This window comes from Xanthomonas sp. XNM01, from assembly GCF_014851915.1.
In the GTDB taxonomy this organism is placed as follows: Bacteria; Pseudomonadota; Gammaproteobacteria; order Xanthomonadales; family Xanthomonadaceae; genus Pseudoxanthomonas.
The window spans coordinates 1-230686 of the sequence record NZ_JACVAP010000006.1 but is presented as its reverse complement, the minus strand read 5'-3'; the positions used below and the strand labels follow the sequence as shown (position 1 = coordinate 230686).

Below are 230686 nucleotides of genomic sequence, written 5' to 3'. Positions count from 1 at the left end.
GAAGTACTGCTCGGGCCGCCAAAGCCTGGGCGCGTAAAACGTACTGCCAGGGATGGTAGCGATCGGCACCAGCGTAGTGTCGTCGCTCGCAGTTGGCGCACCGGATCCGCTTCCCGGAGCAGGTGCGACGATAGTCAGGCCGATTCCTGACCCTGTACGGCTGCCAGTGACGTCACGCATCGCCCGGCGCAGCACCCGCGCCAACCGCGCCTGTGCGACTTCGTCACCGTAACGCGCGTACACGCCGGCACCCTCTGCGAGGGCTGACTCTCTTTCTTCTGCGGACAGCTGGCTCCAGTACGCCTCACGCAGTTCCAGCAACTCGGGATAGCCTCGCTCCGCAGCTAGGTCTATCCACGCATACGCCAAGGGCCTGTCCCGCTGACGCCCGAATGCACCTCTCCAGTATGCATCCGCGATGACCGCCTGGGACGCCTTGTCGGAATAGAAGGCCGCACGCTCCAAGGCACGCAACCCCCGGGCCTCCTGTCCCCGGTGCAGAAGATCCAGACCCAAGTGCCGGTAAAGAATATCCGGGTGTTTGTTCAGAAATCCCGCAGACTGCATGTCATCGGTCACAGGAGTGCTTCGTGCCTCGTTCGCAAGCGAATTGACCGGCAGGACAAGCGTTCCACCCAGTGCAAGAAACAGAAACCCGGGAAGCAGGCATTTCACGTCCATGGAGCCTCCATACTCGTCAGGTGGTTGGACGGTAGCACGATCCTTTCGCGGTCGGGGCTCGCTAGAATGACGCCGCTCCCGTCCCCGACCGACCGATGCACGGCCTCAATCCCCCCCAGAAAGCCGCCGTCCTGCACACCGAGGGCCCGCTGCTGGTGCTGGCCGGCGCCGGCAGCGGCAAGACCCGCGTGATCGTGGAGAAGATCGCCCACATGATCGGCACCGGCCGCTACCCGGCCAAGCGGATCGCGGCGATCACCTTCACCAACAAGTCCGCCAAGGAAATGCGCGAGCGCGTGGCCAAGCGGATCCGCGGCGACGCGGCCGACGCGCTGACCATCAGCACCTTCCACTCGCTGGGGCTGAAGTTCCTGCAGATCGAACACGCCGCGGCCGGGCTCAAGCGCGGCTTCTCGATCTTCGATGCCGACGATGCGGCCGCGCAGATCAAGGACCTGATGTCCGGGGCCAAGCCCGACGCGATCGAGGACATGAAGAACCTGGTGTCGCGGGCCAAGAACGCCGGCCTGTCGCCGGAACAGGCGCTGGCGATGGCGCGCAGCCACCGCGAGCTGGAGGCCGCGTCGGTCTACGAGCGCTACCAGGCGCGGCTGGCCAGCTTCAACGCGGTCGACTTCGACGACCTGATCCGGCTGCCGGTGCAGATCCTCGAGGAGAATCCGGAGATCACCCTGGCCTGGCGCGAGCGCATCGGCTACCTGCTGGTCGACGAATGCCAGGACACCAACGACTGCCAGTACCGGCTGCTGAAGGCCATCGCCGGCGAGCGCGGCAACTTCACCTGCGTGGGCGACGACGACCAGTCGATCTACGCCTGGCGCGGCGCCAACCCCGAGAACCTGGCGCAGATGGGCAAGGACTACCCGGCGCTGGAGATCATCAAGCTGGAGCAGAACTACCGCTGTTCCAACCGGGTGCTGCGCGCGGCCAACGCGCTGATCGCGCACAACCCGCACGATCACCTGAAGACGCTGTGGAGCGACCAGGCCGATGGCGAGCGCATCCGCGTCTGGGAATGCCGCGACAGCGAGCACGAGGCCGAGAAGGTCGCCGCCGAGATCAGCTTCATCGCCACCGCCAGGCAGGCGCCGTGGAGCGATTTCTGCGTGCTGTTCCGCGGCAACTTCCAGTCGCGACCGCTGGAAAAGGCCATGCAGCTGATGCGGGTGCCGTACTACCTGACCGGCGGCACGGCGTTCCTCGACCGCCAGGAAGTGAAGGACGTGCTGTCCTGGCTGCGCGTGGTCGCCAACCCGGACGACGATGCCGCCTTCCTGCGCGCGGTGCAGACGCCCAAGCGCGAGGTCGGCGCGGCCTCGCTGGCGCGGCTGGCCGAACTGGCCTCGGCCAAGGACATGCCGATGTCGCGCGCGGCCGAGTCGATGGGTGCGCTGCAGCAGTTGCCGGCCCGCGCGGCCAACGGCCTGAGTGCGTTCAACGACATCATGCGCGACCTGCGCGAACAGGCCAGCCAGATGACCGCGGCCGACCTGGTCCGGCGCCTGGTGGAACGCTCGGGCCTGCTCGACGAGCTGCGCAGCCAGAGCAAGGACCACGCCGGCTTCGAGCGCCGCCGCGGCAACCTGGAGGAACTGGCCAGCTGGTTCGAGGGCGGCCCGCGCGGCGCCAGTGCCGGCGACCTGGCCGCGCAGCTGGCGCTGATCTCGCGCAACGACAAGGACGACGCCGGCAACCAGGTGCGGATGATGACCATGCACGCGTCCAAGGGCCTGGAGTTCCGCTACGTGTTCATCGTCGGCTGCGAGGACGGCGTGCTGCCGCACGAGGTCAGCCTGGACGAGGGCAACCTGCAGGAGGAACGGCGCCTGCTGTACGTGGGCATCACCCGCGCCAAGGAGCGGCTGTGGATGAGCTACAGCAAGCTGACCCGGCGCTTCGGTGAGGCGATCCGGCTCAAGCCCAGCCGCTTCTTCGACGAACTGCCCGGCGAGGAACTGCAGCGCGACGGCGCCGACCCGGTCGCCGATGTCGAGCACAAGCAGGAACGCGCCAAGGCCGGACTGGCCGCGATCCAGGCGCTGTTCGATTGACCACGCGCCCGGCCGCGGCGACGCTGCCGGGCAGCCCGCCGGAACTCTCGCCATGGCCGATGCGCCGCTGCTGACCGCCCGCCTGCGCCTGCGCCCGCTGCATCCCCTGCATGACGCGGCGGCGATGCTGGCCCTGCTCAACGATCCGGGCTTCCTGCGCGGCATCGGCGACCGCCACGTGCGCACCGAGGAACAGGCCCGCGACTACCTGCACGACTGGGCCGCCGGACACCGCGCCCGGCACGGCTTCGCCCACTGGGCGGTGGAGACCCACGCCGGCGACTTCGTCGGCACCGCCGGCCTGCTGTGCAAGGAGGGCCTGCCCGCGCCGCACGTCGGCTACGCCCTGCTGGAAGCGCAGCGCGGCCGTGGCTATGCCGAGGAGGCCACCCGCGCCGTGCTCGGGCACGCGCACGACGTGCTCGGGCTGCGCCACGTCTGTGCGATCGTGGACCACGACAACGCCGCCTCGATCCGGTTGCTGGAAAAACTCGGCATGCAGCGCGACGGCGATCTGGTGCTGCCGGACCTGCCGGTGCTGGCGTTCTACGTGCTCAGGCTGGACGTCCCGGCGGACTGAGGCACGGACGCGCCCCTGCTTCCCACGTCCGCGCAGCGCACGGCAGACGGTGGCCAGGCGCACGATCCGTCGTGGTGCACGGGACCACGCCGCGACGATGAAGCACGGATGCTCGCAGCCCCGCATCCGCGGGCATCGGTTCAGCCGCCCTGTGCCTCGCGCAGCGCCGCCAGTTGCGCCTGCAGTTCGGCCACGGCCGCTTCCAGCTGTTCGACGCGCTCGGCCAGGCCGGCAGCCGCGCCGCCATCGGACGCGGCACCGGCACTGGACGATGCATAACGCGCCGCCAGCATCGCGCCATCGACCTCGCCACACAGCAGGTGCACGTAGCGGTCCTCGCGCTGGCCGGCACCGCGCGGCAGCACCTGCACCAGCGCGCGCTGCTGCAGCCGCTCCAGGCCGTGACGGATCTCCTCCATGTCGGCGAAACGGTGCAGGCGCTCGCTGCGCGCCAGCAGCTCGCCGCCGGTCTGCGGGCCGCGCAGCATCAGCAGGGCCAGCAGCACGGTCTGCTGCCGGGTCAGGTCCAGCTTCGCCTGCAGCCGGTGCTCGTAGCGTTCGGCGCGCGAGGAATAGTGCTGCCGCGCCAGGCCCAGCGTCTCCAGCTGCCGCAGCGCGTGCTGCACGCTGCCCTGGTCGATGCTCATCACCGGCTCGCGCGCGGTCTTCTGGTTGGCGGCCGACTGCGCCGCATTGATGGTCAGCGGGTAGACGTCCGGCGTGGTCGCTTCCTTCTCGACCAGGCAGCCCAGCACGCGGGCCTGGACGGCATCGAGGACGGGGCGTTCGGCGGTGTCGGACATGGGGTCTCGCTGCAGTCGGTTCCGGGCGCGCAGGATACCGGCAGCGCGCGCCGCAGCGGCACCCGGGACGGGCGCGCGACCGCGTGCGGCCACCCCCGCCGTCGCCAGCCGCTACACTTTCACCCCTCTTTCGCACTGACGGAATGCCGTGTCCGCCCTTCGACCGCTCCTGCTCGGCGCCTGCGTGGCGCTCGCCCTGACCGCCTGCAAACAGACCTCCACCCCGGCCGACGATGCCAGCGCCGGCCCCGCAGCGGCCGCCCCGGCCGCGCCGGCCGCCGCGTCCAACGCGGACGACAACCTCAACGCCGTGCTCTGGGTGCAGCGCTCGACCGAGTACCAGGCGACCACGATCCAGACCTACCGTACCGCCGCCGACCGCCTCGACCAGGCGCTGGCCGAGCCGAACTGGGACGCGCTGGTCCCCGGCGAGCGCGATGCCGAACACACCGGCCTGAAGCCGGCGGTGATCCTGGACATCGACGAGACCGTGCTCGACAACTCGCCCTATCAGGCGCGCCTGGTCCGTGACGGCCTGGAGTACGACGAGGTCACCTGGGACCAGTGGGTCGCCGAGAAGAAGGCCAGGCCGGTCCCCGGCGTGCTCGACTTCGCCCGCGCCGCCACCGCAAAGGGCGTGACCCTGCTGTACATCTCCAACCGCGCTGTGCACCTGAAGGAGGCCACCTTGGCCAACCTGCGCGAGGCCGGCCTGCCGGTCGCCGACGACAGCGTGTTCCTCGGCCTGGGCACCGTGGTCCCGGGCTGCGAGCAGCACGGCAGCGAGAAGGATTGCCGGCGCAAGCTGGCCGGCCAGCAGTACCGGGTGCTGATGCAGTTCGGCGACCAGCTGGGCGACTTCGTCCAGGTCACCGTCAACACGCCCGAGGGCCGTGCCCAGCTGATGGACGAGTACGGCGACTGGTTCGGCGAGCGCTGGTGGATGCTGGCCAACCCGACCTACGGCTCCTGGGAGCCGGCCGCGTTCAACAACGACTGGTCGCAGCCACGCGAGGCACGCCGCCAGGCCAAGCGCGACGCGCTGGACGTGGCCCCGTGAGCCGCGCCCCGCTCGCGCTGAGCCCGGAAGAGCGGCTGATCTTCGCGCTGGACGTGCCCGGCCGCGCGCAGGCGCTGGAGTGGATCGACCGGCTCGGCGACAGCGTGCGCTTCTACAAGATCGGCATGGAACTGCTGGCCTCGGGCGAGTATTTCCAAGTGCTCGACGCGCTGGCGCAGCGGGACAAGCGGGTCTTCGTCGACCTGAAGTTCTTCGACATCCCGGCCACCGTGGCTGGGGTGATCCGCGGCCTGGGCCGCTGGCCGGTCAGCTACTGCACCATCCACGGCTGGCACCCGGCGATGATGCAGGCGGCGGCCGAGGCCAATGCGGCCAACGCCGACATGCGCCTGCTGGCGGTCACCGTGCTGACCTCGATGGACGGTAGCGATCTCAAATCCATGGGCATCGACGGCGAACCCGAGGCCATCGTCGTCGAACGCGCGCGCGCCGCGCAGGCCGCCGGCATCGACGGGGTGATCTGCTCGGGGCTGGAAGCCGCGCCGATCAGGCAGGCCACCGGCGCCGGTTTCTCAATCGTCTGCCCCGGCATCCGACCCGGCGGCCCGGTCGGCGACGACCAGAAGCGCAGCGTGGGCGTCGCCCAGGCCTTCGCCGACGGCGCCGATGCGATCGTGGTCGGACGGCCGATCCGCAATGCCGCCGATCCGCGTGCGGCGGCGCTGGCGATCCAGGACGAGATCCGGAAATCGACCAATAATCAATGATTTGAACGATATTTCTTGAAGTGTTGCATCAAGTGTTGTGAGGCGTTAGGATGCCGCCGTCCGATCGATGGTCGGCACGTGCCACACCACGTATGTCCTCCGGCTCCGGCCGGATTCGGGGAGGCCACTGGCCTCCTTTTTTTATGACCGGCCGGTGCACGGACATCGGGGCCGTGGTTGAACTGTCACCGCGCCAGCGGCGACACTCCGGCCGGGGAGACGAATCCGGACGCCCGATCCATGCACCGAACCCGCCTCGCATGCCAGGCGACGGGCCGCAGGCCGCTGCCCTGGCGGCCCCTGCTGCTCAGCGCCCTCCTGCTGCTGGCCGCCTGTGGCCGCAGCGACGCTCCGCCGGAACTGCCCGGCGCGGCCACCGAACCGGCCGGCGCCGTCCGCCTGCTGGCCGGACACCTGCAGCGCAACGATCTGGTCGCCTTCGCCCGCGACGCCCTGCCGGAGGCCGAGCGCAACCAGCTGGCCGCCGCCTGGGCCGAAGACCGCAGCCGCTGGCCGCTCACCGAGCTGCCGCTGGAAGACCGGATCGCGCCGGTGCTGGCCACGCTGGCCGCCGACGGCGCCGAGCAGGGCCTGCAGCGCGAGTTCGACCGCCAGCTGGGCGGGCAGGACGCGGCCCTGCGTGACGCCGCACGCTCGCTGGGCCTGTTCGGCACCCAGTACCTGCGCCAGCAGGGCGACTACAGCGACGAAGAGCGCGCCCACTACACCCAGGTGGTCGAGGCCCTGAGCGGCTGGGCGGCCAGGGCCCCACTCGGCAGCCGCAAGCACGCCCACGAGGCGATCGCCCGACTGGCCGCCGCCGCGCGCGCGACCGGACTGGGCAGCGAGGACGACCTGCGCCGGGCCGGCATGGAAGACACCCTGCGCCGGCTCGGGCCGTTCCTGGCCGACACCAAGCAGGTCGCGGCCGAGTACGGCCTGGACCTGGACCGCAGCCTGGCCGACCTGCGCACCGGCCTGGTCGAGCAGCAGGGCGACCGGGCCACGGTCCGCATCCACTACCCGCTGGGCGATGCCGAGATCGACACGGTGGTCAGCCTGACCCGGCGCGACGGCCGCTGGTACCTGAGCGACTACCTGGCCCACGCCGCCGATCTGCTGGCCGAGCCCGACGGCGGCGCGGCGCTGCCGGACGGCCTGCCGGCACCGCCGCCCCCCGGACTGCCGCCACCACCGGACGATCAGGCGCCGGAACCGGCCGCTGGGCGATAATCGCGCCCATGTCTGAACAGAACTCCCTGCCGTTCCCCGACGGCCAGCCGTCCGGCACCGCCGTCCCGCCACCCCCGGCCTCGCCACCGCCGGCCGGACCGGCGTCCCGCGCCACGGCCAAGCGCCCGCTGTGGGCCCGCCTGCTCGGCCGCCTGGCCGACCCGTGGCTGGACCTGAAGCTGGAACCGGCCGACCTCGGCGGCCGCAGCGTCGACGACGCGCGGCCGGTCTGCTACGTGCTCGAGGACTACGGCCTGTCCAATGCCCTGATCCTGGACAAGGCCTGCCGCCAGGCCGGCCTGCCCTCGCCGCTGGTGCCGCTGCCGGGCGACCTGCTGGGCCGCAAGCGCGCCTACGTGGCGCTGTCGCGGCGCAACGCCAGCCCGCTGATCCCCGACCAGCGCCCGATGGCGCGCACCCACTCCGACTCGCTCGCCCGCCTGCTGCAGGCGCACCGCGCCCAGCCCGGGCTGGACGTGCAGCTGGTGCCGGTGTCGATCTTCGTCGGGCGCGCGCCCGACCGGCAGAGCGGCTGGTTCTCGGTGCTGTTCTCGGAAAACTGGGCGCTGGTCGGCCGCTTCCGCCGGCTGCTGGCGATCCTGCTCAACGGCCGCGACACCCTGGTGCGCTTCGCCGAGCCGATCTCGCTGCGCGACAACGTCGACGAAGGTCTGCCGCCCGAGCGCACGGTGCGCAAGATCTCGCGGGTGCTGCGCGCCCACTTCCGGCGGATCCGCGCCGCGATCATCGGCCCCGACCTGTCCACCCGGCGCCTGCTGGTGGACAAGGTGCTGGCGGCCGACACGGTGCGCGAGGCGATCGCCGACCAGGCCCGCCGCGACCAGAGCAAGCCGGCCGACGCCTGGCGCAAGGCGCATGCCTACGCCTGGGAGATCGCCGCGGACTATTCGCACCCGGTGGTGCGCTCGGCCAGCTTCATCCTGACCCCGATCTGGAACCGGATCTACCGCGGCGTGCTCGTCCACCACCTGGACAAGCTGAAGGAGGCAGCACCGGGCCACGAAGTGGTCTACGTGCCCAGCCACCGCAGCCACATGGACTACCTGCTGCTGTCCTACCTGCTGTACGACCGCGGCATCGTGCCGCCGCACATCGCCGCCGGCATCAACCTCAACCTGCCGGTGGTCGGCACCATCCTGCGCAAGGGCGGCGCGTTCTTCATGCGCCGCAGCTTCCGCGGCAACCCGCTGTACTCGGCGGTGTTCACCGAATACGTCGCCCAGCTGGTCTCCGGCGGCTACTCGCTGGAGTACTTCATCGAAGGCGGGCGCTCGCGCACCGGCCGCCTGCTGCAGCCCAAGGGCGGCATGATCGCGATGACGGTGCGCGCCTTCCTGCGCCAGCCGACCCGCCCGGTGCTGTTCCAGCCGGTCTACATCGGCTACGAGAAGCTGATGGAGGGCAACAGCTATCTGGACGAGCTGTCCGGCAAGGCCAAGACCAAGGAATCGATCTGGTCGCTGCTGTGGGGCATCCCCAAGGTGCTGCGCAGCAACTACGGCCAGGTGGTGGTGAACTTCGGCGAGCCGATCCACCTCAGCGCGATGCTCGGCGAGCACGCGCCGTCCTGGGACGGCCGGCCGCTGGCCGAGGACCAGAAGCCGTCCTGGCTGGCCGACACCGTCGACACGCTGGCCCAGAACATCCAGATCCGGATCAACGCGGCCGCCGACGTCAATCCGATCAACCTGCTGGCGCTGGCGCTGCTGTCCACGCCCAAGCACGCGATGGGCGAAGGCGACCTGCTGGCGCAGATCGCGCTGTCCAAGAAGCTGCTCGCCGAGATGCCGTATTCGGACCGGGTCACGATGACCCCGCACAGCCCCGAGGAGATCATCGCCCACGGCGAGGAGATCGGCGTGCTGCGACGGACCGCGCATCCGCTCGGCGACGTGCTCAGCGTCGATGGCGACACCGCGGTGCTGCTGTCCTACTTCCGCAACAACGTCGTGCACCTGTTCACCGCGTCGTCGTGGATCGCCTGCTGCTTCCAGCACAACCGGCGCATGAGCCGGCGCACCCTGGTGCGGCTGGGCCGTTCGGTCTACCCGTTCCTGCAGGCCGAACTGTTCCTGCCGTGGAGCGAGGACGAGTTCGCGCAGCGCATCGAGCGCTTCGCCGATGCCTTCGTCCAGGAAGGCCTGCTGCTGCAGGTCAACGACGACGAGGACGGCTACCTGCAGCGCAACCAGGGCCAGAGCGACGAGGTGTTCCGCCTGCGCGCCATCGGCCACACCCTGCAGCAGGCGTTCGAGCGCTACTACATCGCGATCTCCGTGCTGGTGAAGAACGGTCCCGGCACGCTCGGTGCGGCCGAACTGGAAAGCCTGTGCCAGCTCGCCGCCCAGCGCCTGAGCCTGCTGTACGCGCCGGCGGCGCCGGAGTTCTTCGACAAGAGCCTGTTCCGCAGCTTCATCCAGAAGATGCGCGAGCTGCGCCTGGTCTGGCCGGACGAGAACAGCAAGCTGCTGTTCGACGAGCGTCTCGACGCCTGGGCCAAGGATGCCAAGGTGATCCTGGGCCGCGAACTGCGGCACACGATCGAGCGGGTGAGTCCGGAAGCGGCGCGGCCGGAGGCGGCCATCCAGGAATGACCGGATGCCGCGGTCGACGGGTCGTGGCGTTGGCAGCCGGCGCGCTGGCGGTCACTGCACAGGCCGGGACGGTCTGCGTGGAGGACACCCTGCCCGGACGGCTGGCGGACACACCGGTGCGCCTGTGCATGGAGACCGCGGACGGGCGCGCTGCACGCTACACCCTCTGGCTGGCCCACGTGCAGCGCATCGACGGCGACCAGACCTCGCACGGCGAAGGCCTTCAGGGGGACTGGCACGGCCATGCCCTGCACCTGCGCTGCACCGATACCGATACGGTGCGGCACTGTGCGCTGACGGTGGACGGCGAGCCGGCATGGCGCGCGGTCGTCGAGGTGCCGCCTTGAGGGGTGGCCTTGCCGCCAGGCGGCGCTCCGGATCCGCACCCATCGCTGCCGGCGCGCTGCACCTGCATGTCGGCCGCTGCCGATCCGGACCGGATGCTGCAGGCGCGCGCACGGCTCCGCGCGGATCCGCAGGCGCCGTGGTCTAGGCCGGCTCGTCGGGAATCAGCTGCGACTGCAGCCGGGTGATGCAGTCCTTGAGCCACAGCTTGCGCCGCTTCATGCGCTTGATCACCAGTTCGTCCTCGGCATTGGCGGCGCAGCGCGCGATCTCGGTGTCGAGGTCGCGGTGCTCGCGGACCAGGACGGTCAGCTGGCCGGCAATGTCGGTCTGGGTCTCCACCCGGCCGAGGATACTCCAGCGCCGACGGCCGCGGCAGGCGCCGGACGCCCGGCCGCGACGGCCCGGTACAATGCCGGCATGTCAGCCGTCCTGCCCCTGCCCGAACCTATCTCCCGTCGCGTCGACCCGCGCGCGGCCCAGCACGAACACACCAAGCTCGCCAAGCGGCTGCGCCGCCAGGTCGGCCAGGCGATCGCCGACTACGGCATGATCGAGGCCGGCGACCGGGTCATGGTCTGCCTGTCCGGCGGCAAGGACAGCTACACGATGCTGGACGTGCTGCTGCAACTGCAGAAGAAGGCGCCGGTGCCGTTCGAACTGGTCGCGGTGAACCTGGACCAGAAGCAGCCGGGCTTCCCCGAGCACGTGCTGCCCGAGTACCTGGCATCGGTCGGCGTGCCGTACCACATCATCGAGCAGGACACCTATTCGGTGGTCAGCCGGGTCATCCCGGAAGGCAAGACCATGTGCTCGCTGTGCTCGCGCCTGCGCCGCGGCTCGCTGTACGGCTATGCCGAGGCCAACGGCTTCACCAAGATCGCGCTGGGCCACCACCGCGACGACATGGTGGCCACGTTCTTCATGAACCTGTTCCACCACGCCAAGCTCTCCGGCATGCCGCCCAAACTGCGCAGCGACGACGGCAAGCACGTGGTGATCCGGCCGCTGGCCTACGTGCGCGAGGCCGACATCATCGAATACGCGGCGGCCAGGCAGTACCCGATCATTCCCTGCAACCTGTGCGGCAGCCAGGAGAACCTGCAGCGCCGGCAGGTCGGCCTGATGCTGCAGCAGTGGGAGCGCGACAGCCCCGGGCGGGTCGAGCAGATCGCCCGGGCGATGGGCGACATCCGTCCCTCGCAGCTGGCCGACCGCAGCCTGTTCGATTTCATGGCGCTGGGCCAGCGCGGCGACGCGCCGCTTCCCGATGCGCACGCCTGGCTGGCGGGGCAACCCGCCGACACCGGCTCCGACGCCTCCTGACCGGCCGTGCCCGCGGGCACGGCCTCCTTCATCCGCACCGGCACGCCCGTCCCTCCGCGCGCGCCCCAGAACGGTAACCGCATGTTCTTCCGCAACCTGACCCTGTTCCGCTTTCCCACCTCCCACGATTTCAACGAACTCGACGCACGCCTGGCCGAGACCGCGCTGCGTCCGGTCGGCCCGCTGGAAATGTCCACGCGCGGCTTCATCTCGCCGTTCGGCCGCAGCGCCGAGATCATGTCGCACCGCATCGACGACGCGATCTGGGTGACCGTCGGCGGCGAGGACAAAATCCTGCCGGGATCGGTGATCAACGACCTGCTCGGGCAGAAGATCGCCGAGATGGAAGAGAAGGAAGGCCGCCGGATCGGCGGCAAGGCGCGCAAGCAGCTGAAGGACGATCTGATCCACGAGCTGCTGCCGCGCGCCTTCGTCAAGAGCTCGCGCACCAATGCGATGCTCGACCTGAAGAACGGGTTCCTCGCCGTGGATACCTCCTCGCGCAAGACCGGCGAGAACATCGCCTCGGAACTCCGGCGCGCGATGGGCACCTTCCCGGCGATCCCGCTGAATGCCGAGATCGCGCCGCGCAGCGTGCTGACCAGCTGGATTTCCGGCGAGCCGCTGCCCGAAGGCCTGAGCCTGGGCGAAGAGTGCGAGATGAAGGATCCGGTCGACGGCGGCGCGGTGGTCAAATGCCAGCATCAGGAGCTGCGCTGCGTGGAGATCGACAAGCACCTGGAGGCGGGCAAGCAGGTGTCCAAGCTGGCCCTGGTGCTCGACGACCACGTGTCCTTCGTGCTCGGCGACGACCTGATCATCCGCAAGCTGAAGTTCCTGGAGAACGCGGTCGAACAGCTGGAAGCGACCGACCACGACGACATGCAGGCCGAACTGGATGCGCAGTTCGTGCTGCTGTCGGCCGAGGTGCGACGCCTGTTCCTGGTGCTCGAGCCTGCACTGAAGCTGAGCAGGGCCGACTCCTGAACCAGCCTCGACGCCCCGGCCTGCACCGGGGCGTTATGCTGCCGACATGCTCCCCCGCCGCCTGCTCGCTCCCCGCACGCTGCAGCGCGATACGGTCCTGTTGCCGCTGGGCGATGGCCGCACGCTGGAGGTCGCGCGCGTGCGCGATCCGCGCGCGCGTCGGCTCAAGCTCAGCGTCGACGAGCGCGGCGCGCGGCTGACCCTGCCGCTGCGCGCGAGCCTGGTCGCGGGCGAGCGCTTCCTGCACGAGCACCGCGACTGGCTCGCCCGTCAGCTGCTGCACATCGAGGACGCGGCCACCGCCATCACGCTCGAACGCGGCGTCACCGCCGCGCTGCCGCTGCGCGGTCAACTGCTGCCGCTGCGCTGGAGCGAAGGCCGCTACGCCGGGTTCTCGCGCGACGAGGCCGGCATCCACGCACAGCTGCCGGCACGCACCGGCGATGCCGCGATGCGGCGTACCCTGCGCGCGTTCTACGAGGCGGAGGCGCGCGCCGACATCGGCCGCTGGCTGCCGGGCCATCTGTCCGGCCTTCCCCGCGCGCCGCGCCAGCTGAAACTGAAGATCATGTCCTCGCAGTGGGGCTCGCTGGCGCCGGATGGCAGCATGGCGCTGGACCTGTCGCTGGTGCTGGCCCGGCCGTCGGCCTTCGAGTACGTGCTGGTGCATGAGCTCTGCCACCTGCTGCAGGCCAACCATTCGCCCGCGTTCTGGCATGAGGTCGAGCAGCGCTTCCCGGCCTGGCGCGACGAGCGCGCGTACTTCCATCGCGAAGGCCGACGGCTCAAGGCCAGCCTGCGGGCGCTGCTGGCCGAGTAGCCGCCGGCCCGCGGCGCACCTTCACGCCACATCCGGGTAGGATCGGTTGCCCCGACCGACCCGAGTGACTCCATGCCCCGCATGCCGCGCGTCCTGCCGATCGCCATCACCGCCTGCCTGCTCGCCGCCTGCGGCGAGGACCGGACCGGAGCCGCACCGGACCAGGCCGCCGCGCCCCCCGCGCCGGCACCGGTCGCGCCCGCCGCCACCGGGCAGTGTCCTGCCGGCGCCGCGACCGCGCCGCAGGGCGAGCTGAAGGCCACGCGCATCGCCTCGGCCAACGCCGAGGCCGGCACCCCGCGGCTGTACGAAGGCCCGGTGTGGACCGACGGCAATCTGTACTTCTCCGACTTCGCGCTGAGCGAGGGCTTCCCCTCGCGCATCCGCCGGCTCGGCGCCGACGGCCGCCTGCAGACGGTGATCGAGCCCAGCGGCAGCAACGGCCTGGCGCTGGCGTCCGATGGCTCGCTGGTCGCCGCCACGCACGACTTCAAGGAGCTGTCGCGCTACGACCTGGTCGACGGCGCGCGCATGCGCATCGTCGGCGAGTACCGCGGCAAGCCGTTCAACTCGCCGAACGACCTGGCGATCGCCACCGACGGCACGATCTGGTTCACCGATCCGGATTTCCAGCGCAGCGCCGCGCCGGGCGGCCAGGACCGTACCCGCGTCTACCGGGTCGGCACCGACGGCAGCGTCGACGTGGTCGACGAGACCATCGCCAATCCCAACGGCATCGCGCTCTCGCCCGACGGCGCCACGCTGTACGTGGCCGGCGGCGGCGAGGAAGGCGTGCTGCGCGCCTATCCGATCGTCGATGGCAAGGCCGGCGCCGGTCGCGACCTCGCCCGCGTGCAGGTGCCCGATGGCATGGCGATCGACTGCCTGGGCAACATCTACGCGACCGAGCATTCCAGGCAGCGCGTGCGCGTGTTCGATCCGCAGGGCACCGAGCTGGCGACCATCGCGGTGGACGCCAACGTCACCAACGCGACCTTCGGCGGCGCCGACAACCGCACCCTGTTCCTCACCGGCGCCGGCGCGGTCTGGTCGATCGACCTGGGCGTGGCGGGCGTGGCGCGCTGAACGTGCGCGATGCGGTGCGGCCGGCGCCTGCGCTGGCCCGCACCGGCGACAGCGCCTAGACTGCGCGTCCCTTCGGCGCGCACAGCCCTCCGCCATGCACAGCGACCCCGCCTCCCCCGCCGACCCGATCGCCGACACCCGACGCTGGGTGGAGAAGGCCGTGATCGGGCTGAACCTGTGTCCGTTCGCCAAGGCGGTGTACGTCAAGGACCAGGTCCGCTTCGTGCTGAGCGATGCGACCACGCCCGAGCAGCTGCTGGAGGAACTGGGCGAGGAACTGCTGTTGCTGCGCGACACCCCGGCCGCGCAGATCGACACCACGCTGATCGTCCATCCGCAGGTGCTGCGCGATTTCCTGGACTACAACGACTTCCTCGACCAGGCCGACGGGCTGGTCGAGGCGCTGGAGCTGGACGGCGACCTGCAGGTGGCCAGTTTCCATCCCGATTACCAGTTCGCCGACAGCGCGGCGGACGACATCGAGAACTACAGCAACCGCGCGCCCTACCCCACGCTGCACCTGCTGCGCGAGGAGAGCGTGAGCCGCGCGGTGGAGATCTTCCCCGAGGCCGACGCGATCGTGGAGCGCAACTACGCGACCCTGCGCGCGCTCGGACATGCTGGCTGGAAGACGCTGCTGGGGAACTGAGCCGGCGCGCAGCGCCGCGCGTGCCATGCGCACGCGGCCTTCGACCGCGGCTGGAGCACGCCGCCCGACATCCGCGAGCATGAGCGCGACCGCCGCGGAGTGACCGATCCGGCGCGGTCGGCATGCCTGGATGGCCTGCGGACGCTGTCGCCGCCATGCCCTCCACGGCTTCTGGCTGCCGCGTCGCGAGGTGCGTCCGCGCCCACGCCACCTCGCACGCACGATGGGCACCACTGCGCTGCCCCTCCGCACCGGCGCAAGCGCAGGCGACCGCTGGCGGTCACGCGAACCGGGTGTTCTCCCGCGTGCCGGCAGCACGCACCCGCGCTGATGGCTGCGCCGCCAGCGCAGCCGCTACCCCGCTGGGTGCAGATCCTGCAGCAGCCGCTGCGCGTCGCCCAGCGAGGCGACGATGCGGTGGCCGAGCGCGCGCACCCCATCGTCAGGCGCGACCAGGTCGGGCACCTGGATCGGGGTCATGCCGGCGGCGAGCGCGGCGCGTACCCCGGTCGGCGAATCCTCCAGCACCAGGCAGCGCGCGGGGGCGATGCGGAGCGTGCGCGCCGCGAGCAGATAGATGTCCGGTGCCGGCTTCGGATGCTCGACGTCGCTGCTGGTACAGACCGCATCGAAGCGCTGCAGCAGGCCGGCGGACTCGAGCTTGCGCAGGGCGAGCGGCCGCTTCGTCGAGGTCGCCACCGCCCGCGGAATCCCGCGGGCGACCAGCCAGTCCAGCAGCGCGACGATGCCCGGCCGGTGCGGGATGCCCTGCGCGACCACGTCGTCGTAGAGCGCATGGCAGCGCTCCAGCAGCGCATCGCCCGCCACCGGACCGATGCGGTCGGCCAGCATCGCGCGGCAGCACGCGTCGCTGTTGCCGACCATCGCCAGCCAGAATGCCGGCTCCAGCGCATGCCCGTGCTCCTGCGCGGCCTGCGCCAGGCAGGCGGTGATCGCGCGCTCGCTGTCGAGCATCAGCCCGTCCATGTCGAAGATCACCGCCTCCGGCAGGAACGGCAGCGGCGCGATCGGGTTCACGCGTCGCCCTTCGCGAACAGGCGCTCCAGGTCGGCCGCATCGAGCAGGCGCCACTGGCCTTCTTCCAGGTCGTCCAGCCCCAGTCCGCCGACGCGGCTGCGGTGCAGCGCCTCGACGTGGTTGCCGACCGCGGCGAACATGCGCCGCACCTGGTGGTAGCGGCCTTCATGCAGGGTCACGCGCGCCCGGCGCGGGCCCAGCACCTCCATCGGCGCCGGCAGCAGCGGCGTGGTTTCCGATTCCAGCATCAGCGTGCCGCTGGCGAACTGCGCCGCCTCGTCGCCGCGCAGGTCCTGCGCCAGCGTGACCTCGTAGACCTTGGGCAGCGCGTACTTAGGCGACACGATCCGGTGCAGCAGGCCGCCATCGTCGGTCAGCAGCAGCAGGCCGGTGGTGTCGCGGTCGAGCCGGCCGACCGTGGACAGCATCGGGTCGCGCTGGCTGAAACGGTCGGGAAACAGGTCGTAGACGACCCGGCCCGGATCCTTGGTCGAACAGGTGTAACCGGCCGGCTTGTGCAGCGCGATCGTCATGCCGGGCGGCGGATCCAGCGGCTCGCCGTCCACGCGCACCGTGTCGTGGTCGAGCGGATCGTCGGCATACAGCACCTCGCCATCGGCGTCGGTGACGCGCCCCTCGCGGAACATCCACGCCACCTGCTTGCGGCTGCCATACCCCAGGTTGGCCAGATGCTTGACCAGTTTCATCGACTTGCTCATTGCCCTGCTCCGTTGCCGGCACGCGTCTGGCGCGTACCGTTCATGCCTTGATCGCTTCGATCGCCTTGAAGCCGTTGCGCTCGGCCAGCGTGCGCACCTGGGCGAATCCCTGCGCCAGCGCCAGCTCGTACGGCAGATGCCGGTTGGCCACCATCAGCAGGCGTCCGCGCGGCCGCAGCGCCTGCGCGGCGACCTCGATGAAACGCTGGCCGATCGCCGGCAGTCCATCGCGGCCCTGCGCGTGGAACGGCGGGTTGCTGACGATCACGTCGTAGCGCTGCCCCGCTGGCAGGCCGGTGGTCACGTCGTGCCAGTGGAAGCCGCGCTGCGCAGCGGTGTCGAGCGCGCCCAGATTGTCGCGTGCAAGCGCCAGCGCGCGCGCCTCGGCCTCGTACAGGTCCACCGAGGTGATGCCGGGACTGGCGTCCAGCAGCGCCATCGACAGGTAACCCCAGCCGGCGCCGAGGTCGGCCGCCGCGCCGCGCAGGTCGCGCGGCAGATGGCCGGCCAGCAGCGCGGATGCCGCGTCGACACGGTCCCAGGCGAACACGCCGGGCCGGCTGCGCACGCCCGGCGCGATCTCGCGCGGCGCATCCAGCGCGGCCCAGGCGCCGCACAGGGCGGCATCGACCTCCGCGCCGAGCGGCCGGGTCCAGAACGTGCGGCAGTGGTACTTGGTGAGCGCACCGCCGAGGCCGGCCAGCTGCTTCAGGTCGGCCTCGCCCGAGCGCGCGCCCTCGTTGTTGGGCATCGCCGCGACCACGCTGCCGCCCGGTGCGGCCAGGCGCACGGCCTGTGCCATCAGCGCACGCGCCTCCTCGCGCTGGCGTGGCGGCAGTACCAGCACCAGCGGAAAGCGCGCCTGCGGATCGAGCTCCTCGCCATCGGCCACGACCCGCAGCCCGCCCTGCTCCAGCCGCTGCGCCGCCGGGCGGAAGCCCTGCACGCAGGTCAGCGCCTGCAGCGGAAAGCGGCGCAACGCCGCGCCATCGCGCGCGCGCAGGAACAGCACCGGGCCCTGCGGCCAGGCCAGCAGGCCCTGGGCGAAAGGCAGCATCAGCGCATCGAGCGCCGGATCGTCGTTACGGGAAGCCACGGCAGGCCGAAGGAAGCAGGAAAGCCGGCCATTCTACCCGGCCACCCGGGAGAGGCCGTTCAGCACGCCCACCGGCGTACGATCCACGCCAGCGGCAGGGGGAACGGCGCCGCCCGACGCGGATGCCCGGTAAGCGCGCTGGTACGCATACCCAGACGCGTGTCGACCGCCGTGTGCGTGACTGTGGCGACGGCGACGCCGGAGACCGATTCCGCCGACATCGCCGCTGTCGAGACGGCGGCAGGCGGGCCGTTGGCTGTCGGCGAGACCATTGCCCGCTGCCCGCTGCCCGCTGCCCGCTGGATCCAGGGTGCCGTGGTGGCGGCGGTCTGCCGCGATCCCGGTCGGCCAGCTGTCCGTGCAATGACTGGCATCTGCGGCGGGGTCCGGGCAGGCCGCCACGCCGCGCGCCTCCTTCAGCTGCCGCCCTGCTCCGTCGACGGCCCCAGGTCGCGGATGCCGGCGATCCGGTCCAGCCAGATCCAGTGCGAATGCTCGGGGTTGGCCATGTCGTCCAGCCGTAGCAGCGCGTTGAAGCCCTGCTCGCCACGCGCATCGCGGACCACCTGCAGGGCCGGCCGCACCGCGACCACGCCGGCCACGGTCATGCCGTCGTCCAGCGACAGCTCGACCCGCGCCTCGTCGGGCAGCTGCACGATCAGTTCCTCCAGCGCGGCGATGTCGCCAGTGCCGGTCGGCTCGTTCACGGTGTCATCGGTCATCGCCGTGCTCCATCGGGACCATGCCCGCAAGGCTGGGCGGGGCGGCGGCAACGCGAAGTGAAGAGCCGATCCACCACTGCCCGTGCGCGACATGTGCCGATGCCAACGCGGGCGCTCGTACGCATTCCACGCTGGCGCCGGCGCCAAGACGGAGCATGCAGCCACGCAGGCCGGCAAACGCACTGCATCTGCGGACGCGGCCCTCCTCGCTTCGCCACGGCCAGCGCATCGCCAGGACTGGCAGCCACTGCCCACACGGTTTTTCCCGCACGTCCACAGACGGGAATGACCGGCATCGCAGCGACCGAAAGGAGCGACCGTCCGCTCCTCCACCCGGTCCATGTCACGTCCACCAAACGCGCCGCTGCCGTCCAGCGGCGGCTCACGGCATGCACCCGGCCCGCCGGCCGGGTATCGCTCACTCGCGGTGCACGCGCCCGCCCTTCATCACGAAGCGCACGTTCTCCAGCACCGACACGTCCTGCAGCGGATCGCCCTCCACCGCGATCAGGTCGGCGGCCAGGCCCGGCTTCAGGACGCCGGTCTGCGCCTCGATCCCGAACAGGCGCGCGGTGTTGACCGTCGCCGCCTGGATCGCCTGCAGCGGAGTCATGCCGAAGCGCACCATGCGCGAGAACTGGCGCGCGTTCTGGCCGTGCGGGAACACGCCGGCATCGGTGCCGAAGGCCATCTTCACCCCGGCCTGGTGGGCGCGGCGGAAGCTCTCGCGCTGGATGCCGCCGGTGCGGCGCTCCTTCTCCAGCGACTCGGGCAGGATGCCGGCCTTCTCGCCTTCGCCGAGGATGTACTCGGTGTTGTAGATGTCCATCACCAGCACCGCGCCGTTCTTCTTCGCCAGCGCGATGCCTTCATCGTCGATGAAGCTGGAATGCTCGATCGAATCGACGCCGGCCCGCAGCGCGTTGCGGATGCCGGTGGCGCCATGCGCATGCGAGGCGACACGCCGGCCGTGGCTGTGCGCCTCGTCGACCAGCGCGGTCAGCTCCTCCAGCGAGAACTGCGGCGCACCGACCTCGGTGCCCTTGGACAGCACGCCGCCTGTCGAGCAGGTCTTGATCACGTCGGCGCCGAACTTGATGTTCTGCCGCACCTTGCGCCGCGCCTCCCACGGGCCATCGGCGACGCCATCGCCGACCGCGCCCTCCTCGTACGGCAGCAGGTTGTTGTCCGAGCAGTGGCCGCCGGTGATCCCGATCGAGATGCCGCCGGCGATGATGCGCGGGCCCGGCAGCACGCCGGCCGTGATCGCATCGCGCAGCGCCACATCGGCATAGCCGGGCGCGCCGAGATTGCGCACCGTGGTGAAGCCGGCATCCAGGGTCAGCTTCGCGTTGTAGGCGCCGTACAGCGTCGCCGCGGGCAGCGATTCGCCCAGGCCCGCGTAGCCGTGCTTGTGGCTGTCGCCGATCAGATGCACATGCGCGTCCATCAGCCCCGGCAGCACGGTGCGGCCTGACAGGTCGTGGACGATGGCGCCTGCCGGTGCCGGCAGGGATGCGGCCGGCTCGATCCGGGCGATGCGGCCGTCCTCGATCAGGATCGCGCGGTCCGGCAGCAGGCGTCCGCTTTCCACGTCCAGCAGCTGGCCGGCGCGCACATACACCGTCTGCGCCGACGCGGTGGCCGCCAACCCGGCCAGGGCCATCGCCAGCAGCGAGGATGCAAGACGCGGGAACGGGCGTGCCGGACGGTGCATGGGCGGACTCCAGGTGGGAATCGCCCGACTCTAGCAACCGGCGACGCCGCGCGCGCGCCCGAGAGGGCCGTGCGCCCGCGGCCGCCACCGCCCGGACCTGGCGGTGGCGCAGGTCCCTTGAGCGGTGTCCGGCGCTGTCCTACAGTGGGCCGCGTCGTGCTTGCCGCGGCCCCCGGCGACGGGGGTCCATGTCATGGAGACATGCGGAGGAGTACATGGGGAAGGACGGAACACAGGGAACCGTTCCTCGGCGGTCGTTCGACCGCCGCTGGATGGCGTGCGGCCTCTGCCTGGCGGCCATCGCGCTGGCCGCCGTGGCGGGCACCGTGCAGCATCACGCCAACATCGAGCGCCAGCAGGAGCGCTTCGACCGTATCGCCGACGCGGCATCGGGCATGCTCGAAGAGCGCCTGGGCACGTTCGAGCACGGCCTGCGCGGCGCGCGCGGTGCGATCATCTCCGCCGGCCCGCAGATGAGCCGCGCGCGCTTCGGCGCCTACAGCGCCTCGCGCGAGTACGCGCGGGAGTTTCCAGGCGTACGCGGCTTCGGTTTCATCCAGCGGGTGGCGCCCGACGAAGAGGCCGCCTTCGAGCAGGAAGCCGAGCGCGACGGCATGCCCGGCTTCGCCGTGCGCCAGCTGACACCGCACGCGGGCGAGCGCTTCGTGATCCGCTATGCCGAGCCGATGGCGGGCAACGAGGCCGCGATCGGGCTCGACCTCGCCTCCGAGTCGGCGCGACGCCAGGCGGCGGTGACCGCCGCACGCAGCGGACGGGCGACGCTGACGCCGCCGGTCACGCTGGTGCAGGACACCGGCCTGGCGCGGCACGGTTTCCTGCTGCTGTTGCCGGTCTACGCACCGGGCGCCCGCATCGACACCGAGGATGCACGCTGGGAGGCCACGCGCGGCTGGGCCTATGCGGTGCTGACCATCGACGCGGTGCTGGAACGGCTCGACACCACCGAGCACCAGCCGTACGCGCTGGCGCTGTCGGACGTGGCCGAGGAGACGCGGACCGGTCCGTTCTATGCCGACCGGGATTTCGCGGCACTGCGCGCCGCCTGGCCGCGCACGGAGCGCCGCATCGGCATCTACGGCCGCGACTGGCGCCTGCGCTTCCACGCCCGGCCCGAGTTCCCCGCCTCGATCGGCATCCTGTCGCCGTGGCTGGTGGGCGCCACCGTCGGCGGCCTCGGGCTGCTGAGCATCGCGGTCTGGTACCTGGTGGCCACCGCGCGGGTGCGGCGCAGGGCCGCGTTCCTGGACCACGCGCAGCTGGCGACGCTGGTGGCCGGCTCGACCGAGACCATCATCGCCTGCGATCCGTCCGGCGCGATCACCCTGTGGAACGGCGCGGCCGAGCGCGCGTTCGGCTACAGCAGCGCCGAGGCGGTCGGCCGCCCGATGGCCGAACTGCTGGTGGACGAGCAGGGCCGCCCGGCCTTCACCGACCTCGGCGCCGACGCGCACGGACGCCCCTGCCGGCTGCGCCGGCGCGACGGCACGACGGCCGACGTGGTCGCCAGCATCTCGCTGATCCGCGATGCCGCCGGGCGGGTCCAGGGGCTGTCGCTGTTCCTGCACGACATCACCCGGCACCTGCGCGCGGAGGAGCAGTTCCGGCGCGTGGTGGAAGCCTCGCCCAGCGCGATCCTGATGGTCGACCAGGCCGGCCGGGTCCAGCTGGCCAACGCCAAGGCCGAGGAACTCTTCGGCTATCCGCGCGAAGAGCTGCTGGGCCAGCCGATGGACCAGCTGCTGCCGATGGACATCCGCGGCCACCATGCCGGCTACATCGACAGCTACTTCGGCCATCCGCAGGCGCGTCCGATGGGCGCGGGCCGCGACCTCTACGGCCTGCGCCGGGACGGGACGCGGGTCCCGATCGAGATCGGGCTCAATCCGATCCATACCGCGGAAGGACGCTTCGCGCTGGCCTTCATCATCGACATCACCGAGCGCAAGCGCCACGAGGAAGGCATCATGCGCCTCAACGCCACGCTCGAGCAGCAGGTGCTGGACCGCACCGCGCAGCTCAGGACCTATTCGTCCAGGCTCGGCGCGATCCTCGAGCACGCCGGCTACGCGATCATCTCCACCGACCTGCACGGGCGGATCAGCCTGTTCAACCCGGCCGCCGAGCGCATGCTGGGCCACGCCGCCTCCGCGGTGACCGGCGGCGAGGTCAGCATCGACCTGCTGCACGACGGCGAGGAACTGGCCGCGCATGCGCAGGAGCTGGCCGAACGCACCGGCCATCCGGTCGGCGCCACGTTCGCGCAGATCGCCGCCGCCAGCACCGTCGCCGGCAGTGGAATCGCCGAATGGACCTACGTGCGCAGCGACGGCACCCGCCTGCCGGTGGCGCTCAACGTCAGCGCGCTGCGCGACGAGCACGGCACCGCGTCGGGCTTCCTGGTGATGGCCTCTGACCTGACCGAACGCAGGCTGCGCGACGCGCAGCTGCACCAGGCGATCAGCGCGGCCGAACAGGCCAACCGCTCCAAGAGCGATTTCCTGGCCAACATGAGCCACGAGATCCGCACGCCGATGAACGCCATCCTCGGCATGCTGTATCTGCTCAACCGCGTCGACCTGCCGGTCGTGGCCCAGGACATGACGCGCAAGATCAGCCAGGCCGCGCGTTCGCTGCTGAGCATCATCAACGACGTGCTGGACTTCTCCAAGATCGAAGCCGGCCGCATCGACGTGGAGGATGCGCCGTTCGACCTGGCCGAGGTGCTGGACAACGTCGCTGCGCTGATGGCGTCGGCGGTCGACACGCGCGCGGTGGAGATGCTGGTCTCGCCGGCACCGGAAGGCGCGCGGCATCTGCGCGGCGATGCGCTGCGGCTGGGCCAGGTGCTGGTGAACCTGGTCAGCAACGCGATCAAGTTCACCGAGCACGGCGAGGTGTCGCTGCAGGTCGAGCCGCAGCCCGGCGCGCCGCCGGGCTGCGTGCGCCTGCGCTTCTCGGTGGCCGACACCGGCATCGGCATCCCGGCCGAGAAGCAGGCGATGATCTTCTCGCCGTTCTCGCAGGTCGATTCGTCCACCACGCGCCGCTTCGGCGGCACCGGGCTGGGCCTGAGCATCAGCAACCGCCTGGTCGAACTGATGGGCGGCACGCTGTGCGTGGACAGCCAGGTGGGCGACGGCAGTACCTTCCGCTTCGACCTGGACTTCGCCCTGGCCGACACGCCCGAGGCCGCGCGTCCGTTCGGTGGACCGTGGCACGTGCTGGTGGTGGACGACCACGACATGGCGCGCGAGCACCTGAGCCTGATCGTGCGCGGGTTCGGCTGGACCACCGAGGAGGTGGACTCCGGCGAGCGCGCGGTGGCCGCGCTCGACCGGCATGACGCCGGCTACGACGTGGTGCTGATGGACTGGCAGATGCCGGGCATCGACGGGCTGAGCGCGGCGGCGGGCATCCGGGGACACCTGCGCAGCGCGCGCCAGCCGATCATCATCATGGTCACCGCGTTCGAGCGGAACCTGGTCGACCGCGAAGCGCACCGCGACGCGGTCGACGCGGTGCTGACCAAGCCGGTGACCGCCTCGGTGCTGTACGACACGATCGGCGACGTGCTGGCCAGGCGCGATCCGGGCCTGCGTACCCGCGTCGGCGTTCCCGCCCAGCGCCGGCTGGCCGGCTACCGCGTGCTGGTGGTGGACGACAGCGAGATCAACCGCGAGGTCGCGCAGCGCATTCTGGAAGGCGAAGGAGCGCAGGTGACCCAGGCCTGCGACGGCCGCGAGGCGCTGGAGCGGCTGCGCCGCGCGCCGCAGGCCTTCGACGTGGTGCTGATGGACGTGCAGATGCCGGTGATGGACGGCTACGAGGCCACGCGCCATGTCCGCACCAGCCCCGCGCTGGCGCACCTGCCGGTGATCGCGTTGACCGCCGGCGCGTTCAAGCCGCAGCAGGATGCGGCGCTGGCGGCCGGCATGAGCGCCTTCGTCGCCAAACCCTTCGAGGTGCCCGACCTGGTCGCGGCGATCCTGCGCTGCACGCCCGAACGCGCCGCGCTGGTGCCGCAGCCGGCGGAACTGCCCGAGTCACAGCACGTCGCCGCCTCCATCCCGGACATCGCCATGTCCGGGGATGCGCATGCGGACACCGTGAATCCGGAGCTGCTCGACGTGCAGAAGGGCCTGGCCCACTGGCGCGACGCGGCGCCGTACAAGCGCTATCTGGCCCAGTTCGCGCGCCGTTACGGTGGCATCGTCGATACCATCGAGGCCTGCCTGGCGCGGCACGACACCAAGCAGGCCTGCGCCGAGGTGCACCGCATGCGCGGCGCCGCGGCGTCGCTGGCGATGCCCAGCGTGGTCGCCATCGGCAGCGACATCGAAGAGCAGATCCGGCAGGGCGCCGACGTGGCCGACCTGCTGCCGCTGCTGCGGCTGAGCCTGCGCGAGACGCTGCAGGACGTCGCCCAGTACCTGGGTCCGGGCGGCATCGAGTCGGCGCAGGCCGACGATGGCGGCGAAGGCGACGTCGCCACCGCGCTGCGTGGCCTGCTGGACGCACTGGACAGCGACGACGCGGACCGTGTCGAAAGCGCGCTGGCCGGCCTGCCCGCGAGCCTGGCGCGCGCCGAGCGCGAGCGCCTGGCCCTGCACGTCGAGGAGTTCGACTACCGCGGCGCGGAACGGCTCGCGCGCGCGCTGCTGGAGGCGTTGCCACCCGATGCCGACCCCACCCCACGCGAAGGACGCGCCTGACCGATGCCGAACGCCCCGATCCTCTGCGTCGACGACGAGCCCAACAACCTGGCGCTGTTCCGGCAGATCCTCGGCGACGACCACCGGCTGGTGTTCGCGCGCGACGGCGAGCAGGCGCTGCTGGCGGCGGCCAAGCACAATCCGGGCCTGATCCTGCTGGACGTGGAGATGCCCGGCATGGACGGCTACGAGGTCGCCTCGGTACTCAAGTCCCAGCCCGGCACCGAGCACATCCCGATCATCTTCGTCACCGCGCTGGACCGCGAGGCGGACGAACGCACCGGCTTCGCCTGCGGCGGCGTGGACTACATCACCAAGCCGGTCTCGCCGTTCATCCTGCGCGCGCGGGTCAACACGCACCTGTCGCTGGTGCGGGCCTCGACGCTCAGCAGGAGCTATCTGGATGCGATCCAGATGCTCAGCATCGCCGGGCACTACAACGACTCCGACACCGGCACCCACATCTGGCGGATGGCCGCCTACGCCCGCGTGATCGCCGAGACCGTGGGCTGGGAGCCGGCGCGCGCGGAGCTGCTCGAGCAGGCCGCGCCGATGCACGACACCGGCAAGATCGGCACGCCCGACGCCATCCTCAAGAAGCCCGGCAAGCTCACCGCGGACGAGTGGGAGGTGATGCGGCGGCATACCCTGATCGGCTTCGAGATCCTCAGCCGCAGCACCGCGCCGCTGTTCAGGCTCGCCGCGGAGATCGCGCTCAGCCATCACGAGCGCTGGGACGGCACCGGCTATCCGAACGGGCTGGCCGGCGAGGCGATCCCCGAATCGGCGCGCATCGTGGCGGTCGCAGACGTGTTCGACGCGCTGGCCAGCGTGCGTCCGTACAAGGAGGCCTGGCCGCTCGAGCAGGTCGTGGCCAGGATCACCGACAGCAGCGGCTCGCACTTCGACCCGGACATGGTGGCCGCGTTCCTCGATTGCCTGCCGCGGATCCTGGAGGTCAAGGCCTACTGGGAAGACCGCGAGCGCGAGGGCCTGGCGCCGGCGCAGGAGCCGGGCGCGGCCGGGCCGCCGTCCTAGCCGACCGTCGCGCGCACCTTGTCCAGCACGTCGCGCATCGAAAACGGCTTGGCCAGCAGCGACATGCCTTCGCCGAGCGGGCCATCGCGGGTCAGGACCTCGCTGGCATAGCCGGTCATGAACACGATTGGCAGGCGCGGATGCGCGGCGCGCGCGATGTCGGCCAGCCGCGCGCCGCTGATGCCGGGCAGGCCGACGTCGGTCAGCAGCAGGTCGAACGCGGGACCCTGTTCCAGCGCGGCGAGCGCGGCCTGCGCGTCGCCGGCCTCCACCACCTCGTAGCCGGCGCCGGACAGGATGTCGGCCACGGTCTGCCGCACCAGTTCGTTGTCGTCCACCAGCAGCAGCCGCGCCTGCCGTACCGGCGTGGCGGGCGCAGCGGGCGCACCGTCGGTACGCGACGCCGCGGCCTGGCCACCGGCGGGGAACAGCAGCTCGATCCGCGTCCCCTTGCCCGGCGTACTGCTCAGGCGCACGGTGCCGCCCGACTGGCGGGCGAACCCGTAGGTCATCGACAGGCCCAGGCCGGTGCCCTTGCCGATCGGCTTGGTGGTGAAGAACGGATCGAACACCTTCTCGATCAGCTCGGGCGCGATGCCGCTGCCGGTGTCGGCGACCGCGACCATGATGTAGTCGCCATCGGTCAGGTCGGCCTGCCCGGCGATGCGCTGCGCACGCGTGGACACGCAGATGTGGCCACCACCGGGCATCGCATCGCGGGAGTTGATCACCAGGTTGATGATCACGTTCTCCAGCTGGTTGACGTCGACGGTGGCGACCATCGCGCGGTCGGCCAGGTCCAGCTCCAGCACGATGTGCTCGCCGATGGTCCGGGCCAGCATGTCTTCCAGAGAACGGATGCGCTCGTTGACTTCGCAGGCCTGCGGGTCGAGCGGCTGCTGGCGGGCGAACGCCAGCATGCGCTGGGTCAGCCCGGCCGCGCGCTGCGCGGAACTGGTGATGATCTCGACGAAGCGCGGCACGCGTTCGGGACGGCCCTGCTCGAGCGAGCTGCTGATCAGGTCCACGCCGGCCATGATGCTGGTCAGCATGTTGTTGAAGTCGTGCGCGATGCCGCCGGTCAGCTGGCCCAGCGCATCCATCTTCTGCAGCTGCGCCAGCTGGCTGTCGGCGTGCTCGCGCTGGGCGATCTCGCTGTCCAGGCGCGCCTGCTGGCTGCGCTCGCGGGCGCGCTGCGCGGTGACGTCCTCGATGAACATCAGCCCCAGCCCCGGTTCGCGGTACGGGGTGATGCGGATGTCGACCTCGCGGCCGGTGGCGGTCGCGAGCACGCCGTTCCAGTGCACGTCGCGCGCGATGGCGGTCGCGAGCGCCTCCAGCAGCGCGTCCTGCCCCGGCTGGAGCCGGGAGCGGAACGGTTGCCGCGCGCCCTCGCCCGCATCCGCGAACAGCCGGGCGAATGCCGCGTTGCTCTCCTGCACGACCAGCGCCGTGTCCAGCACCGCGATCGGCGCGGCGGTATGGGCGAAGATGTCGCGCATCCGCGCCTCGCTGGCCGCCATCGCCTGCTCGGCGTCGCGCACCCGCAGCAGCGCCCGCAGCGTGGCCAGCAGCACGTCGTGGTCGACGGGGTGGACCAGGTAGGCGTCTGCGCCGGCTTCCAGGCCGGTCACCAGGTCCTGGTTCTGGATCGACGCGGCCGAGACGTGCAGCACCGGCAGCAGCCGCGTGGCCTCCATCCCGCGCAGCCGGCGCACCACGTCGAAGCCGCTGATGTCGGGCAGGTTGACGTCCAGCACCAGCGCCAGCACCGGCTGCGCGGCCAGGATCGCCAGCCCGTCGTTGCCGGTCGCGGCCTCGATCACGCCGAAGCCATGACGCTCCAGCACGCGGCGCACCGCGTAGCGGGTCGCGTCGTTGTCGTCGACGATCAGGATCTTCTCAGGCGACATGCAGTTCCTCCGGAAGCGAGACCGGCAGCACCACGTAGAAGCACGAGCCGACGCCGGGCGTGCTGGTCATCCCGACCTCACCGCCGAGCAGCGCGGCGAACCGCTTGCACAGCGACAGGCCCAGCCCGGTGCCGCGCAGGCGCTTCTGCAGCGGGGAGTCGATCTGCGCGAAATCCTCGAACAGGTTGCCATGCAGTTCGGCCGGGATCCCGATGCCGGTGTCGGTCACGCTGAAACGCACCAGGCCGGGCATGTCGGCCTCCAGCGCGACATGCACGCGCACCTCGCCGTGCTGGGTGAACTTGAGGGCGTTGGAGATGTAGTTGCGCAGGATCTGGGCCAGCTTCTTGTCGTCGGTGTAGAGCATCGGCAACGCCGGCAGCTCGTCGAACACCAGGTTGACCTGCGAACCGTCGGCGATCGGGCGGAACATGCCGCGCAGCGCCGAGAACAGGTCCATCATGTCGAACCAGGCGGGCGAGATGGTGATGCGCCCGGCCTCGATCTTGGCCAGGTCCAGCAGGTCGTCGACCATCTCGGTCAGCTCGCGCGCCGCCCCGCTGACGAACCGGACCTGGCGCCGCTGTTCGTCCTGCAGCGGCCCGTCGATCTCGTCCTCGAGCAGGCGGGTCATGCTCAAGATCGCGCCGAGCGGCGAGCGGAACTCGTGGCTCATGTACGACAGGAAGCGGCTCTTCAGGTCGGACGCGTGCCGCAGCTGCTCGGCCTGGATGTCCAGCTCGGCATACAGCGCCAGCACGCCCTGGTTGGTTTCGTCCAGTTCGGCGCGCAGCGCGTCGAGCTCGGTGCGCAGGCGTTCCAGTTCGGTGGGGTCTGCCGCGGAGTCAGCGACGTCGCGATCGTTCACCTCAGCCTCCAAGTCGTGCGACCACCACGGTCGCATCGTCGCGCCCGCGGTCGAAGTCGCGCATCAGCAGCGCCACGATCGTGGCCGGATGGCGGTGGATCAGCCCGGGATAGGCCTGCAGGTTCCAGCGCGACTGCAGCCCATCGCTGTGCATGACCAGCACCTTGCCATGGCAGTGCGGAAACTCGAAATTCTGCGTGCGACGGAACTGGCCGCCGACGATGCCCGCGTGCGACGGCATGCCGCGAGAGCCGGCCGGGTCGATCAGGCTCGCGCCGATGTTGCCGATGCCGCAGAACGTCAGCGTGCCGGTGTCGGCGTCGTGGCGGGCGATCGCCGCGGCCCCGCCACGGGTGCCGCCCATTCCCGCATGCATGCGCGCGATGCCCGCGGCCGGATCGGCGCATGGCGCGCGCGCGAACGCGGCGATGCCGGCCTGCGCCGCCTCGCCGGCCACAGGACCGTGCCCCAGCCCGTCGATGATCGCCACCGCCGTGCAGGCGTCCTGCCGCACCGCATGCCAGGCATCGCCGGCGACCTGCTCGCCGGCCATCGGCACGCAGCGTGCGGCCAGCGGCAGGTCGGCGCGCAGGGCACCCGCGTAGAGCCGGGCCACGACGATCGCGCCGCGTGCGTCGGACCAGCTGTCGAACACCTCGGCCTGGCGTTCGATCGCGCCCAGCCCGGTGCCGGGCGTGCCGCCGGTCGAGAAGCCGTCGACACGGCAGGCGGCGTGGTCGAAGCCCGGGCCGCGGTCGACCGCGCAGACCTCGATCCCGCGCGCGCCGTCGCCGGCGATCTCGCCCAGGAACAGGTGTCCGCCGCGGCCATGGCGCAGCACGTTGGTGGCCAGTTCGGTCACCACCAGCGCGGCACGGCCGGCGTCGGTGGAATCGAAGCCGAGCCGCTCGGCGATCGCGTGCGCGGTCCGCCTGGCCTGCCCGACCTGGCTGGTCTCCTCGACCGCGATGCAGGCGGTGCCGGCTCCGGCCCAGGTCACGTCCATTTGATGATGCTGACGCGGGTGCCCGCACCGGGCGCGCTGTCCAGTTCGAACTCGTCCACCAGCCGCCGTGCGCCGGTCAGGCCCAGGCCGAGGCCGGAGCCGGAGGTCCAGCCATCGGTCATCGCCAGGTCGAGGTTCGGAATGCCCGGGCCTTCGTCGCGGAACAGCAGGCGCAGGCCGGTGCGGCCGTCGCGGTCCAGGATCGCCCAGTCCATCGCGCCGCCACCGCCGTAGATCACCGTGTTGCGGGCCAGTTCGCTGGCGGCGGTGACCACCTTGGTCTGGTCGACCAGGCGCAGGCCGCACTGCACGGCCAGGCGGCGCACGAGCTGGCGCGCCAGCACGACGTGCTGTTCGGCCGTGACGTCGTGGGTACCGCTTTCGCGGACGATCATGGCGTGTCTCGTGGCGTCCGGAGCAGGCGCATGCCGCGGTCGACGTCGAGCGCGGTTTCCACGCCGGGCAGGGTCAGGCCCAGCTCGACCAGGGTGATCGCCACCGCCGGCTGCATGCCCACCAGCACGGTGCGCGCATCCATGATGCTGGCCAGCCCGGCGATGGTGCTGATCATCCGGCCGATGAACGAGTCGACGATATCCAGCCCGGAGATGTCGATCAGCACGCCGCGCGCGGAAATCGCGCGGATCTGCTCGGTCAGGTCGTCCTGCAGACGCAGCGCGAGCTGGTCGTGCATGTCGACCTGGATGGTGACCAGCAGCAGGTCACCCATCTTCAGGATCGGGATGCGGTCCACGCCTCAGGACTTCCGCTCGAAGCTGACGCCCTGCCGCTTGAGCGCCAGCGCCAGCGCGTCGGCCAGGTTGGCCTTGGTGACGATGCCCTGCAGGTCCAGGCCCAGATGGACGATGGTCTGCGCGATCTGCGGACGCACGCCGCTGATGATCGCGTCGGCGCCCATCAGACGGATCGCGGTGACCGTCTTCAGCAGGTGCTGGGCGACCAGGGTGTCGACCGTCGGCACGCCGGTGATGTCGATGATCGCGGTCTCCGATCCGGTCTCGACGATCCGCTGCAGCAGCGACTCCATCACCACCTGGGTGCGTTGCGAATCGAGCGTGCCGATCATCGGCAGCGCGAGCACGCCGTCCCACAGCTTGACCACCGGCGTGGACAGCTCCAGCAGTTCCTCCTGCTGGCGGGCGATGATGTCCTCGCGCGACTTCTGGAAGGTGCGCACGGTGTGCAGGCCCAGCGCGTCGAGCAGTTCGGTGATCGCCCAGACCTGGCTGGCCAGCGCCTCGGCGTCGCTGCGGTACAGCCTATGCACCAGCGCGAACAGCGGACGCTTGAGCGAGAAGATGAAGCTGGCGGTGTGCTGCGCATCGAAGCCCTGCTGCGCGCGGCTGCGCGAGAGGTCCTCGAGGAAGCGGCGCACGTCGGCGAACGCGGCGGCGCCGATGTCGGTCGCATCGGCGGTGTTGGGCGCCGCGACCAGCAGGCCGAGGAACTGACGGGTCTGCTGCTGCACGACCTGCTGGTTGATGCGCACGTCGCGGGTCGCCCCGAGGGCGTCCAGGTTGGCCGACCAGCTGGCGAGCAGCTCGGCCTCCTCGGCCCGGATCGCATCGAGGGTGGATTGCTGCAGTGCCGCCATGTCCGGTCCTTGTCCTGATATCGCGCGTGAGGCGCGAAGCGTGTCGAGCCTACGCGACGCCTGAACAAACCACCAGATCGTTCATGCTGACTGATTCAGCATTTTTTTTCAGGGCGTCCGGGACGTTTTCACTGCATCTTCACGACTGATGTCCGGCGCATCATCGCGCCGCCGTGCCGGGCTGCTGGACCCGACCTGCAGCGGAGACCGGCCACGCATCGGGATGCATCATGCGGCGTGCTGAAACCCGCATGTCCGATGTGCGTTTGGATGTAGCTGGGCACACGGCAGGCATGAGCGCGGCGCCCATCCGGGCGGCGCTTCGACATCGGCCACGACGCGGGGTCGCCGCTCTCCATCCGGTTTCCCGTTCATGCGTACGGCGTCCGGCGAGGTCCGTGGGACGACCTCGGGCGGTCTGCCGCAGATGCGGGCGCGATGCACGCCAGCCGCGGGGCAGCAGGCACGCCGGACACCGCGGCCGTGGCTGGCAGGCGCTGCTGCGATTGGCCCGCTACAGCGAAAGAGAACGACGCGCGGCAGGGCGCAAGGAGTACCGGTGGCCTGCGCCGTCGAAGCGGCTGACGCAGGCCTGCGATGCAGGCCGGGAACAGCCGCCGCCTCGTGCGCGGTCGGCCGCCCTGCTCCCGCCATGGTCACGGCGCGGCGATCAGAAGAGGCATGGCAGACACCCGCATCCGTCTCGGGAACGCGGGCGCGCCTCCTTGTCGCGGTGACCCGGCCCGGAGCTCCGAACAGGGCGAACACGCGCGGACGATGCGCACGGTGGCGGCGGTCGGCAGCCGACCACCACCGCCGCCCGCCACGACCCGCAGGACCGACGGCGGCACGCCGCCGGCACCGAACCCCCGCGGCGGTCAGACCGGCGCCGGGTTGCGGTACCGGAAGCCGGCCTGGTGCCAGTACGGGTACGGCCGGGCGACCTCGCTGGCGGCGTCGAGCCTGGCCACCTGCGCGGGGGTGAGGGCCCAGCCGACCGCACCGAGGTTCTGCCGCAGCTGCTCCTCGTTGCGCGCACCGATCACCACGCTGGCCACCGTCGGCCGCTGCAGCAGCCAGTTCAGCGCCACCTGGGGAATCGTCCGGCCGGTTTCGGCGGCGACCTCGTCCAGCGCGTCGACCACGCGGTACAGGTACTCCTGCTCGACCTGCGGGCCGGCATCGCTGGCGGCCCGCGACTGCAGGCGGCTGGCGTCGGGCAGCGGCTGGCCGCGCCGGATTTTTCCGGTCAGGCGGCCCCAGCCCAGTGGACTCCACACCACCGCGCCCACGCCCTGGTCGTCGCCCAGCGGCATCAGCTCCCACTCATAGTCGCGGCCGATCAGCGAGTAGTAGGCCTGGTGCGCGACGTACCGGCTCCAGCCGTGGCGGTCGGCGACCGACAGCGACTTCATCAGGTGCCAGCCGGAGAAGTTGGACACGCCCAGGTAGCGGATCTTGCCGGCACGCACGAGCGTGTCGAGCGTGGACAGCACCTCCTCGACCGGCGTGCGCGCATCGAAGCCATGCAGCTGGAACAGGTCGATGTAGTCGGTGCCCAGACGCCGGAGCGCCGCATCGACGGCGTTGATCAGGTGGTAGCGCGACGAGCCGACCTGGTTCTCGCCGTCGCCGGCACGGAACGTGGCCTTGGTCGAGAGGATCAGCGCATCGCGCGGGCGGCCCTTGATCGCCTCGCCGAGGATCTCCTCGGCCGCGCCCTTCGAATAGACGTCCGCGCTGTCGAACATGTTCAGTCCGGCATCGAGGCAGATGTCGACCAGGCGCCGCGCGCCGGCCACGTCGGTGCTGCCCCAGTCGCTGAACAGTGCACCCTGGCCGCCGAAGGTGCCGGTGCCGAAGCTGAGGGCCGGCACGCGGAATCCCGAGCGGCCCAGATAGCGATAGTCCATGCGCGTGTCCCGAGGATGGAGGGGCCGCCATTTCACTCCCGCTGGCCACTGCGCTCAACGCCGCCGGTGGGATGCTGCGGACTACCGCGGCGTGCCGATGGCGACACCTCCGGAATCAGGTCATCCGGCCGCACACCCGACCATGGGCCAGACCCGCCGACGCACACGCACACGGCGCGGACCTGCGACGCATGCGAATCCTGCGTCCCGCTCCGTACAGCGCGCCGTCACCGCGTCCATCGCTGCCGCCGCGGCCAGCTGAAACCAGGCATCGCTGCAACCGGAATCCCCGCGCGCACATGCCGACATCACCCTTCGACGACGCCGATTACGCATGCCATTGACCGGCGACTGCACACACTGCTGCGTCCATCGCGCAACGAGGTCACGTCCATGGCTCTTCCCGACTACCCACGCCCGCCCTTCCAGCGCCAGCAGCAGGGCTTTCCCGGCAAGACCGGACAGATGCAGCCGCGTCCCGACCACGGCGAGGACAGCTACGTCGGCAGCGGCCAGCTCGAGGGCAAGCGCGCGCTGGTCACCGGTGGCGACAGCGGCATCGGCGCGGCGGTGGCGATCGCGTTCGCGCGCGAGGGCGCCGACGTGGCGATCGCCTTCCTGCCCACCGAGCGCGACGATGCCGAACGGATCGGTGCACTGATCGAACAGGCGGGACGCAAGTCGGTGCTGGTCGCCTGCGACATCAGCGATCCGGTGCAGGCCGGCGCGCTGATCGAGACCGTCCGCGGCCAGCTCGGCGGCCTGGACATCCTGGTCAACAACGCCGCCTACCAGCGCTACTTCGAGAACTTCGACGAGATCACGCTGGACGAATGGCGCAAGACCTTCGAAACCAACGTCCACGCCGTGTTCAACCTGGTGCGGCTGGCCGTGCCGATGCTGGAGAACGGCGGCACCGTCATCAACACCGCGTCGGTCAACTCCAAGCGACCCAAGCCGAACATCCTGCCCTACGCCACCAGCAAGGGCGCGGTGGCCAATCTCACCATCGGCCTGGCCGGCCTGCTGGCCGAACGCGGCATCCGGGTCAACGCCGTGCTGCCCGGCCCGATCTGGACGCCCTTCATTCCGGCCGGCATGTCGCCGGACGAAGTGGAGTCGTTCGGCGAGCAGACGCCGTTCGGTCGCCCCGGCCAGCCGGCCGAACTCGCCTCGGCGTACGTGATGCTGGCCAGCGACCGCGCCAGCTACACCTCCGGCGCGCTGCTGACGATCTCCGGTGGCGCGGTGGTGCTGTAGGACCTGGGGTCCGGCCTGCGCTGCCGCGCCGGCGGTCTCGCGGGCCGGACATCGTGCCGCCTCGTACGACGATGCAGCGATGCCGGTTCGTGCAGCGGAGGACCATCACGCCAGGTGTCGCTCGATCGCCGAACCGCGGTCGGTCCGCCGCCTTCTGCAGCACCGGCACCCCGCAACGCCTGCGGACGCGCATGCGCGCATGGCTGACCGGCGAGCGTGCCGTCGCGTCGCATGTCGCATGTCGCATGTCACATGTCGCCACCGATGCGACCTGCATGGATGCATGAGCGTGCGTCAGCCTCGGCGTCGTGCGCGTGGCCTTGCAGCCCGCGCAGCCGCGCTCCCATCCTCCACGGCGCATTGATGCGTGCTGCCGCAGCGTGTCCTTCACACGCAGAAGGAGAACGCGCATGACCCGTGACACGCATCCGGACCGGCAGCCGCCGGCAGACACCACCGACGCGCCGCGTGGCCAGCAGACCGGCAAGCGCAGCAGCGATGCGCGCAACGACCCGGTCGAGCAGGACGGCGCGCGCAGCGGCCAGCCACGCCGCCGCGAGGCGGACGACCTGCCGGCCGACCTGACGCGGTGAGCCGTGCCTGCAGTGCTCCAGCGGTGCTGCAGGCGCGTCGTCAGGGTTCCGGAGCCTGCTCCACGCCCGGGATCGGCTGGGCGTCGGGCCACTCGCCGCGCAGCGCATCGACGCCCTCCTGCGGCCGTGCCAGCTCACGCAAGGCTGTACGCCGCTCACGCACGGTCGCGGTGTCCATGCCAAGGCGCTGGTCGCGCGCGGCCACGAGTGCCGGATCGATCTCGCCATCCCGGCTGAACGACCACGCCAGCATCGCCTCGCCCAGCGGCAGCGCGTCGCCGGCAGCGGTGCCATGGCGCGAATGCCAGGTGTGCCAGGTCTTGCCGTAACTGTTCATCTTCGAACGCATCAACGCGGTATCGGCCACCGCCGGCAGGCCGGGTGCGATCAGCTGGCCCGACAGGATCTCGCCGTTGTGCGGATGCCAGTAGCCGCGTTCCCCGTCGGGCAGGGTGAGGAACAGCCGCTCGGAAATGATGTACTCGATGCCGGTCAGGTTGGCCTCGGCGGTGTTGCCGTCGAACAGCGCGCACTGGGCCAGGTCTTCGTTGACCTGCCGGCAGAAGTGGTGCGCCTCCATCTGCATCCGGGGTACGTCCTTCATCGGATGGAAGCCGACCACGTAGATGTCCATTCCCGCCACCGGCGCGTTGCCCTGCAGCGCCCTGGCGCCGGCTTCCAGCGCGCGCGTGGTGGCCGACTCGGCGTGCCCGGGCGGGAGCACGTCCGGCGCGGCGGCGTCCTGCATCGTGCAGGCGCCCGCCAGCAGCGCAGCGAGCGCGGCAGCAGCATGCTTCATGGTGTTCTCCAGACGGTGGCCTGCACCGCACCGGTCCGGGCTGCGGTGCAGGCAGGGGTTCAGGACTCGCGCGCGACCGGGTTCCCGGTGGTCGAGCCCGCGCCGACGCCGGCACCGAGATCGGCACCGGTGACGCCATCGAAGTCGGGCCGCGACATCGTGCGCTGGGTCATCGCGGCCACCGCTTCGCGCTCGACCAGCGACAGTTCCACCACCGCCTCGCCGTCGCCCCCGTCCACCGCCGCCTGGGCCTCGCGGTCGCTGACGGTCTCCCACTGCTCGCCGCGGTTCCACGGGCCGGGCATGTCGCCCGGGCCCTGCGACATGTCGTAGAACGTGTCGACGAAGCGCGGATCGCCCGGAAGCATGCCCGGCGGGAAGTTCTGGTCGATCGCGTACAACGCCTTCTCGAACGCCTTCTGGTGCGCGACCTCGCGGGTCATCAGGAAGGTCAGCGCGTCGCGGATGCCCGGGTCGTCGGTGACGTTGATCAGGCGCTCGTAGACGATCTTGGCGCGCGATTCGGCGGCGATGTTCGAGCGCAGGTCGCAGGTGGGATCGCCGATCGAATCGATGTAGGCCGCCGTCCACGGCACGCCGCTGGAGTTGACCAGCGCCGGGCCGCCGCCGTACAGGATCTGCTGGGTGTGGCTGGTGCTGTTCCGGGTGAGGTTGCGCATCTCCATCGCCTCCTCCATGCCCTGCGACAGCACCGCCTTCGGCCCCTGGTTGAGCATGGCCACGATCGACCCGATGATCTCCAGGTGGCTCAGTTCCTCGGTGGCGATGTCGTAGAGCAGATCCTTGCGGCCCGGATCGGTGTCGCCCAGCGCCTGGGTGAAGTAGCGCATCGCGGCGGCGAGCTCGCCCTGCGGGCCGCCGAACTGTTCGAGCATGAGCGAGGCCAGGTCGGGATCGGGCCGGGCGACGCGGACGGTATACATCAGGCGCTTGTTATGGATGAACATGTCTGGCTCCTCGCGGCGCGCGGCCGCAGCTGGCTGGATGGAGGCGCGGTCAGCGCTTGGCGGTTTCGCCCTCGGTGGACTCGCGTTCGAGGAAACGCAGCACCACGTTCTCCTGGTGCTCGATCAGCCATTCGGCCATGGCGATCTCCTCGCGCAGGATCGCGTCGCAGACCTCGGCGATGTCGTTGCGTCCGGCTTCGCGCGCGGCGATGACCAGGGCCCGGTAGGAGGCGATCTCCATGTGCTCGAACGCGTAGCCGATACCCAGGCCCTTGGCGACCTCGTCGCTCATCAGCGCGTTGCCGGCGGCATGCATGCCGGCCATGACGTCGGCGATCATCCCGCGGGCGACCGGGACCGAGCCGTCGAGCGTGCGGATGCATTCCTTGAGCCGTTCCGACTGACCCCTGGTTTCCTCCACGTGCGCCTCGATCCGGCTGCGCAGTTCCGGGTAGTGCTCGATCCTGCCGGCCATGGCGGTGAGCATCGTTTCGGCTTCCTGCTCCATGGCGTAGGCATCCTGCAGCCACATCAGCAGACGTTCGTCCGGGGTGCGGGTGGTCATGGGCGTCTCGTGTCGGCGCGGCGGAATCCGCACGCGCCACTCTGCGGACCGGGCCAGTCAACACCACGTCGCAGGTGCACCGTTTTCTGTGCGGGCTGCGGAAACTGCGGACGACGCACTGCGACCGGAACATCCTGCATCCGCACATCCGGCCTGCGCCGAACAAGCCGCGCACGGTGATGCCCGCATCTCAACCGGTGATGCGCTGCCAGATCTGGCGGAACACCATTTCCGCATCGCGCCCGGTCAACGGACTGGCGACCACGGCCTCGCGCACCAGGAAGCGCTCCAGGATGTCGGTGGCGGGCGCATGCGGATGCTGCAGGTACACGTCGTAGCCGGCCTGCAGCACCGGCCAGTAGCGCTTGAAGCTGCGGATCGCGCTGGCCCGCGGCAGCGTGCGCCAGGCATCGCGCCAGTGCTGCTGCTCGCTGTCGACATCCACCATCGTGGCGCGGGTGACGGGTCTGGTCGTGTGATCCATGGAATGGAGGACTGCTTCGGTCATGATCGGCTCCTGCGTTCGTCGTCTGCGCCGTCCGGCGATGCCGGGCGGTCGTCGCTCCGCTCCGCGGCGGGCATGGTGTCCAGTGGTTTCCCGAACGGATCGAGGAGGCGCCAATGCCCCCAGCGATCCCGCACGTCGTGCCCTGCGGCCCGCCCGGCACCGGCGTCGCCGGCGTAGCGGTAGAGAGGCTTTCCCGCGTAGGTGACCTGCTCGCCACCACCGGCGTGGCGCATCGCGCCCACCAGCGCGGGATTCAGGCCGGGCCCTGCGCTGGCGCGTGCCTGCTCCACCAGCACCGGTGGCCAGGCGCCCTCGCAGACCGCGTCGCAGCGGCCGCCGTCGTCGTTGTCCGCAAGGTGGTACAGCGAGGCGCCGCTGGCATCGACCAGGTAGAGCGGGCTGCCCGACGACACCGCGAGGATGGCGGCGTCCTGTCCCGCCTCGCGTGGCGTTTCCGCAACAGGCGTTTCTGCACCGGCCCGCGATGCGGAGGCCGGTGCCGCTCCGGTGTCGTCGGCGGTGCGGGGTGCGCCGACATCGACGCCGCAGGCGGCAAGCGACAACAAGGGAAGCGCGAGGCAGAGGCGGTAACGGCGCGTCATGCGAGGACTCCATCCACGGTGTGCGGACACGCAACGCAAACCGCATGCCAGCCATCGCGGCCTGCATTCGGGACTGCCTGGACGCGCAAGCCGTGCACTTCGTGCAGCCCGACGCAGGTTTTGCATGGATGTTCCGCGCGAGCGCGCTGCATTCGCAGCGGGGTAACGGCCGTCACGCTAGGCTGTACGGTGGAAAACTCCCTGGAGACACCCGTGCAGGCGCCCGTGCTGGCAATAGTCGATGACGATCGCGATTTCGGCGCCTGCCTGGCGGACGTGGCCGAGCGGGTCGGCATCCGCACGCGCCTGCTGCCCTCGCTTGCCGAGGCCGTGCCCTGGCTGGCCGGCAACGATGCCGACCTGACGATGCTGGACATGACCCTGCCGGACGGTACCGGCCTGGAACTGCTGGAGCGGCTTCCGCTCAAACGCCATGGCCAGATCGTGTTCGTCTCCGGCACCAACGATGCCGAGTCGATCCGCCGTGCGGTGTCGACCACGGCGACCGAATTCATCAGCAAGCCGCTGCGCGAGGACGTGCTCGAGCGCCTGCTGCAGACCACGCAGGATCGCTACCGGCAACGGCTGCAGCCGCCGGGCACGCCGTTGCTCGGGCTCAGCCCTGCCATGGACGCGGTACGCGCGGACATCGCCCGCGTCGCGCCGACCGGTCTGAACGTGCTGATCGCCGGCGAAACCGGCACCGGCAAGGAACTGGTGGCCGCGGCGATCCATCAGGCGAGCGGACGCCGCGGCCGCCTGGTCAGCGTCAACTGTGGCGCGTTACCCGCCGAACTGATGGCCAGCCAGTTGTTCGGCCACGAACGCGGCGCATTCACCGGCGCCAACGCGCGGCACGCCGGGTTCTTCGAGCAGGCCGCCGGCGGCACCCTCTTTCTCGACGAGATCGGCGAGATGCCGCCCGCGCTGCAGGTCTATCTGCTGCGCGTGCTCGAGACCCGCCGCATCGTCCGGGTCGGCGGCACCGAGGAAGTGCCGGTGGACGTGCGTATCGTCGCCGCCACGCAGCGCGGCATGCAGACCCTGGGCACCGATCCCGGCCTGCGTCCCGACCTGTTCTATCGCCTGGGACGCTACGTCATCGAGATGCCGCCGCTGCGCGCACGCGGCGAGGACGTATTCCTGCTCGCCGACGCCTTCATCGATGCGCTCAACCGCGAGCATCGCGGCGACAAGCGGCTCGATCCGCGTTGCCGCACCGGAGTGATGCGCCATGCCTGGCCCGGCAACGTCCGCGAACTGATGGCCGCGACCGAACGCGCCTATCTCGTCAGCGACGGCGATCTGGTGAACGTGGTGCCGCTTCCGCACACCATGGCCGCCCCGCCGGTCGAGGACGCCAGCTCGGTGCTGTTCCGGGTCGGCATGAGCCTGCAGGAGATCCAGGACGCCATGCTGCACCGGACCCTGGCTTTCCACGGCGGCGACAAGACCGCCACGGCCCGCAGCCTCGGCGTCAGCGTGCGCACCATCCACAACCAGCTGGCGCGGAGCCGCGGGCATGGATGAGCGGCCGATCCACCGCCTGCGCAACGAGCTCAACGTGATTTCGGTGGGCTTGATCGCGCTGAAGCGGCGGCTGACCGCCGAGCAGGCGCAGGAGATGCAGCCGACCCTGGAGCGGGTCAGCCTCGCACTGGCCCGGTGTGCCGACCTGGTGGCCACGCCGCCAGCCGACACGCAGACCCGGATCGAGCAGGACTGAACATGCCGCGTCGACGGACAGGTGCTGGCGTCGCCTTCTGGATGGAATGGCGGACCCGGCCGACGCGCCGGTGGAACCCACCGAGCGGGAATCAGTCCTCGACCGGGGCGAAGCGGCGCACCGCCTGCCCGTCGACCACGACGCTCTCCACGAACATCGCGTAGGGACGCACCCACAACCCGCGCTCGCCGTACAGCGCGCGGTACACCACCAGCGTCTCCAGCGTTTCGCTGTGGCGGCACAGGCCCACGACCTCGTAATCGTTGCCCTTGTAGTGGCGATACAGTCCTGGCGCGAGCGCAGGCAGGGAGGGAAGATCGGACATGGCGGCACACGTGCGGAAAGGAATGCGCACATCGTAGCCGGATGCGGGTCTCCGCTTCGTGGATGGATGCCGGCCCGCGTGCCGCGCGGCATGCAGACCGATGCCACGCATCCGCCCGGTGTCGAACGGCAGCGGCGCTCGTGGTCACCAGCATTCGCACACCCGATCCGCGCGCACCTGCGCCTGCACGCATGGAACCAGCACCCGGACGCTCAGCCCGCCCACTGCTTCAACACCTGCACCTCTCCCGGTGCGGCCGGCCAGACCTGCACCAGATAGCGGTCGTCGCCATGCAGGCCATCGTCCGACAGCGTGTCCAGTCCGTGCGCGCTCAGCCGTACCCGGTAGCTGCCGGAGGCCAGCGGCAGGTGCAGCGCGTCGGGCAGGTGGTCGGTGCAGCCGGCGATCGCCACGCTGCCGCTCTCGACCTGCAGCGGGCCTTCGACGGCATGGTCGACGGCGTCGAGATCGATGCCGGGCGCCTGTTCCAGCAATGCGAGCCGCACTGGCACGGTCATGTTGCGCACGGTTCCCAGGCCGACCACGCCGGGTGCGAGCGCGAGCATGCGCTCGACCGCTACATCGCTCCAGGCGGCGGACAGATCGCCGCTGGCCGATGCGTCCTGCAGCCGGAACTGGAAGTAGTCGGCCAACAGGACGAGATCGTGGGTCTGGCGCATCGAGGGCGTCTACGCGGGCGGCCGGGACGGCGATGATCGCGCCGGGGCCAGGCGATGTCGAACCGCCCGACGCAGCCGTCGGGCATGGCCGCATGTTCGCCGCAGGCCGGCGGCGTGCCGTGCGTTCAGCGCGGCGCGTCGGGGGGTGGCGCGGTCCATGTCATCGGCTGGTAGCGCAGGCCGGTCGATTCGGACACGGCACCCGCCAGCACGAAGCCATGGCGCAGATATGTCGGCACCGAAGTCAGCGACGCACTGACGGTGATCGTGTCCTCGCGGAACGATGGCGGCGCGGCCGCGAACAGGCGCCGGCCGACACGACGAACAGCGTCGCGACGTGGCGCCCCTCGCGGATCTCGATCAGGCCATCGACGCCGCCAGCATGCGCGTGGACGAGCATCGCGCTGTCGCCGGCCATGCGCTCGGCGAACGCGGACGCCGACGCGATGGACGAGAACGTCGCGATGCCCCGCTGGCCCAGCGTGGGGGCGAGCGACGCCATGAAGGCGCGCATGCACAGTTGCGGGACCGCGTCCAGATCGTGCGCGCGCAGCCGACGCACCGTCATGTCCTGCCCTGCGTCGAGGCGCTGGGCGCAGGCCGCGAGGTCACCGGCGCATGCGTGGCCATCAGCGCCACCACCCAGTCGATGAATACCCGCAGCCTGGCGCTGACATGGCGGCTCGGCGGGTAGGCCAGGTACAGCGGCATCGGCGCCAGTTGCCAGTCCGTGAACAGCGGCACCAGTTCGCCGCTGTGCACAGGCGCGTGCGCCATGTAGCGCGGCAGCCACAGCACGCCCAGCCCGGCCACGCCGGCGGCCAGATAGGCATTGCCGTCGTCGACCGAGACCGCGTAGCGGCCCTGCACCTCGAGCGCCTCGTCGCCACGGCGCATCGCGTACGGCCCGGTGCGCCCCGCGCGCGACCAGACGAAGCCGACGATGCGGTGCGCGCCCTCCTCCAGCTCGCGCGGATGGAGCGGGGTGCCGGCGCGCTGCAGGTAGGACGGCGCCGCATAGATGCCCAGTTGCAGGTCGGCCACATGGCGGGCGATCAACGACTGGTCGCGCACGCTGCCGCCACGCAGGACGCAGTCCACGTGCTCGCCGACCAGATCCACGACGCGGTCGCTGACGCCCAGATCGAGCTGGATGTCCGGATAGCGCGCATGGAAGTCGGCCAGCGCCGGCACCAGGATCAACCGCGCCAGCGGGCTGGGCGCATCCACCCGCAGCCTCCCGCGCGGCGATGCGGCGGCACCGGACAGGCCGGTTTCCACATCGTCCAGGTCGGCCAGCAGGCGCAGCACGTGCTCGTAGTAGGCCGCGCCATCGGCGGTGACCGCGACCTTGCGGGTGGTGCGGTTGAGCAGTCGTACCCGCAGCCGCGCTTCCAGTTGCTGGATCAGCTGGGTCAGGCTGGCCCGGCTCATCCGCAGGGTCTGGGCGGCCTTGGTGAAGCTGCCGGTCTCCACCACGCGCGCGAACGCCTGCATCGCGTCGAACCGGTCCATCGCCGCTCCAATGCCGCCCAGGGATTGTTCGGATTCTACAAACAGTGATGCAGGCTGGCGCCGCTTTATCGCGCACCGCGGGATTTCTACAGTGGCCGTCCGCAGTCCCCGGCCGGCCACGGCCCTCACGTTGGAGCATCCTCATGGCAACACGCGATGTCGTCTTTCCCGCCGGCCGCCGCGCCCTGTACGAGCGCAACCGCTACTCGCCCGCCGTCCGCGCCAACGGCTTCCTGTTCGTGTCCGGCCAGGTCGGCAGCCGCGAGGACGGCTCGCCCGAACCGGATTTCCACCAGCAGGTCCGGCGCGCCTTCGACAACCTCAACGCGGTGCTGGCCGCGGCCGGCTGCAGTTTCGACGACGTGGTCGACGTGACCGTGTTCATGGTGGACCCGGCGACCAACTTCGAGCGCGCCTGGACCGTGGTGCCCGACTACTGGGGCGAGGCACCGCATCCGACCGCCACCGTGGTCGGCGTGACCTGGCTGTACGGCTTCGACTTCGAGATCAAGGTGATCGCGAAACTGCCGGAGCCGGCGGCCGCCTGACGGCCGTCTGCGCTACTCCGGCAGCAGCGCCGGGCGCGACTCGTACCAGTCGCGCGCACCGGCGATGTGCAGGGTGCGCTCGCCCCCCTGCAGCTCGACGCCCAGGCCGAGCACGCCCCAGCGCGCGTAGAGATCGCCGTCTGGGCGGCCATTGGCGATCCGCAGCCGCGCCTGCAGACCGATCCGGTCGTTGCTGGCCTGCACCCGGTCGAACACCACCTCCTGCCCGCGCACATGCAGCTGGCCGGTCGCGCGCGCCTCGCCCGCGTCGACCAGGTTGCCGATCCAGCGCGGGAACACCGACCGCTCGGCGAACAGGCCCAGCAGCACGCTGACATCGCGCATTTCCACGGTGCCGCGCCCGGACACCTCGAACGGTTCCTGCCAGTCCAGCACGCCATCCTCCAGCGCCAGACGCGCCCACCAGGGCGCGTCGTCCGCCGCGTCCTCGCCATCCAGGCGGACGCCGTCCAGCTGCACCGACAGCGCGTCGATCGCATACCGGCGCCCGGTCTTCTGCGCGCGCGACAGCCGGCTGTCCATGTCCACGTTGCCCGACAGCTGCGATGGCCCCAGCGCCACGCGCACGTCCTGGCCGCGCACCCGCATGCGGCCGCTGATCATCTCGCCGGCGTTGTCCAGGCGGATGTCGCCGCTGGCGTGTCCGCTGCCACCGACCAGGCGCGCACTGTCGCCGGGCAGATAACGGTTGTAGCTGCGCAGGTCCGGCACTTCGGCATCGTCGAACTTCAGGTGCGCATCGAGGTGCCTGTGGAACTCCGCCAGCGTGCCGGTGGAGGCGAGGTCCAGCGTCAGGTCGCGGCCGCGCAGGTCGATCCGCTCCGGCTCGGCATCGGGCGCCAGGGTGAAGCGCTCCATGACGATGCCGATCGTGGTGCGCGGCGCCTGGTTCCCATCCCCGTGCAGGCGCAGGCGTGCGCGCGCCTGGCCGTTGAAACGGTTGTCGAGCACGTGCGCCGACAGCTGCGCGCGGTCCAGGTCGACCCGGCTGCCCGGCTGCAGCTGCCCGTCCGCCAGCCGCACCGCCGCATCGAGATCGGCGCGCCCGTCCACCGCCAGCCAGTCGATGTCGTCCAGCAGCAGGTCGACCCAGCGCAACGGCACCGCGGTCCAGCGCGCATCGACGCTGCCACCGAGCGCGCGCAGCGGCCGCAGCCAGTCGTCCGGGCCGAGCCGCCGGTCGTCGACCCGCAGGTCGGCATGCAGCCACGGCGTGGCTTCGCCGTCGGCCGGCTTCACCCGCGCGGCGACGTGGATCGCCGCTGCTTCAGTCCGCAGCGCGACGCCGAGCGGATGCCGCAGCGGCCGGCCCTGCGCATCGCGCGAGAACACCGGCGCGGACCAGTCCAGCCGGCTGCCCGGCATCAGCACGCCGCGGGTCATGCGCAGGTCGGCGCGCAGATGCCCGGACGTGGCCGAGGTGCCGATCGGCAGCGCCTGTCCATCGCGTGCGACCAGGTCGATGCCCGGTGCCGGGCCGTCGACGCGGACGGCCGCATCCAGCAGCGCGACCTTCTCCTCGCCCTGCGCGCGCTCGCGCAGATGCGCGGGGATGGCGATCTCGAAGTCCAGGCGGCCGTCGCGCAGCAGCTCGATGCCCTCGACCGACAGCGTCGCATCGGGCATGTGCAGGGTGGAGCGGCCCACTTCCATCGGCCCGCCCTGCAGCACCTTCTCGAACACGAAGCGCGCATCGCCGTGGCCGCTGACCCGGGCGCCGTAGAAATCCATCCGCAGCAGACTGGGCGTGGTGATCGCATCGAAGCGCATCGTCCATGGCGTCTTGCCGGGTCGCTTCGTGGTCGGCTTGTCCTCGGCCACGCGCTGCACGTGCACCGACACGTCGTGGCCGCGGATGGTGCCGAACGCGACCTCCTTCCACAACAGCGGCAGCAGCTTGATCCGGCCGTCGGCGCGCGGGCTGGCGACGAACCACCGGTTCTGCCGCGCATGCCCGCCCATCACCACGCCGCGCGCGTGGATGTGTCCCGGATACGCGCTGAGCGCCCAGTCCCAGCGCGCGTGGTAGCGGTCCGGCTTGCGGTTGATGACCTGCTCGCCGATCCACGTGTTGAGAAACACGTTGGCGGCGAGCAGATAGAGCAGGTAGACGCCGAGCAGGACCAAACCCGCCCGACGCAGGGCGACGCGCGAGGGGCGCCAGCGGCGTCCGGGCGGAAGGATCGGCATGGGCGACAGGATGACGCGGGCGGAGTGATGGCCGCCTGCACATCCCGGTTGCCGGCCGGTCCGCCCACCTGCTCGGCGGCGGGAACACCCGCGCAGCGGTCAGGCCTGCCCGCCCCAGGCCTCCTCGACATTGGCCAGCACCTCGCAGTCGCAGCCGCCACCCTGCCCGAGCAGCCACGGGACGATGCCGGCTTCAGGCAGCCCGCGTGCCAGCAGGAACGCCCGGGTCAGCCGCAGCGAGTGATCGCAGCCATGCTCCAGCGCCGCATCGAGGTGGTCGAACAGCGCGTGCAGGTGGGACAGCGCGATCGGCATCGCCGCGACCGCTTCCGCCCTGCCGCGCTCGGCGGCTTCGCGTGCCAGCGCCTTGCGGCGCGCTTTCTCATCCGTGGATGTCATGGTGCTGCCGTCCTGGTGCCGATGTGCATGGATCGATGTGCAGCGCTCCAGGCACGATGGATCGATGCACGTGGACCGCGCCCGGCGGCCGTCCGCCCTCGCCGCTCCGGCAGCGGCTGCTCAATGGGCGAAGTTCTCGACGATGGACCGGCGGTAGTCCCATTCGGGATCTTCCAGGAACTCGATCGCCAGCGGATACCGCGGCTTGCCGGCCAGCACCTGGTTGAAGCCCTGCATGAAGGCCTCCTGGTCGCGCACGTACCAGCACAGTTCGCTGATCCCGCCGCCACGGATGACATGGGTCAGCAGGGCATCGCCCTCCGGCGCGTCCAGCGGCGCCAGATCGGCCTCGAACGCGTGCAGGGCCGCCAGGGTGTCCGGATCCGGCAGACCCTCGTCGGCGTACTGCCATTCCACGATCACCGCGACCGGGAAGGCAGCCGGCTTCAGCCCGTCGGGGAACGCCTCGCGGATCTGCCAGACGCGCGGCCCATCCTCGGCATCATCGGTGTCGTACAGCGTCCAGTCCTGCCTGTCGGTATCCATCTCTGATCCTGTGCGGGGAAGACCGGCGCATCGCCCGGCATGCCGGTCATGCCACACGTGTCCGGCCGGCAAGGCGCGAGCACCGGCCGCTCTGCGCCAAGCCATCGATTCTCAGCCGCGTCCATGCCACAGCGCAATCGCGCCCACCGCAAGGAACGCCAGCCAGGACAGATGGCGCCCGCGCGTGATCAGCAGCGGCAGCAGGGCAGACAGCAACAGCGTCCAGCCGATGGCGGCCAGCGCCCGCTGCGGTGTCAGGGTGCCGCTTCCAGCCTGCCACAGCAGCGCCGCCAGCCCCCACCACGCCACCGTGGTGATGTGCCAGGCGAACCGCAGGGTGCGCGTGGTGAACGCGGTACCGCCGAACAGGCGCGGAAGATCGTCGCGGCGGAACAGCCGCATCAGCAGGTAGCGCTCGCCCAGCGCCGAGTGCGCGGCGCCGATCAGCACCAGCAGCAGGGCCGCGCCGTGCAGCGCGTTCATCGGCGGCACGCGCCTGTCATGCGCAGGCAGCGTCGCACGGACGGGCAGGCGGGCGTGGAGCGCATCGGATCAGACATGCAGCCGCAGCCCCTCGTAGGGCTGCGCGGCCAGCGCGGCAAGCCGGCTGTGCAGGTCGCCGACGTGGAGTTCGAGCTTGTGCCCGTCCGGATCGAGGACGTAGAGCGACGCGCCCTCGCTGCGGTCCTGTTTCCACTCCACGGCGCCATGCGCCCGCAAGGCGGCCGCGCACGCCTCGAACTCGCCGGGCGCAACCGAGAAGGCCAGATGGGTGTAATCCGGATGCGGCGTGGTCCGCGCGGCGGGATCCAGCGACAGGCAGATCCAGTCCTCGCCGGCCAGCAGGTAGGCGCCGCGTGTCCACGTCGCCACCGGCGTCAGCCGCAGCACGCCGGTGTAGAACGCGAATGCACGCTCCAGATCGCCCACCGCCAGGGTCACGTGATTGATGCCGGTCACCATGCACTTTTCCGCGGACGTGCCCGTGCGCACGCGTGCGAGTGTACGCGCGCCCCGCCACCAGCGCGGCCGTGCTCGCCCCCGACTGCGGGCCATGGTGCGCACCCGCGATGGCGCGCGCCGGTCGCGGGCTAGCGTGTCGTGCTGATCGTGCGTTCGGAATAGCTGATGGTCGCGCCGTGCCGTTCCAGCCAGTCCACGCCGACGACACCGATGATCGGCCGCCCATCGGCGGCGAGTGCCCTGACCACATGGCCCAGATCCATGATCCGGAACGTGAAGTCGCTGGTCTCGGTGCCGGCGAAGCGGAACTGGTTGCCGTGCGAGGTCTGCAGGCGGAGCCCCGCCCCGCCTGCGCCGGTGGCCACCGCATCGGCGCCGGCGGCCGGCGTCATGCCGAGCGACTCGGCCGCCGCCGCATCGATGACCGAGGCGGCCGCACCGGTATCCACCACCAGGTACACCGCACGCCGGTTGATCTCCGCCGGCACCACGATGTGGCCGGTGCTGCTGAGCTCGAACGGATGCGCGCCTGTGCCCGGAGACGCCATCGCCTGCGTCGGCGCTGCTGCGATCAGAAGGCTCACGCCCAGGACGATGGAATGGACCAGGCGCATCGCGCGCTCCGCTGCAGGGGGTCGTTGGACAGGCGCGCTCGCCGGAAAGTTCGCTGCGGAGACCGGCGCGATCAGCGGTCACCCCGGTCACGGCTGGCCGCGGCCATGGCCAGCACGTGGGCCTGGATCGTCAACGGATCGCCGACGATGCAGCTCAGGTTGAGGCTGATCGGAGTGAAGCCGAGCGCGACGTTGCCCGCCACCAGCGCCCGCTGGACACGGCCGAGCTTCCCGACCCAGCGCTCCGGATCGCGCAGTTCCAGGCACAGGAAACGGTTGCCGTTCATCGAAGCGAGATAGGCGCCGTCGATCTCCGCCCACGGGATCAGCCCCACGCCGAGCGTGCGGTCCAGCACGCCCTGGTCGCTGAAGACCAGCCGCGGCTGCGGATCGACCACCTGCCAGGCGAAGACCAGCGCGGAGGCGCCGAAGAACAGCACGTTCGCCCAGCCGACCAGCGACGCGGGATCGCGCTTCAGCAGCAGCGCGCCGATCGCGACGAACGGCAGCGAGAGCAGCAGCAGGAGCGCGTACCTGACGCGGGAGGAGCGGATCACCTGCATCTGCATCGGGCCATCCATGTGCGACGAAGTGCGTATTGGACCCGCTGGGTCCGATACGGTCCAGCCTCATGCCGCCCGGCCGATGAGGCGCGCGATGGATCGGCGGCGATGCCGGTCGCGCGACGCATGCGTTCCCCTGCCGCGGGTCCGGCGTCCACCTCCAGCGGAATCGCCGCGCGGGACGCTTCCGGCCACGGTATCGACAGCCACCCCCGATCGACTCCCGCGCGCCCTGTCCACGTCACAGGACGGCATGGCGCCGAAGGACTCCACGCACCCGTACGACATGCGAAGCGACTGGCGACGCAGGCATCGGCCTGCGACCGATGGAACCGCCAGCACGGTGCAACGTGGATCAGGTACAGGCGTTGCTCACGTCCTGGTCGAGCTGCCTGCGCAGTTCCGGTCCTGCCGCACCGCCGGCGGCGCCGAGCGCAGCGGTGCGCTTGGCGCGGGCACCATCGCAGGCCGCGTTGGCGCTGTCGGTCGTGTAGCGCACCTGCACGCGTCGCTGGCCCGGCCCGGCGGGTACGACCGTGGTGGTCTGCGCGCGGCCGGTGCCGGACGCGGCATGCCCGCGCTGCGAGGACGTCTCGCCTTCCGCGCACGGAATCGACTGATAGCTGGTGGCGCCCTTCGGGCTCACGCATTTGTAGACCGGCTGCGCCGCGGCCACGACGGGCGCCAGCGCGAGCACGAACAGACAGGCCTTGATCACCGCTGGCTCCCCGAGGAATCGGCCAGCATTCTGGCACCCGCACCCAGGCCCGGACAGTGCCGCAAGGGTGCGCACGGACACAGTCCGGTCATCGTGCTGCATCACGCGCACCCCGACCGCGACCGATCAGGCACGGGGCGCCGCCCGGCGATGCCGGCGACCGCGCACACCCCACATCGCGGCCCCCCACAGCAGTCCGACGGCGGCGTACACGATGCACGACACCACCAGCCTTCCTGGTGTCCAGGGGGCACCCGTCCAGGCCCATTGAATGAGTGCCGAGAGCGCGGCCGTGGTGAGCCCCCAACCCAGCGCGCCGTTGACCAGGACGAACCGGAGAAAGTCCCGGCGCCTCGCACCTGCAGTGTGTTGCCTGTTCTGCACTGTCATCCGTGACACCTCTTCGACAGGATGCCGCATTGCACCCCGGGACCGTTCCACGCCGAGGCAGGAGCGCCGCGACCGGGTTTCATCGACACCCCACGCGACCGCCCTTCATCACACCCCGCCCGCACGCCCGACCGGACGCCGGGCACCACGATCCGCCTGCCCTGCCCATTCCGGACGCGTCATCTCCGTCTCGATCCAGTCCGCGTAATGGCGCAGGCGGACGTTGCAGCTGGTCTGTCCATAGCGCCCCGGCCGGGCGGTGCGGACATCGCCCTGGACCACCTTCCACGCGCTCAGGCCGGCCAGCTGCCATTGACCATCGACCTCGATGAGCGCCGGGCCGCCACTGTCGCCATTGCCGGTCACGCCCTCCAGCGGCAGCGCCGAGGGTGGCGCATCGAACACATGGCAGAACCAGCGCTCATGGGCGCTGGTGATGGTGTTGAACGCACGGCGAAGCGTGGTGCGGTTGGGACCGCGCGGGTCGTGGCCGTCGGCGCCGGTCCCGGTGGCGCCCTTGCCGATCAGCTGGACCACCCGGCCCGCTTCCTCCTCCCCGCGATAAAGCGGAACCGGCACGACATCGGTCACTGGCGCCTTCAACCGCAGCAGCGCGATGTCGTCGCTGGACGCGAGGTCGACCAGCAGCAGGATCGCCTCCCCGCTCTGCAGCGCCTGGTCGATCAGCGTCTGCGGCAACCGGCGATACCCGGGGTGGAACACCACCCGTTCGACCTCGCGCGACACGCCGCCGACCGTAACCTGCGCCAACGCCGCGTGCGGCGGAACGGTATGGGCCGCGGTGACGACCCACTGCGGCGCGATCAGCACGCCGTGGCCCTCGCCGGGCATGTCGACCAGGGCGGGAAACGCGGAGGCGTCGATCCGGTAACGGGCGTCGTCGACGTCATCGCGGATGACCACGGCGCCGGCGGAGGACGAGGCGGCGAGCAGCAACAGCAGCAGGTGTCGGATCATGGGCAGCGATGGGGCTCGAAACGAAGGGCACTGTGTCGGGAAGGATGCACGATCACGGCACCTCGGTGGCCAGGCCATGCCGCTGCGCCCACGCGTCCGTCCACCCGAACAGTTTCAGATGATGGACCTGCCTGCATCCGGACGCCTGCTCCTGCGCCAGCATGGTCTCGGTCAGCGCGTCGCCGCCCCAGGCCGCGCTGAAGAAATGGCTGTCTTCGCAGTCGCCCGCGGCCACGCGCCGGCGCAATGCCGCGATCGCGTGTTCGAGCGCCTCCAGGCCGGCCAGGTCCGCATGCAGGTGGACCACGTCGCCCTCCTGGTGGGTGACGATGCTCAGCATGGAATCCCCCGATGGTTGAAGCACGCTCGATGTTGGGAAGCCGCCCGGACCACCGCACGCATCCGGTGGTCACGAAGAGGCTGATGGAGGCGTCAGCCGCCGTGGCGCCGCGCCGACGCCCCGGATGCGGCGGCGGCTGCCGCAAGATGCCGCTCGCGCAGCAGCAGGAACAGCGGCAACGCCAGTGACGGGCCGACCACGAGGCAGCACACCGGCATCCACAGCCGAGGCATCGCGAGCCTGCGCCCTTCGACCAGCACGAACGCCGCGACCGCCAGCCCTGAAACGAGCACGTCCGCCCACGCGAACGCCGCGATCCGGTCCGACGTCGCCTCCCGCAGCAGCAGCGGCATGTCGAGACCATGCGCGGACAGCCAGGGGACAAACTGCGAAAGCGGCAAGGCCGTGCCCGCGATACAGAGAAGAAGATAGATGATCCGCATGCTGCGTCCTGTCGAGTAGCACCGGCCCAGGCGGAATCACGGACGGATTCGACCCTGCAGGGTTTCCAGGCGCGCACTCTCCGCCAACAGCGGGCACTTGCCAAGGGGTCGGATCGCGGACCAATCGCGAAGGAACTACCGCGTCGGCTTGAATGAATGGTTAGACATCATCACGCCTGCGGTTGCGACGCGACTTCCATGCACGCCACCCCATCCAGACACCTATGGCCACAACCAGCGCCACACCGTACGGAAGAAATTGCCCCATGAATCGTCCGTGCGCATAGCCGGTTTGGGCCGCGGCCCGGTTCAAATCATCGCTCGCCAGCGCAAGTACCGGCGCATTCGCAAGAACAAGGATCGCCACCTGTGAAGTCCTGATCACTTCCGCCTCCTGGCACTGGACTGGTCTAACGAATCGAAGAGCGATGCGGAGCGTTGCGCTTCGAGTGTTAACTCACCAAGCGTAACAGTGCCATACCGGCATACGTTGTGGATCGGAACGCATGCCACGCCTTGCGCTGGAAATCACCACAGCTGAGCGGACAAGGCCCTTCGCGGTACGACTGGATGGCGTTACGTATCGGGGGTGACGGGCTGCCGATGCGATGGCGCCCAGTTCCGGCACTCCCACTCCGATGCTTTCTCGCATTGGCCGGAGACAACCCGCCCCAGCTCAGCCCACGTACTGCAGCGGCACGCGCTTCACCCCGCACAGCAAGCGGTAGGCGCTGGTCTGGCTGTGGGCGACCACGGTGGTGGCCGGCACCTGCGCGCCCCACAGTTCGACGCGGCTGCCGACGCCGGCCTGCGGGTGGTCGGTGAGGTCGACGGTGAGCATGTCCATCGAGACGCGGCCGATCAGCTGGCCCGGGTTGCCGTCGATGCCCACCGGGGTGCCGTTGCGGGCGAACTGCGGGTAGCCGTCGGCGTAGCCCATCGCGACGACGCCGACGCGGGTCGGGCGTTCGGCGACGAAGCGGGCGCCGTAGCCGAGCGGTTCGCCGACCGGCAGCTCGCGCACGGCGATCACTTTCGATTCCAGCGTCATCACCGGGCGCAGCTGCGCGGCCACATCGTGCGCGGCGGGGAACGGGGTGGCGCCGTACAGCATCAGACCGGGACGCGCCCAGTCGCCGCGCGCCTGCGGCCAGCCGAGCAATGCCGGCGAATTGCACAGGCTGGTCTGCCCGGGCAGGCCGTCGGTGGCGGCGGCGAACGCGGCCAGCTGCTCGCCGGTGCGCGCCTGGTCGAGTTCGTCGGCGCGCGCGAAGTGGGTCATCTTCACGATGTCGGCCACCTGCGGCAGCGCGCGCAGACGCTGCCAGGTAGCGGCGTAGTCGTCGGCCGCGATGCCGACGCGGTGCATGCCCGAATCCAGTTTCAGCCACACGTTCAGCGGCTTAGCCAGCACTGCGCGCTCCAGCACGTCGACCTGCCAGGACGCATGCACCACGGTCCACAGGTCGTGCTCGACCAGCAGCGGCAGTTCGTCGGCGGCGAGGAAGCCTTCCAGCAGCAGGATCGGCGTGCGAATGCCGGCCTCGCGCAGCGCCAGCGCTTCTTCGAGAAAAGCCACGGCAAAGCCGTCGGCATCGGGTTCGAGCGCGGCCGCGCAGCGGTTCGCGCCGTGGCCGTAGGCGTCGGCCTTGACCACGGCCAGCGCCCGCCCCCCACCCAGCTGCCGCCCCAGCCGGTAGTTGTGGCGGAGGGCATCGAGGTCGATCAGGGCACGGGCGGGGCGCATCGGCAGCAGCTACGGACAGCGAAGGGGAAGGAGAACGGCGGGATTCAGCGCGCCATTGTCGCCGGAACCGCACCGGCATCGCCGGACGGCACCTGACTGCGGGCGCCGTAACGCGCGATGTCCAGGCCGTCGCCGCGGATGCCGGTGGGGCGCAGCGCGATCAGGTCGGCCAGATAGCGGCCCGAGCCGCAGGCCATCGTCCAGCCCAGCGTGCCATGGCCGGTGTTGAGGAACAGGTTGCGGTACGGCGTGGCGCCGACCACCGGCGTGCCGTCCGGCGTGGCCGGGCGCAGGCCGGTCCAGAACTCGGCGCGGGCGAGGTCGCCGCCGTGCGGGTACAGGTCGCCGACGACCTTTTCCAGCGTGGCGCGGCGGCGCGGATCCAGACGCAGGTCGAAGCCGGCGATCTCGGCCATGCCGCCGACGCGGATGCGGTCGTCGAAGCGGGTCAGCGCGACCTTGTAGCTCTCGTCGAGCACGGTGGAGGTCGGCGCCATCGCCGCATCGGTGATCGGGATGGTCAGCGAATACCCCTTCAGCGGATAGACCGGCAGGCGCAGGCCCAGCGGCTTGACCAGCGCCGGCGACCAGCTGCCCAGCGCCAGCACGTAACGGTCGGCGGTTTCGACGCGGCCGTCGATACGCACGCCGGTGATGCGCTGGCCATCGCTTTCGAGCTGTTCGATGCGGGCGCCGTAGCGGAACTCCACGCCCTGCGCCCTGGCCAGTTCGGCCAGGCGCTCGGTGAAGATCCTGCAGTCGCCGGTCTGGTCGCCGGGCAGGCGCAGCGCGCCGCTCAGCGTGCCGAGGACGCCGGCCAGCGCCGGCTCGACCCGGGCGATGCCCGCGCGGTCGAGCAGTTCATAGGGCACGCCGGTTTCGCGCAGCACCGCGATGTCGCGTGCAGCGGCGTCCAGCTGGGCCTGGGTGCGGAACAGCTGCACGGTGCCGAGCTCGCGGCCCTCGTAGGCGATGCCGGTCTCGGCGCGCAGCTCATCCATGCAGTCGCGGCTGTACTCGGCCAGCCGCACCATGCGTTCCTTGTTCACCGCATAGCGCGCGGCGGTGCAGTTGCGCAGCATCTGCGCCATCCACAGGTACTGGTCCGGATCGCCAGTCAGGCGGATCGCCAGCGGTGCGTGGGTCTGGAACAACCACTTGAGCGCCTTCAGCGGCACGCCGGGCGCAGCCCAGGGCGAGGCGTAGCCGGGCGAGATCTGCCCGGCATTGGCGTAGCTGGTGGCCAGCGCCGGCCCCGGCTCGCGATCGACCACGGTGACCTCGAAGCCGGCGCGGGCCAGATACCACGCGCTGGCGACGCCGATCACACCACTGCCCAGGACCAGAACACGCATCGGATGCCTCGCGACAAGAGCTTTCACTGGCCCGGACTGGGCCGATGTGTAGGATGCGAAGTATAGGAAGCGGATTGCAGTTGTTTTTTCTGTTTTGAAGGCGCCTGATAGGCGAATCCATTGAACAGAACGGCACCCACGGAGGTTTCCATGCCGCCCCGCTCCGCCACCCCGCGCGACCGTCCCCGCGACCTGGACCGGATCGACCGCAACATCCTGCGCATCCTGCAGCAGGAGGGGCGGATCTCGTTCACCGAACTGGGCGAGCGGGTCGGCCTGTCGACCACGCCCTGCACCGAGCGCGTGCGCCGGCTCGAACGCGACGGCGTGATCGAGGGCTACTACGCCAAGCTCAATCCGCAGCACCTGAAGGCCGGGTTGCTGGTGTTCGTGGAGATCAGCCTGTCGTACAAGTCCGGCGACATCTTCGAGGAGTTCCGCCGCGCCGCGCTGAAGCTGCCGAACGTGCTGGAGTGCCACCTGATGTCGGGCGATTTCGACTACCTGATCAAGGCGCGGATCTCGGAGATGGCGTCCTACCGCAAGCTGCTCGGCAGCAGCCTGCTGACCCTGCCGCACGTGCGCGAGTCGAAGAGCTACATCGTGATGGAAGAGGTGAAGGAGACGCTGGCGCTGGCGATTCCGGACTGAGGGACGCCACGGTGGGGGCGCGCCACCGTCCTGCGCCTCCCGTCCCGGACGCCATCCAGGCAGCACGGCGACGCGGTGTGCACGCAGGCAGACGCGCCACGACGGACCGCGTGCCGAAGCACCGCTGCGGGATGACGCAGACGTCCCCGCTCCACGACGTCTGCATCCCGGCCTTTTCCCCGACAACCCGGTTCGCTCCCCGAAGCGTCGCCACACCCGGGTCTGCCCAACCCCGCTACTAGGCATGTCAAAGCCGCGTGCGGGTGGACAGGGAAACCGGGAAACGGACTGCGGCGCCCGTCTTCCGCGACCGGACGCGGTGCGGTGCGCACCCGCCGTTTCCCGGGCGGCGCATCGGGCGGGCGTTGTCCGGAGACGCCACGCACTGCATGACGTTCGGCATGGCGGCCTTGTTCCAGCACGCGCGCCGGCAAGCGCCGGCCACCCGCCGCAGCCCCCGCGGCAATGAGCGCACTGCCATCGACCAGGCCCACAGGCGGCGCACGGAGGAGTGCCCCGTCCCCCCCGGCAGCGCGCGGGGCCGCGCGCAGGGAGAACGGTCCGGCACATGAACCCGACGGTGCGCGATGCCTCAGGCGGCATGCCATCCCGCTACACTGTGCGCGGATGCAGGAGAGTGGAGCCGCGAGGCTCCCGCCGAAGGCGCAGGCTCCCATAATCGCTCAGGCCGGCGGGCACCCCCGTCACCCATGCATCCGACACGCCGATCTGGAGAGAGACCTTCACTGGTCCGCCGAAGGGGCACGCGGCCACGCCGCTGAACTCTCAGGCAAAAGGACAGCGGGAGCGGCACCGGTCACCGGGCTCTGCGCGCAGCTTCGCGCGGTTGCGGCGTGGCCGGCCCTGTCGCGCCACCGGAGCCGTGCGCATGCTGCTGTCCGTCATCTACCTGATCGCCATTTCCGCCGAAGCCATGACCGGCGCGCTCGCCGCCGGCAAACGGCGCATGGACCTGTTCGGCGTGATCATCATCGCCTGCGTCACCGCGCTCGGCGGCGGTTCGCTGCGCGACGTGCTGCTGGGCCACTACCCGCTGGGCTGGGTCGCCCATCCGGAGTATCTGGGCTTCACCATCTGCGCGGCGCTGGTGGCGACGTGGCTTGCACGCTGGATGCACCATTTCCGGCGACCGTTCCTCGTCCTGGACGGGCTGGGTCTGGTCGCGTTCACCCTGATCGGCTGCGCGGTCGCGCGCGAGGCCGGACATGCGCCGCCGATCGTGCTGATCGCCGGCATGCTCACCGGCGCGTTCGGCGGCGTGCTGCGCGACGTGCTGTGCAACGAGGTGCCGTTGATCTTCCAGAAGGAGCTGTACGCGGTGGTATCGCTGCTGACCGGCGCGGCCTATCTGCTGCTGCTCGAGGTGCGCGTCCCGCAGGACATCGCGACGCTGCTCTGCCTGGGTGGCGGCTTCGCGCTGCGGCTGATGGCGATCCGCTTCCGCTGGGAGATGCCGAAATTCGTGCATCACGACAGTGCGCATTGAGCCGCGGCAGCGGCAGCGGCAGCGGCAGCGGCAGCGGCAGCGGCAGCGGTGGGATCGTCGATGAGGCCGCGGTCACTGTGGACAGGCGGCACATGCGCTGAAGGCGTCGCATCATCAGGCCCACGCGTGCGAACGGATCCTCGCATCCCCGCCCATCCCGGCATGCGAGAACGGGACGGTGTGCGACGGCAGCGCGCGCCGTCGGCCACGGGCGGCCTCCTACAGGTGGGACGCGTTGGCCGTATCCACATAAGTTGCCGCCGCTGCAGTCCGCTTCGGGCAGTGCCGCAGCACGTTGTTCGCGGCAGGCCGCCATGCGGCGTTTCCACGCCGTTGAGGTAAACAACAGGCACCGGGCACAACGCGCCTTCCAGACGCGGCGTCGTGCAACAGACATGGCGCTCGGCCTCAAGCGGCCTCCTACAGACACGATGCGCTGGCGGTTCCGGCAGGAGCGTCGCAGCCACCATTGCCAAGCTATCTGGCTATCTGGCTATCGCGCAGCGTTTCTGCGGCAGCCGTTCGAAGCAACGCACGCATGGCCGACCGCAACATCGGAGGCCAGGCAGATGCCGTACGCGGCGCGTGTCAGTGCACAGGCGTGATGGCCGGCCCCAAGCGGCCGCCTGCGAGGCATGACGCCGGCCTTCCCCACGGAGACTGCGCGACCGCGGCGGCGGCTGTCTTCACCGCCTCCCGCCCTCGACGCGGAGGCGACCGCTCTGGACCGGTCTGTCATGGTCCACAAAAAACCCCGTGGGCGCCCGGCGCACACGGGGTTGGTTGGCTCAGCGCTGCAGGCCTGTGCCTGCGCCGATCACTCGGCCCAGCGCACCGCCGAGGTCGACTGCGGCAGCACCTGCGCCGACAGCGGCTGGTCCTTCTGCAGCAGGTCGATGGCGTTGGCCAGGATGAAGGCCGACTCGCGCTGCAGCGGATCCGGGCGCTTCTCGGCGGCCTTCTCGCGGGCGGCATCCTTGACCACGTCGCGCTCGTTGGCGGTCAGGCCGTCGTCGGTCTCCTCGGCCAGCGGATCCAGGTCCAGCCCCTTCTCGCGGCGGATCGCCTGGCGCTCCTTGCGCTGGGTCTCCTGGCGGTCGCGCTCGGCGCGGCGCTCGGCCTCGTTGAGCGACAGGTACTTCTTGGCCGCCTCGGCCCGATAGTGGGCCACGTCCTCGGTCCACCACTGGAACTCGAGGTCGTCGGCGATGCGCTGCGCGTGCAGGGTCTGCAGGCGCGGCAGCATCGGCGCGAAGTTGCCGTAGCGGGTGTGCGGCACGGCCGCGATCCGGGTCCACGGCAGCGCGTTGTCGTAGGTGCTCTCGCCGAACTCGTTGGCATCCACGCTCAGCGGATAGGCGATGTCCGGCTCCACGCCCTTGTGCTGGGTGCTGCTGCCGCTGACGCGGAAGAACTGGGCGATGGTCAGCTTGACCTGGCCGAAGCGCGGGCCTTCGCTGCTGGGCCAGCGGTCCAGGTCGACCATGTTCTGCACGGTGCCCTTGCCGTAGGTGGTCTCGCCGATCACCAGCGCGCGGCCGTAATCCTGCATCGCGCCGGCGAAGATCTCCGAGGCCGACGCCGAAGCGCGGTTGATCATCACCGCCAGCGGGCCGTCCCACGCCACGCCGGCCTTGCGGTCGCTGTTGACGCTGATGCGGCCGCCGGATTCGCGCACCTGCACCACCGGGCCCTGGTCGATGAACAGGCCGGTCAGCTGCACCGCCTCGTCCAGCGAACCGCCGCCGTTGTTGCGCAGGTCCAGGACCACGCCGTCCAGCTTGTCCTCCTTGAACTTCGCCAGCAGGTTGGCGACGTCGCGGGTGGCCGAGGTGTAGTCGTCGCCGTTGCGGCGGCGGCCCTCGAAGTCCTGGTAGAAGGTCGGCAGCTCGATCACGCCGATGCGGCGCTCCGGCCCGCCGTTCTCGCCGGGGATCGTGTAGGTCTTGGACTTGGCCGCCTGCTCGGCCAGCTGCACGCGCGCACGGGTCAGGGTGACCATGCGGTGCTCGCCGTCGATGCCGTTCTCGGCCGGGATGAACTCCAGGCGCACCTGGGTGTCCTTCTTGCCGCGGATCTTGGCGACGACATCGTCGATGCGCCAGCCGATCACGTCCTCGATCGCACCGGAGCGGTCCTGGCCGACGCCGACGATGCGGTCGCCCGCCTTCAGCGTGCCGTCCATCGCGGCCGGGCCGCCGGGGATGATCTCGCGGATCACCACCACGTCGTCCTGGCGCTGCAGCTGCGCGCCGATGCCTTCCAGCGACAGCGACATCGCCTGGTTGAAGTTCTCGGCCGAGCGCGGGTTGAGGTAGTCGGTGTGCGGATCGATCGCGCTGGTGTAGGAGTTGAGGAACAGCGAGAACACGTCCTCGCTCTTGAGCTGCTCGACCGAGCGGGCGATCTGCTCGTAGCGCTTGTCCAAGGTCTTGCGGATCTCCGCCGGCTCCTTGCCGGCCAGCTTCAGCCGCAGCCAGTCGTTCATGACCGACTTGCGCCACAGCTCGTCCAGCGCCGCATCGTCGGCCGCCCACGCAGCGTCCTTGCGGTCGTACTCCCAGCGGTCGCTGCCGCTGAAGTCGAAGTTGCGCTTGAGCAGCTCGCGCGCATGGGCCACGCGCTGCTCCACCCGCTCGCGGTAGACCGAGAACATGGCGAAGGCCACCGCCGGGTCACCATTGCGCACCGCGTCGTCGAAGCGCGTGCGATAGGGATCGAATTTCGCGATGTCGGCCGCGGTGAAGAACTGCTTGTTGCCGTCCAGCGACTCGAGGTAGCGCTTGAACATGTCGGCCGACATCGCGTCGTCGGCCTGGCGCGGGCGATACGCGTAGCGGCTGTCCGAGAGCAGGCCGTGGACCAGCTTGGAGGTCGTGGCCTGGTCGGCGGTCGGCGCGATCGCCACCGAAGGAGTGTCGGCACGCGCCAGCAGGGCGACCGGGGCGGCCACCAGGAAGGCGATCAGGGCAACGGAGAGTCTGGAATTCATGCGGGGGCTCGGGCCTCACTGGCCGGTCTGACACAAGATGCTACGGCTGGGACCGCATCACAATGCCGAAAGTTGCCGGCCCGGGAGCGGTCCATCCGGGCACGCGCCCGGACACCCGCAGGCTAGCGGCTGTGCTGTACGAAAAAGTGAACGGCGGGCATGTGCGGATCCGGCGCCCGGACGCCGGGCGACCGGGTGGAGCGGCGCACTGCGCGACGCTGCGCTCAGGCGGCGACGCCCGCGCCGGCGGCCTGCCGGTCGGCGTGGTAGGACGAGCGCACCATCGGGCCGGAGGCGACGTGGCTGAAACCCAGCGCGTAGCCGTAGACCTCCAGCGCCTTGTACTCCTCGGGGGTCCAGTAACGCAGCACCGGGTGGTGGTGCGCGGTCGGCTGCAGGTACTGGCCGATGGTGATCATGTCCACGTCGTGCGCGCGCAGGTCGCGCAGCGTGGCCTGGACCTGCTCCATGGTCTCGCCCAGGCCGAGCATGATGCCGGACTTGGTCGGGATCGCCGGGTGCTGCGCCTTGAACTTCTGCAGCAGGGTCAGCGACCACTGGTAGTCCGCACCCGGACGCACGTTCGGGTACAGGTCCGGCACGGTCTCGATGTTGTGGTTGAACACGTCCGGCGGGTTGACCGCCAGGATCTCCAGCGCGCGGTCCATGCGTCCCTTGCCGCGGAAGTCCGGGGTCAGGATCTCGATCCGGGTGCCCGGCGCCTTCGCGCGGATCGCGGCGATGCAGTCGACGAAATGCTGGGCGCCGCCGTCGCGCAGGTCGTCGCGGTCGACGCTGGTCACCACCACGTAGCGCAGGCCCATGTCGGCCACGGTGTTGCCCAGGCTCTCGGGCTCGCTGGCGTCCGGCGGCTTGGGCCGGCCGTGGGCGACGTCGCAGAACGAGCAGCGCCGGGTGCAGACCTCGCCGAGGATCATGAAGGTGGCGGTGCCGTGGCCGAAGCACTCGTGGATGTTCGGGCAGCTGGCTTCCTCGCAGACCGTGACCAGCCGGTTCTCGCGCAGCTTGGCCTTGAGGTTGGCCACCGCGTTGCCGGAGGGGATCCGCACCCGGATCCAGGACGGCTTGCGCAGCACCGGCGCATCGGCGAACTGCACCGGCGAGCGGCCGATCTTGTCGCCACCGATCTGCTTGACGCCCGTCTGCAGCGGCGCCGGGCCGGCATCGGCCGGCAGCACCTGGAGGGGGATCGAGCGGGTCACGGAGTCGGTCATGGCAATGCCTTCGAGCGGCGGCGGCGGCGGTCAGTCCGCCGGGGTGAGATCGGGGAGGTCGGCGGCCGGCTGCAGGTCCAGGCCGAACTGGCGGGCGAGCTGCGAAAGCAGCACCGGCTTGACCGCGTCCATGCCGGACGGGCCGCCCAAGTCTAGCACCGAGGTCACCCGCAGGCCCTGGTAGCCGCATGGGTTGATCCGGTGGAACGGTTCCAGGTCCATGCCGACGTTGAACGACAGGCCGTGGAAGGTGCAGCCGCGCCGCACCCGGATGCCGAGCGCGGCGACCTTGGCGCCGGCGACGTACACGCCCGGGGCGCCGTCCTGGCGCTCGGCGACGATGTTCCACTCGTCCAGCGTGTCGATGATGGCCTGCTCGATCCGGCACACGTACTCGCGCACCCCGATCTTCAGCCGGCGCAGGTCCAGCAGCGGGTAGACCACCAGCTGGCCAGGGCCGTGGTAGGTGACCTGGCCGCCGCGGTCCACGTGCAGCACCGGAATCTCGCCAGGGGCGAGCACGTGCTCGGGCTTGCCGGCCTGGCCGAGGGTGAACACCGGCTCGTGTTCGACCACCCACAGCTCGTCGGCGGTGGCCTCGTCGCGGGCATCGGTGAAGCGCTGCATCGCGCGCCAGACCGGCGCGTAGGGCTGGCGCCCCAGGTCGCGCACCACCGCCGTGAGCGGCACGGACGCGGCCGGGCCGCCGACCGCGCAGGCCGGCGCGGACGCGTCTGCTACAGGGTCCACTTCACTTCCGGGTGGTCGCGCAGCGCAGCGTGGGCGGCGTCGTACTGCTCGCGGCTGTCCGCGCGGAAGGCGATCCGCACCGACACGTACTTGCCGTTGGACGAGTGCTTCCACTGGATGCGCTCTTCCAGCACCTCCAGGCCGAGTTCGGCCAGCACCGCGGGCAGTTCGGTTTCCAGGCCCTTGTCGGCCGTGCCCATCGCGCTGAGCTCGAACTCGCCGGGGAACTGGAAGCCGTGTTCTGGATTGTCGGACTTGATTTCCATGGCGGTCATTATCGGGCCGGGACCGGGCAAACCCAAGCCCGCCGGCGGGCCACTGTGTCGCGCCGTGCGCACAACCGGACCCGGAAAGGACCCCGTAAGGCTGCAACGGTAAGGTGCACGGACGGCCTTTCCCGGGTCGCCGGGCCGCCGTACTGTGGCGGCCGCGCTCACACCGTGAACGCACGCCCTGTCGCACCCTCCCCCCATCACCCGACTGGATCACACCATGCCGTCCGCGCCGCGCACGCTGTCCGCCCTGCTGGCTGCCGCCCTGGGCGGTGTCGCCTTCCACGCCACCGCCGACGACCGCTGTCGCGACAGCACGCTGAGCCAGACCCCGCCGGCGGTGAACTTCCGGGTCGACAACGACCTGTTCGGCGGCGAGCGCCAGGACCAGGGCTATACCAACGGTGCGGCGATCACCCTGGTCTCGCCCAATCTGGTCGACTACACCGACGATCCCTGCCTGCCGCGCCTGGCGCGCTGGGTGAACACCTATCTGGAACGCCTGCAGCCGGGCGGTTTCGAGCAGCAGAACATGGTGTTCTCGCTGGGCCAGGCGATCTTCACCCCGACCGACTTCACCCGCACCGACGTGATCCCGGACGACCGGCCGTATGCCGGCATCCTGCTGGCCAGCTTCGGCTACAACGCGCGCAGCGGCGACCGCCTGCGCACCACCCAGCTGCAGCTGGGCGTGGTCGGCCCGTGGTCCTTCGCCGAGGAGGTGCAGGATGCGGTGCACGACGTGCTGGACGACGAGAAGTTCCAGGGCTGGGACAACCAGCTGCACAACGAGCCGCTGGTGAACCTGGTCCACGAGCGGATGCGCCGCTGGGGCGATGCCGACCGCAACGCCGGCGGCTGGGGCTGGGACTTCATCTCGCACTGGGGCGGTGCGGTCGGCAACATGGCCACCCACCTCAACGCGGGCGGCGAGGCGCGCTTCGGCTGGAAGCTGCCCGACGATTTCGGCAGCACCCCCACCCGCCCCGCCGGCGAGAACACCGCCCCCTCGCGCTACGGCCGCGCGACCGGCTGGTCGATGCACCTGTTCCTGACCACCGACGCCCGTTGGGTGCTGCGCGACATCACCCTGGACGGCAATACCTTCCGCGACAGCCACAGCGTCGACAAGCGCCCCCTGGTGGCCGAAGGCGGTTATGGCCTGGCTGTGATGCGCGGCAAGTGGAAGTTCGCCCTCGCCCGCTACCACCGCACCCGCGAATTCGAAACCCAGCGCGACCTGCCGGCCTACGGCAGCTTCACCATCAGCCGGATGCTCTGACCCGGCGCACCCGCGGCGGTCCTGCCGTTGCCGTTGCCGTTGCCGTTGCCGTTGCCGTTGCCGTTGCCGTTGCCGTTGCCGTGATTTTGCTTTGCCTTTGCTGTGCTCTGGCTTTGGCTCTGGCTCTGGCTTTGGCCCTTGATCCACTCGAGCCGTAAAGCGAGCCGAGCATCGCAGGATGACAGGGGCGAAGAGCTGCCCTTGTCTGAGCGCAGCGAGTTTGGGCAGCGTCCCCTGTCAGCCGAGAAGCGCAGGGGACCGACTGGCGCAGTCAGTCGGATCGCGTCCGGCGACGGCGGTTTTGCTTACTTTTGCCAAGACAAAAGTAAGCCGCGCAACAGCGCGGAAGCCGTTGCCTTTTGGCTTTGGCTTTGGCTTTGGCTGTAGCACGTCGCACGTCGAAAGCCATGCAACAGCAAGTGCGTAACCCACAGCAGAAGCAACCGCTTTCGCCCTACCCGCTGCGCGGGCCGGAGCGAATCCCTTTTCTTTGCCTGTGCAAGGAAAGGTAACCAGAAGAAAGCACGGCCGGTCCACTCGCCGGCGCGGCTGCGCCACGCCGGTGCCCTGTGCTTCTCGCACACCAGGGGACGCTGTCCAAACTCGCTGCGCTCAGACAAGGGCAGCGCTTCGCCCCTGACGCGCTGCGATGCTCGGCTCGCTTCACGGCACCCGGAATTCAGAAGCGGCGGAGCAAAGCCGAAAGGCCGGGGCACAAAAGACAAAGACAAGGACTGAAAGCGAAGCGAAAGCAAAAGCACGGCAAGCCATGCCAGTGAGGTGAGACGCGATGCTGGCACCCACGCTCGACGCCAGCCGATCCCCGGAAACGACGAAGCCGGCTCACGCCGGCTCCGTCCTTCACCTGGTGCGCGCCCGACGCGCGGCCCGCAGGATCACCTCGACAGTTCGATCATGGTCGACGAGACCCAGCCCTTGTTGCCCAGCTCGTCCTCGACTTCCCACATCATCCCCTCCTTGTTGCCGGTCGGGTACAGCATCATGCCCGGCTCCAGCGTGCGCACGGCGCTGCCGGTGCCCTGGGCGTTGGCCAGCAGGCGCGCCGGCTTGGTCACCGTGACCGCCTGATGGGCGCCGGCGGCCGAGGCGTTGTCAGGCAGGCCGCCAAGCTGGTCGACGATGGCGATGTAGGCCTGCAGGTAGGCCAGGGTGATCACCTGGCCGATCTCGGTGTTGGCGTAGCCGCCCACGCCCGCCGCGCCGAAGCCGCTCGAACCGAACAGCGCGCCGCTGCCGTTCCAGCCCAGGTCGGTCTTCTTCGCGTTGCCCTCGGCCATCGCGACCTGCTCGGAGGAGCGCACGTCGGTCACGGTCAGGACCACGTCGGCGGTCTTCTTGCGGAAGTTCAGGCCGGCGGCCGCGCGACCGACGTCGCCGCCGATCAGGCCGCCCAGCAGACCGCTGACGGCATTGCCGCCGGCGTTGCTGTTCTGCGAGATGAGGTCGGGGACCATCACGTAGTCGGCGGCGCGCACCTGGCCCTTGCCGACGTTGGACTGGCCGCGCAGCTCGCCGCTGGCCGCCAGTTCGCGCTCGAACTGGCCGGCGGCCATGCCCGCGCCACGATCGACCAGGGTGAAGCAGCGCGACTTGCTGACCATCACCTTGATCAGGCGCGACGGCGCCGGCAGCTGCTGGCCGGTCCACCACTGCACCGAATCCTCCGGCTCGAGCACCGAGAGCGTGCCCAGCGGCTTCTGGCACACCGGGATCTGGGCCATCTGGTCCTGGCGCTGCTGCTGGGCGCTCGCCCGCTGCGCCATCGCCGGCGCGGTGGCGGCGAGGCCGATCAGCAGGGACACGGCAAGCACGGACAGCGACGAATTCCCTCTACGCATGGTCGATCCTTCTTCTGATGGTCGGCCGTGCCGGCGTCGGCGGTTCGGCCTTGGAATGGAGTGCCACCGCAGCGCCAGGCAGCGATGGCCGGGCGATCATAGAGCAGGGTCCGGCCGGGCGTCAGTGCCCTGGCGCTGGCCGGTTCCAGAAGCGTGATCAACGGTCGATGTCGGGCGGGTTGCCCCCGGTCCTACCGCCATGGCCAGGCCTGTGGCCCGCCGGGACGGTCACGAACGCCCGCTGCGGTCCGGGCCGGTCCGGAGGGAACGATGACCTCCAGGAACGTCCGGTACCGGCCGCGGGCGGCAGGGCCAGGACCCGCACGACATCGGCAGGTGGCGCGGCCGTTCAGCCCGGCGAGACGTGCACCGGGTATCGGCTGGCGACCGGTCCGGGGGGCGTCCCGCCGCCGCGCTTCGCCGGGTTCGCCGCCCGCTGTGCCGCGGTGCTCGGCCATTCCACGTCGCCCGGGCGGCTGCTGACGCATCCGGCCCGCGGCGCGCCTCACCGGGTGGCCGAGATCCCGACCGCCTGCCGCGTGCGTCGCGCGCGGATCAGAACCCGTAGCGCAGGAATCCGCCGTCGACCGCGATGCACTCGCCGGTCACGTAGCTCGACGCCGGCAGGCACAGGAAGGCCACCGCCGCGGCGACCTCTTCCGGCTCGCCGATCCGGGCCATCGGCGTGCGCGCGATGACCTCCTCGTAGTACTCCGGATCCGACAGCGGCCCGGAGGTGCGGCGCGTGCGGATGTACCACGGCGCGACCGCGTTGACGCGGATGCCGTCGCCGGCCCATTCGCAGGCCAGGTTGCGGGTCATCTGGTGCATCGCCGCCTTGGTCATGCCGTAGACCACGCCGCTGCGCACGTGGGTCAGGCCGGACACGCTGCCGACGTTGACCACCGACGCGGCGCCATGACGGGCCAGCAGCGGGTGCGCGTAACGCGACAGTTCGAACGCGGAGAACAGGTTGGTCTCGAAGATCGAACGCCACTCGTCCTCGGTGTAGTCGACCGCCGCCTTGGTCACGTTGCCGCCGGCGTTGTTGACCAGCAGGTGCAGCCCGTCGCCGTGGTCCTCGACCCAGTCCAGGATCGCCTGGCGGTCCTCGTCGTCGGCCACGTCGGCGGCCATCGCGTGGATCTCGCGGTCCGGATGCAGATCCAGCAGCTCGTCGCGGGCCTGGCCGAGTGGATCCTCGTTGCGCGCGACCAGCAGCAGGTCGGCACCCAGCGCGGCCAGTTCGTGCGCGATCGCCAGGCCGATGCCGGCGCTGGCGCCGGTCACCAGGGCACGCTGTCCGTCCAGTCGCCATCGTGGTGTCGTCATCGGCGTAGGATAGCCGCACGACCCCGTGTGGAGGTGCCAGACGATGCCCATCCTCGTCCGCTCGATCGCCGCAGGCGCCGTGCTCGCCGGCACGCTGTCCCTGGCCGCGTGCCGGCCGGAACCGCCGCCCACCGAGCAGCCGCCCGAGCCGCAGGCGCAGGCGCAGGCCGCCACCGAGCTGCGCGATGCGATCCAGGCGCCGCAGGACACCGCGCGTGCGGTGGAGAAGACGCTGCAGGACAACGCCGACGCGCAGCGCGCGCAGATCGACGCCGCCGAAGGCGGCTGAGCCCGTTCACTCCAAGCGGCCTGGCGCGGCACTTCCGCCATCCGGACATGCCCGGATCCAGCGTAGGCGGCCGCCGTGGCATCGACGCCGCGCCGCTGTGCATTCCCGATTCGATCCGGAACGCTCCACGATGCCCGTCGCGTGGGCGGTCTGGCTTCCAGTCACCCCTGCACTGCGGCATTCGCACCCGAGTACGGTAAGCGCGCCGGCCGCGTTCCCGCCCGTTGGCCCGCCGGAAACGACGACGGCCCGGCGATGAGGCCGGGCCGTCGGGGATCAGGCCGCCGGACGGTACGCCGTCCGGCGTGCCGTCACAGTCCGCAGAAGCAGTACGCCAGCGACTTCACCGGCGCGCCGTTGCGGTCCTTCAGCGCGTTCTCGACGAAGCGCAGCTGGGCCTCGGTCTCCGGCATGGTCCTGGCCAGCACATTGCGCGCCAGCCCGGAATCCTGCAGCAGGGCCGCGCCCATGCGGCTGCCGGCGAAGCCGCTCATGAACTGCTCGAACGGGCTGCCGGCCTTTTCCACGTAGCGCACGCGGTACTTGCCGCGCTCGCCCAGCTTGGCGCGCTCGGCCGCATCGGCGACCGCGTCGGACAGGCCGCCCAGTGCATCGACCAGACCGCGCTCCTGCGCCTGCAGGCCGCTCCAGACCCGGCCGCGGGCGACCTGGTCCACCGCCTCGACGCTGGTGCCGCGCGCCTGCGCGACCTTGCCGGTGAAATCGGCGTAGCCCTTGTTGATCACGCTCTGGATCACCTGGCCCACTTCCGGATCCAGCGGGCGGGTCACGTCGAACGCACCGGCGAAGCGGGTGGTGCCCACGCCGTCGGTGTGCACGCCGATCTTGTCCAGGGTGCGGGTGAAGTTGGGGATCAGGCCGAAGATGCCGATCGAACCGGTGATGGTCGATTCGTCGGCATAGATGCGGTCGGCATTCATGCTGATCCAGTAGCCGCCGGACGCGGCCAGGTCGCCCATCGACACCACCACCGGCTTGCCGGCGGCCTTGAGCTGCTCGACCTCGCGGCGGATCTGCTCGGAGGCGAACACCTCGCCACCGGGCGAATCCACGCGCAGGACCACGGCCTTCACGTCGTCGTCGTCGCGGGCCTGGCGCAGCAGCGCGGCGGTGGACTCGCCACCGATGCGGCCGGCCGGCTGGTCGCCGCCGGTGATCTCGCCCTCGGCCACGACCACGGCGACCTGCGCGCGGTTGTCGACCGGCGAACGCTTCGCATCGAGCTGCTGCATGTAGCCGGCCAGGTCGACGTTGCGGAAGCCGCGGTCGTCGTCCTCGTCGGCCACGCCGTTCTCGGCCATCAGCGCATCAACTTCCTCGCGCGTCTTCAGCCCGTCGACCAGCTTCTGCTCCAGCGCATGCTTGGCCAGGTCGCCGCCGGCGGCCTCGATGCCGGCAGCGAGGTTGTCGACACCGGCCGCCAGCTGCGCGGCATCGATCCCGCGCGCCGCGGCGACATCGCCGAGGTAGCGCTGCCAGATGTCGTTCATCCAGAACAGGTCGGCTTCCTTCGACTCGGCCGAGGCCGCGTCGAGGATGTAGGGCTCGGCCGCGGACTTGTACTCGCCGACGCGGAACAGGTGCATGTCCACGCCGAGCTTTTCCTGCAGGCCCTGGCGGTAGTACTGGCGATAGCGCCCCAGACCCTCAAGCATCAGCCCGCCCATCGGGTCCAGGTAGATCTCGTCGGCCTGCGCGGCCAGCAGGTACTGCGACTGCGAGATGTTCTCGCCGAAGGCCACCACCGGCTTGCCCGACTCGCGCAGGTCGGCCAGCGCGCGCGCGACCTCGCGCATCGAGGCGTAGCCGCCGGGCTGGAACTTGTCGAACTGCAGCAGCACGCGCCCGATCCGGGCATCGTCCTTGGCCGCCTCGATCACGCGCAGCAGGTCGCGCAGCTGGACCTCGTCGGCCGAGCTGTCGCCCAGCGCCTTGGTGAAGGCGCGGGTGACCGGGTCGGCGGTGTACTGCTCGACCAGGCGACCCTGCGGAGCGATCACCAGAGTGGTGCCGTCCTGCAGCGGCTTGACCCCGCTGCCGCGGCCGAGCGCGGCCAGGAACACGATCAGGATCAGGAACAGCAGGCCGAAGAACAGGAGGTTCAGGATCAGCCTGCGGGTGAAGTTCATCACGTCCCACAGCCCCACGAAGAACGTGGCGATGGGATTGCGGGGACGCAGGGGAGGCGGATTCATCGATTGCTCCGGCAGACGGACGTCTGGATGTTCGTATTCAGGGCCAGCATAGCGGCTGGGACCAGGGGTTTCATGCGCCTGAAGTCACTGTGCCCGCCGGGGCCGGCAGATGCTTCAGGCTGTAGGACAGGCGCAGGCCCATCAGCACGGCCGCGGCGGTCAGGCCGATGATCAGGCCGGTCCACATGCCCTGCGGGCCGTAGCCCAGCCACAGCCCGAGCCCGGCGCCCAGCGGCATGCCCAGGCCCCAGTAGGACAGCATCGCCAGGAACATCGGCACCCGCGTGTCGCGCAGGCCGCGCAGCGAGCCGGCCGACATCACCTGGATGCCGTCCGGGAACTGGAACGCCGCCGCGTACAGCAGCAGGCTGGAGGCCAGCGCCGCCACCGCCACGTCGCTGGTGTAGACCGCGACGATCGCGTCGTGGCCCAGCAGCAGCACCGCGGCGGAAACGCTCTGGGTGATCAGCACGATCACGTAGCCGGCGCGGGCGGCACGGCGCACGCCGTCGGACGAGCCGGTGCCCAGCGCGTGGCCGACGCGCACCGTGGTGGCTTCGGCCAGGCCCATCGGCACCATGAAGCACAGCGCCGAGACGTTGATCGCGATCTGATGCGCGGCGGCCGGGACCTCGCCCAGGCGTGCGATCAGCAGCGCGGTGGCGATGAACAGCCCGCCTTCCATCAGCACGGTCACGCCGATCGGCAGGCCGGTCGCCAGCAGGCCGCGCAGTGCGCTCCAGCGCGGCGCTTCCAGATGCGAGAACAGCGCCAGCGGCGCGAACCGGCGCGAATTGGCCAGGTACAACGCGAACGACAGCGCCTGCAGCCACATCACCACGGCCGAGGCGATGCCCAGACCACCGGCGCCCAGTTCGGGGATCGGGCCGATACCGAAGGTCAAGGCGTAGCCCAGCGGCGCCAGCACCGCCAGCCCGCCGAAGCCCAGCAGCATGGTCGGCAGCGTCCAGTGCAGGCCTTCGCTGAGGTAGCGCATGCAGAAGTACAGGATCAGCGCCGGCACGCCCCAGCGCACGCCATGCAGGAAGGCGGTCGCGCCGGGAATGATGTCGGCGGCGATGCCGAACGCGGCCAGCCCGTACGGCGCCGCGCTGAGGAAAGCGAACATCAGCAGGCCCAGGCCGACGCCGAGCCACAGCGCCTGCCGGAACAGCGGCCCGATCTGGTCGCGGCGGCCGGCGCCGTCGAGCTGCGAGATCGACGCGGTCAGCGCGATCAGGGTGCCGATCGGCACCATCATCGGCAGCCACAGCAGCGCCGTGCCCACCGTGACCGAGGCCAGCGTGCGGGTGCCGTGGTGGCCGGCGATGACGTTGTCGACGAAGCTGATCAGGCCGGTGGAGACATGGCCCAGTACCAGCGGAAGAGCGAGCGAAGCGGTGGCGCGCAGCTCGTGGCCGAGGCGTGGCGCCGGCCGGGATGTGGTGGACATGAGGGACACACGATGCGGGCTGCGGCCGTGCGGAGAGCACTGGCACCGGGCCTCGGCGGGCCGCTATCTTAGCCGCTGACCGGGGACCGCACCATGACAGCCACCAGCGACAGCCATCCGGTGGCGTGCGCCAACTGCGCCACGCCGCTGCAGGGAGCGTACTGCCACCAGTGCGGGCAGACCGCGCACAGCCCGGTCCGCAGCTTCGCGCACGCGGTCGAGGAGGTGTTCGAGTCGTTCTGGCACCTGGACGGGCGCATCTTCCGGACCCTGCGCCGGCTGTTGGTGCCCGGTGGCCTCGCGGACGATTACCTGCACGGCCGGCGCGCGCCCTACGTCGCGCCGATGCGGCTGTTCGTGATCCTGTGCGTGCTGACCTTCTTCGTCGGCAAGGGCGCGGTGAACATCGGCGACGTGGTGCGCGGCGACGCGTCCGGCGACGCCACCACGACCAGCACCCAGCAGGCCCTGGCGCGGGCGACCTCGATCGAGGAAGTGCGGCGGATCCGCGACGACGCACTGGCCGGGCTCGAGCAGGCGCGCGACCAGGCCGGGCCGGGCATGGTGCGGATGCGCCCGGTCTTCGAACGCGGCATCGCGGCCGTCCATGTCGCGGCGGACCGGCGCATGGTCGCCCTCGGCGGCGTGGCCGAGGCGCCGGCCGGCATGGATCCGGACGCGCCGCTGGTCGTCTCGGTCGCCGATGACGACGCGGGCTGGATGGCGCGGCAGCTGCGGCGGATCCAGGAGAACGCGCCGCGGCTGCAGAAGGATCCGGAGCTGTTCAAGTACGCGTTCCTGGGCAGCGTGCCGACCGCGCTGTTCGTGCTGGTGCCGCTGTTCGCGCTGCTGCTCACGCTGTTCTACGTGACCACCGGGCGCTTCTACCTGGAGCACCTGGTGGTGGCGCTGTACAGCCATGCCTTCCTCTGCCTGGCGCTGCTGGGGCAGTTCGCGCTGGTCGCGGCCGGCCGCTGGATCATGCCGCATGCCGCACCGCTGGCCGCCGCGCTGGACTGGGTCGCACTGGCGCTGTGGCTGTGGATGCCGGTGTACCTGCTGCTGATGCAGAAGCGGGTCTACCGCCAGGGCTGGCCACTGACCACGCTGAAGTTCTTCGGCATCGGCGGCCTGTATGCCGGTGCGCTGATGCTGTGCGCGATGGGCCTGGCGGTGGTGAGCCTGGTCCGGCTCTGAGCGGTGGCTCAGCGCAGCCGCTGCGCCAGCCACGCCGCACGTTGCGGTGGCGCCTGGGCCAGCAGCTCGCGGCGCAGCGCATCGCGGGCGTGGCCGGGGGTGCGCTGCGACAGCACCGCCAGCTGCGCGCGTTGTTCGGGGCCGAGCTGGCGTACCGCCAGCAGCACCGCATCGCGCTCTTGCTCCGGGACGTAACCGAGCAACGGCTGCAGCGCCGGGTAGTCGGCCCCGAGCGCGGGCCCCAGGCGCCAGCCGGCGCGCTCCATCCGGTCGAGCGCGACGAAACGGGACTGCAGCGCGAGCTGGCTGTCGCCATCGAGCGCATCGAACGCGACGGCGCTCTCGCGCAGCCGCGCCTGTTCGACCGCATCGAGCGCCGCCCATGCCGCGTCCAGCCCGGCGCCTCCCACGTCCAGCGCAGGCGCCGGCGGGATCGGTGTGTCGGCGGCCGCTTCCACCGGCGTCTCTTCGCGCTCCAGCCGCGAGGCCGGCGCGCCCGCCGCATACCAGGACAGCAGATCCATCCGTGCGATGACCGGGTCCGCCGGCGGTTCGGGCATCGCGGCCGGCAGCATCGGTTCCGGTGCCGGGCCCGAGTAGGCCGGCAATGGCTCGACCAGGATCGGCCCGCGATCGCGCACGCGCACGTCGTCTGGATCGGCCACCTCGTCCTGGGTCGCCAGGCCGACCGGCCAGGACCGGTCCCGGGTCGCGACCAGCGCAACGGCGCAGAGCAGCACGACCAGCAGGATCCAGGGCCAGCGACGGCGCGGCCGGCGGGCAGACCGCGCGTCCGTCTCCCGGGTGGGAGTCTTGGTTGCGGTCGGGGCGAGAGAGTCCGGCGGCGATCCTGCCGGCGCCGCAGCCAGCGCCTGCTCGCGCAGCGCCGCCAGCCGGGCCAGGCGCGCCGGCGGCAGATCACGGCCGGCCTGGTGCACGCCCTCGGCCAGACGCCGCCAGGCGACCGCATCCGGCCTGCCGCCGGCATCCCGCGGGCAGGCCGTCGCCAGCGTCTGCTCATAGGCCGGCACCTCGACCGACAGGATCGTGGCGGCCTCGTCCTCGTGCAGGCCGCCGGCAAGACGCAGCAGCAGGGCGCGCCGGGGCGCCGGGGCCATCCCGGCCAGCGCCGCCAGGCCCTCGGGCCAGCGCCCGGCCGTGGTCTCCGGCAGGGCCACCAGCAGGCGCCAGAACGCCGCGGGCCACTCGGCCATCGGCAGGCGCTCGGCCTGGGTGCGGAAGGCCCGGATCGCCGCCGCCAGCGCGCGCTCCGCGCGTGCCCCGTCACCGCCCTGCAGCCACAGGAACAGGAAGGCGCGGCGCTCGGCTCCTTTCAGGAAGGCCACCAGCGCGGCGGGGATCTCGGCAGCCTGGTTCAACGTACGCGTCTGCATGGACTACTGCTCATCGGGCGCCATCATAGCCGCCGCCGCCACCGCTGCCCGATCCGACAGCGCTTGACTTCCAGCTCCGGTCAGGTTCGGTACGCCCAGGCCGGGACGAGGGTTGTGCACAGCGGCAATCCCTGCCATATCCGGCGGCGACTGCACACCCCACCCGGTTGCGTTCAGCAGGGTTTCACGGATATCCACTTGATTTTGAATGATATTTTTTGATGGCGCTTTTTTGACCAACCTGAGCGGGTGGCTTGTGGCAGCGTGCTTGCGGCGTGAACCATCGGCCTGATGCACAGGCTTATCCACAGCTTGTGTGGATAAATCGAAAAGTCCTTCCGCAACGGCCGTTTAGCGCCGTAACCGTGAGCCGGCGCACAGCAATGGCATGCAACCCGGTGAGCGGCATGTCGCGTCGCTGCCGCCAAGCCGCAGCCGGGTAGTGCCCGCACCAGAAGCGTGCAGCGGTCGCCGGCCCGCCGGGCCGAAGCGGCGTCCTGAATGGCCCGGGTAAACTGGCGCGATGCCTGCTCCTCCCTGCCTGCGCATCGCCCTGCCGGTGCCGCTCCCCCGCCTGTTCGACTACCTGCCGCCCGACGGGACGGCGGCATCGGACGCGCTGGTCGGCTGCCGGGTGCGGGTGCCGTTCGGCAACCGCGAACTGGTCGGCCTGGTCGCCGCCTGCGGGCCGGCTGACACCTATGCCGAGCTGCGCCAGGCCATCGCCGTGCTCGACCCGGTCCCGCTGCTGGCCGGCGAACTGCTCGACTCGCTGCGCTGGCTGGGCCGCTACACCCACGCGCCGCTGGGCGAGGTGCTGACCACCGCGCTGCCGGTGGCGCTGCGCAATGGCGATCCGCTGGCCGACACCCACGCCTGGGCCTGGCAGCTGACCGAGGCCGGCCGCACCGGCCTGGACGGCCTGCGCCGCGGCAGCCGCCCGCGTCATCTGGCCGAACTGCTGGCCGGCGGCCCGCGGCTGGAGGACGTGCTGGGCAGCGTGCTGGAGGGTTGGCGCAGCGCCGCCCGCAGCCTGGCCGAACGCGGCTTCGTCGAGCGGATCGCGGTGGCCGCCGCCGACACCGCGCCGGCGCCGCAGCCCGGCCCGGTCCTGAACGACGAACAGCGGCAGGCGCTCGACGCGCTGCGCGCCCTGCCCGGCTTCGCCCCGGTGCTGCTGGAAGGCGTGACCGGCAGCGGCAAGACCGAGGTCTACCTGCAAGCGATCGCCGACTGCCTGGCCCGCGGCCGCCAGGCGCTGGTGCTGGTCCCGGAGATCGGCCTGACCCCGCAGACCCTGGCCCGCTTCCGCGCGCGCCTGGGCGTGCCGGTGCATGCGCTGCACTCCGGCCTGGCCGACGGCGAGCGTGCCCGCGTGTGGGCCGCGGCCTGGCGCGGCGAGGCGCGGGTGATCGTCGGCACCCGCTCGGCGGTGTTCACCCCGTTGCCCGACGGCGGCCTGATCGTGATCGACGAGGAGCACGACGGCAGCTACAAGCAGCAGGACGGCATCCGCTACCACGCGCGCGATTTCGCCCTGGTGCGCGGCAAGGCGCTGGGCGTGCCGGTGCTGCTGGGCAGCGCCACGCCGTCGCTGGAAACGCTGCACAACGCCCGTGCGGGCCGCTACGCGCATCTGCGCCTGCGCCAGCGCGCCGGCGGCGCGCAGCCGCCGACGGTGCGGATCATCGACGTGCGCAAGCGCCCGCTGCAGGCCGGCCTCGCCCCGGACACGCTGGGCATGATCGAGGCCGCGCTCGCCGACGGCGGCCAAATTCTGGTGTTCAAGAACCGCCGCGGCTATGCGCCGGTGCTGCTGTGCCACGACTGTGGCTGGAGCGCGCGCTGCCCGCGCTGCAGCACCGAGCTGCATGGCAGCCCGATGACCGTGCATGCCGGTGGCGGCAAGCTGGTCTGCCACCACTGCGGCCATCGCCAGAGCCGGCCGCAGGCCTGCCCGGACTGCGCCAGCCTGGCGCTGCAGCCGCAGGGCATCGGCACCGAACGGCTGGAGGAACTGCTGGCCGAACGCTTTCCCGACGTGCCGGTGCTGCGCATCGACCGCGGCACCACTGCGCGCCGCGACGGCCTGGCGAAGCTGCTCGGCGAACTGGGCGAGCGCCCGGGCATCCTGGTCGGCACCCAGATCCTGGCCAAGGGCCACGACCTGCCGCACCTGACCCGGGTGGTCGTGGTCGGCGTCGACGAGGGTCTGTTCTCCTCCGACTTCCGTGCCGGCGAGAAGCTGGCCCAGTTGCTGATCCAGGTCGCCGGGCGTGCCGGACGCGCGCAGCGCCGTGGCGAGGTCTGGTGGCAGACCCACCATCCCGACCATCCGCTGCTGCACGCGCTGATCGGCGGCGGCTACGACCGCGTCGCCGACGACGAGCTCGCGCTGCGCGCCGCCGCCGGCTTCCCGCCGTCGGCCCATCTGGCGATGCTGCGCGCCGAGGCCCAGCACGTCGATGCCGCCACCGCCCTGCTGCGTGCGGCCAAGGCCACGCTGCAGGCGGCGCTGCCGCGCGGCAATCCGGCCCAGATCAGCCTGCTCGGCCCGATCCAGGCGCCGATGCCGCGCCGCGCCGGCCTGCACCGGATGCAGCTGCTGCTGTCCTCGCCGACGCGCCCGGCCCTGCACGCGCTGCTCGACGCCGCCCTGCCCGGCATCCATGCATTGCCCGAGGCGCGGCGCGCGCGCTGGTCGCTGGATGTGGATCCGGTGGATCTGTACTGACGTCATGCGCTCACCGGCTGCGGGTATCGGACCGCCGTCGACACTCCACAGCGATGCAGCGGCATCGGCCGCCGTGATCGCCAGCGCTCACGCCGCCAGCGGAAACTCCAGCCTCAGGCGGGTGCCACCGCCATGGGACTCCAGCTGCAGCGGCCCGCCCAGGCGCAGCGCACGCTGGCGCATGCTGGCGATGCCGGCCCCGCCCTCGCCCGGAGCGCCAGCGGACGCAGCGCCGACGCCGTCGTCGCTGACCTCGACCCGGAGGCTGCCGTGCTCGCGCGCCACCGTGACCTCGACCTGGCGTGCGCGGCTGTGGCGGAACACGTTGGTCAGCGACTCCTGCAGCAGCCGCAGCAGGTCCAGGCTGCGGCCACTGCCAAGCTCGACCCCGGCCAGGTCCCGCAGCGACCAGTTGACCTCGATCCCCGCCGCTTCCATCAGCCGCGTACTGCGGTGGCGCAGCGGTGCGATCAGTTCCTCCAGGTCAGCATGCTCACGCGCGGTGCTGTCGATCACCAGCCGCAGGTCGTCGCGGATCTCGCACAGCAGCGCCACCACGACCCCGCGCGGCGGATCCTGCGGCGCCTGCTCCAGCCGCGCGATCGCGCCGACCAGGGTGCCGCCGAAGCCGTCGTGCAGGTCGCGCACCAGCTGCAGCCGCTCGCCGGCACGGCCATGCGCCAGTTCCAGCGCATGCTGCCGGTTGAGCGAATCGGCCAGCTCGGCGGTCGCCTGCCGGACCTTCTGCTCCAGCTCCGCGTTGAACCCCTCGACCCGCCGCATCGCGCTGACGAACCGGTAGGCCAGCAGGAAGCCGATGCCGGCCAGGGTGAACAGCGAGGTCAGCCCGAGCAGATAGGTGCCGCTGCGCAGCCAGCCCATGAACACGGCCATGTCGTGGAACGACACCACGATCGGCGCCAGCACGCACAGCGCCAGCACCGTGGTGTCCACGCGCCGGCGGCGCCAGGCATGGACCAGGAAGAAGCCGATCGCCACGTAAAAGAACGCCGCGCCCAACACGATCCACGGCGTGCGGGCAGGCCCCATCCAGCCCGGCAGCAGCAGCGCGCACAGCACCGCCGCCACGCAGACCGCGCCCATCGCGCGCTCGATCCAGGGAAAGCGGCGCTCGCAGTAACGCAGCAGGAACATCGTGTAGCTGCATGCCGCGCAGACGTACATCGCGGCGATGAAGGCCTGCCAGCCATCGGTGGTCGGAAACGGCCACGGGCTGGAAACGATGAAGTTGGCGTTGTACAGCGAGCCGCTGAGTTCGGTCAGCGCGAACCAGCCGTAGACGCTGTCGTTGCGCCGCAGCAGCCAGACCATCAGGAAGATCGCGCCGAGCACGCCGGCCATCGCCAGGTTGACCAGCTTGATGTCGTAGCGGCGCAGGTGTTCGCGCCGGAACTGCGCCTGCACCTGCGCGGGCTCGCCGACCACCACCGCGCCCAGCCCCGGCTGGTATGCCGACAGGCCCGACACCCGCAGCAGCAGCGTGTTCTCGCCCTGCCGCAGCAGCGGTGGCGACAGCAGGAAGTACTGCGGGCGGACCCAGCCGCGCGACAGCGGCTCGACCAGCTGCGGATCGCGCGCGATCAGGCTGCCGTTGAGCTGGATCGCGCCGGCCATGCACAGGTAGTCCACCAGCAACCCGACCGGCTGCGTCGCGTCCTGCTGCTGCCAGCGCAGCCGGTACCAGACCACGCCGTCATGCTCGGGCCAGCGCGCGGTCCACACATCCATCAGCTGCACCGGCTCCCAGCCTTCTTCGGGAGGCTGCTGCTGGTCCCAGCCGCCCCGTACGGCTTCGGCCTGGACCAGGCTGCGCGTCGCCGGCGGATCGGGATCGACCGCGGCGGCGGCGGCGCCGGGCAGGACCAACAACGCCAGCAGGCAGAGCCGCCGCACGACAGCCCTCATCCGATCAGGCCCAGCGCGCGCGCCTCGAACACCGCCGCGGTGCGCGAGCCGACCGCCAGCTTGCGGTAGATGCTCTTGGTGTGGCCTTCGATGGTCAGGCGCGAGAGCTGCAGCAGGTCGGCGATCTCGCGGTTGCTGTAGCCGCGCGCGACCAGCCGCAGGATCTCCGACTCGCGCGCCGACAGCGCCGGCGCTTCCGGCCGCGGAGCCGGGTCGGCAACGGCGGGCACGGCCGACATCACCTCCAGGATCCTGCGCGCGATCATCGGGTCGATCGGCGCGCCGCCGCGCTGCAGGCTGCGCAGCGACATGCACAGCTCCACGTCCTCGCTGCTCTTGAGCAGATAGCCGATCGCTCCGGCGCGGATCGCCGCCAAAATCGTGTCCTCTGCGGCCTAGGCCGAGACGATGACCGCGGCGGTCCCGAGCGCCTGTGCGCCGATCCAGCCGATCAGGTCGATGCCGCTGCCATCGGGGAGGTCGACATCGACCAGCGCCAGCGGATAGGTGCCGGCCCGCAGCAGGCCATGCGCCGAGGCGGCGTCGCCGGCCACGTCGACACGGACATCGCCGCCGACCACGTCCTGCAGCAGGCGCCGCATGCGCCGTGCGGATGCAGCGTCGTCCTCGACGACCAGGACCGGGTCGCAGGCGACCGGAGAGAGAGACATGACCATGGCGTGGCGACGACCCAGGCGTTGCATGCGGTTCCGCATGCAGTCTAGCCTGCACCCCCAGGCACGGCCGGAGGCCGCTTCCACCCACCAGCCAGAACGTGATCGGCTGCGCAGGATCGACGCACCGGATCACGCGGGCGGCCGCCATGCACCGCCCGCGACGGGCATCGCCGCTGCCCGCACCGGCGATGATGCGCCTGGCCAGCGAGCGCCACACCCCCTGATTTCGGGGATGGCGCGCCTACGCAGCGCCAGCGCACGATCCGGCCCTGAAGCGCCGGGCACACGGGTGTCCAGCCGTCTCCGGAGCCGAACATGCGCCAGAACCGCCTGAGCCAGCAGATCCTCGTCCTTCTCCTTGCCGGTGGCGCCTGCAGTGCCGCCTGGGCCGGCGTCGCCTGCCAGATGATGACGCCCGACGGCACCGACATCGGCGCTGGCGGCTCCACCCCCGGCGACGAGGCCGGGGATTTCGTCAACAGCCTCGCCTGCGGCCGCGACGTCAACGCGAACTCTGCCAACGCAGTCGGCATCGGGGTGAACGTGGTCGCCGGCTCCCGCAGCGTAAGCATCGGCACCCACATTCCCCGCAGTGGCAGCAGCTCGGTCACGATCGGTGCCTTCAGCGAGACGGTCCAGCCCTACTCGGTCGCGCTCGGCGCCTTGGCCTCGGCGACGAACTGGGGCACGATGGCCCTCGGCGCACAGTCCAGCGCGACCGGCAGCTTTTCCAGCGCATTCGGATACCTCACCACCGCCTCGGGCGTGAACAGCACCGCCATCGGCGGCTTCTACGGCAGCGAGAGCACCAGCATCGTCGAGCGGCGCCGGACACGCGCCACCGGCGATTACGCTGTCGCGCTCGGCAATGCCGCCGGGGCGCAGGCGACCCGCGCGAGCGCACTGGGCACCGATAGCACGGTCGCCACCGGCGCGGACAATGCCGTCGCCCTCGGTGCGGCATCGTACGCAGGCGAAGCCGACACCGTGTCGCTCGGCCACGCCGCCGATGATCCGGGCCCCGATGGCACCGCCTACGGCAGCGCGCTGCGCCGCCGCGTCGTCCATCTGGCCGACGGCATCGGCGACAACGATGCCGCCAGCATCGGCCAGCTGCGCGCGTTCGCCACCGCCCTGGGCGGCGGCGCCGGCTGGAGCGGCGGCGTGCTCACCGCGCCCGGCTACGCGATCCAGGGCAACAGCTATGCCGACATCGGCGCGGCCTTCGCCGCGGTCGACACACGACTCACCCAGCTCGGCGCGCTGGCGGGTGGCGGAACCGACGCGGTGCAGTACGACGATGCCAGTGGCGCCACGCTGACCCTGAGCGGCAGCGGTGGCACCCGTGTCGGCAACCTCGCCGATGGCCAGGCCGCGGACGACGCGGTCAACAAGGGCCAGATGGACGCCGGCGATGCCGGCACCCTGCAGGCTGCCGGCGACTACACCGATGCGGTCGCGGCCAGCACGCTGCAGTCGGCGAACGACTACACCGATGCCGCCGTCGCGCAGACGCTGGATGCCGCCAACGGTTACACCGACGCGACCGCCGCACGCACCCTGGAATCGGCCAACGCCTACACCGACGCCGCCGCGAGCCAGAACCTTGAGGCCGCCAACGACTACAGCGACGCCGCCGCCGCACAGGCGGTCCAGTCCGCCAACACCTACACCGATGCCAGTGCCGCACGTACGCTGGAATCGGCCAGCGCTATGCCGACAACGGCGATGCGCAGACACTGCAGGCCGCGAACCGCTACACCGACAGCAGCATCCAGTATCTGGACGACCGTTTCACGGCGCTGCGCCACGACACCGAGCATCGCTTCCAGGCACTGGACCGCCGTATCGACAGCATTGCCGCGATGGGCGGCGCGATGTCCGCGGCGGCGATGAACACCGCCGGCCTGTCCGGTGCCAACCGGCTGGGCGTCGGCGTTGCAAGCCAGGGGGGGCAGTCGGCCCTGGCGGTGGGTTACCAGCGCCTGGTGGGTCCGCGCGCCAGCGTCTCGCTGTCGGCCGGTTTCTCGGGCGAGGACCGCAGCATGTCGGCAGGCGCCGGTTTCAGCTGGTAACGGGTTTCAGGGGGCGCTCCTTCTTGCACATGGAGGTGCAGGAAGGAACGTATCGCGGCCATCGCGCGCAACCAGCCGCGATGGCTCCGGCGTACCGCAGCACCCGCCGTCATGTCCACGCGCCAACAAAGGAGCGCTGTCGCATCGGACAGCTGGGTACGGCGCGACGCCGGCATCGCGGATCCATTCGATTCGAACGCACTGGCTGCCGGACGATGCGCGCCACCGGGGCCGGGTCCGCAGTGGATGTCCAGCAGAGGTCCGGTGGGCGCGCGGCCTCGCCTCAGGCCGGCGGTTTCTTCGCGGCGCCACGCTTGGGTTTGTCGCGTACCCACAAGGTCTTGCCGTCCTGCCGGATCTCGAACAGGCCGGTCGCGCGGACCAGGTCGCTGAGCTTGCGATACCCGTAATTGCGCGGGTCCAGCGAGGCCTGGTTGGCGATCTGCTTGCCGACCGCGCCCAGGTGGGCCCAGCCATCGTCCTCGGCCTCCGCGTCGACCGCACCGCGCAGCAGCTGCACCAGGCGGGTATCGCCGCGCAGCGCCTTCTCGTCCTTGCGGGTGGCGGCGGGGCCTTCGGCATCGTCGGCTGGCGCTGCACCCAGCGCCTCCAGGTAGGTGAACTTGGAACAGGCATTGACGAACGGCGCCGGCGTCTTGCGCTCGCCGAAGCCGTAGACGCGCACGCCGTCGGTCAGCAGGCGCATCACCAGCGGCGTGAAATCGGCATCGCTGGAGACGATCGCAAAGGCATCCAGGTTGCGCGCGTACAGCAGGTCCATCGCGTCGATCACCATCGCCATGTCCGAGGCGTTCTTGCCGCTGCTGTAGGCGAACTGCTGGATCGGGCGGATCGCGTACTCGTGCAGCACCGCCTCCCACCCGCGCAGGTGCGGGTTCTTCCAGTTGCCGTAGGCGCGGCGCACGTTGGCCACGCCGTAGCGCGCGACCTCGGTGAGGACCTGGTCGATCTTGGCCGCCGGTGCGTTGTCGGCATCGATCAGCAGGGCGATGCGGGGCTGCTGGGCATCCATCGTTCGATTCCTCCTCGTTGCCGGTACGGCGCAGGCCGGAGCATGGCGGCGACCGGTCATCATCGCTCGGTCTGCAGCCGGGCGACGCCTGCCGTCCCAGCTTACCGCCCGCTGATGGCGATCCTGCTGCCGTCGGCCAGGATCAGCGCGCCGTCGCCGACGCGCTCGCTGTGTTCGTCCACGGTGATGAAGTCGGCCTCGATCCGGCCGCTGCCGCGGCTGCCGACCAGGTCGAAGGCATAGCCGTCGCCGCGCATCGACCAGGACGCCTCGCGGTCGATCCTGGCCTCGCGCAGGTCGCCCAGGTGGCGGCGCACCTGCGGATGGGTGCGCAGCGCGGCGGTCGCCTGCCGGACGAAAGCGCTGTCCTGCGGCGCGAAGTTCTCCGGCATCGCCTCGGCGGCCGATTCCTGCGGGAACGGGGCTTCGCCGTCGAAGCGGATCTCGCGGCCGTCCGACAGGGTCAGCACGCCCGGCCCCAACCGCTCGGTGTCGGCGTCGACGGTGATGAAGTCGGCCACGATCCGGCCGCTGCCGGCGCTGCCGGTCACGTCGAAGCCGAAGGTCTCCATGCCCGGGGCGTCGGCGGTCGCCTGGGGGACATGCACGAAGCGCTCGATCCTGCCCAGGTGTTCGGCGGTCAGGGGATAGCGCTGCACCGCGGCGCGCGCCTGCTGCTCGAACGGGCCCTGCCCTGGATGCTCCGGAACGTCCTCGGCGGCATCCTCGCCCGGCATCGGCGGCTCGCCGTCGAAGCGGATCACGCGGCCGTCGGTCAGGGTCAGCGTGCCGGCGCCCAGGCGCTCGGTGTCGGCATCGATGGTGATGAAATCGGCCGACAGCATGCCGCTGCCCTCGCTGCCGACCACGTTGAAGACGAAGGTCAGCGCGCCACCGGCGGCCATCGTCGCATCGTCGTCGTAGCTGAAGCGCTGGATCCGGCCCAGGTGGCGGGCGGTCTCGGGATAGCGCTGCACCGCAGCGCGCGCCTGCTGGGCGAACAGGCTGTCGTCGGTGATGACCGGGTCGCCCTCCAGACCGGCATCGGCGCCACCGGACGGCAGCGCGAACTGGCGGCCGTCGGCGAGCGTGAGCACGCCATCGGCGAGGATCTCGTTGTTGGGCCCGTCGGAGATGAACTGCCCGCGGACCGTTCCCGAGGCCAGCGTGCCCTCGACCCGGAACACGAATTCGTCCGATCCCTCGGCTTTGCCGGTGGCGATGAAGTCCATCGACATGTCGCGGATGGTGCCCAGGTGCTCTTGGATCACCGGATCGGCCTGCAGGGCCGCGCGGGCCTGGCCGGAGAACATCAGCCAGCCGCCGCCGACCACCGCCGCCACCGCGCCGACCACCAGCAGCACGAACAGCAGCACGCCACCCAGCACCCACCACAGCACGCGCGAGGAGGACGGCCGCGGCGGAGCGGGTGGAGGCGGTGGAAGGACCTGGGCCGGGACGGGGGGCGGGACGGCGTGGGACATGGACGGCGTTGCATCCTGCGGAAAGGTGGGCGCCACGATGCCATATCACGCGGTCAGCACGCGCGCCTGCGGCTGCGCAGGCATCATGTCTGCGACAGAACGCAAGGAATCGAACCCACATGACGCTGCCCCACGTTGTCGTCGTCGGTGGAGGTTTCGCCGGCCTGGCCACGGTCCGCGCGCTGGCGAAGGCGCCGGTGCGGATCACCCTGGTGGACCGGCGCAACCACCACCTGTTCCAGCCGCTGCTGTACCAGGTCGCCACCGCCGGCCTGTCGGCACCGGACATCGCCGCGCCGCTGCGCCACATCCTGCACCGGCAGCGCAACGTGCAGGTCTGGCTGGGCGAGGTCGAACAGGTGCTGCCGGAACAGCGCCGGCTGCAGCTGGCCGGCGGCCGCACGCTGGACTACGACTACCTGATGCTGGCCACAGGCGCGACCCACGCCTATTTCGGCAACGACCACTGGGCCGACCATGCGCCCGGCCTGAAGACGCTGGGCAACGCGCTCAACATCCGCCGCCGGCTGCTGATGGCCTTCGAGCGCGCCGAGATGGAGACCGACCCGGACGCGCGCCAGGCCTGGCTGGATTTCGCCATCGTCGGCGGCGGACCCACCGGCGTGGAACTGGCCGGCACCCTGGCCGAGATCGCGCGGCACACGCTGAAGAACGAGTTCCGCCACATCGACCCGCGGCTGGCGCGCGTGCGCCTGATCGAGGCCGGGCCGCGGGTGCTGCCCTCGTTCCCCGAGGACCTGACCGACAAGGCGCGCCGCCAGCTGGAGAAGCTCGGCGTCGACGTGGTGACCGGCACGCCGGTCGCGCACATCGACGCGGACGGCTACCGCCTGGGCGACACCTTCGTGCCGGCACGGACCGTGCTGTGGGCGGCCGGCGTGGCGGCCTCGCCGCTGGGCGCCAGCCTGGGCGTGCCGCTGGACCGCGCAGGACGCGTGCAGGTCGAATCCGATCTCAGCGTGCCCGGTCACCCAGAGCTGTTCGTCGCCGGCGACCTGGCGGCGCTGCAGCAGGACGGGCGCCCGATCCCCGGCGTGGCGCCGGCGGCCAAGCAGATGGGCGCGCACGTGGCCGACACGATCCGGCGGCGCCTGCGCGGCGACACCAGCGCGCGGCCGTTCCGCTACCGCGACCAGGGCAACCTGGCCACGATCGGGCGCATGGCCGCCATCGTCCACATCGGCAGGCTCAAGCTGTCCGGCGTGGTCGCCTGGTGGATCTGGCTGGCCGCGCATGTGTTCTTCCTGATCGGCTTCCGCAACCGGATCGTGGTGCTGCTGAACTGGGCGATGGCCTACTGGAGCTACCGGCGTGCGGCGCGGATCATCTTCGGCAGCCCGAAGGACGATGCGGCCACACCGGCGGTGAAGAAGCCGGACGCGGCCTGAGCCGTCGGCCGCAACCGGTCGGCTCCGGGCGGATGGAGCACCGGTGCCAGCGCGTCCCGGCGCATTCGCGCTCCGTGTACTTGGCGGCGTCGGAAGCGACCACTGCCGGTGCGTCGCGCCGGCGGCAAGCGGTTCCGCCAGGGCGCCGGCCGTTCCGCGCATGCAGCGCGCGTGGCGACGAATGACGCCGGCAGCCACGCATCACGCCGCCCTGAAACGCTGCGGGCCGTCTTCCGACGGCCCGCATGGATGACACTCAACGCGCGTCGAGACTGATCCTACTTCCATCGGCCAGGATCAGGGTGCCCGCACCCATCCGCTCGGTGTCGGCATCGACGGTGATGAAGTCCGCCTCGAGCCGTGCGGTGCCCTTGCTGCCGACCAGGTCGAACGCGTACTGGTCGCCGGGCATCGCCCACGATGCGGCGCGGTCGATCCGCGCTTCGCGCACCTCGCCCAGATGGCGGCGCACCTGCGGATGCGTGCGCAGCGCCTCGGCGGCCTGGCGGACGAACGCGCTGTCCTGCGGTGCGAAGCTCTCGGGCATCGGCTCGCCCGCGGTTTCCTGCGGGAACGGCGCCTCGCCGTCGAACCGGATCTCGCGGCCACCGGACAGGGTCAGCGTGCCGGCGCCCAGGCGTTCGGTATCGGCATCGACGGTGATGAAGTCGGCGACGAGCCGGCCGCTGGCCTTGCTGCCCACGATGTCGAACACGAAGGTCTCCATCCCGCCGGTGCTCATGCTGGCCGGCGAATCGACGGTGAACGTGGCGATGTCGCCCAGTTCGGCCGCGGTCTGCGGGTAGCGCTGCACCGCCTCGCGCGCCTGCAGCACGAACGGACTGTCGTCGGGGATCTCGAAGGCTTCCTCGACCTCCGGCGCGGACTGCTCGCCCGGCATCGGCGGCTCGCCCTCGAAGTGGATCACGCGGCCATTGGACAGGGTCAGCGTGCCGGCGCCCAGCCGCTCGGTATCGCCATCGACGGTGATGAAATCGGCCGCCACGCGACCACGGCCCTTGCTGCCGACCACGTCGAACACGAAGGTCAGCATGCCCGGCGCATCCATCGTCGCCGCCGTGTCGTGACGGAAGCTCTCGATCCGTCCCAAGTGCCGGGCCGTCAGCGGATAGCGCTGCACCGCCTCGCGCGCCTGGCGCAGGAACGGGCCTTCCCGCTCGGCGTCGCGGGCCAGTTCCTCGGCCGACGGCGCCTCACCGTCGAACCGGATCACCCGGCCACCGGCCAGGGTCAGCGTGCCGGCCCCCAGGCGCTCGGTATCGGCGTCGACGGTGATGAAGTCGGCCGACAGACGGCCGCTGCCCTTGCTGCCGACCACGTCGAACACGAAGGTCAGCATGCCCACAGCCGCCTCGGTCGCGGCGGCGTTGTGGCGGAAGCTCTCGATCTGGCCCAAGTGCCGTGCCGTCGGCGCGTAGCGCTGCACCGCCTCGCGCGCCTGCTGCGCGAACGGGGTGGCATCCATGTCGACCGCATCGGCCGCGCGCGAGGCGTCCTCGCCGGGCATCGGCGCCTCACCCTCGAACGTGATCACCCGGCCATCGGACAGGGTCAGCGTGCCCGGGCCCAGGCGTTCGGTATCGGCATCGACGGTGATGAAATCCGCCGCGATCCGGCCGCTGCCCTTGCTGCCGGTGACGTCGAACACGAAGGACTCGCTGCCACCGGCCAGCATGCTGGCGCCGGTGGCGAGTTCGAAGCGCTCGATCCGGCCGAGGTGGCGTTCGGTCTCCGGGTAGCGCTGCACCGCGTCGCGCGCCTGGGTGGTGAACAGGTCCATTCCCAGCCCCAGCAGCGAGGACATCATCCCGAGCGCACCGGCCTCTTCGGCCGTGCCGCTGATCGGGTGCTCGCTGCCGTCGGCCATCCGCAGCGTGCCGGCACCCACCGCTTCACGGCGCTCGTCCACGGTCAGGAAGCGCGCGGTCACGCGCCCGGCGCCCCGGTTTCCCTGCAGGTCGATGACCAGCACGTCCTCGCCCGGCTCGGCCAGGCTGGCCGCATCGTCGAGCCGGAGCTCGCGGATCGCGCCGATCCGCTCGGCGATGACCGGATCGCCCTGTAGCGCGGCACGCGCCTGCGCCAGGTACTCCTCGCGGTCGATCCCGAACACGATGCGCTCGCCGGTCTGCTCGTGCTTGGCGCCGCTGTCGCGTGCCTCGGTCGTGGTGGTGACGCTGGCGGTGGCCAGTCCGATCGCCAGCGCGGCGATCCAGTTCATGCTTCGATGCATCGTGTACTCCAGAGTGCCCCCCTGTTCAGGGCCGGCGCATGGTCCGCCAACACGTGCATCCGCGCAATCGCCGGAAAGCACGAAGGCCCCGAACGGGGCCTTCGAGACGATCGGCGGTGGAACCGGATCAGGCGGCGAACAGCGCCTTCATCTTCTTCAGCGCATTGGCCTCGATCTGGCGGATGCGCTCGGCCGACACGCCGTACTCGTCGGCCAGTTCCTGCAGCGTCACCTTGCTGTCGTGGTCCAGCCAGCGGCGGGCGATGATGTCGCGCGACCGCGCATCCAGCGCGGCCAGACCGGCACGCAGCACCTGCAGCTGGTTGTCCTCGCTGTCGGCGCGCTCGTAGGCCATCGACGGATCTTCGTCGTTGGCGACCAGGTAGGCGGCCGGCGCCGGCGGCGCGTGGTCGTCGTCCTCGTCGGACGAGGCATCGAAGCCGATGTCGCGTCCGGACAGGCGCGCTTCCATCTCCAGCACCTCGCGCTCGGACACGTTGAGGTCCTTGGCCACCGCGCTGACCTCGGCCGCGTTCATCCAGCCCAGGCGGGTCTTGGACTTGCGCAGGTTGAAGAACAGCTTGCGCTGCGCCTTGGTCGTGGCGACCTTCACGATGCGCCAGTTCTTCAGGATGAACTCGTGCATCTCGGCACGGATCCAGTGCACCGCGAAGGACACCAGGCGCACGCCCATGTCCGGGTCGAAACGCTTGACCGCCTTCATCAGGCCGATGTTGCCTTCCTGGATCAGGTCGCCCAGCTGCAGGCCGTAACCGTTGTAGCCGCGGGCCACGTGCACGACGAAGCGCAGGTGCGAGTGCACCAGCTCACGCGCGGCGTCCAGGTCCTCGTGGTCCCGGAAGCGGCGTGCCAGTTCCTGCTCGTCCTCGACGCTGAGCACCTGGATCTGGTGCACGGCGCCGATATAGGCCTCAAGCGACCCCAGCGGGCTGGGGACCGGCAGGTTGTTGGCGACAAGGGCGGTAGAAGCGGTCTGGTTCATGGCGGTCATCTTAGCAGTCCGGCTTTTGGACTGGCGGGGTCCGGAAAAGTTCCAGTGTTCCAGTGACAGGACGATTGCACTGTCCCCGGCACGCGGCAGACCGGCCATGATCCGCGGCTCGGCGTGAACGCAATGCCGCCGACGTCCCCTCCTTCCGGATCAACGACTTGCGTCCGGCAGCGGGAGTTCCGTGGCGGACGTGAGCCAGGGACCGGCGGGCCGGACCTCGTCCGCCGGCTGAACGAGCGGTCGTCCGTCCGGGTATCCGCCTCAGTAGTAGCCGGCCAGGTTGAGGAAGACGCCGTGGTGCTCGTAGCGCAGCTGGGTCAGGTTGTCGCTGAAGTCGGTGAAGTTGTAGCCGGCGCCGATCTTGAAGTTCTCGCCGATGCGGCGGTCCACGCCCAGCAGCCAGCCCTGGCGGTCGCCACCATCGCGCACCTTCAGCCAGCGGTACTCGCCCAGCGCCTCCCACTGCCAGCCCAGCCGGTAGCGCAACTGGACGGCGGCGAAGTCGGCGCGGCTGTCCAGCCAGGCGCCTTCGCCGCGGCCGGTGCGGTAATCGCCCCAGCGCGAGGCCAGCTTGCCCGCCAGCTCCCAGTTCACGCCCAGCTGGCGGATGCCCTCCAGCGACAGCACCCGCGAGCGCTGGTCGTAGACGTTGCCGCCGACCTGGCCTGCCGAGGCGACGTCGTGCAGGTAGGTGACCTTGCCGAACGCGGCCCAGCGGGTGTCGTCGTGCGGACGCCACGCGAACCCGAGGTTGGACTCGATCAGCTTCGCGTCGGCCAGCGGGCTGCGCCGGTCGTCGGTATCGGCATAGTTGGCGCGCAGCGCGATCCGCCAGTCCTCGTTGACCCGGTACAGCAGGCGGTTGGTGCTGACCCACTGCTCGCGGTCCTCGGCACCACGGTCGCGCCGGTACTCCAGCTTGCTGTTCCACTGCGCCACCGCATCGGTGCGCCCGCCGCTGACGCTGTAGGCGCGCCGGTCGACCGGGCCGGTGCTGGCGTCCAGGTCGCCATCCATCACGGTGAAGCCCAGGTTCCATCCCTGCGCCGGGTAGAAATCCATGCCGAAGGTGTGGACCAGGCCGGCGCCGGCGTCGCGGGTGTTCTTCAGATACTGGCTCTCGTTGTAGACGTTGACCCGGTTGCTCAGGCGCCAGCGCTGGCCGAGCGTCCAGCCCGACTGCAGCCCGGTGTCGAACAAGGGGTCGGTGCTGCTGCGGTCGGTGCTGTAGCTGTAGCTGCCGTAGACGGTGTGGTCCGGCGCCATCCGGTACTCGCCCTCGAGCCGCGCGCCCTCGCCGCGGCTGCCGGTGCTGACCTCGGCCCCGACGCTGGAGCGGTCGCCGAACAGGTAGCGGGCGCCCACGGTCAGCAGGTCGTTGTCCGGATAGGCGCCGCGGTCGTCGTCCAGCGTCACCTGGCCGGTGCCGTGCAGCTCCCAGTGGTCGCCGAGCCGATGCCGGTAGCTGAGCGCGGCCAGCAGGGCCTCGACCGTCTGCGTGGCCTGTTCCTCGCGTACCCGGCGCAGTTCCGCCCCCCACTGCGCGTTCTCGCCGATGCGCCAGTCGCCGGTCAGCTGGCTCTGCTCGAGCGCCAGGTCGCCCTGCTCGGTACGGCTGTGACGTCCATACAGGCTCAGGGTGTCGGTGAAGTAGCCCAGGAACTCGGCGCCGTACTCCTCGACCGCCCGCCCCAGGTCCTGGCGCGCGACCGAGAAGCCGGCATCGACGTCGCGCCACCACGCGCCCACGCTCCAGTCCTGCGCGGTCCAGCCCAGTTCGCGCAGGTTCGCCCGTGCCTCCACCGCGGACGCGGTGCCGGAACGCCGGGCCGTGTCCGGGTTGCGCTGGACGAAGCTGAGGCCGCCGTTGTCGGAGAAGAAGATCGGGGCGGCAGTGGCCTCGGTCCGGGTCTGCTCCAGCCGGACCCAGGTGCCGCGCCCGGCCTGCAGGGTGAGGTCGGCGCCCTTGAGGCTGTAGTTCTCGCCGCTGCGGTTCTCCTCCACCCAGGTGCCGCCGACCGCGACGTGGTCGCCCAGCCATTGCCTGCCGCGCACACCGGCGGTCACGTCGTCGGCACCGAAGCCCGACGGCACGTACTCGTAATCGACGAGCAGCAGCTGGTCGTAACCATCGAGCGGGCGGTCGCGGGTCAGGCTGCGCACGTTCTCGCGGGTGATCTGCGCCAGCGGGCGGGTCAGGATCAGCCGGCCCTGCATGTCGTCGATCTCGTAATCGACGCCCTCGCTCAGGGTCACACGCGTTTCGGCGCGGCCGGTGGTGCGGTCGCGCACCTCCAGCACGACCTGCTCCGAACCCGGCAGCAGATCGGTATGGCGCAGGTAGTACAGGCTGCCGCCGGTACCGAGGAACTCGCTGTGGCCCGGGGCCGACTGCGCCTCGGAGCCGAACGCCTTCAGCTGCGAGCGCGCCTCGCCCAGCGGCGTGGTCGCCATCGAACGCCAGCTCAGCGCGCCGCCGTACAGCGAGCGCGCGTACTGGCCGTACTCGGTGCCGGTGATGCCGGTGGCGAAGTTGCCCCACAACGCCTGGCTGCGATCCCAGTCCACCCGCAGGTACAGACGGCCCTGGGTATCCACGTCGCGCCAGGTGACCGCGTCGTCGCCGTACACCGGGTAGTACAGGTCGGGATCGAGGCGACGGAAGATGTCGCGCGCGTCGGCCTCGGTGAAATCACGGAACAGGTGCCGCAGTTCGCGGTCCTGGGTGTCGGCCTGCGCGGTGACCAGATACTTTCCGCGCATCTTGCCCTTCATGTAGAACGCCAGCCGGCCCTCGCCCAGGAAGCCGTCGTCGTCGCCGCCATCGGCGGCCAGCGGCTGCAGGTTGCCGCTGGCGCTGTTTCTGGACAGGGTGAGATCGGCGATGCCGACCAGGAACATGTAGCGCCCGGTGACCTCCACATCCAGCTGGCGCTGCTCCGCAGGCGCGTCGCGCGACTCGACCCGCACGTCGTAGCGGTGGCGTCCGACCGGCTCGATGAACTCGGCCGCGAACTTCTGCTCCAGGTCCACCGGGAAGTTCTGCCCGTTGATCGTGACCCGGCTGTCGGGCTCCAGGTTGCGTCCATGCAGGCGCACCCGCGAGCCGTGGATCGGGATGTTCTGCAGGCGCAGCATGCTCTGCCCGTAGATACCGGAACTGACCTGCAGCGCCTGCGCGTCCTCGCCGCCGAGTGCCTGCCCCAGCGTGCGCTGCACGCTGTCGCGCGTGAACTGCAGGCCGCGCTCGAAATCGGCAGGGGTCACCAGCTGGATACGCTGGACCTGGGTCTCGTCGAAGGCGCCGCCCGCGCCATAGGCGCGCGCGACGTAGAGCAGCTCGTCGCCGACCCGCGCGCTGACGCCGACGGGCAGTTGCCCGTCCCACTCACCTTCGGCCACGTAATCGGCCGGCAGCGCGATCCGGGCCAGCGGACTGACCAGGTCGATGTCGCTGCCGCGGTACAGCGTGACCTCGATGCGCTCGATGAAGGACGCGTAGTTGTTGTAGCTGTGGAAGCGCAGCGGCCGCAGCAGGCGACCATCCTCGAACGCCACGGTCGAGCCGGACTGCACGCTCAGGCTGGGCGGCACCATGCTCGGGTCTTCGGTCGCCCAGACCACGCCACCGCCGGGCAGCTCGGCCATGAATCCACCTGCCGCTCCGCCGGGGTCCGGCGTGGCCGGGGCTGTGCCGGCCGCCGGCGTTCCGTGGAGGGTGAGCAGCGTGCCGTCCTGGCTGTCACAACGCTCCGGACCGCAGCGGACCGGCGCCGGGGCCGCGGTCTGCGCGGACGCGACGGGAACGAGCGTCACCAGTGCCAATGCGAGGATGCGGAGCCGGATCATGCGCACGTCCTCACTCCCCTTCCGTTTCGGGCTGCACGGTGCCGACCGGCGGCGCCTTCCCCGGCGCTGGAACCGGCTGCGCCGCCAGCGGCAGAGTCGCGACGGTGCCACCATCGGCCGCCACCAACTCGATCCGTGTGTTGAGCGCCACCGCCGGCGCCAGCCGGTCGGCCAGTGCCGTGCGGATGGCCTCGGCGCGACGCCCACCCAGTTCCATGCCGCCCGGGTCGACACCGATCCGGACGCGGCCACCACCCCGGGCGGACAGGGCCTCGGCGGCCTTGTCCAGGACCGGCGCATGGGCCGGCGGGATCGCGGCCTCGCCGGTGACGAACACCGCTGCCGCCAATGCGATGTGCGCACTGGCCACCGGGGCGAGGCCGCCGGCCGGCAGGCGCACGCCGAAGTCGAACCGCACCGGCAAGCCCGGAGTGATGCGGCGGACGAGCGGATTGGGCGTGGTGAAGTCCGCACCCGATGGCAGCGTCGCCGGGTCCACCTTGAGGATGAAGTTGCGACCGCGGTCGCCACCGCCCGGGATGCCGAGCAGGTGGTAGCGGCCGTATGCATCGGTTTCCATCAGCAGCCCTTCGACCGCGGCGATGCGGACACCCGGAATGCCGCGCTCGCCGGCGTCCTGCACGCCATTGCCGTTGCGGTCGTCGAACACGCTGCCGACGACCAGGCTCTCTTCCAGCAGCGGGTCGGCGACGATCTCCACGTCGGCATGGGCGACGTTGGAGATGCTGCCGCCCTGCGCGTCGACGGCCACGATCCGGTTGGTGTGGACGCCGGTGCCGGTGCCGGCACCCACCCTCAGGTAGTAGACGACGGTGGCGGTGTCGCCGACGGCCACGTCGATCCCGTCGATGCGCAGCGGCTGCACGCCCGATGCGCGCGCGGCGTTGTCCGCATCGCCGACCTCGAAGCCGCCACGCACGAATACGAAGCCCGGCGGGAGCGTGTCGAGCAGCGAGACGCCACGCGCATCGAGGTCGCCGACGTTGTCGATGGTCACCACGTAGCGGACCAGGTCGCCGATCTGCGCGGTCCGGGTGGCCGCCGCCTTGGTCAGGCGCAGGGTCGTCTCGCCGCCGCTTCCAGCCACCGTCACGGTGGCTTCCGCGCACGCGGGGGTGGGCACGGAGACATCGCAGATGCCATAACGGAACTGGTCGGCGCCACCGAACGCACGCAGCGCGCGGTAGATGCATGACCCTCCCTCGCAGCTGACGCTGCCGCGGGTGGGCTCCATCGCGATCCACAGCGAGTCCGGATCCAGTGGCGCGCCGCGGACCGCATCGTTGGCCAGCACGTCGATCGTGGTTTCGCCATCCGCTGCGACCGCGGCCGTGTCATCGGCCAGCACCAGCGTGTTCGCCGGCACAATGAGCGTGACGGTGGCGGTGGCGCAGTCGGACGGATCGGTGATCAGGCAGATGCGGTAGTCGAAACTCTGGGTACCGCTGAACCAGGTGGTGAGCGCGGCCCACACCGTTCCACCGGACATGACGCTGGCGGTGCCGTAAGGCAGCTGGCTGGTGATGGTGATCGTGATCGCGTCCGCGCTGGCTGCGAGCCCGTTCTCGCGATCGTTGGCGAGCACGTCCAGCATCAGGCTCGCATTGGTGGGCAGCATCCAGGTGTCATCGGTCGCCTCGACCCGTTCGGCGACGACCGTGACCCGCACCGCCGCGGTGGCGCAGACCGTCGGCTGTGCACGCAGGCAGATCGCGTAGGTGGTGCTGTACGTCCCCGGCGCGAGCGCCGGCACGACGCTCAGGTTGCCGGCCGCGTCGAAACGCAGTGCCGCGGTCGCCACGGCGCTGAACGACACCGTCGACGGGTCCAGCACGGCACCGTCGGACAGGTCGTTCGCCAGCACGTTGCGGACGTTGCCGCCGCCGGCGGTGGGCACCGCGTCCACCACGTCGTCGAAGGCCACCAGCGCACCGGCAGGCGCGCGCACCGTCACCCTCGCCACGGCCTGGGAACAGTTGGCCGGCACCGACCGCTCGCAGATGCGGTAGGTCACCCGGTAGTCGCCTGGCGCCAGGCCAGCGGGTACAAGGATCGCGCCGGTTGCGGTGAGCGATACGCCGGGCGGGCCGCTGACCAGGCTTGCGGTCACGTTGCCTGCGGGCAGCGGCGAGACACCGTTGTAGAGGTCGTTGCCGAACACGCTCGGGGTCGCGCCACCGGTGGTCGGATTGATCAGCACGGCGCCGAAGTCGTCGTCGATGGCCTGCAGGGTCGTGGCGGCGACCACCGTCACCCGGACCGTCGCGGTAGCGCACACGGCCGGCTGCGCAACCAGGCAGATCCTGTAGGTCGTGGTGTACACACCGGCCGCCAGCCCCGGCGCGACACTGAGATTGCCGGCCGTGTCGAAGCCCAGCGCGGAGGTCGTGACGGGAGTGAACACCACGGCCGAGCGATCGAGTGCCGCACCATCGAGCGTGTCGTTGGCCAGCACGTTGCGCACGTTGCCGGCACCGGTGACCGGCACCGAGGCGACGACATCGTCGAAAGCCGCCAGCGAGCCAGCCGGTGCCTGCACCCGTACCGTCGCCACCGCCTGCACGCAGTTCGCGGGCGCTGCACGCTCGCAGAGCCGGTAGGTCAGCGGATAGAGACCGGGGGCGGTGCCCGCGGACACCAGGATCGCGCCGCTCGCAGCCAACGAGAAGCCGGGCGGCGGCCCGACGAGGTTGAGCACCACGCTGCCGGCGGGCGGCACCGCACCGTTGAAGCGGTCGTTTTCCAGCACGCTGGGGGTCGCACCGCCGACGGCCGGGTTGATCGCAAGCGCACCGAAGTCGTCGTCGACCGCCTGGACCACGTTGGCGGCTACCACGGTCACGCTGACGGTACCGGTCGAGCACACCGAGCCGTCAGCCACCAGGCAGATCGCGTAGCTGGTGGTGTAGGTCCCCGGCGCCACGCCCGCCGCGACGCTGAGGTTGCCCGCGGCATCGAAGCTCAGCTGCGCGGTCGGGACCGGTGTGAAAACCACCTGTGCCGGGTCCAGCGGCGCGCCGTTGTAGGTATCGTTGGCCAGCACGTTGAGCAGGTTGCTGCCACCGGTCCCCGGCACGGACGGCAGCGTGTCGGCATTGGCCGACAGCACACCCGCCGTTGCCACCAGCGTGACGCTGACGGTCGCCGTCGCGCAGACCGACGGGTCGCTGACCAGGCAGATCGCGTACGTCGTGGTGTAGGTGCCGGCCGGCAACCCGGCGGCGACGTTCAATGCGCCATCGCTGCCGAAGGACAGCGCCGGCGTCGGCACCGGCGTGAACACCACCAGGGCCGGGTCCAGCGTCAGGCCGCCGTAGGTATCGTTTTCCAGCACGTTGACGACGTTGCTGCCACCGCTTGCTGCAGGCACGGAGGCGACATCGTCGAACGCCAGCAGCGTTGCCGCCGGGCTCTGGATGCGCAGCGTGACCTGGGCGGTCGCGCAGTTGCCGGGCTGCGCGGCGTCGCAGATCCGATAGCCCAGCGTGTACTGCCCGGACGCGGTACCGGGCGCAACGGCGAGCGTCCCGTTGGGCTGGATGGTGATGCCCGCCGGTGGCGAGGACAGCGACGGGATCACGGCGTTCGTCGGCGGCGGCGTGGTCGCATTGAAGCGGTCGTTGTCCAGCACGCTGCCGGTGGTCGTGCCGCCGGTCGTCGGGTTGATCGGCGTGGCGCTGAAATCGTCGTCGAACGCCTCGATGACATTGATCGCGGCACCGACAGTGATCGTGACCGCCGCGGTCGCGCAGACGCCGCTGTCCGGCATGGGCAGACAGACCTGGTAGACAAACGAGACCGGTCCGGACGTTCCACTTGGCGGCGCATAACTGAAGCTGCCATCGGTGTTGAACGTCAGCCCCGGTGGCGTGGTGCCGCTGATGGTGAACACCGAGCCGCCCGGCACGTTGTCATTGGTCGACACGTTGCCGGTGACGGCCTGCCCGGCAGGTGTGGACACCGTATCGGCCACCGCCACCGGCAGCACCAGCAGCGCGACGCTGGCGGTGTCGCAGTTGGTCGGCACCGCGGCCTCGCACAGCCGGTAGGTCAGCGTCAGCGCGCCGGCCATCGTGCCCGGCGCCACGCTGATGATGCCGGTGCCGTCGATGTCGACCCCTGCAGGCGCCCCCACCAGCGACAACTGCACGCTCGCTGGCAACGGCGGCGCGGCGCCAAGGACGCTGTCGTTGGCCAGGACGCTGGTGACGATGCTGCCGCCAGTCACCGGATCGATCGGCGCATTGCGGAAGTCGTCGTCCACCGCATCGACGGTGCCGGCCACCAGGTTGATGGTGACGCCGGCCAGACCGCAGACGTCGTTCGACGGCACCGGGAGGCAGGCCTGGTAGTCGAACGTGACCGGACCGGTCGTACCGACAGGGGGCGCGTACAGGAACGTGCCGTTGGCATTGAAGGTCAGGCCTTGCGGCGTGGCACCTCTGACCGAGAACACCGCATCGATCGGCACGTTGTCGTTGTCGCCCACGTTGCCCACCGTCGGCTGGCCGAGCTGGCCGGTCACCACGTCGTCCACCGCCAGTGGCGCGATCAGCAGACGCACGTCGGCCGTATCGCAGTTGGTGGGCAGCGCGACCTCGCAGGCCTGGTAGACCACCAGGTAGGAGCCGGCCGCGGTCCCGGCCACCGCGCTGATCTCGCCCGTGGCGCCGATGCCGACGCCTGCGGGCACCGCGCCGACCAGCGTCAGCTGCAGCGTCCCCGCCGGCGGCGGCGCGACGCCGTTGAGACTGTCGTTGACCAGCACGCTGGCGGTGCTGCCGCCCGTAGCGGGATCGATCGGCGTGGTAGCGAACGTGTCGTCGTTGGCGATCAGGGTGCCGGCGTTGACGTTGATGGTCACCGACGCCGTACTGCATATGGTGGTTTCAGGTGCCGGCAGACAGACCTGGTAGGTGAAGCCGACCGTGCCACTCGTGCCGACGGGCGGTGTGTAGACGAAGGTGCCGTCGTTCTCGAGCGCCAGACCGGCCAGTGCGGGGCCAGTCGCGGAGAACACGGCATCCGGCGGCACGTTGTCGTTGCCGGCCACGTTGCCGTTGAGCACCTGTCCGCTCGGTACCGAGACGATGTCGACCACGGCCACCGGCGACACCAGCAGGCGGATGGTCGCGGTATCGCAGTTGGTCGGCAGTGCCGCCTCGCACGTCTGATAGGTGATGGACAGCGCGCCCGCACCCGTCCCGGGCGCCACGCTGATGATGCCGCTGGCATCGATGCTCACGCCGGCCGGTGGAGCAACCAGGCTCAGAATCACGGCAGCGGATGGCGGCGGTGTGGTGCCATTGAGCGTGTCGTTGGCCAGCACGCTGACCGGCAGGCTGGCGCCCACCTGCGGATCGACCAGACTGGCACGGAAGTCGTCGTCGACGGCCAGCAACGTGCCGGCGTTGACGTTGATGACCGCGGAGGCGGTCGCGCACACGCTGTCGTCCGGCGCAGGCAGGCAGACCTGGTAGATGAAGTCCACCGGACCACTGACGCCGGCAGGCGGCGTGAACTCGAAGCTGCCGTCGCCATTGAGCACCAGGCCCTGCGGTGTGGCGCCGCTGACCGAGAACACGGCATTCGCCGGCACGTTGTCGTTGGTGCCCACGTTGCCGGCGACCTGCTGGCCAGCCGTGGTGGATACCGCATCGTCCACGGCGGCCGGGCTGACGACCAGCGTGGCCGCCGCACTGCCGCAGTTGGCCGGCAGGGCGGCTTCGCAGATCCGGTAGGTCAGCGTGGTGCTGCCCGCGGGCACGCCGGCCGCAACGACGATGGTGCCGTCGGTGTGGATGCTGTAGCCGGCCGGTGCTGTCACCAGGGACAGCTGCACCGTCGCCGGCAGCGGCGAGGTCACGCCGTCGAGGCTGTCGTTGGCCAGCACGCTGGCAGTGACGCCGCCCGTGGCGGGGTCGATGGCCGGCACACGCAGATCGTCGGCGACCGCAAGCACCGTACCGGCGTTGACGCTGATGGTGACATCGGCCGTCGCGCAGCGACCGTCATCCGGCGCGGGCAGGCAGACCTGGTAGGCGAACGTCACCGGCCCGCTGATGCCGACCGGCGGCGCGAAGCTGAAACTGCCGTTGGCATTGAGCACCAGGCCGGCCGGGCCCGTGCCACTGACGCTGAACTGCGCGCCCGGCGGCACGTTGTCGTTGGCCCCCACGTTGCCGTTGAGGGTGACGCCGACCTGCGTGGACACCGCATCATCGTTGGCCTGCGGTGCGACCACCATGATGATGTCGGCACTGTCGCAGTTGCCCGGCAGGGCCGCTTCGCAGACCTGGTAGGTCAGCGTGGTCCGGCCGGCCGCGCTGCCGGCGGCCACGTTCACGCTGCCATCGGCGTTGATGGCGACGCCCGCGGGCGCACCCACCAGCGACAGCTGCAGCTGCGCCGGCAGCGGCGGCATGGCGCCGTTGAGCGTATCGTTGAGCACGACGCTCGGCAGGACGCCGCCGGTGACCGGGTCGATCACGGAGGCACTGAAGTCATCGTCCACTGCCAGCAGCGTGCCGGCGTTGACGTTGATGGTCACCGACGCCGTGTCGCACGTCGTGTCGTTCGGGGCGGCCAGGCACACCCGGTAGGCGAAGGCCACCGGCCCGCTGGTCCCTGTCGGTGGCGTATAGGTGAAACTGCCGTCGGTGTTGAACACCAGACCACCCGGCTCGATGCCGCTGGTGCTGAACACCGCATCGATCGGCACGTTGTCGTTGAGCGACACGTTGCCGCTCACGGGCTGGCCGACCGGCGTGGAGACCACGTCGTCGTTCGCCACCGGAGACACGACCAGGGCGATGCCGGCCGTGCTGCAGTTGGTGGGCAGCGCGGCCTCGCACGCCTGGTAGGTCAGGCTCACCGCACCGGCCGCGGCGCCACCCGGCACGACGACGGTGCCATCGGGATCGATCGCATAGCCGGTCGGCGCACCCACCAGCGACAGCTGGACCGTGGCCGGCAGCGGCGGCGTGGTGCCGTTGAGGCTGTCGTTGGCCAGCACGCTCGGCGTGGTGCCGCCGTTGCCCGGATCGATCGGCACGCCACTGAAATCATCGGCCACCGCCAGCAGCGTGCCGGCATTGACGTTGACACCGACCGCGGCGTCCGCGCACACGCCATCGTTGGGGACAGGCAGGCAGACCCGGTAGGTGAAGCCCACCGCACCGCTGGTGCCCGCTGGCGGCGTGTAGGTGAAACTGCCATCGGCGTTGAACACCAGGCCATCGGGCGAGGTACCGGTGACGCCGAACACCGCGTCTGCCGGCACGTTGTCGTTGGTGGCGACATTGCCGGTCACCGGCTGGCCGACCGGCGTGGACAGCACGTCATCCACGGCCGATGGTGCGATCACGACCACCGCCGTGGCGGTGTCGCAGTTGGTGGGCAGCGCCGCCTCGCAGAGCCGGTAACTCAGCGTCAGCGCGCCGGCACGCGTGCCCGGGGCCACGGTGATGCCGCCTGCCGCACTGATGCTGACGCCAGACGGCGCACCCACCAGACTCAGCTGCACATCGGCCGCGAGCGGAGGCGTGGTGCCGTTGAGGCTGTCGTTGCCCAGCACGCTGGCGGTGCTGCCACCGAGCAGCGCGCTGATCGGCGTGGTGCTGAAATCGTCGTCGCTGGCGAGAACAGTGCCTGCGTTGACATCGATGGTGGCGCTGGCGGTGTCGCAGACCCCCGAATCCGGCGTTGCCAGGCAGACCTGATAGGTGAAGATCACCGTGCCACTGCTGCCCGGCGGCGGGGCGTAGGTGAAGCTGCCGTTGGGATTGAACGCCAGCCCGGCCGGCGCACCGCCGGGAATGGTGAACGTCGCGGTGGACGGCACGTTGTCGTTGACCGCGACGGTGCCACTGACCGGCTGACCGACCAGGGTGGAGATCACGTCATCCAGCGCCGACGGGGCGATCACCAGGCGGATGGACGCGGTATCGCAGTTGGTCGGCAGTGCGGCCTCGCAGATCTGGTAGGTCAGATCGATCCCACCCGCGGCCGTGCCCGCAGCGACATTGACGGTGCCATCGGCCGCGATGCTCACGCCGGCAGGCGCACCGACCAGGCTCAGCTGCACCAGCGTGTCGGCCGGCGACGGCACGCCATCGAGCACATCGTTGAGCAGCACGCTGGCGCTGGTACCGCCTACGGACGGATCGATCGGCGACGCGCCGAAGTCGTCGTCGCCAGCCACGAGGGTACCGGCATTGACGTTGATGGTGACGCTGGCCGTGGCGCACGCGGCGTCGTTCGGGGCGGCCAGACAGACCTGGTAGATGAAGCTCACCGGGCCGCTGGTGCCCACGGGCGGGGTGTAGGTGAAGCTGCCACCGGGATTGAACTGCAGCCCGGCCGGCACGGCGCCGCTGACCGCGAACACCGCATCCACCGGCGTGTTGTCGTTGAAGGCGACATTGCCGTTCACCGCCTGTCCGACGGGCGTGGCCACGACGTCGTCGTTGGCCTGCGGCGATACCACCAGCGTGGCGGTGGCCGAATCGCAGTTGGACGACAGCGCGGCCTCGCAGACCTGATAGGTCACGGTGACGCTGCCTGCGACCGCACCGGCCGGCACGACGATCGTGCCGTCGGTGTTGATCGCGTAGCCGGTCGGCGCGCCGACCAATGCCAGCAGTACCGTGGCCGGCAGCGGCGGCGTGGTGCCGCTGAGCGTGTCGTTGCCCAGCACGCTGGCCGTGGTGCCGCCCGTGGCCGGATCGATCGGCGCGCCGCTGAAGTCGTCCGCGACGGCGGCCAGCGTGCCCGCATTGACGTTGATCGTCACCGTCGCGTCCGCGCAGGCTGCGGTATCAGGCGCAGGCAGGCACACCCGGTAGTCGAAGCTGACCTGGCCGCTGGTGCCGATGGGCGGTGTGTAGGTGAACGTGCCGTCGGCATTGAACGCCAGGTCGGTCAGTGGCGGGCCGATCAGCGAGAACTGCGCCGTCGGCGGTACGTTGTCGTTGCCGGCCACGGTGCCGATCAGCACCTGGCCGACCGGCGTGGACAGCAGGTCGTCGACCGCCGCCGGGCTGATCAGCAGTTGCACGGTCGCGGTCGCGCAGTTGCTGGGCAGCACTGCCTCGCACAGGGTGTAACCCAGCGTCATGGCACCCGCGGTGGTGCCCGGCGCCACGTTGATCACGCCGCCAGGCCCGACGCTGATGCCGGGCGGTGGCGCAGCCAGACTCAGGATCACGCTGCTCGCCGACGGCGGCGAGACGCCGTTGAGGCTGTCGTTGAGCAGCACGCTGGCGGTCGTGCCACCGGTGACCGGATCGATCGGCGTGGCACGCAGGTCGTCGTCGTTGGCCACGATCGCACCGGCCTGCACGGTAATGGTCGCACTCGAGTCCGAGCACAAGGCGTTGAACGGCGGCGGCAGGCATACCTGGTAGGCGAAGCTCATCGCGCCGCTGGTGCCATCGGGCGGCGTGTAGGCGAACGTGCCGTCCGCGTTGAACAGCAACCCGTCGGGCGATGCGCCGGTGACGCTGAACAACGCGCCGGGCGGTGCATTGTCGTTGCTGGCGACGTTGCCGATGAGGGTCGCGCCGGCGAGCGTGGAGAAGCTGTCGGTCACCGCCAGCGGATCGACCAGCAGCGTGGCCGTGGCCGTTGCGCAGTTGCCGGGCAGTGCCGCCTCGCAGATCTGGTAGGTGACGTCCAGGCGCCCCGCCGGCGAACCTGCGGCGACCTGAATCGTGCCGTCGACATCGATCCCGATGCCGGCCGGTGCGCCGATCAGCGACAGCTGCACGAGCGCGGGCAGCGGTGGCGAGGCGCCATTGAGCGCGTCGTTGCCCAGCACGCTTCCAGTGACGCCGCCGGTCACCGGATCGACCGGCGTCGCGGTGAAATCATCGGACACGGCCAGCAGCGTGCCGGCGTTGACGTTGACGGTGGCCGTGGCGGTCGTGCAGACGGTGCTGTTCGGCGCAGGCAGGCAGACCTGGTAGATGAACGTCACGGCACCGCTGGTGCCTGACGGGGGCGCGTAGATCAGGCTGCCGTCGGCTCCGAGATCGAGGCCATCGGGCGTGGCGCCGACCACGCTGTAGACCGCGCCGGCGGGGGCGTTGTCGTTCAAACCGAGATTGCCGGCGACCGGCTGGCCGACCGGGGTGGACAGGGCATCGTCGACCGCCACCGGCGCGATCACCAGCTGGGCCTGCGCGACGGCGCAGTTGCCCGGCAGCGCGGCTTCGCAGACCTGGTAGGCGACCGTCACCGCGCCAGCGGCGCTGCCCGGTGGCACCGCGATCGTGCCGTCGGTATCGAGCTGGAACCCTGGCGGCGCACTGGTCAGCGCCAGCAACACGCTGGAGGCCAGGGGCGGCGACGTACCGTTGAGGCTGTCATTGCCCAGCACACTGGCGGTCACACCGCCACTGAGCGGAGCGATCACGCTGGCGCGGAAGTCATCGTCCACCGCCAGCAGGGTGCCGGCGTTGACGGTGATCGCGACGCTGGCGAACGCGCACACCGCATCGTCCGGTACGGGCAGGCAGACCTGGTACGCAAAGCCGACCTGGCCGCTGGTGCCCGCCGGCGGCGTGTAGGTGAAGGTGCCGTCGGGGTCGAATGCCAACCCGGGCGGGATGGTGCTGGTGACGCTGAAGAACGACCCGGGCGCGATCGTGTCGTTGGCGGCCACGTCGCCGTTCAGCGCCTGGCCGACCGGCGTGCTCAGGATGTCGCCGACGGCCACCGGCCCCAGCAGCACCCGCACCGCGGCCGACACGCAGTTGCCCGGCAGGACGGCTTCGCACATCTGATACTGGAAACTCTGCTCGCCGGCGACGCTGCCGCCCGCGATGGAGATCGTGCCGTTGGCGTTGATGGTGAATCCGGCCGGCGCACCGATCAGGCTCAGGAGCACATCGCCCGGTGCCGGCGGCACTGCACCGTTGTGACCATCGTTGGCCAGCACGCTGGCGGTAGTGCCGCCGTAGACCGGATTGATCACCACACTGCGGAAGTCGTCATCGGCGGCGGCCAGGCTGCCGGCGTTGACGGTGATGGTCGCCAGCGCTGTGGCGCACACCGCGTTGTCCGGTGTGGGCAGACAGACCTCGTAGGTGAACGGCACGGCACCGGTGAAGCCCGACGCCGGTGTGTAGTCGAAACTGCCGTTGCCGGTGAACACCAGGCCGGCCGGCGTGCCGCCGACGATGCTGAAGGTGGCACCGGCCGGCGCGTTGTCGTTGATGGCGACGCTGCTGGACAGCGCGCGTCCGGCCACCGTCGTGAAGGCGTCGTCTTCCGCGTCCGGTGAAATCAACAGCGTGATCGTGGCGGTGTCGCAGTTGTCCGTCCCGGCTTCGCACAGTTCATACGTCAGCGTGACCGGACCGGAGGCCGCACCCGCCGGTACCACGACTTCACCGGCCGCGTTGAGCGCGTAGCCGACCGGCGAGCCGTTGATCAGGTTGAAGCTCACCTGTGCAGGCGTCACCGGCACGGCATTGAGCGTGTCGTTGACCAGCACGCTGGCGCTCACCCCGCCCGGCGGCACCGGTACCGAACGGAACGGATCGTCCACTGCGTCGATCGGCGCCGCGGAGACGTTGATCGTCACCGTGCCGACGTCGCAGACGGCATTGTCCGGCGCCGGCAGGCATACGCTGTAGTCGAAGGCATCCGCACCGACGGCACCGGCAAGCGGCGTGTAGGTGAACGAGCCATCGGCGTTGAACACCAGGGTGCCCCGGGTGGGCGTGGTCAGTGCCGAGAACACCGACACGGCGGGCGCGTTGTCGTTGGTCGCCACGTTGCCCGGCATCGTCACGCCGCCGGTGGCGGTGAACGCATCCGGCTCGGCGTCCGGTGCGATCACCAGGCGGATGCTGGCCGTGTCGCAGCTGCCCGCCTGGCAGAGCTGGTAGGCGAACGCGGCGGCGCCGGCCGACACATTCGGGGCGACGTTCAGTGTCGCACCCGCACCGAGCGAAATCCCGGTCGGCGCGCTGATCAGCGTGATGGTCGCCAGGGCGGGCGGGAACGGCTGACCATTGAGGGTGTCGTTGGCCAGCAGGTCTGGCGTCGAACCGCCGGTGGACGGGATCGGCGTGGCGAAGATGTCATCGACCGCATCGACCGCATTGGCGGCCACCACGATCTGCACGCTGGCGGTATCGCAGGCGGTCGCGTCCGGTGCCGGCAGGCAGACCCGGTAGGTGAAGGCATCCGGACCGGTGTAGTTGGCGTTGGGTGTGTAGGTGAACACGCCATTGGCGTCGAGCACCACCGAGCCGTTGGCCGGCGCGCCCCCAGCCGTCAGCGCGTACTCCACGCCGGGCGTGATGTTGTCGTTGTTCGCCACCGAGGCTGTCAGCACACGACCACCACCCGGCGTATCGAACAGGTCGTCGATCGCATCGGGCGCGACCGGCACGCGCGCCGTGGCAGTGGCGCAGTTGGTCGGGAAGGCGGCCTCGCAGATCCGGTAGGCCAGCGTGTAGACGCCGGCCGGCGTTCCCGCTTGAACCGTGATGGCGCCATCGCCGGCCAGGCTGATGCTGAAGCCGGACGGTGGCGACACCAGCGCCAGGGTCACCTGCCCGCCGAGCGGCACCGGACCACCGGAGAAGGTGTCGTTGGCCAGCACGCCGGTGGTGGTGGTGCCGCCTGTCTGCGCACTGATGAACGACAGCGTGTCGTTGCTGGCGACGATGGGGTTGGCGTCCAGCACCAGGTGCGCGGAGGCGATCGAACAGGTCGTCGCGTTGGGTGCCGGCAGGCACACCTGGTACTGGAAGGTCAGCGGCGCGTTGATGCCGCCGCCCGGGGTGTAGGTGAAGTTTCCACCTGTCGGCGCGATGACCAGTCCAGCCACGGCCGCACCGCTCAGGGAGTAGGGCGAGCCCGCCGGCACGTTGTCATTGAGTGCGAGATTGCCGGTGAACGTGAGCGCGCCGCTGTTGACGTTGAAGCTGTCCTCGGACGCACGCGGTGCCACGATCAGGTTCGCCACCGCACTGGAGCAGTTGGTCGGCGATGCGGCTTCGCAGATCTGATAGGTCACCTGCTGCGCTCCGGCGGGCGCTCCCGCAGGGACGCTGATCGATCCCGCCGCATCGATGGTGTAGCCAGCCGGAGCAGCTGTCAGCGCGACCAGCAGGTCGGCGGCGACCACCGGGGAACCGGCCAGGGTGTCGTTGGTCAGCACCGATGGGGTGGTGCCGCCACTGAGCGAAGAGATCGGCGAGGTGAAGACGTCGGCGCTCGCGGTCAGCTGCCGCGGCTGCACGGTGATCGGAGTGGTGGTGGCAGTGTTGTCGGCCAGCGTCGGGTCGGTGGTGCCCGGCGGCAGGACCAGAGTGACGGTGTTGGCCGGAATGGTGGATGGCGTGGTGGCGGGCGCGGTACCGCTGACCACCAGCGTCACGCTGCCGCCCACACCGACGTCGACCGCGGTGTTGATGGCGTTGCCGGTGTCGCTGGCACTCCCGCATGCGGAGCCTGTGCCGGACGCCGAACAGACCCAGCTCACGTTGGACAGCTGGGCCGGCACGCTGTCCACCACACCGACGCCGACGGCGGTGGACGGGCCGATGTTGCTCACCACGATGCGGTACTGCACCGTGGACGTGGCTGGTGCGGGCGTGGCGGTGAGGATGGTCTTGCTGACGCTCAGCTGTGCCTGCAGGGCCAGGGCGTTGCTGTCCGTGGCGCTGTTGTTGCCCGGGATCGGGTCGCCGATCTCGGCCGGGGTGGCGACCTGGGCCGTGTTGGACAGGGGGTTGGGATAGGTCTGCGCCCTCGGCGCGGAAGGCAGGAGCAGCAATGCCAGCAGACAGGCACTGCGCGTCGCCGTGGCTGCCGCGGCATGGAGACTGGTCTGGCCCCTGGCACTTGCCATGCGTTCCTTCCTCGTGACCCTTGTCATGCCGACGCGCTGCGACGCCATGACACCGCTTCCTGACGACACGCCCCATCCGGGGCACGGCTCCTGCAACCGGCGATGCGCCGGTCAGTAACTGGCTGGGTTGCTGCTGAACGTGACGGGGACCGTGATCGTGGCCTGGCCCCCATTGACGAGGTCCACGTTCACGGTGACCTGGTTGGCACCTGCAGCGCCGCCGCTCGCCGCGCTGCAGGTGCTGCCCGCGCTGGCACTGCAGCTCCAGGCGCCGGACAGCGTCGCGCCCGCCGGCAGGGTGTCGCTGACCAGCGCACCCACGACCGGATCGGGGCCGGCATTGCTCACCTGCAGCGTGTAGGACGCACTGCCTCCGGGCGTATAGGTGCCGCTTCCGTCGGTCTTGGTGATCGACAGATCGGCCTGACGCGTGCGGTTGACGATGCGGCAGACCAGCGTCAGCGGTTGCGGCGCCAGTGCGGGCGCGGCAAGAGTGAAGGTGTTGCCGTTTCCGCTGCTGACCACGTTGCCGTTCTGGTCGGCGCACGACCACGAGCTGACATAGCGCGCCAGGGTCGTTCCCGATGCGGCGCTTTCGGCCATCACGTAGCTGCCGCCAGGCACGGTGATCACCGCTGCGGTGCTGCCGTTGTTGCCGACATTGCTGGCGGAGGACACCGTGGTGCCGTTGTAGGTGACGGCCAGATTGAATCGTCCGGTATCGGAGGTCGGCTGCAGCTCCTTCACCAGCTGCAAGGTCGCCGCGCACGCCTGCGCGATGCCCTCGACGGTGAACACCGCCTGGCCGATGCGGATGCCGAGCAGCCCGAGCACGTTGTCGACCACGCCGCCGAGCAGGGTGGTCAGGATCGGCGCGACCAGGGCGTTGACCTGGGTGCGGATCGGCGTCAACAGCGTCGACACCAGCGTGTTGACGAGGTCCGCCACCGGCAGCGGCAACGGCAGCGCACCGAGCAGCGCGACCGTGGGGTTGCCGCTGGTGACCTGGATCTCCAGCGAGTTGATCAGCGTGGAGACCATGGTGGACGCGCTGACCGTGCCCGCACTGAGCGTGCGTGTCTGCGGAAACGGGCCAGTGAAGTTGACGGTCTGCAGCGGTGGCGTGGCGGTCGCGAACGCACGCACGCTGACGGTCAGTGGCACGCTGATGTCCGCCACGTTGATGTTGAGCAGCGTCGACACGCGCACCGAGAGGGTCAGTGAGGTCAATGCCGCGGACGACAGCGCGCTCTCGGTCAGCACCGTGTTGCGGTTGAAGAACGTCGCATCGCTGATCTGGCCGACGTACAGGTTCACCAGGCCGGGACGCGCCTGCAGCGTCACCGCGCTGCCCACCAGGTTGACCGCCTGGATGGTGCCCTCGGCACGGGCCACGTCCGCATACACCTGCAGGTGCAGCACGCTGGCGCTGAGGCTGTTCACGTTGACCTTGGCCAGGCCCAGCACATTGAGGTTGGTGAGCAGGCTGGTCAGTGCGGCCAGGTTGAGCCCCTGCACCAGGTCGAGATCGAGCTTGGTGCGGATCGCCGCGCTGTGGAATGCGGTACCGGTGGGGCCGCACACGTAGACCGGCCGCTCCACCACCTGCAGCCACAGGCGCACGTTGGCGATGCCGGTCAGGCCCAGCGCCGCGGTGTTCACCGTGATCGGCGTCGGTGTGGTGAGCACGTTGGAGTAGTTGTAGAGCTGCACGCCGCCGGTCAGCAGGTCCAGCACGTTCAGGCGGATGTTCGTCAGCGATCCGGTCGGCAGCTGGATCTGCAGCAGATCGGCCAGACGGATCGTCCCGCTCGCACCCGATGCGCCCAACGGCAAGGCGTTCAGCACGTTCGCCGCGGCGGTCTGCCCGTCGGCCTGCAGCACCGAAACCATCGCCGCACGGAAGGTCCCGAGCGCGATGCTGCTGTTGAGCACCTGGCTGGGATCGCTGACCACCACGCCGCTGTTGAGCCGGGTGATCAGTGCATTCAGGTTGATGTTGGCGCCGGCCAGGTGGTTCCAGTCGACCGCGGTGAGCGTGACATTGGTGCCCGGCAGCAGCGCTCCGAACAACAGGTTGAGGACCGGGCTCTGGCTGCTGTCCACCGACACCAGCCGTGGACCGGCGCTCACACAGGCGGCCGACGTGCACGCGCTCTGCGCCGCGGCTGAACCGTTGAACATCGTCCATGCGCACAGCATCACGAGCAGCAGCGCGCACCAGCGACGTGATGGAGTCTGTATCCGGTCCGCCTCGTGCATGCCGTCCCCCGCGCTCATCCGAGCGTCGCCGCATCGCGATGGCGGAAGACTCCACCATCCGTGGTGTGTCGGCCGGAGGCGCGGTGGCTGCGTCGATCCGGCTCTGCGGCGAATAAAGCCGCACGCCCGGATCGCGTCAAATGAAGTCGGCGCGAAGTCGGGTTATTCTTGCTGTCGGGTGCCGAATGTGTGCAGAAGCGAACGCAGTTCCCATCATGCGTCGCAAGCGATTCTGTACATCCCCGAAAAGTATTGCTCGCAGGGAAGTATCACTTACCACTCGAACGGAACGAGGTGAGCGAATGGTGACGATGAGTGATCGCATCAGGAAAGCACGGGTCACGGCCGGCCTGTCGCAGACGCAGCTGGCACTGGAGACCGGCGTATGCCGCAGTGCCGTCGCCCAATGGGAACGTGAAGGGGGCACCTGCCCCAGCGTGCAGAACCTGGCACGCATCGCCGTGGTGACCCGGGTCCACTTTGAATGGCTGGCCACCGGCCGCGGACCGGGGCGCCCCGCTGGCGGCGCGGACCTGTCGCCCCCGGCACCGCCCCCGCAACCCGAACAGCCGACGCAGGAAGAACAAATCCTGTCGCTGCTGCGGCGCATGCCACCGCGAAAACGCCAGGTCGCGCACGCCATCATCGAGATGCTGAACGCCTGAATACAGGCGGTCGTGGAGCGTGCAGACGCGCATCGAAGGCGACCGTGGTCCCTGACGGGATCACGGTCGCGTGGTGCGGCTGCAGCGAGTTCAGGCCTGCGGCAGATCGAACACCAGCACCTCGGCACCATCGCCGGCCTCGATCAGCACCGACGCCTCGTCGCGATACAGCAATGCATCACCGGCCGCGAGCGCACGTCCATTCACCGCCGCGTGGCCGCGGGCGAGATGCACATAGGCCAGGCGGCCAGGCGCCAGCGCCAGTTCGGCGCGTTCATCGCCATCGAACAGGCCCGCGTACATCCGGGCGTCCTGATGGATGCGCACCGACCCGTCCCGACCATCGGGGCTGACCACCAGACGCAGGCGGCCGCGCTTTTCGCTGTCGTCGAAGCGGGTCTGCTCGTAACCGGGTTCGATCCCGGTGCGCTCGGGAATGATCCAGATCTGCAGGAAGTGCGTGGCGCCGGTCTGGCTGTGGTTGAACTCCGAGTGGGTCACACCGGTGCCGGCGCTCATCCGCTGCACCTCGCCAGGCTCGATGGTCTGCACATGCCCCATCGAGTCCTTGTGCGCCAGCGCGCCGTCGAGCACGTAGCTGATGATTTCCATGTCGCGGTGACCGTGGGTCCCGAAACCCTGGCCGGCGGCGACGCGGTCCTCGTTGATCACCCGCAGCGGGCCCCAGTGCACGTGATCGGGGTCGTAGTACTCGGCGAAGGAAAAACTGTGCCAGGAATCGAGCCAGCCGTGGTTGGCATGGCCGCGCGCGGCGGCAGGACGCAGGGTGATCACAGGGCACCTCCTTGGGTGGCGGGAGAAAGGGGGGATTGGCGCGAACGGCGCCAGGCATCAATGCTGAAGTCGCCTGCGCCATGCGCGGCCAGCAGCAGCAGGCCACCGCCAACGGCGACGTTCTTCATCAGGTGGATGAACTGGTTGGTGTCGGCCAGGTCGGCATGGAACAGCACGCCGGCGGCGACCGAAAACGCAGCCAGCGACAACGCGGCGCTGCGGGTGAACCCGCCGGCCAGCACGGCCAGACCGGCGCCGACCTCCAGCAGGATCACCAGCGGCAGCAGGACGGGCGGCACGCCCATGGCGTCCATGTACTGCTGGGTGCCGGCGTAGGCGCCGAGCTTGCTCCAGCCGGAGGCGATGAAGATCGAGGACAGGCCGATACGGCCCAGCAGCGCATACAGGTGGCTCATGACGTCTCTCCGTCCGGGGCGGGACTCGCGTGTTGCGGCTCGAACAGGCGCCCTGCGATGGCGAGCATGATGATTCAGCACACAAACGAGATAAATAGCCAAAATAACGAACTATCGTTCTATTTTAACCACAAAGCGCGGCGGGTTGCCGCGCCGTTGCAGGGACACGCCACCCGTGCAACGCGCTGTCCGCCACGCCGCCCTGCCCGCCCCGCCCGCGGCGGCGCACACTGGCGGCCCTCTCGCTTCTTCCTTCTGGCGACGCCATGGACGCCCTGCTGCACCTGATCGAGCACTACGGTCTCTGGGTGGTCCTGTTCGCCGTGCTGGCCGATCAGGGCGGCCTGCCGGTTCCGGCGGTGCCGGTCCTAGTGGTCGCCGGCGCGATGACGGCGCAGGCCGGCGAGCCGGTCTGGCCGCTGCTCGCCGTGGCCGTCGCCGCCTCGCTGGTGGCCGACGGGCTCTGGTATGCAGCCGGGCGCCGTTACGGCAGCGTGCTGCTGCGGCTGATGTGCCGATTGTCGCTGTCGCCGGATTCATGCTCGGGCAGCGCACGCGGCATCTATGCGCGCTGGGGCGCGCCATCGCTGATCGTGGCCAAGTTCATCCCCGGCTTCGCCGCACTGGCGACGGTGATGGCCGGCCAGATGCGCACCGGCGCGTTCCGCTTCGCCTTCCACGACGGCCTCGGCGCCCTGCTCTGGGCAGGCACCGCGGTGACCCTGGGCGTGGTGTTCGACGACGCCGTCGGCGAGCTGTTGCTGGAGCTGGAATCGCTGGGGCGGATCGGCCTGGGGCTGCTGCTGGCCGCGCTGGCCGGCTTCATCGCCTGGAAGCTCTGGCAGCGGCAGCGCTTCCTGCGCTTGCTGCGGATGGCGCGCATCTCGGTGGACGAACTGCAGCAGCGTTTCGAGGACGGCCGGACCCCGCAGGTGCTGGACGTGCGCCCGGCGCAGCAGCGCGACGCCTCCGGATGGATTCCCGGCGCGGTGCTGATGGCCGAGCTGGGCACGCTGGCATTCGATCCCGAGCAGGACGTGGTGGTCTACTGCGACTGCCCCGACGAGGCCTCGGCCGCATGGTTGGCGCGGCAGCTGCATGCGCGTGGCTTCCGCAACGTGCGCCCGCTCACGGGCGGTTTCGAAGCCTGGCATGCGCGTGGCCTGCCGGTCGCGCGCATGGAGCAGGCCGCGGTCGCGCGCGCCACGGCGATCGACGCACGCTGAGCGCGCGTGCCGTACCGGCTCAGCCGGCCAGCATCGCCTCGACCACGCTGCGCGGAGGCAGCGACCAGTCGATGGCTGCCTGCCCGCGCTGCTCCAGCCAGGCATTGGCGGCGCCGAAGTGGCCGCAGCCGAGGAAGCCGCGATGCGCCGAGAGCGGCGAGGGGTGCGGCGCCTTCAGCACCCGGTGCCTGCGCGGATCGATGACCTTGCCCTTGGCCTGCGCGTAGCTGCCCCAGAGCAGGAACACCACCCCTTCGCGCTCGCGCGCCAGGGTCTCGATCGCGTGGTCGGTGAAGCCTTCCCAGCCCTTGCCCTGATGCGCGCCCGCACGCCCTTCTTCCACGGTCAGCACCGCGTTGAGCAGCAGCACGCCCTGCTGCGCCCACGGCAGCAGGCAGCCATGATCGGGGCGGCCGATGCCGAGGTCGCTTTCGATTTCCTTGTAGATGTTCTGCAGCGACGGCGGCACCGGTACGCCCGGCAGGACCGAAAAGCACAGACCATGCGCCTGGCGCGGCCCGTGGTACGGGTCCTGGCCCAGGATCACCACCTTGACCGCGTCGAACGGGGTGGCGTCGAACGCGGAAAAGATGCGCGGGCCGGGTGGGTAGATGCGTGCGCCGGCGGCATGCCGTTCGCGCAGGAAGGCCGACAGCTGCTGCATCTCCGGCCGCAACAGCCAGTCGCCGATGCGCGCCTTCCACGATGGCTCCAGGCGGATCCGCTCTTCGCCCGCGCTCATGCGGTCGCCCGTCCGGCGCCATCCAGACGCGCCAGGCGCAGCTGGAACAGCACCTTGGTGATCAGCAGACGCTCCTCGATCGGCTTCTGCACCAGATCGTTGGCACCGGCCCTGAGCAGGTCGGACTGGTTGCGGCGGTTGGCGTCGCCGGTCATCACCAGCACCGGCAGGCGGCGCTTGCCGTACGCGAAATCGATGCGGATCCGCTCGACCACGTCGCGTCCGCTCAGTTCGCCCTTCAGGGTCACGTCGGTCAGCACCAGATCGATCCGCTGCGGCGTGCGACCCAGCGACTCGGCGGTCAGCAGCGCGAACGCCTCCTCGGCGCTGAGCACGTGGATCACCCGCAGTTGCTGGCGCTCGAGCATGCGCTTGGTCGCCTCGGCCACCACGCGGCTGTCCTCGACATACAGCACGGTCGCACCGGCGATCGGCTGCGGCTGCACGTAGCCACGGATGAATTCGGCCAGCGCCTCGTGCCCCAGCGCCTTGTCGAAGTAATCGGTGACGTACTCGGTGAAGCGCCGCTCGACCAGGTGCTGCTGCGCATCGCCGGACACCACGATCACCGGCACATAGGCCTGGCCGGAGGCCTCGCGCACGCCGCGCGCCAGCTCCAGGCCATCGCCATCGGGCAGGGACAGCGCGGTGGTGACCAGGTCGACGCCGCCGGCGTCCAGCGCCTCGCGCGCCTCGGCGATGCTGGAGCAGCCGACCACCTCCACATCCGGCAGCTCGCGCTGCAGGACGTCGGCGATCAGCTTGCGCACCAGCCTGGAGCCGTCGACCACCATGACCCGCGGCGCATCGCTGATCAGGAACTTGAGCTCTTGCGCGGGCATCAGGTCTCCGTCGGCCGTGTCTGTCGCAGGAAATGCCCGGCCACCGCCCAGGCGCCGAGCCAGCCCAGCACGACCGTGCCGAGCAGGACGAAGCTGGAGTGGAACAGGTCCAGTCCCTTCAACGCGAACTGGCTGCCATAGCTGGCGCTCAGCGCGGCCAGCGGCTCGCGCAGCGCGGTGCCCGCCGCGGCCAGCAGGGCCAGCGCGAGCAGCCCGGCCCCGAATCCGTACCAGGCCCCCAGGTACAGGAACGGCCTGCGGATGAAGCCATCGCTGGCGCCGAGCAGCTGCAGGACGCCGATCTCCTCGCGCCGCGACTGGATGTCCAGCCGCACCGTATTGCCGACCACCAGCACAGCCCCCAGGCCGAGCAGGGCAGACAGCACCTGCACCACGCGCTGGCCGAACTGCAGCCAGTTGTCCAGGCGCTGGCGCCACAGGGCATCGTGCTGGACCAGGTCGGCCTCCGGCAATGCCTCCAGGCTGGCCGCCAGGCGCGCATCGTCATCGCCCTGCGGCGTGACCACCAGCAGCGTGGGCAACGGATTCTCACCGAGCGCGTCGAGCGCATCGCCCAGCCCGCTGCTCTCGCGGAAGCCGGCCAGCGCCTGCTCGGGCGTGCGCAGCTCGACCGCCGCCACGTCGCCGCGGCTGCGCAGCGTGGTGGCCAGGCGCTCGGCCGCGGCCGGCGCGACCTCCAGTTTCAGGAACAGGTTGATCTCGCGCGACTGCTGCACGCTGCCGGCGAAATGGCGCAGGTTGTCCATCACGATCGACAACCCCAGCGGCAGGGCCAGGGCCACGCCCATCACCGCCACCGTCAGCAGCGTGGCCCACGGCTTGCGCAGCGCGCGGCCCAGGCTGAAGGCGATGCTGTGCAGATGCTGGTCGAACCAGACGCGCAGGCGCGACGGCGCCGAGGCGATGCTGCGGCTGTTCATTCGGCCAGGTCCTCCGGCGAGATGTCGTCGACCAGGCGGCCGTGATCGAGGATCAGCACCCGCATCCGCATCCGCCGGATCAGCGGCAGGTCGTGGCTGACCACCAGCACGCTGGTGCCACGGGCGGGCAGCTCGGCGAACAGGGACATGATCTCGCCCGACAGCGTCGGGTCGAGGTTGCCGGTGGGTTCGTCGGCCACCAGCAGCGCCGGCTCGGCCACGATCGCGCGGGCGATGCCGACGCGTTGCTGCTCGCCGGCCGACAGCTGCGACGGCAGCGCCCTCTCGCGATGCCCCAGGCCCATCCGTTCCAGCACCGAACGCACACGCTTGCCGATCTCGGCCCGATGGGTGCCACGCAGGATCAGCGGCAGCGCGACGTTCTCGCCGATGCTGCGGTCGTGCAGCAGGCGATGGTCCTGGTAGACCACGCCGACCTCGCGCCGGTGCAGGGCGACCTTGCCGCCGCGCACGCGCTGCAGGTTGCGCTCGCCGAACAGCACGGCGCCGCGGCTGGGCCGCTCGGACAGGTGGATCAGCTTCAGCAGCGTGCTCTTGCCGGCACCGGAATGGCCGGTGACGAACAGCATCTCGCCCTGCGTCACGGTGAAGCTGACATCGGTCAGCGCCTCGTGGCCACCCGGATACTGCTTGCTGACGTTCTCGAATCGCAGGACGCTCATGCGCCGATTATGCAGGCGCACCCTGCGCGGCGCGACAGGCGATGACACGGACGGTGGTCGCGCGTGCACGAACGGCATGCCGGCCGCACGAATGCGGTCGCATGCCTGTCATGGCACGTCAGCTGGCAGCGCAGAACGGCCGCCAGCGTCCATCGCGGGCATCCCGCCGGCACGCGGCAGGACGGCTGCGCTTCAGTGCCCCGAAACGAGCGAGCGCAGCTTGCGGCCGAGACGGGCCAGGAACGATCCGCCGGTACCGGCCGACGCCGCAGGTGCCTGCTTGGCGGGCGCAACCTTGTGTGCCGGCACGTTGCCCGGACCGGCCTGCTCCTGCCCGGCCGCCGGAGCGGCGCCATCGACCGGCTTGCCGCGACGACGGCGACGCCGCTTGCGCGGTGCGCGCTCGCCGTCGGCCGCCGCCTCCACCGCCGGCGCAGCCGGTTTCGGCACCGGCGCGACGGCATCGGCCGCCTGCGGCGGCACCGCAGCGCCGGCCTCGGTCGCCTCGCCCGGTGCCGGACGCGGCTTGCGGCGCGGACGCTCGCCATCGGTGCGGCGTTCGCCACGGCCACGGCCGCCGGGGCCACCGCTGCTGCCGCTGCGACGACCGCCGCCACGCTTTTCCTCCTCGGCCGCACGCTGGGCGCGGGCCTCGCGGAAGATCTCGCCGACGCTCTCTTCGGCGTCGTCGCCCTCCTCGCCTTCCACGCGCACGCGCTCCGGGCGCGGCAGCGCGGTCAGCAGTTCGGCAGTGACCGGCTCGGACGGGATCTTCTGCTCGATGTAGGCCTCGATGTCCGGCAGGCCCATCGCGTAGCGCTCGCAGGCGAAGCTGATCGCGTCGCCCTCGGCGCCCAGGCGCGCGGTGCGGCCGATGCGGTGTACGTAGTCCTCGGCGTCGAACGGCAGGTCGTAGTTGTAGACGTGCGAGACGCCATCGATGTGCAGGCCGCGGGCGGCCACGTCGGTGGCCACCAGCAGTTCGAGCTGGCCGGCCTGGAACTTGCGCAGCAGGGTCTCGCGCTTCTTCTGCGGCACATCGCCGGAGAGCACGCCGACCCGGTAGCCGGCCTTCTCCAGCGCGCGCGCGACGCGCTCGACGAAGGCCTTGGTGTTGACGAACACCATCGTGCGCGCGCCTTCGCTGCGCGACAGCAGGCCCAGCAGCAGCGGGATCTTCTCGTCGTCGGCCGGGTAGTACAGCCGCTGGCGCACGCGTGCGGCGGTGATGGTCTCGGCCTCGACGACCAGCTTCTCCGGCTCGTTCATGTGCTCGTAGGCCAGCTCCAGCACGCGGTGGCTGAGGGTGGCCGAGAACAGCAGGGTCTGGCGGGTGCCGCGCTCGGGCATGCGCCGCAGCAGGAAGCGGATGTCCTTGATGAAGCCCAGGTCGAACATGCGGTCGGCTTCGTCCAGCACGCAGATCTCGCAGGCATGCAGCGACACCACCTTGTGCTGCTTGACGTAGTCGATCAGCCGGCCCGGGGTGGCGATGATCACGTCCACGCCCTTCTGCAGCAGTTCGCGCTGCTTGTCGTAGTCGACGCCGCCGTAGACCAGGGCGAAGCGCAGGCCCAGGTCGGCACCGAACTTGACCGCGTCCTTGTGGATCTGGATCGCCAGTTCGCGGGTCGGGGCCAGGATCAGCGCACGCGGATCCTCCAGCTTGCGGTCGGCCAGCGCCGGGCGGGTCAGCAGGCGGTTGATCACCGCGACCAGGAACGCCAGCGTCTTGCCGGTGCCGGTCTGGGCCTGCCCGGCGACATCGCCGCCGGGCAGCGCCACGGGCAGGGTCAGCGCCTGGATCGGCGTGCAGCGGGTGAAGCCTGCGCCCTCCAGCCCCGCGAGCAGGGTCGGGTGCAGGTCGAACGAGGAAAAGGTCACATCGGTCAGCGGTTTGTCGCTCATCATCCAGTCTTCTTGATGGCCACCACCGCGGGACACGGGCGCTGGCCTTGCATCGGTTTCCCGGCCGCAGCACACTGCGCGCGGCGCCGGGTCGTGCGGTCGTCGGCGGGGTCCCAACCCCTCTTGACTTATCCGCGGAACGCCCCAGTTTAACCCAATGCGCGGGCTGCCCCGCCGTCCGTGCACGAGCAACCCCACGGAGACAGCAAGTGAACGACAAGGTGATGCACGTCGGCGACGCCGATTTCGACGCCGCCGTGCTGCAGTCCAGCGAGCCGGTCCTGGTCGACTTCTGGGCCGAATGGTGCGGTCCCTGCAAGATGATCGCCCCGGTTCTGGACGATCTGGCCGACGCCTACGACGGCAAGCTCAAGGTCGCCAAGGTGAACGTGGACGAGAACCGCGCGCTGGCGATCAAGTACCACGTGCGCTCGATCCCGATGCTGCTCCTGTTCAAGGACGGCCAGGTCCAGGCGACCCAGGTCGGCGCCGTCGGCAAGGGCCAGCTGACCCAGATGATCGACAAGGGCCTGGCAGCCGCCTGAGCCCCGGCCGGACGGCCCTCGCGCCGTCCCAGCGCCGCCTGAACCGCCGCCACACTCCGCTTGCCGCCAGCCGCGGCGCGATGATAGTGTCGCGTGGATCCGGTTCGCCACCGCGGCCGCACCTGCCTGGATCCGCTTCTCCGGAATCCCGGTTTTTCCTACCCACGAGTCCATCCGCCCGTTCTGGGCGCTCGCATCTTCCAGCGAGGAATCGCAGTCTTGTCCGAGAACACCCTGCCTGAAGCGACCGGGAGCGACGACGCACCCGCCGAGAAGCGCGTGCGCAAACAGCGCGCCCCGAAGACGTCTCCGGAAACCGTCGCCACCGACACCCCGCCCGCAGCGCCTGCACCGGCCGCGCCCGCCTCCACCCAGGCGGCGCCAGCGCCCGGCGCTGATGCCCCCCCGCCCGCCCCTTCCGCCGAATCCGGCAATGCCGGCGGCGGCCAGCCGTCCGGCCAGGATGGCGAACAGCGCGACCGCGAAGGCGGCAACCGCCAGAACCGCCGCGAGCGCTTCCGCAACCGCCGCGACCGCGAGCGCGGTGGCCGCCGCGACGATGGCGGCATGCAGGACGACGGCGGCCATCAGCAGCCGCACGTCGCCCGCCCGCATCCGAGCGTGCCCGAAGGTTTCCCGCAGTACTCGCTCGGCGACCTGAAGCGGATGCCGGCGCACAAGCTGCTGGAGATCGCCGAGCAGCTGCAGATCCATGAAGGCGTGGCCCGCGCCCGCAAGCAGGACGTGATCTTCGCCCTGCTCAAGGTGCTGACCCGCCACGGCGAAGGCGTCGCCGCCGACGGCGTGCTGGAAATCCTGCCGGACGGCTTCGGCTTCCTGCGCGCGGCCGAGGCCAGCTACCTGGCCGGCCCGGACGACACCTACATCTCGCCCAGCCAGATCCGCCGCTTCAACCTGCGCACCGGCGACCACATCTCCGGCCGCATCCGCTGGCCCAAGGACGGCGAGCGCTACTTCGCGCTGAACATCGTCGACACGATCAACGGCGAGCCGCTGGAAGCGAGCAAGGGCAAGGTGCTGTTCGAGAACCTGACGCCCCTGTTCCCGCGCAAGCGCTTCCGCCTGGAGCGCGGCGACGGCTCGACCGAGGACATCACCGGCCGCATCCTCGACCTGATCGCCCCGCAGGGCAAGGGCCAGCGCGCCCTGATCGTCTCCCAGCCCAAGGCCGGCAAGACGATGATGCTGCAGCAGGTGGCCTCGGCGATCACCGGCAACCATCCGGACGTGCACCTGATCGTGCTGCTGATCGACGAGCGTCCGGAAGAAGTGACCGAAATGCAGCGCACGGTGCGCGGCGAGGTCATCTCCTCGACCTTCGACGAGCCGGCCGCGCGCCACGTGCAGGTCGCCGAAATGGTGATCGAGCGGGCCAAGCGCCTGGTCGAGCACAAGAAGGACGTGGTGATCCTGCTCGACTCGATCACCCGCCTGGCCCGCGCCTACAACAACGTCGTGCCCAGCTCCGGCAAGGTGCTGACCGGCGGTGTCGACGCCAACGCGCTGCATCGCCCGAAGCGGTTCTTCGGCGCGGCCCGCAACGTCGAGGAAGGCGGCTCGCTGACCATCATCGCCACCGCGCTGATCGACACCGGCAGCAAGATGGACGAGGTGATCTACGAGGAGTTCAAGGGCACCGGCAACTCCGAAGTGCACCTGAGCCGCCGCATCGGCGAGAAGCGCGTGTACCCGGCGATCGACATCAACCGCTCGGGCACCCGCCGCGAGGACCTGCTGATCGAGCCGGACCTGCTGCAGAAGATCTGGATCCTGCGCAAGCTGCTGCATCCGATGGACGAGATCGGCGCGATGGAGTTCATGCTCGACAAGATGAAGAACACCAAGTCCAACGACGAGTTCTTCGGCTCGATGCGGCGCTGACCCGGAACGCATTCCGGCAGCACCACACGAAAGGCCCCGCCAGCGCGCGGGGCCTTTTCCGTCTGAACGGATCGGCGGGTGCCCTCCGGCGGCTTATCAACCGCCCGGTGCGTCCCGCAGGCGCAGGCCACCCTCCTTGCCGATCGGATACAGACCGCCGGACGCGAGTGCATCCGGCGGCGTCCCGTCATCGGCCGGCAGCCAGGGCACGGGCTGACGCGGACCTGGAACATAGGCCTGCCATCGGCCGTAGCGCGGCTCCCGCCGATCCAGCGAGAACGCCACCGGCACACGCGCGAATACAGGTTCGGTGCTGCCTGCTTTCTCCCCGCGTATCGCGCGGCGATAGGTCCAGGTGCGCGCCTTGTCGACCGCGCTTCTGGCCAGCACGCCGCGCCAGCGCTCCATCTCCACCCGGGAGGCAACGACCCGCAGGTTGACCTGCTCGACCGCGGCATCCTCCACCCGGCCATCGGTGCCGATGCGCAGGACCAGGTAGACCGTCCCGCTGACGCCTCTATCGGCCGCCGTCCTGGGATAGACGGGTGCCGCCATGGACACCACCTCAAGCTCATGCCCCTGCTCTTCGACCGGGTAGAAGCTCAGGTTGCGCATCTCGATCCTGACCAGGCCCTCGCCGCTGGGCACCGCCACCAGCAACAGGCCCATCTTGTTGCGGATCGCCACCGGCCGGCTATCGACATGCATCGGCTCGAAGCGCCAGGTGGCGATGTGGGCATCGATGAGATCGACGACATCCGGCGGCAGCTTCTCGCGCTGGCTCAGGGTGTAGCGTTCCACACCGCCCTGCGCGTCCACGTCGATCTCGCCTTCGACCAGCATGCTGGCCTCGAGCTGGCTGCGTGGCGAGGCGACCGCCAGGCAGGACAGCAGCATCAGGACACAGAACGCCATTCGCATCATGGGAATCCTTCCCCGGCAGTGGAGTCGGCCGCAGTCTAGCGCGTCGCGGACCGACCGGCCCCGGCGGTGCTGGCGGGCAGCGCCCAGAGACTGTTCGGATCTCCGCAGCGGCCACGGCGCAGGGTCGCGCGTGCCATCCGCCAGAAGCCCCAGGCCATCAGCAGCGCGGTGACGTCGACCAGCAGGAAGGTCCAGTCGCCGTGCCACAGCGCACTCAACGGCAGCGCGCCGCTGGCGACGATGCCGGCAACTGGGACCAGCGCGGTCAGGAGCGCGCACAGCAGCAGCAGCTCATGGCCTGCATGCGCGGGACGGCGCACGCAGGCCCAGGCCAGGCAGGCGAAGAACACCGCGTGGTAGACCAGATCCGCCGGTGCGCCCGGCAGCAGCTTGTCGGCGACGAACAACGCCGAAATGCCGGCCACGCAGCCCAGGCACACGCCCAGCGTCAGCGACGCGACGAAGCGGGTGCGCCGCGGCTGCTGCACCTGGCGGCGTTTGCGCCGCGCCTCGATCCACAGCAGGTTGCCGGTATAGAACAGGAAGGCGCCGGCCAGGCCGAGCACGAAGTACAGCCACTTCACCGCGGCCTGGCCGAAGTGGCCGTAGTGCAGCATCTGCAGGCTGCGCAGGAAGGCCATGCCGGGCGGATAGTCCTTCGGTCCCAGCGCGTTGATCACCTCGCCGCTGGCCAGGTTCAGCGCCACGCCGCCCATGTGGTTCAGGCGCCGCTGCGGCAGTTCGCCGCGCAGGGTGACCTGGCCGTTGGCATCGCCGGCGTCGTGGTAGGACAGGCTTTCGACCGCGATGCCCGGCAACGCCAGCTCGGCGCGACGCAGCAGCTCGGCAACCGGCAGCATCGGCGCGGCGACGTTGGCGGGCTCCACATGCGGGGCGATGTCGAAGTCCGACTCCAGCAGCTTCAGCAGCTTTCCGTCGTAGACCAGGAACTGGAACGGCGCCAGCAGCAGGAAGCCGATGGTCAGCACGGCGCCGGACCAGGCGAAGATCACATGGAACGGCAGCGACAGCACGCCGATCACGTTGTGCGCGTCCTGCCACATCCGCTTGATGTTCCTGCCGACACGCAGCGCGAACAGGTCCTTCAGGAAGGCCGGCGCGTACAGCACCACGCCGCTGACCAGGGCCAGGCCGTACAGCACGCAGAACACGCCGAACAGGTACATGCCACCGGTACGCGGCAGGCCGGCGGTGAAGTGCAGGTCGTAGATGAAGTCGACGAAGCCCGAGCGACCCGGCGCCTGCTGGAGCGCGCCGGACGCATCGAGGGAGAACCTGTGCTGGACCGCAGCCACTTCGTCGTACCAGTACAGCGTCGGCTGCGGGCCGTGCTCGCCGGGCAGTACCAGATAGACGCTGTGCGCCGACGCCGGATGCGCGGCCAGCACGGCGTCGAGCAGCCGTTGCGCCTGTGCGTGGCCCTCGATGGCGGAGACCTCCACCGGCGTCTGCTTGCCTGCACGCTCCCAGTCCTGCAGCTCATGCACGAACACGGTCAGCGCGCCGGCGTAGAAGGCAATGAACAGGCCAAGCCCGGCGATCAGGCCGACCCAGGTATGCACCGACAGATAGGTGCGCAGCGTCGACGCCTTCATGCCGGCAGCTCCACCCAGCCCAGCAGCTTGACCACGTGGATCAGGCTGAAGCACAGCAGGGTCGCGCCGCCCATCCACAGCCAGGCGCGCAGACCGCTGCGGGCGATGAACGCCAGCGACATCACCGCGGTCCACAGCGGGAACGAGAGCAGCAGCCAGGGCAGTGTGGTGCGCGTCGGATCGCCCGGCCACACCAGGGCGAGCAGGCCGATGATCGCCACCGTCAGCGGCAGGCCGAGCAGTGCGGCGGCGAGTGACCTAGCCCACATCGGCGCGCCCTCCACGCTGCTGGCACCACGCATCGACACAGGGCAGCAGCACCAGCGCCAGCATCAGCGCGGTGAGCGCGGCGAACAGCCCGGCCCAGACGCCCAGCGCGGCGATCGCCGCGGCGGCCGACAGCACGCTGCCCGACCATCCGAGTACGCGCAGCGCGCGCCTGCGCGCACGCAGGCCGGGGCGCAACCGCTGGTGCGCGCTGGCCAGGTAGAACGCGATGCCGGCGAACATGGCCAGCAGCAGGTAGAGCACGGTCATCGTGGCGGCCTCGGCTGCGTGTGCTGTGATCACCAGCGGTACTCGAAGCCGATCCCGACCACGCGCGGCGCGCCGAGGATCACGTTCGGACTGCCGTCGGACCAGGCGTACTGGGTGTATTGCTCGTCCAGCAGGTTGCTGCCGAACACGTAGGCGCTCCAGTCCAGGTTCTCGTAACCGAAACGGCCGTTGAGCAGGGTCCGGGCCGGCAGCCACTTCGCGTCGGCGCCGATGTCCGGGCTGACCCGGCTGCGGTGATTGAGGTTGAGGTTGGCGAACCAGTGTTCGGCCCAGCGCAGGTTGCCGCCGATGGCGAAGGTCCAGCGCGGCGCGTAGGCGAACTCCGATCCGGCGTAATCGTCGACCTGGGCGCCAGCGACCGCCAGGAACTCGTCGTAGCGGGTACGCGAGTAGCCGACCGAGCCGTACCAGTCGAACGCGGTGCCGATGCGGTGGCTGGCCTCCAGCTCGAAGCCGTACAGATGCGCCTTGCCGGCGTTGACCGTGTGGGAGTCGAATTCGTTGATGCCGAACAGCGCGCCGACCTGCTTGTCCTCCCAGTCGATGTAGTACAGGTTGGCGTTGAGCGTCAGCGTGTCGTCCAGCCACTGCGAACGCAGCGACAGCTCGGCGTTCCAGGTGTATTCGGGGTCGTAGGCGAAGTTCTGGCCGCGCGCGATGTTGAAGGTGGAGCCGCCGGAGCGGTAGCCGCGCTGGATCACCAGGGCGGTCGACACGTCATCGGTCCAGGCCTGGCGCAGGCCGAGCTTCGGCAGGAACGCATCGAAACGGCGCGTGCTTTCCGGGGTCAGGCTGTTGGCCTGCTGGACCATCGCCAGCACCGCACGGTTGATGCCGGTGATGGCCGGCGCGAGCGCGGTGCCGAAGGCGCTGGCGTCGGGCAGCGTGCCGGCGAACAGCGCGGTGGCCTGGGCGCCGAAGCGGTACTCCTCGCGGTCCTGGCGGAACCCGCCCAGCAGCGACAGCCGGTCGGTCAGCGCGAACTCGCCATCGGCGAACAGCGCCAGGTTGCGGGCGCGCGACCGGTTGGTGGCGGTGTAGTCGACCGGGATCACCGGCAGCGCCTGCGCGTAGGTCCGGGCGACGAAGCCCGCGGTGGCCGCGTCCAGGCCGGCGCCCTGCAGCACGCCGGCGATGGTGCCGACCGGTGTCACCACGTTGGTCCGGTTGAGCTGGTCGCGGTCCATCTCGCGCTGTGAGGCGTAGACACCGACCAGGCCGCGCAGTCGCTGCCCGCTGTAGTGCAGGCGCAACTCCTGCGAGACCGTGTCGAACTGCTCGTCGGTGTCGCCGTGCGCATCCGGGCGCGCGGTGAGGTCGGTGTCGTAGCTGCGCGTGATCGCCACGTCGGTGAGCGAGGTGACCGAGCCCAGCGACCACGCATCGGACACGGCGTAATCGACCTCGAGCGTGGCCACCTTCGCCAGCAGATCGCTGCGGGACGGGTAGTCGGAGGTGTTGATCCGGTTGCGGTAGTAATCGGGCACGTCGTTGCGCGCGTAGGTGTACATGTACGGGCCTGCGCGATCGTCGCGGGTGAAGGTCAGCCGCGCGGTCAGGCCGTCGATGCCGGCGGGGGTCCACAGCAGCTTGGCCCGCGCCATCGTCGACTCGCGCGCATCCTCCATGGCGCCGCGGGTCGGGTTGTAGACGAAGCCGTCGAAGCTGCGGTCCTCGACCGCCACCCGGAACGCGAGCTGGTCGGCCACCAGCGGACCGCCACCGGCGAACGCGATGCGCCGGTCGGACGGATCGGACAGCAGCGCGCGCGCGCGCCCGCTCCAGTCCATGCCCGGGTCCTCGGTGCGCAGCACCATCGCGCCGGCCAGCGCGTTCTCGCCCTGGATGGTCGACTGCGGGCCGCGCAGGATCTCGACCTGGGCGATGTCCCACAGGTCGGTCGGGCCTGCATCGGCGATGTGGCTGGGCAGCGCCGCGCCATCCAGGTAGATCGTGGCCAGCGGATTGGGCGCGCCGGCCTCGTCGGCGATGCCGCGGATGGTGAAGCCGCGGTCGCCGTACATCTGCGACACGTTGGCGGTGCGGTTGAGCACGTCGTACAGGGTCAGCAGCGTTTCCTGCTCGATCCGCTGCGAGGTGCTCACCGCGACGCTGGTGGTCGTCTCCTGCAGCGTGCGTTCGGTCTTCTCGCCGCGGACCAGCACCGTGTCCAGCGTGGCCGGGTCGGCGCCGTCCGGCGCGGACTGGGCGAGGACGGACGAGGACAGCAGCAACGAGGACAGCACCGCGATGGACAGCCGGGAACGACGCACACGCATGAAGACACTCCGGACGACGGAACGTGGGAAGAGCGGCGTGGCGTCGGCTGGCCGGGTCGCGAAGGCGACCAACAATGTGAAATCGGCGTTAATTCGATCACACATGCGAACCATTCGCAATACGAGCACGCATCAGGCGACCGCGTTCATCCGGTCGCGGTCGCCACGGGCCGGCCCGCCAGGGTCGGAGACCCGGCAGTGTCGGCCGAAGCCGGTCACCTTGTTCACCAGTGGTATTCGAATCCGATGCCGACCACGCGCGGCGCGCCGAGGGTGACGTTGGGATCGTCCAGCCACGCGTACTGGGTGTAGCCGCGGTCCAGCAGATTGCTGCCGAACACGTAGGTGCTCCAGTCCAGGTTCTCGTAGCCCAGCTTCGCGTTGAGCAGGGTGCGCGAGGACAGCACGTTGTTGCCGGCGCCCACATCCACGTTGACCCGGTCGCGGAAGTTGACGTTCGCATTGGCGAACCAGCCCTCGCTCCAGCGCAGGTTGCCGCCCAGCGCCGCGGTCCAGCGCGGCGCATAGGCGAACTCGCTGCCGGCGTAGTCGGTCTGCAGCGCACCCGCCGCCAGCGTGAATTCGTCATAGCGGGTCCGCGACCAGCCGACCGCGCCGTACCAGTCGAATGCGGCCGTGACCCGGTGGCGCAGCTCGGCCTCCAGGCCATACAGGTGCGCCTTGCCCGCGTTGACCACGTGGTAGTCGTAGCTGTTCAGGCCGAAATAGACGTAGGTCTGCTTGTCCTTCCAGTCGATGTAGTAGGCGTTGGCGTTGAACTGCAGCCGCCCGTCCAGCCACTGCGTGCGCAGGGCCAGCTCGTAGTTGAGCGTGTACTCCGGGTCGTAGGCGAAGGGCTGGCTGCGGGCGACGTTGTAGCTGGTGCCACCGGAGCGGTAGGCGCGCTGCGCGGTGAACGCCAGCGAGCGGTCGGCATGCCACGACCAGCGCAGCCCGGCCTTGGGCAGGAAGGCGGTGAATTCGCTGTCGTTCCACGGCGTGCGCGCGCCGGCCTGGGCGACCATGCCCAGCACCGCGTTGTTGATGCCGGTGATCGCCGGGACCAGCGCGCTGCCGAATGCGGCCGGATCCGGCAGGGTGCCGGTGAAACCGGCCTCGGTCAGCGACTCGAAGCCGTAGGTCTCGCGGTCGTAGCGGAAGCCGGCGATCGCCGCCCACGTGTCGTTGAAGCGGTACTCGCCATCGGCGAACAGCGCCAGGTTCTCCGACTCGCCGGTGTTGCGCGCGTCGTAGGCCACTGGAATCGACGGCAGCGCGGCCGCGTACATCCCGGCGATCGCATTGGCGTTGGCCGCCGGCAGGCCGGCGCCCTGCAGCACGCCGGCGATGGTGGCCACCGGGGTGGCGATGCGGATGTTGCTGATCTGGCTGCGGTCGTAGCTGCGGCGCGCGCCGTACAGGCCCACCAGGCCGCGCAGCGCATCGCCGGCGTAGTGCAGGCGGAACTCCTGCGACAGCACCTTGTAGGGCTCATGGGTACTGCCGTACTGCTCGGGCACCGGACTGTTGTCGTTGTCGTAGCTGCGGCGCATCAGCGCATCGCTCCAGCCGCTGACCGCGCTCAGCGACCAGGCGTCGCTGAAGGCGTAATCGATCTCCAGCGTGCCGACATCGGTGCGGGCGCGGGTGGTGTTCGGATGGTCCGAGGTATTGATCCGGTTGTCGTAGTAGTCCGGCACGTCGCTGCGGGCATACGCGTACATGTAGGGCCCCTCGCGCTCGTCATGGGTATAGGACAGGCGCACGCGCAGGCCCTCGATCGCCGCAGGCGTCCACAGCAGGGTGGCGCGCGACAACGTCGACTCGGCCGCGTCCTCGCCGGTGTTGCGGGTGATGTTGCGGGTGAAGCCGTCGAAGTTGCGGTCCTCCACCGCGACGCGGAACGCCAGTTCGTCGGCGATCAGCGGCCCGCCACCGGCGAACGCGACGCGGCGATCCGACGGGTCGGACAGCAGCACCCGGGCGCGACCGTTCCAGTCGAAGGTCGGGTCTTCGGTGCGGATCACGATCGCGCCGGCCAGCGCGTTCTGGCCCTGGATCGTCGACTGCGGGCCGCGGAACAGCTCGACCTGGGCCACGTCCCACAGCTCGGTCGGGCCGTTGCCGGTGACCTGGGTGGCCAGCGCCGCGCCGTCCAGGTAGATCGTGGCCAGTGGATTGACCTCGCCGCCCGCGTTGCCGATGCCGCGGATGGTGAAGTCGCGGGCACCGTACGACTCGGCCACGTTGGGCGTGCGTTCGAGCACATCGGCCAGGCTGCGCAGGTTTTCCTGCTCGATCCGCACGGAGGTGGTGACCGCGACGCTGGCGGCCGTCTCCTGCAGGCTGCGTTCAGTCTTCTCGCCGCGGACCAGGACGGTGCCGAGCGTGGCCGGGTCCACGGCACCCTCGGGCGCGCGTTGCTGGGCCATGAGCGGCGCGACGGGCAGCAACGCGCACAGCACGGCCAGGGCAAGCCGGGAACGACGGACACGCATGCAGGGCACTCCGGATCTGAAGAGGGAGGCGGCGTGGCGTCGGCTGGCCGGGGGCGGGAATGATCCGCCATGTGAAATCGTCGTTAATTCGACCATGGATGGAAACCATTCGCAACGGGGAATGATTCTCATGGTGTGCCGCGCGCTCGGAGCGTCGGTCCGCAACAGGCGCTGAGCACGCGCCCGAAAACGCCTCCTGCCGCTTGATCCACGGCGCATAATTCCGCCGATGGACACCCCCGCATGAGTACCGGCATCAGCCTCGAACTGGCCCTGGTGCTGCTGATCGCCGCGATCATCGCGGTGCCGCTGTTCCGCCGGCTCGGTCTGGTCGCGGTGCTGGCCTACCTGGCCACCGGCGTGCTGCTGGGCCCGGACGGGATCGGCGTGGTCAAGGATCCGGACCGGATCCTGGGCGCCTCCGAGATCGGCGTGGTGATGCTGCTGTTCGTGATCGGCCTGGAAGTGTCGCCCGCGCGGCTGATGCTGATGCGGCGGCCGGTGTTCGGTGCCGGCGGCGCGCAGGTGCTGGTGTCGGCGCTGCTGCTGGGCGGCGCCCTGCTCGCCTTCGGGCTGCACTGGAAGGGCGCGCTGGTCGCCGGCCTCGGCCTGGCGCTGTCCTCCACGGCGGTCGGACTGCAGCTGCTGGCCGAACGCAAGGAACTGGGCAGCGGGCACGGCCGGCTCGCGTTCGCGGTGCTGCTGTTCCAGGACCTGGTCGCGATCCCGCTGCTGGCGGTGATTCCGCTGCTGGGCGGCGCCAAGGACGAGACCCTGACCTGGAGCATGGTGCTGCACGCGCTGGGGGCGCTGGCCCTGGTCTATTTCGGCGGGCGCCTGCTGATGCACCGCGGCCTGCGCATGGTCGCGCGCACGCAGGCGCCGGAGGTGTTCACCGCGACCACGCTGCTGGCCGTGCTCGGCAGCGCCTGGATCATGCAGCAGGCCGGATTGAGCCCGGGCCTGGGCGCGTTCATCGCCGGCGTGCTGCTCGCCGATTCCGAGTACCGGCACGAACTGGAATCCCAGATCGAGCCGTTCAAGGGACTGCTGCTGGGGCTGTTCTTCATCGCGGTGGGCATGGGCATCGACCTGGACCGGATCGTCGACGAGCCGCTGCTGATCGGCGGCGGCGTCGCCCTGCTGCTGGTGGTGAAGTTCAGCGTCCTGGTCGCGGTGGGCCGCGCGGCGAAACTGCCGCTGCGCAATGCGCTGCTGCTCGGCGGCACGCTGTGGCTGGGCGGCGAGTTCGCCTTCGTGGTGTTCCATGAAGCGCTGCGCGTGCGCCTGATCGGCGGCGAGAACCACGACCGCCTGGTGGCGATCGTCGGCGTGTCGATGGCGCTGATGCCGTTGCTGATGCTGGCCCTGGAACGGCGCATGCGGCATCGCCAGGCGCATGGCGCCGCCGCGCCGCAGGCACCGGCCTACGATGCGCCCGACGCCGGTCTGCAGCCGCAGGTGCTGATCGCCGGCGTCGGACGCTTCGGCCAGATCGTCGCGCGGCTGCTGGCGGCCCGGCGCATCCCCTATGTCGCCCTGGAACACAGCCCGGCCCAGGTCGAGGACGTGCGCCGCAATGGCGGGCGCATCTACTACGGCGACCCGTCGCGGCCGGACCTGCTGCGCGCCGCCGGCGCCGCGCACGCGCGCGTGTTCGTGGTCTGCATCGACGATCCCGACACCAACCTGCGCACGGTGCGCCTGATCCGACGCCTGTATCCGCACGCGCGGGTGCTGGCGCGGGCGCGCAACCGCCAGCATGCCTGGCGCCTGATGGACCTGTCCGCCGAGCCGGTGCGCGAGCTGTTCGGCAGCAGCCTGGACATGGGCGCCAGGGTGCTGCGGGAACTGGGCGAGCCGGACGCCGTGGCCGACGCGCACGTGGCCCGCTTCCGCGAACACGACGAGGCGCTGCTGCGCGAGCAGTACCTGGTCTACGACGATGACGCGGCGGTGGTGCAGAGCTCGCGCCAGGCGCGGCAGGACCTCATGGACCTGTTCGAGGCCGATTCGAGCGAGACGCCGGACACCGGGACGCCACCGGACGCAGCGACCGCACGCGCACCCTGAGCACGCGCGTGCCACGCGCGCTGTCCGATCGGTCCAGCGCGGACGTCCCTGCCCCGCGCGCGCCGGCCGGGCAACCGGCCGATGCGCACGGGATGCTCAGGCGCGCGGTTCGCGCAGGAAGCGCGCCATCGACGACACCCCGGGCACGACCGGTGCGAACTCGGCGGCGACATCGATGAACCCGCGCATCACCGCGATCTCGCGCGGCGTGCGGTTCAGCGTGTCGCGCAGGTCGGGATCGGCGCCGGCGCGGAGCAGGCGCTGGACCACGCCGCCAAGCCCGTGCAGCGCGGCCAGGTGCAGCGGGCCGAAGCCGCGCGGATCCTGGGTGTCCAGCCCCACGCCTTCCTCGAGCAGCCGCTCCAGGCCGGCCAGCACCACCGCCTCGTCGCAGGCGCTGCCCGGCTCGGCACGCGCGCCGAGCAGCAGCAGCAGCGGGGTGACGCCGCCGGCGGCCGACTGGTCCGGCTCGGCGCCGGCCAGCAGCAGGGTGTCGAGCAGGGCCAGCAGGCGCTGCTTGTCGCGGCCGGTGAAGCCGTACAGCGCCGCGCAATGCAGCGGCGCCAGGCCCTGGCCGTCGCCGGCATGGATGTCGGCGCCGGCGGTGAGCAGGCGCGCGGCGATGTCGGCCAGGCCCAGCGCCGAGGCCAGCATCAGCACGGTGACGCCGCCCGGCAGGCGATGTTCGATGTCGGCACCGGCCGACAGCAGCGCGGCCACGATCGCGGTCTGGCGCATGCTCACCGCGGCCGACAGCGCGGTGGCGCCGCTCTGCGCCGCATGCTGCGGATCGGCACCGCGGGCCAGCAGCAGGTCCACCGCCGCGGCATGGCCACCACCGGCCGCACGCAGCAGGCCGGTACAGCCCTGGGCATCGACCGCATCGACCGGGAAACCGAGTTCGAGCAGCCGGCGGATCGCATCGGCATCGCCGGCCATCGCCGCGGCGACCACATCCGAGGCCCGCAGCGGGCGCCGCGGCAGCGGCCAGCCGCGCCAGTCCAGCCAGTCGGCGAGATCGCGGCGCCCGCTGGCCAGGGCCACGCCCAGCGGCGTCTGCCCGTCGGCGGCGCGCGCGTCGGGCGAGGCGCCGTGCGCGACCAGCCGGCGCAGCGCCGATTCGCGGCCCAGCGCGGCGGCAAGATGCAGCGCGGTCATGCCGTGGCTGTCACGGGCTTCGCGGTCCACGCCCAGTTCCAGCAGTGCCGCCAGCAGCCGCAGCCAGCCCAGCCGCACCGCCAGCGACAGTGGCGGGTCGCCGGCCGCCGAGGCCGCGAACGGATCGGCGCCGGCGCCGAGCAGGTCCAGCGCGAGCTGCTCGTGCCCGCGCGCGGCCTGGTCGCGCTGCACGCAGCTGGCCAGGAAGCGCGCGAGCCCGCCGCTTCCGGCCGGTGACACGCCCTGCCGGAGCAGCACCTGCAGGCAGGCCGCGGCCTCGCCACCGTCGCCGAGCAGGCGCGCGAACAGCGTGCTGCCTTCATGCAGGACGTCCGGGTCGGCGCCGTGCGCCAGCAGCCACGCCAGCGACGCGGGCTGGCCGCGCAGGGTCGGGTCGTGCAGCAGCCCGCCCAGTTCGGCCGGCGCGCACAGGCGCGCCAGCGCCGGCAGGCCGTCCAGGCGACCGGCCCGCAATCCGTCGCGCAGCAGCGCCAGCGGCGGGCGCTCGTCGCCCTGGCTGGCGCCGTCGGCGATCGTCTCGGCCACCGCCACCGGCAGCGGGTACTCCGGGTCCAGCGCGGCCACGATCGACCAGCGGCCGGATTCGGCGGCCAGGTCGACCGCGCGCCGGCCATGCCGGTCCGGCTGCGCCGGGTCGACGCCCAGCTCCAGCAGGCGCCGCACCAGCGGCAGCGCGGGACGCTCGCCCGCCACCGCCAGCATCACCGCGTTGCGGCCTTCGGCATCGACCATGGCGACGTCGATCCGGTGCTCGACCAGCTGCTCGAACACGCCCGCGTGCAGGGCGCGCACGGCTTCCATCCACGGCGCCCGGCCGGCCGCGTCGCGCAGCTGCGGGTCGGCGCCGGCGGCCAGCAGTGCGGCGACGATGTCGGCATGACCGGCCAGCGCGGCCTCGTGCAGCGCGGTGCGCGCATTGCGACCGGGCGTGCCCACCCGTGCCCGGTTCTTGAGCAGCAGCTGCACGCCGGCGGCGTCGTCTTCCTCGGTGGCGGCCGCGGCCAGCAGCGCGGGCTGCCCGCCAGACGGTTCGGCACGCGCGCCACGCTCGAGCAGGAACCTGGCCATCCGCCAGTTGCCGGCCATGCAGGCCACGCCCAACGGTGAGAAGCCATCGTGGTTGAGCGCGTCGATCTCGGCGCCGGCGTCGCGCAGCAGCGCGGCCACGGCCGGGTCGGTGCTGCGTGCGGCGTGATGCAGCGGCGTATGGCCGTCGGCATCGGTCGCGCGCGGATCGGCGCCATTGGCCAGCAGCGTCATCACCGCTTCGGGGCGCCCATGCCAGCTGTCGCGGGTGGCCGCCAGCAGCGGCGCGATCGCGTCGGCCTGCGGATTGAGCGTGGCGCCACGCGCGATCAGCGCGCGCAGCAGGCGCAGGTCGGGCAGCACCGAGGCCAGCACCGCCAGGCTGCGTTGGTCGCGCGCATCGGCGGGCGCGGCCGCGTTGGGATCGGCGCCTGCCTCCAGCAACTGCAGCGCGCGGTCGACCCGGCCCACGCGCGCGGCGGCGAACAGGTCGGCGACCAGGGCCTCGTCCGTGGGCAACGGTTCGACGCTGGCCGGCCTCGCAGCCGGGGCCTCGGCCGTCGCCAGGAAATCCAGCGGCACCGCGATCTCTTCCGGCGCCGGGACACGCTGCAGGGCCAGGTGCAGCAGCGGCGACAACAGCGCATAGGCCAGTGCCGCCGGCCAGCGCCAGGCATCAGGCACCAGGTCCGGCCAGCCGAGCGCGAAGGCGCCACCGAGCAGTGCCAGCACCGGCAATGCCACCTGCAGGCCGCGCCAGCCACCGGTGTCCTGCCGTGCAAGGCGCTGCCACAGGGCCGGCAGGCGGCCACCGCGCCGTTCCAGCGCATGCCACAGCGGCCAGGTCCGCCACAGCCCGAGCAGCGCGGCGCTGGCCATCGCGCTCAGGCCGAGCGCGGCACCCAGGCTGCCGCTGTCGAGCAGCGCGCGCAGCGGCCAGGCCAGCAGCAGCCCGGTGGCGAGCAGGCCGCCGCCCCAGACCAGCGCCAGCGGCAGCAGCGCGCGGCCGGCGCGCGGCCAGCTGGTCGCGGGTTCCCGCATGCCGCGGCCCCAGGCGACGGCCAGCGCGAACGCAGGCTGCGCCAGGCAGGCACCGATCCAGGCGGCCACGCCGCCGAATCCGGTCAGCAGCGCCAGCAGCGCACCCGCGCCCGCAGCGGCGACCGGCACCGCGCGCAGGCGGCGGGCGGTGGCGTCACCCATCGCGACGCACCGCTCCGGTCAGCGTCGGCGGGAACTGCACGTGGAATCCATGGGTGCGCAGGTTGGCGCGCACGACCTGCGGATCCGACTGCGCCAGCCGGCGCCCGGCATCCAGTGCCACCTCCAGCAGGAACGACAGCTCACCGAGCTGCTGCCGGACTGCATCGGGCATGCGGGTGAATCCCTCGCGCTCGGCGAGGAACACGTAGGTATCGGCCTTGCGCAGGCTCTTGTAGACGTAGGCTTGCATGCGAGCGCGCGGCGCCCTGCACCGGGGGAATCGGGGGATTGTGTCGGAAAACCGGCGCACACGGAAGGACGGTGCTTATCGGCCGCGGCAGGTTCATCTTCATCAAGACCAGCGACGACATGGGCTGTGGCTATACTCCCGGACCATTCGCCGCCGCCGCCACCTTGTCCCCGCCCAACCGATCCCGCATCGCCCCGCTGGCCATCAGCGCGTGGACCGCGACCACCGCCCTCGGCGCCGGCATCGACGCGCAACGCAGTGGCCTGCGCGACCGGCGCAGCGGCCTGCGGCGCAACGACTTCGACACGCGCGGCCTGGACTGCTGGATCGGCCGGGTCGACGGGCTTGAGCAGGAGGCCCTGCCGGCCGCGCTGTCGACCTGGGACTCGCGCAACCACCGGCTGGCATGGCACGCGCTGCAGCAGGATGGCTTCCGCGACAGGGTCGCCGCGGCGGTCGCACGCCATGGCGCGGCGCGGGTCGCGGTGGTGATGGGCACCTCGACCTCGAGCATCGGCGAGACCGAACTGGCCTACCAGGCACTGGCCGACGGGCGTTTCCCGCCGGAGCTGGCGCGCAGGCAGGTCCATTCCCCGCATGCGCTGGGCGACTTCGTCGCCCTGGCCACCGGCGCGGCCGGACCGACGATGACCATCGCCACCGCCTGCTCGTCCAGCGCCAAGGTGTTCGCGCATGCGGCGCGGCTGATCGCGGCCGGCGTCGCCGATGCCGCGGTGGTCGGTGGCGTCGACACGCTGTGCGGCAGCGTGCTGTACGGCTTCAACGCGCTGCAGCTGGTGTCCGCGCAGCCCTGCCGCCCGTTCGACCGCGACCGCGACGGCCTGTCGCTGGGCGAGGCCGGTGGTTACGCGCTGATCGAGCGCACCGCGGCCGCCCCCGAGGCGACGCTGCGGCTGCTCGGCTACGGCGAATCCAGCGATGCGCACCACATGTCGGCGCCGCACCCGGAAGGCGTGGGCGCCGAGCGCGCGATGCGCGATGCGCTGGCCCGCGCGGGGCTGGAGCCGGACGCCATCGGCTATCTCAACCTGCACGGCACCTCGACCCCGGCCAACGACAGCGTCGAGGCCCAGGCCGTGGCGCGGGTGTTCCCGGCCACGCTGCATGCCGGATCGACCAAGGGCTGGACCGGGCATACGCTCGGCGCGGCCGGCATCGTCGAATCGGTGTTCGCGCTGATCGCGCTGCAGGACGGGCTGCTGCCGGGCACCCTCAACAGCCACGCGCCGGACCCGGCGTGCGGGCCGCAGATCCGCTTCGACAATGCCCAGCGGCCGATCGTCCACGCGATGAACAACGCGTTCGGCTTCGGCGGCAACAACTGCTCCCTGGTGTTCGGCCGCGCATGACTGCTTCCGCCTCCATTCCGCTGAGCGCGACCATCGAAGGCATCGGCCTGTGGGCCGACGGCGTCGCCGACTGGGACGCGTTCCGGGCGATCCGCGCCGGCCAGGCCGCGCGCGACCCGGCAATCCGCCGCCCGGCGCCGGCGCTGCTGCCGGCCAACGAACGCCGCCGCGCGCCGGACACCGTGCTGGTCGCGCTGCAGGCCGCGCAGGCCGCCTGCACGATGGCCGGACGCGCACCGGCGACGCTGTCGTCGGTGTTCGCCTCGACCTACGGCGACCTGTCGATCACCGATCACCTGTGCGAGACCCTGGCGCGCGCGCCGACCGAGGTCTCCCCCACCCGCTTCCACAATTCGGTGCACAACGCGGCCGCCGGCTACTGGACCATCGGCACCGGCGCGATGCAGCCGGCCACCGCGCTCAGCGCCGGCCCGGCCGGGTTCGCGATGGGGCTGCTGGACGCGCTGGCGCAGCTGGCCGAAGGCGCCGAGGCCGTGCTGCTGGTCGGCTACGACGGCCCGTCGCCCGGGCCGCTGCACGAGGTCGCGCCGAGCGCCGGCCTGCTGGGCGCCGCGCTGGTGCTCGCGCGCGGCACCGCGCCGGGCCGGGTCGGGATCACGGTGGACAGCCGCGCCGGCGTGGCCACCGCCCCGGTGCCCGGCATCGGCGACGGCAACGCCTCGCTGCCGATGCTGGCCCTGTTCGACGCGCTGGCCGCCGGGGCGGACCAGACCCTGCTGCCGGCGGGCGGCGACCATGTCCTGCGGATCGGGCTGCACCATGACTGATGCGATCGTGCTGAACACCTCCGAGTCCCATCCCGGCGGCGTGGCCGTGGTGATTCCCGCACTCAACGAATCGCTGCGGATCCGCGAGGTGGTCGAGCAGGTGCTGCGGCACGCGCCCTGGGTGATCGTGGTCGACGACGGCTCCAGCGACGATACCGCCGGCTGCCTGGATGGCCTGCCGGTGCACCTGCTGCGCCACCCGCAGCGGCGCGGCAAGGGCGCCGCGCTGCGGACCGGCTTCGCCGCGGCCGTGGCCGCCGGCGCGCGTGGCGTGGTGACGATGGACGGCGACGGCCAGCACGATCCCTCCGACATTCCGCGGCTGATCGCCGCCGCCGAACGGCATCCGCACCACATCGTGATCGGCGCGCGCCTGCGTCACCGCGCGCAGTGCCCGACCCACCGCCGCCTGGCCAACAGCTTCGGCGACTGGGGCGTGGGCTGGGCCGCCGGCTACCGCATCGCCGACACCCAGAGCGGACAGCGCTACTACCCGGCATCGGTCTGCGCGATGGGCGAGGTGCCTGGCGAGGACTTCGTGTTCGAGGCGCAGCTGCTGATCTCGGCAGCGCGCCGGCTCGGCGTGCGCGCGGTGTCGATCCCGATCGAGACGCGTTACCGCGCCGAGGACGGCAAGGGATTCCGCCGCAGCCATTTCCGCCCGCTGCGCGACCTGTACCGCATCACCTCGCATGTGGTCCGCCAGGTCATCGCCCACGGCGACGTCTGGCGCGAGTACGGGCGGGTGCGGGCGCAGCAGCCGCAGGTCGACGACGGGCGCTGAGCGGCGTGCGGCCGCGGCCGTCACGGCGCAGGACCATCACGGGACACCGTCGATCCCGCATCGCCGTGGCGCCTGCCGGAGGGTTGCGGCGCAGACGCCGGTCCCGCTTCGAGGTCGATGACGACGCCGGCGAGGCCCGGCCGTCGGCGCGGTCTCAGCCCATGCCGCCGTTGATGCCGATCACCTGGCCGTTGATGTAGCCGGCCTGCTCCGAGCACAGGAACGCGACCAGGGCGGCGACCTCCTCGGGCCGGCCCGCGCGCGCGGCCGGCACGATCTGCTTCACCATTTCGGCCGGAAACTGCGCATCGGCCATCGCCCCGGCGATCACGCCCGGCGCGACCACGTTGACGGTGATGCCGCGGCTGGCCATCTCGCGCGCCAGCGATTTCGACGCGCCGTGCAGCGCCGCCTTGGCCGCGGCGTAGTTGGTCTGGCCGCGGTTGCCCAGCACGGCGGCCACCGAGGACACGCTGACGACCCGGCCCCAGCGCGCACGCGCCATCGGCAGCAGCAGCGGCTGGGTCACGTGGAAGAAGCCGTGCAGCGACACGTCGATCACCCGCTGCCACTGCGCCGCACTCATGCCGGCCATCGGCGCGTCGTCGTGGATGCCGGCGTTGTTGACCACCACGTCGATCCGGCCCTCGCCGAGCAGCGTGTCCAGCGCGGGCCCGACCGCCTCGGCATCGGCGACGTCGAACGCCACCGCCTGCGCCTGGCCGCCCGCCGCGCGGATCGCCGCGACGACGCTCTCGGCGCGCTCGACCTGGCGGTTGGCATGCACGATGACCTGCATGCCGGCGGTGGCCAGCGCCTGGCAGATCGCGCCGCCGATGTCGCCGCTGCCGCCGGTGACCAGGGCGCGGCGTGGAGAAGTGGGGTTCGTCATGCGCGCATTGTAGAAGCCGCCGGGGGAGCGCGCGCCATGCGGCGGCTTCGATAGCGGCGGCGGCCGATGCGGCGAGGCGAACCGCGTCATTCGATCGTGCCGGTGCGTCGCCCGGAGAGGGCGGTCGCGGCGGGAGCCGCCCGGACCGGACGGACCGCGCGGCGCGCGCTACGGCGACAGCATCGCCGCGGCGCGGCCCGAGGCGATCTCGCGCCCGTCGTGCAGGATCCGGAACCCGTACTGCTGGCTGCCGGTCGCGGCCAGCAGCAGCTCGGCCTCGCCGCGCAGCGGGCCGTCGAGATCGTCGATGCGCGCCAGCTGCAGGGCCACGTCGCGCAGCGCGACCAGCATCCCGTCGGCGGCGCGGCCGCCCTGTGCACGCGCCAGCAGGCCGCCATGCACGGCCATCGCCTGGGCGCCGTACTCGCACAGGTGCAGCGCGTGCAGCACACCGCCGCTGCGCAGCGGGTGCGCCGGATCGCGATGGGCGCCGGTCTGCAGCACGATGCGCCCCGCCTCCCATTCCAGCACCTCGTCCCACAGGCACATCCGGCCCTGGTGCGGTACCAGCGACAGGATCGTGTCGCGGTCGACCCGGCTCATGCCGCCTTCTCCAGCGCATCGGCCCGGGCGATGAACAGCGACAGCACGAAGTTGAACAGCACGCCCAGCGCGACGGTGCCGCCGATCGCGCGCAGCACCGGGATCGAGGACAGCGCCAGCAGGCTGAACACCAGCAGCGTGGTCAGGCTGCAGACGATGACCGCATGCAGCGTACGCAGCTGGTCGTCGCGGTCGTCGCCGGCGTGGTCGAAGAACAGCGCGTAGTCCAGGCCCAGGCCGGCGGCCAGGATCAGCGACACCAGGTGGAACAGGTTGAGTTCGACCCCGAGCACGCGCAGCACCGCCACGATCAGCAGCGTGCTCAGCGCCATCGGCGCGACCACGCGCAGCACCCGCCGCGGCGAGCGCAGCGCCAGCCAGACCACGCCCACCAGCAGCAGCGCGGCCACCGTCAACGCGGCCAGCAGCCGGACCCGCCACTGCGCGACCAGCGATTCGGAGGCCTGCTTGAGATCGAGCAGCTGCGCACCGGAGGCCTGGACCCGCGCGGCGAGCGCGGCCGGATCGTGCAGCCCGGACAGCGACACCAGCGCGGTAGCGTGGTCGGTCCCCTGCAGCAGCAGGCTGCCGACGCCCAGTTCCAGCGGCGTGCCGGCCAGGGCGGCGGCGGTCAGCGGCGCGGCCGTACGCGCGGTCGCCACGTCCTCCAGGAACGGGGCGAAGGCATCGGCCCGGAACGGGCTGTCCGCCAGCGCCTGCTCCAGATCGGCCTGCAGCGTCGCCGCCTCCGGCAGCCGCGCCTGGCGCGCCCGCTGGGTGGCGGCGCTGGGCAGGTAGCGCGCGGCCAGGTCGTAGCCATCGAGCAGGCCGTCGGCGCGCGCCTGCGCCAGCACCGGCAGCAGCCGTTCGGACGCCTGCAGCGCGGCATCGGCATCGGCGGCCTGCAGCGCCAGCATGTAGCGCACGTCGGGCGCACCGAGTTCGGCCCGCAGCTGCGCATCGCGCTGCAGGTCGGCCGGCGGCACCGGGGTCAGCCGCGACAGGTCGTTCTGCCAGAACGTCCCCGGTGCGAAGGCGATCGCCGCCAGTGCCACGACCGCCAGGCCGGCCAGCGCGCGACGCGGTCGCGGCAACCGGGCGATGCCGTGCCACAGCCGCGCCAGGAGCGCCGAATGGGCCGGATCGCGGCGGGTCGGCCCGACCAGGGCCGGCAGCAGCCAGCGGGTCGCGGCGGCGGCCACGCCGAGGCCGACGATGGTGAACACCGCCAGCTGCTTGAGGCCTTCGACGCCCGAGAACAGGAAGGTCGCGTAGGCGATGCAGGTGGCGGCCACGCCGGTGATCAGGGTCGGCCACAGCGCGCGCACGTTGTGCCAGGGCGAGACGCCCGGACGCAGGTGGCTGAAGAAATGGATCGGGTAATCCTGGGCCACGCCGATCAAGGTGAAGCCGAAGGCGATGGTGATGCCGTGCACGCCGTCGAAGGCCAGCGCCACCGCGAGCAGGCCGGCCAGGCCGGCGCTGGCCAGCGGCAGCGCGCCCAGCAGCGGCATGCTCCAGCGCCGATAGGCGAGACCGAGCAGCAGCAGCAGGCCGATCGTGTCGACCGTGCCGATCCAGGTCATCTCGCGCTCGGTGCGCTCGCGGATCGCCACGGCGAACGCGCCGGGGCCGGACAGCTCCAGCTGCGCCGCGTCGGCCTGGCCGGCGGCGGCGCCGGCGAACGCCGCCTCGATCGCCGCCACCGCCTCGAGCTGGCCGGCACTGTCGAAGCCGGCCGCGCGGGTCTGGATCAGCAGCAACGCCTGCGCGCCGTCGCGATCGAACCAGACGCCGTGCAGGCGCTGCGGTGCGTGCGCCGGCTGCCAGGCCTCGGCCAGGTGCAGGATTTCCAGGGTGGGATCGGACGGCAGCAGCGGTTCGACCAGGTCACCGGCCGGCGAGCCCAGGTCCTGCAGCCGCGCCTGCAGTTCCTGCTGCAGGTACGCCGCATCCAGCGCCTGCGTATCCAGGGTCGGCGACAGCAGGTAGCGGTACGGCCGCAGGTGCCCGGGCACGGCATCCAGGCCGTTGTCGTCGCCGTTGGCGACCAGGGCGATGCGGGGGTCGGCCTGCAGCGCGGCGCGCAGCGCCTGCGAGCGGGCCGCCAGCACCTCCGCTGGCGCGCCGTGCACGGCGGCCAGCAGCAGGCGCGAGCCGGGGCCTTCGCCCAGTTCGTCGACCAGCAGGACCTGCGCCGGCGTGCGCGGCGAGGGCAGGAAACGGCGCAGGTCCTCTTCCATCCGCAGCTGCGAGGCCAGCCACCAGCCGGCCATGCCCAGCAGCGCCAGCCAGACCAGGGCCAGCGCGGTCCGTCCCGCCGGGGTGCCGGTCATGGCGTGCCGCGGTCGCCGTGGCACAGCGCGGCCAGCGCGGCCGGGTCGTCGACGCCGACCGCCGCCGCGGCGGCGCCGGCCATCAGCGTGCGCTGCGCCTCGCCCTTGGCCGGCACGCTCTCCACGCAGCGCAGCTCGGCGCCGCGGCCATGCAGGTCGATCCGCTGCAGGGCGGCGGCCAGACGCGGATCACGCGGCACCAGGCGCAGGGTCCAGCGCTCGCGCGCGCCGCTGGCGTCCACGGTGTAGGTGCGTTCGAGCAGGGCGCGGTCGCCGGACAGCAGCGCGCCGAATCCGGCCTGCACCGCGGCCAGCTCCGGCACCTGCTGCAGGCTGATCGTGCGCGGCGCGCGGTTGCCGCGCACGATCACCGCCTGGCCATCGGCCAGCGTGGTGGTCTCGGCGTAGGGCGCGGTCACCTCGCGGACCAGACGGCCGCCGGGCTCGCTGCGGTACTCGCCCTGCAGCCGCAGCGGCTGCTTGAGCATCGCCGACTGGCGCAGCTCGACGAAGGCGGTGCGGCTGGGCGCCGGACGCGCCACCGCCTGCAGCACCCAGCCGGCATCCAGCGGCTCAGGTGCCGCTGCGCTCGGCAGTGCGAACGCGCACAGCAGCAGCGTCCAGGGACGGATCCTGCGGCACGGGGCGCGGGGCGGCATGCGGGGCGGCGTCGGGGACATCGGCATTCCAGAAGTCGAAGAAGTTGAACCAGTTGGTGGGTGCGCGCCGGGCATGGTGTTCCAGCCGGGTGGCGTAGCGGGCGACCCACTCGCCCAGCACCCGCGCGCGCTGCGCGCGAGGCGGAAGGTGCGCGGTGCCGCCCTCGAGGAACGGCTCGAAGTACAGGTCGTAGCGGTTGCCGCCGGCGTACAGGCCGAAGCACAGCAGCACCGGCGCGTGCAGCGCCACGGCCAGTCGCCACGGCGTCAGCGGGAAGCGCGCGGTGCCGTCCACGAACGGCACCGGCACGGTGTCCTCGTGCGGCTGCGAGCGGTCGACCAGCAGCGCGACCAGCGCGCCGTCCTCGAGCGAACGCTGGATCTCCAGCGCGATCGACGGGCCATCCTGGCTGCCGTCGATGACGCCGGCGGCCAGCACCGGATCGAGCCGGTCGAACAGCTCGGTCAGCACCGGGTTCTGGGTGCGGTCCAGCACGATCCGCACCACCAGCCCGGGCCGGCGCCGCGAGAGGATGCGCAGCGCGTCGAAGCTGCCCAGGTGCGAGCCGAACAGCAGCACGCCGCGGCCCTGGTCGACCAGCGCCTCCAGCGGCGCCAGGCCATGCACGTGGATGTCGAAATGGCGCAGCTGACCGCCCAGCAGGAACAGCCGGTCCAGGATGGTCGAGGCGAAGCAGTGGATGTGCCGGGCCACGGCCAGCACGCCGGCGCGACGGCCGCGCACGCGGCTCAGCCAGGCCCGCGAGGCGCGCCGCTCGGGGCCACGCATCACCAGGAAGTACAGCGTGATCGGATACAGGCACAGCCGCGCGATGCCGCGCCCGCCATGCCGTGCGATCGCCGCGATCAACGCGATCGCCCGGCGCCCGCCGCCTTCGGGACGCTGCTTCCACGCCGCCGGCGCATTCATGCAGCAGCGCTCCGGATCTCGCCGCGCGCCAGCACGGCATCGGCGTGGCGCACCTCGAACCGCCAGCGCGGCGCGGCGCCCTCGATCCGCACCTCGGCTTCCTGCCCCGGCAGCAGCGGCGCCAGGAACTTGACCTGCGGCAGCCGCCAGGGCGCGGGGACCGCGTCGGCGGACGCGATCGCCGTCATCACCTGCTCCAGCACCACCACGCCAGGCACGACCGGATGGCCCGGAAAGTGGCCGGGCAGGCAGGGATGGTCGGGCGGGATCGTGAAGCGCATCGTGCCTAGGATAGCCGCCGCACCGCCGCCGCGGGCAGGGCCGGCACCGGGGGTTCAGCCGAGCAGGCCGCGCCAGAACCGCGGGCCGAGCGTGGCCATCTGGCGGGCGAACTCCAGCCCGTTGCGGTAGGGCCGGCTCGGGAACAGCCGCTTGCGGTAATGGAACTCGGCCGCCATGAAGCCGCCGACCACGCCGTAGTTCAGCAGGTTGGCGAACCACGACCACCATGCGTGCGGAACCACGATCCAGGGCGTGCGCCCCAGCGCGTCGAGTACGCCGCCAGGCACCGCGCACAGCGCCAGCCCGGCGTTGGCCGCGGTCAGCAGGGCCAGCACCCAGGCCCAGCCGGCGGTGACCTGGCGCGCATACGCCAGCAGCGCCGGCGAGGTCTCCCAGCCGGCCTGCGCATAGAGTGCGGCCACGATGCGGGCGACCAGCGGGGTCCGCCCGGGCGCCAGGCTGCGCGCGAACCACCACGACAGCCAGCCGGTGAAGGCCACCGGCGGCGCCAGCAGCGACAGCAGCGCCCACGGCGTGTGCGCCATCCACCACAGCAGCAGCAGGGTCGCCGCCAGCGTGGCCAGCGCCCACCAGCGCCGCATCAGCAGCGGCGCGATCAGCAGCATCAGGGCAAGGTCGGCCAGTGCCAGCGAGGCCCAGGTGCCGTCCTCGCGCACGCTGGCCAGGTGCGCCAGGAACGGATACGCCACCGCCAGCAGCACCGCGATGACGACCGGCGCATCCAGCCCCGGCGCCTGTCCGGCCTCAGGCGGTGCGCTGCGACTGGACATGCGCCGACAGCGCGCGCAGCGAGCCGAAGATCCGACGGTTGTCCTCGCCTTCCGAGCGCAGCTGGAACCCGTAGCGCTTGCCGATCGCCAGCGACAGCTCCAGCGCGTCGATCGAGTCCAGGCCGAGGCCTTCGTTGAACAGCGGCGCTTCCGGGTCGATCGCCTGCGGCTCCACGTCTTCCAGGTTCAGGCTTTCCACCAGCAGTTCGGCCAGCTCGCGCTCGGCCTCGGTCTGTTGCGACATCGTCAGAGTTCCGCGTACGTCCCCATAAGAGAGGGAACGATCCGGCATCGGCCGCCGCCATGCAAGCCCGGAACCGTGAACGGGGCCGTGCGTCCGCGCGGTATCATGCCGCCCCGCCTCCCGTTTCCGGTCCCGCCGCATGACGCACGCCGAGCCGCAGCACCCGCCGTCCGCACCCACCGTGCCGACGGATGTGCCGACGGACGCGCACGTCGACGTGCTGGTGATCGGAGGCGGCCCGGCCGGCACCACCGCGGCCACCTTCCTGGCCCGCGCCGGCTGGAAGGTGACGCTGCTGGAAAAGGACGTGCATCCGCGCTTCCACATCGGCGAATCGCTGCTGCCGATGAACCTGCCGATCCTCGAACGCCTCGGCGTGCTCGACCAGGTCCGCGCGATCGGCGTGTACAAGCCCGGTGCCGACTTCCCGATGCGCGGCGACGGCGACAGCGTCAACGTGTTCCGCTTCGACCGGGCGCTGGACCCCAAGTTCGGCCACGCCTACCAGGTCAAGCGCGCCGAGTTCGACACGCTGCTGTTCGACAACGCGCTGGCCGCGGGCGTCGACGCACGCCAGCAGGTGAAGGTGGAGCGGGTCGAGTTCGGCGACGACGGGCGGCCGTACCGCGTGCATGCGCGCGACGCCGCTGGCAACGCGCTGGCGTTCCTGCCGCGCTACCTGGTCGACGCCAGCGGCCGCGACACCTTCCTCGGCGGCAAGCTCAAGCTCAAGAAGAAGAACCCCGCGCACCAGTCGGCGGCGATCTTCAGCCATTTCAGCGGCGTCACCCGGCGCGAGGGCGAAGCGGCCGGCAACATCACCGTCGAGCGCTTCGCGCACGGCTGGATGTGGCTGATCCCGCTGCGCGACGACGTGATGAGCGTCGGTGCGGTGTGCTTCCCCGAGTACCTGAAGACCCGCACCGGCGACAACGAATCCTTCCTGATGCAGACCCTGCGCGACACCCCGTCGGTGTGGGCGCGGATGCAGCAGGCGCAGCGCATCGCCCCGGTCCATGCCACCGGCAACTATTCCTATACCTGCAGCCGCATGACCGGCCCGGGCTGGGTGATGGCCGGCGATGCGTTCGCCTTCATCGACCCGGTGTTTTCCTCCGGCGTCTACCTGGGCATGAACAGCGGCGAGCAGGCGGCGAAGACGGTCGACGCGATCCTGCGCGACCCGTCGCGCGAGGCGGCCGAGCACCGCGCGATGGACAGGCGTCTGCGCCGCGGCCTGCGCTATTTCTCGTGGTTCATCTACCGCTTCACCACCCCGGTGATGGAGAAGCTCTTCGCCGAGCCGCGCAACCACCTGCAGCTGGAGCAGGCGGTGATCTCGATGCTGGCCGGCGACGTGTTCGACAACGCAGGGGTGCGCTGGCGCCTGCGCGTGTTCCGCTTCATCTACGCGATGACCGCGCTGCGGATGGCGCCGGACGCGCTGCGCGGCTGGCTGCGCCGGCGGCGCCAGGTCGGCGAGCGCTTCAGCGGCGACACCCTGCAGGGCGGCAATCCATGAGCAGCCCGATGCCCTTCTCCGCCGCCGCGCCGCAGCTGGACGTGCGCTATGCACCGGCCTCGACCCTGGCCGCGGCGCTGGCCGATCCGCGGGTCCTGGCCGTGCTCGGCTTCGGGGCCGGCGCGCGCCCCGGCAGCGACGACCCGCGCTATCTGCAGGTGCCGCTGCAGCCGCTGGCCGGCGAGGACGTGATCGAGGTCTGGCGCACGCCCCACCCGGTCGCGTGCGGCCGCGACGGCGACATCGCCTGGGCCAGCGACGGCCGCCTGCTGTTCGGCGCACTGGAGATCGACGAGCCGGACGGCGAGGACATCGAGGCGGCCGCCACCGGCGCCTATGCGCGGATGCTCGGTTTCGTCTCCACCAGCGCGATGCCCGAGCTGCTGCGCATCTGGAACTACATGGATGCGATCACCCGGGGCGAAGGCGACGAAGAGCGCTACCGCCGCTTCTGCGTCGGCCGCGTCGCCGGCCTCGGGCGGTTCGAGGTCACCCGGCTGCCGGCCGCCACCGCGATCGGTCGCTGCGACGGCGTGCGCCGGCTGCAGGTCTACTGGCTGTCCACGCAGGCCGCGGGCACGCCGCTGGAGAACCCGCGCCAGATCAGCGCCTACCGCTATCCGCGCCAGTACGGGCCGCAGTCGCCGAGCTTCGCCCGCGCGATGCTGCCGCCGGCCGGCGCGCAGGTGCCGCTGCTGCTGTCGGGCACCGCGGCCATCGTCGGCCATGTCTCGCTGCATGCCGGCGACGTCGCGGCCCAGGTCGACGAGACCCTGGCCAACATCGACAGCCTGATCGACGGCGCACGCCGGCAGCGCCCGGACCTGCCGGCCCGGCTCGATGCGGGCAGTCCGCTCAAGGTCTATGTGCGCGACCCGGCCGATGCGGCCACGGTGGCCGCGCGCCTGGATGCGCATCTGGCGCCGGCGGTGCCGCGCCTGCTGCTGCACGCGCAGGTCTGCCGGCGCGAACTGCAGGTCGAGATCGACGGCGTGCACGGCCCGGTCGACGCCACGCCCGGCGGTTGAGACAGCGCCGGCGTCCAGCGCGGGATCGCCTCCGTCGGGTGGCGTGCCGGCGGTGTCGTCGAGACAGTTCCCGGGTCCGGGGCCGCAGCGTGCGGCCGGCGTCGCAGTGCGACTGCCGGCGGCCTCAGTCGGCCCCGCAGTCCTTGCGACGCAGCGGATTCCAGCGGCCGGAGCGCTCGCATTCCAGCCTGGCCCGCTCGGCCGCCTCGGCCTTCGCACGCGCCGCTTCGGTCGCGGCGGCGGCGGTACGCGCTGCGGCGACGCGCTCGGCGTGCAGCTTCTGCACGGCGGCACGGATCTGCGGCAGCGCGGCCAGCGCGGCCTTCTCGCCTTCCATGATCGACTGGTTGCGCCTGGTGAAGTCGGCCGAGCCGTAGTCGAGCACGTCGGGGCGGATCACCACCTCGGCGCGGGCCAGCTCCTGCTCGCCCAGGCGCTGGCCCATGATGGCGATCGACTGGTTGACGATGCCGAGCATGCCGTCCGGGCGGCGCCCGCTGGCCTTGCTGGAGATGTCCACCGCGATGACGATGTCGGCGCCGAGCTGGCGCGCGGCATCGACCGGCACCGGGCTGACCACGCCGCCGTCGACGTACTGGTACTGGCCGATCGTGACCGGCTCGAACACGCCGGGCACGCTGCTGGACGCACGCACCGCCTGGCCGGTGTTGCCGCGCACGAACACCGTGCGCTCGCCGGTTTCCAGGCGCGTGGCCACCGCCGCGAATGGCCGCGGCAGGCGCTCGATGGAGCGCTTGCCGACCTGGTCGTTGACGTAGTCCTGCAGCTTCAGGCCCTGGACCAGGCCGCCGCCGAACAGGCGCACGTCGCGGATGCTGGCTTCATCCAGCGCCACCGCCTTCTCCTGCAGCTGGAACGGATCCATGCCGCTGGCGTACAGCGCGCCGACCACGCTGCCGGCGCTGGTGCCGGCGACCACGTCAGGCTTGAGCCCGTTGGCCTCCAGCATCTTGATCACGCCGATGTGGGCGAAGCCCTTGGCCGCACCACCGCCGAGCGCCAGGCCGATGCGGACCCTGGGCACGGTCGGGTCGGGCTGCGCGGCCGGCGGCACGACCGCGGTCTGCGGCGGCGGATCGGACCGGGTCCCGCCGCAGGCGGCGATCAGGACGGCGGCCAGCAACGGCAGGCAGGAACGCAGCGGACGGAATCGCTTCACGGCATCGGCAGTCGAGGCAGCCGCGACGGCGCGGCGGGCTGGATTCTACGGGCTGGCAGCGGGAGCGTCCCCGCCCGCGGATGAATGCCGGTCCGCCGCCTCGTCGAGCAATGCCAGCAGCTCATGCCGCAGCAGCTTGCCGGTGGCGTTGCGCGGCAGCGCGTCGAGCAGGCGCACGCGACGCGGCAGGAACACCGGGTCCACGCCGGCGCGCAGGGCCTCGACGATCGCCTGCGGCGACAGGCCCGGCGCGACCGCCAGCGCGGCGATGCGACCGATGCCGCCGCTGCCGTCGGCAGGCAGCTGCACGACCACGCCGTCCTCGACGCCGGGCACCGCGAGCAGGCGGCGGGTCAGGTCGCCAAGCGAGGCACGCTTGCCGGCGATCTCGAGCAGGTCGGCCTGGCGGCCGCACAGGCGGAAGCGCCCGTCGGCCTCCACCTCGACCAGGTCGGCCAGGGCCACCGGCTGCGGCAGGTGCGCGGCGTGCACCAGCGCACCGTCCGGGCGCGCGACCACGCGCACGCCGGGAAGCGGGGTCCACAGCGCATCGGCGGCGGTACGCCGCCGCGCGAACACGCAGGTTTCGGTGGAACCGAACACCTCGCGCACCTCGCAGCCGTAGCGGGCCTCGGCCGCGGCAGCCAGCTCGGGCGCCAGCGGCGCGGTCGCCGAGACGATGCCGGCCAGCGGCGGCAGGTCGACATCGGACTGCAGCAGCGCGCGCAGATGCACCGGCGTGGTCACCAGCAGCCGCGGCGCGGGCGCGTCGGCCAGCGCCTGGGCGACATCGGCCGGGAACAGCGGCCGGCCGGCATGCACCGCCGCGCCGCCCAGCAGCGGCAGCAGCACCGACAGCTCCATGCCGTACATGTGCTGCGGCGGCACCGTCGCCACCACCTGCGGCTGCGCCTGGCCCCACAGGTCCTGCAGTGCGGCCAGGTTCTGCGCGGTGCTGGTGATGAACGACGCCCAGGTCTTGACGTGCGCCTGCGGCTGGCCGGTGCTGCCGGAGGTGTAGCCGATCGCCACCGGCCAGTCGGTCGCCAGCAGCGGTGCGGCGCCCTCCTCGCTGGGCAGGACCGGCGGCAGCAGCCGGCGCTGCGTCTCGGCCAGCGCCTCGGGCAGCAGGCCGGGGTCATCGCCCAGGCAGTAGGCGTCGCCGTGGGTCGCCATGGTGGCCAGGACCACCTCGGGCGCACGCGATGGCGGCAGCAGCGTGGTCTGGCCGCGCAGCGCCGCGGCGCAGAAGGCGACCAGGAAGCGGTAGCGGTCCTCGCACAGGTTCACCACATGGCGCGCGCCGGGCAGGCCGGCGGCCACCCCGCGGACATGGCCGAGGAACTCCTCCAGCGTGCGCGTGGCCCCGGCCTCGAAGCAGAACGCGCGTGTCCCCGCGCCGATCGCGGCCGGGCGGGCGGACGCGATGGCGTCCGGCTGGAACTGGGGATCGGCCGACATGCGGTCTCCGCTGGGCATCGAAGGCGCAGCGAAACCTGTCCGCCGGGCATGGGCCGGTAGCTTGACCGGCCGGGGTGCGAGCGACAAGTCCCGGCCCGGGTGCGTCGCATTGCGCGGCGGCCACCGGCAGCGCATGACCAGTGGCCCGGGCCAGCCGACGCCCGGCTTGCTACCCTGCCCGGTTTACAGACCACGGCCGCCTCCTCATGCCAAGACTGCTGCCCCTCGCGCTGCTGCTGTTCGCCGCCCCGACCCTGGCGTCCACGCCGATCACGATCGAACAGGCCATGGCCGACCCGGACTGGATCGGCGCCCCGGTCGAAAGCGCCTGGTGGAGCTGGAACGGCCGCGAGGCCCAGCTGCAGCTCAAGCGCGAAGGCAGCGCGGTGCGCGACACCTGGCGCCAGCCGATCGCCGGCGGCGCGCTGCAGCGCGTCGACGATGCCGCGCGCGCCGATCTGGACGTGGCCGACGTGGTCTACGACGGCCAGCGCCGCCGCAGCGCCTTCGTCCGCAACGGCGACGTGTTCGTACGCGACCTGTCCACCGGTGCGCTGACCCAGCTGACCCGCACCGCCGCGGCCGAATCGCGCGTGGCCTTCGCCCGCGACGGCGGCGTGGTCTGGCGCGCCGGCAACGACTGGTTCCACTGGACCGCCGCGACCGGCGCCGCGCAGATCGCCACGCTGAAGGCCGAGAAGGACCCGGACGCCGCGCCGAAGGCCGACGCGCTGCGCGAGCAGCAGCTGCGCACCATCGCCACGCTGCGCCGCGACCGCGACCAGCGCGAGGAACAGCGTCGCCAGGAAGAGACCTGGCGCAAGGCCGACCCGACCCGCGCCGCCGGCCCGGTCTGGCTGGGCGACCAGGTCGAGATCGTCGATTCCAGCCTGTCGCCGGATGCGCGCCACCTGCTGGTGGTCACCCGCAAGAAGGGCGCCGACACCGGCCAGCGCGGCAAGATGCCGCTGTACGTGACCGAGTCCGGCTACGAAGAGTTCGAGGACGTGCGCGTGCGCGTCGGCCGCAACGACCCGACCCCGCACGCGCTGTGGCTGGTCGACGCGCAGACCGGCCAGGTCCGTGAACTGAAGACCGACGTGCTGCCGGGCATCGGCACCGATCCGCTGGCCGCGCTGCGCAAGGCCGCCGGCAAGGAGCCGCTGAAGGGCCAGCGCGCGGTGCGCGTCGGCACCGGCCGCGGCGGTGCGTCGATCAGCTGGAGCGACGACGGCGCCAATGCCGCGGTGATGCTGCGCGCGGTCGACAACAAGGACCGCTGGATCGCGGCGGTCGACCTGAAGGGCGCGCAGCTGCTGCCGCGCCACCGCCTCACCGACGCCGCCTGGATCAACTGGAACTTCAACGATTTCGGCTGGCTGCCGGACAACCGCACGCTGTGGTTCCTGTCCGAGGAGTCCGGGTACTCGCACGTCTATACCCAGGACGGTGCCGCCAGGCCGCGCCAGCGCACCTCCGGCACGTGGGAAGCCTCCGAGCCGCAGCTGGGCGCCGACGGACGCAGCCTGCTGTTCCTGTGCAACCGCGAGCGCCCCGGCGTCTACGAGGTCTGCGCGCTGGACCTGGCCGGCGGCGCGCTGCGCGAGGTCACCGCGCTGAAGGGCGTGGAGGACTTCAGCGTCTCGCCCGACGGCAGCCAGCTGCTGGTGCGCTGGTCGGCCAGCTACCTGCCGCCGCAGCTGTCGGTGCAGCCGCTGGCCGGTGGCCAGGCCCGCCAGCTGACCGACACCCGCAGCGCCGCGTTCAAGGCGCGCACGTGGATCCAGCCCGAGTACGTGCAGGTGCCGTCCAAGCACGGCGCCGGTACGGTCTGGGGCAAGTTCTACGGGCCGGCCGACTACGAGCCGGGCCGCAAGTACCCGATCGTGATGTTCGTGCACGGCGCCGGCTACCTGCAGAACGTCAGCGACCGCTACCCGAACTACTTCCGCGAGCAGATGTTCCACAACCTGCTGGTGCAGCAGGGCTACGTGGTGCTGGACCTGGATTTCCGCGCCTCGGAAGGCTACGGCCGCGACTGGCGCACCGCGATCTACCGCAACATGGGCCATCCGGAGCTGGAGGATTACCTGGACGGCCTGGACTGGGTGGTCGAGCAGCGCCAGGGCGACCGCGACCGCGCCGGCATCTACGGCGGCAGCTACGGTGGCTTCATGACCTTCATGGCGCTGTTCCGCTCACCGGGCACGTTCAAGGCCGGCGCCGCGCTGCGCCCGGTGGTCGACTGGACCCAGTACAACCACGAGTACACGTCCAACATCCTCAACACGCCGGAACTCGACCCGCAGGCTTACGCCACGTCCTCGCCGATCGAGTACGCCGAGGGCCTGCAGGACCACCTGCTGATCGCGCACGGGATGATGGACGACAACGTGTTCTTCCGCGACTCGGTGGTGCTGAGCCAGCGCCTGATCGAGCTGCACAAGGACAACTGGGAACTGGCCGCCTATCCGCTGGAGCGCCACGGCTATGTCCGCGCCGATTCCTGGCTGGACCAGTACAAGCGCATCCTCAAGCTGTACGAGCGCACCCTGAAGTGAGCGGGGCCGGCGCGCCATCGCCGGTGGACGCGACGGTGGCGCCGATCCTGACCGTGGCCGCGGTGATCCGCGATGCGGCCGGGCGCGTGCTGCTGGTGCGCAAGCAGGACTCGACGATCTTCATCCAGCCCGGCGGCAAGCGCGAGCCGGGCGAGGATGCGCTGACCACGCTGGCCCGCGAGCTGGACGAGGAACTGGGCGTGCAGCTGCGCGCCGGCAGCGCCGTCGCGCTGGGCACGTTCGAGGACGTGGCGGTGAACGAACCCGGCCGCCGGGTCCGCGCCGAGGCCTTCCTGGCCGACGTCGAAGGCAGCCCGGCCGCCCGCGCCGAGATCGCCGAGCTGGCCTGGATCGCGCCACGACCACCGTACCCGGTGCCGGTGGCCCCGCTGAGCGCCGGCCACATCCTGCCGGCCGCATGCGCGGCGCTGGCGGCGGGCGGTCCCGGACCGGCCGCGCTGCAGGACCACCCCGCTGGCGCCTGAGGGCGATGCCGGGGCCAGCGCCTGCGGCACAATGCGGGGCTTCCACCACCCGCAGGGACCGCTCCACGATGCAGCTGCCTCTTCCCCCCGCGCCGCGCGCCGGCTTCGTCAGCGTGCTGGCCAAGATCACCCTGATCCTTGCCGGCCTCAGCGTCGCCTGGTCGCTGGTCCAGGGGCTGATCGCGCTGCTGGTGTCCGACGACTGGGTGACCCTCCTCGCCTCCCGTGACTGGCCGATCCCCGCCGGGCTGATCTGGGCGCTGGTGCACCGGGTGCCGCTGTCGCTGGGCATGCTGGCGCTGTCGGTCCTGACCCTGGTCACCGCCTGGGGCCTGCTGAAGCGCCGCGAATGGGCGCGGCGGGTCTTCATCGCCCTGCTGCTGGTCAGCGCGGTCACCAACCTGCTCAGCCTGCTGCTGGTCGGGCAGATGTTCGACGCGATGATCGCGATGTATCCGCAGGAGTTCCTGCACTCCGCCGACGGCCAGGCATTGATCGCCCAGATGCAGGCCAGCCGGGTCATGTCGATGGCCACCAGCGCGGTCGGCGTGCTGACGATGGCGGTGCTGCACGTGTGGATCGTCTGGAAGCTGTGCAGCGCCGGGGTCAGGGCCGAGTTCCGCGCCCCGGCGGCTTGATCGCGATCAAGGCCGGGGGGCGGCCCCCGGCTACAATCCCGCGCATGGACGATTTCACTGCCGTACGCGACTATCTGACCGGTCTGCAGGACCGCATCTGCCAGGCCATCGAACAGGCCGACGGCAACGCCCGGTTCGTGGAGGACCTCTGGCAGCGCAGCGAGGGCGGCGGTGGCCGCACCCGGATCCTGCGCGATGGCGCGGTGTTCGAGCAGGCCGGCATCGGCTTCTCCGACGTCTCCGGCGCGCGCCTGCCGCCCTCGGCCAGCGCAGCCCGGCCGGAACTGGCCGGCGCCTCGTGGCGGGCCGTGGGGGTGTCGCTGGTGTTCCACCCGCGCAACCCGTATCTGCCGACAACGCACGCCAACGTCCGCCATTTCCGCGCCGAGCGCGATGGCCGTACCGTGGCCTGGTGGTTCGGCGGCGGATTCGACCTGACCCCCTTCTATCCGTTCGACGAGGACGTGACCGGCTGGCACCGTACCGCCCGCGCGCTGTGCGAGCCGTACGGCCCGGACCGCTATCCCGACCACAAACGCTGGTGCGACGACTACTTCTACCTGCGCCACCGCAGCGAGACCCGCGGCGTCGGCGGCCTGTTCTTCGACGACCTGCACGGCGACTTCGACAACGACTTCGCCTACATGCGCGCGGTCGGCGACGGCTTCCTCGATGCCTACCTGCCGATCGTGGAGCGCCGCCGCGACACGCCGTACGGCGAGCGCGAGCGCGAGTTCCAGCTCTACCGCCGCGGCCGCTACGTCGAGTTCAACCTGGTCTACGACCGCGGCACCCTGTTCGGCCTGCAGAGCGGCGGCCGTACCGAATCGATCCTGATGAGCCTGCCGCCGCGGGTGCGCTGGGAGTACGCCTACGAGCCCGCGGCCGACAGCGCCGAGGCGCGCCTGAAGGAGTATCTGGTTCCGCGCGACTGGCTGGCCGGATCGGGCAGCTGAGCTGCGCGGCGACGGCGCGGCAACCGGGTCGGCGGGCATAAAAAACCCCGCCGACCAGGGGGAGGTCGGCGGGGCCAGGGAGCGGAAGTTTGGGGAGTAACCCCGCTCCAGTCGATCTGCTCCAGGGGAAGGGAGAGATCTGCGACAGGCGTTGCACCTGTCGCGAACTATATGACCACTTCCAACATGGATAGTTCGTGAAGGATCCGGTTAAAAACCCATTGGATTTAGGGCGGATTCATTCGACCGGCGTGCAACGCTGCAAACACGCGCCACGCCTGAAGTGGTTAATGCAGATGAATGCCTGGCGGCGCCGCCAGGCATTCATTTTTGTGCTCAATGCGCCTCGTCCCAGTTGCTGCCGATCCCGGTATCGACGACCAATGGAACGCTCAGTTCCGCCGCGCCCGACATGCGCGCGGTGACCGCTTCGACCAGCTCCGGCACGAAGCCTTCGTCGGCCTCGAACACCAGTTCGTCGTGCACCTGCAGGATCATCAGTGCGCGCTCCCGGTGGCCGCCCAGCCAGGCGTCCACCGACACCATCGCCCGCTTGATGATGTCGGCCGCGGTGCCCTGCATCGGCGCGTTGATCGCCGCGCGCTCGGCGCCGGCGCGCTGGCCCTGGGTGCCGGCGTTGATGTAGTCCAGATACAGGCGGCGGCCGGACACGGTTTCCACATAGCCCTTCTCGCGCGCCTGCTGGCGGGTGGACTCCATGTAGTCGCGCACGCCCGGGTAGCGGCTGAAGTACAGCGCGATGTAGTCCTGCGCCTCGCCGCGGCCGATGCCGAGCTGGCGGGCCAGCCCGAACGCGCTCATGCCGTACATCAGGCCGAAGTTGATCGCCTTGGCCGCACGCCGCTCGTTGCCGGTGACCTCGTCGATGCTGGCGCGGCCGAAGACCTCGGCCGCGGTCGCGCGGTGCACGTCGGCGCCGGATTCGAACGCGCGCACCAGACCCGGATCCTGCGACAGGTGGGCCATGATCCGCAGCTCGATCTGCGAGTAGTCGCAGGCCACCAGCCTGCGCCCGGCCGGAGCGACGAAGGCCTGACGGATGCGGCGGCCGTCGTCGGTGCGGATCGGGATGTTCTGCAGGTTCGGATCGGACGAGGACAGCCGCCCGGTGGCCGCGCCGGCCTGGTGGTAGCTGGTGTGCACGCGGCCGGTGACCGGATTGATCATCTCCGGCAGCTTGTCGGTGTAGGTGCTGCGCAGCTTGGCCAGGCCGCGGTACTCCAGGATCACCCGCGGCAGTTCGTGCTGGTCGGCGATCGCCTCCAGCGCCTCTTCGTTCGTCGATGGCTGGCCCTTCGGGGTCTTCACCACCGCCGGCAGCTTCAGCTCGTCGAACAGCAGCGCCTGCAGCTGTTTGGGCGAATCCAGGTTGAAGGTCCGCCCGGCCAGTTCGGTGGCGCGCTGCTGGGCGGCCAGCATCCGCCGCGACAGGTCGGCGCTCTGCCGGCGCAGCTCGTCGGCATCGACCTGCACGCCGTTGGCCTCGATCCGGGCCAGCACCTGCACCAGCGGCATCTCGATGTCGCGGTAGACCGCCTCCAGCACCGGCTCGGCCTGCAGACGCGGCGCCAGCACCCGGTGCAGGCGCAGGGTGATGTCGGCGTCCTCGGCGGCGTACCGGGTGGCCTCGTCCAGGCCGACGTGCGAGAACGGGATCTGCTTGGCACCCTTGCCGGCCACGTCCTCGTACTTGATCGTCTCGTAGCCGAGATGGCGACGGGCCAGGCTGTCCATGTCGTGGCGGGCGGTGCCGGACTCGATCACGAAGCTCTCCAGCAGCGTGTCGTCGGCGTAGCCGGCCAGCGCGATGCCGTGCCGGCGCAGCACGTGCAGGTCGTACTTGCCGTGCTGGCCGAGCTTGCGCACGCCGGCGTCTTCCAGCAGCGGACGCAGCCGTTCCAGCGCCTGGGCGCGATCCAGCTGCGCCGGCGCGCCGGGATAGTCGTGGCCCAGTGGCAGGTAGGCGGCCTGGCCGGTCTCGGCGGCGAAGCTCAGGCCGACCAGGTTGGCCTGCATCGCGTCCAGGCTGTCGGTCTCGGTATCGAGCGCGAACTGGCCGGCCGCGCGCAGGCGCGCGATCCAGGCGTCGAGCTGGGCAGCCTCGGTGATCGCCTCGTACGCGCCCGGCGCCGACAGGGCCGGGTCGACCGCCACGGACGGCGCCGCGGCGGCAGCGACGAAGCCGGTGCTGCGTGCCCGGCCGGGCTCGGTGCGCGCGGTGGCGACCGCGGCATCCAGCATCGGCGCGTCGCCACCGCTGCCGCCCTCGAGTTCCTTCAGTGCCTGGTTGAAGCCATAGCGCGCGTACAGCGTGCGCAGCGCTCCGGTCTCGGGCGCGCGCAGCTGCAGGTCGCGCGGGCCCTGCGACAGGGCCACGTCGGTGCGGATGGTGACCAGTTCGCGGTTCAGCGGCAGCCGCTCCAGCGCCGCGCGCAGGTTCTCGCCGATCTTGCCCTTGATCTGCGGCGCGGCCGCGATCACGCCATCCAGCGACCCGTACTCGGACAGCCACTTGGCCGCGGTCTTGGGCCCGCACTTCTCCACGCCGGGCACGTTGTCGACGGTGTCACCCATCAGCGCCAGCAGGTCGACGATCTGCGCGGCATGCACGCCGAACTTGGCGATCACCGCCTCGTCCGAATCCATGCGGCTGCCGGTCATCGTGTTGACCAGCTCCACGCCCGGTCTGACCAGCTGGGCGAAATCCTTGTCGCCGGTGGAGATGGTCACCGCGATGCCATCGCCGAACGCGGCCAGCGCCAGGGTGCCGATCACGTCGTCGGCCTCCACGCCCCCGATGCGCAGGATGTCGATGCCCAGCGCCTGCACGATCTCGCACATCGGCTGCACCTGCGCGCGCAGGTCGTCGGGCATCGGCGGGCGGTTGGCCTTGTACTGCGGATAGAGATCGTCGCGGAAGGTCTTGCCGGGCGCGTCGACCACGAAGGCGACGTAGTCGGGCTTCTCCTTCAGCGTCGCGCGCAGCATGTTGACCACGCCGAACAGCGCGCCGGTGGGCTCGCCGTGGGCGTTGGTCAGCGGCGGCAGCGCGTGGAAGGCGCGGTAGAGGTAGCTGGAGCCGTCGATCAGGACAAGTCGTGTCATGCGCGGATTCTACGTGAGCCGACCTGCACCCACGTCGACGCCACGGCCACCACCGGCGGGCGCATAATCGGGACTCCCGCAACGAGCGAGACACCGCCATGCAGACCAGGACGTTCCTTCAGGCCGCCGCGCTCGGTGCGGTGTTGTCGCTCGCCGGCTGCGCCACCACCGGCGGTGCGCCGGTCGACGTGGCCGGCGCCGATGTGGCCAGCCGCACCATGGACAACGGCGACGTGGTCGAGGAATACCGCGTCGGCGGCCAGCTGCGGATGGTGAAGATCACCCCGCCGCGCGGCCCGGCCTACTACCTGTACGACCGCGACGGCGACGGCAGCCTGGATCGCGACCGCGACGACGTGCCGGCCACCTACTGGCAGCTGTTCCAGTGGTGAGCCGCGCGGCGACCGCCTGAGCGGCGATCGCACGTCACGCGGTCGCCGTCGCCCGTCCGCCTGGAATCGTCCGATGTTCAGGAACCTCATCCCGAAGATCTTCTACGACGAGCTGCAGACCGGGCTCGCCTTCTTCGTCGACGGGCTCGGCTTCCGGGTCGGCTACCAGGACGCGGACATGGCGGTGGTCGAGCGCGATGGGGCCAAGGCCTATCTGGTCCGCAGTCCCGGCCACGAAGGCGGCGAGCGCCCCGATCTGGGCATCGACACCGACGACATCGATGCGGTGTTCGCCGAACTGTCGGCGCGCGCCCCGCAGTTCCTGCATCCCAATGCCGACCGCATCGCGCTGCGGCCGTGGGGCGCCCGCGAGTTCGCGATGCTGGACCCGACCACGGTCTGCGTGACCTTCCGCCAGTGGCCCGCCGCGGATTGAGCCGCGAGCGCTGAACCGTGCAGCGGCATGGATCCGCCCGGCGTCAATCCGGCTGCAGCAGCCGCGGTCCGCTCCCCTCCTCGCCCAGCACGTCCTGCGGATTGCGCAGCGGGCACTCGCGCAGCGACAGGCAGCCGCAGCCGATGCAGCCGTCCAGGTGATCGCGCAGTCGGGTCAGCTGGGCGATCCGCGCATCCAGATCCGCCCGCCAGCGCCGCGACAGCCGCTGCCAGTCGGCCCGGTCCGGTGCCGCACCGGCCGGCAGCGCCTGCAGCGCACGCGCGATCTCGGCCAACGGCACGCCGGCGCGCTGGGCGACCTTGATCACCGCGATCCGGCGCAGCACGTCGCGGCCGTAGCGGCGCTGGTTGCCGGCATTGCGCTCGCTGTGGATCAACCCCTTGGCCTCGTAGAAATGCAGCGCCGAGACGGCGACGCCGCTGCGCGCGGCGACCTGCCCGACCGACAGCCAGCCGCCCCGCCGTTCCCGTTGTTCCGCCATCGCCGGCTTGACCTCGACTTAGGTTGAGGTCCTAGCCTGCCACACCTCTTCCGCACCGCTGGTCCCGACATGCACCTGCCTACCCTCCGCCTCGCCCTGCTCTACGGCAGCGACCGCCCGCTGCGCTTCTGCGACACCGTCGCCGGCTGGGCGCTGCAGCGTGCCAGCGCTTACGGCGGCTGGAGCATCGAGCGCCTGGATCCGGCCACACCGGCCGGCCGCGACACCCCGACCCTGCTGCGCCGCGTGCGCGAGGCCGATGCCTTCCTTGTCGTGACCCCGGAGTACAATCACGGCTATCCGGCGCCACTGAAGGCCATGATCGACGCGGTCTACACCCAGTGGCAGGCCAAGCCTGTCGCCTTCGTCTCGTACGGCGGCCTGTCCGGCGGCCTGCGTGCGGTCGAGCAGCTGCGCCAGGTGTTCGCCAGCCTGCACGCGGTGCCGCTGCGCGATGGCGTCAGCTTCGCCCATGCGCGCGACCAGTTCGACGCCGAAGGCGGACTGGCTGCCGGCCACCCGGCCACCGAGGCGATGCGGCTGGCGCTGGCCCGCCTGCACTGGTGGGCCGCGGCCCTGCACCAGGCCCGCCTGCTGTCCCCCTACGAACGCATCGCCGCCTGAGCGGCGCACACCAAGCTCCCATGCAGCACACCGACGCACGCCCCGACCCGACCACCACCGCCCGCCCCCCGCGCCGCAGCGCCCTGTTCCGCTGGTTCGAGCGCCGGATCGACGCGTATCCGGCCGAGGCCCCGGTGCAGCCGCCGCGCACGCTGTACGCGTTCTGCCGGCACTACACCCGCGGCACCGAGCCGTGGCTGGTGCTGATGGCGTTGCTGACCACCGCCATCGCCGTGACCGAGGTGCTGCTGTACGCATTCACCGGCTCGATCGTCGACCGCCTGTCCAGCCACACGCCGGACACCTTCCTGGCCGCCGAAGGCTGGAACTTCGCGCTGATGGCGCTGGTGGTGCTGGTGCTGATGCCGGCGCTGAACCTGCTCAGCGCGCTGGTGATCCACCAGACCCTGCTCGGCAACTTCCCGATGCGGATCCGCTGGCAGGTGCACCGCTACCTGCTGCGCCAGTCGATGAGCTACTTCCAGGACGAGTTCGCCGGCCGGGTCGCGACCAAGCTGATGCAGACCTCGCTGGCGGTGCGCGAGACGGTGATCAAGCTGCTCGACGTCGGCAACTACGTGGTCGTCTACTTCGGCGGCGCGCTGATCGTGGCCGCCTCGGCCGACTGGCGCCTGATGCTGCCGTTCCTGGGCTGGATGCTGGCCTACGGCGCGCTGCTGCGCTACGCGATCCCGCGCCTGAACAGGGTCGCCCAGGCGCAGGCCGACGCGCGCTCGACCATGACCGGCCGCATCGTCGACAGCTACACCAACATCGCCACGGTCAAGCTGTTCTCGCACTCGCGGCGCGAGGAGGACTACGCGCGCGAGTCGATGGACGGCTTCCTCGGCACCGTGCACCGGCAGATGCGGCTGGCCAGTTTCGTCAACGTCAGCAACGACGTGCTGAACATGCTGCTGCTGTTCGCGGTGGCCACGCTCGGCATCGTGCTGTGGATGCAGGATGCGGTCAGCGTCGGCGCGATCGCGGTGGCGATCGCCTTCGTGCTGCGCCTGATGGGCATGTCGCAGTGGATCATGTGGGAGATGTCGGCGCTGTTCGAGAACATCGGCACCGTGCAGGACGGGATCAACTCGATCGCGCTGCCGCCGATGGTCGACGACGCGGACGATGCGCAGCCGCTGGTCGCGGTGCGCGGCGACATCCGCTTCGAGGCGATGTCGTTCCACTACGGCAAACAGGGCGGCGTGATCGAAGGCCTGGACCTGCACGTGCGGCCCGGCGAGAAGGTAGGCCTGGTCGGCCGCTCCGGCGCCGGCAAGTCGACCCTGGTCAACCTGCTGCTGCGCTTCTACGACCGCGAGGCCGGGCACATCCGCATCGACGGCACCGACATCGCCACCGTCACCCAGGAATCGCTGCGCGCCAGCATCGGCGTGGTCACCCAGGACACCTCGCTGCTGCACCGCACGGTGCGCGACAACATCCTGTACGGGCGACCGGACGCGAGCGAGGCGGAGATGATCGAGGCCGCGCGCCAGGCCAACGCGCACGACTTCATCCTGGCGCTGGTCGACGCCAAGGGCCGGCAGGGCTACGACGCCCAGGTCGGCGAGCGTGGCGTGAAGCTGTCGGGCGGCCAGCGCCAGCGCATCGCGATCGCGCGCGTGCTGCTGAAGAACGCGCCGATCCTGGTGCTGGACGAGGCGACGTCGGCGCTGGACTCGGAAGTCGAGGCGGTGATCCAGGAAAACCTGTACCGGCTGATGCAGGGCAAGACGGTGATCGCGATCGCGCACCGGCTGTCGACGATCGCGGCGATGGACCGTCTGGTGGTGATGGACCAGGGCAGGATCGTCGAACAGGGCACGCACGAGCAGCTGCTCGCGCAGGGCGGCCTGTACGCGCAGCTGTGGCAGCGCCAGTCCGGCGGGTTCCTGGACGAAGGCTGAGCGGTCACCGCGCCGCGGCGGCATCACGCCGGCACACCGCCACACCTCACGGCTGCGGTGGTGCCCGGTCCGGCGGCGTCATCCGGTCACGGACCTGCGCGCCAACCCCACGACATCCCCACGCCCGGAACCACCGGGCGTGGGCGATGCGCCGGCCTCAGCCGGCCAGCGTCGGGTAGTCGGTGTAGCCACGCTCGCCGCCGCCGCCGTAGAACGTGGCGGTATCCGGCGTGTTCAACGGCGCATCGGCCTGCAGCCGCTCGACCAGGTCGGGATTGGCGATGTAGGCCTTGCCGAACGCGATCAGGTCGGCCTCGCCGCGCTCGACCGCGGCCAGCGCCGAGGCACGGTCGTAGCCGTTGTTGCCCATCCACGCGCCACGGCCGCCAGCGGCACGATAGGCCGCCTGCAGCGCGGCGTAGTCGAACGGCGCATCGCCCTGCACGTAATCGCGCGGGCCGCCGGTGGCGCCTTCGATCACGTGCACGTAGGCCAGCGCATGCTTCGCCAGCAGGCGGGCGACGTGCTCGAACAGCGGCTGCGGCTGCGGGTCGAAGGCATCGTTGGCCGGGGTGACCGGCGAGATGCGGATGCCGGTACGCTCGGCGCCGATCTCCTCGACGATGGCGGTCAGCACCTCGTCGAGCAGGCGCGCGCGGTTCTCGATGCTGCCGCCGTAGGCGTCGTCGCGATGGTTGCTGCCGGCGCGCAGGAACTGGTCGAGCAGGTAGCCGTTGGCCGCATGCAGTTCGACGCCATCGAAGCCGGCCTCGACCGCGGCACGCGCCGCGCGGCGGTAGTCGGCGACGATGCCGGGCAGCTCGTCCAGACGCAGCGCGCGCGGCTCGGACGTGTCCTCGAAGCGGCCACCGCCCTCGCCATCGACCAGGAAGGTCTTGGCCTTGGCGCGGATCGCCGAGGGCGCCACCGGCGCCTGGCCGTCCGGCTGCAGTTCGGTGTGCGAGATCCGGCCCACGTGCCACAGCTGGGTGACGATGCGTCCACCGGCGGCATGCACCGCGTCGGTGACCGCGCGCCAACCTTCCAGCTGCTCCGGCGCGTACAGGCCGGGCACGTCGGCGTAGCCCTGGCCCTGGTGGCTGATCGCGGTGGCCTCGGTGATCAACAGGCCAGCGCTGGCGCGCTGTGCGTAGTAGGTCGCGGTGATCGGGCGCGGCACCGCGCCGGGCGAGCGGTTGCGGGTCAGCGGCGCCATCACGACGCGGTTGGGCAGCTGCCAGGCGCCGACGGTCAGCGGATCGAACAACGAGGACATGGGGAACCTTGTGACTGGGGGAAGCGGATGGTCGACATGCGGGCGCGCCGTCCGCTCCACCAGCCGCCGCTCCGCAATGCAGTGTTGCAGCGGGTGGCGTGATCGGGCCGTGGCGGCCGACCGAGATCGCGTGCAGCGGTCGTCGCCGCGTCGTCCGCTGCGGCGACAACGCGACCGGTGTCCGCTGGCCGCACCGCCCCGCGCGGATGCCAGGCGGTACGGCCACCGCGTCGAAGCGAATCCGCAGCGACGCCGGCGATGGCGGCACGCTGGCCGGCGCCACACCCCGCAGGCCCGCTATCGATTGCCGGTCAGGTCCGTCCCGTGCGCGGGGATCGCTCCCGCGACGCCACCCGCGTGCCGAAGGCCGCCCGGCGTCCATGCGTCGATGCCGTTATCGACGCCGGGCACGATGCGTGACCGGCGTTGCCCGCCTCTCCCGTAAGCGCGGTGAGGCGCCGCGACCGGGTCGCAACGCCCACGCCATGCAGCGCTCAGCCGGCGAAACTGCGCACCAGTTCCTGCTGCTGGGGCTGGCTCAGCAGCGGGCCGATGCCGGCCTTGAGCTGGTCGAGCTGGCGGTCGGGCTTGCCTGTCGCCGGGATCACGGTGGTCACCGCCGGGTGGCTGATCGCGAATTTCAGGAACAGCTGCGCCCACGAGGTGATGCCGGCTTCCGCCGCCCAGCCCGGCAGTGCCCGGTCGCGAACCTGGGCGAACAGCTTGCCGTCGTCGAACGCGCGATTGATCAGCACCGCCACGCCCTTCTCCTGCGCCAGCGGCAGCACGGTCCGTGCCGCGGCGGTGGCGTTGACCGAATAATGGATCTGGATGAAGTCGAGCTTTTCGCTGCGCAGCACCCGCTCCAGTTCCGGCAGTCCGCTGTCGATGTAATGGGTGACGCCGACATAGCGGGTCTTCCCCTGCGCCTTCAGTTCGCGCGCATACCCCAGCTGGCGCTTCCAGTCGCGCAGGTTGTGCACGAACAGCAGGTCGACCGTGTCGGTCTGCAGCTTCGCCAGCGACTGCGCCCACTGCGCCTGCGCGGCTTCGGCGCTGTCGGCGGCGATCTTGGTCGCCAGGAAGACCCTGTCGTGCCAGCCGCCATCGGTGAGCAGCTGGCCGAGCGTGGCGTCGGCCTTGCCATAGTTGGGGGCCGTATCGATCACGCGGGCGCCGCCGTCGAAGAAGATCTTCAGCACGTCCTGCAGCTGCGCGTACTCGGGCGTGCCGACGGCGACGTCGTAGCTGCCCGAGGTGCCGGCACCGATCACCGGCAGCGCTTCGCCGGTGGACGGGATCGGCCGGGTCAGCAGGCCACTGCCTGCGCGCGCGGCGGGCGGAGCCGCGAACAGGCTGCCGATGCTGCCGGCGGTGGCCAGGCCGAGGCCGGCGAGGATGGAAGTGGCGAGGAAATCGCGACGCGAGTACATGGGACGGCTCCTGTTCGGGGGCCCGGCGAATGCCGCGGCGGAAACGACGCCGCGCCAGATCGTTCGCCAACGGCGACGGCGGCGGGCAATGGCGGGACAACGATCGTGCACTGGCCGATGCAGGATCGGCCCGGGATCCGCATCATCCGCCCCTGCTGCCGGGCGGACCGTCATGCCGGATCGTCCGCAGCATACGGCGGGACGCGCCGCGGCATCAAAACGCGGTGCGAAGCACGCCATGCGTGCGGCAACGGCACCGCGCCGAACGCATCGACCATCCCGTCATCCCGTCGGCGCATGCCGGGCGCGACACAGGGCGGCATGGTGCGGCAGTGCCACATGCGCTGCGGCCGTGCCACGCAACACCGCCCTGCATGCGCGCGATGCCATGGCCGGCGACGATCAGGTGCGGCGACGTGGTCGCGGACGGCCGTCCTGTGTGGACGCTTCGACCGGCGGACCATGCGGCCCCACCGCCGTCGTGTCGGGGCGTGGCACCGCTACTGCGCTCCCGCATTCGACGCGCGCACGAACTCGATGAACACGCGCAGCGGCTCGGGCACGTGCCGGCGGCCGGGGTAGTAGAGAAACGGCCCAGGGAACGCTTCCCACCAGTCCACCAGCACCGGCTCCAGCGCACCGCTGTCCAGATGCGGCTGCAGCCACTGCTCGAACAGATGCACGAAACCGAGCCCGGCGATGGCCGCCTCCACCAGCAGGTCGACGCCGCCGCCGATGCGTACCCGCAGCGGGCCGGACGGGTGGATCTCCACCGTCTCGGCGCCGCGCACGAAGGTCCAGGGCGGCAGGTGGCCGCTGGGAAAGCGGCCGTGCAGGCAGGGCTGGCCGAGCAGGTCGCGCGGATGCGACGGGCGGCCGTTGCGGTCCAGCCAGGCGGGTGCCGCCGCCGTGGCCAGGCGCTGCACCGGCGGACCGATCGGCAGCGCGATCATGTCCTGCTCCAGCCGCTCGCCGTAGCGGATGCCGGCATCGCAGCCGGCGGCGAGCACGTCGACGAAACTCTCCTCGGTCTCCACCTCCAGCACGATGTCCGGATAGCGCGCGAGGAAGGCCGGCACGATCGACGGCAGCACCAGCCGCGCGGCCGAAACCGGCACGTTCAGCCGCAGCGTGCCGGAGGGACGGTCGCGGAAGCGGTTGACCGCATCCAGCGCCGCGCTCACCTCGCCCAGAGCCGGCGACAGGCGATCGAGCAGGCTGCGTCCGGCCTCGGTCGGGGTCACGCTGCGGGTCGTGCGATGCAGCAGGCGCAGGCCGAGCCCGGCCTCCAGACGTCGGACCGCGTCGCTCAGCCGCGAGGCGCTGGTATCGGTCTGCCGCGCCGCATCGCGGAAGCCGCCGGCGCGGGCGACGGCGACGAAGGCGGCGAGGTCGTTCAGATCGGGATCCATTGTGCGGCGTTCCGTACAGCCCGTGCGGATCATAGGCGCTTATCGGGGCAAACGACGCCGACTAGGCTGTCGCTCCCGACTGGAGGATCTTCCGATGCAGACCGTCACCCGCACGTTTTCCCTCGGCACCCGCAGCGTGCACCGCCTGGGCTACGGCGCCATGCAACTGGCCGGTCCGGGCGTGTTCGGCCCGCCGCGCGACCCCGACCAGGCACGCGCCGTGCTGCGCGCCGCGATCGACGCCGGCGTCGACCACATCGACACCAGCGACTTCTACGGCCCGCACCTGACCAACCAGCTGATCCGCGACACGCTCGCGCCCTATCCCGAGGCGCTCACCCTGGTCACCAAGGTTGGCGCGCGCCGCGGTCCGGCCGGGGAATGGCTGCGCGCGGACGACGCGGCCAGCCTGGAGCAGGCGGTGCACGACAACCTGCGCCATCTCGCGCTGGACATGCTGCCGGTGGTGAACCTGCGGGTGATGTTCGACACCCATGGGCCGGTCGAGGGTGCCATCGAGGCGCCTCTGAGCGCGCTGGCCGAACTGCAGCAGCGCGGCCTGGTCCGCCATGTGGGCCTGAGCAACGTCACCGCGGCCCAGGTCGAGGAGGGCCGCCGCCTGTGCGACATCGTCTGCGTGCAGAACCATTACAACCTGGCACACCGCGCCGACGACGCCCTGATCGACGCGCTGGCCGCGGACGGCATCGCCTACGTGCCGTTCTTCCCGCTCGGCGGCTTCTCGCCACTGCAGTCGACGACGCTGTCGGCCGTGGCGCAGCGCCTCGGGCACACGCCGCTGCAGGTGGCACTGGCCTGGCTGCTGCAGCGCGCGCCGAACATCCTGCTGATCCCGGGCACGTCCTCGCCGGCGCATCTGCGCGAGAACCTGGCCGTCGCCGACATCGTGCTGCCTCCCGACGCGATCGCCGTGCTGGACGCGATCGGCATCGCGTCCGCCGAGGCCCGGCAATCGGCGTCCTGACAGCCTGATCGCGCAGCAGCCGTCGGCGCAGCCGGCTCTGCCGCGATGCGGGCGTCTACGCAGCATCGTCCGCAGTGCGCCCTCCATCGCGTTCTCGCCGCTCCGGTCCCGCAGCCGCACCGTGCGGTGGGCAGCGGGGCTGGGGTGGATTCGAAGCAAGCCCCTGCACGCCGCAGCGAAGCCGAAGGGAGCGGGTCGGTTGCAGCCTGCGTGCTATGATGCGCGCCCCTTTGGGGAGTAGCCTGCCTCGCCGCGCAATGCGGCGACGCGTCCGCATCAACATGCTCGGCCTTGCGGCCGTGGTGCGGACACCTCCGGGTTGGCGAGACCAACGGCCTGCTTCAGTCGCCCGCATCCGGGCGACTGGCGGGCCGTGTCCGCCTTCCAGCCCGGTACGCCAGAATGAACCTGCTTTCCATCCTCCTGATCGGCATCGCGATGTCGACCGACGCCTTCGCGGCCGCGGTCGGCAAGGGCGCGGCCATGCAGCGCCCCCGCTTCACCGAGGCGCTGCGCGCCGGCCTGATCTTCGGTGTGATCGAAGCAGTGACGCCGCTGATCGGCTGGCTGCTGGGCAGCGCCGCGGCGCAGTACATCACCGCGTGGGATCACTGGATCGCGTTCGGCGTGCTCGGTGCGCTGGGCCTGCACATGATCTGGAACGGTTTCCGCCCGGAGGCCGAGGGCGAGGAACGCCCGCAGCGGCACGGCTTCTGGAACCTGGCCGCCACCGGCTTCGCGACCAGCATCGATGCGATGGCCATCGGCGTGAGCCTGGCCTTCCTCGATGCGCCGATCGGCCTCGTCGCCGCGGTCATCGGCCTGTGCACGCTGGTGATGGTGACCACCGGCATCATGCTCGGCCGCGTGCTCGGCGCGATGGCCGGCAAGCGCGCCGAGATCATCGGCGGCGTGATCCTGATCGTGATCGGCTCGGTGATCCTCTACGAGCACCTGAGCGGCGCGGCCTGAGCCGGCGCGTCGTGGCCGCCGGCATGGCCGGTTGCGGCATCGTGCGCCGACCGCACCTGCCGGTCGCACGCGGGCGGAATCGGGCGGAATCGGGCCGCGCTTCCGGTCCGGAGGCATCGGGCAGCGCCGGGTCCCGCACTGCCTGCGGGCAGACTGCGCTGCGCAGCGCGCGGTTCGCCTTCCATGGACCGCGGTCGCATCCGGTGTCGGGGTCTCAGCGCACGACCAGCACCGGCACCTTCGAATGCGACAGCACCGTCTGGGTCTGGCTGCCCAGCAGCACCTTGCCCAGGCCGCGGCGCCCATGCGACGCCATGACCACCAGGCCGGCACCGACGTCCTCGGCCGCCTTGGCGATCGCGTCGGACGGATAGCCATCGGGCACATGCAGGGTGTCGCAGGCGACCCCCGAGGCCGCGGCGCGCGCCGCGGCGGCATCGAGGATCTGCTGCGCGCTTTCGGCGCAGCCCTTGCGGTAGTCGGCCGCCAGCGTGGGATCGGCTGACAGGGCGATGGCATCGTCGAACGCCGGCGCCCATGGCTCGGTGACGGTCAGCACGGTCACCGGCAGCCGCAGCGCGGCGGCCAGCGCAAGACCGTGCTCCAGCCCTCTTCCGGCAAGCTCGGAACCGTCGGTGGCGATCAGGATGCGGGTGAACATGGCAGTCTCCGTTCGGGCGCGGACTCGCCCTGAGTGAATAACACAGCGCCCGCGAACGCCCTGCACTGATCGTGCGCAAGCGCCGCGTCCTGGCCCGTACTCCACAGCGTGCGCCCTGACGCTGGACACCATTCCGCGCGACCGGGGACCACCTCAAGACCATGCTGCCGCCGGAGTTCCCGCCGGTCGTGCCATGCGCCTGCCGCGATGCAGGCATCCGCCTGCCGGTCGGGGATCGTCCCGCGCCGGCACTGGCTGCCGAGCGCGAGCATGCAGCGTGCTCACGCCGCTCCCACTGCATGTGGACTGCACGCTGCAGGAGGTCGGCGCCGGGCGGGGGCCGGCTTCCGCGGGCGCAGATGCCACATGGCCGGGATCGTGGATCGTCGTGCCGGACGTCGCGCCCTGCCGCGCATCCGGGACAGGGCACCCATCCAGGGTGTCAGCGCGGACGGAACAGGCCGCCGCTCGTGCCGGCACTCACACCGGCTGCAGGTTCGCGTAGGCCAGCACCAGCCATTTGCTGCCGACGTCGTCGAAGTTGACCTGCACGCGCGCATGCGCCCCGCTGCCTTCGTAGTCGACGACGGTGCCGCTGCCGAACGTGGCGTGGGTAACGGCCTGGCCCAGCTTCAACGCCGGCTTTTCCAGCGCCGGCATCGCGTTGCGCGCCGGTGCGGCGGCCATCGGCCGCGACACCTGCACGCGCGGGCGCACCTCGTTGAGCAGGTGGCCGGGGATCTCGCGCAGGAAGCGCGACGGCATGCCGTACATGTCCATGCCGTGGATGCGCCGGCTCTCGGCGTAGGTCATCACCAGCTTCTGCCGCGCGCGGGTGATGCCGACATAGGCCAGGCGCCGCTCTTCCTCCAGCCGCCCGCTCTCGTCCAGCGACTTGCTGCTGGGGAACACGCCCTCCTCCACGCCGACCAGGAACACCAGCGGGAACTCCAGGCCCTTGGCCGAGTGCAGGGTCATCAGCTGCACGCCGTCCTCGTCGGCCTGGGCCTGGCCTTCGCCGGCCTCCAGCGCCGCGTAGGACAGGAACGCGACCAGCTCGCTCATGCTCTGCTGGTCGTCGTCGAGCTCGGCGCGCGAGAAGCGCGAGGCCACCGAGACCAGTTCGTCCAGGTTCTCCAGCCGGGATTCGGCATCGAGCTGGCCACGCGATTCGCTGGCCCAGTGCTCGCGCAGGCCCGAGCGGGCCAGCACGTGGTCGACCCGGTCCTTCAGCGCCAGGTCGGTGGTTTCCGCATCCAGCGCCTCGATCAGGCCGAGGAAACCGGCGACCGCATTGCGCGCGCGCGCCGCCAGCACGTTCTGCGACACCAGCTGCCCGGCAGCGCGCACCAGCGACAGCGACTGTTCGCGCGCGCAGCGGCGGACCTCGTCCAGGGTGCGGTCGCCGATGCCGCGCGCCGGCGTGTTCACCGCGCGCTCGAACGCCGCATCGTCGTCGCGGTTGGCCAGCAGGCGCAGATAGGCCAGCGTGTCCTTGACCTCGGCACGCTCGAAGAAGCGCATGCCGCCGTAGACGCGGTACGGCACCTGTTCGGACAGCAGCACTTCTTCCAGCGCGCGCGACTGCGCGTTGCTGCGGTAGAGCACCGCGGCCTCGCGGTAGCTGCCGCCGTCGCGCACCCACTGGCGCACGCGCTCGATCACGTAGCGCGCCTCGTCCATCTCGTTGTAGGCGGCGTAGACGTCGACCGGCTCGCCCTCGCCGCTGTCGGTCCACAGCTGCTTGCCGATGCGGTCGGGGTTGTGCGCGATCACCGCATTGGCCGCACCCAGGATGTTGGCGGTGGAGCGGTAGTTCTGCTCCAGCCGGATCGTGCGCGCGCCCGGGAAGTCCTTCAGGAACTGCTGCACGTTCTCGACCTTGGCGCCGCGCCAGCCGTAGATGGCCTGATCGTCGTCGCCGACCACGAACACGCGGCCGGTGTCGCCGGCCAGCACGCGCACGAAGGCGTACTGGATCGCGTTGGTGTCCTGGAACTCGTCGATCAGCAGGTCGCGGAAACGCGCGCGGTAATGCGCCAGCAGGCCCTGGTTGTCGCGCAGCAACTCGTGCGCGCGCAGCAGCAGCTCGGCGAAGTCGACCAGACCCGCCCGGTCGCAGCGCTCCTGGTACAGCGCGTAGGCGCGCACCAGCGCCTCGGTCCACGGATCGTTGCCCGGCTGGATGTGCTGCGGGCGTCGCCCCTCGTCCTTCTGCGCGTTGATCCACCACGCGATCTGGCGCGGCGGGTAGCGGCTGTCGTCCAGCTCCAGCTGCTGCACCACGCGCTTGACCAGGCGCAGCTGGTCGTCGCTGTCGAGCACCTGGAACGATTCGGGCAGCTTCGCCTCGTTCCAGTGCAGGCGCAGCAGGCGGTGGGCCAGGCCGTGGAAGGTGCCGATCCACATCCCGCGCGCGCCGTGGCGCAGCTGCAGGTCCACGCGCGCGCGCATCTCGCCGGCCGCCTTGTTGGTGAAGGTCACCGCGAGGATGCCGTGGGTCGGAATGTGCTCGACCTCGTTCAGCCAGGCGATGCGGTGGGTGAGCACGCGGGTCTTGCCGGAGCCGGCACCGGCCAGGACCAGGTAGTGGCCGGGAGGGGCCGACACGGCCTCGCGCTGGGCCGGATTGAGGCCGTCGATCAGGTGGGAAACATCCATGCCGCCATTCTACCGGGGCCGCGCTCAAACCCTGAGAACAATGCGCACGATCATCGGAACCATGGCACTGAAAAGGAAAGGGCCGCTGCGGGCGGCCCTTTCCGGTCTTCACGCGTATCCGGTGCGCTCAGTGGTCGTGCCTGGCGCTGTTGCCGTTCATCAGCTTGTCGGTCCAGGCGATGCCGATCGCCGACAGGATGAACACGCAATGGATGATGGTCTGCCACAGCACGCCGTCGGCGGTCAGCTGCGAGCACTGGGTGCTGGTGATCGCCATCTCGGCCTTCATCACGGCCAGCTGCTCCGGCGTGCACAGCGGCAGGCCGCCGAGCGTGCCGACGGCGATGAAGGTCTTCAGCAGGTGGATCGAGGAGATGCCGATGATCGCCATCGCCAGCTTCACCTTCAGCACCGAGGCGTTGACGTGGCTCAGCCACTCCGGCTGGTCGGGATGGCCCTCCAGGCGCAGGCGCGAAACGAAGGTCTCGTAGCCGCCGACGATCACCATCACCAGCAGGTTGGAGATCATCACCACGTCGATCAGGCCGAGCACGATCAGCATGATCTCCTGCTCGCCCAGGCCCGGCGACCGGTGGATCAGGTGCCACAGCTCCTTGCCGAACAGGAACACGTACACGCACTGCGCCACGATCAGGCCCAGGTACAGCGGCAGCTGCAGCCAGCGCGAGGCGAAGATCAGGGTGGACAACGGACTCAGGCGGGCGGTCGACATGGGAGGCGTCAGAGTGAGGGACGGCGCAGCGTAGCGGCGGCGCGGCGGGCTGCCAAGCGGTCCCGATCGGCCCGCCCGGACGGCTGCATTGGCGCCTGCAACAGTGCGATCCATCCACCCTGCACGGCCCGGCAACAGAGCGGCCCTACACTCGGCGTCCCTGTTCCTTCCGCACCGGAGCGCCGCGATGCTCGATCTCCACTACTGGCCCACCCCCAACGGCCACAAGGTCACCCTGTTCCTGGAAGAGGCCGGCCTGCCCTACACCCTCAAGCCGGTGAACATCGGCAAGGGCGACCAGTTCAAGCCGGAGTTCCTGGCGATCTCGCCGAACAACAAGATGCCGGCCCTGGTCGACCACGCCCCGGCCGACGGCGGCGCCCCGGTCAGCGTGTTCGAGTCCGGCGCGATCCTGCTGTACCTGGCCGAGAAGACCGGCCGGTTCCTGCCGGCCGACCCGCGTGCGCGGATCCAGGCGCTGGAATGGCTGTTCTGGCAGGTCGGCGGCCTGGGCCCGATGACCGGCCAGTACGGGCATTTCACCGTCTACGCGCCGGAGAAGATCGGCTACGCGATCGACCGCTATACCGCAGAGGCCAAACGCCTGCTCGGCGTGCTCGACACGCGCCTGGCCGGCCGCGCCTTCATCGCCGGCGACGACTATGGCATCGCCGACATGGCCAGCTATCCGTGGATCGCGCCCTACGCCAAGGCGCCGCTGGATCTGGAGCCGTATCCGGAAGTGCGCCGCTGGCAGGCCGCGATCGCCGCGCGCCCGGCCACCCAGCGCGCGTATGCGCTGGCCGCGCAGGTGAACCCGGACGCCGGCAAGCCGATGAGCGACGAGGAGAAGAAGCTGCTGTTCGGGCAGGGCGCGACCAAGGCCTGAGCCGGAAGCGCGGATACCGCCCTCACGGTCCAGGGGATCCGACCGGTTCCACATCCCCGAGCCTCACCTTGCCGGACCGGCAGATCACGCCCGCCTTCTCGCCATACTGGACCGTGCCGCCTTGCAGGAATTGATATGCGCGCCCTTCGATGAGCTCGTTCGGGCGCGCACGGAAGTGCGCGACAACCAGTCCGTCATCGCGCGCTTTCGCATCCATAAATGGCGTGTTACGGCCCTGCCGGTACAGCAGTAGCCCACCCTCCGGCCGGACCATGCCGTCCCCCAGCACACCGGCGATGAGTTCGCATGTAGCGCCACCTGCCAGCATGCGTGCATCCGGGGACCTGTCGACCATGATCAACGCCGTGCCCAGTTCGGGGACCTCCGAATCGGGTGGATAGTCCGGCGATGTCCCTGCCTGCACCGCGCCGCACGTCATTGCGGCGATAACAAGCGCCATCACGGGGTAACTGCCGCCTGCACGTCTCATGGCCTTCCTCCTGGACTCCGACCGCGCCCTCCCAGGGCCGTATGCCAACGCCCGTTGTCAGCACGGACGCGTCGGCTGATTCGCGCGTCCGCATCTTCGCACAGTGGCGGCTCCACGACGCCAGAGCGCACTTGGCAACCAGGGCTCTGCCACTAGACTGTGCGGCCAACCGGTTTCATCCGCGGAGACCCCATGCGCCTGCTGCTGTGCGCCGCCATTCTCATGAGCACGATCGTCATGCCCGTCCACGCCGAAAAACTCACGCTCGAGGCCATCACCGGCAGTGCGCCGCTGTCCGGCCCGACCCTGATGAAGCCGCAGGTCGCGCCCGACGGCAGCCGCGTGACCTTCCTGCGCGGCAAGGACGACGACCGCAACCGGCTGGACCTGTGGGAGTACGACGTCGCCAGCGGCCAGACCCGGCTGCTGGCCGATTCCAGCGTGGTCCTGCCCGGCACCGAGACCCTCAGCGACGAGGAGAAGGCGCGGCGCGAGCGCCAGCGCATCGCCGCCTACTCGGGCATCGTCGAGTACCAGTGGGCACCGGATGCGCGCACGCTGCTGTTCCCGCTCGGCGGCGAGCTCTACCTGTACCAGCTCGACGCGCCCGCCGGCCAGGCGGTGCGCAAGCTGACCAGCGGCGGCGGTTTCGCGACCGACCCGAAGGTGTCGCCGAAGGGCGGCTACGTCAGCTTCATCCGCGCCCGCGACCTGTGGGTGATCGACCTGGCCAGCGGCAGGGAGATCCGTCTGACCGGCGACGGCAGCAACACCATCGGCAACGGCGTGGCCGAGTTCGTCGCCGACGAGGAGATGGACCGCCACACCGGCTACTGGTGGGCGCCGGACGACAGCGCGATCGCCTTCGCCCGCATCGACGAATCGCCGGTGCCGGTGCAGCAGCGCTACGAGATGTACGCCGACCGCACCGAGGTGATCGAGCAGCGCTATCCGGCCGCCGGCGACCGCAACGTGCTGGTGCGGCTGGGCACGATCGCGCCGAAGGCGAACGCGAAGCCGCGCTGGATCGACCTGGGCAAGGAGACCGACATCTACCTGGCCCGCGTCGACTGGCGCGACCCGCAGCGCCTGACCTTCCAGCGCCAGTCGCGCGACCAGAAGCGCCTTGAGCTGATCGAGACCACGCTCGCCGACGGCCGCCAGCGCGTGCTCGCCAGCGAGACCTCGCCGACCTGGGTGCCGCTGCACCACCACCTGCGCTTCCTGAAGGATGGCCGCTTCGTCTGGGGTTCGGAACGCAGCGGCTTCCAGCACCTGTACCTGGCCTCGGAGGACGGCGCCACCCTGTCGCCGCTGACCGCGGGCGAGTGGATGGTCGACGAACTGCTGGGCGTGGACGAGGCCGCAGGCCTGGTCTGGTTCAGCGGCACGAAGGACTCGGCGCTGGAGAAGCACGTCTACCGCGTGCCGCTGGCCGGCGGTGCGGTGGAGAAGCTGTCGCAGGCGCCGGGCATGCACGCGGCCAGCTTCGCCCGCAACGCCAGCGTCTATGTCGACAGCTGGTCAAACCCGACCACGCCGCCGCAGATCGAACTGCGCCGCAACGACGGCGCCCTGCTGTCGACCCTGCTGCGCAACGACCTGGCCGATCCGCAGCACCCGTATGCGCGCTACCGCGACGCGCAGCGCCCGGTCGAGTTCGGCACGCTGACCGCCGCCGACGGCCGCACCCCGCTGCACTACAGCCTGATCAAGCCGGAAGGCTTCGACCCGTCCAGGAAGTACCCGGTGGTGGTCTACGTCTACAGCGGCCCAGCCGCGCAGACCGTGACCCGCGCCTGGCCCGGCCGCGCCGATGCGCTGTTCAACCAGTACCTGGCCCAGCAGGGCTACGTGGTGTTCTCGCTGGACAACCGCGGCACCCCGCGCCGCGGCCGCAACTTCGTCGGCGCGCTGTACGGTGTGCAGGGCACGGTCGAGGTCGACGACCAGCTGAAGGGCGTGGAGTGGCTGAAGGCGCAGTCGTGGGTCGATCCGCAGCGGATCGGCGTGCATGGCTGGTCCAACGGCGGCTACATGACGCTGATGCTGCTGGCCCGCACCAAGGCCTACGCCTGCGGCGCGGCCGGTGCGCCGGTCAGCGACTGGGCGCTGTACGACACCCACTACACCGAGCGCTACATGAACCTGCCGGACGCCAACCCGGACGGCTACCGCGACGCGCGCGTGCTGACCCACGTCGACGGCCTGGTCGGGCCGGACGCGCCGAAGCTGCTGCTGATCCACGGCATGGCCGACGACAACGTGCTGTTCACCAACGCCACCGCGGTGATGAGCGCGCTGCAGCAGCGTGGTCAGGCCTTCGAACTGATGACCTACCCGGGCGCCAAGCACGGCCTCAGCGGCCGCGACGCGCTGCACCGCTACCGGCTGAGCGAGGATTTCTTCGCCCGCTGCCTGACGCGCTGATCCGACACTTCCCGCGCACGGAGCACATCACATGGATCCCACGTCCGCAGGCGTCATCCCGCCGCTGCCGGGTCCGCCACCGCCCGCACCTGGCGGCTGGTGGCGCCGACACTGGAAATGGGCGGTGCCGGCGCTGGCCGGCACCGGCCTGCTGCTGGTGATCGCCGTCGTCGCGCTGTTCGTCGCCGCGTTGCTGGGCACGATGAAATCCTCCGACGCCTACCGCGTCGCGGTCGAGACCGCGCAGCGCGACCCGACGCTGATCGCCGCGATCGGCGCACCGATCGAGCCGGGCTGGTTCTTCAGCGGCAACGTGGCGACCCGGAGCGGCGGCACCGGCGAAGCCGACCTGCGCATCCCGCTGCGTGGATCACACGGGCAGGCGGACCTGGTGGTCGAAGCCGGGCGCGTCGACGGCCGCTGGCTGTACACCACGCTGGAGGCGGTGGTCGAGGGCGGAGAGACGATCCCACTGCGGACCGGCCAGCGGTCCTCCGACACCGGTTCCAGCAACCGGATCGACGCCGCCTCGAAGCGCAACACCAAGGGCGGCTGAGCGGGGCCCCCACGGCTGCAGCACGGCGGGCGAAGGTCCCGGATGCGGTTGCCCAGGCCGCGGGCGTCAGTCCTGGGCTGGACGCGGCGGGGGAACAGGCGCGGCCACCGCGCCCGGCGGCACCCAGATCGCCATGCCGGCCGCCTTCTTCTGGGTGGTCGGGATGCCGACGCTGAGCCCGCCGCCGCTGTGGCGGCCGTAGCTGCCGGCGCCGACCGACATCCCGACCGGCGAGCCGGACGAGCCCACGCCCATCAGCACGATGCCGTTCGCACCCAGGGCCGCGGCCTCGCGCTTGAGCCGGGCCACCGCCGCATCGGTCTGGCCCTGGGTGCCGAAGCCGACCGCGCTGGAGGATTCAAGCTGGGCGATGTCCTGCGAACCCGGCGGCGGCACCGAATAGATCTGCACCTGGGCCGGATCGATCGGCGCACGCGCCGGGTTGAGCATGACCTTGGACGTGCTGGCGCAGCCGGCCAGGGCCAACGAGACGGTGAGGACGGCGAGCAGGCGGCGCATGACGGACCCCGGCGCGAGGCGATGGACGGAATGGCGCCATCTTCGGCCCGCCCGGGTGAACCGGCTGCGAACCGGCGCCGGCACCACTGCCGGAACGGCGCACCACGCAACGGCAGCTGGCGTGGTGATACGGACACCACGACGGCACGCCGGGACAATCGGTCCGCCCCGCGCGACGGGACCGTCCGGGAGCCGGGGCGTATCATTTCCGCAGCCTGCAAGGAGCCCCCAGCATGACCTATCCCCATATCCGCCCGCGCCGCATGCGTCGCGACGAGTTCTCGCGCCGGCTGATGCGCGAGCACGTGCTGACCACCAACGACCTGATCTATCCGGTCTTCGTGCACGAGGAGAAGGGGCGGGTGCCGGTGCCGTCGATGCCGGGCGTGGAGCGGCTGTCGATCGACGAGCTGCTGCGCGTGGGCGAGCAGGCGCTGGAGCTGGGCGTGCCGGTGCTGGACCTGTTCGGCGTGCCCGATGCGGCGGCCAAGACCGCCGACGGCGCCATCGCCTGGTCCGAGGACGGCATCATCCCGCGCGCGATCCGCGCGCTGAAGGCGCGCTTCCCCGAGCTGGGCGTGATGACCGACCAGGCGCTGGACCCCTACACCACGCACGGCCAGGACGGGCTGATCGACGAGACGGGCTACATCCTCAACGACGAGACCATCGCCGCGCTGGTCAAGCAGTCGCTGGCGCACGCCGCCGCCGGCGCCGACATCCTTTCGCCCAGCGACATGATGGACGGCCGCGTCGGCGCGATCCGCGAAGCGCTGGAAGCGGCCGGCTTCATCAACACCCGGATCATGTCGTACGCGGCCAAGTACGCGTCGGCGTTCTACGGCCCGTTCCGCAGCGCGGTCGGCAGCGCCGGCAACCTCGGCAAGGGCAACAAGTTCACCTACCAGATGGACCCGGCCAATTCCGACGAGGCGCTGCGCGAGGTCGAACTCGACATCGCCGAAGGCGCCGACATGGTGATGGTCAAGCCGGGCCTGCCGTACCTGGACGTGATCCGGCGGGTCAAGGACGCCTTCGGCGTACCGACCTTCGCCTACCAGGTCAGCGGCGAGTACGCGATGCTCAAGGCCGCCGCCGCCAATGGCTGGCTGGACGAACGCGCCTGCGCGCTGGAAGCGCTGACCGCGTTCAAGCGCGCCGGCGCCGACGGCGTACTGACCTACTACGCGCTCGACGCGGCGCGCTGGCTGCGCGAGCGCTGATCGGCCGCTGCACGATCACCGGCGTGCGGGGAAAGCAGCGGCCATCGCAGCCGCTGCCTTCCTGACCTGTCAGAAGCGTAGTTCCGCGCCCAGCAGCAGCATGTCGGCACGGCTGACATCGGTCGCCTGGTAGTAGCCATAGCCATAACCGTAGTAGTACGTCGTGCCATAGACGTAGGCGGTATAGGCCAGACTGAGATTGAGGTGTCGATTCACATCGACATCGACACCGACGCCGATACCCACATACGCGCCGTCGACCGTGTCGTCGTAGCCGTCCTCGTCCTTCTGGGTCGCGCTGAAGTAACCGGCCCTGGCGATGCCGAACCAGCGGCTGCGACCGAAGTTCACGCGCGTGGTCGCACCGATGCTGTCGAAACGGATTTCGGGATACAGGAAATCGCGGTCGCTGGACGCGGCCAGTCGCCCGCCAGTTCGATGCCGACCAGGGTGAAATCGCCGGCATCCCAGCGGTATCCCGCCGAAACGGCCTTGGCGGTCTGGTCCGCATCCTCGTAGAGCCAGCCCTTGCCGCCATGGACGGCGACGAAGAATCCACCTGCATTACGCGGTTCGGCGCGGGGCGCGGGACGCGGGGCCGGGGGGGCGACCGGTGCGACCACGTCGGACGCCGTTGTCTGCGATTGCGACTGGCCCGGGTCGGTAACTGGTTGCGCCTTGGTGGTAGTGGCTGGCGCGGCCTGCTTCTTCATGTAGGCGTCCCAGGCCGGTGAAATGGACTGGGCATGGAGGTGCATGGCAGGCAGCAGCAGCAGCAGCGGCAGGCTGCGTGTGATCGACTTCATCGGTTGTCCCCTGTTCCGTGGTGGACGATGTCCTGCTTGCCTGCGCAGGGCGACGGAACGGGCCACCCGGAGACTCCCGGTTCCGTACCGGCAGCATTCCGCGCTCCCGGGCGAGCGTCAAGCCATCAGCCGCCCCACTGCCAGCGCGCGCCGAGCACGAAGGTCCGGTCCGGGCCCGGCTCGTAGAAGCGGCCGTTGCCCTCGTTGACGATCACCGAGCCGATGTACGCCTGGTCCAGCGCGTTGTCGACGCGGACGAAGGTGTGCAGCGTGCCGTGCGCGCTGCGCCAGTCGCGGCCCAGCTGCAGGTGCAGCAGGCCATAGCCGGGCGACGTCTCGGTGGCGCTGTCGTTGACCACCACCGGCCCGACCGCGACCGCCTGCACCGCCGCCTGCCACGGGCCTTCGCGCCACTGCAGGCGCGCGGCCAGCTGCTCGCGGGCCACGCCGGGAATGCGGCTGCCGGCGGCGACCAGCACGTTCGGGTCGGTGCAGCCGCTGGCGGTGCAGATCGGGAAACTGTCACGGAAGGTCGCGTCCAGCCAGGTGTAGGCCAGCTCGGCGCTCCACGCCGCACCCAGCGGCAGGCCGGCGGCCAGCTCCACGCCCTGCCGGCGCGCACTGCCGACATTGCGGAAGCTGCTGCGACCGCCGACGTTGCGCGCGACCGCCAGCTCGTCGTCGGTGTCGGCACGGAACAGCGCGGCATCGACATGCGCACCGCTGTCGCCGCGCCACTTCGCGCCCAGCTCCAGGTTGCGGCTCACCGCCGGTTTCAGGTCGAACGCCAGCCCGGCGCCGCCATCGGCGCGGTAGCCGACTTCGTTGAAGGTCGGCGTCTCGAAGCCGCGCCCGGCCGACAGGTAGATGCGGGTACTGTCGAGCGGCGCGAAGACAAGACCGGCCACCGGCGTGGTTTCCGAGTATTCGACGCGGCCGCTGTCGTCGGGATTGGCGCCGACCACGTAGTGGTCGCGCGAGCGGAACGCGACCTCGCTGTGGCGCGCGCCGACCAGCAGCGACCAGCGCGGGGCCAAACGCCACCACAGCTGCGCGTACTGGTCGCTGTTGGAGACCTGGTTGCGCTCGTCGCGGCGCAGCCGCCCACGCACGCCGACGTCGCTGCCGATGAAGTTCTCGTAGCCGCGCCGGTGCTGGCGCTGGCGGTCGGCATTGAGGCCGAGGCTGGCCTCGAACGGGCGCCCGCCCAGTTCGCCGTTCCAGGACCAGCGCAGGTCGGCGCCGCCGTAGTCGTTGTCCAGGTCGATCACGCCGCCGGAGTTCAACGGATTGGCCTGCGCGGTCGCCGGCAGCGGCAGGTACTGCTCGACGCTGCGCTGACCGGCATAGCCCATCGCCCGCAGCGTGCTGGCGCCGAACGCATGTTCGTAGGCCAGGCCCAGCTGGTCCTGGCTGACCGACTTGCGTGTGTCGTACTGCAGTGCCACCGCGGTGGCCTGGGTCGGGTCGGCACGTACCTGCGCGCGGGTCAGGCCGAGCGGATCCTGTGCGTCGGGCGCGTCGAAGTGGTTGGCGACCACGTCCAGCTTGCCGGCCTGGCCGATGCCGAACCGCAGCTTCGCGTTGACCGAGGTGCGCGTGGCCGCGCTGTGGTCGCGGTAGCCGTCCGTCTCCAGCCGCGATGCGGCGACGTTGTAGCCGAAGCCGCGGTCGCCGCCGCGGACACGCGCGCCGAGGATCGTGGTGTCGTTGCCGCCGGCGCTGAGCTGGACGCGGCCGTCGTGCCGGCCATCGTCGGGGATGTCGCTCCACAGCTGGATCACGCCGCCCGAGGAATTGCCGTGCAGCGCCGAGAACGGGCCGCGCAGCACCTCGACCCGGTCCGCGCCCTGCATGCTGAAGTGCGAGACCTGGCCCTGCCCGTCCGGCATCGTCGCCGGAATGCCATCGGCGTACAGGCGCAGGCCGCGCACGCCGAAGGTCGAACGCGCGCCGAAGCCGCGGATCGACAGCTGCGTATCCTGGGCCAGGTTCTGGCGCTCGCGTGCGAGCAGGCCGGGCACCCCATCCAGCGCTTCTGACACGCTCGCGTTGCTGCGCGCATCCAGCGTGTCCAGGGCGATGGTGCCTACCGACGCCGGCACGTCGAAGCCCTGCACGGTCTCCAGGCGCGTGGCGGTGACCACGACACGGTCCAGCGTGGTCGCCTCGCCCCCGGCCTCGGGAGCGGCCAGCGCCGGCAGGGTGATCAGCAGGCCGGCGGCCAGCGGCAGGGAACGACAACGGGTGTGCATGCGGGGGATATCCATCAGCCTGGCGACGAAGATGCGGACTGCTGCCGCCCGGCAGGAGACACGGGCGAACAGCACGCGCGCCAGTGTCGCCCAGCGCGCCGCTACGGAATGTGACTGCGGATGCACGCGCTGCATCGGCGCGTCCGCCGCGCGCATGCCTGCAGCGCGCGGGGGACGACGATGCGCGATGACGCCGCGGCCGCAGCGCGATCCGGCATGGCGCCGCCGCGCCGGGGATGCGGACCGCCGGATGATCCAGATCACGTTGCGTCCGCGGCCCGGGAGTAGACTGGCCCGGACGACGGAGCGGACCGGCTGCGCTGCAGCCGGGGCGGCGGGGACCGGCGACGGGACACCGCGACCGCGCCGTCGCATGCCTTCCTGAGCACACCACGAGAATGCCCATGCCCGATTCCCGCTACGCCGTCTTCGGCCATCCGATCGCCCACTCGCTGTCGCCGCAGATCCACCGCAGTTTCGCGGCCCAGCTCGGGATCGCACTGGAGTACACCGCGATCGATGCCGACCCGGCGGCGTTCGGTGCGGCACTGGACGCGTTCGCCGCCAACGGCGGTCGCGGCGCCAACGTGACCATGCCGCTGAAGGAGGCCGCGTTCGCGTTGTGCGCGCGCACCAGCGACCGCGCGCGCCTTGCCGGTGCGGTCAACACGCTGGTGCGCAACGACGGCCAGTGGCACGGCGACAACACCGACGGCCCGGGCCTGGTCCGCGACCTGACCGACCGCTGCGGGCTGGATCTGCGTGGCCGCCGCGCGCTGCTGCTCGGTGCAGGCGGCGCCGCGCGCGGGGTCGCACCGGCGCTGCTCGACGCCGGCATCCTGGAACTGGTCGTGGTCAACCGCACGCCGGAGCGCGCCGATGCGCTGGTCGATGCGCTCGGCGTCCCCGGACGCGCGCATACGCGCTATTGGGACGACCTGGCCGACCAGGGCGACTTCGAGCTGATCATCAATGCGACCTCGGCCGGACGCTCGGCCGGTGCTGGCTTCCATGCGCCTTTCACCTTGGTCAACAGCCGCACCCTGGCGGTGGACCTGAACTACGGCGAGGCGGCGATTCCGTTCCTGGCCTGGGCGCGGGCCGGTGGCTGCCGCGACGTGGTCGACGGCCTGGGCATGCTGGTCGAGCAGGCCGCCGAGAGTTTCGCGCTGTGGCACGGCGTGCGCCCCGAGACCGACCCGGTCTACGCGATGCTGCGCGGCCGCGAACGCTCGCTGGTCACCGCCGACTGAGCCCGGCCATCGCCGCCGTCGCCGGGTACTCCGGCGACGGCGCTCCGATGCTCCCGGATCAGGCGCGCCGGTAGAGCGCGGCGTTGATGCAGGCGAAGACGCTGACCAGGAACCAGCCGAACGGGAACAGCGACAGCGTCAGCAGCCAGGTGACCGCACCGGCCGCGCACGCGGCGACGAACCACAGCAGCGCCGAGAGCAGGCGCCCCTGCACCAGCTGGCCCAACCCGGGCACGATGAAACTGCAGATGGCGGCGATGACGTTGCCGGCCGTGCCTTGTCCGTTGCCCATGCCTGGAATCCTCGCTGTGCTGGTGATGCGTCCATCCTGCCCGCGCGCGGCGTGACCGACAGTGAAAGAGGTCATCCCACCCGATGGCACCGCCGGCACGGCCGCGGCGCGGGCGGGCAGCGTCGGCGGACACCCGCAGGAGGCGACCGGGCCGCGCGCGGCTGGACGGGTCGCGACCTCGAGATCGGCCGCCAACGCGAATGCCGCCGGGCGTGCGGCGCCCCGGTCGTTCGATCGCGGCAGCGATCACCGCGAGCCGATGCGGTCCCGGCGATGGAAGCGCATCGACCAGGCCGGTTCAGCCGCAGGCGGACTTGTCGGCTGCCCGGGTCGCGAGCGCCCCTGCCACACCGCAACCGGGCAGCAGTCAGCGCGCCGGCCGATCTTCCGGAACACCGCATGCGCCGGCTGCATGCATTGCCGGCACGCGCGCAAACCGAGGCAGCAGAACTCGGGCAGCGAGCGAGCGCCAGCGGCTGGCCGCGCTACAGCAGGCCGTCGCGCTTGACCGCCAGGTAGCGTTCGACCAGCGCCGCAGGCAGGTCGGCGGCGGCCACGTCCAGGGTCATCACCCGGTTGCGGCGCAGCGCCTCGTGCGCGGCACCACGCTGGTCGAGGTAGCGTGCCACCGCGCCCGCACGGATCGCACCGGGCAGGTCGTCGACCTCCTCCGCCAGCGCATCGTCGAGCACCTTCTCGCGCAGGCTGGCGACGCAGACCAGGTGCCGGCGCTGCAGCACGCGGATCGCCGACAGCAGTTCGTCGCTGTCCTCGTCGCGCACGTTGGTGACCAGCATGATCAGCGCGCGCCGGCGCTGGCGCATGGCCAGTTCGCTGGCCAGCGCCAGATAGTCGGTGGCCACCGGCTGCGGCTGCAGGTCGTAGCTGCCGCGCAGCAGGTCGTCGATCGCGCCCGGTCCGCGTCGCGGCGGGATCCAGCGCGACTGCCCGCCGACGGCCATCAGCCCGACCGCGTCGCCCTGGCGCAGCGCCAGCCAGCCGACCACCAGCGCCGCGTTGAGCGCATGGTCGAAATGCGACAGTCCGCCGTCGCTGGCCAGCATCCGCCGGCCGGTATCGACCACCAGCAGCAGCTGCTGGTTGCGTTCGTCCTGGTACTCGCGCGAGATCAGCTTGCGCGCGCGTGCGGTGGCCTTCCAGTCGATCTGGCGCAGGCTGTCGCCGACCCGGTATTCGCGCATCTGCTGGAAGTCGGTGCCTTCGCCGCGGCGGCGCTTCAGGTGGGCGCCGACCAGGCGCGAGGCCTGCTCGGCACTGAACAGCGCCAGCCGCGTCAGCGGCGCGAAATCGGGATAGACGCGCACGCTCTGCCGCTCGCCCGCACGGCGCGACTGCCGCCACAGCCGCCACGGCGACGCGATGCGCAGCTGCACGCCCTCGAAGTCGAACCGCCCGCGCGCCATCGGCCGCGCGCGGTAGTCGATGGTGCTCACCGTCTGCGCGGCGAGCTGCAGCCGCCGCGGCAGGCCTTCCACGCTCCAGCCAGTCGGATGCAGGTCGTACAGCTCCAGCCGGGTGCGCCGGGTGGCCTCGATCGCCAGCTCGACCTGGCGCGTGCTGCCCAGCGGCAGCGCTTCGGGCAGCACCCGGCGTACCTGTGGCGTCGGCCACGCCCGCAGGCGCAGCAGGTCCACCAGCAGCAGCACGGCCACCAGCGCCGCGCCGCCCCACCACCAGGCGATCGGCACCAGCTCCAGCGCCGGCGCGATGCCGAGCACGGCCCACAGCGCCAGCACGGCCAGCAGCGGCGGTGCCGGCCTCATGCGGGGTCGCCGTCCCGGTCGATGGCGGACAGACGCATGCTCACTTGCGCGGCGCCTCGACCTTGGCCAGCAGCGCGCGCAGCACGTCGTCCGGCGACTGTCCGTCGATCTGCAGTTCCGGCGCCAGCATGATGCGGTGGCGCAGCGCCGGCGTGGCGATCTCGCGGACGTCGTCGGGAGTGACGAAATCACGCCCGCCCAGCACCGCCTGCGCGCGCGCCGCGCGGACCAGCGCGATGCTGCCGCGCGGACCGGCGCCCAGCGCGATGCCCGGCCAGCTGCGCGTGGCCACCGCGATCCGCACCGCGTAGTCGACCACGGCCGGATCCACCGCGATCATCGCGGTGCCCTGCTGCATCGCCACGATCTCGGCGGCGCCGGCCACGCGCTGGACCTGCGAGAGGTCGAAGTCGGCGGCGCTGCGGCCGGTGGTGATCGCATCGACCATGCGCGTCTCGTCAGCCAGCGCCGGATAGCCGATCAGCACCTTCAGCAGGAAGCGGTCCAGCTGCGCCTCGGGCAGCGGATAGGTGCCTTCCTGCTCGACCGGGTTCTGCGTGGCCAAGGCGATGAACGGCGGCGACAGCGCGAACGGCTTGCCCTCGATCGTGACCTGGCCTTCCTGCATCACCTCCAGCAGCGCCGACTGGGTCTTGGCCGGCGCGCGGTTGATCTCGTCGGCCAGCAGCAGGTTGGTGAACACCGGGCCACGGCGGATCTTGAAGCTCTCGGTCTTCGGGTCGTAGACCGCGTGGCCGCTGACGTCGCTGGGCATCAGGTCGGGCGTGAACTGCACGCGCGCGTGGCCCAGCTCCAGCGCCTGCGCCAGCGCGCGCACCAGCAGGGTCTTGCCCAGCCCGGGCACGCCCTCGATCAGCACGTGGCCGCCGGCCAGCAGCGCGACCAGGATCTGGTCCAGCGCCTCGGCCTGGCCGATGAAGGCCTTGGCCACCTCGTCGCGGATCGCGGCAGTGCGCTCGGCCAGGGCATCGCCGGTGATCGGCGCCAGCGTGGTGGTGGTTTCGCTCATAGACGGTTCCTCATCTGGATCAGGGTACGCACGCGCGACAGGAACACGTGCCGGTCGCGCGGCCCCGGTTCCTCCAGCGCGGCGCGGACATGGTCGATCGGCAGCTGCAGGCGCTCGGCGACCGCCGCCGCGCGCGCCTGGCCTTCCAGGGCGGCGGCCACCGGCATCCGCCGGCGCAGGCGTGCCAGGAAGGCCTCGCGCACCGCGCGGTACAGCAGCGGCGCCTGGTCGTGGCGGTACAGCAGTTCGCCGCTGGCGCGGACATGCTCCAGCAGCGAGCGGCGCTCGGTCTGCGGTCCCGGCAGCAGCGGCCCGAAGCGCTGCATCCGGCGCCACAGCCAGGCCGCCAGCAGCAGCACCAGCGGCACCCAGACCGGCCAGCCGCGCTCGAACAGCGTGCGCCAGAACGAGGGCATGCGCGCGGCATAGACCAGATGCACCGTGCCGTCGCGGTAATTGGGCGCCAGCAGTTGCCGCGCCAGCGCCTGGTGCGGGGCTTCGTCCAACGCGTCGTTGTCGAGGAAGTCGAAATCGGCGAGCAGGTCGACCAGACCCTGCCCCTGCGGCAGCCGTGCGAACACATAGCCGTCCTCGTCATCGCCCCAGGCCAGCGACGGTTCGAGCTCGTAGACCTCGAAGCGCTGGCCCTGGCAGAACTCGACGTGCTGCGGCTGGCCGGCGACCTGCAGCGTCGCGCAGGCGGACGGCCGCAGCGCGGCATGCATGCCCAGTGCCTGCAGCATCGGCGGCAGCGGCGCTTCGCTGTCGCCACGGCGACCGGCCGGCGTGCGCAGCAGCAGGTGGCCGCCCTGACCGACCCAGGCCAGCAGCGCGCGCACCTCGCGCGGATGCAGCACGCCCGGATCGTTGTAGAGCAGCAGGGTGTCGCCCGGTCCGAGCTTCATCTGCGCCAGATCCAGGCGTTGCCGCGCCTGGACCTCGACCCCGTCGCCGCGCAGCGTCTGCTGCAGCGCGTACAGCGGATTCCAGGCCGCCTCGCCGCTGGGCGGGACCGGTACCTCGCGTTCGACCCGCTCGTGCGTGGCCAGGAACCAGGCGGCGACGATCACCGCCAGGCCGACCGCGGCGATCGCCAGCAGGCTGTTGCGGACGGTGGCGGCACTCATGCGGTCCAGCTCCACTCGGCGCGCGAGGCTTCGAGCAGCGCCTCGAACTCGGCCTCGTCCGGCACCTGGCCGGCATAGGCCGCGTACTGCCAGGTGCGGACCATGCGCGCGAACAGGGTGCGGGCCGGCTCCTGCTCCAGCCGGCGCGACACACGCAGGCACTGCGCCTCGGTCGCGCCCGGCGGCAGCACCGCGGCGGTCCGCTCGGCCATCGCCTCGACGCTGGCGCGATACAGCAGCGCCAGCGCCGCACGCTGCCGGCCCTCGCGCCACAGGCGCCGCGCGGCGGCAGGCACATCGTCCGGCAGGGTTTCGGGCAGCACCAGCGCATCGGTCCGCGGCGCGGCCGCCTCGGGCGCCGGAGCGCGCCGTGCCGAGCCACGGATCCACGGCAGCCAGTAGCGCATCGTCGCCAGCGCCAGGATCACCAGCACGCCCACCAGTACCCAGATGCCCCACTCGGCCGCCAGCGCGAACAGGGTGACCAGCGTGTCCATGAAGGCCCAGTCGCCCAGGTCCGGCCGGCTGGTCTGCGATGACGTCTCGGCCTCCGGTTTGCGCTGCCATTCGCTGACGGTGCGGCTGCTGCCGAGCAGCGGGTCCTCATAGGTCCGGCGGGCGGCCGAGCGGAAGCCGGCGTCGTCGGCGACCGCGCCATCGAACACCCCCTCCAGCGTCGCCGCCTGCTCCTGCGCTGGATCGGCCTCGGGATCGGCCGGCGACTCGACGTCGGGATCGACGCCGGACGAGGTGTCGGCCTGCGCGTCCGGCTCGACGCCGGCCTCGGCCTCGGACTCCGCCCCGGGCGGCTCCGGTGCGGCCTGGAACGCATCCTTGGTGTTGCTCGGCACCTGCGCGTGCACGGGCGCCGTTGGCAGCAGGGCCAGCGGCGCCGCCACGGCCAGCGCCAGCAGCAGCGGTGCCAGCGGCGTGCGCAGGCGGTCGCGCAGACGCCGGAACGCCAGCTCCACGTCCCAGGCCTCGGTCTCGGTGCGCCGGTTGAGGTACATGCCGAAGCCGGCGCCGACGTAGAACGGCTCGATCACGCAGACGCCGGCCCAGGCGAACGCGTTCCAGGCCAGCTGCATCCACAGCGGCATGCCGTCCTCCAGCCGCGCCCAGAACGACTGGAACGAGCCGGCCAGGAACTCGGTCGGAATCATCAGGAACACCGCCGCCACGCAGCCGAACGCCAGCACCAGTTCGAAATGCCAGCAGGTCCAGGTCAGCAGGCAGCCCTGCCCGTAGGCCGGCCCACCGAGCACGCGCCGGCGCAGACGCCGCTGCTCGGGTGCGGTGCCTTCGAGCAGGTCGACCGGCATCAGCAGCGCGCGCGCCGGCCCCAGCCGGCGCCACAGCAGATACGCCGGCATCAGGCGCAGGCCGAATCCCGCCTGCGCGCGCAGGGTCTGCCAGGTGCCGGGCACCTGGCCGAACACGCCACGCGAGATCACGTACAGCGGCAGCCGCGCGAACAGCGGCTTGAGCCACCACATCAGCAGGCCGGCCAGCCACAGCATGTCCAGCGCCCAGCCGACCGCGTTGAACAGCACGAACAGCGGCACGGTCAACAGCAGCCACGGCTTCCAGATCGCCGCCGCATGCCGGCGGACCAGCGCCGTGCCCAGCTCCATCGCCTCCCACGACGAGCGCGGGCGCAGGTTCACGTCCAGGTGCTCAGGGCGCATCGGGACGCTCCGCGTCGCCATGCCCGCCGCACCACAGCCAGGCGAACACGCCGGTCCACAGCACACCGGACACGGTGTACTTGATCCATGCCGGGATCGAGCCGATCGAGGACCAGAACGCCTCGATGAAGGCCGCCACCAGCAGCATGAAGGCCACGCCCAGGCACAGCCGCGCGCCGATCAGGCCGCCCTCGATCAGGGCGTCGCCGCGCCGGCGCTGGCCGGGTGCGATCAGGTCCAGCCCCAGGCGCAGGCCGGCGCCACCGGCGATGACGATCGCGGTCAGCTCGAACGGCGCATGCCCGGCGACGAAGCGCCAGAACGGGTCGCCATAGCCGGCCACGTGCAGATGGCCGGCCACCGCGCCGAAGAACACTCCGTTGAAGACCAGCACGGCGATCGTGCCCACGCCCGCCAGCAGGCCGCTGGCGAAGGTGCGCAGGCCGATGCTGATGTTGTTCATGATGTAGTGGCCGAACATCTGCCAGTCGCTGCCGCTGTCGCGGCCCAGCGTGTGGCGCTCGTCGCTCGGGTCGTACATCTGCTCCATCTGCGCGATCTGCATCGGATCGAGCAGGCCGTGGATCGTCTCCGGCTGCCACTGCAGCAGCACGAACAGGCTGATCAGCGGCACGCAGAACAGCGCGGCCGAGGCCCACATGCAGCGCGCCTGGCTGCGCACCAGCTGCGGGAAGCCGGCCACCAGGAAGCGCAGCGCCAGCCGCCAGCGCGGCGGCGGCGCGCGATAGAGCACCGCATGCCCGCGCTGCATCAGGTCCTGCAGCGACTCGACCAGCGGCTGGCTGTAGCCGCGCCGGCGCGCCAGCGCGAGCTGCTGGCACAACCGCCGGTAACGCGCCGGGACCTCGGCGACGTCGAGCGCCGGTGCCCGGCCATCGCGCCTGCCGCCGCGGTGGCGCAGCCAGGCGTCGAAGGCATGCCACTCCGCTTCGTGGCGGGCGACGAACTGTTCCTGCCTCATCGCCGCCCCAGCAGCCAGTTGGCCATACCCAGCAGCTGGCGCGCGCCGGCCAGCCCGCGCGCACCGGTCAACGGCGACAGCAGGTCGGCCAGTTCGGCCTGTCGCGCCGGCGCCAGCCGCGGGGCGCGCTCGCCGAACGCCACCACCGCCCCCTGTTCGGGCAGCAGCAGCGGCTGGGCCGGCGCCTGCGACGGCGCCAGCGGTACCCGCGCAGGGTCACGGTGCGGCAGGACATGGACCACGACGGTATTGGCGACGCGGTCGCCCAGGCGCCGGCCGTGCGGATCGCACAGGCAGGACACCAGCCCTGCCGCGTAGCCGAACGGCAGCATGTCCACGGTCCGCAGCAGGTTGCGCACGATCGCCGGCAGCCAGCCCAGCGGTGCGCCATCGCCGGACACCACGCGCAGGCCGAGCGCGCGCTTGCCCGGCGTCTGGCCGTGCCAGGCGGCCTCGAACACGATCGGATACGCCCAGAACACCAGGAACATCGCGACCAGGTAGAGGCCCTGGCCGAACTTGCCCATCACGCCCAGCAGCATGCCGATCACCAGCATGATCGCGCCGCGCGCGGCGAAGTCGATCGCCCACGCCAGCGCACGCGGCACCGGGCCGGCGGCCGGCAGGTGCAGGGCCACGCCTTCGGGCGTGACCACCTCGCGATAGGTGTCGAGCATCGGCGCCGGCAGGCTCTGCGCGGCGGATGCGGTCGCGGTCGTCCGGCGGTCCTGCCGGACGTCTGCCTGTGGGGGCATGTGCATCCTGTGGGGTTCCTTGCCCGCGCACTCTAACCGCCGCTGGCGCCGCTTGCCCAGCCGGCGCACACTGCCCCGGTCATGTCCCCTTCCGCTTTCACGTGCCGCAGTGGCTGCGCCGCCTGCTGCACGGCGCCCTCGATCAGCTCGCCGATTCCGGGCATGCCGCAGGGCAAGCCGGCCGGCGTTCCCTGCGTACAGCTGGACGCCGCTCTGCACTGCCGCCTGTTCGGCCGGCCGGAACGGCCGGCAGTCTGCGCCTCGCTGCGTCCCGGTCCGGAAATGTGCGGCGCCAGCCGCGCCGAGGCGATGCGCTGGCTCGGCGCGCTCGAGACCGCCACCGCCCCCTGAGGCCGATCGCCGCAGGGACACGGTCGCGCCCGTGCACCCTGTGAAAGAACGATGACGACGGGCGAGACGCAGGAGGCTTCGTCGCAACCAGCTCCCTCGCCGCACGGCTCGCGGCTGCAACGATGCCGGAACGTGCCGCCGCCGTGCGCTGCCCGGGCATGCCGGTCCACGCAGGCAGCGCCCCGCGACGCGGGGCTTGGCAGCGACAGGATCAGCCCATGCCCAGATAGCGGTCCTTCAGACGCACGTAATGGTCGGCCGAGTAGTGCAGGCCTTCGATGTCCTTGTCGCTGAGCGTGCGCGCCGGCCGCGCCGGGTTGCCGACCCACAGCTCGCCGCGCTGCACGCGCTTGCCGGGGCCGACCACCGCGCCGGCGCCGATGAAGGCCTCGGCCTCGATCACCGCGCCATCGAGCACGCAGGCACCCATGCCGATCAAACAGTAATCGCCGATCGTGCAGGCATGGATGATGGTGCCGTGGCCGACGGTGACGCCCTCGCCGATCAGGGTCGGGTAGCCGCCCTTGTTGTAGGGGCTCTCGTGGCTGACATGGATGATGGTGCCGTCCTGGATGTTGCTGCGCGCGCCGATCCGCACGACGTTCACGTCGCCGCGGATCACCGTGCCCGGCCACACCGAGACGTCGTCGCCGAGCACCACATCGCCGATGACGGTGGCCGCAGGGTCCACATAGACCCGTTCGCCCAGCTGCGGGCGCGTATCGAGGAAGGGACGCAGGTTTTTCATGCGCCGATTGTACGGCGCACCGCGGATGCTCAGTCCTGCGGCGTGCCGAGCAGTTCCATCAGCGCATCGGTGTCCTGGCCGAACACCGGCGCACCGAACGGCTGCGGGCCGGGCGTGCGCCCGAACACCACCGGCCGGGTCACGCCGCGGTAGCTGCCGACGACCGGATGCGCGATCGGCGCGACGATGTCCTCGGCCAGCACCTGCGGGTGCTCGAACATGTCCTCGACCCGACGCGCGGCCGCGCACGGCACCGCCTCGCCGAACACCTGTTCCCATTCCAGCGCGCTGCGCTGCGCCAGCGCGGCATGCAGCAGCGGCACGATCTCGTCGGCGTGCTCGGCGCGTTTGCGTACGCTGTCGTAGCGTGGATCGGCGGCCAGCTGCGGCAGGCCGACCTTCTCGCACAGCGCCTGCCAGAAGCGCGGCGTGTTCGCCGACAGATACAGGTGGCTGTCGCGCGCCGGATGGATGCCGGTGACGCCACCGGAGCGCATGTCGCGGCCGATGTCGAGTGATTCGCCTTCGGCCCAGATCATCCGCGCCGACTGCATCGTCAGTGCGCTGCGCAGCAGCGAGATGCCGACGAACTGGCCGCGACCGCTGCGCTCGCGCTCGTACAGCGCCGAGGCGATGCCGGCGGCGGCCAGCGCTGCGGCGTAGTAGTCCACCACCGAGCCGTACAGGATCTCCGGCGGGCCGCCGCGCTTGCCCTGCAGCGTGCACATGCCGGTCATCGTCTGCAGCACCTGGTCGTAGCCTGCCTTCTCGCGCATCGGGCCGTCCTCGCCATAGCCGGTGACCGCGCAGTAGATCAGGCGCGGATTGACCAGGTTCAGACGTGCGTGGTCGATGCCCAGCCGCTTGGGCACCGCCGGGCGGAAGTTGTGGACCAGCACGTCGGCCTCGCGCACCAGCCGCAGCAGCGCGGCCAGTCCGTGCGGATCCTTCAGGTCCAGCACGATGCCGGCCTTGCTGCGGTTCACGCCGAGGAAGGCGCGGCTCTCGCTCTGCAGCGTGGACGGATACTTGCGCAGGTTGTCGCCATCGGGCGACTCGACCTTGATCACCGCCGCACCCTGGTCGGCCAGCAGCGAGCAGGCGTACGGGCCGGCGATGTAGGCGCTCAGGTCCAGCACCCGGATCCCGCTCAGCGGTCCGGCCGGTCCGTCCCGCCGGACCAGGTCGAAAGGTGACCGTTCATCCATGTCGCGCATCCTCTCCTCGCATTGCCGTCCCGGCCGCCAGTCTTGCCGATCCGGCGTGGAGGAAACAGCGCGGCGGCCTGATTTCTGTCACGACAAAAACTTGCATGCAGCGCGGCGCGGCGTGCGCGCGGTCACGGATGCTGCGCGACGGACGGGGACGCACGACGCGGACCGTCATACCTGCTCCGGCGCCAACGACAGCCAGGTCAGGCGCCAGGCGCCGTCGACCCGGCCACCGCAGCGGTAGTACGGCTCGAACATGATCGGCGCGCGCCCCAGCGGGCGCATTTCCAGCGTCGCACCCTCGCCGGCGTCGGCGCCCACACCGACCCAGTCCGCGACCGGCGCGGCGGGCAGGCGCAGGGTCTCGTCGGTCTTGTAGCCGTCCACCAGCGGGGTCGCATACACCAGCGGGCCGCGGCTCAGCGCCACGTACTCCCAGCGCAGCACCTCCTGCGCCACCGGCGAACCGTCCGGCGCGCGCGATTCCTGCACGTTGATGTTGGCCGCACGGTGCAGCACCGGCGGCATCGGCAACGACAGCACGATCCGGTCGCCAGCGCGCCAGAGCCGCTCGATCGCCACGAAGCCGTCCTCGCCGGGCACCGCCTCGACCGCCACGCCGGCCACCGTGATCCGCGCCGACGCGGCCCAGTCCGGAATCCGCAGGCCGACCGCGAAGCGCGCCTCGCGCTGCGGATGCACGTCGATCACGACGTCGCCGTCGAACGGATACCGGCCCGACTGGACCAGACGCACCGCGCCGGCATCGGCCTGCGGCAGCGTGGCCTCACCGGCGCCGTACAGGTTCACGCGCAGGCCGCCGTCGGCGGCGATGCCATAGGCGACCGGCGGCAGCTCCTCCACCGCCATCGCCCCGGACGACTTGCAGCAGCGCCAGTAGGTGGTGTGCACGCGGCGGCCGTTGGGATAGGTGTAGTAGCACCAGTCCTCGCCATCGGGCGCCATCGCCGCGGCCAGGTCGTTGTAGCCGCTGCGCTCCAGCGCGTCGGCATGGCGTGCGTGGCCGGTGATCGCCAGCAGCTCGCGGTTGAGCTGCATCCAGGCCAGCACCGAGCAGGTTTCCACGTAGGCCTGCGGGAAGAAGGTGCGCGGCGCGTTGAACACTTCGCGCGAACGGTGCGCGACGCCGCCCCATGGGCCACCGCCCAGGGTCAGGTGCTGTTCGCGGATGTTGTTCCAGAGGTTGTCGACGGCCAGCTTGTACTCGGCCCTGCCGGTGGCCTTGTACAGCTTGGCCAGGCCGACCAGGTTCCACGACAGCTGGTAGGCCTTGCCGGTGGCGATGAACGCGGCATCCTCGTTGGCGATGCCCTTGTCGAGCAGGGCCAGGCGCGGATTGGCGTTGGCCTGCTGCAGGATGGTCTCGGCCAGCGCCAGATAGCGCGGCTCGCCGGTGACCAGGTACAGGTCCGCCGCCGGGTCCAGCAGCACCGTCGCCGACATGCCGTGGTGGTTGCCCAGCGTGGTGATGTCGATGCCCGACTGCAGCGCCCGCCAGCACAGGTCGCCGATGCGGCGCGCGGCCTGCAGGTACTGCGCCCCGCCCAGCGCGCGCCAGGTCTCGAGGAGGCCGAGGATCAGGTAGCTGTGGGTCCAGATGTCCCAGGTGCGCAGCGCCGGCTCGCCGTTCCAGCTTTCCGGCTTCGGCGGCTGCGGCACGGTGAAGCGGCGCTCGGCGGCGTAGGTGCCCAGATAACCGTCGTCGTCCTGCTGGCTGATCAGCCAGTCGGCGACGCGACGCAGGTTGGCTTCCAGCTGCGACTGCCCGCCCTGGGCAACGGCGCGCGCGGTGGCGGACAGCCATTTGCCCGCATGCTCGCCATACCAGTCGCCTTCCTGGTTCTGCTGTTTGTGCGCCTGGCCGAAGATGCCGATCGACGGGCTGTGCTCATCGACGATGAAGTGGCTGAGCCGGCCGCTGCGGTTGGCCGCCAGCATCTGCCCGAACGGGCCATCCAGCCGCACCGACGCGGGCGCGACCAGCTGCTGGCCGCAGACGAGGACCGCCCTCATGCCGCGTCCACCACGCAGCGGAAACCGAGCATGCCGCTGCGGTCCTTGGCCGGCGCCATCAGCAGGTACTTGCCGTGCTGGTCGAGCCGATAGGCCTGCGGGAAATACCAGTGCGAGGTCTGCGGCTGGTAGCTGGAGCCGCCGCGCAGCACCGCCACACGGGTATGCGCATCGGCGAACTCCTCGGTCCACTGCCAGACGTTGCCGACCAGATCCTCGACCCCGAACGGGCTGGCCCCCTGCGGATGCGTACCGACATCGGCCGGTGCCAGGATCCGGCGGCCGCGGTTGACCCGCGGCACGCGGCTGTCGTCCCAGTCGTTGCCCCAGGGATAGACGCGACCGTCATCGCCCTGCGCCGCGTACTGCCATTCCCACTCGTGCGGCAGGCGCTTGCCGGCCCAGGCCGCGTAGGCACGCGCATCCTCGATCGAGACCCAGGTGACCGGCTTGTGCTCCCAGCCCGGACGCGGCGCGCCAGCGTGCCAGTGCACGAGGAAGTTCACCGCATCGCGCGGCTGGTAGCCGCTGGCGTCGATGAAGGCCTTGAACTGCGCGTTGGTCACCGGATGCCGGTCGATGTGGAACGCCGGCACCTGCATGCGCTGGCGGTGATGCCGGCGCGGGCAGTCCTCCCACGGGTACTGCACGTCCTGGCCGGCCCAGTTGAAGCCTTCGATCTCCACGCCGCCGACCGCGAACACGAACTCGCCGGCCGGGATCGCGACCATGCCGTCCGGTGCGTCGGCACTGGCCGTGGTCGCGGCGATGTCGACCAGCGTCTGCGGCAGCGCCTTCCACGCGCCGGAATGGCTGTTCAGCGGCCTGGCCGCACGCTGCGCGGCCGCGGCCAGGAACGCGTCCAGCCCTTCGGCCACGACGCCATCGGCGACCGACAGCAGCGCACCGAAGCCGCGCGCTTCCATCGGCAGCGCGATCACCGCCTGGCCATCGCGGATCAGCGGCGCCAGCGCGGTGCCGTGCCACAGGTCGTAGTAGCGCGTGCCATCGGCATGCGGCAGCAGGATCTGTTCGCCATCGACCGCGTATTCGTTGCGGTTGATGAAGGTGTGCAGGCACAGGCCGTCGACCGGAAAGCGGCTGGCAAAGATGCCGGCCTGCAGGCAGACCTGGTACGGCTCCCACTCCATCGACACCACCAGCTGCGGGAAGCCGCGGTAGATCGCCGCGATCCGGCGCAGGGTTTCGCCATCGCGTTCGGTGAACTGGTTCCAGATGCCCCAGATGTTCTCCCAGGCGTTGTAGCCGATGCCGTTGAAGAAGCAGTACTGCAGGTCGTGGTTGCGGTTGCGGCCCCAGCGGTTCTCGTAGTTGACCATGTGCCGCGGCTCGAGCCACTTCCACTTCGACACCGGCGGCACCGGGCCGTCGGGCGCCTTCTTGCCCCAGCTCTGCACGTTCCAGATCAGCTGCTCCTCGGAGCTGATCGTCGACTCGGGCTGGACCACGACAGGTGTGCCCAGCGCGTCGCAGGCGTCGAAGAACGCGCGCGGCACGCCATTGAAGGTGTCGCCGTTGATGCCGTCCGCGCCGACCGCGCGGACGATCTCCGCCATGCCGTCCCAGTGCGTGCAACCCGGGTCGCGGGTGCCATGGTCCCAGGGCTTGGCCGGCAGGAACACCTTGACCCCGCGCGCCTGGAATGCCTGCACCGCCGCCTTCAGGCCATCGAGGCCGCCGGGCAGGCTGTGGGCGAGGTCGAACTGGTTGCGGTCGTCGATGCCGATGTTCGGGTAGATGTACCAGATCAGCACCGAATCCAGCCCGCCGAAACGCTCGACCAGATCGTCCAGGTAGCGGTCGACCGTGTAGCGGCTGGTCTCCACGTCGTAGAAGTAGCGGTCCTCGACCATCATCTGCGCGTGCACGAAGTTGCGCTGCGCCCACTGCAGCTCCGGCCGCCGGTAGTTGACATCGGTGTAGCCGATCCGGACCAGATGCTCGCGGCGCCAGTCCTTCAGTTCGGCCAGCCAGTCGGCGGCGCTGGCATTGGCATCGATCATCCAGCTGCCGATGTCGGCGAACGGCCAGGTCGGCGCCTTGCCCGGCGTCGGCAGGTATCGGCCGGTGGTGACGTGCGAGAACCTGTACTCGGTCGCGACCGGCGTGCGGCCGTAATCGGCCGGGGCGGCATCATCCTGGATCTGGTAGGGCTGGGTCATGCGGGGACCGCGGAAGAAGTCGGGGAAAGCAGGCGTGGATCATGCCCGCAGCGTGCGGCCAGCGCGGCCAGTGCAGCCGCGTCGTCGGGCGTGCGCAGCAGGGTCTGGACCGCGTCGGCGCACGGGATGCTTGACTGCGCGCCGAGCACGGTCACCGCCAGCGCCGAGGCGGCCGCCGCCTCGCGCAGCGCGGCGGGCAAGGCGGCGCCACGCGCCAGCGCGGCGGTCAGCACGCCGCAGAAGGTGTCGCCGGCGGCGGTGGTATCCAGCACCGGCACCGCGAACGCCGGCTGCAACCACAGCCGGCCGTCGGCGCGGGCGACGCAGCCGGCCGCGCCCAGGGTCACCACCACGGTCGACACCGGCACCCGGTCCAGCGCGGCCAGCAGCCCGCCGTCGGTACCGGCGATCGCGGCCAGTTCGCCTTCGTTGACCACCAGCACATCGAGCGTGGCCAGCAGCGGCTCCGGCAGCGCACGCGCCGGCGCGGCATTGAGCACCACGCGCACGCCCTGCGCACGCGCGACAGCCGCATGCGCGGCCACCGTCGCCAGCGGCGTTTCCAGCTGCAGCAGCAGATGCGAGACGCCCTCTAGCGCAGGCAGGTCGTCGGGCTGCAGCGCATCGTTGGCGCCGGGCGCGACGGTGATCGCGTTCTCGCCCGCATCCGACAGGCAGATGAAGGCGACGCCGGTCTGCAGCTCCGGGCTGCGGCGGATGTGCAGCGCCACCCCGGCCTCGCGCAGCGAGCGTTCCAGCGGCAGCGCCTGGGCGTCGTCGCCGAGTGCGAGCAGCATCCGCGTCGGCGCAGCGCCGGCGCGGGCCGCGGCCACGGCCTGGTTGGCGCCCTTGCCACCGGGATGGGTGGAGAAATCACGGCCGAGCACGGTCTCGCCCGGCGTCGGGATCTGCCCGGCGCGGACGACGAAATCGAGGTTGGCCGAACCGGCGACGAGCACGCCTGTATTCCGCATGTCAGTCATCGGCAAGCGTCTCCTGCACCAGGTTGTAGAACGGCGTGGCCAGTTTCGGCAGCGGTGCCTGCGCGTCTTCGGGCAGATACTGGGTCAGCAGCAGCGCGACCGCGGCATGTGCCGGATCGAGCGTGAAATAGGTACCGGCGGCACCGGACCAGCCGACCTGCCCCGGTGCGCCGAGGCGGCCGCGCGCGGCCGGATCCAGCTGTACCGACAGGCCGAAGCCGAAACCCTCGTATTCGCTGAAGGAGGTATGCGCGGCGGCCAGATGATGCAGCTGGTTGTCCATCATCGCCGCGACCGTCTCCGCCCGCAGGTAGCGCCTGTCGGCGTACTGGCCACCATCGCGCAGCATCGTCGCGAAGCGCAGGTAGTCAGCGGCGGTGGAGTACAGCCCGCCGGCGCCACTGGCGTAGGCGTTGAGCCGGCTCCCCGGTGAACGGGCGCTGCCGGTGTCGGCCGGGCGCAACGCACCGGCATCGCCGGCGACCAGCTCGACGACGCGGTGGCGCTGCCCGGCAGGCACCTCGAAGCCGGTGTCGACCATGCCCAGCGGCACGAACAGGCGCGTGCGCAGAACCCTGTCGAAGTCCTGTCCCGACGCGACCTCCACCAGCCGCGACAGCACCTCGGTGGCCGCGCCGTCGTAGGCGAACACGGTGCCGGGATCGGCCGCCAGAGGCGCCTGCGCCAGGCGCTGCACGAAGGCGGCCAGGTCGGCGGCGCGCTGCGGCGCGGCCGCTTCGCGTGCGGCCAGCGCAGGACCATCGACGGCGAAGCCGGCGGTATGGGTCAGCAGGTGGCGCAGGGTCACCGGCCGCGCTGGTGCGCGCAACCGGCCGTCCGCGCCCAGCACCTGCAGCGTGGCCAGCTCCGGCAGCAGCGCGGCCACCGGTGCATCCAGCGACAACCGGCCATCCTCGACCAGCGTCAGCGCCGCGACCGAGGCCAGCGGCTTGCTCATCGAGTAGATGCGGAAGATCGCGTCGGCGCGCATCGGATGGCGACGCCGCAGGTCGGCATGGCCGGAAACGCAGGTGGTCGTGGCGCCGTCGCCGGTGCCCACGACTGCCACCGCACCGGGGTAGCCGGCCGCCGCGGCGTCATCCACGAATACCTGCAACGGCTGCCAGCGGCCCTCGCAGCGCGCCGCAGCGGTCGCCGGCACCAGGCCGGCCACCAGGCCCAGCCACAGACCGCACAGCACACCACGCGACACCCTCTTCATTCCACCACCGGAGCTCATGCTGGGGACGACACGGACGCGGCCGGCGGCAACCGGCCGCATCCCCACGGCTGGATCAGAACGTGACCGTATAGGTCAGCGACGTCATCCGGCCACGGCCGGCCCAGTAGTTCTGCCAGCCCGGTACCTGCGACCAGCTCAGGATGTACTGCTTGTCGAGCAGGTTCTCGATGCCGACGGTGATCTTGCCGTAGCGCGCCAGCTGGTAGTTCACGCCCAGGTCCCAGAGCGTGTAGCCCTCGGTGTCCTCCGTGTACGAATAGGTCGCACCGTCGTGCGGACGCACGTCGGACCCACGCAGGTGGCGGTCCATCAGCATGGTCGCTCCCAGTGTCGCATCGGCGTTGGGCAGGAACTTCCAGGTGGCCGACACCGCGATCTTGTCCGGATTCACGTCCAGCACGCCCATCGGCTTGTTCAGGCCGCCGGCACCGTAGCTGCCGTTCGGCGCCGAAGCCCAGAACGAGGTCTTGCCGCGGATCCGCGAGTAGATGCCGCTGAACTTCCACTGCTCGTTCAGGCGGTACTCGCCATTGGCCTCGAAGCCCTTGATCCGCACCGGCGCACGGGTCATCACGAAGTCGTTGGTGATCGGGTCGATCGACAGCGACGAGCCGAACGGCGACTTGGAGTCGTAGTAGGAGGCGCCGAACGAGGTCCCGCCGCCGACCCAGTTGAAGCCGACCTCCTTGTTGGTGACCACGATCGGCTGCAGGTCGGCCACGCAGGACACTTCCCTGCAGGGGCTGCGGGCGTTGATGTTGCGCAGCGGGATGCCGACGTTGGCCAGGCCAAAGCCCTCGCCATAGGAGGCGAAGGTCGACAGCCGGTCGTTGATGCGCCAGATCGCGCCGAAGTTCTTCATCGTCTCGGTGTAGCTCATCGTGCCGCCCTGGACGAAGACCTTGTCGCGGTAGGCGGTGGTCGTGTAGCTGTCGACATGCAGCTCGCCGTCCTCGCGGCGCAAGCCGCCGCTGACGGTCACCGGGCCGACGTCCCAGGTCAGCTGCGCGTACGGGGCGACGCTGGAGTACTCCATCGGCGGCACCCACAGGCGGTCGGTCAGCGCCAGCCGCTGCGCGGCTTCGTCCTCGACGATGTCGATGCCGGTGCGCAGCTGCAGGCCGTACAGGCCGAACAGGTCGCCGCGCGCCCACGACGTGCGCAGGCCCTTCTTCTTCGAGGTGATCTCGGACTGGTCGAAGATGCGCTGGGTCTCGTCGAAGTCGTCGTCGACCTTGACCAGCTGGCGGTCGTCGCCATCCTCGGGCAGGTAGCGCATGGCCTGGTCGGCCCAGTAGATGTCGGCCGCGAAGGTGCCGCCGAACAGGTCGCCGTGGCTGTAGTTCAGCGCGACCTGGCGGAAGTCGTTGAACTCGGTCTTGGAGCCGTAGATCGAACCGCGTTCGGAGGTGTTGGTGGTCGGCACCGGACACTCGACCGGATCCGGGCGGCAGCCTTCGACCTGGATGTAGTTGCCCTTGCCCTCGATGCTGAAGTCGCTGACGCTCAGCTGCAGGCGCTGCTCGCCGCCTTCGCCGAAGTTGTAGCCGACCTTGGCGTACAGGTTGCGCGCCTCGGAATCGGAGACCGAGCCGGAGGTGTTCATGCCGATCCGGCGGCCGTCGCCGTCATAGGAGATGCCGCGGTCGATGTAGGCCGCGCTCAGCAGCGCGTCGAAATCCTCGCTCTTGTAGGCGTGGTTCACGCCCAGCTTCCAGCCGGCGCTGTCGGTGCCGAACTGGCTGGAGTAGCGCGTGGTGATGGTGGTTTCGTGGCCTTCCCTGGTCGGCACCTTCGACAGGTAGTTGATGATGCCGCCGGCCGCGCCGATGCCCTCGGAGGCGGACGGGCCGTTGATGACCTCGATCCGGCCGATCAGGCCCATGTCGGTGAAGGTGCCGTTGCGGTTTCCCTCGCGCAGCGGCGAACCCTGCGGGATGCCGTCGAACAGGCGCAGCGCGATGCGGCCGCGCAGGGTCTCGCCGGAGTTGCTCATCGCCTGCGAGGATTCGGCGTAGCCGGGCACCGTGCGCGCCAGCACCGCGGTCGCATCCTCGGTCAGTGCCAGGGTGTGCTCGACCTTCTCCTTGGACACCACGCTGATCGCGCCCGGGATCTTGTCGATCGAGGTCGCGATCCGGGTGCCGGTGACGATGACGTTGTCCAGGTCGACGGTGCTGGCCTGGTCCGCGGAGCTGCTGGTCTGCTGCGCCTGCGCGTCGGCGCCGAAGGCGCCTGACAGCAGGATGGCGCCGATGGCGGCGCACAGTGGCTTGATCATGGTCGTGTCTCTGAGTCGTGATGAATGACCGGCCCGCGCCGTGTCGGCGTCTTCGGGACCGATGCTGCATTCGGTGCGTCGCGCACCGCCCCACCGCCGCGTTACGTCGGCCCCCTCCCAGGCGCCATGCATTCATTCCGGCTTGGCGACAGGCTATGCGGCGGCCACGCGGCGATGAATCGCGGCGGCGTATGTTCAGACCCTAGTTTTTGTTTGCTTGCCGGGTGGCCGTCGCCGCCACGATCCGGCTCTCCTCGCGCAGCACGTTGACCAGCCGGATGCGCACGGTGGACCGCGACCAGACCAGGCCGATGCAGCGCGGCACGCAGGGCAGCGGCAGCGGCAGCCTGACCAGGCGCACGCCTTCGGGCCACGGCTGCGCCCAGTCCGGGACGAGCGACACGCCCAGGCCGCGGTCGACCATCACCGCGATGGCGTTGAGCGCGTTGAGTTCGAAACGCTCGCGCGGCACGATGCCCGCGCTGCGCAGGTACTCCTCGGCCTGTCGCCCGCCCCACTGGTTGCGGTCGTAGCGGATCAGCGGTTCATTGCGCAGCAGGTCGTGCGGATCGCGCCCGGCCATCGACTCCGGCGCCAGCACGACCAGCGGCTCCTCGCGCAGCAGCTGCCAGTCGCAGGTCTTGGGCAGGGCGAACGGCGCCTGCAGCACCACCGCCGCATCCACCTCGCCCTCCTCCACCGCGCGGTACAGGTCGGCCGAATAGCCCGGCTTGATGAAGACGTTGATCTGCGGAAAGGTGGCGACCATGCGCGCCAGGATGTCCGGCAGCATGCCGGCCAGCGCGGTCGGGCAGGCGCCCAGGCGCAGCTCGCCGGAGACCGCGTTGTCGTTGGCCACGCTGCGCATGTCGGCGACGTCGCGCAGCAGGTCGCGGGCACGCTGGAGGATCCGCGCGCCTTCGCCGGTCATGCTCACGGTGCGCCCGACCCGGGCGATCAGCGGCGCGCCCAGCTCCCGTTCCAGGGTGCGGATCTGCTGGGCCACCGCGGCCGGGGTGATGTTGAGGACACGGGCCGCGGCCGCCATCGAGCCGCGGTCCACCACCGTCACGAACGTATTCAGGAATTGCGTGTCCACGGTCCCCCTCCAGGTCCGCCGCGGACGCTACACGACGCCGATGCGGCTGGCGATATCACTTTCGGCCGATGCGCGCCGGCCGGGGCGGGCGTTCATCCGGCGCTGCCCTCGCCTGCGGCCGGGGCAGCCGGCTTGTCGCGGTTGTAGATGGTCAGCCCCTCCAGCGACCGCTCCGGCGGCGGGAACAGCAGGCTGGCCACGTAGCCGATGACGATGCACAGGAAGATCGAGATCGCCAGGTAGAAGTACGGGTGGACCAGGTCCATCGTCCAGGCGATGAAGGTCAGCACGATGCTGCCGGCCACGCCGATCGCCACGCCCTTCGAGTTCGCCCGCCGGGTGAACATGCCCAGCGTGTAGGCACCGGCGAAACCGCCGCCGAGCAGGCCGGCCAGCTCGATCGACACGTCGAACAGCGAGTGGATGTCGTAGCGCGACATCACCAGCGCCAGCGCCATGCCGGCGATGCCGACCAGCACCGTGGTGACCTCGGCGAACAGCACGCTGCGCTTCTGGCTGGGCTTCTTCGCCAGCTTCTCGTAGAAGTCCACCGAGATCAGCGTGGCGACGCTGTTCATGATGCTCGACAGCGTCGACATCGCCGCGGCGAAGATGCCGGCGATGATCAGGCCGGTGACGCCCGGCGGCAGCTCGGCGGCGATGAACAGCGGGAAGGTGGCGTCGATCGGCAGCACCGGATTGAGCCGCTCGGGATGGCTCTTGTAATAGACGAACAGCGCGGTGCCGATCGAGTAGAAGATGAAGCCGCCGGGGATCATGATCGCGGCGAACGCCCAGATCGAACGGCCGGCGTCCTTGTCCGACTTGGTCGACAGTGCTCGCTGCATCAGCACCTGGTCCTTCGGGAAGGTCAGCACCACGTCGAACACCACCAGGAAGATGAAGCCCCAGACCGTGGCCTTGGTCAGGTCGAAGCTGAAATCCAGGAGTTTGGTCTTGTCCTCGGCCGCGGCGGTGGTCAGGAACTCGGCCACGCCGCCGTCCAGCGAGTAGACGATGTAGCCGATCGCGAAAAGCGCGCCGCCCATCTTGACGAAGACCTGCACGAAGTCGGTCCAGATCACCGCCTTCATCCCGCCCATCGCGGTGTAGACGATGGTGAACACGCCCATCAGCAGGATGCTCAGCACCACGTCGATGCCGGTGATCGTGGCGATCGCCAGCGCCGGCAGGAACAGGATCACGCTCATCCGCGAGCCGACCTGCATCACGATGCACAACGCGCTGGCCAGCATCCGGATCGCGGGATGGAAGCGGGTTTCCAGGTAGGAGAACACCGACATCAGGTCCAGCCGGCGCAGCAGTGGCACCACCCAGACCGCGACGAACATCAGGCCCATCACCGCGACCAGGTTGTTGGTCAGGTACTGCCAGTTGGTCTCGAACGCCTTGGCCGGGATCGCGATGAAGCTGATCGAGCTGGTGTTGGTCGCGTACAGGCTGATGCCGGCGGCCCAGAACGGGATGCTGCGTCCGCCGACGAAGAAGTCGGCGGTCGAGCCGCGCTTTTCGCGGATGTAGAAGAACGCGCCGATGCCGATCATCGCCGCCAGGTAGACGATGATCACCGTCCAGTCGATCCAGCCCAGCAGGTGCTTGCCGGCCTGCAGCCGGGTGGTGGCCAGGTCGCCGTCGAGACCGGTCCAGACCAGGCCGTTGCCGTAGCCGGTGGCGACGCCAGCGCCGTCGATCCGCGCCGGCACCGGCAGGTCGGCCCAGGCGCTGGTGATCGTGTGGTAGCTGAGCAGCCGGCGCCCGCCATCGGGCTGCGCCAGCAGGAACAGCAGGTGCGCCTGGCCGGTGGCGCGCACGCCGCCGGGGATCGGCTGGCCCGGCACCGCGGGCTTCTCCTGCCAGCCGTCATCGGCGCTCCAGCGCAGCAGGCGCGTGGCCTCCGGCGCGGCCAGCACCAGATACAGCGCGCGGGTCTGCGCCAGCAGCGCGACCGGCGTGCCCGGACCGGACCACACAGGCTGCGCGCTCCATGCCGGTGCCACGGTGTCGGGCTGCAGGCGCTGACGCTGCGGGCTGCCGTCGGCGGCCAGACCGACCACTTCCAGCGCATCGCCGGACGCGGCCACACGCGCCGAGGTCAGCGGCTGCGGCAGCGCCAGCACCGGCGCGACCGCCACCGCATCGCCTTCCAGCGTCACCCGCAGCAGGGTGCTGGCCTGGCCCTCCTGCGTATCGAGGACATAGGCCGAACGACCCAATGTGGCGGCGCCGGCCAGTTCCAGACCGGCAGGCGCCTGCAGCGCCCGCCACGCCTCCGTTCCGGGCGCCAGCCGCCAGTAGCGGCCATCGGCCGTCTTCGCGACCGGCTGGCCCTGCAGCGTCTCCAGCGCCTGGACCGCTCCGCCCTCCGGCGACGGCAGGAGCCCGTCCTTCAGTTCTGTGAGGTTGTCGGCCTGCGCCAGCAGCGGCAGCCAGGCCAGCAGGCACAGCAGCAGCACAAGAAAGGGCATGCCGCGGAAAGAACGTGGCGACGGAAACGCGGCAGTGGACGTCATGGCGGACAGGCTCGTAACGGGACAGCGGGCGACCGCCGCTGCCGATGATGAAGGAAGCGGCCACTGCCGCGGCAGGGTCATGCGCTGGTGCCGGCCGCGGCAACCGCGGACAGCAGCGCCTGTGCCCGGCGCAGGTAGGGCAGGTCGACCATCTGGCCGTCGACCAGGAAGGCGCCGCGCCCTTCGCGTTCGGCCTCGACCGCCGCCGCGACGATCCGGCGCGCCTGCGCGACCTGGTCCGGATCGGGCCGGAACACGCGGTTGGCCAGCGCGACCTGGCGCGGATGCACGCAGCTCTTGCCGACGAAGCCGAGCCTCGCGGCCATCTCCGCTTCGGCCAGGAAGCCGGCGTCGTCGGTCACATCCGGGTAGGCCGCATCGCAGGCGACGATGCCGGCCTCGGCCGCCGCCATCCGCAGCGCGTGCATCGCGGCATGGACGTTGGCGGTGTCGCGGGCGATGCCGTAAGGGGTGTAGAGGTCGGCCAGGCCCAGCTGCAGGCCACGGACGCGCGGATGCGCCCCGGCCAGTTCGGCCGCCATGCGCAGTCCACGCGGCGTCTCGATGTTGAGCAGCAGGCCCAGCGGACGTGCGATGCCGGCGGCCGGCTCCAGCGCATCCAGCCAGGCGGCGACCTGCAGCACCTGCTGCGCCGACTCGATCTTGGGAATGTTGAGCGTGTCCAGGCCCGGCACCACCACCTGCGCCAGGTCCTGCTCCAGATGCGGCGAGCCGAAGCCGTTGGTCCGCACGATCAGGTGCTTGCCCGAGGCACGCGCGGCCTCCGAGCGCAGCAGCGCCGCCACCTGCGCCCGCGCGGCGGATTTGCCCGCCTCGGGCACGGCGTCCTCGAGATCCAGCGAAATGGCATCCGCTTCCCCGGCCAGCGCCTTGGGGAACAGTTCCGGACGCACGCCCGGCACGAACAGCTTGCTACGCACAGTGACCCTCCTCACCTGGTCGCAGTCTGGCCGCTGGAGAAAAAGGTGGAAGTACGTCCCGGCATATTCAGAGCCAACTTTTTCTATCCGCAGCGCCCGACGCTCTGCCGTGGACCGGGCTGCATGGCTGTCGATGGACCCGCCCGCCACCGGCTCCGGGCGCCGCACTACACTGCCGACGCATGGACTCTTCCGTCGCCGACCTCGCCCCGACCCTGTCCCGCCTGCGCCAGGCCTGGCAGGCCGCCAAACCCGATCACGCGCAGCGACGCGACGACCTCAGGCGCCTGCGCAGCGCATTGAAGGCCCGGCTGCCGCAGATGGCCGACACCATCGCCGCCGATTTCGGCCACCGCGTCCGGGCCGAGAGCCTGATCGCCGACGGCATGACCGTGCTGGGCGAGATCGACCACCTGCTCGCGCATCTGCGCGGCTGGATGAAGCCACGCCGCGTGGGCGTCGGCTGGCGCTTCTGGCCGGCGCGCGCGCAACTGCGGCCGATGCCGGTCGGCGTGGTCGGGGTGATCGCGCCGTGGAACTACCCGGTCAACCTGGCACTGGTACCGCTGGCCACCGCGATCGCCGCCGGCAACCACGTCTACCTCAAGCCCTCCGAGCACACGCCGCGCACGAGCGAATTCCTGCGCACGCTGCTGGCCGAGGTGTTCCCGCCCGGGCGCGTGGCGGTGGCCACCGGCGGAGCCGACCTGGCCAGCGCCTTCGCCGGCCTGCCGCTGGACCACCTGGTCTTCACCGGCTCGACCGCGGTCGGGCGCAGGGTCATGGCCGCCGCCGCACCCCACCTGACGCCGTTGACCCTGGAGCTGGGCGGCAAGTCGCCCGCGGTGGTCTGCGCGGATTTCCCGATCGAACAGGCCGCCGCGCGGCTGTCGTCGGGCAAGTGGTTCAACGGTGGGCAGACCTGCATCGCGCCGGATTACGTGCTGGTCGATGCGCCACGCCGCGATGCGCTGGTGCAGGCGCTGCGCACACAGGCCCGGGCGCGCTACGGCGACCTGTCCGATGCGGTCGACTACACGCGGGTGATCAACGATGCGCAGTTCGCGCGCCTGCAGGGCCTGCTCGACGACGCGCGCGCGCGCGGCCATGCGGTGATCCGGCTGATCGACCGCCACGATCCCGGCCAGCGCGTGTTCGCGCCCACCGTGGTGCTGGATCCTGCGCCGGACGCGGCGGTGATGCAGGAGGAAATCTTCGGCCCGATCCTGCCGGTGATCGGATACGACACGCTGGCGTCGGCGATCGATTTCATCAACGCGCGCGACCGCCCGCTGGCGCTGTATCCCTTCAGTCGCAGCCGCAGCGACGTCGAACGCCTGCTGCAGGCCACGCTCGCCGGCGGCGTCACTGTCAACGACACGCTGCTGCATTTCGGCATCAACGCCCTGCCCTTCGGCGGCGTCGGCGCCAGCGGCATGGGCGCTTACCACGGTCGCGCCGGCTTCGACGCGATGAGCAAGGCACTGCCGGTGCTGTGGCAACCGCGATGGGCCGGCAGCGATCTGCTGAAGCCGCCTTATCGCAGGATCGCCCGGCTCGTCGACGCCCTGATCCGCTGACGCCATGCGCAGACTCCGACAGAGCACCAGCAGCCGCCGCGATCCCACCGTCTACGGCATGCTGCTGGTCGGCGCGGTGTTCACCTATGCCGGCCTGACCGTGGATCCGGCCGGCAACTGCGACGCCAGCGGCAGACAGTGTGCGCCGTGGCTGGTCCCGATCGCGTTCGGGATGGGCATCGTCCTGTTCTTCTGCGCGCTGGCGATGCTGGTGCATGCACGCCGATGGGGCAGCCGCCTGGATCTGGCCGCACGCACGCTGTGGTGGTGGGACGACGCGGTCGGCCCGGGCGAGGTCGCACGGATCGAAGTGCGGCGCCCCGAGGACAGCGCGGACCTGATCTTCATGTACCGCGCGGACGGCACGCTGCTGCACTTTCCTTCCGAACGCGGCGTTCCCTACGACGCCACGCAATGGGCCCGCGACCTGGCCGCACACTTCCCGCACATCCGCGTGGACGTGGACCGCGAGTGACGGGGCCGGGGCCGGAGACCTGCCCCGCGCGGCCGTCCTCGCCTAGAATCCGCGTCATGAAAATCGCCAGCTGGAACGTCAACTCCCTCAACGTGCGCCTGCCGCACCTGCTGCAATGGCTGCAGGATTTCGGCCCGGACGTGGTCGGCATCCAGGAAACCAAGCTGGAAGACCACAAGTTCCCCGATGCGGCGATCGCCGCGCTGGGCTACCGCAGCGTGTTCTCCGGCCAGAAGACCTACAACGGCGTGGCGATCCTCTCGCGCGAGGAGCCGCGCGACGTGCAGATCGGCGTGCCCGGCTACGAGCACGAACACAAGCGCGCGATCGCCGCGACCATCGGCGACGTGCGCATCGTCAACCTGTACGTGGTCAATGGCCAGGACGTCGGCACCGACAAGTACGCGTTCAAGCTGGAGTGGCTGGCCGCGGTGCAGCGCTGGCTGGCCGACGAGGCCGACCGGCATCCGCGGCTGGTGGTGCTGGGCGACTTCAACATCGCCCCGGATGCGCGCGACGTGCACGATCCCGAGGTGTGGAACGACAGCCACATCCTGACCTCGACGCCCGAGCGCGACGCGCTGAAGGCGTTGCTCGCGCTCGGCCTGCACGATGGCTTCCGCCTGTTCCACGAGGACGCCGGCGTGTTCAGCTGGTGGGATTACCGCCAGGCCGGCTTCCGTCGCAACCTCGGCCTGCGCATCGATCTGACCCTGGTGTCGGACGCGCTGCGCGGGCGCGTGGTGGCGGCCGGCATCGACCGCGAGCCGCGCACCTGGGAGCGTCCCAGCGACCATGCGCCGGCGTGGATCGAGCTGGGCGCCTGACTCCGGACAAGGAAAAGCCCGGCCGGAGCCGGGCCCTTCCCCTTGCCCGTTGCACCTGCCTCAGCGCGCGCGACCGCGCGTGAACAGGTTGACGATCGCCAGCAGGATCACCGCACCGATCAGCGAGAACAGGAAGGTGCGGATGGTGATGGCCTCGTTGATGCCGCCACCGAACAGCCAGCCGGCGATCAGCGCGCCGACGATGCCGACCACGATGTTGAGCAGGATGCCCTGCTGCGCGTCGCGGCGCATGATGAGGCTGGCGAGCCAGCCGACGATACCGCCCACGATCAACCAGATGATGATGCCCATTCCGTCTGCCTCCTCTCTCGGGGAAATGCACCCCTGCAACCAGGGTGGACGCCGCCATCAGACGCGCCGGCCCGTGAAGCGGCCGTATAGCGTCCGCCTGCAGGAGACGCGGCGTTGAACGGGTCCGGCGACCCGGTGCAGTGGCGCTTCGGCCCGGTCCAGGTGCAGCGGCTGCCGCACCGGCACGGACTGCGCGGCGAACCCCAGGTCCGCGGCCTGCTCGGGCGCTGGCTGGCGGTCGAGGACGCCGCGCTGCCCCTGGTCCGCGATGCGCACGGCCGGCCCCGCCTGCAGGCGCCGTTCGCCGACCGCGATGCCAGCTGGAGCCACAGCGGCGAGCTGCTGCTGCTGGCCTGCGGGCGTGACGTCCGCCTGGGCGTGGACTTGGAACGCCTGCGGTCGCGACCGCGCTCGCTCGAACTGGCACGACGCTTCTTCGACCCGCAGGAGGCCGACCGCCTGGACGCGCTCGATCCGTCGCTGCAGGGCGAAGCCTTCGTCCGCCTGTGGTGCGCGAAGGAAGCGGTGTTGAAGGCGCACGGCCGTGGCATCGCCTTCGGCCTGGAGCGGCTGCGCTTCGTTCCCGAGCACGCCGGCGCCGATGCGCCGCTGCGGCTGGAGACCTGCGACCCGGCCCTGGGCCGCCCCGGCGACTGGCAGTTGCACGAATGGTCGCCCGACGCCGGCTATCGCGCCGCGCTGGCCTGGCATCCGCTGTAAGCGGCATCGGTTGCGGTGCATGGCAGACGCGGACGGGCATCACGCACCAGGCACCCGACCCGGCTGGCGGCATGGGCTGACTCCGCGGTCGCGTCCGCGCTCCGCAGGGCCGGCCACCGGCTCCCGTGGGCGACCGGAACCGACGCGCCGCCGTGCCAGAAGCGATGCGCGAACCGTCGCCTGCGCGGCGACCGATGGCAGGGCCGCGGACGACGCCCCGTCTTCCTGCATGCCGGCTGTGATCGGAACCAGCCCGCACCGGACCGACCGGCATCCGCATCGGCGATAATCGCCGGCATGGACGCTCCCCTTTCCGATTCGGTCCGCCAGCGCCTCGACCAGGGGCTGGCCGCACTGCAGCTGGATCCGGCCCTGGCCGGCCCGCTGCTCGATTACCTCGCGCTGCTGCTGCGCTGGAACCGCACCTACAACCTGACCGCGATCCGCGACCCGGACGAGATGGTCACCCGGCACCTGCTCGACTCGCTGGCCATGCATGCCTACGTGCAGCCCGGCGCGCTGGCCGACCTGGGCACCGGCCCGGGCCTGCCCGGGATTCCGCTGGCCATCGTCCGCCCGGACCTGCGGGTGACCCTGGTGGAGAGCAACGGCAAGAAGGCGCGCTTCCTGCGCGAGTCGGTGCGCCAGCTGAAGCTGGGCAACGCGCGGGTGGCCGAGTCGCGTGCCGAGGCGGTGGACGAACCCGGCGCCTACGCCCAGATCACCGCGCGCGCGCTGGACACCCTGGCCGGCATCCTGGACGTCGGCGGCCACCTGCTGGCCCCGCACGGGCGCCTGCTGGCGATGAAGGGCATGCATCCGGCCGAGGAGATCGCCGCCCTGCCGGCCGGCTGGACCGCGGTGGCGGTGCATCCGCTGACCGTGCCGGGGCTGGACGCCGAGCGCCATCTGGTCGAGGTGGGCCGGGCGGCGTGAAAGACGCATAATGGCCCGTTCCGGACCCTAGGCGTCCCTCTTCGAGGCAGCTCCCGCATGGCCCGCATCATCGCCATCGCCAACCAGAAGGGCGGCGTCGGCAAGACCACGACAGCCGTGAACCTGGCCGCCGCGCTGGCACGCGCGCCCATGCGCGTGCTGCTGGTGGACCTGGACGCCCAGGGCAACGCCACCATGGGCAGCGGCATCGACAAGCGCGAGCTGGAAGCCTCCAGCTGCGACGTGCTGCTGGGCGAGGTCGAGGCGCGCGCGGCCGTGGTCAGGGCGCCCGAGGAGTTCGACCTGCTGCCGGGCAACATCGAGCTGACCGCGGCCGAGATCCAGCTGATGGAAGTCAGCGGCCGCGAGCAGCGGCTGAAGACCGCGCTGGAGCCGCTGCGCGGCGACTACGACTTCATCATCATCGACTGCCCGCCCGCGCTGTCGCTGCTGACCCTGAACGCGCTGGCCGCCGCCGATTCGGTGATCGTACCGATGCAGTGCGAGTACTACGCACTGGAAGGCCTGACCGCGCTGGTCGACACGATCGAGGCGCTGCGCCAGCAGCTCAATCCGGCGCTGGAGATCGAAGGCGTGCTGCGCACGATGTTCGACATCCGCAACAACCTGGCCAACGCCGTGTCGGCGCAGCTGACCGAGTACTTCGGCGACCGCGTGTTCCGCACCATCGTGCCGCGCAACGTGCGCCTGGCCGAGGCGCCCAGCCACGGCCAGAGCATCGTCGGCTACGACGCCGCCTCGCGCGGCGGCGTGGCCTACCTGGGCCTGGCCGGCGAGGTCATCCGCCGCCAGCAGGAGCGCCAGCGCCCGGCCGCCGTGCCGGTCCCGCAGTACGACATGGAGGCCGGCGCATGAGCACCGCCAAGAAGCGCGGCCTCGGCCGCGGCCTGGAAGCCCTGCTCGGCCCGAAGGGCGCCGGCGCCGGTGACGTCGCAGGCCCGGCGGTGACGGTCGAAACGCCGCAGCCGGGCGACGTGCTGCGCACGATTCCGGTCGGCCTGCTGCAGCCGGGCAAGTACCAGCCGCGCCGCGACATGGATCCGGACAAACTCGAGGAGCTGTCCGCCTCGATCCAGGCGCAGGGCGTGATCCAGCCCATCGTGGTCCGCCAGCTCGGCCCGGACCAGTACGAGATCGTCGCCGGCGAACGCCGCTGGCGCGCCTCGCAGCTGGCCGGCCTGGTCGAAGTGCCGGTGGTCCTGCGCGAGCTGGACGACCGCACCGTCATCGCGATGGCGCTGATCGAGAACATCCAGCGCGAGGACCTCAATCCGCTGGAAGAGGCGCAGGCGCTGCAGCGGCTGATCGACGAATTCTCGCTGACCCACGCCGAGGCCGCCGCCGCGGTCGGCCGCTCGCGCGCGGCGGTGTCCAACCTGCTGCGCCTGCTCGACCTGCCGCCGGCGATCCGCGCGCTGGTCGAGGCGCGCCGGCTGGAGATGGGGCACGCCCGTGCGCTGCTGACGCTGTCGCCGGAACTGGCCAGCAAGCTGGCGGCCGACGCTGCCGACCAGGGCTGGTCGGTGCGCGAGGTCGAGCACCGCGCGCAGCAGTTCGCCGCCGGCAAGGTGCCGGTGAGCGGGCACAAGCGCGCCCGTCCGGGCCGCGCCGCCCAGCAGCCGGACATCGCTTCGCTGGAGACCGAGCTGGCCGAATCGCTCGGCACCCGCGTCGACATCGCCCATGGGCGCGGCGGCAAGGGCAAGCTGGTGATCCACTACACCGACCTGGACACGCTGGACGGCGTGCTCGAGCGGCTGCGCAACCGCCAGGGCTGATCCGCGCGGCATGGCCGCGCGTGCAGGTTCCGTTTAATCTGCTCCGGCACCATCGGGTGCATCCCAACCGGGTTGTCCCATGACCATCGTCGTCACCGGCGCTGCCGGCTTCATCGGTGCCCACGCCTGCCGCGCGCTGCGCGATGCCGGCCTGCCGGTCGTCGGACTGGACAGCTTCAACGACTACTACGACCCGGCGCTCAAGCGCGACCGGGTCGCCGCGCTCTGCCCGGACGTGGAGATCGCCGAGCTGGACCTGGTCGACCGCGACGGCCTGGCCGCGCTGTTCGACCGCCACCGCCCGGCACGGGTGCTGCACCTGGCCGCGCAGGCCGGCGTGCGCTACTCGCTGCAGAACCCGCATGCGTACGTGCAGAGCAACCTGGTCGGCTTCGTCAACCTGCTCGAACTGTGCCGGCACGGCGGCGTCGGGCACCTGGTCTACGCGTCGAGCAGTTCGGTGTACGGCGATTCGGCCACCCCGCCGTTCTCCGAGGACCAGCGCGTCGACAAGCCCCGCTCGCTGTACGCGGCGACCAAGGCCGCCAACGAACTGCTCGCCTACAGCTACGCGCAGCTGTACGGCCTGCACGCCACGGGTCTGCGCTTCTTCACCGTCTACGGGCCATGGGGCCGGCCGGACATGGCGCCGCTGCTGTTCGCGCGCGCGATCCTGGCCGGGCGCCCGATCGAGGTGTTCAACCAGGGCCGCATGCGCCGCGACTTCACACATGTTTCCGACATCGTCGCTGGCATCCTCGGCGCGCTGGACACGCCCTCTGCCGAGGCGGTTCCGCACCAGGTGTTCAACCTGGGCAACCACACCCCGGTCGAACTGGAGCGCTTCATCGACGTGATCGAACAGGCTGCCGGACGTCCCGCGCAGCGGATCCACCGCCCGCTGCAGCCGGGCGACATGATCGAGACGATGGCCGACACGCGCCGTGCCCACGCCGCGTTCGGCTTCGAGCCGCGCACTCCGATCGACACCGGTCTGCCACCGGTGGTGCACTGGTGCCGCGACTACTTCGGCGAGCGCGCCTGAACAGCTCCACATCCCGCACGCCCCACCCAGAGCAGGACGCCATGACCGAACCTCTCCTGTCCGTCGTCGTCCCGGTCTTCAACGAACGCGACAACGTGCCGCCGCTGGTGGGCGAGATCGTCGCCGCGCTGCGCGGGCGGCTGCCGTTCGAGATCGTCTACGTCGACGACCATTCGCGCGACGACACCCTGGCCGTGCTGCGGTCGCTGAAGGCATCCACGCCCGAGCTGCGCGTGCTGCACCACGTCACCCAGAGCGGCCAGAGCACGGCGGTGCGCACCGGCGTCAAGGCCGCGCGCGCGCCGTGGATCGCGACCCTGGACGGCGATGGCCAGAACGACCCGGCCGACATCCCGACGCTGCTCGCCGCGCGCGCCGCCGCCGATCCGCAGGTGCGGCTGTTCGCCGGCTGGCGGGTCGAGCGCCGCGACAGCGGCAGCAAGCGCTGGGCCAGCCGCTGGGCCAACGCGATCCGCGCGCGGATGCTGCACGACGACACCCCCGATACCGGCTGCGGGATCAAGCTGTTCGAGCGCGCCGCCTTCCTCGACCTGCCTTACTTCGACCACATGCACCGCTACCTGCCGGCGTTGATGCAGCGCGCCGGCTGGAAGACCGTCAGCGTGCCGGTCAACCACCGCCACCGCACCGCCGGCGTGTCCAAGTACAACAACCTCAACCGCGCGCTGGTCGGCATCCGCGACCTGCGCGGGGTGGCCTGGCTGATCGCGCGCAGCAGGCGCACCGCGGTCGAGGAGGTCTGAGATGGAGCTGCACTGGCTCGACCAGCCGATCGAGTGGCTGTACTGGACCGGCCTGCACGTCACCGGCTGGAAGCTGATCGGCTACACCGGCGCGCTGATGTTCGGCGGCCGCTGGCTGGTGCAGTTCATCGCCTCGCGGCGCGCCGGAAAGCCGGTGATCCCGCGCCTGTTCTGGTACATGAGCGTGGTCGGCAGCCTGATGACGTTGAGCTACTTCCTGTTCTCGGCCAAGCAGGACTCGGTGGGCGTGCTGCAGAACCTGTTCCCGGCCTTCACCGCGCTCTACAGCCTGCGCCTGGACATCCGGCACCGCGGCTGGAACCGCGACAAGGCCGAGCACTAGCGACCGCACGACGGCGTTCCGCGTCGACCGGCCAGACGCCCTGCTTCGAGCGTACCGACGCAACAGCTGATCCGGACGCCGCCGGGCATGCGCCGGACGCGCGCCGGTGGCCCGCAGGGACCTTCGGCCCATGGCCGGATGGCGTCGGGATGCGATGATCGGCGCTTCATCCGCCGTCCGGATCCGCCATCGTGAAATCCCCGCTCGCCCTCGCCCTGGCCGTCGCGCTGTCGTCGGTGCTCCTGCCGCCCGCCGCGCAGGCCGCCGCGCCCACAGCCGCCGCTGCCACCCGCGCCGACCAGCGTTTCGAAGCCATCTACGGCAAGGAATGGGCCTGGCGCCAGGCGCAGACCGGCGCGGCCGACGAGGACAGCGATGGCGGCGGCGCCAGCACCCGCCTGCCCGATGTCGGCCCGCAGGCGCAGCAGGCACGGCTGCAGGTCTGGGACGACGTGCTGCGCCAGCTCGATGCGCTCGACACCGCGGCGCTGTCGGCCGAGAACCGGATCAACCTGGCGATCTACCGCGCGCAGGTGCTGGACCTGGCAGACGAGGTGCGCCTGCGCGCCTACGAGATGCCGTTCAATTCCGACAGCTCGTTCTGGTCGAACCTGTCGTTCATGGCGCGCCGGCCGATGCGCACGCCGGCCGAGTACCGCGCCTACATCGCGCGGCTGGACGACGTGCCGCGCTACTTCGCCCAGCAGACCGACAACATGCGTGCCGGCCTGGCCCGCGGTTTCAGCGTGCCGCGCGCGGTGCTGGACGGCCGCGAGGGCTCGATCGCCGCGGTCGCCGACCTGAAGGACCCCACCGAGGCCGCGCTGTACGCGCCGTTCAAGCGGCTGCCGGCGCAAATCCCGGCGGCCGAGCAGCGCGCGCTGCAGCAGGAGGCGCAGCGCGCGATCGCGCAGTCGGTGATCCCCGCCTACGCCACGCTGCGCACGTTCTTCCGCGAGGAGTACGTGCCGCAGGCGCGGACCACGCTGGCCGCCGAAGCGATGCCCGACGGCGAGGCGTTCTACCGCCAGCAGATCCGCAAGTACACAACGCTGGAGCTGACGCCGGAACAGATCCACCGCATCGGCCTGGAGGACGTGGCCCGGATCCAGGCCGAGATGGACGCGATCATCGACCAGATCGGTTTCACCGGCCGCAGTCCGCAGACGCGCTTCGCCGACTTCCTGCAGTTCCTGCGCACCGACCCGCAGTTCTACGCGACCGAGCCGCAGCGCCTGCTCGAACGCGCGGCGTGGATCTCCAAGCGCGTGGACGGCGTGATCGGCCAGTACATCGGCACCCTGCCGCGCGGGCGCTTCACCATCGTGCCGGTGCCCGACGACATCGCTCCGTTCTGGACCGCCGGCCGTGGCGGCCTGGGCACCTACTGGGTCAACACCTACGATCTGCCCTCGCGCCCGCTGTACAACCTGCCGGCGCTGACCCTGCACGAATCCTCGCCCGGGCATTCGCTGCAGGCCGCGCTGAGCCAGGAACAGGGCGCGCTGCCGGCGTTCCGCCGCGACAGCTACATCTCCGCCTACGGGGAGGGCTGGGCGCTGTACACCGAGAAGCTGGGCAAGGAGATGGGCATCTACGAGACGCCCTACGAGGACTTCGGCCGCCTGACCTACGAGATGTGGCGGGCCAGCCGGCTGGTCATCGACACCGGCGTGCACCACTACGGCTGGAGCCGCGAGCAGGCGCTGGCCTACCTGCGCGACCGCACCGCGCTGAGCGAGCACGAGGTCACCACCGAAGTCGACCGCTACATCTCCTGGCCGGCGCAGGCGCTGAGCTACAAGCTGGGCGAGATCGCGATCGTGCGCCTGCGCGCCCAGGCCGAGCGCGAGCTGGGCGACCGCTTCGACATCAAGGCCTTCCACGACGCGGTGCTGGCCGAAGGCTCGGTGACCCTGCCGGTGCTGGAGGAGCGGATCGGCGCGTTCATCGCCAACGCCCGCCAGGCCGCGCCGGAGGCACCGAAGGCGCCCTGAGCGACGCGGCTGCAGGACCCGCAGGCCAGGCCCCCTGTCTTGGCCGCGGCCTGCGCTGCCGCCCGCAGGCCCGGCCCGGGCTGGCGACGGAGGCCGCCACCGTCCCGGTCCCGGCGCCTGGACCGGGCATCGGGCACGACTTGCCCTGTGGGCCGGCCTCTGGCATGATGCCCGGCTCGCTGCGCCCGGATCGTCTCCGGGTCGCTGCCGGTAGCGCGACGACCGGCCGCATCGCGGCGATTTCCCACCGACTCGCGCGCGGCGCATCCGGCCTTCCGGATTGCCCGCTGGGCCGCCGTCTCCCGGGCTATGGGCGACAATCAGACCTTTCGAGGTGCGTATGTCCCGCGTTTGCCAAGTTACCGGCAAGGGCGTGCAGACCGGCAACAACGTCTCGCACGCAAACAACAAGACCCGCCGCCGCTTTCTCCCCAACCTGCACGAGCGCCGCTTCTGGGTGGCCTCCGAGAACCGTTGGGTGAAGCTGCGTGTTTCCGCTGCTGCGCTGCGCACCATCGACAAGAACGGCATCGACACCGTCCTCGCCGAGCTGCGTGCACGCGGCGAGAAGATCTGAGGAGTAATCGACCATGGCTTCCAAGCGCGACAAGATCCGCCTGATCTCCTCGGCCGGCACCGGCCACTTCTACACCACCGACAAGAACAAGAAGAACACGCCCGGCAAGATGGAGATCAAGAAGTACGATCCCGTCGTCCGCAAGCATGTGCCGTACAAGGAAGGCAAGATCAAGTAAGACCGGTCGCCTTCCGGTACGCATGAAGAACCCGCCTCACGGCGGGTTTTTCTTTGCCTGCATGCCGGCATCCTGATGTCGGCATGACGGATCGCCGAAGCCGCCGGACCCGACCGGACAGGCGCAGCCAGATCACACGCTTCGAGTGTGGCTTCCGGATACATGCAGGACACCGTTCGGCTGCCCTTGGTGCGACACAGGCGCTCCCGGACCTTGCATGCCGCGATTCCGGTAGCCACAGGCAGGCAGATCACTCACTGCGTCAGCGCCGCCCCCACCGCCGACGCGGCCGGAAACGCGCGATGGCCCGCCGTCGGATGTCGTGAGCCCCGCTGTCCATGGGTACGCAGTGCTTACGCGTCGGCATCGCGGCCGGACCAGCAACGTCCAGCATCCGGCACGGACCGGGACCATGACGGCGCACCTGCGCGCATGCAGGCAGAATCGGGCCATGCCCCTCTCCCCGGCCATCGGATGACCCCGGACTGGTTGCCGCTGATCCTGCTGATCCTGGACTGGTTGATCCGGGTCGCCGCGCTGTTCTGGATCCCCACCCGCAGCACCCCGGCCGCGGCGCGCAGCTGGCTGCTGCTGGTCGGCTTCCTGCCGCTGCTGGGACTGCCGCTGTACCTGCTGTTCGGCCATCCCTGGCTGTCGCGCGAGCGGATCCTGCGCCAGGCGCAGGCCTCGCAGGCGATCCGCATCGGCCAGGCTCCGCAGCAGGCGCTGCGCTGGACGCCGCCAGGTGGCGCCAGCGCCGAGATGGCGCCGTTGATCGAGCGCCTGGGCGACTTCATGCCGGTGCGCGGCAATGCGGTCGAGCTGCTGGACGACTACGACGCCTCGCTGGCGGCGCTGATCGCCGACATCGATGCCGCCAGCGAGCGCGTGCACCTGCTGTACTACCTGATGTTCGACGACGCGGTCGGCGACGCGGTGGTCGAGGCCCTGCTGCGGGCGACCGCGCGCGGCATCCACTGCCGGGTGCTGCTGGACGCCGTCGGCGCCAAGCGCGGCCTGCGCCGCTACGCGCACCGCCTGCGGCGGGCCGGCGTGGACGTGCACGAGATGCTGCCCGGCGGCCTGCGCTGGCGCCGCAGCGGGCGCATGGACCTGCGCAACCATCGCAAGATCGCGGTGATCGACGACCACGTCGGTTACGTCGGTTCGCAGAACCTGGCCGACGCCCGCTTCGTGCCCGGCCACCCGAACCGCGAACTGGTCGCCCGCGTGCGCGGGCCGGCGGTGTCGCACCTGGAAGCGGTGTTCGCCAGCGACTGGTACCTGGAAACCGGCGACGCGCTGCCGGTGCCGACCGCGCGCCCGGTGCACGCCGACGACGTGGCGCTGCAGCTGCTGCCCAGCGGCCCGGCCTACCCGTTCGGCAACGCGCGCGACACGGTCAACGCGCTGATCCACCTGGCCCAGCGCCGGCTGGTGCTGACCACGCCGTACTTCGTTCCCGACGACGCCACCCTCAGCGCGCTGCGCATCGCCGCGCTGTCGGGCGTGGACGTGCAGCTGATCCTGTCGGCCAGCAACAACCAGCGCCTGACCGCCTGGGCCCAGCATGCGTACTACGAGGAACTGCTGCTGGCCGGGGTGAAGATCGCGCTGTACCGGCCGCGCTTCCTGCACGCCAAGCACCTCAGCGTGGACGACGACATCGCCCTGGTCGGCTCGATCAACCTGGACATCCGCTCGTTCGCGCTCAACGCCGAGATCGGCCTGGTCTGCTACGACCGCGACGTGGTCGCGCGGATGCGCGCGATCGAGGACGACTACCTGGCCGATGCCGAAGCGCTGGACCTCGCGCAGTGGCGCAGGCGGCCGGCCTGGCGCCGCAGCCTGGAAGGGCTGGCGCGGCTGGCCGACTCGTTCATGTGACCCGTGCCGGCAGGCCCGGGCGGTAGAATCGGCGCATGCAATCGCACGACATCGCCATCATCGGCGGCGGCGCGGCCGGTGCCCTGGTCGCGATCCAGCTGCTCGCACGCGCCGACGCCTCCACGCGGATCGTCCTGATCGAGCCCGGCGACACCCTGGCCCAGGGCGTCGCGTATTCGACCCGGCAGCCCGAACACCTGCTCAACGTGCCCACCGGCAAGATGAGCGCGTTCGCCGGCCAGCCGGACGATTTCCTGGCGTTCATCGCCGCGCGCGCGCCGCGGATCCCGCGCGACACCCTGGCCGCCACCTACGCGACGCGGCGCGAGTACGGGCTGTACCTGCAGGACCGCCTGCAGCAGGCGATCGCCGCTGCGCGCACGCGCCTGGACCATGTGGCCGCCCGCGTGCTGGATCTGGACCGGGACGCCGACGGCACCGTCCTGACCCTCGACAGCGGAGCCACGCTCCGCGCCACGCGCGTGGTGCTGGCGGCCGGCAACACGCCGCGTCCGCTCCCCGCGCGCGGCGCCAGCGCACTGGCCGCGCCACGCAGGGTCGACGCCTGGGACTACGCCGGCGTGGCCGCCATTCCCGCACACGCCGATGTCTGCATCGTCGGCACCGGCCTGAGCATGGTCGACGCGATCCTCACCCTGGCCGCCAACGGGCATCGTGGGCGCATCCACCTGCTGTCGCGGCATGCGCTGCTGCCGCTGGCGCACACGACCGCGCCGGGCAGCGTCGAGGTCGACATCGACGGCCTGCTGGCGATGGACCTGCGCGCGCGGGTCCGCCAGCTGCGGCGCCTGGCGCGCGCGGCCACCGCGCAGGGCCTGCCCTGGCAGGCGGTGATGGAGCGGCTGCGTCCGCACGGCCAGGCGCTGTGGCGCTCGCTGCCGGAGCACGAACAGCGGCGCTTCCTGCGCCATGTCGTCCGTTACTGGGACGTCCATCGGCACCGGGTGGCCCCCGAGGTCCACGCCCGCATGCAGGCGCTGCGCGACAGCGGGCAGCTGCAGCTGCACCGCGGGCGACTGGACATGGTCGCCGCCGGCCAGCGCTGCGTGCAGGTCGGCGCACGCCGGGCGGATGGCAGCTTCCTGAACCTGGACGTGGAAACGGTGATCAATGCCACCGGGCTGGAGCTGCGCATCCAGGCGATGCGCAACCCGCTGCTGGAAGCCCTGGTGGGCCGGGGCCTGGTGCGCCCGGGCCCGCATGGCATCGGCCTGGCCAGCGCGCCGGACGGCGCACTGATCGATGCGGACGGCCGCCCGCAGCCCGCGCTTCGGGTCATCGGCAGCCTGCGCATCGGCAACCTGTGGGAAACCATCGCGGTGCCGGAACTGCGCGTGCAGGCCGAACAGATCGCCGTCGACCTGCTCGGCCAGGCATGACGCGCGCGGTGCCGCGCTAGCGCGCCGCCAGCGCGGCCAGCGCGCGCGCCAGCTGTGCCGGCGGCGCCAGATCGGCGGCGATCGGCACGACGTCCGCCTCCTGCAGCGGCGGCTCCAGCGCCGCGAACTGGCTGGCCAGCAGCGTGCCGGGCATGAAGTGGCCGCTCCGCGCGCGCATCCGTGCCGCGATCAGGTCGGCATCGCCCTGCAGGAACAGGAACCGCAGTGGCAGGCCGGTGGCGCGCAGCATGTCGCGGTGGCGCCGGCGCAGGCCGGAGAATGCCAGCACCACGCGCTCGCCCGCGGCGTCGCGCCGCTGCAGCTCGGCCGCGAGCCTGCGCACCCAGGGCAGGCGCATGCGATCGGTCAGCGGCAGGCCGGATGCCATCCGCGCACGTGCACGCGCGCTGTGCACGTCGTCGGCATCCAGAAACGTGCCCGGCCATGCGACGGACAACGCCTGCGCGAGCGTGCTCTTGCCGCTGCCGGACACGCCCATCACCACCGCGATCCGCGTCGCGCTCATGCAGGCAGTTCCACCCGCAGCCGGTGGCGCTGTCCCTGCCGTGGCCGGAACGCATCGCCCTCCAGCGGCACGCCGTCGAGCAGGATCCGCATCCGGCCGTGGCCGGCGACGCGCACATAGTCGACCTCGCACTCGGCGCCCCGGAAGCGACGCAGCACCCGCGCGGCCGGCCAGTGCGACGGCAGCTGCGGGGCGATGCGCAGCAGCGCGCCATCGCCACGCAGACCAAACAGGCCTTCGATCAGGCAGCGGTACATCCATGCGGCGGTGCCGGTGTTGCACAGCTGGCTGGAGCGGCCGGCGGTGCGCGGATGCTCGTGCCACGCGCCGCGGTAGTAGTTGGGCACGAACACCGGCAGCTGGCCACGCTGCAGGCAGTCCTGCACCTCGCCGCTGGGCAGCATCGCGCGCAGCACCTGCCAGGCGCGGTCGCCCTCGCCGGCGCGGTACAGCGCATGCAGGTAGAACGCGGCGGCGTGGTTGTAGACCGCGCCATTCTCGGCGGAGCCGGGGAATTTCTGGGTCAGGCGGCCCACGTCGTCGCGCATGCCGGTGTACGCCGGGCCGAGCATGGTCACGCCGTAGGGCGTCACCAGCTGCGCGTCGACCGCCGCCAGCATCCGTGCCTGCTGCGCCGGGTCGGCGGCGCCGGCCAGCATCGCCCAGCTCTGCGGGTTGAGGTAGATGCGCCCCTCGCGATCGGCGCGGACGCCGAACACGACACCGTCGTCGGTGATGCCGCGGCCGTACCAGTCGCCATCCCAGAGGCGCGCGTTCACCGCCGCGCACAGGTCGGCCGCGCCACTGCGGAACACCTCGGCCGCCTCGGCATCGCCCTGCCGCCCGCGGATGTCGGCCCACAGCCGCAGTGCATGCGCGCTGGCCAGCGACAGCCAGCCCGAGACGCCACGGCCCTTCCACCCGACCATGTTCATCGGGTCGCACCAGTCGCCCTGCGCGATGTAGCTCAGTCCACGCGCGTCGCGCGCCTGCAGCAGCCAGCGCATCGCGCGGTCGATGCGTTCGGCCACGCTGGCCGGCACGCCGTGGCGATCGGTCACGACGACATCGAGGAGCGCATCGTCGCCGGTCTCGTCCAGGTAGGCCTGCAGGCAGACCGGCAGCCACACGCAGTGGTCGGTGTGCGGCACCTGGTTGATGTACTTCAGTTCGGCGCCGGCGATCAGCAGGATGCCGTCCGGCATCGCGCCGCTGGGTTCCTGCTGCGACAGCGCGTGCAGGAAGGAAGCGCGCGCGGTGGCCGGCGCCAGGTACGCCATCCCCATGTGGTCCTGCAGGAAGTTGCGCGTCTGCGGATCGGTGGTCAGGCGGTTCACGTCGCCGTGGTAGTACACCTGCCGCGGCAGCCAGTGGTTGGCGAACGCATCCAGCCACGGATCGGGTGTCTCGATCCGGAGGCAGCCCTCGGCCCCCCGCAGGTAGCCGGCGTAGGCGGACGCCGCGGTGGCGAAGGCCGCGCCACCGAGCAGGCGCGCACGCAGCGCGCGGACTTCCGCATCGTCCCGTGCGGGCGCGAACACGAAGCGGAACGTCCGCACCTCGTCCGGATCGAGCGCAAGACGGTACTGCAGCGCGGCGGTGGGCATCTCGTACAGCGCGTCGCCCCCGCCCAGCACCGGCTGCCCGGTGACGGACGACGGCGCATGCAGGCCGCCTTCGCCCTCGAACACGGCCTGGTTGGCTTCCCACGCATCCGGCACGCGGTCGTACAGCAGGACGGTGCGGTCCTTGAAGTCGCGCTGGCGGAAGTGGTCCTCGACCTTCTGGTACGGCGTGACGCTCGCGCAGACCAGCGCGCCCAGGTCCGCGCGGTGCGCGCCGGACTGGTTCATCCACGACATGTAGCCGACCGGGAAGTACGGATACACGCTGATCCGGCGTACGCGGCCACTGCGGTTGCGCACGCGCAGCGTCCACAGCTCGGCGACGTCGTCGACCGGCAGCGCCACGCCCCAGTCGATTTCGATGCCGTCGTTGCGCACCTGCCAGGCCGCATCGCCCAGCCCGGCCACGAACGCGAAGGTCTCCGGCGTGCGCCGGACCGGCTCGTGCGGCACCGAGAACAGGGCCCCGTCCTCTTCATCCTTCACGTAGCAGAAGCGGCCCGGGTGATGGGCGTAGTACGGCTGCTCGGGCTGCATGAAGGTGCGCGCCTCGAGCGTGGGCGCATGCGCGTACTTGGCCGGCTCGGGCTGCATGAACTGCGCGGTGGCGAAGCCGCGGCAGTTGAGCTGCAGCAGCATGCGCCGGTTCCACAGGAAGGTGCTGGCCTGCGGCATCGCGGTCGGGCTGTCCAGCACCAGCCGACGTCCGTCGTCCAGGAAGCGGCAGGGAATGGGGGCGTTCACGTGTTCACCTCGCGTCGCTGCTGCAGGTCGGCCTGGACCTGGGCCAGCACGGTGTCGTCCAGCGGATAGAAGCGCATCACCCAGGCCGCCAGAAACGCGACCAGGCCGGGAATCACGGTCAGCAGCAGCACGATGCCCAGCCGCGAGGCGTCGGACTGCGCCTGGTTGGCCACGTAGCCCATGCCGGCGAGTGTCCAGGCGATCACCGCCGCGGCCAGCGCGCCGCCGAGCTTCTGCGAGAACGTCGCCGCCGAGAACGTCATCGCGGTGGCGCGGCGCCCGGTCTTCCATTCGGTGTAGTCGGCACAGTCGGCATACATCGAGAACGCCAGCGGCGACTTCGGCCCGAGCAGCAGGCCGACCGCGGCGTTGAGCGCGAACAGCGCCCAGATCGCGTCCCTGGGTACGAAGAACATCGCGCAGCTGAGCACGCCCACGCCGGCCATCAGCCAGACCATCAGCCGCTTCTTGTCCACGTAGCGCGTCATCAGCGGCGTCAGCGCCGCCCCCAGCGCCAGCGCGATCGAATAGACGCCGAGGAAGGCGCCGGTCAGGTCGGCGCGCTCGACGTGGTACTTCAGGTAGTAGGCGACCGAGCCACCCCGCATGACGATGGTGACCATGATGATCAGCGCCAGCGCGAACAGCACCAGCCACGGCCGGTTGTGGAGCAGGTCGAGCAGGTCCTGGCGTACCGGCGTGCGCTGCTGCTGCACCGGTGGCGCGATCCGCTCGCGCGTGGTGGCGAACACGATCGCGAACATCGCCACCGCCACGATGCCGTACGCGCCCAGGGTCAGCTGCCAGCCGAGCGCATCGTCGCCGCGGCCGAGCCAGCGCACCAGGTCCAGCGTCAGCCAGTTGACCACGGTGGTGCCGGCGAACGCGGCGATGAAGCGGAAGCTGATCAGCGTGGTGCGCTGCTGGCTGTCGGCGGTCATCACCCCCGACAGCGCCGAGTACGGGATGCTGACCACGGTGTAGGCCAGCATCATCAGGCTGAAGGTGATGTAGGCCCAGACGAGGCGGCCACCGGCATCCAGATCGGGCACGGTCCAGGTCAGCACGCCGGTCAACGCCAGCGGCACCGCGCCGTAGAGGATGTAGGGGCGGAAGCGTCCATGGCGGCTGCCGGTGCGGTCGGCGATCGCGCCCATCAGCGGGTCGGTGAAGGCGTCGATCAGGCGGGTGACCAGGATCATCGTCCCGACCGCGGCCGCACCGAGCCCCATCACGTCGGTATAGAAGAACAGCAGGAACGCCGAGATGTTGGCCCAGTACAGGTTGAAGCCGAAATCGCCGACGCCGTAGCCGGCCTTCTCGCCCCAGCCCGGACGCCCGCGTGCGGTCCGGCCGTCCTGCGCCCGCGCCGGTCGCGCGACCGTCGTGCCCTGCCCTTGCTCCTGCATCTCCCTGCGCCCCGGATGGTCCAGCTGGTTCGATTCGGACCGCCGGCGGACTGGCCATCGAGCGGCATTTGACAGCGCTGGACAGATTGCCCGCCAAGGCGCTCCGGGGCACGCCGCAGCGCAGCGAAGTACACTCGGCCATCGTGCTGCAGGAGGGCGGCCTTGGTTTCGAGCTGGATCCTGCTGCTGGTCTCGCTGGGCTACGCCGTGCTGCTGTTCGTGGTGGCCTGGTGGGGCGACCGGCGGCCGGTGTATCCGAACCATCCCTGGCTCCGGCCGGCGGTCTACAGCCTGGCCCTGGCGGTCTACTGCTCGTCCTGGACCTTCTATGGCGCGGTCGGCAGCGCGGTCCGCAGCGGTGCCGGCTATCTGCCGATCTATCTGGGCCCGCTGCTGCTGTTCCTGTTCGGCTGGCGCATCATCGAACGGCTGGCGCTGATCGCGCACAGCCAGAACACGGTCTCGATCGCCGACTTCATCTCTGCCCGCTACGGCCGCTCGCGCCGGCTGGCCGCGCTGGTCACGGTGATCGCACTGGTCGGCGTCGTTCCCTATGTCGCCCTGCAGTACAAGGCGGTGGCGATGAGCCTGAACGTGCTGTCCGGGCAGAACGCCGAGCAGGTCGGCGTCTTCGCCGACCCGGCGCTGTACGTGGCGCTGCTGATGGCGTTGTTCGCCGCGCTGTTCGGCACCCGCCAGGTCGATGCGACCGAGCACCACCACGGCATGATGCTGGCGATCGCGCTGGAGTCGCTGATCAAGCTGATCGCGATGGTGGCGGTGGGCGTGTTCGCCTACGCATGGCTGGGCGGGCACTCGGTCCGCATCGCCGATTCGGCGCGCGAACTGTTCCAGCAGGCGCCTCCGGTCGGCTTCGTCGCCCAGACCGTGCTCAGCTTCCTGGCCATCGTCTGCCTGCCGCGCCAGTTCCAGGTCGCGGTGGTCGAGTGCGGCGATGTCGGCGACATCCGCAAGGCGCGCTGGATGTTCGGTGGTTACCTGCTGCTGATCTCGCTGATGGTGGTGCCCATCGCCTCGGCCGGCGTGGCCCTGTTCGGCAGCGCCGGCAGCGTGGCCAGCGACACCTTCGTGCTGGCCCTGCCGCTGGCCGAGAACCGCGATGCGCTCGCCCTGGTGGCCTACATCGGCGGCTTCTCCGCCGCCACCGGCATGGTGATCGTGGCCAGCATCGCGCTGGCCACGATGGTCAGCAACGATCTGGTGATGCCGGTGCTGCTGCGCCGCGGCTGGGGCGACCGCCACGCCGCGGCCGACGTCGCCTCGCTGGTGCTGTGGGTGCGGCGCGTGGCGATCCTGCTGCTGTCGCTGTGCGCGTACGGCTATTACCGCTGGATCGGCGGCGACACCACGCTGGCCGCCTATGGCGTGATGGCGTTCGCGGCGGTGGCCCAGTTCGCGCCCGGCCTGATCGGCGGCCTGTACTGGCGTGGCGCCAGCCGCCGCGGCGTCGAACTCGGCCTGCTGGTCGGCTTCGTGACCTGGATCTACACGCTGCTGCTGCCGGCCCTGGCCACCGCCGGTTCGATCGACTCGGCCTGGCTGCATACCGGTCCGTTCAACATCGACTGGCTGCGACCGCAGCAGTTGTTCGGGCTCAGCGGCTGGGACCCGCTGACCCACGGCACGTTCTGGTCGCTTCTGCTCAACAGCGGCGTGATGATGGTGGTCTCGGCGCGCTGGCGGCCGAGCGTCGACGAACGCCTGCGCATCGCGCCGTTCCTCGATCCCTACGCCGAGCGCCAGACCCTGGTCCAGGGTGGCTGGCCCGGCAACGTCAGCGTCGGCGACCTGCAGGCGCTGGCCGTGCGCATCGTCGGCGAGCGCCATGCGCGACGGGCGTTCGCCGAACAGGCGGCGGCGCTGGACCGGGAACTGCAGCCGACCGTGTCGGCCGACCGCATGTGGGTGCAGTTCACCGAGCGCCTGCTGGCCGCCTCGATCGGCGCCGCATCGGCGCGCCTGGTGCTCACCAGCGTGCTGCGCGGCTCGGGCATGCACCTGAGCGAGGTGATGGCACTGCTGGACGAAGCCGGCCAGGAGCTGCGCTTCAACCGCGAGATCCTGTCGACCACGCTGGAGAACATCAGCGCCGGCGTCAGCGTGGTCGATCCGGACATGCGTCTGGTCGCCTGGAACCGCCGCTACCAGGAAATGTTCGGCTACCCGACCGGCATGCTCTACGTCGGCCGGCCCGTCGCCGACCTGATCCGCTACAACGCCGAGCGCGGCGAACTGGGCGACGGCGACATCGAGGACCAGATCGGACGCCGCATCGAGCACATGCGCAACGGCAGCGCGCACGTGTTCGAGCGCGTGCGCGCCGACGGCAGCGTGATCGAGATGCGTGGCCAGGCCCTGCCAGGCGGCGGTTACGTCACCAGCTACAACGACATCACCGCGTACAAGCATGCCGAGCAGGCGCTGCGCGAGGCCAACGAGAACCTCGAGCAGCGCGTGGCCGACCGCACCCGCGAAGCCGAATCGGCGCAGCAGTCGCGCACCCGGTTCCTGGCCGCCATCAGCCACGACGTGCTGCAGCCGCTCAACGCCGCGCGCCTGTTCGCCTCGGCCCTGCGCGAGAGCGAACAGACCGGCGAGCAGCGCCATCTGGCCGAGCGCGTCGACGCCTCGCTGCGGGCGGCGGAGGAACTGCTGGACGGCCTGCTCGACGTGTCGCGCCTGGACACCGGCGCGTTGCGCGCCGACGTGCGCGAGTTCGATGCCGACGAACTGCTGCGCGAACTCGCCGCGCAGTACGCGCCGGTCGCGGCCGGCCGCGGCCTGGTGCTGCGCGTGCATGCGCGGCCGTGCCCGGTGCGCAGCGACCGCCGGCTGCTGCGGCGCGTGCTGCAGAACTTCATGGCCAACGCGCTGCGCTACACGCGCCAGGGCCGCATCGTGATCGGCATGCGCGTGCGCGGGAACACCGTCTCGTTGCAGGTGTGGGATACCGGCCCGGGCATTCCCGAACAGCACATGCGCCAGATCTACGACGAGTTCCATCGCTACCAGCAGCCGTTCGACTGGGGCGAGCGCGGCCTCGGCCTGGGTCTGTCGATCTGCCAGCGCATCTCGCGTCTGCTCGGCCATGGCCTGGGCGCGCGCAGCCGGGTCGGCCAGGGCAGCATGTTCTCGATCGACGTGCCGCGCGCCGAGTCGGTGCAGCTGATGCCCGAACGCGCACCGAGCCCGCTGCTTTCCGGCTCGCTGGCCGGCCTGCGCGTGCTCTGCGTGGACAACGACCAGGAGATCCTGGACGGCATGCGCGTGCTGCTCGGCCGCTGGCAGGCCGAGGCGATCGTCGCCAGCACGGTCGACCAGGCCCTGGAGCGCATGGCCGACAGCGCGCCGCAGGTGATGCTGGTCGATTACCACCTGCACGACCGCCTGGATGGGCTCGATACCCTCGATGCGCTGCGTCAGGCCGGTGGGGCGATCCCGGGCGCGCTGCTGACCGCCGACGGGCGCGACGACCTCAAGCGTCTGGCGCGCGGACGCGGCTACCGGCTGCTGACCAAACCGGTGAAGCCGGCCTCGCTGCGCGCCTGGCTGGCGGCGCATGCGGCGGCCGTCGAACGCCACGGCCAGGCCGGCGGGTGAGCCTGGGCGTCGGCGATCCCGGTCCGGCTTGACCCTGGACCTGCGTCCGGGGTTTCAATCGGCGCGGACGTCGCGTTGAACGCCGTGCCGCCTTGTTCTACCGTGTCCACGCCCTCGAACCGCATCGCCATGCCCTCCTTCCGCGTCCTGCTGCATTGCCTGCTCTGCCTGTGCCTGCTGTTCGCCGCGGCCGGCAGCGGCTCGGCGCTGGCGATGGCTGGCAGTGGGGATGTCGGAGCGACCGCGCCCGATCCGGGCATGGCGACCGGCGACTGCCATGAAGCCGGTGCGAGGCAGACGGAGCAGGCACCTCCGGCGGACACCGCCCACTGCACAGACCCCGGCGACTGCACCCAGCAGAAGGCCTGCGACTGCGCATGCCAGCACCTGCTGGCAGCGATGGTCCAGCAACGCTGGGTCGCCGATTCCCGGCCCCCCGATGGCCAGTGGCGGCCGGCTGGCAGCCTGTCGCGGCACGGGCCGCTGCCCGCACGCCTGAGCCGGCCTCCAATCAGCTGATCGGTGTCGCTGCCATCCCTACCGGATGGCGCACTGCCGGCGGTCGCACTCGACCGCCCCGTTCCTCGTCCTGCACAGGCCGCAGCCTGCGGGCGCTCATCGGTATCTTCCATGTCTTTCGATCATCCAGACGGCGCATCGGGTGCCGCGTTCACGCGCCGGCGTTTCGTGCAGGGCCTGGGCCTTGGCGGCCTGGCCGCCGGCAGCGGCCTGCTGGCCGCCCCGGCACGCGCTGCGGCGACGCCTCACGCGGTGCCCACCCTGCGCGGCACCGAATTCGATCTCGCCGTCGGCGCGATGCGCGTCAACTTCACCGGCCGGCCGCGGCCCGCCGTCACCATCAATGGCAGCCTGCCCGCCCCGATCCTGCGCTGGCGCGAAGGCGACACCGTCAACGTGCGCGTGTCCAACCGCCTGTCCGACGGCCTGCAGACCTCGATCCACTGGCACGGCATCCTGCTGCCGTCGAACATGGACGGCGTGCCGGGGCTGAGCTTCGACGGCATCTATCCCGGCGAGACCTTCCTCTACCGATTCACGCTGAAGCAATCCGGCACCTACTGGTACCACAGCCACTCGCTGCACCAGGAACAGGCCGGGCTTTACGGCGCGCTGATCGTCGATCCGCTGGAGCCACCGCCGTACCACTACGACCGCGAGCACGTGGTGCTGCTGTCGGACTGGACCGACCTGGATCCGGCCGCGCTGTTCCGCCGGCTGAAGAAGGCGCCGTACTACGACAACTACTACCAGCGCACCGTCGGCGACTTCGTCCGCGACGCACGCCGCGACGGGCTGAAGGCCACCATCGCCGACCGCGCGATGTGGGGCCGGATGCGGATGACGCCGACCGACCTGTCCGACGTCAACGCGCACACCTACACCTACCTGATGAACGGCGTGACCCCGGCCTCGAACTGGACCGGCACGTTCCGGCCGGGCGAGAAGGTCCTGCTGCGTTTCATCAACGCCTCGAACATGACCTACTTCGACATCCGCATTCCCGGCCTGAAGATGACCGTGGTCGCCGCCGACGGCCAGTACATCCATCCGGTCAGCGTCGACGAATTCCGCATCGCGGTCGCCGAGACCTTCGACGTGATCGTCGAGCCCAGCGGCCAGGACGCCTTCACCATCTTCGCCCAGGACATGGGCCGCACCGGCCACGCACGCGGCACGCTGGCCGTGCGTCATGGGCTGGAAGCGCCGGTGCCGGTGGTCGATCCGCGTCCACTGCTGACGATGGACGACATGGGCCACGGCGGCTCGCATGCCGCCACCAGCGAAGGCGGCTGCGGGGCGGCGATGGGCGGCTGCGGTGCGCACATGGGGCACGGGAGCCACGGCACCGGCGCCGCAGTCACCCACCCGGCCAGCGAAACCGGCAATCCGCTGGTCGACATGCAGTCCTCGCCCAGCGGTCCGCGCCTGGACGACCCGGGAATCGGCCTGCGCGACAACGGCCGGCGCGTGCTGACCTATGCCGACCTGGAGAGCCTGTTCCCGGATCCTGACGGACGCACGCCGGGGCGCGAGATCGAGCTGCACCTGACCGGGCACATGGAGAAGTTCGCCTGGTCGTTCAACGGCATCCCGTTCGCCAGCGCCGAGCCGTTGCGGCTGAACTACGGCGAGCGGGTGCGCATCGTGCTGGTCAACGACACGATGATGCAGCACCCGATCCACCTGCACGGCCTGTGGAGCGACCTCGAGGACGAGCACGGCCGGTTCCAGGTGCGCAAGCACACCGTGGACATGCCGCCGGCCACCCGACGCAGCTACCGCGTGCGCGCCGATGCGCTCGGCCGCTGGGCCTTCCACTGCCATCTGCTCTACCACATGGACGGCGGCATGATGCGCGAAGTACGCGTGGAGGAGTCGGCATGAGAAGCTCGATGCCGAGTACCGCACTGGCTGCCGCGCTCGCACTGATGGCACCCGTGATCGGACGCGCGCAGGACGGCACGCATGCCCATCACACGCATGGCCAGGCCATACCAGCACCTTCCAATGAGGCCACGGTGGAGACCGCCGGCCCACTGGATCCCCATGCAGGTCACCAGCCGTCAACGACCAGCCACGACACGCGGCACACGCCCAGCGATGGCAGTGGCGGGCGTGCGGGCGACCCGCATGCAGGCCATGCCACCCACGCCGCACACCCCGTGTCGGTTGATGCGACCAACAACGACCCGCACGCCGCACACCGGGCAGCTGAGTCCGATCCACATGCAGGTCATGCAACGCCGGCGGCAGCCGCTGATCACGCCGCTCACATCCAGCATCCGACGGCGGATCCGCATGCGGCACGTCGCGCTGCGGCTGATGGAAAGCATACGGCGCACCAACCGGCACTGGCACCGGATCCCCATGCCGGCCATCGCAGCCCGCACGCAGGGGCCGCAGGGGGTGCTGCCGATCCCCACTCCGCGCACCATGCCGCTGCTGCCGGCAGCGCGCACGCGCATCACCAGGGGCCAGCCGTTGCCGGAACACCCGATCCGCGTGCAGGACACATGGCGCCCGCAGATCCCTACGCTGGCCATGCCATGCCAGACGGCGATGGCGCCGCCCTGCATGCAGGTCACGCCGCAGATCTGAGCGCCGACGCCGCACCCCGCGAACCAATCCCGGCCATCACCGATGCCGACCGCGCCGCCGCATTCCCGGAGCTGCACCATGGGCACATGTCGCATGGGGCGACGATCAACAGTCTGGTCAGGCTGAACCGGCTCGAAGGCTGGGACGCCGATCATGACAGCGGGCAGGCCTGGGAGGCGGATGCCTGGATCGGCGGCGACGTGCAGCGCCTGTGGCTGCGCAGCGGTGGCGAACGCGAGGGCGGGCGAACGGAGTCGGCAGACCTGGAAGTGTTGTACGGCCGGGGCATCTCGGCCTGGTGGGATGTGGTCGCCGGTGTCCGCCATGATCTCGCGCTCGGTGGAGACAGCCAGAGCTGGGCGGCGATCGGACTGATCGGCATGGCTCCTTACCGGTTCGAGGTTTCGGCCACCGCGTACATTGGTGAGTCCGGTCAGACAGCTGCGCATCTCGGGATCGAGTACGAGATGCTGCTGACCAACCGTCTGATCCTGCAGCCGGTCGTCGAGCTGGATGTCAGCGGCAAGGACGACCCGCAGCGTCATGTCGGCAGCGGCCTGTCGTCGGCGGAAGCCGGCCTGCGCCTGCGCTACGAGATCAACCGGCGTTTCGCGCCATACATAGGCGTGGTCCACGAGCGGAGCTTCGGCGGTACCGCGGACTACCGCCAGGAAGCGGGAGAGGCGGCGCGCGATACCCGCTTCGTCGCCGGCGTCCGTCTCTGGTTCTGACCACGCGCAGATCGAAGCCCTTCACCCGGCAACGTGGCATCACCATGCTTGCCGGGTTCTTCAGTGATCGAGAGCCAACGATTGGAGGGCCAGCGGTGGAAGCGGCGTCGTGCTGCGGCGGATGGCGGGAAGCCATCCTCGCGGTGCATCGCACCGAAGCGCACCGACACATCCATTCGTCATCGCAGCGGAAGTGGCCGGCAGCGCGCACGTCGTTCCGTGTTGCAGCGGCCTTCCACCAGTCCCAGGCGCGGAAGACCAGATGCGCGAGGTGAGGCCATCGGCAAGCTGCCGAGACCCGCTGCCGATGCGACTGGCGCAGCAGCAGCATGTGAGGCACCCCGCCATCGCCAGCACGCTGTGGCCTGGTCTCTGAGGCTCGCTGACGTCATCACGTGCAGCATGTCGGCCCCGTGTTCCCGGCATGAGGAACACGGTGATGAAGGGCAACCAGCAGGTCTGCAGCGCCATCGCGTACCACGCCCCGTGTGGATCAGAACGTCGTGGTGTTCCGCCGTCAGGCAATCCTTGGAGCATGCACGGTTCTCCGAGCGTGCGGCTCCTGGTCACGATGGCCTGCGTGCGGTCCAGCCACACTGGATCGGCGTGGTCGGTGTTGTTCGTGGCCTGCCGCCCGTTGTGGATCATCTCTGGCCTGCGCCGCTGATCGCCGCTCCGTCCCTCATCAGGATTCCGCACGTGCTCCAGGTGCCATGATGGAGCAGGTGTCGCGTTGTTCGCAGGCATTTCCCGCCAGTAGCGAAGTCCCACAACCAACCCGCAGCCGTGGCATCACGCTGCATGTGCTCGATGTCACGTCGCCAGGGGTTCCCCACTCAAGGTCCGGTGCCTGCGTGTCACTGGATGCTGCTGCGTTCCAGGCATCACCAAGCGCATGCCGCCACACGTCCTGGCAGGACACTGCGTCGAACGCATGGCACAAGGGCTCTGCTCCGCAGGAAAGCCGTGTTGTCCGCCGCCGCGACCACGGAGTTGCCCACAGACGCCGGACAGCCGTTCCGGCGGGACGGTGAGCTCAGCCAGTAAAACCCGGTCGAGCGAAGTCAGAGCGCGGCTAGTAAGGCTGATCGAGACTTGCAGCACTGGCCTCGTGGAACAGCCGTCGCATCGGCCGGGCTGGCGATCCGCGGTGCCGGGGGGGCGTCCAATCATCGCGACAAGCGCGCACCGATGCATTCCGCAGGCTCTGCGATCCATCCGTGATCGAGACAGCCTGCTGTCCCGGCCGGTCCCTGGCCATCGCCAGCGGGATTCGCTGCGTCCCGACACGGGCATGACACGTGTGCGTGTCTTTGGCTGCAGGCGGCGCACTGACCAGCAAGTTTCGAGCGCACAAAAACAAACCCCCCAGCGTGAGCTGGGGGGGTTGCGGGTATAAAACCCTGGCGATGACCTACTCTCGCATGGGAATCCCACACTACCATCGGCGCAGTTGCGTTTCACTTCCGAGTTCGGGATGGGATCGGGTGGTTCCACAACGCTAATTTCACCAGGGAGACGGTTGGAGCGTGCTGGTGTCCCTGAACAACGGGTACCGCACCGTCTCGCATTTGGTCTTGGAATGTAGCGGGCAATTTGGATTCCATCGACGTGTACGTCGAGTCCAAGGCCACTTGAGGTTATATGGTCAAGCCACACGGATCATTAGTATCAGTTAGCTCAATACATTGCTGTACTTACACACCTGACCTATCAACCAC

At 70.9% G+C, this 230686-nt stretch carries 192 protein-coding genes, 2 rRNA genes and 2 riboswitches (1 of these 196 cut by a window edge); of the genes, 74 read left to right on the top strand and 120 right to left on the bottom strand.

The genetic code is table 11. The features are described from left to right. Nucleotides 1–681: the 5' portion of a hypothetical protein gene (locus tag IB242_RS18765; RefSeq protein ID WP_192283101.1), read on the bottom strand. 123 nt of this gene lie to the left of the window's left edge; only the first 681 of its 804 coding nucleotides appear in the window; it begins with the start codon at nt 679–681; its stop codon lies beyond the left edge, outside the window. Between the two features lie 95 nt (nt 682–776). On the opposite strand from IB242_RS18765, the gene IB242_RS18760 reads away from it, so the two are divergent. Both IB242_RS18760 and IB242_RS18755 read left to right on the top strand, forming a co-directional pair. Then, nucleotides 777–2753, top strand: coding sequence for a UvrD-helicase domain-containing protein (locus IB242_RS18760; protein ID WP_192283099.1), 1977 nt, complete (start codon nt 777–779; stop codon nt 2751–2753). Nucleotides 2754–2805: 52 nt separating this feature from the next. Then, on the top strand, nt 2806–3333 hold the full coding sequence (locus tag IB242_RS18755; protein WP_192283097.1) for a GNAT family N-acetyltransferase: 528 nt from the start codon (nt 2806–2808) through the stop codon (nt 3331–3333). 140 nt (nt 3334–3473) lie between these two features. On the opposite strand, the gene IB242_RS18750 is transcribed toward IB242_RS18755, so the two are convergent. Continuing rightward, a complete protein-coding gene (locus IB242_RS18750; RefSeq protein WP_192283095.1) occupies nt 3474–4136 on the bottom strand; it encodes a YceH family protein in 663 nt (220 codons plus the stop codon). Between the two features lie 148 nt (nt 4137–4284). Here IB242_RS18750 and IB242_RS18745 point away from each other — a divergent pair, with 148 nt between their 5' ends. From IB242_RS18745 to IB242_RS18725, 5 genes are all read left to right on the top strand, one after another. Next, a complete protein-coding gene (locus IB242_RS18745) occupies nt 4285–5196 on the top strand; it encodes a 5'-nucleotidase, lipoprotein e(P4) family (RefSeq protein ID WP_192283093.1) in 912 nt (303 codons plus the stop codon). Beyond that, complete coding sequence (gene pyrF, locus IB242_RS18740; RefSeq protein WP_192283091.1) at nt 5193–5924, top strand: orotidine-5'-phosphate decarboxylase; 732 nt, start codon at nt 5193–5195, stop codon at nt 5922–5924. The genes IB242_RS18745 and pyrF overlap by 4 nt, the downstream gene beginning before the upstream one ends. A 240-nt stretch (nt 5925–6164) precedes the next feature. After that, nucleotides 6165–7157 carry a hypothetical protein gene (locus tag IB242_RS18735; protein WP_192283089.1) on the top strand — a complete coding sequence of 331 codons (993 nt, stop codon included), beginning with the start codon at nt 6165–6167 and terminating at the stop codon, nt 7155–7157. Nucleotides 7158–7165: 8 nt separating this feature from the next. Beyond that, nucleotides 7166–9772: a glycerol-3-phosphate 1-O-acyltransferase PlsB gene (gene plsB, locus IB242_RS18730; protein ID WP_192283087.1), complete on the top strand. Its 2607-nt coding sequence runs from the start codon at nt 7166–7168 to the stop codon at nt 9770–9772. Between the two features lie 23 nt (nt 9773–9795). Then, a complete protein-coding gene (locus IB242_RS18725) occupies nt 9796–10119 on the top strand; it encodes a hypothetical protein (RefSeq protein WP_192283079.1) in 324 nt (107 codons plus the stop codon). A gap of 142 nt (nt 10120–10261) precedes the next feature. On the opposite strand, the gene IB242_RS18720 is transcribed toward IB242_RS18725, so the two are convergent. Further along, nucleotides 10262–10459, bottom strand: coding sequence for a YdcH family protein (locus tag IB242_RS18720; protein ID WP_343237173.1), 198 nt, complete (start codon nt 10457–10459; stop codon nt 10262–10264). Nucleotides 10460–10537: 78 nt separating this feature from the next. Here IB242_RS18720 and ttcA point away from each other — a divergent pair, with 78 nt between their 5' ends. The 5 genes from ttcA to IB242_RS18695 all read left to right on the top strand — a co-directional run bounded on the left by ttcA (nt 10538) and on the right by IB242_RS18695 (nt 14985). Continuing rightward, the gene (gene ttcA, locus IB242_RS18715) at nt 10538–11443 is read left to right on the top strand and encodes a tRNA 2-thiocytidine(32) synthetase TtcA (protein WP_192283077.1); all 906 of its coding nucleotides are present in this window, start codon (nt 10538–10540) and stop codon (nt 11441–11443) included. Between the two features lie 81 nt (nt 11444–11524). Beyond that, nucleotides 11525–12430 (top strand): recombination-associated protein RdgC, encoded by a 906-nt coding sequence (locus IB242_RS18710; RefSeq protein WP_192283075.1) that lies wholly within the window; start codon nt 11525–11527, stop codon nt 12428–12430. A gap of 46 nt (nt 12431–12476) precedes the next feature. Beyond that, a complete protein-coding gene (locus IB242_RS18705) occupies nt 12477–13250 on the top strand; it encodes a SprT family zinc-dependent metalloprotease (protein WP_192283056.1) in 774 nt (257 codons plus the stop codon). A gap of 72 nt (nt 13251–13322) precedes the next feature. After that, nucleotides 13323–14336 (top strand): SMP-30/gluconolactonase/LRE family protein, encoded by a 1014-nt coding sequence (locus IB242_RS18700; protein ID WP_192283054.1) that lies wholly within the window; start codon nt 13323–13325, stop codon nt 14334–14336. A gap of 94 nt (nt 14337–14430) precedes the next feature. Further along, nucleotides 14431–14985, top strand: coding sequence for a DUF1415 domain-containing protein (locus IB242_RS18695; RefSeq protein ID WP_192283052.1), 555 nt, complete (start codon nt 14431–14433; stop codon nt 14983–14985). A 354-nt stretch (nt 14986–15339) separates the two neighbouring features. On the opposite strand, the gene IB242_RS18690 is transcribed toward IB242_RS18695, so the two are convergent. From IB242_RS18690 to IB242_RS18670, 5 genes are all read right to left on the bottom strand, one after another. Beyond that, nucleotides 15340–16023 (bottom strand): HAD family phosphatase, encoded by a 684-nt coding sequence (locus tag IB242_RS18690; protein WP_192283050.1) that lies wholly within the window; start codon nt 16021–16023, stop codon nt 15340–15342. Further along, nucleotides 16020–16730 carry a pseudouridine synthase gene (locus IB242_RS18685; protein ID WP_192283186.1) on the bottom strand — a complete coding sequence of 237 codons (711 nt, stop codon included), beginning with the start codon at nt 16728–16730 and terminating at the stop codon, nt 16020–16022. The genes IB242_RS18690 and IB242_RS18685 overlap by 4 nt, the downstream gene beginning before the upstream one ends. 52 nt (nt 16731–16782) lie before the next feature. Continuing rightward, a complete protein-coding gene (locus tag IB242_RS18680) occupies nt 16783–17838 on the bottom strand; it encodes a methyltransferase (protein WP_192283048.1) in 1056 nt (351 codons plus the stop codon). Between the two features lie 416 nt (nt 17839–18254). After that, complete coding sequence (locus IB242_RS18675) at nt 18255–18560, bottom strand: DUF3247 family protein (RefSeq protein ID WP_192283046.1); 306 nt, start codon at nt 18558–18560, stop codon at nt 18255–18257. A gap of 418 nt (nt 18561–18978) precedes the next feature. After that, a complete protein-coding gene (locus tag IB242_RS18670) occupies nt 18979–20277 on the bottom strand; it encodes an amidohydrolase family protein (protein WP_225540834.1) in 1299 nt (432 codons plus the stop codon). Nucleotides 20278–20549: 272 nt separating this feature from the next. On the opposite strand from IB242_RS18670, the gene IB242_RS18665 reads away from it, so the two are divergent. Then, entirely contained in the window at nt 20550–25010 is a 4461-nt protein-coding gene (locus IB242_RS18665) for a PAS domain S-box protein (protein ID WP_192283044.1), read from the top strand. Nucleotides 25011–25013: 3 nt separating this feature from the next. After that, nucleotides 25014–26048, top strand: a complete 1035-nt coding sequence (locus IB242_RS18660) for an HD domain-containing phosphohydrolase (RefSeq protein WP_192283042.1) — start codon at nt 25014–25016, stop codon at nt 26046–26048. On the opposite strand, the gene IB242_RS18655 is transcribed toward IB242_RS18660, so the two are convergent. The 7 genes from IB242_RS18655 to IB242_RS18625 all read right to left on the bottom strand — a co-directional run bounded on the left by IB242_RS18655 (nt 26045) and on the right by IB242_RS18625 (nt 33363). Further along, nucleotides 26045–27961 (bottom strand): response regulator, encoded by a 1917-nt coding sequence (locus IB242_RS18655; RefSeq protein WP_192283040.1) that lies wholly within the window; start codon nt 27959–27961, stop codon nt 26045–26047. The genes IB242_RS18660 and IB242_RS18655 overlap by 4 nt on opposite strands. Then, nucleotides 27951–28829: a HAMP domain-containing sensor histidine kinase gene (locus IB242_RS18650; RefSeq protein ID WP_343237172.1), complete on the bottom strand. Its 879-nt coding sequence runs from the start codon at nt 28827–28829 to the stop codon at nt 27951–27953. The genes IB242_RS18655 and IB242_RS18650 overlap by 11 nt, the downstream gene beginning before the upstream one ends. A 1-nt stretch (nt 28830) precedes the next feature. Further along, the gene (locus IB242_RS18645; protein WP_192283036.1) at nt 28831–29835 is read right to left on the bottom strand and encodes an ATP-binding protein; all 1005 of its coding nucleotides are present in this window, start codon (nt 29833–29835) and stop codon (nt 28831–28833) included. Next, on the bottom strand, nt 29826–30230 hold the full coding sequence (locus tag IB242_RS18640; protein WP_192283034.1) for an anti-sigma regulatory factor: 405 nt from the start codon (nt 30228–30230) through the stop codon (nt 29826–29828). Before IB242_RS18640 ends, IB242_RS18645 begins: the two co-directional genes overlap by 10 nt. Further along, entirely contained in the window at nt 30227–30589 is a 363-nt protein-coding gene (locus tag IB242_RS18635) for an STAS domain-containing protein (RefSeq protein ID WP_192283032.1), read from the bottom strand. The genes IB242_RS18640 and IB242_RS18635 overlap by 4 nt, the downstream gene beginning before the upstream one ends. Nucleotides 30590–30592: 3 nt before the next feature. Beyond that, nucleotides 30593–31450, bottom strand: a complete 858-nt coding sequence (locus IB242_RS18630) for an STAS domain-containing protein (RefSeq protein WP_192283030.1) — start codon at nt 31448–31450, stop codon at nt 30593–30595. Between the two features lie 878 nt (nt 31451–32328). Continuing rightward, nucleotides 32329–33363: an aldo/keto reductase gene (locus tag IB242_RS18625; RefSeq protein WP_192283028.1), complete on the bottom strand. Its 1035-nt coding sequence runs from the start codon at nt 33361–33363 to the stop codon at nt 32329–32331. Between the two features lie 393 nt (nt 33364–33756). Here IB242_RS18625 and IB242_RS18620 point away from each other — a divergent pair, with 393 nt between their 5' ends. Together IB242_RS18620 and IB242_RS18615 are read left to right on the top strand one after the other, a co-directional pair. Next, nucleotides 33757–34623 (top strand): SDR family oxidoreductase, encoded by an 867-nt coding sequence (locus IB242_RS18620; protein WP_192283026.1) that lies wholly within the window; start codon nt 33757–33759, stop codon nt 34621–34623. A gap of 410 nt (nt 34624–35033) precedes the next feature. Then, nucleotides 35034–35216 (top strand): hypothetical protein, encoded by a 183-nt coding sequence (locus IB242_RS18615; protein WP_192283024.1) that lies wholly within the window; start codon nt 35034–35036, stop codon nt 35214–35216. 40 nt (nt 35217–35256) lie between these two features. Here IB242_RS18615 and IB242_RS18610 read toward each other — a convergent pair whose 3' ends face one another. The 5 genes from IB242_RS18610 to IB242_RS20575 all read right to left on the bottom strand — a co-directional run bounded on the left by IB242_RS18610 (nt 35257) and on the right by IB242_RS20575 (nt 38658). Beyond that, nucleotides 35257–35964 (bottom strand): OBAP family protein, encoded by a 708-nt coding sequence (locus tag IB242_RS18610; protein ID WP_225540850.1) that lies wholly within the window; start codon nt 35962–35964, stop codon nt 35257–35259. Nucleotides 35965–36074: 110 nt separating this feature from the next. Next, the gene (locus IB242_RS18605) at nt 36075–36983 is read right to left on the bottom strand and encodes a manganese catalase family protein (protein WP_192283021.1); all 909 of its coding nucleotides are present in this window, start codon (nt 36981–36983) and stop codon (nt 36075–36077) included. A 49-nt stretch (nt 36984–37032) separates the two neighbouring features. Continuing rightward, a complete protein-coding gene (locus IB242_RS18600) occupies nt 37033–37548 on the bottom strand; it encodes a ferritin-like domain-containing protein (protein ID WP_192283019.1) in 516 nt (171 codons plus the stop codon). A 190-nt stretch (nt 37549–37738) separates the two neighbouring features. Further along, nucleotides 37739–38056: a hypothetical protein gene (locus IB242_RS18595; protein ID WP_225540833.1), complete on the bottom strand. Its 318-nt coding sequence runs from the start codon at nt 38054–38056 to the stop codon at nt 37739–37741. Then, nucleotides 38053–38658 carry a hypothetical protein gene (locus IB242_RS20575; protein ID WP_225540832.1) on the bottom strand — a complete coding sequence of 202 codons (606 nt, stop codon included), beginning with the start codon at nt 38656–38658 and terminating at the stop codon, nt 38053–38055. The genes IB242_RS18595 and IB242_RS20575 overlap by 4 nt, the downstream gene beginning before the upstream one ends. 189 nt (nt 38659–38847) lie before the next feature. Between IB242_RS20575 and IB242_RS18590 the strand changes: the two genes are divergently transcribed. Both IB242_RS18590 and IB242_RS18585 read left to right on the top strand, forming a co-directional pair. Then, nucleotides 38848–40188 carry a sigma-54 dependent transcriptional regulator gene (locus IB242_RS18590; protein WP_343237171.1) on the top strand — a complete coding sequence of 447 codons (1341 nt, stop codon included), beginning with the start codon at nt 38848–38850 and terminating at the stop codon, nt 40186–40188. After that, complete coding sequence (locus tag IB242_RS18585; protein WP_192283015.1) at nt 40181–40384, top strand: hypothetical protein; 204 nt, start codon at nt 40181–40183, stop codon at nt 40382–40384. The genes IB242_RS18590 and IB242_RS18585 overlap by 8 nt, the downstream gene beginning before the upstream one ends. A 91-nt stretch (nt 40385–40475) precedes the next feature. Here the strand turns inward: IB242_RS18585 and IB242_RS18580 are convergent, their stop codons facing one another. From IB242_RS18580 to IB242_RS18565, 5 genes are all read right to left on the bottom strand, one after another. After that, entirely contained in the window at nt 40476–40709 is a 234-nt protein-coding gene (locus tag IB242_RS18580; RefSeq protein WP_192283013.1) for a DUF1653 domain-containing protein, read from the bottom strand. A gap of 212 nt (nt 40710–40921) precedes the next feature. Then, nucleotides 40922–41389 carry a hypothetical protein gene (locus IB242_RS18575; protein ID WP_192283011.1) on the bottom strand — a complete coding sequence of 156 codons (468 nt, stop codon included), beginning with the start codon at nt 41387–41389 and terminating at the stop codon, nt 40922–40924. Between the two features lie 125 nt (nt 41390–41514). Beyond that, a complete protein-coding gene (locus tag IB242_RS20570; RefSeq protein WP_343237174.1) occupies nt 41515–41655 on the bottom strand; it encodes a GNAT family N-acetyltransferase in 141 nt (46 codons plus the stop codon). Next, nucleotides 41634–41957, bottom strand: coding sequence for a GNAT family N-acetyltransferase (locus IB242_RS18570; protein WP_225540860.1), 324 nt, complete (start codon nt 41955–41957; stop codon nt 41634–41636). Before IB242_RS18570 ends, IB242_RS20570 begins: the two co-directional genes overlap by 22 nt. Further along, nucleotides 41954–42904 carry a LysR family transcriptional regulator gene (locus tag IB242_RS18565; protein WP_192283009.1) on the bottom strand — a complete coding sequence of 317 codons (951 nt, stop codon included), beginning with the start codon at nt 42902–42904 and terminating at the stop codon, nt 41954–41956. The genes IB242_RS18570 and IB242_RS18565 overlap by 4 nt, the downstream gene beginning before the upstream one ends. Before the next feature lie 143 nt (nt 42905–43047). On the opposite strand from IB242_RS18565, the gene IB242_RS18560 reads away from it, so the two are divergent. Continuing rightward, nucleotides 43048–43452, top strand: coding sequence for a RidA family protein (locus IB242_RS18560; protein ID WP_192283007.1), 405 nt, complete (start codon nt 43048–43050; stop codon nt 43450–43452). A 12-nt stretch (nt 43453–43464) separates the two neighbouring features. Here the strand turns inward: IB242_RS18560 and IB242_RS18555 are convergent, their stop codons facing one another. From IB242_RS18555 to IB242_RS18490, 14 genes are all read right to left on the bottom strand, one after another. After that, nucleotides 43465–45663, bottom strand: a complete 2199-nt coding sequence (locus IB242_RS18555; RefSeq protein WP_192283005.1) for a hypothetical protein — start codon at nt 45661–45663, stop codon at nt 43465–43467. A 99-nt stretch (nt 45664–45762) separates the two neighbouring features. Further along, nucleotides 45763–46062, bottom strand: coding sequence for a DUF2695 domain-containing protein (locus IB242_RS20565; RefSeq protein ID WP_225540831.1), 300 nt, complete (start codon nt 46060–46062; stop codon nt 45763–45765). Nucleotides 46063–46182: 120 nt separating this feature from the next. Further along, nucleotides 46183–46608, bottom strand: a complete 426-nt coding sequence (locus tag IB242_RS18545; protein ID WP_192283003.1) for a DUF695 domain-containing protein — start codon at nt 46606–46608, stop codon at nt 46183–46185. A gap of 111 nt (nt 46609–46719) precedes the next feature. Then, nucleotides 46720–47091 carry a hypothetical protein gene (locus IB242_RS18540; RefSeq protein WP_192283001.1) on the bottom strand — a complete coding sequence of 124 codons (372 nt, stop codon included), beginning with the start codon at nt 47089–47091 and terminating at the stop codon, nt 46720–46722. A gap of 69 nt (nt 47092–47160) precedes the next feature. After that, a complete protein-coding gene (locus IB242_RS18535) occupies nt 47161–47571 on the bottom strand; it encodes a fosfomycin resistance glutathione transferase (RefSeq protein WP_192282999.1) in 411 nt (136 codons plus the stop codon). Between the two features lie 128 nt (nt 47572–47699). After that, the gene (locus tag IB242_RS18530) at nt 47700–48155 is read right to left on the bottom strand and encodes an aspartyl protease family protein (protein ID WP_192282997.1); all 456 of its coding nucleotides are present in this window, start codon (nt 48153–48155) and stop codon (nt 47700–47702) included. Nucleotides 48156–48256: 101 nt separating this feature from the next. Then, nucleotides 48257–48754 (bottom strand): STM3941 family protein, encoded by a 498-nt coding sequence (locus tag IB242_RS18525; RefSeq protein WP_192282995.1) that lies wholly within the window; start codon nt 48752–48754, stop codon nt 48257–48259. A gap of 349 nt (nt 48755–49103) precedes the next feature. Continuing rightward, the gene (locus IB242_RS18520; RefSeq protein WP_192282993.1) at nt 49104–49466 is read right to left on the bottom strand and encodes a DUF4124 domain-containing protein; all 363 of its coding nucleotides are present in this window, start codon (nt 49464–49466) and stop codon (nt 49104–49106) included. Nucleotides 49467–49964: 498 nt separating this feature from the next. After that, nucleotides 49965–50834, bottom strand: coding sequence for a trypsin-like serine protease (locus IB242_RS18515; protein WP_192282991.1), 870 nt, complete (start codon nt 50832–50834; stop codon nt 49965–49967). Between the two features lie 52 nt (nt 50835–50886). After that, entirely contained in the window at nt 50887–51174 is a 288-nt protein-coding gene (locus tag IB242_RS18510) for an Imm32 family immunity protein (protein WP_192282989.1), read from the bottom strand. A gap of 92 nt (nt 51175–51266) precedes the next feature. Next, complete coding sequence (locus IB242_RS18505; protein WP_192282987.1) at nt 51267–51617, bottom strand: DUF2834 domain-containing protein; 351 nt, start codon at nt 51615–51617, stop codon at nt 51267–51269. 160 nt (nt 51618–51777) lie between these two features. After that, a complete protein-coding gene (locus IB242_RS18500) occupies nt 51778–51984 on the bottom strand; it encodes a hypothetical protein (protein WP_192282985.1) in 207 nt (68 codons plus the stop codon). Nucleotides 51985–52293: 309 nt separating this feature from the next. Then, nucleotides 52294–53364, bottom strand: coding sequence for an alanine racemase (alr, locus tag IB242_RS18495; RefSeq protein WP_192282983.1), 1071 nt, complete (start codon nt 53362–53364; stop codon nt 52294–52296). Nucleotides 53365–53408: 44 nt separating this feature from the next. Then, nucleotides 53409–54719, bottom strand: coding sequence for a D-amino acid dehydrogenase (locus tag IB242_RS18490; protein ID WP_192282981.1), 1311 nt, complete (start codon nt 54717–54719; stop codon nt 53409–53411). Between the two features lie 150 nt (nt 54720–54869). On the opposite strand from IB242_RS18490, the gene IB242_RS18485 reads away from it, so the two are divergent. Beyond that, nucleotides 54870–55370 (top strand): winged helix-turn-helix transcriptional regulator, encoded by a 501-nt coding sequence (locus tag IB242_RS18485; protein WP_192282979.1) that lies wholly within the window; start codon nt 54870–54872, stop codon nt 55368–55370. A gap of 627 nt (nt 55371–55997) precedes the next feature. After that, nucleotides 55998–56067, top strand: a riboswitch (glycine riboswitch). A gap of 22 nt (nt 56068–56089) precedes the next feature. After that, a riboswitch (glycine riboswitch) is annotated at nt 56090–56180 on the top strand. Between the two features lie 79 nt (nt 56181–56259). After that, nucleotides 56260–56877 (top strand): trimeric intracellular cation channel family protein, encoded by a 618-nt coding sequence (locus IB242_RS18480; RefSeq protein ID WP_192282977.1) that lies wholly within the window; start codon nt 56260–56262, stop codon nt 56875–56877. Between the two features lie 817 nt (nt 56878–57694). Here IB242_RS18480 and IB242_RS18475 read toward each other — a convergent pair. From IB242_RS18475 to IB242_RS18460, 4 genes are all read right to left on the bottom strand, one after another. Next, a complete protein-coding gene (locus IB242_RS18475) occupies nt 57695–59869 on the bottom strand; it encodes a carboxy terminal-processing peptidase (protein ID WP_192282975.1) in 2175 nt (724 codons plus the stop codon). A 224-nt stretch (nt 59870–60093) separates the two neighbouring features. Next, nucleotides 60094–61104: a lipoyl synthase gene (gene lipA, locus IB242_RS18470; protein WP_192282973.1), complete on the bottom strand. Its 1011-nt coding sequence runs from the start codon at nt 61102–61104 to the stop codon at nt 60094–60096. A 30-nt stretch (nt 61105–61134) separates the two neighbouring features. Continuing rightward, nucleotides 61135–61794 carry a lipoyl(octanoyl) transferase LipB gene (gene lipB, locus IB242_RS18465; RefSeq protein ID WP_192283172.1) on the bottom strand — a complete coding sequence of 220 codons (660 nt, stop codon included), beginning with the start codon at nt 61792–61794 and terminating at the stop codon, nt 61135–61137. Nucleotides 61795–61841: 47 nt separating this feature from the next. Next, nucleotides 61842–62120, bottom strand: coding sequence for a DUF493 family protein (locus tag IB242_RS18460; RefSeq protein WP_192282971.1), 279 nt, complete (start codon nt 62118–62120; stop codon nt 61842–61844). Between the two features lie 226 nt (nt 62121–62346). On the opposite strand from IB242_RS18460, the gene IB242_RS18455 reads away from it, so the two are divergent. Next, complete coding sequence (locus IB242_RS18455) at nt 62347–63408, top strand: lipid A deacylase LpxR family protein (protein WP_192282969.1); 1062 nt, start codon at nt 62347–62349, stop codon at nt 63406–63408. Nucleotides 63409–64304: 896 nt separating this feature from the next. On the opposite strand, the gene IB242_RS18450 is transcribed toward IB242_RS18455, so the two are convergent. After that, a complete protein-coding gene (locus IB242_RS18450) occupies nt 64305–65267 on the bottom strand; it encodes a CsgG/HfaB family protein (protein WP_192282967.1) in 963 nt (320 codons plus the stop codon). A 555-nt stretch (nt 65268–65822) separates the two neighbouring features. Then, a complete protein-coding gene (locus IB242_RS18445; protein WP_192282965.1) occupies nt 65823–66599 on the bottom strand; it encodes an SDR family oxidoreductase in 777 nt (258 codons plus the stop codon). A gap of 43 nt (nt 66600–66642) precedes the next feature. Between IB242_RS18445 and IB242_RS18440 the strand changes: the two genes are divergently transcribed. After that, the gene (locus IB242_RS18440; RefSeq protein WP_192282963.1) at nt 66643–66888 is read left to right on the top strand and encodes a hypothetical protein; all 246 of its coding nucleotides are present in this window, start codon (nt 66643–66645) and stop codon (nt 66886–66888) included. A gap of 311 nt (nt 66889–67199) precedes the next feature. Here IB242_RS18440 and sppA read toward each other — a convergent pair whose 3' ends face one another. Together sppA and IB242_RS18430 are read right to left on the bottom strand one after the other, a co-directional pair. After that, nucleotides 67200–69104 (bottom strand): signal peptide peptidase SppA, encoded by a 1905-nt coding sequence (sppA, locus tag IB242_RS18435; protein ID WP_192282961.1) that lies wholly within the window; start codon nt 69102–69104, stop codon nt 67200–67202. A gap of 70 nt (nt 69105–69174) precedes the next feature. Beyond that, nucleotides 69175–70557 carry an MATE family efflux transporter gene (locus IB242_RS18430; RefSeq protein ID WP_192282959.1) on the bottom strand — a complete coding sequence of 461 codons (1383 nt, stop codon included), beginning with the start codon at nt 70555–70557 and terminating at the stop codon, nt 69175–69177. A gap of 93 nt (nt 70558–70650) precedes the next feature. Here IB242_RS18430 and IB242_RS18425 point away from each other — a divergent pair, with 93 nt between their 5' ends. Beyond that, entirely contained in the window at nt 70651–71754 is a 1104-nt protein-coding gene (locus tag IB242_RS18425) for a DUF3667 domain-containing protein (RefSeq protein WP_192282957.1), read from the top strand. Between the two features lie 8 nt (nt 71755–71762). On the opposite strand, the gene IB242_RS18420 is transcribed toward IB242_RS18425, so the two are convergent. Next, the gene (locus IB242_RS18420; protein WP_192282955.1) at nt 71763–73148 is read right to left on the bottom strand and encodes a DUF3619 family protein; all 1386 of its coding nucleotides are present in this window, start codon (nt 73146–73148) and stop codon (nt 71763–71765) included. A 3-nt stretch (nt 73149–73151) separates the two neighbouring features. After that, nucleotides 73152–73457, bottom strand: coding sequence for a hypothetical protein (locus IB242_RS18415; protein ID WP_192282953.1), 306 nt, complete (start codon nt 73455–73457; stop codon nt 73152–73154). A 214-nt stretch (nt 73458–73671) separates the two neighbouring features. Between IB242_RS18415 and IB242_RS18410 the strand changes: the two genes are divergently transcribed. Then, nucleotides 73672–75882, top strand: coding sequence for a primosomal protein N' (locus tag IB242_RS18410; protein ID WP_192282951.1), 2211 nt, complete (start codon nt 73672–73674; stop codon nt 75880–75882). Between the two features lie 87 nt (nt 75883–75969). Here the strand turns inward: IB242_RS18410 and IB242_RS18405 are convergent, their stop codons facing one another. The 3 genes from IB242_RS18405 to IB242_RS20555 are packed head-to-tail and all read right to left on the bottom strand — an operon-like array spanning nt 75970 to nt 78479. Then, a complete protein-coding gene (locus tag IB242_RS18405; RefSeq protein WP_192282949.1) occupies nt 75970–77796 on the bottom strand; it encodes a 7TM diverse intracellular signaling domain-containing protein in 1827 nt (608 codons plus the stop codon). An 8-nt stretch (nt 77797–77804) separates the two neighbouring features. Next, entirely contained in the window at nt 77805–78185 is a 381-nt protein-coding gene (locus IB242_RS20560; RefSeq protein WP_225540830.1) for a response regulator transcription factor, read from the bottom strand. Between the two features lie 18 nt (nt 78186–78203). After that, entirely contained in the window at nt 78204–78479 is a 276-nt protein-coding gene (locus IB242_RS20555; RefSeq protein WP_225540829.1) for a response regulator, read from the bottom strand. A 321-nt stretch (nt 78480–78800) separates the two neighbouring features. Between IB242_RS20555 and IB242_RS18395 the strand changes: the two genes are divergently transcribed. Further along, nucleotides 78801–80381 carry a hypothetical protein gene (locus IB242_RS18395; RefSeq protein WP_192282947.1) on the top strand — a complete coding sequence of 527 codons (1581 nt, stop codon included), beginning with the start codon at nt 78801–78803 and terminating at the stop codon, nt 80379–80381. After that, nucleotides 80378–80560 carry a YadA-like family protein gene (locus IB242_RS18390; protein WP_192282945.1) on the top strand — a complete coding sequence of 61 codons (183 nt, stop codon included), beginning with the start codon at nt 80378–80380 and terminating at the stop codon, nt 80558–80560. Before IB242_RS18395 ends, IB242_RS18390 begins: the two co-directional genes overlap by 4 nt. A gap of 283 nt (nt 80561–80843) precedes the next feature. Here IB242_RS18390 and IB242_RS18385 read toward each other — a convergent pair whose 3' ends face one another. Beyond that, nucleotides 80844–81593 carry an NYN domain-containing protein gene (locus IB242_RS18385; protein WP_192282943.1) on the bottom strand — a complete coding sequence of 250 codons (750 nt, stop codon included), beginning with the start codon at nt 81591–81593 and terminating at the stop codon, nt 80844–80846. A gap of 101 nt (nt 81594–81694) precedes the next feature. Beyond that, complete coding sequence (locus tag IB242_RS18380; protein ID WP_192282941.1) at nt 81695–83077, bottom strand: hypothetical protein; 1383 nt, start codon at nt 83075–83077, stop codon at nt 81695–81697. 119 nt (nt 83078–83196) lie between these two features. Between IB242_RS18380 and IB242_RS18375 the strand changes: the two genes are divergently transcribed. After that, nucleotides 83197–84486 (top strand): NAD(P)/FAD-dependent oxidoreductase, encoded by a 1290-nt coding sequence (locus tag IB242_RS18375; RefSeq protein ID WP_192282939.1) that lies wholly within the window; start codon nt 83197–83199, stop codon nt 84484–84486. A 256-nt stretch (nt 84487–84742) separates the two neighbouring features. Here the strand turns inward: IB242_RS18375 and IB242_RS18370 are convergent, their stop codons facing one another. The 5 genes from IB242_RS18370 to IB242_RS20875 form a co-directional block, all read right to left on the bottom strand. Further along, a complete protein-coding gene (locus IB242_RS18370; protein ID WP_192282937.1) occupies nt 84743–86728 on the bottom strand; it encodes a hypothetical protein in 1986 nt (661 codons plus the stop codon). 139 nt (nt 86729–86867) lie between these two features. Then, nucleotides 86868–87743: an RNA polymerase sigma factor RpoH gene (gene rpoH / locus IB242_RS18365; protein ID WP_192282935.1), complete on the bottom strand. Its 876-nt coding sequence runs from the start codon at nt 87741–87743 to the stop codon at nt 86868–86870. Between the two features lie 270 nt (nt 87744–88013). Beyond that, nucleotides 88014–91400, bottom strand: a complete 3387-nt coding sequence (locus IB242_RS18360) for a hypothetical protein (RefSeq protein ID WP_192282933.1) — start codon at nt 91398–91400, stop codon at nt 88014–88016. 211 nt (nt 91401–91611) lie between these two features. After that, entirely contained in the window at nt 91612–105495 is a 13884-nt protein-coding gene (locus IB242_RS18355; protein WP_192282931.1) for an Ig-like domain-containing protein, read from the bottom strand. A gap of 111 nt (nt 105496–105606) precedes the next feature. Then, the gene (locus tag IB242_RS20875) at nt 105607–107628 is read right to left on the bottom strand and encodes a DUF11 domain-containing protein (protein ID WP_192282929.1); all 2022 of its coding nucleotides are present in this window, start codon (nt 107626–107628) and stop codon (nt 105607–105609) included. Between the two features lie 440 nt (nt 107629–108068). Between IB242_RS20875 and IB242_RS18345 the strand changes: the two genes are divergently transcribed. After that, the gene (locus tag IB242_RS18345; RefSeq protein ID WP_192282927.1) at nt 108069–108422 is read left to right on the top strand and encodes a helix-turn-helix transcriptional regulator; all 354 of its coding nucleotides are present in this window, start codon (nt 108069–108071) and stop codon (nt 108420–108422) included. 90 nt (nt 108423–108512) lie between these two features. Here the strand turns inward: IB242_RS18345 and IB242_RS18340 are convergent, their stop codons facing one another. Together IB242_RS18340 and IB242_RS18335 are read right to left on the bottom strand one after the other, a co-directional pair. Beyond that, complete coding sequence (locus IB242_RS18340; RefSeq protein ID WP_192282925.1) at nt 108513–109217, bottom strand: pirin family protein; 705 nt, start codon at nt 109215–109217, stop codon at nt 108513–108515. Beyond that, entirely contained in the window at nt 109214–109633 is a 420-nt protein-coding gene (locus tag IB242_RS18335; protein WP_192282923.1) for a DoxX family protein, read from the bottom strand. The genes IB242_RS18340 and IB242_RS18335 overlap by 4 nt, the downstream gene beginning before the upstream one ends. A gap of 266 nt (nt 109634–109899) precedes the next feature. Here IB242_RS18335 and IB242_RS18330 point away from each other — a divergent pair, with 266 nt between their 5' ends. Next, on the top strand, nt 109900–110859 hold the full coding sequence (locus IB242_RS18330) for a rhodanese-like domain-containing protein (RefSeq protein WP_192282921.1): 960 nt from the start codon (nt 109900–109902) through the stop codon (nt 110857–110859). A 19-nt stretch (nt 110860–110878) separates the two neighbouring features. Here IB242_RS18330 and ung read toward each other — a convergent pair whose 3' ends face one another. The 5 genes from ung to rhlB all read right to left on the bottom strand — a co-directional run bounded on the left by ung (nt 110879) and on the right by rhlB (nt 115975). Then, nucleotides 110879–111601: a uracil-DNA glycosylase gene (ung, locus tag IB242_RS18325; protein WP_192282919.1), complete on the bottom strand. Its 723-nt coding sequence runs from the start codon at nt 111599–111601 to the stop codon at nt 110879–110881. Then, nucleotides 111598–112443 carry a response regulator gene (locus tag IB242_RS18320; protein WP_192282917.1) on the bottom strand — a complete coding sequence of 282 codons (846 nt, stop codon included), beginning with the start codon at nt 112441–112443 and terminating at the stop codon, nt 111598–111600. Before IB242_RS18320 ends, ung begins: the two co-directional genes overlap by 4 nt. Next, nucleotides 112443–113384 (bottom strand): permease-like cell division protein FtsX, encoded by a 942-nt coding sequence (gene ftsX / locus IB242_RS18315; protein WP_192282915.1) that lies wholly within the window; start codon nt 113382–113384, stop codon nt 112443–112445. Before ftsX ends, IB242_RS18320 begins: the two co-directional genes overlap by 1 nt. Continuing rightward, nucleotides 113381–114067 carry a cell division ATP-binding protein FtsE gene (ftsE, locus tag IB242_RS18310; RefSeq protein WP_192282913.1) on the bottom strand — a complete coding sequence of 229 codons (687 nt, stop codon included), beginning with the start codon at nt 114065–114067 and terminating at the stop codon, nt 113381–113383. The genes ftsX and ftsE overlap by 4 nt, the downstream gene beginning before the upstream one ends. A 192-nt stretch (nt 114068–114259) precedes the next feature. Further along, entirely contained in the window at nt 114260–115975 is a 1716-nt protein-coding gene (rhlB, locus tag IB242_RS18305; protein ID WP_192282911.1) for an ATP-dependent RNA helicase RhlB, read from the bottom strand. 209 nt (nt 115976–116184) lie between these two features. Between rhlB and trxA the strand changes: the two genes are divergently transcribed. After that, nucleotides 116185–116520: a thioredoxin TrxA gene (gene trxA, locus IB242_RS18300; protein ID WP_192282909.1), complete on the top strand. Its 336-nt coding sequence runs from the start codon at nt 116185–116187 to the stop codon at nt 116518–116520. Between the two features lie 219 nt (nt 116521–116739). Further along, the gene (rho, locus tag IB242_RS18295) at nt 116740–118422 is read left to right on the top strand and encodes a transcription termination factor Rho (protein WP_192282907.1); all 1683 of its coding nucleotides are present in this window, start codon (nt 116740–116742) and stop codon (nt 118420–118422) included. 96 nt (nt 118423–118518) lie between these two features. On the opposite strand, the gene IB242_RS18290 is transcribed toward rho, so the two are convergent. The 6 genes from IB242_RS18290 to IB242_RS18265 form a co-directional block, all read right to left on the bottom strand. Next, nucleotides 118519–119265, bottom strand: a complete 747-nt coding sequence (locus IB242_RS18290) for an energy transducer TonB (protein WP_192282905.1) — start codon at nt 119263–119265, stop codon at nt 118519–118521. 116 nt (nt 119266–119381) lie between these two features. Beyond that, a complete protein-coding gene (locus IB242_RS18285) occupies nt 119382–120962 on the bottom strand; it encodes a PepSY-associated TM helix domain-containing protein (protein ID WP_192282903.1) in 1581 nt (526 codons plus the stop codon). Beyond that, nucleotides 120959–121231: a hypothetical protein gene (locus IB242_RS18280; RefSeq protein ID WP_192282901.1), complete on the bottom strand. Its 273-nt coding sequence runs from the start codon at nt 121229–121231 to the stop codon at nt 120959–120961. The genes IB242_RS18285 and IB242_RS18280 overlap by 4 nt, the downstream gene beginning before the upstream one ends. Further along, nucleotides 121221–121499: a hypothetical protein gene (locus IB242_RS18275; RefSeq protein WP_192283170.1), complete on the bottom strand. Its 279-nt coding sequence runs from the start codon at nt 121497–121499 to the stop codon at nt 121221–121223. Before IB242_RS18275 ends, IB242_RS18280 begins: the two co-directional genes overlap by 11 nt. 29 nt (nt 121500–121528) lie before the next feature. Next, complete coding sequence (locus tag IB242_RS18270; protein ID WP_192282899.1) at nt 121529–123799, bottom strand: TonB-dependent receptor; 2271 nt, start codon at nt 123797–123799, stop codon at nt 121529–121531. A gap of 224 nt (nt 123800–124023) precedes the next feature. Further along, nucleotides 124024–126297 (bottom strand): TonB-dependent receptor, encoded by a 2274-nt coding sequence (locus tag IB242_RS18265; protein WP_225540828.1) that lies wholly within the window; start codon nt 126295–126297, stop codon nt 124024–124026. A gap of 243 nt (nt 126298–126540) precedes the next feature. On the opposite strand from IB242_RS18265, the gene IB242_RS18260 reads away from it, so the two are divergent. Then, complete coding sequence (locus IB242_RS18260; protein WP_192282897.1) at nt 126541–128370, top strand: monovalent cation:proton antiporter-2 (CPA2) family protein; 1830 nt, start codon at nt 126541–126543, stop codon at nt 128368–128370. Nucleotides 128371–128466: 96 nt separating this feature from the next. Here the strand turns inward: IB242_RS18260 and IB242_RS18255 are convergent, their stop codons facing one another. Together IB242_RS18255 and IB242_RS18250 are read right to left on the bottom strand one after the other, a co-directional pair. Then, nucleotides 128467–131778, bottom strand: a complete 3312-nt coding sequence (locus IB242_RS18255) for an ankyrin repeat domain-containing protein (protein ID WP_192282895.1) — start codon at nt 131776–131778, stop codon at nt 128467–128469. Then, a complete protein-coding gene (locus tag IB242_RS18250; protein WP_192282893.1) occupies nt 131771–132028 on the bottom strand; it encodes a YcgL domain-containing protein in 258 nt (85 codons plus the stop codon). Before IB242_RS18250 ends, IB242_RS18255 begins: the two co-directional genes overlap by 8 nt. 188 nt (nt 132029–132216) lie before the next feature. Here IB242_RS18250 and IB242_RS18245 point away from each other — a divergent pair, with 188 nt between their 5' ends. Genes IB242_RS18245 through IB242_RS18235 form a run of 3 tightly spaced genes read left to right on the top strand, consistent with a single transcriptional unit; the run spans nt 132217 to nt 134970 of the window. Beyond that, entirely contained in the window at nt 132217–133398 is a 1182-nt protein-coding gene (locus tag IB242_RS18245; RefSeq protein WP_192283166.1) for a beta-ketoacyl-ACP synthase, read from the top strand. Then, entirely contained in the window at nt 133395–134186 is a 792-nt protein-coding gene (locus tag IB242_RS18240) for a beta-ketoacyl synthase chain length factor (protein WP_192282891.1), read from the top strand. Before IB242_RS18245 ends, IB242_RS18240 begins: the two co-directional genes overlap by 4 nt. Continuing rightward, nucleotides 134179–134970: a glycosyltransferase family 2 protein gene (locus tag IB242_RS18235; RefSeq protein ID WP_192282889.1), complete on the top strand. Its 792-nt coding sequence runs from the start codon at nt 134179–134181 to the stop codon at nt 134968–134970. Before IB242_RS18240 ends, IB242_RS18235 begins: the two co-directional genes overlap by 8 nt. A gap of 154 nt (nt 134971–135124) precedes the next feature. On the opposite strand, the gene fabG is transcribed toward IB242_RS18235, so the two are convergent. From fabG to IB242_RS18195, 8 genes are all read right to left on the bottom strand, one after another. Further along, nucleotides 135125–135862, bottom strand: a complete 738-nt coding sequence (gene fabG / locus IB242_RS18230) for a 3-oxoacyl-ACP reductase FabG (protein ID WP_192282888.1) — start codon at nt 135860–135862, stop codon at nt 135125–135127. A 168-nt stretch (nt 135863–136030) separates the two neighbouring features. Beyond that, nucleotides 136031–136465 (bottom strand): phosphotransferase, encoded by a 435-nt coding sequence (locus IB242_RS18225; protein WP_192282886.1) that lies wholly within the window; start codon nt 136463–136465, stop codon nt 136031–136033. Continuing rightward, a complete protein-coding gene (locus IB242_RS18220) occupies nt 136462–138801 on the bottom strand; it encodes an MMPL family transporter (protein ID WP_192282884.1) in 2340 nt (779 codons plus the stop codon). The genes IB242_RS18225 and IB242_RS18220 overlap by 4 nt, the downstream gene beginning before the upstream one ends. After that, nucleotides 138798–139460 (bottom strand): LolA-related protein, encoded by a 663-nt coding sequence (locus IB242_RS18215; RefSeq protein WP_192282882.1) that lies wholly within the window; start codon nt 139458–139460, stop codon nt 138798–138800. The genes IB242_RS18220 and IB242_RS18215 overlap by 4 nt, the downstream gene beginning before the upstream one ends. Then, complete coding sequence (locus tag IB242_RS18210; protein WP_192282880.1) at nt 139375–140391, bottom strand: acyltransferase; 1017 nt, start codon at nt 140389–140391, stop codon at nt 139375–139377. Before IB242_RS18210 ends, IB242_RS18215 begins: the two co-directional genes overlap by 86 nt. Then, nucleotides 140388–140672: a hypothetical protein gene (locus IB242_RS18205; RefSeq protein WP_192282878.1), complete on the bottom strand. Its 285-nt coding sequence runs from the start codon at nt 140670–140672 to the stop codon at nt 140388–140390. The genes IB242_RS18210 and IB242_RS18205 overlap by 4 nt, the downstream gene beginning before the upstream one ends. Before the next feature lie 54 nt (nt 140673–140726). Then, nucleotides 140727–141464, bottom strand: coding sequence for a ketosynthase (locus tag IB242_RS18200; protein ID WP_192282876.1), 738 nt, complete (start codon nt 141462–141464; stop codon nt 140727–140729). Continuing rightward, complete coding sequence (locus IB242_RS18195) at nt 141439–141708, bottom strand: phosphopantetheine-binding protein (protein WP_192282874.1); 270 nt, start codon at nt 141706–141708, stop codon at nt 141439–141441. Before IB242_RS18195 ends, IB242_RS18200 begins: the two co-directional genes overlap by 26 nt. A gap of 139 nt (nt 141709–141847) precedes the next feature. Here IB242_RS18195 and IB242_RS18190 point away from each other — a divergent pair, with 139 nt between their 5' ends. Both IB242_RS18190 and IB242_RS18185 read left to right on the top strand, forming a co-directional pair. Continuing rightward, a complete protein-coding gene (locus tag IB242_RS18190) occupies nt 141848–143230 on the top strand; it encodes an NAD(P)/FAD-dependent oxidoreductase (RefSeq protein ID WP_192282872.1) in 1383 nt (460 codons plus the stop codon). Between the two features lie 8 nt (nt 143231–143238). Beyond that, nucleotides 143239–144258, top strand: coding sequence for a pteridine-dependent deoxygenase (locus IB242_RS18185; protein ID WP_225540827.1), 1020 nt, complete (start codon nt 143239–143241; stop codon nt 144256–144258). Between the two features lie 124 nt (nt 144259–144382). Here IB242_RS18185 and IB242_RS18180 read toward each other — a convergent pair whose 3' ends face one another. Together IB242_RS18180 and IB242_RS18175 are read right to left on the bottom strand one after the other, a co-directional pair. Continuing rightward, nucleotides 144383–145387, bottom strand: coding sequence for a patatin-like phospholipase family protein (locus IB242_RS18180; RefSeq protein WP_225540840.1), 1005 nt, complete (start codon nt 145385–145387; stop codon nt 144383–144385). A gap of 96 nt (nt 145388–145483) precedes the next feature. Next, nucleotides 145484–146899, bottom strand: coding sequence for an AMP-binding protein (locus IB242_RS18175; protein ID WP_192282870.1), 1416 nt, complete (start codon nt 146897–146899; stop codon nt 145484–145486). A gap of 206 nt (nt 146900–147105) precedes the next feature. On the opposite strand from IB242_RS18175, the gene IB242_RS18170 reads away from it, so the two are divergent. The 4 genes from IB242_RS18170 to hemF all read left to right on the top strand — a co-directional run bounded on the left by IB242_RS18170 (nt 147106) and on the right by hemF (nt 151539). Continuing rightward, on the top strand, nt 147106–149460 hold the full coding sequence (locus IB242_RS18170; protein ID WP_192282868.1) for a S9 family peptidase: 2355 nt from the start codon (nt 147106–147108) through the stop codon (nt 149458–149460). Continuing rightward, on the top strand, nt 149457–149945 hold the full coding sequence (locus IB242_RS18165; protein WP_343237170.1) for an NUDIX domain-containing protein: 489 nt from the start codon (nt 149457–149459) through the stop codon (nt 149943–149945). The genes IB242_RS18170 and IB242_RS18165 overlap by 4 nt, the downstream gene beginning before the upstream one ends. 68 nt (nt 149946–150013) lie before the next feature. Continuing rightward, on the top strand, nt 150014–150583 hold the full coding sequence (locus tag IB242_RS18160) for a DUF2569 family protein (protein WP_192282866.1): 570 nt from the start codon (nt 150014–150016) through the stop codon (nt 150581–150583). 44 nt (nt 150584–150627) lie between these two features. Beyond that, the gene (gene hemF, locus IB242_RS18155; protein ID WP_192282864.1) at nt 150628–151539 is read left to right on the top strand and encodes an oxygen-dependent coproporphyrinogen oxidase; all 912 of its coding nucleotides are present in this window, start codon (nt 150628–150630) and stop codon (nt 151537–151539) included. A 336-nt stretch (nt 151540–151875) separates the two neighbouring features. On the opposite strand, the gene polA is transcribed toward hemF, so the two are convergent. Beyond that, nucleotides 151876–154665, bottom strand: coding sequence for a DNA polymerase I (polA, locus tag IB242_RS18150; RefSeq protein ID WP_192282862.1), 2790 nt, complete (start codon nt 154663–154665; stop codon nt 151876–151878). A gap of 98 nt (nt 154666–154763) precedes the next feature. On the opposite strand from polA, the gene IB242_RS18145 reads away from it, so the two are divergent. Next, nucleotides 154764–155057, top strand: a complete 294-nt coding sequence (locus tag IB242_RS18145) for a DUF2782 domain-containing protein (RefSeq protein WP_192282860.1) — start codon at nt 154764–154766, stop codon at nt 155055–155057. A 73-nt stretch (nt 155058–155130) separates the two neighbouring features. After that, nucleotides 155131–155493 carry a hypothetical protein gene (locus IB242_RS18140; RefSeq protein ID WP_192282859.1) on the top strand — a complete coding sequence of 121 codons (363 nt, stop codon included), beginning with the start codon at nt 155131–155133 and terminating at the stop codon, nt 155491–155493. A 43-nt stretch (nt 155494–155536) separates the two neighbouring features. Here the strand turns inward: IB242_RS18140 and soxR are convergent, their stop codons facing one another. Beyond that, entirely contained in the window at nt 155537–155995 is a 459-nt protein-coding gene (gene soxR, locus IB242_RS18135; protein ID WP_192282857.1) for a redox-sensitive transcriptional activator SoxR, read from the bottom strand. A 69-nt stretch (nt 155996–156064) separates the two neighbouring features. Here soxR and IB242_RS18130 point away from each other — a divergent pair, with 69 nt between their 5' ends. Both IB242_RS18130 and IB242_RS18125 read left to right on the top strand, forming a co-directional pair. Beyond that, on the top strand, nt 156065–156619 hold the full coding sequence (locus tag IB242_RS18130) for an NAD(P)H-dependent oxidoreductase (protein ID WP_192282855.1): 555 nt from the start codon (nt 156065–156067) through the stop codon (nt 156617–156619). A 20-nt stretch (nt 156620–156639) separates the two neighbouring features. Then, complete coding sequence (locus IB242_RS18125) at nt 156640–158532, top strand: ABC transporter ATP-binding protein (RefSeq protein WP_304952522.1); 1893 nt, start codon at nt 156640–156642, stop codon at nt 158530–158532. A 157-nt stretch (nt 158533–158689) separates the two neighbouring features. Here IB242_RS18125 and IB242_RS18120 read toward each other — a convergent pair whose 3' ends face one another. The 3 genes from IB242_RS18120 to IB242_RS18110 all read right to left on the bottom strand — a co-directional run bounded on the left by IB242_RS18120 (nt 158690) and on the right by IB242_RS18110 (nt 162653). Further along, nucleotides 158690–159808, bottom strand: a complete 1119-nt coding sequence (locus tag IB242_RS18120; RefSeq protein WP_192282853.1) for an alkene reductase — start codon at nt 159806–159808, stop codon at nt 158690–158692. A gap of 494 nt (nt 159809–160302) precedes the next feature. Continuing rightward, nucleotides 160303–161241, bottom strand: a complete 939-nt coding sequence (locus tag IB242_RS18115) for an aldo/keto reductase (protein ID WP_192282851.1) — start codon at nt 161239–161241, stop codon at nt 160303–160305. 500 nt (nt 161242–161741) lie between these two features. Next, nucleotides 161742–162653 (bottom strand): LysR family transcriptional regulator, encoded by a 912-nt coding sequence (locus IB242_RS18110; RefSeq protein WP_192282849.1) that lies wholly within the window; start codon nt 162651–162653, stop codon nt 161742–161744. Nucleotides 162654–162747: 94 nt separating this feature from the next. On the opposite strand from IB242_RS18110, the gene IB242_RS18105 reads away from it, so the two are divergent. Both IB242_RS18105 and IB242_RS18100 read left to right on the top strand, forming a co-directional pair. Beyond that, nucleotides 162748–163638 (top strand): aldo/keto reductase family oxidoreductase, encoded by an 891-nt coding sequence (locus tag IB242_RS18105; protein ID WP_192282847.1) that lies wholly within the window; start codon nt 162748–162750, stop codon nt 163636–163638. Nucleotides 163639–164040: 402 nt separating this feature from the next. Continuing rightward, on the top strand, nt 164041–164610 hold the full coding sequence (locus IB242_RS18100; RefSeq protein ID WP_192282845.1) for a manganese efflux pump MntP family protein: 570 nt from the start codon (nt 164041–164043) through the stop codon (nt 164608–164610). 214 nt (nt 164611–164824) lie between these two features. On the opposite strand, the gene IB242_RS18095 is transcribed toward IB242_RS18100, so the two are convergent. The 3 genes from IB242_RS18095 to IB242_RS18085 all read right to left on the bottom strand — a co-directional run bounded on the left by IB242_RS18095 (nt 164825) and on the right by IB242_RS18085 (nt 168665). Next, nucleotides 164825–165271, bottom strand: coding sequence for a universal stress protein (locus IB242_RS18095; protein WP_192282843.1), 447 nt, complete (start codon nt 165269–165271; stop codon nt 164825–164827). A gap of 480 nt (nt 165272–165751) precedes the next feature. Beyond that, nucleotides 165752–167932 (bottom strand): DNA helicase II, encoded by a 2181-nt coding sequence (uvrD, locus tag IB242_RS18090; protein WP_192282841.1) that lies wholly within the window; start codon nt 167930–167932, stop codon nt 165752–165754. A gap of 127 nt (nt 167933–168059) precedes the next feature. Beyond that, the gene (locus tag IB242_RS18085) at nt 168060–168665 is read right to left on the bottom strand and encodes a TIGR00645 family protein (protein WP_192282839.1); all 606 of its coding nucleotides are present in this window, start codon (nt 168663–168665) and stop codon (nt 168060–168062) included. 187 nt (nt 168666–168852) lie between these two features. Here IB242_RS18085 and IB242_RS18080 point away from each other — a divergent pair, with 187 nt between their 5' ends. Next, the gene (locus IB242_RS18080; protein ID WP_192282837.1) at nt 168853–169554 is read left to right on the top strand and encodes a glutathione S-transferase N-terminal domain-containing protein; all 702 of its coding nucleotides are present in this window, start codon (nt 168853–168855) and stop codon (nt 169552–169554) included. A gap of 22 nt (nt 169555–169576) precedes the next feature. Here IB242_RS18080 and IB242_RS18075 read toward each other — a convergent pair whose 3' ends face one another. Beyond that, entirely contained in the window at nt 169577–170044 is a 468-nt protein-coding gene (locus IB242_RS18075; RefSeq protein ID WP_192282835.1) for a hypothetical protein, read from the bottom strand. A 192-nt stretch (nt 170045–170236) separates the two neighbouring features. On the opposite strand from IB242_RS18075, the gene IB242_RS18070 reads away from it, so the two are divergent. Next, the gene (locus IB242_RS18070) at nt 170237–172474 is read left to right on the top strand and encodes a S9 family peptidase (protein WP_192282833.1); all 2238 of its coding nucleotides are present in this window, start codon (nt 170237–170239) and stop codon (nt 172472–172474) included. Between the two features lie 31 nt (nt 172475–172505). Next, nucleotides 172506–173030, top strand: a complete 525-nt coding sequence (locus IB242_RS18065) for a cytochrome c oxidase assembly factor Coa1 family protein (RefSeq protein ID WP_192282831.1) — start codon at nt 172506–172508, stop codon at nt 173028–173030. A gap of 66 nt (nt 173031–173096) precedes the next feature. On the opposite strand, the gene IB242_RS18060 is transcribed toward IB242_RS18065, so the two are convergent. Continuing rightward, a complete protein-coding gene (locus tag IB242_RS18060; RefSeq protein WP_192282829.1) occupies nt 173097–173549 on the bottom strand; it encodes a hypothetical protein in 453 nt (150 codons plus the stop codon). A 233-nt stretch (nt 173550–173782) separates the two neighbouring features. Between IB242_RS18060 and hemB the strand changes: the two genes are divergently transcribed. After that, nucleotides 173783–174772, top strand: coding sequence for a porphobilinogen synthase (gene hemB, locus IB242_RS18055; RefSeq protein ID WP_192282827.1), 990 nt, complete (start codon nt 173783–173785; stop codon nt 174770–174772). A gap of 69 nt (nt 174773–174841) precedes the next feature. Here the strand turns inward: hemB and IB242_RS18050 are convergent, their stop codons facing one another. From IB242_RS18050 to IB242_RS18040, 3 genes are read right to left on the bottom strand one after another with little or no spacing between them, the layout of a single operon-like run. Further along, nucleotides 174842–175123: a hypothetical protein gene (locus tag IB242_RS18050; protein WP_192282825.1), complete on the bottom strand. Its 282-nt coding sequence runs from the start codon at nt 175121–175123 to the stop codon at nt 174842–174844. Beyond that, nucleotides 175120–175644 carry a hypothetical protein gene (locus IB242_RS18045; RefSeq protein ID WP_192282823.1) on the bottom strand — a complete coding sequence of 175 codons (525 nt, stop codon included), beginning with the start codon at nt 175642–175644 and terminating at the stop codon, nt 175120–175122. Before IB242_RS18045 ends, IB242_RS18050 begins: the two co-directional genes overlap by 4 nt. Before the next feature lie 59 nt (nt 175645–175703). Then, the gene (locus IB242_RS18040; protein WP_192282822.1) at nt 175704–177833 is read right to left on the bottom strand and encodes a TonB-dependent receptor; all 2130 of its coding nucleotides are present in this window, start codon (nt 177831–177833) and stop codon (nt 175704–175706) included. A 404-nt stretch (nt 177834–178237) separates the two neighbouring features. On the opposite strand from IB242_RS18040, the gene aroE reads away from it, so the two are divergent. Beyond that, the gene (aroE, locus tag IB242_RS18035; protein WP_192282820.1) at nt 178238–179086 is read left to right on the top strand and encodes a shikimate dehydrogenase; all 849 of its coding nucleotides are present in this window, start codon (nt 178238–178240) and stop codon (nt 179084–179086) included. Between the two features lie 58 nt (nt 179087–179144). On the opposite strand, the gene IB242_RS18030 is transcribed toward aroE, so the two are convergent. The 7 genes from IB242_RS18030 to IB242_RS18000 form a co-directional block, all read right to left on the bottom strand. Then, the gene (locus IB242_RS18030; protein WP_192282818.1) at nt 179145–179378 is read right to left on the bottom strand and encodes a hypothetical protein; all 234 of its coding nucleotides are present in this window, start codon (nt 179376–179378) and stop codon (nt 179145–179147) included. 485 nt (nt 179379–179863) lie between these two features. Next, nucleotides 179864–181162 carry a DUF58 domain-containing protein gene (locus tag IB242_RS18025; protein ID WP_192282816.1) on the bottom strand — a complete coding sequence of 433 codons (1299 nt, stop codon included), beginning with the start codon at nt 181160–181162 and terminating at the stop codon, nt 179864–179866. A gap of 40 nt (nt 181163–181202) precedes the next feature. Then, entirely contained in the window at nt 181203–182192 is a 990-nt protein-coding gene (locus IB242_RS18020) for a MoxR family ATPase (protein ID WP_192282814.1), read from the bottom strand. After that, nucleotides 182189–183319: a DUF4350 domain-containing protein gene (locus tag IB242_RS18015; protein WP_192282813.1), complete on the bottom strand. Its 1131-nt coding sequence runs from the start codon at nt 183317–183319 to the stop codon at nt 182189–182191. Before IB242_RS18015 ends, IB242_RS18020 begins: the two co-directional genes overlap by 4 nt. Then, nucleotides 183316–185007 (bottom strand): DUF4129 domain-containing protein, encoded by a 1692-nt coding sequence (locus tag IB242_RS18010; protein ID WP_192282811.1) that lies wholly within the window; start codon nt 185005–185007, stop codon nt 183316–183318. The genes IB242_RS18015 and IB242_RS18010 overlap by 4 nt, the downstream gene beginning before the upstream one ends. Beyond that, a complete protein-coding gene (locus tag IB242_RS18005) occupies nt 184997–185989 on the bottom strand; it encodes a stage II sporulation protein M (RefSeq protein ID WP_192282809.1) in 993 nt (330 codons plus the stop codon). Before IB242_RS18005 ends, IB242_RS18010 begins: the two co-directional genes overlap by 11 nt. Next, the gene (locus tag IB242_RS18000) at nt 185986–186678 is read right to left on the bottom strand and encodes an RDD family protein (protein ID WP_192283155.1); all 693 of its coding nucleotides are present in this window, start codon (nt 186676–186678) and stop codon (nt 185986–185988) included. The genes IB242_RS18005 and IB242_RS18000 overlap by 4 nt, the downstream gene beginning before the upstream one ends. Before the next feature lie 147 nt (nt 186679–186825). Between IB242_RS18000 and IB242_RS17995 the strand changes: the two genes are divergently transcribed. Then, nucleotides 186826–187095 carry a YkgJ family cysteine cluster protein gene (locus IB242_RS17995; RefSeq protein WP_192282807.1) on the top strand — a complete coding sequence of 90 codons (270 nt, stop codon included), beginning with the start codon at nt 186826–186828 and terminating at the stop codon, nt 187093–187095. Between the two features lie 211 nt (nt 187096–187306). On the opposite strand, the gene IB242_RS17990 is transcribed toward IB242_RS17995, so the two are convergent. From IB242_RS17990 to IB242_RS17945, 10 genes are all read right to left on the bottom strand, one after another. Then, nucleotides 187307–187843, bottom strand: coding sequence for a gamma carbonic anhydrase family protein (locus tag IB242_RS17990; RefSeq protein ID WP_192282805.1), 537 nt, complete (start codon nt 187841–187843; stop codon nt 187307–187309). Nucleotides 187844–187872: 29 nt separating this feature from the next. Continuing rightward, nucleotides 187873–189051 carry a CoA transferase gene (locus IB242_RS17985; protein WP_192282803.1) on the bottom strand — a complete coding sequence of 393 codons (1179 nt, stop codon included), beginning with the start codon at nt 189049–189051 and terminating at the stop codon, nt 187873–187875. A 174-nt stretch (nt 189052–189225) separates the two neighbouring features. Further along, nucleotides 189226–191088 carry a beta-L-arabinofuranosidase domain-containing protein gene (locus IB242_RS17980; protein ID WP_192282801.1) on the bottom strand — a complete coding sequence of 621 codons (1863 nt, stop codon included), beginning with the start codon at nt 191086–191088 and terminating at the stop codon, nt 189226–189228. Continuing rightward, nucleotides 191085–193271, bottom strand: coding sequence for an SUMF1/EgtB/PvdO family nonheme iron enzyme (locus tag IB242_RS17975; RefSeq protein ID WP_192282799.1), 2187 nt, complete (start codon nt 193269–193271; stop codon nt 191085–191087). Before IB242_RS17975 ends, IB242_RS17980 begins: the two co-directional genes overlap by 4 nt. Beyond that, nucleotides 193268–194254: a ribokinase gene (locus tag IB242_RS17970; protein ID WP_225540826.1), complete on the bottom strand. Its 987-nt coding sequence runs from the start codon at nt 194252–194254 to the stop codon at nt 193268–193270. Before IB242_RS17970 ends, IB242_RS17975 begins: the two co-directional genes overlap by 4 nt. Continuing rightward, entirely contained in the window at nt 194247–195476 is a 1230-nt protein-coding gene (locus IB242_RS17965; RefSeq protein WP_192282790.1) for a serine hydrolase domain-containing protein, read from the bottom strand. Before IB242_RS17965 ends, IB242_RS17970 begins: the two co-directional genes overlap by 8 nt. A 73-nt stretch (nt 195477–195549) precedes the next feature. After that, on the bottom strand, nt 195550–197778 hold the full coding sequence (locus IB242_RS17960; RefSeq protein WP_192282788.1) for a TonB-dependent receptor: 2229 nt from the start codon (nt 197776–197778) through the stop codon (nt 195550–195552). 202 nt (nt 197779–197980) lie between these two features. Beyond that, the gene (locus IB242_RS17955) at nt 197981–198877 is read right to left on the bottom strand and encodes a LysR family transcriptional regulator (RefSeq protein WP_192282786.1); all 897 of its coding nucleotides are present in this window, start codon (nt 198875–198877) and stop codon (nt 197981–197983) included. Between the two features lie 92 nt (nt 198878–198969). Beyond that, nucleotides 198970–201363: a sodium:solute symporter gene (locus tag IB242_RS17950; protein WP_192282784.1), complete on the bottom strand. Its 2394-nt coding sequence runs from the start codon at nt 201361–201363 to the stop codon at nt 198970–198972. A 122-nt stretch (nt 201364–201485) separates the two neighbouring features. Next, nucleotides 201486–202349 carry a CoA ester lyase gene (locus IB242_RS17945; protein WP_192282782.1) on the bottom strand — a complete coding sequence of 288 codons (864 nt, stop codon included), beginning with the start codon at nt 202347–202349 and terminating at the stop codon, nt 201486–201488. A gap of 182 nt (nt 202350–202531) precedes the next feature. Between IB242_RS17945 and IB242_RS17940 the strand changes: the two genes are divergently transcribed. From IB242_RS17940 to xth, 3 genes are read left to right on the top strand one after another with little or no spacing between them, the layout of a single operon-like run. Beyond that, complete coding sequence (locus tag IB242_RS17940; RefSeq protein WP_192282780.1) at nt 202532–203929, top strand: coniferyl aldehyde dehydrogenase; 1398 nt, start codon at nt 202532–202534, stop codon at nt 203927–203929. Nucleotides 203930–203933: 4 nt separating this feature from the next. Then, nucleotides 203934–204404, top strand: coding sequence for a hypothetical protein (locus IB242_RS17935; RefSeq protein ID WP_192282778.1), 471 nt, complete (start codon nt 203934–203936; stop codon nt 204402–204404). Nucleotides 204405–204460: 56 nt separating this feature from the next. Continuing rightward, nucleotides 204461–205231, top strand: a complete 771-nt coding sequence (xth, locus tag IB242_RS17930; RefSeq protein ID WP_192282776.1) for an exodeoxyribonuclease III — start codon at nt 204461–204463, stop codon at nt 205229–205231. Between the two features lie 60 nt (nt 205232–205291). On the opposite strand, the gene IB242_RS17925 is transcribed toward xth, so the two are convergent. Continuing rightward, on the bottom strand, nt 205292–205543 hold the full coding sequence (locus IB242_RS17925) for a GlsB/YeaQ/YmgE family stress response membrane protein (protein ID WP_192282774.1): 252 nt from the start codon (nt 205541–205543) through the stop codon (nt 205292–205294). 114 nt (nt 205544–205657) lie between these two features. On the opposite strand from IB242_RS17925, the gene IB242_RS17920 reads away from it, so the two are divergent. The 12 genes from IB242_RS17920 (at nt 205658) to IB242_RS17865 (ending at nt 217189) form a co-directional block, all read left to right on the top strand. Continuing rightward, nucleotides 205658–206263, top strand: a complete 606-nt coding sequence (locus IB242_RS17920; RefSeq protein ID WP_192282772.1) for a 4'-phosphopantetheinyl transferase superfamily protein — start codon at nt 205658–205660, stop codon at nt 206261–206263. A gap of 297 nt (nt 206264–206560) precedes the next feature. After that, a complete protein-coding gene (gene rsmG, locus IB242_RS17915; protein WP_192282770.1) occupies nt 206561–207199 on the top strand; it encodes a 16S rRNA (guanine(527)-N(7))-methyltransferase RsmG in 639 nt (212 codons plus the stop codon). A gap of 57 nt (nt 207200–207256) precedes the next feature. Further along, nucleotides 207257–208075, top strand: a complete 819-nt coding sequence (locus IB242_RS17910; RefSeq protein WP_192282768.1) for a ParA family protein — start codon at nt 207257–207259, stop codon at nt 208073–208075. Then, a complete protein-coding gene (locus tag IB242_RS17905; protein WP_192282767.1) occupies nt 208072–208998 on the top strand; it encodes a ParB/RepB/Spo0J family partition protein in 927 nt (308 codons plus the stop codon). The genes IB242_RS17910 and IB242_RS17905 overlap by 4 nt, the downstream gene beginning before the upstream one ends. 79 nt (nt 208999–209077) lie before the next feature. Next, nucleotides 209078–210043, top strand: coding sequence for an NAD-dependent epimerase/dehydratase family protein (locus tag IB242_RS17900; protein ID WP_192282765.1), 966 nt, complete (start codon nt 209078–209080; stop codon nt 210041–210043). Nucleotides 210044–210084: 41 nt separating this feature from the next. Further along, complete coding sequence (locus IB242_RS17895; protein ID WP_192282763.1) at nt 210085–210807, top strand: glycosyltransferase family 2 protein; 723 nt, start codon at nt 210085–210087, stop codon at nt 210805–210807. Between the two features lies 1 nt (nt 210808). Further along, nucleotides 210809–211150 carry a lipid-A-disaccharide synthase N-terminal domain-containing protein gene (locus tag IB242_RS17890; RefSeq protein ID WP_192282761.1) on the top strand — a complete coding sequence of 114 codons (342 nt, stop codon included), beginning with the start codon at nt 210809–210811 and terminating at the stop codon, nt 211148–211150. Between the two features lie 191 nt (nt 211151–211341). After that, a complete protein-coding gene (locus IB242_RS17885; RefSeq protein WP_192282759.1) occupies nt 211342–213147 on the top strand; it encodes a DUF885 family protein in 1806 nt (601 codons plus the stop codon). A gap of 340 nt (nt 213148–213487) precedes the next feature. Next, entirely contained in the window at nt 213488–213724 is a 237-nt protein-coding gene (gene rpmB / locus IB242_RS17880) for a 50S ribosomal protein L28 (protein WP_162311504.1), read from the top strand. Nucleotides 213725–213737: 13 nt separating this feature from the next. After that, nucleotides 213738–213902 carry a 50S ribosomal protein L33 gene (rpmG, locus tag IB242_RS17875; protein ID WP_036137644.1) on the top strand — a complete coding sequence of 55 codons (165 nt, stop codon included), beginning with the start codon at nt 213738–213740 and terminating at the stop codon, nt 213900–213902. Nucleotides 213903–214376: 474 nt separating this feature from the next. Then, the gene (gene cls / locus IB242_RS17870) at nt 214377–215789 is read left to right on the top strand and encodes a cardiolipin synthase (RefSeq protein WP_192282757.1); all 1413 of its coding nucleotides are present in this window, start codon (nt 214377–214379) and stop codon (nt 215787–215789) included. 35 nt (nt 215790–215824) lie between these two features. After that, nucleotides 215825–217189 carry an FAD/NAD(P)-binding protein gene (locus IB242_RS17865; RefSeq protein ID WP_192282755.1) on the top strand — a complete coding sequence of 455 codons (1365 nt, stop codon included), beginning with the start codon at nt 215825–215827 and terminating at the stop codon, nt 217187–217189. Between the two features lie 16 nt (nt 217190–217205). On the opposite strand, the gene IB242_RS17860 is transcribed toward IB242_RS17865, so the two are convergent. The 3 genes from IB242_RS17860 to IB242_RS17850 all read right to left on the bottom strand — a co-directional run bounded on the left by IB242_RS17860 (nt 217206) and on the right by IB242_RS17850 (nt 221493). Then, nucleotides 217206–217715, bottom strand: coding sequence for a gluconokinase, GntK/IdnK-type (locus IB242_RS17860; RefSeq protein ID WP_192282753.1), 510 nt, complete (start codon nt 217713–217715; stop codon nt 217206–217208). Then, nucleotides 217712–220015 (bottom strand): NdvB protein, encoded by a 2304-nt coding sequence (locus tag IB242_RS17855; protein WP_192283152.1) that lies wholly within the window; start codon nt 220013–220015, stop codon nt 217712–217714. The genes IB242_RS17860 and IB242_RS17855 overlap by 4 nt, the downstream gene beginning before the upstream one ends. 65 nt (nt 220016–220080) lie before the next feature. Further along, complete coding sequence (locus IB242_RS17850) at nt 220081–221493, bottom strand: MFS transporter (RefSeq protein ID WP_192282751.1); 1413 nt, start codon at nt 221491–221493, stop codon at nt 220081–220083. 162 nt (nt 221494–221655) lie between these two features. On the opposite strand from IB242_RS17850, the gene IB242_RS17845 reads away from it, so the two are divergent. The 5 genes from IB242_RS17845 (at nt 221656) to IB242_RS17825 (ending at nt 228965) form a co-directional block, all read left to right on the top strand. Next, nucleotides 221656–225114: a PAS domain-containing hybrid sensor histidine kinase/response regulator gene (locus tag IB242_RS17845; protein WP_192282749.1), complete on the top strand. Its 3459-nt coding sequence runs from the start codon at nt 221656–221658 to the stop codon at nt 225112–225114. Between the two features lie 129 nt (nt 225115–225243). After that, the gene (locus tag IB242_RS17840) at nt 225244–225633 is read left to right on the top strand and encodes a CopL family metal-binding regulatory protein (protein ID WP_192282747.1); all 390 of its coding nucleotides are present in this window, start codon (nt 225244–225246) and stop codon (nt 225631–225633) included. 111 nt (nt 225634–225744) lie between these two features. Next, nucleotides 225745–227520, top strand: a complete 1776-nt coding sequence (locus IB242_RS17835; protein WP_192282745.1) for a copper resistance system multicopper oxidase — start codon at nt 225745–225747, stop codon at nt 227518–227520. Between the two features lie 162 nt (nt 227521–227682). Further along, nucleotides 227683–228234, top strand: coding sequence for a hypothetical protein (locus tag IB242_RS17830; protein WP_192282743.1), 552 nt, complete (start codon nt 227683–227685; stop codon nt 228232–228234). Beyond that, the gene (locus tag IB242_RS17825) at nt 228150–228965 is read left to right on the top strand and encodes a copper resistance protein B (protein WP_192282741.1); all 816 of its coding nucleotides are present in this window, start codon (nt 228150–228152) and stop codon (nt 228963–228965) included. The genes IB242_RS17830 and IB242_RS17825 overlap by 85 nt, the downstream gene beginning before the upstream one ends. Before the next feature lie 1401 nt (nt 228966–230366). Here the strand turns inward: IB242_RS17825 and rrf are convergent. Continuing rightward, nucleotides 230367–230480 (bottom strand): 5S ribosomal RNA (gene rrf, locus IB242_RS17820). A 129-nt stretch (nt 230481–230609) separates the two neighbouring features. Then, nucleotides 230610–230686 (bottom strand): 23S ribosomal RNA (locus IB242_RS17815); the annotation flags it as partial.

Coding starts and splice junctions, on each gene's coding strand:
- sppA (WP_192282961.1), bottom strand. CDS start 69,104: ATGAATCCGCCTCCCCTGCGTCCCCGCAATCCCATCGCCACGTTCTTC.
- IB242_RS18615 (WP_192283024.1), top strand. CDS start 35,034: ATGACCCGTGACACGCATCCGGACCGGCAGCCGCCGGCAGACACCACC.
- IB242_RS18380 (WP_192282941.1), bottom strand. CDS start 83,077: ATGTCCCACGCCGTCCCGCCCCCCGTCCCGGCCCAGGTCCTTCCACCG.
- IB242_RS18750 (WP_192283095.1), bottom strand. CDS start 4,136: ATGTCCGACACCGCCGAACGCCCCGTCCTCGATGCCGTCCAGGCCCGC.
- IB242_RS18100 (WP_192282845.1), top strand. CDS start 164,041: ATGAACCTGCTTTCCATCCTCCTGATCGGCATCGCGATGTCGACCGAC.
- IB242_RS18450 (WP_192282967.1), bottom strand. CDS start 65,267: ATGCGTAGAGGGAATTCGTCGCTGTCCGTGCTTGCCGTGTCCCTGCTG.
- IB242_RS18005 (WP_192282809.1), bottom strand. CDS start 185,989: ATGAGGCAGGAACAGTTCGTCGCCCGCCACGAAGCGGAGTGGCATGCC.
- IB242_RS18290 (WP_192282905.1), bottom strand. CDS start 119,265: ATGCTGGTCGAAGGCGAGATCGACGTGGACGCGCAGGGCGGTGTGGAA.
- IB242_RS18385 (WP_192282943.1), bottom strand. CDS start 81,593: ATGGATGCCCAGCAGCCCCGCATCGCCCTGCTGATCGATGCCGACAAC.
- IB242_RS18555 (WP_192283005.1), bottom strand. CDS start 45,663: ATGCCGATCCTTCCGCCCGGACGCCGCTGGCGCCCCTCGCGCGTCGCC.
- IB242_RS18105 (WP_192282847.1), top strand. CDS start 162,748: ATGCAGACCGTCACCCGCACGTTTTCCCTCGGCACCCGCAGCGTGCAC.
- IB242_RS17865 (WP_192282755.1), top strand. CDS start 215,825: ATGCAATCGCACGACATCGCCATCATCGGCGGCGGCGCGGCCGGTGCC.
- IB242_RS18610 (WP_225540850.1), bottom strand. CDS start 35,964: ATGCAGGACGCCGCCGCGCCGGACGTGCTCCCGCCCGGGCACGCCGAG.
- IB242_RS18700 (WP_192283054.1), top strand. CDS start 13,323: ATGCCCCGCATGCCGCGCGTCCTGCCGATCGCCATCACCGCCTGCCTG.
- IB242_RS18710 (WP_192283075.1), top strand. CDS start 11,525: ATGTTCTTCCGCAACCTGACCCTGTTCCGCTTTCCCACCTCCCACGAT.
- IB242_RS18370 (WP_192282937.1), bottom strand. CDS start 86,728: ATGAACTGGATCGCCGCGCTGGCGATCGGACTGGCCACCGCCAGCGTC.
- IB242_RS18670 (WP_225540834.1), bottom strand. CDS start 20,277: ATGCACCGTCCGGCACGCCCGTTCCCGCGTCTTGCATCCTCGCTGCTG.
- IB242_RS17975 (WP_192282799.1), bottom strand. CDS start 193,271: ATGACCCAGCCCTACCAGATCCAGGATGATGCCGCCCCGGCCGATTAC.
- IB242_RS18335 (WP_192282923.1), bottom strand. CDS start 109,633: ATGAGCCACCTGTATGCGCTGCTGGGCCGTATCGGCCTGTCCTCGATC.
- IB242_RS18600 (WP_192283019.1), bottom strand. CDS start 37,548: ATGACCACCCGCACCCCGGACGAACGTCTGCTGATGTGGCTGCAGGAT.
- IB242_RS18760 (WP_192283099.1), top strand. CDS start 777: ATGCACGGCCTCAATCCCCCCCAGAAAGCCGCCGTCCTGCACACCGAG.
- rpmG (WP_036137644.1), top strand. CDS start 213,738: ATGGCTTCCAAGCGCGACAAGATCCGCCTGATCTCCTCGGCCGGCACC.
- ung (WP_192282919.1), bottom strand. CDS start 111,601: ATGAGCGCGGGCGAAGAGCGGATCCGCCTGGAGCCATCGTGGAAGGCG.
- IB242_RS17935 (WP_192282778.1), top strand. CDS start 203,934: ATGCGCAGACTCCGACAGAGCACCAGCAGCCGCCGCGATCCCACCGTC.
- IB242_RS18275 (WP_192283170.1), bottom strand. CDS start 121,499: ATGACCGTGCTCTACCTGCTGCTGGCCATGTTCGCCGGCATCGCGTTC.
- IB242_RS18655 (WP_192283040.1), bottom strand. CDS start 27,961: ATGTCGCCTGAGAAGATCCTGATCGTCGACGACAACGACGCGACCCGC.
- IB242_RS18705 (WP_192283056.1), top strand. CDS start 12,477: ATGCTCCCCCGCCGCCTGCTCGCTCCCCGCACGCTGCAGCGCGATACG.
- IB242_RS18120 (WP_192282853.1), bottom strand. CDS start 159,808: ATGTCCTCGTTGTTCGATCCGCTGACCGTCGGCGCCTGGCAGCTGCCC.
- IB242_RS17890 (WP_192282761.1), top strand. CDS start 210,809: ATGGAGCTGCACTGGCTCGACCAGCCGATCGAGTGGCTGTACTGGACC.
- IB242_RS17980 (WP_192282801.1), bottom strand. CDS start 191,088: ATGAGGGCGGTCCTCGTCTGCGGCCAGCAGCTGGTCGCGCCCGCGTCG.
- IB242_RS18220 (WP_192282884.1), bottom strand. CDS start 138,801: ATGACCGGCACCCCGGCGGGACGGACCGCGCTGGCCCTGGTCTGGCTG.
- IB242_RS18330 (WP_192282921.1), top strand. CDS start 109,900: ATGGACGCCCTGCTGCACCTGATCGAGCACTACGGTCTCTGGGTGGTC.
- cls (WP_192282757.1), top strand. CDS start 214,377: ATGACCCCGGACTGGTTGCCGCTGATCCTGCTGATCCTGGACTGGTTG.
- lipA (WP_192282973.1), bottom strand. CDS start 61,104: ATGACCGACTCCGTGACCCGCTCGATCCCCCTCCAGGTGCTGCCGGCC.
- IB242_RS18620 (WP_192283026.1), top strand. CDS start 33,757: ATGGCTCTTCCCGACTACCCACGCCCGCCCTTCCAGCGCCAGCAGCAG.
- alr (WP_192282983.1), bottom strand. CDS start 53,364: ATGCGCCCCGCCCGTGCCCTGATCGACCTCGATGCCCTCCGCCACAAC.
- IB242_RS18755 (WP_192283097.1), top strand. CDS start 2,806: ATGGCCGATGCGCCGCTGCTGACCGCCCGCCTGCGCCTGCGCCCGCTG.
- IB242_RS18510 (WP_192282989.1), bottom strand. CDS start 51,174: ATGCTGAGCATCGTCACCCACCAGGAGGGCGACGTGGTCCACCTGCAT.
- IB242_RS18535 (WP_192282999.1), bottom strand. CDS start 47,571: ATGGTGACCGGCATCAATCACGTGACCCTGGCGGTGGGCGATCTGGAG.
- IB242_RS18695 (WP_192283052.1), top strand. CDS start 14,431: ATGCACAGCGACCCCGCCTCCCCCGCCGACCCGATCGCCGACACCCGA.
- IB242_RS18145 (WP_192282860.1), top strand. CDS start 154,764: ATGCAGACCAGGACGTTCCTTCAGGCCGCCGCGCTCGGTGCGGTGTTG.
- IB242_RS18455 (WP_192282969.1), top strand. CDS start 62,347: ATGCCGTCCGCGCCGCGCACGCTGTCCGCCCTGCTGGCTGCCGCCCTG.
- IB242_RS18210 (WP_192282880.1), bottom strand. CDS start 140,391: ATGAATGCGCCGGCGGCGTGGAAGCAGCGTCCCGAAGGCGGCGGGCGC.
- IB242_RS18630 (WP_192283030.1), bottom strand. CDS start 31,450: ATGGCGGCACTGCAGCAATCCACCCTCGATGCGATCCGGGCCGAGGAG.
- IB242_RS18320 (WP_192282917.1), bottom strand. CDS start 112,443: ATGCCCGCGCAAGAGCTCAAGTTCCTGATCAGCGATGCGCCGCGGGTC.
- IB242_RS18270 (WP_192282899.1), bottom strand. CDS start 123,799: ATGCGTGTGCGTCGTTCCCGGCTGTCCATCGCGGTGCTGTCCTCGTTG.
- IB242_RS18140 (WP_192282859.1), top strand. CDS start 155,131: ATGTTCAGGAACCTCATCCCGAAGATCTTCTACGACGAGCTGCAGACC.
- IB242_RS20575 (WP_225540832.1), bottom strand. CDS start 38,658: ATGACGCGCCGTTACCGCCTCTGCCTCGCGCTTCCCTTGTTGTCGCTT.
- IB242_RS17910 (WP_192282768.1), top strand. CDS start 207,257: ATGGCCCGCATCATCGCCATCGCCAACCAGAAGGGCGGCGTCGGCAAG.
- rpmB (WP_162311504.1), top strand. CDS start 213,488: ATGTCCCGCGTTTGCCAAGTTACCGGCAAGGGCGTGCAGACCGGCAAC.
- IB242_RS17900 (WP_192282765.1), top strand. CDS start 209,078: ATGACCATCGTCGTCACCGGCGCTGCCGGCTTCATCGGTGCCCACGCC.
- IB242_RS18185 (WP_225540827.1), top strand. CDS start 143,239: ATGCCCTTCTCCGCCGCCGCGCCGCAGCTGGACGTGCGCTATGCACCG.
- IB242_RS18030 (WP_192282818.1), bottom strand. CDS start 179,378: ATGGGCAACGGACAAGGCACGGCCGGCAACGTCATCGCCGCCATCTGC.
- IB242_RS17925 (WP_192282774.1), bottom strand. CDS start 205,543: ATGGGCATCATCATCTGGTTGATCGTGGGCGGTATCGTCGGCTGGCTC.
- IB242_RS17995 (WP_192282807.1), top strand. CDS start 186,826: ATGTCCCCTTCCGCTTTCACGTGCCGCAGTGGCTGCGCCGCCTGCTGC.
- IB242_RS18445 (WP_192282965.1), bottom strand. CDS start 66,599: ATGACGACACCACGATGGCGACTGGACGGACAGCGTGCCCTGGTGACC.
- IB242_RS18585 (WP_192283015.1), top strand. CDS start 40,181: ATGGATGAGCGGCCGATCCACCGCCTGCGCAACGAGCTCAACGTGATT.
- IB242_RS18625 (WP_192283028.1), bottom strand. CDS start 33,363: ATGGACTATCGCTATCTGGGCCGCTCGGGATTCCGCGTGCCGGCCCTC.
- IB242_RS17985 (WP_192282803.1), bottom strand. CDS start 189,051: ATGGATGAACGGTCACCTTTCGACCTGGTCCGGCGGGACGGACCGGCC.
- IB242_RS18040 (WP_192282822.1), bottom strand. CDS start 177,833: ATGCACACCCGTTGTCGTTCCCTGCCGCTGGCCGCCGGCCTGCTGATC.
- IB242_RS17860 (WP_192282753.1), bottom strand. CDS start 217,715: ATGAGCGCGACGCGGATCGCGGTGGTGATGGGCGTGTCCGGCAGCGGC.
- IB242_RS20565 (WP_225540831.1), bottom strand. CDS start 46,062: ATGACATCCACGGATGAGAAAGCGCGCCGCAAGGCGCTGGCACGCGAA.
- IB242_RS18215 (WP_192282882.1), bottom strand. CDS start 139,460: ATGCCGCCCCGCGCCCCGTGCCGCAGGATCCGTCCCTGGACGCTGCTG.
- IB242_RS18430 (WP_192282959.1), bottom strand. CDS start 70,557: ATGTCCACCACATCCCGGCCGGCGCCACGCCTCGGCCACGAGCTGCGC.
- IB242_RS18580 (WP_192283013.1), bottom strand. CDS start 40,709: ATGTCCGATCTTCCCTCCCTGCCTGCGCTCGCGCCAGGACTGTATCGC.
- IB242_RS18570 (WP_225540860.1), bottom strand. CDS start 41,957: ATGACGGTGCGTCGGCTGCGCGCGCACGATCTGGACGCGGTCCCGCAA.
- IB242_RS18390 (WP_192282945.1), top strand. CDS start 80,378: ATGAACACCGCCGGCCTGTCCGGTGCCAACCGGCTGGGCGTCGGCGTT.
- fabG (WP_192282888.1), bottom strand. CDS start 135,862: ATGACGAACCCCACTTCTCCACGCCGCGCCCTGGTCACCGGCGGCAGC.
- IB242_RS18070 (WP_192282833.1), top strand. CDS start 170,237: ATGCGCCTGCTGCTGTGCGCCGCCATTCTCATGAGCACGATCGTCATG.
- IB242_RS18225 (WP_192282886.1), bottom strand. CDS start 136,465: ATGAGCCGGGTCGACCGCGACACGATCCTGTCGCTGGTACCGCACCAG.
- IB242_RS17840 (WP_192282747.1), top strand. CDS start 225,244: ATGCCCTCCTTCCGCGTCCTGCTGCATTGCCTGCTCTGCCTGTGCCTG.
- IB242_RS18345 (WP_192282927.1), top strand. CDS start 108,069: ATGAGTGATCGCATCAGGAAAGCACGGGTCACGGCCGGCCTGTCGCAG.
- IB242_RS17825 (WP_192282741.1), top strand. CDS start 228,150: ATGGCGCCCGCAGATCCCTACGCTGGCCATGCCATGCCAGACGGCGAT.
- IB242_RS18490 (WP_192282981.1), bottom strand. CDS start 54,719: ATGCGTGTTCTGGTCCTGGGCAGTGGTGTGATCGGCGTCGCCAGCGCG.
- hemB (WP_192282827.1), top strand. CDS start 173,783: ATGACCTATCCCCATATCCGCCCGCGCCGCATGCGTCGCGACGAGTTC.
- IB242_RS18540 (WP_192283001.1), bottom strand. CDS start 47,091: ATGAACGCGCTGCACGGCGCGGCCCTGCTGCTGGTGCTGATCGGCGCC.
- IB242_RS18480 (WP_192282977.1), top strand. CDS start 56,260: ATGCTGCTGTCCGTCATCTACCTGATCGCCATTTCCGCCGAAGCCATG.
- IB242_RS18205 (WP_192282878.1), bottom strand. CDS start 140,672: ATGCGCTTCACGATCCCGCCCGACCATCCCTGCCTGCCCGGCCACTTT.
- IB242_RS18355 (WP_192282931.1), bottom strand. CDS start 105,495: ATGGCAAGTGCCAGGGGCCAGACCAGTCTCCATGCCGCGGCAGCCACG.
- IB242_RS18425 (WP_192282957.1), top strand. CDS start 70,651: ATGACAGCCACCAGCGACAGCCATCCGGTGGCGTGCGCCAACTGCGCC.
- IB242_RS18060 (WP_192282829.1), bottom strand. CDS start 173,549: ATGCGCCGCCTGCTCGCCGTCCTCACCGTCTCGTTGGCCCTGGCCGGC.
- IB242_RS18410 (WP_192282951.1), top strand. CDS start 73,672: ATGCCTGCTCCTCCCTGCCTGCGCATCGCCCTGCCGGTGCCGCTCCCC.
- IB242_RS18175 (WP_192282870.1), bottom strand. CDS start 146,899: ATGTCGGCCGATCCCCAGTTCCAGCCGGACGCCATCGCGTCCGCCCGC.
- IB242_RS18095 (WP_192282843.1), bottom strand. CDS start 165,271: ATGTTCACCCGCATCCTGATCGCCACCGACGGTTCCGAGCTTGCCGGA.
- IB242_RS18735 (WP_192283089.1), top strand. CDS start 6,165: ATGCACCGAACCCGCCTCGCATGCCAGGCGACGGGCCGCAGGCCGCTG.
- uvrD (WP_192282841.1), bottom strand. CDS start 167,932: ATGGATGTTTCCCACCTGATCGACGGCCTCAATCCGGCCCAGCGCGAG.
- IB242_RS18575 (WP_192283011.1), bottom strand. CDS start 41,389: ATGCGCCAGACCCACGATCTCGTCCTGTTGGCCGACTACTTCCAGTTC.
- IB242_RS18675 (WP_192283046.1), bottom strand. CDS start 18,560: ATGACCGATGACACCGTGAACGAGCCGACCGGCACTGGCGACATCGCC.
- IB242_RS18595 (WP_225540833.1), bottom strand. CDS start 38,056: ATGACCGAAGCAGTCCTCCATTCCATGGATCACACGACCAGACCCGTC.
- IB242_RS18280 (WP_192282901.1), bottom strand. CDS start 121,231: ATGTGGGCTAGGTCACTCGCCGCCGCACTGCTCGGCCTGCCGCTGACG.
- ttcA (WP_192283077.1), top strand. CDS start 10,538: ATGTCAGCCGTCCTGCCCCTGCCCGAACCTATCTCCCGTCGCGTCGAC.
- IB242_RS18525 (WP_192282995.1), bottom strand. CDS start 48,754: ATGCAGATGCAGGTGATCCGCTCCTCCCGCGTCAGGTACGCGCTCCTG.
- IB242_RS18565 (WP_192283009.1), bottom strand. CDS start 42,904: ATGGACCGGTTCGACGCGATGCAGGCGTTCGCGCGCGTGGTGGAGACC.
- IB242_RS18605 (WP_192283021.1), bottom strand. CDS start 36,983: ATGTTCATCCATAACAAGCGCCTGATGTATACCGTCCGCGTCGCCCGG.
- IB242_RS18475 (WP_192282975.1), bottom strand. CDS start 59,869: ATGAATTCCAGACTCTCCGTTGCCCTGATCGCCTTCCTGGTGGCCGCC.
- IB242_RS18395 (WP_192282947.1), top strand. CDS start 78,801: ATGCGCCAGAACCGCCTGAGCCAGCAGATCCTCGTCCTTCTCCTTGCC.
- IB242_RS17905 (WP_192282767.1), top strand. CDS start 208,072: ATGAGCACCGCCAAGAAGCGCGGCCTCGGCCGCGGCCTGGAAGCCCTG.
- IB242_RS18015 (WP_192282813.1), bottom strand. CDS start 183,319: ATGAGTGCCGCCACCGTCCGCAACAGCCTGCTGGCGATCGCCGCGGTC.
- IB242_RS18025 (WP_192282816.1), bottom strand. CDS start 181,162: ATGAGGCCGGCACCGCCGCTGCTGGCCGTGCTGGCGCTGTGGGCCGTG.
- IB242_RS18685 (WP_192283186.1), bottom strand. CDS start 16,730: ATGAAACTGGTCAAGCATCTGGCCAACCTGGGGTATGGCAGCCGCAAG.
- IB242_RS18010 (WP_192282811.1), bottom strand. CDS start 185,007: ATGCGCCCTGAGCACCTGGACGTGAACCTGCGCCCGCGCTCGTCGTGG.
- IB242_RS17990 (WP_192282805.1), bottom strand. CDS start 187,843: ATGAAAAACCTGCGTCCCTTCCTCGATACGCGCCCGCAGCTGGGCGAA.
- soxR (WP_192282857.1), bottom strand. CDS start 155,995: ATGGCGGAACAACGGGAACGGCGGGGCGGCTGGCTGTCGGTCGGGCAG.
- plsB (WP_192283087.1), top strand. CDS start 7,166: ATGTCTGAACAGAACTCCCTGCCGTTCCCCGACGGCCAGCCGTCCGGC.
- rpoH (WP_192282935.1), bottom strand. CDS start 87,743: ATGAACCAGACCGCTTCTACCGCCCTTGTCGCCAACAACCTGCCGGTC.
- IB242_RS18065 (WP_192282831.1), top strand. CDS start 172,506: ATGGATCCCACGTCCGCAGGCGTCATCCCGCCGCTGCCGGGTCCGCCA.
- IB242_RS18640 (WP_192283034.1), bottom strand. CDS start 30,230: ATGATCGTCCGCGAAAGCGGTACCCACGACGTCACGGCCGAACAGCAC.
- hemF (WP_192282864.1), top strand. CDS start 150,628: ATGGACGATTTCACTGCCGTACGCGACTATCTGACCGGTCTGCAGGAC.
- xth (WP_192282776.1), top strand. CDS start 204,461: ATGAAAATCGCCAGCTGGAACGTCAACTCCCTCAACGTGCGCCTGCCG.
- IB242_RS18420 (WP_192282955.1), bottom strand. CDS start 73,148: ATGCAGACGCGTACGTTGAACCAGGCTGCCGAGATCCCCGCCGCGCTG.
- IB242_RS18460 (WP_192282971.1), bottom strand. CDS start 62,120: ATGGAAATCAAGTCCGACAATCCAGAACACGGCTTCCAGTTCCCCGGC.
- ftsX (WP_192282915.1), bottom strand. CDS start 113,384: ATGAACAGCCGCAGCATCGCCTCGGCGCCGTCGCGCCTGCGCGTCTGG.
- IB242_RS18660 (WP_192283042.1), top strand. CDS start 25,014: ATGCCGAACGCCCCGATCCTCTGCGTCGACGACGAGCCCAACAACCTG.
- IB242_RS17850 (WP_192282751.1), bottom strand. CDS start 221,493: ATGCAGGAGCAAGGGCAGGGCACGACGGTCGCGCGACCGGCGCGGGCG.
- IB242_RS18080 (WP_192282837.1), top strand. CDS start 168,853: ATGCTCGATCTCCACTACTGGCCCACCCCCAACGGCCACAAGGTCACC.
- IB242_RS18665 (WP_192283044.1), top strand. CDS start 20,550: ATGGCGTGCGGCCTCTGCCTGGCGGCCATCGCGCTGGCCGCCGTGGCG.
- IB242_RS18265 (WP_225540828.1), bottom strand. CDS start 126,297: ATGCGTGTCCGTCGTTCCCGGCTTGCCCTGGCCGTGCTGTGCGCGTTG.
- IB242_RS18200 (WP_192282876.1), bottom strand. CDS start 141,464: ATGTCCAGTCGCAGCGCACCGCCTGAGGCCGGACAGGCGCCGGGGCTG.
- IB242_RS18110 (WP_192282849.1), bottom strand. CDS start 162,653: ATGGATCCCGATCTGAACGACCTCGCCGCCTTCGTCGCCGTCGCCCGC.
- IB242_RS18645 (WP_192283036.1), bottom strand. CDS start 29,835: ATGGACGTGACCTGGGCCGGAGCCGGCACCGCCTGCATCGCGGTCGAG.
- IB242_RS18255 (WP_192282895.1), bottom strand. CDS start 131,778: ATGGGTGACGCCACCGCCCGCCGCCTGCGCGCGGTGCCGGTCGCCGCT.
- IB242_RS17940 (WP_192282780.1), top strand. CDS start 202,532: ATGGACTCTTCCGTCGCCGACCTCGCCCCGACCCTGTCCCGCCTGCGC.
- IB242_RS17970 (WP_225540826.1), bottom strand. CDS start 194,254: ATGACTGACATGCGGAATACAGGCGTGCTCGTCGCCGGTTCGGCCAAC.
- IB242_RS18125 (WP_304952522.1), top strand. CDS start 156,640: ATGCAGCACACCGACGCACGCCCCGACCCGACCACCACCGCCCGCCCC.
- rhlB (WP_192282911.1), bottom strand. CDS start 115,975: ATGAGCGACAAACCGCTGACCGATGTGACCTTTTCCTCGTTCGACCTG.
- IB242_RS17960 (WP_192282788.1), bottom strand. CDS start 197,778: ATGATCAAGCCACTGTGCGCCGCCATCGGCGCCATCCTGCTGTCAGGC.
- IB242_RS18260 (WP_192282897.1), top strand. CDS start 126,541: ATGAGTACCGGCATCAGCCTCGAACTGGCCCTGGTGCTGCTGATCGCC.
- IB242_RS17830 (WP_192282743.1), top strand. CDS start 227,683: ATGCAGGTCACCAGCCGTCAACGACCAGCCACGACACGCGGCACACGC.
- IB242_RS18190 (WP_192282872.1), top strand. CDS start 141,848: ATGACGCACGCCGAGCCGCAGCACCCGCCGTCCGCACCCACCGTGCCG.
- rsmG (WP_192282770.1), top strand. CDS start 206,561: ATGGACGCTCCCCTTTCCGATTCGGTCCGCCAGCGCCTCGACCAGGGG.
- aroE (WP_192282820.1), top strand. CDS start 178,238: ATGCCCGATTCCCGCTACGCCGTCTTCGGCCATCCGATCGCCCACTCG.
- IB242_RS18560 (WP_192283007.1), top strand. CDS start 43,048: ATGGCAACACGCGATGTCGTCTTTCCCGCCGGCCGCCGCGCCCTGTAC.
- polA (WP_192282862.1), bottom strand. CDS start 154,665: ATGACACGACTTGTCCTGATCGACGGCTCCAGCTACCTCTACCGCGCC.
- IB242_RS18440 (WP_192282963.1), top strand. CDS start 66,643: ATGCCCATCCTCGTCCGCTCGATCGCCGCAGGCGCCGTGCTCGCCGGC.
- IB242_RS18240 (WP_192282891.1), top strand. CDS start 133,395: ATGACTGCTTCCGCCTCCATTCCGCTGAGCGCGACCATCGAAGGCATC.
- IB242_RS18085 (WP_192282839.1), bottom strand. CDS start 168,665: ATGTCGACCGCCCGCCTGAGTCCGTTGTCCACCCTGATCTTCGCCTCG.
- IB242_RS17950 (WP_192282784.1), bottom strand. CDS start 201,363: ATGCCCTTTCTTGTGCTGCTGCTGTGCCTGCTGGCCTGGCTGCCGCTG.
- IB242_RS18505 (WP_192282987.1), bottom strand. CDS start 51,617: ATGCGGATCATCTATCTTCTTCTCTGTATCGCGGGCACGGCCTTGCCG.
- IB242_RS18115 (WP_192282851.1), bottom strand. CDS start 161,241: ATGTACTCGCGTCGCGATTTCCTCGCCACTTCCATCCTCGCCGGCCTC.
- IB242_RS18515 (WP_192282991.1), bottom strand. CDS start 50,834: ATGATCCGACACCTGCTGCTGTTGCTGCTCGCCGCCTCGTCCTCCGCC.
- IB242_RS18235 (WP_192282889.1), top strand. CDS start 134,179: ATGACTGATGCGATCGTGCTGAACACCTCCGAGTCCCATCCCGGCGGC.
- IB242_RS18160 (WP_192282866.1), top strand. CDS start 150,014: ATGCAGCTGCCTCTTCCCCCCGCGCCGCGCGCCGGCTTCGTCAGCGTG.
- IB242_RS18375 (WP_192282939.1), top strand. CDS start 83,197: ATGACGCTGCCCCACGTTGTCGTCGTCGGTGGAGGTTTCGCCGGCCTG.
- IB242_RS18360 (WP_192282933.1), bottom strand. CDS start 91,400: ATGGCCGAGCTGCCCGGCGGTGGCGTGGTCTGGGCGACCGAAGACCCG.
- IB242_RS18250 (WP_192282893.1), bottom strand. CDS start 132,028: ATGCAAGCCTACGTCTACAAGAGCCTGCGCAAGGCCGATACCTACGTG.
- IB242_RS17855 (WP_192283152.1), bottom strand. CDS start 220,015: ATGCCGCAGGCCAGCACCTTCCTGTGGAACCGGCGCATGCTGCTGCAG.
- IB242_RS18545 (WP_192283003.1), bottom strand. CDS start 46,608: ATGGATACCGACAGGCAGGACTGGACGCTGTACGACACCGATGATGCC.
- IB242_RS18285 (WP_192282903.1), bottom strand. CDS start 120,962: ATGAAGGCGTCGACGCTGCGCACCTATCTGTCGGTGCATACCTGGGTC.
- IB242_RS18130 (WP_192282855.1), top strand. CDS start 156,065: ATGCACCTGCCTACCCTCCGCCTCGCCCTGCTCTACGGCAGCGACCGC.
- IB242_RS17895 (WP_192282763.1), top strand. CDS start 210,085: ATGACCGAACCTCTCCTGTCCGTCGTCGTCCCGGTCTTCAACGAACGC.
- IB242_RS17965 (WP_192282790.1), bottom strand. CDS start 195,476: ATGAAGAGGGTGTCGCGTGGTGTGCTGTGCGGTCTGTGGCTGGGCCTG.
- IB242_RS18075 (WP_192282835.1), bottom strand. CDS start 170,044: ATGAGACGTGCAGGCGGCAGTTACCCCGTGATGGCGCTTGTTATCGCC.
- IB242_RS18195 (WP_192282874.1), bottom strand. CDS start 141,708: ATGTCGCAACAGACCGAGGCCGAGCGCGAGCTGGCCGAACTGCTGGTG.
- ftsE (WP_192282913.1), bottom strand. CDS start 114,067: ATGAGCGTCCTGCGATTCGAGAACGTCAGCAAGCAGTATCCGGGTGGC.
- IB242_RS18020 (WP_192282814.1), bottom strand. CDS start 182,192: ATGAGCGAAACCACCACCACGCTGGCGCCGATCACCGGCGATGCCCTG.
- IB242_RS18170 (WP_192282868.1), top strand. CDS start 147,106: ATGCCAAGACTGCTGCCCCTCGCGCTGCTGCTGTTCGCCGCCCCGACC.
- IB242_RS18485 (WP_192282979.1), top strand. CDS start 54,870: ATGCCGCCCCGCTCCGCCACCCCGCGCGACCGTCCCCGCGACCTGGAC.
- IB242_RS17835 (WP_192282745.1), top strand. CDS start 225,745: ATGTCTTTCGATCATCCAGACGGCGCATCGGGTGCCGCGTTCACGCGC.
- IB242_RS20555 (WP_225540829.1), bottom strand. CDS start 78,479: ATGTCTCTCTCTCCGGTCGCCTGCGACCCGGTCCTGGTCGTCGAGGAC.